Origin of the sequence: Micromonospora sp. WMMD967 (assembly GCF_029626165.1) — a bacterium.
GTDB lineage: Bacteria > Actinomycetota > Actinomycetes > Mycobacteriales > Micromonosporaceae > Micromonospora > Micromonospora taraxaci.
The window spans coordinates 5,626,471-5,857,156 of the sequence record NZ_JARUBK010000001.1 but is presented as its reverse complement, the minus strand read 5'-3'; the positions used below and the strand labels follow the sequence as shown (position 1 = coordinate 5,857,156).

General features: G+C 71.0%; 202 protein-coding genes, 2 pseudogenes and 1 riboswitch (2 of these 205 running past the window's edge). Of the genes and pseudogenes, 118 read left to right on the top strand and 86 right to left on the bottom strand.

Features of this window, described 5'->3' with window-relative positions; all coding sequences use genetic code 11:
* Together O7631_RS26370 and O7631_RS26365 are read right to left on the bottom strand one after the other, a co-directional pair.
* Positions 1–792: the 5' portion of a ricin-type beta-trefoil lectin domain protein gene (locus O7631_RS26370; RefSeq protein ID WP_278146744.1), read on the bottom strand. The gene continues 2,076 nt to the left of window position 1, outside the view; only the first 792 of its 2,868 coding nucleotides appear in the window; its start codon is at positions 790–792; the stop codon falls past the left edge of the window.
* 487 nt (positions 793–1,279) lie between these two features.
* On the bottom strand, positions 1,280–1,633 hold the full coding sequence (locus O7631_RS26365; protein ID WP_278146743.1) for a VOC family protein: 354 nt from the start codon (positions 1,631–1,633) through the stop codon (positions 1,280–1,282).
* 362 nt (positions 1,634–1,995) lie between these two features.
* Between O7631_RS26365 and O7631_RS26360 the strand changes: the two genes are divergently transcribed.
* The 8 genes from O7631_RS26360 (at position 1,996) to O7631_RS26325 (ending at position 10,684) form a co-directional block, all read left to right on the top strand.
* Positions 1,996–2,637 (top strand): GNAT family N-acetyltransferase, encoded by a 642-nt coding sequence (locus tag O7631_RS26360; protein ID WP_278146742.1) that lies wholly within the window; start codon positions 1,996–1,998, stop codon positions 2,635–2,637.
* Positions 2,638–2,768: 131 nt separating this feature from the next.
* Positions 2,769–2,915 (top strand): hypothetical protein, encoded by a 147-nt coding sequence (locus O7631_RS26355; protein ID WP_278146741.1) that lies wholly within the window; start codon positions 2,769–2,771, stop codon positions 2,913–2,915.
* Between the two features lie 130 nt (positions 2,916–3,045).
* Positions 3,046–5,079, top strand: coding sequence for a hypothetical protein (locus O7631_RS26350; protein WP_278146740.1), 2,034 nt, complete (start codon positions 3,046–3,048; stop codon positions 5,077–5,079).
* Positions 5,080–5,245: 166 nt separating this feature from the next.
* The gene (locus O7631_RS26345) at positions 5,246–6,295 is read left to right on the top strand and encodes an NBR1-Ig-like domain-containing protein (protein WP_278146739.1); all 1,050 of its coding nucleotides are present in this window, start codon (positions 5,246–5,248) and stop codon (positions 6,293–6,295) included.
* 198 nt (positions 6,296–6,493) lie between these two features.
* Positions 6,494–7,357 carry a peptidoglycan-binding protein gene (locus O7631_RS26340; protein WP_278146738.1) on the top strand — a complete coding sequence of 288 codons (864 nt, stop codon included), beginning with the start codon at positions 6,494–6,496 and terminating at the stop codon, positions 7,355–7,357.
* A 34-nt stretch (positions 7,358–7,391) separates the two neighbouring features.
* Positions 7,392–8,276, top strand: coding sequence for a peptidase inhibitor family I36 protein (locus O7631_RS26335; protein ID WP_278146737.1), 885 nt, complete (start codon positions 7,392–7,394; stop codon positions 8,274–8,276).
* 6 nt (positions 8,277–8,282) lie between these two features.
* Positions 8,283–9,206 carry a SpoIID/LytB domain-containing protein gene (locus O7631_RS26330; RefSeq protein ID WP_278146736.1) on the top strand — a complete coding sequence of 308 codons (924 nt, stop codon included), beginning with the start codon at positions 8,283–8,285 and terminating at the stop codon, positions 9,204–9,206.
* Between the two features lie 182 nt (positions 9,207–9,388).
* A complete protein-coding gene (locus tag O7631_RS26325; protein WP_278146735.1) occupies positions 9,389–10,684 on the top strand; it encodes a GAF domain-containing protein in 1,296 nt (431 codons plus the stop codon).
* An 11-nt stretch (positions 10,685–10,695) separates the two neighbouring features.
* Here O7631_RS26325 and O7631_RS26320 read toward each other — a convergent pair whose 3' ends face one another.
* Together O7631_RS26320 and O7631_RS26315 are read right to left on the bottom strand one after the other, a co-directional pair.
* Entirely contained in the window at positions 10,696–12,351 is a 1,656-nt protein-coding gene (locus O7631_RS26320) for an RICIN domain-containing protein (protein ID WP_278146734.1), read from the bottom strand.
* A gap of 29 nt (positions 12,352–12,380) precedes the next feature.
* Entirely contained in the window at positions 12,381–13,799 is a 1,419-nt protein-coding gene (locus O7631_RS26315; protein ID WP_278146733.1) for a family 43 glycosylhydrolase, read from the bottom strand.
* A gap of 435 nt (positions 13,800–14,234) precedes the next feature.
* Here O7631_RS26315 and O7631_RS26310 point away from each other — a divergent pair, with 435 nt between their 5' ends.
* Positions 14,235–14,636: a nuclear transport factor 2 family protein gene (locus O7631_RS26310; RefSeq protein ID WP_278146732.1), complete on the top strand. Its 402-nt coding sequence runs from the start codon at positions 14,235–14,237 to the stop codon at positions 14,634–14,636.
* 74 nt (positions 14,637–14,710) lie between these two features.
* Positions 14,711–17,569 carry a DNRLRE domain-containing protein gene (locus O7631_RS26305; RefSeq protein ID WP_278146731.1) on the top strand — a complete coding sequence of 953 codons (2,859 nt, stop codon included), beginning with the start codon at positions 14,711–14,713 and terminating at the stop codon, positions 17,567–17,569.
* 22 nt (positions 17,570–17,591) lie between these two features.
* Here the strand turns inward: O7631_RS26305 and O7631_RS26300 are convergent, their stop codons facing one another.
* The 9 genes from O7631_RS26300 to O7631_RS26260 all read right to left on the bottom strand — a co-directional run bounded on the left by O7631_RS26300 (position 17,592) and on the right by O7631_RS26260 (position 25,349).
* On the bottom strand, positions 17,592–18,098 hold the full coding sequence (locus O7631_RS26300; protein ID WP_278146730.1) for an SRPBCC family protein: 507 nt from the start codon (positions 18,096–18,098) through the stop codon (positions 17,592–17,594).
* Entirely contained in the window at positions 18,095–19,354 is a 1,260-nt protein-coding gene (locus tag O7631_RS26295) for a sigma-70 family RNA polymerase sigma factor (RefSeq protein WP_278146729.1), read from the bottom strand. The genes O7631_RS26300 and O7631_RS26295 overlap by 4 nt, the downstream gene beginning before the upstream one ends.
* Positions 19,351–19,707 (bottom strand): YciI family protein, encoded by a 357-nt coding sequence (locus tag O7631_RS26290; protein ID WP_278146728.1) that lies wholly within the window; start codon positions 19,705–19,707, stop codon positions 19,351–19,353. Before O7631_RS26290 ends, O7631_RS26295 begins: the two co-directional genes overlap by 4 nt.
* A 151-nt stretch (positions 19,708–19,858) precedes the next feature.
* Positions 19,859–21,097, bottom strand: a complete 1,239-nt coding sequence (locus O7631_RS26285) for an MFS transporter (RefSeq protein ID WP_278146727.1) — start codon at positions 21,095–21,097, stop codon at positions 19,859–19,861.
* Positions 21,098–21,205: 108 nt separating this feature from the next.
* The gene (locus O7631_RS26280; protein ID WP_278146726.1) at positions 21,206–21,952 is read right to left on the bottom strand and encodes an aminoglycoside phosphotransferase family protein; all 747 of its coding nucleotides are present in this window, start codon (positions 21,950–21,952) and stop codon (positions 21,206–21,208) included.
* 126 nt (positions 21,953–22,078) lie between these two features.
* On the bottom strand, positions 22,079–22,363 hold the full coding sequence (locus O7631_RS26275) for a hypothetical protein (protein ID WP_278146725.1): 285 nt from the start codon (positions 22,361–22,363) through the stop codon (positions 22,079–22,081).
* A gap of 12 nt (positions 22,364–22,375) precedes the next feature.
* Complete coding sequence (locus tag O7631_RS26270) at positions 22,376–23,218, bottom strand: hypothetical protein (protein WP_278146724.1); 843 nt, start codon at positions 23,216–23,218, stop codon at positions 22,376–22,378.
* A gap of 223 nt (positions 23,219–23,441) precedes the next feature.
* A complete protein-coding gene (locus tag O7631_RS26265) occupies positions 23,442–24,455 on the bottom strand; it encodes a hypothetical protein (RefSeq protein WP_278146723.1) in 1,014 nt (337 codons plus the stop codon).
* Positions 24,456–24,539: 84 nt separating this feature from the next.
* On the bottom strand, positions 24,540–25,349 hold the full coding sequence (locus O7631_RS26260; protein ID WP_278146722.1) for an IclR family transcriptional regulator: 810 nt from the start codon (positions 25,347–25,349) through the stop codon (positions 24,540–24,542).
* A gap of 218 nt (positions 25,350–25,567) precedes the next feature.
* Between O7631_RS26260 and O7631_RS26255 the strand changes: the two genes are divergently transcribed.
* The 6 genes from O7631_RS26255 (at position 25,568) to O7631_RS26230 (ending at position 32,527) form a co-directional block, all read left to right on the top strand.
* Positions 25,568–26,761, top strand: coding sequence for a sugar ABC transporter substrate-binding protein (locus O7631_RS26255; protein WP_278146721.1), 1,194 nt, complete (start codon positions 25,568–25,570; stop codon positions 26,759–26,761).
* 76 nt (positions 26,762–26,837) lie between these two features.
* Entirely contained in the window at positions 26,838–27,791 is a 954-nt protein-coding gene (locus tag O7631_RS26250) for a sugar ABC transporter permease (RefSeq protein WP_278146720.1), read from the top strand.
* Positions 27,788–28,618: a carbohydrate ABC transporter permease gene (locus tag O7631_RS26245; RefSeq protein WP_269679596.1), complete on the top strand. Its 831-nt coding sequence runs from the start codon at positions 27,788–27,790 to the stop codon at positions 28,616–28,618. Before O7631_RS26250 ends, O7631_RS26245 begins: the two co-directional genes overlap by 4 nt.
* Positions 28,619–28,626: 8 nt before the next feature.
* Positions 28,627–29,808, top strand: coding sequence for a mandelate racemase/muconate lactonizing enzyme family protein (locus O7631_RS26240; RefSeq protein ID WP_278146719.1), 1,182 nt, complete (start codon positions 28,627–28,629; stop codon positions 29,806–29,808).
* Positions 29,805–31,016 (top strand): fumarylacetoacetate hydrolase family protein, encoded by a 1,212-nt coding sequence (locus O7631_RS26235; RefSeq protein WP_278146718.1) that lies wholly within the window; start codon positions 29,805–29,807, stop codon positions 31,014–31,016. Before O7631_RS26240 ends, O7631_RS26235 begins: the two co-directional genes overlap by 4 nt.
* On the top strand, positions 31,013–32,527 hold the full coding sequence (locus tag O7631_RS26230; protein ID WP_278146717.1) for an aldehyde dehydrogenase (NADP(+)): 1,515 nt from the start codon (positions 31,013–31,015) through the stop codon (positions 32,525–32,527). The genes O7631_RS26235 and O7631_RS26230 overlap by 4 nt, the downstream gene beginning before the upstream one ends.
* A gap of 353 nt (positions 32,528–32,880) precedes the next feature.
* Here the strand turns inward: O7631_RS26230 and O7631_RS26225 are convergent, their stop codons facing one another.
* Complete coding sequence (locus O7631_RS26225) at positions 32,881–34,356, bottom strand: alpha-N-arabinofuranosidase (protein WP_278146716.1); 1,476 nt, start codon at positions 34,354–34,356, stop codon at positions 32,881–32,883.
* Between the two features lie 654 nt (positions 34,357–35,010).
* Here O7631_RS26225 and O7631_RS26220 point away from each other — a divergent pair.
* The 6 genes from O7631_RS26220 (at position 35,011) to O7631_RS26195 (ending at position 43,467) form a co-directional block, all read left to right on the top strand.
* On the top strand, positions 35,011–36,030 hold the full coding sequence (locus tag O7631_RS26220) for a LacI family DNA-binding transcriptional regulator (RefSeq protein WP_278146715.1): 1,020 nt from the start codon (positions 35,011–35,013) through the stop codon (positions 36,028–36,030).
* Between the two features lie 100 nt (positions 36,031–36,130).
* A complete protein-coding gene (locus O7631_RS26215) occupies positions 36,131–38,308 on the top strand; it encodes an alpha/beta hydrolase-fold protein (protein WP_278146714.1) in 2,178 nt (725 codons plus the stop codon).
* A 101-nt stretch (positions 38,309–38,409) separates the two neighbouring features.
* Positions 38,410–39,750 (top strand): extracellular solute-binding protein, encoded by a 1,341-nt coding sequence (locus O7631_RS26210; protein ID WP_278146713.1) that lies wholly within the window; start codon positions 38,410–38,412, stop codon positions 39,748–39,750.
* A gap of 76 nt (positions 39,751–39,826) precedes the next feature.
* The gene (locus O7631_RS26205; protein ID WP_269679587.1) at positions 39,827–40,765 is read left to right on the top strand and encodes a sugar ABC transporter permease; all 939 of its coding nucleotides are present in this window, start codon (positions 39,827–39,829) and stop codon (positions 40,763–40,765) included.
* Positions 40,766–41,650 carry a carbohydrate ABC transporter permease gene (locus O7631_RS26200; RefSeq protein ID WP_269679586.1) on the top strand — a complete coding sequence of 295 codons (885 nt, stop codon included), beginning with the start codon at positions 40,766–40,768 and terminating at the stop codon, positions 41,648–41,650. It begins immediately after the preceding gene.
* An 89-nt stretch (positions 41,651–41,739) separates the two neighbouring features.
* Positions 41,740–43,467: an IlvD/Edd family dehydratase gene (locus tag O7631_RS26195; protein WP_278146712.1), complete on the top strand. Its 1,728-nt coding sequence runs from the start codon at positions 41,740–41,742 to the stop codon at positions 43,465–43,467.
* Between the two features lie 84 nt (positions 43,468–43,551).
* On the opposite strand, the gene O7631_RS26190 is transcribed toward O7631_RS26195, so the two are convergent.
* Positions 43,552–44,331, bottom strand: a complete 780-nt coding sequence (locus O7631_RS26190; protein WP_278146711.1) for an ABC transporter permease — start codon at positions 44,329–44,331, stop codon at positions 43,552–43,554.
* Entirely contained in the window at positions 44,328–45,344 is a 1,017-nt protein-coding gene (locus tag O7631_RS26185) for an ABC transporter substrate-binding protein (RefSeq protein ID WP_278146710.1), read from the bottom strand. Before O7631_RS26185 ends, O7631_RS26190 begins: the two co-directional genes overlap by 4 nt.
* 309 nt (positions 45,345–45,653) lie before the next feature.
* Between O7631_RS26185 and O7631_RS26180 the strand changes: the two genes are divergently transcribed.
* The 3 genes from O7631_RS26180 to O7631_RS26170 are packed head-to-tail and all read left to right on the top strand — an operon-like array spanning position 45,654 to position 47,958.
* On the top strand, positions 45,654–46,589 hold the full coding sequence (locus tag O7631_RS26180; RefSeq protein ID WP_278146709.1) for a DUF6282 family protein: 936 nt from the start codon (positions 45,654–45,656) through the stop codon (positions 46,587–46,589).
* A complete protein-coding gene (locus O7631_RS26175) occupies positions 46,586–47,302 on the top strand; it encodes a PIG-L deacetylase family protein (RefSeq protein ID WP_278146708.1) in 717 nt (238 codons plus the stop codon). The genes O7631_RS26180 and O7631_RS26175 overlap by 4 nt, the downstream gene beginning before the upstream one ends.
* Positions 47,299–47,958, top strand: coding sequence for a 4-carboxy-4-hydroxy-2-oxoadipate aldolase/oxaloacetate decarboxylase (locus O7631_RS26170; RefSeq protein ID WP_278146707.1), 660 nt, complete (start codon positions 47,299–47,301; stop codon positions 47,956–47,958). The genes O7631_RS26175 and O7631_RS26170 overlap by 4 nt, the downstream gene beginning before the upstream one ends.
* 37 nt (positions 47,959–47,995) lie before the next feature.
* On the opposite strand, the gene O7631_RS26165 is transcribed toward O7631_RS26170, so the two are convergent.
* Positions 47,996–49,450, bottom strand: a complete 1,455-nt coding sequence (locus O7631_RS26165; RefSeq protein ID WP_278146706.1) for an alkaline phosphatase PhoX — start codon at positions 49,448–49,450, stop codon at positions 47,996–47,998.
* A 209-nt stretch (positions 49,451–49,659) separates the two neighbouring features.
* Between O7631_RS26165 and O7631_RS26160 the strand changes: the two genes are divergently transcribed.
* From O7631_RS26160 to O7631_RS26150, 3 genes are all read left to right on the top strand, one after another.
* The gene (locus tag O7631_RS26160; protein ID WP_278146705.1) at positions 49,660–50,388 is read left to right on the top strand and encodes an alpha/beta hydrolase; all 729 of its coding nucleotides are present in this window, start codon (positions 49,660–49,662) and stop codon (positions 50,386–50,388) included.
* 181 nt (positions 50,389–50,569) lie between these two features.
* Entirely contained in the window at positions 50,570–51,085 is a 516-nt protein-coding gene (locus O7631_RS26155) for a SigE family RNA polymerase sigma factor (RefSeq protein WP_278146704.1), read from the top strand.
* Positions 51,082–52,248 carry a hypothetical protein gene (locus tag O7631_RS26150; RefSeq protein ID WP_278146703.1) on the top strand — a complete coding sequence of 389 codons (1,167 nt, stop codon included), beginning with the start codon at positions 51,082–51,084 and terminating at the stop codon, positions 52,246–52,248. Before O7631_RS26155 ends, O7631_RS26150 begins: the two co-directional genes overlap by 4 nt.
* Positions 52,249–52,294: 46 nt before the next feature.
* On the opposite strand, the gene O7631_RS26145 is transcribed toward O7631_RS26150, so the two are convergent.
* The 3 genes and pseudogenes from O7631_RS26145 to O7631_RS26135 all read right to left on the bottom strand — a co-directional run bounded on the left by O7631_RS26145 (position 52,295) and on the right by O7631_RS26135 (position 55,585).
* Positions 52,295–53,998 carry a cellulose binding domain-containing protein gene (locus tag O7631_RS26145; protein ID WP_278146702.1) on the bottom strand — a complete coding sequence of 568 codons (1,704 nt, stop codon included), beginning with the start codon at positions 53,996–53,998 and terminating at the stop codon, positions 52,295–52,297.
* A 498-nt stretch (positions 53,999–54,496) separates the two neighbouring features.
* Positions 54,497–54,676 (bottom strand): annotated as a pseudogene (locus tag O7631_RS26140) (cell division protein DivIVA); the annotation flags it as partial.
* 381 nt (positions 54,677–55,057) lie between these two features.
* Complete coding sequence (locus tag O7631_RS26135; RefSeq protein WP_278146701.1) at positions 55,058–55,585, bottom strand: MarR family winged helix-turn-helix transcriptional regulator; 528 nt, start codon at positions 55,583–55,585, stop codon at positions 55,058–55,060.
* A gap of 138 nt (positions 55,586–55,723) precedes the next feature.
* On the opposite strand from O7631_RS26135, the gene O7631_RS26130 reads away from it, so the two are divergent.
* Positions 55,724–57,994, top strand: coding sequence for an LLM class flavin-dependent oxidoreductase (locus tag O7631_RS26130; protein WP_278146700.1), 2,271 nt, complete (start codon positions 55,724–55,726; stop codon positions 57,992–57,994).
* Here the strand turns inward: O7631_RS26130 and O7631_RS26125 are convergent.
* Positions 57,991–58,701, bottom strand: a complete 711-nt coding sequence (locus O7631_RS26125) for a DNA alkylation repair protein (RefSeq protein ID WP_278146699.1) — start codon at positions 58,699–58,701, stop codon at positions 57,991–57,993. The genes O7631_RS26130 and O7631_RS26125 overlap by 4 nt on opposite strands.
* Before the next feature lie 122 nt (positions 58,702–58,823).
* Here O7631_RS26125 and O7631_RS26120 point away from each other — a divergent pair, with 122 nt between their 5' ends.
* On the top strand, positions 58,824–59,378 hold the full coding sequence (locus O7631_RS26120) for a hypothetical protein (RefSeq protein WP_278146698.1): 555 nt from the start codon (positions 58,824–58,826) through the stop codon (positions 59,376–59,378).
* 66 nt (positions 59,379–59,444) lie between these two features.
* Here O7631_RS26120 and O7631_RS26115 read toward each other — a convergent pair whose 3' ends face one another.
* A complete protein-coding gene (locus O7631_RS26115) occupies positions 59,445–60,290 on the bottom strand; it encodes an NAD(P)H-binding protein (RefSeq protein WP_278146697.1) in 846 nt (281 codons plus the stop codon).
* Positions 60,291–60,379: 89 nt separating this feature from the next.
* Between O7631_RS26115 and O7631_RS26110 the strand changes: the two genes are divergently transcribed.
* The 3 genes from O7631_RS26110 to O7631_RS26100 all read left to right on the top strand — a co-directional run bounded on the left by O7631_RS26110 (position 60,380) and on the right by O7631_RS26100 (position 62,805).
* The gene (locus tag O7631_RS26110) at positions 60,380–60,859 is read left to right on the top strand and encodes a MarR family transcriptional regulator (protein WP_278146696.1); all 480 of its coding nucleotides are present in this window, start codon (positions 60,380–60,382) and stop codon (positions 60,857–60,859) included.
* A 114-nt stretch (positions 60,860–60,973) separates the two neighbouring features.
* Positions 60,974–62,191 carry an MFS transporter gene (locus O7631_RS26105; RefSeq protein WP_278146695.1) on the top strand — a complete coding sequence of 406 codons (1,218 nt, stop codon included), beginning with the start codon at positions 60,974–60,976 and terminating at the stop codon, positions 62,189–62,191.
* On the top strand, positions 62,188–62,805 hold the full coding sequence (locus O7631_RS26100) for a VOC family protein (RefSeq protein WP_269679566.1): 618 nt from the start codon (positions 62,188–62,190) through the stop codon (positions 62,803–62,805). The genes O7631_RS26105 and O7631_RS26100 overlap by 4 nt, the downstream gene beginning before the upstream one ends.
* A 23-nt stretch (positions 62,806–62,828) precedes the next feature.
* On the opposite strand, the gene O7631_RS26095 is transcribed toward O7631_RS26100, so the two are convergent.
* The gene (locus tag O7631_RS26095; protein ID WP_278146694.1) at positions 62,829–63,437 is read right to left on the bottom strand and encodes a TetR/AcrR family transcriptional regulator; all 609 of its coding nucleotides are present in this window, start codon (positions 63,435–63,437) and stop codon (positions 62,829–62,831) included.
* 92 nt (positions 63,438–63,529) lie between these two features.
* On the opposite strand from O7631_RS26095, the gene O7631_RS26090 reads away from it, so the two are divergent.
* Positions 63,530–64,540, top strand: a complete 1,011-nt coding sequence (locus tag O7631_RS26090) for an aldo/keto reductase (protein ID WP_278146693.1) — start codon at positions 63,530–63,532, stop codon at positions 64,538–64,540.
* A 59-nt stretch (positions 64,541–64,599) separates the two neighbouring features.
* Here the strand turns inward: O7631_RS26090 and O7631_RS26085 are convergent, their stop codons facing one another.
* Positions 64,600–66,177: a helix-turn-helix transcriptional regulator gene (locus O7631_RS26085; protein WP_278146692.1), complete on the bottom strand. Its 1,578-nt coding sequence runs from the start codon at positions 66,175–66,177 to the stop codon at positions 64,600–64,602.
* 199 nt (positions 66,178–66,376) lie between these two features.
* Between O7631_RS26085 and O7631_RS26080 the strand changes: the two genes are divergently transcribed.
* Complete coding sequence (locus tag O7631_RS26080) at positions 66,377–66,637, top strand: hypothetical protein (protein ID WP_278146691.1); 261 nt, start codon at positions 66,377–66,379, stop codon at positions 66,635–66,637.
* 13 nt (positions 66,638–66,650) lie between these two features.
* A complete protein-coding gene (locus O7631_RS26075; RefSeq protein WP_278146690.1) occupies positions 66,651–67,784 on the top strand; it encodes an oxalate decarboxylase family bicupin in 1,134 nt (377 codons plus the stop codon).
* Positions 67,785–67,898: 114 nt separating this feature from the next.
* On the opposite strand, the gene O7631_RS26070 is transcribed toward O7631_RS26075, so the two are convergent.
* The 5 genes from O7631_RS26070 to O7631_RS26050 all read right to left on the bottom strand — a co-directional run bounded on the left by O7631_RS26070 (position 67,899) and on the right by O7631_RS26050 (position 74,142).
* Positions 67,899–69,371, bottom strand: a complete 1,473-nt coding sequence (locus tag O7631_RS26070; protein WP_278146689.1) for a PepSY domain-containing protein — start codon at positions 69,369–69,371, stop codon at positions 67,899–67,901.
* A gap of 157 nt (positions 69,372–69,528) precedes the next feature.
* Entirely contained in the window at positions 69,529–70,095 is a 567-nt protein-coding gene (locus O7631_RS26065) for a copper resistance CopC family protein (protein ID WP_278148025.1), read from the bottom strand.
* A gap of 14 nt (positions 70,096–70,109) precedes the next feature.
* Complete coding sequence (locus tag O7631_RS26060) at positions 70,110–71,318, bottom strand: Dyp-type peroxidase (protein WP_278148024.1); 1,209 nt, start codon at positions 71,316–71,318, stop codon at positions 70,110–70,112.
* A 23-nt stretch (positions 71,319–71,341) separates the two neighbouring features.
* Positions 71,342–71,944: a copper chaperone PCu(A)C gene (locus O7631_RS26055; protein ID WP_278146688.1), complete on the bottom strand. Its 603-nt coding sequence runs from the start codon at positions 71,942–71,944 to the stop codon at positions 71,342–71,344.
* 65 nt (positions 71,945–72,009) lie between these two features.
* Entirely contained in the window at positions 72,010–74,142 is a 2,133-nt protein-coding gene (locus O7631_RS26050) for a copper resistance protein CopC (protein WP_278146687.1), read from the bottom strand.
* Positions 74,143–74,271: 129 nt separating this feature from the next.
* Positions 74,272–74,486, top strand: a riboswitch (cobalamin riboswitch).
* Between the two features lie 118 nt (positions 74,487–74,604).
* Between O7631_RS26050 and O7631_RS26045 the strand changes: the two genes are divergently transcribed.
* Together O7631_RS26045 and O7631_RS26040 are read left to right on the top strand one after the other, a co-directional pair.
* A complete protein-coding gene (locus O7631_RS26045; protein WP_278146686.1) occupies positions 74,605–75,117 on the top strand; it encodes an acyl-CoA thioesterase in 513 nt (170 codons plus the stop codon).
* Positions 75,118–75,257: 140 nt separating this feature from the next.
* Positions 75,258–76,244, top strand: a complete 987-nt coding sequence (locus tag O7631_RS26040) for a zinc-dependent alcohol dehydrogenase family protein (protein WP_278146685.1) — start codon at positions 75,258–75,260, stop codon at positions 76,242–76,244.
* A 23-nt stretch (positions 76,245–76,267) separates the two neighbouring features.
* Here the strand turns inward: O7631_RS26040 and O7631_RS26035 are convergent, their stop codons facing one another.
* The 6 genes from O7631_RS26035 to O7631_RS26010 form a co-directional block, all read right to left on the bottom strand.
* Positions 76,268–76,468, bottom strand: a complete 201-nt coding sequence (locus O7631_RS26035; RefSeq protein ID WP_278146684.1) for a hypothetical protein — start codon at positions 76,466–76,468, stop codon at positions 76,268–76,270.
* Between the two features lie 626 nt (positions 76,469–77,094).
* Positions 77,095–77,775 (bottom strand): ATP-binding cassette domain-containing protein, encoded by a 681-nt coding sequence (locus O7631_RS26030; protein ID WP_278146683.1) that lies wholly within the window; start codon positions 77,773–77,775, stop codon positions 77,095–77,097.
* Positions 77,772–78,776: an ABC transporter ATP-binding protein gene (locus tag O7631_RS26025; RefSeq protein WP_278146682.1), complete on the bottom strand. Its 1,005-nt coding sequence runs from the start codon at positions 78,774–78,776 to the stop codon at positions 77,772–77,774. The genes O7631_RS26030 and O7631_RS26025 overlap by 4 nt, the downstream gene beginning before the upstream one ends.
* Positions 78,773–79,657 (bottom strand): ABC transporter permease, encoded by an 885-nt coding sequence (locus O7631_RS26020; protein WP_278146681.1) that lies wholly within the window; start codon positions 79,655–79,657, stop codon positions 78,773–78,775. The genes O7631_RS26025 and O7631_RS26020 overlap by 4 nt, the downstream gene beginning before the upstream one ends.
* Positions 79,650–80,669 (bottom strand): ABC transporter permease, encoded by a 1,020-nt coding sequence (locus O7631_RS26015; RefSeq protein ID WP_278146680.1) that lies wholly within the window; start codon positions 80,667–80,669, stop codon positions 79,650–79,652. The genes O7631_RS26020 and O7631_RS26015 overlap by 8 nt, the downstream gene beginning before the upstream one ends.
* The gene (locus O7631_RS26010) at positions 80,639–82,237 is read right to left on the bottom strand and encodes an ABC transporter substrate-binding protein (protein ID WP_278146679.1); all 1,599 of its coding nucleotides are present in this window, start codon (positions 82,235–82,237) and stop codon (positions 80,639–80,641) included. The genes O7631_RS26015 and O7631_RS26010 overlap by 31 nt, the downstream gene beginning before the upstream one ends.
* Before the next feature lie 305 nt (positions 82,238–82,542).
* On the opposite strand from O7631_RS26010, the gene O7631_RS26005 reads away from it, so the two are divergent.
* From O7631_RS26005 to lspA, 3 genes are all read left to right on the top strand, one after another.
* Entirely contained in the window at positions 82,543–83,229 is a 687-nt protein-coding gene (locus O7631_RS26005; RefSeq protein ID WP_278146678.1) for a hypothetical protein, read from the top strand.
* Positions 83,226–84,029 (top strand): cobalt transporter, encoded by an 804-nt coding sequence (locus tag O7631_RS26000; protein ID WP_278146677.1) that lies wholly within the window; start codon positions 83,226–83,228, stop codon positions 84,027–84,029. The genes O7631_RS26005 and O7631_RS26000 overlap by 4 nt, the downstream gene beginning before the upstream one ends.
* A 61-nt stretch (positions 84,030–84,090) precedes the next feature.
* Positions 84,091–84,600, top strand: a complete 510-nt coding sequence (gene lspA, locus O7631_RS25995) for a signal peptidase II (protein ID WP_278146676.1) — start codon at positions 84,091–84,093, stop codon at positions 84,598–84,600.
* 13 nt (positions 84,601–84,613) lie between these two features.
* Here lspA and O7631_RS25990 read toward each other — a convergent pair whose 3' ends face one another.
* From O7631_RS25990 to O7631_RS25975, 4 genes are read right to left on the bottom strand one after another with little or no spacing between them, the layout of a single operon-like run.
* Positions 84,614–85,204 (bottom strand): LUD domain-containing protein, encoded by a 591-nt coding sequence (locus tag O7631_RS25990; protein ID WP_278146675.1) that lies wholly within the window; start codon positions 85,202–85,204, stop codon positions 84,614–84,616.
* Positions 85,201–86,646, bottom strand: a complete 1,446-nt coding sequence (locus tag O7631_RS25985; RefSeq protein WP_278146674.1) for a LutB/LldF family L-lactate oxidation iron-sulfur protein — start codon at positions 86,644–86,646, stop codon at positions 85,201–85,203. The genes O7631_RS25990 and O7631_RS25985 overlap by 4 nt, the downstream gene beginning before the upstream one ends.
* Positions 86,643–87,353 (bottom strand): (Fe-S)-binding protein, encoded by a 711-nt coding sequence (locus tag O7631_RS25980; RefSeq protein WP_278146673.1) that lies wholly within the window; start codon positions 87,351–87,353, stop codon positions 86,643–86,645. The genes O7631_RS25985 and O7631_RS25980 overlap by 4 nt, the downstream gene beginning before the upstream one ends.
* Before the next feature lie 29 nt (positions 87,354–87,382).
* A complete protein-coding gene (locus O7631_RS25975; RefSeq protein WP_278146672.1) occupies positions 87,383–88,102 on the bottom strand; it encodes a GntR family transcriptional regulator in 720 nt (239 codons plus the stop codon).
* Between the two features lie 101 nt (positions 88,103–88,203).
* On the opposite strand from O7631_RS25975, the gene O7631_RS25970 reads away from it, so the two are divergent.
* From O7631_RS25970 to O7631_RS25960, 3 genes are read left to right on the top strand one after another with little or no spacing between them, the layout of a single operon-like run.
* Complete coding sequence (locus O7631_RS25970) at positions 88,204–89,043, top strand: fumarylacetoacetate hydrolase family protein (protein WP_278146671.1); 840 nt, start codon at positions 88,204–88,206, stop codon at positions 89,041–89,043.
* A 17-nt stretch (positions 89,044–89,060) separates the two neighbouring features.
* Positions 89,061–89,834 (top strand): SDR family oxidoreductase, encoded by a 774-nt coding sequence (locus O7631_RS25965; RefSeq protein WP_278146670.1) that lies wholly within the window; start codon positions 89,061–89,063, stop codon positions 89,832–89,834.
* 12 nt (positions 89,835–89,846) lie between these two features.
* Positions 89,847–90,674 (top strand): hypothetical protein, encoded by an 828-nt coding sequence (locus O7631_RS25960; protein ID WP_278146669.1) that lies wholly within the window; start codon positions 89,847–89,849, stop codon positions 90,672–90,674.
* 274 nt (positions 90,675–90,948) lie between these two features.
* Here O7631_RS25960 and O7631_RS25955 read toward each other — a convergent pair whose 3' ends face one another.
* Positions 90,949–91,716 (bottom strand): FCD domain-containing protein, encoded by a 768-nt coding sequence (locus O7631_RS25955; protein WP_278146668.1) that lies wholly within the window; start codon positions 91,714–91,716, stop codon positions 90,949–90,951.
* A gap of 184 nt (positions 91,717–91,900) precedes the next feature.
* On the opposite strand from O7631_RS25955, the gene O7631_RS25950 reads away from it, so the two are divergent.
* The 9 genes from O7631_RS25950 (at position 91,901) to O7631_RS25910 (ending at position 102,246) form a co-directional block, all read left to right on the top strand.
* Positions 91,901–93,139 (top strand): sugar ABC transporter substrate-binding protein, encoded by a 1,239-nt coding sequence (locus O7631_RS25950; protein ID WP_244311658.1) that lies wholly within the window; start codon positions 91,901–91,903, stop codon positions 93,137–93,139.
* Between the two features lie 75 nt (positions 93,140–93,214).
* A complete protein-coding gene (locus O7631_RS25945) occupies positions 93,215–94,165 on the top strand; it encodes a sugar ABC transporter permease (protein ID WP_269679537.1) in 951 nt (316 codons plus the stop codon).
* On the top strand, positions 94,162–94,977 hold the full coding sequence (locus tag O7631_RS25940) for a carbohydrate ABC transporter permease (protein WP_269679536.1): 816 nt from the start codon (positions 94,162–94,164) through the stop codon (positions 94,975–94,977). The genes O7631_RS25945 and O7631_RS25940 overlap by 4 nt, the downstream gene beginning before the upstream one ends.
* A 7-nt stretch (positions 94,978–94,984) precedes the next feature.
* A complete protein-coding gene (gene dgoD, locus O7631_RS25935; protein ID WP_278146667.1) occupies positions 94,985–96,133 on the top strand; it encodes a galactonate dehydratase in 1,149 nt (382 codons plus the stop codon).
* A gap of 39 nt (positions 96,134–96,172) precedes the next feature.
* On the top strand, positions 96,173–97,402 hold the full coding sequence (manD, locus tag O7631_RS25930; protein ID WP_278146666.1) for a D-mannonate dehydratase ManD: 1,230 nt from the start codon (positions 96,173–96,175) through the stop codon (positions 97,400–97,402).
* Positions 97,392–97,952 carry a gluconokinase gene (locus O7631_RS25925; RefSeq protein WP_278146664.1) on the top strand — a complete coding sequence of 187 codons (561 nt, stop codon included), beginning with the start codon at positions 97,392–97,394 and terminating at the stop codon, positions 97,950–97,952. Before manD ends, O7631_RS25925 begins: the two co-directional genes overlap by 11 nt.
* A 49-nt stretch (positions 97,953–98,001) precedes the next feature.
* Positions 98,002–99,708 (top strand): ABC transporter ATP-binding protein, encoded by a 1,707-nt coding sequence (locus tag O7631_RS25920; RefSeq protein ID WP_278146663.1) that lies wholly within the window; start codon positions 98,002–98,004, stop codon positions 99,706–99,708.
* Entirely contained in the window at positions 99,705–101,600 is a 1,896-nt protein-coding gene (locus O7631_RS25915) for an ABC transporter ATP-binding protein (RefSeq protein WP_278146662.1), read from the top strand. The genes O7631_RS25920 and O7631_RS25915 overlap by 4 nt, the downstream gene beginning before the upstream one ends.
* A gap of 67 nt (positions 101,601–101,667) precedes the next feature.
* Positions 101,668–102,246 (top strand): sigma-70 family RNA polymerase sigma factor, encoded by a 579-nt coding sequence (locus O7631_RS25910; protein WP_278146661.1) that lies wholly within the window; start codon positions 101,668–101,670, stop codon positions 102,244–102,246.
* A gap of 91 nt (positions 102,247–102,337) precedes the next feature.
* On the opposite strand, the gene O7631_RS25905 is transcribed toward O7631_RS25910, so the two are convergent.
* Positions 102,338–107,875: a carboxyl transferase domain-containing protein gene (locus O7631_RS25905; protein ID WP_278146660.1), complete on the bottom strand. Its 5,538-nt coding sequence runs from the start codon at positions 107,873–107,875 to the stop codon at positions 102,338–102,340.
* Positions 107,876–108,176: 301 nt separating this feature from the next.
* Here O7631_RS25905 and O7631_RS25900 point away from each other — a divergent pair, with 301 nt between their 5' ends.
* Positions 108,177–109,433: a phosphodiester glycosidase family protein gene (locus O7631_RS25900; protein ID WP_278146659.1), complete on the top strand. Its 1,257-nt coding sequence runs from the start codon at positions 108,177–108,179 to the stop codon at positions 109,431–109,433.
* Between the two features lie 140 nt (positions 109,434–109,573).
* Positions 109,574–110,671: a winged helix DNA-binding domain-containing protein gene (locus tag O7631_RS25895; RefSeq protein ID WP_278146658.1), complete on the top strand. Its 1,098-nt coding sequence runs from the start codon at positions 109,574–109,576 to the stop codon at positions 110,669–110,671.
* Positions 110,672–110,708: 37 nt separating this feature from the next.
* Here the strand turns inward: O7631_RS25895 and O7631_RS25890 are convergent, their stop codons facing one another.
* Entirely contained in the window at positions 110,709–111,782 is a 1,074-nt protein-coding gene (locus tag O7631_RS25890) for a hypothetical protein (protein WP_278146657.1), read from the bottom strand.
* Between the two features lie 342 nt (positions 111,783–112,124).
* On the opposite strand from O7631_RS25890, the gene O7631_RS25885 reads away from it, so the two are divergent.
* Entirely contained in the window at positions 112,125–112,871 is a 747-nt protein-coding gene (locus tag O7631_RS25885; protein ID WP_278146656.1) for a cellulose binding domain-containing protein, read from the top strand.
* A gap of 54 nt (positions 112,872–112,925) precedes the next feature.
* Here O7631_RS25885 and O7631_RS25880 read toward each other — a convergent pair whose 3' ends face one another.
* From O7631_RS25880 to O7631_RS25840, 9 genes are all read right to left on the bottom strand, one after another.
* Entirely contained in the window at positions 112,926–113,723 is a 798-nt protein-coding gene (locus O7631_RS25880; RefSeq protein WP_278146655.1) for an SAM-dependent methyltransferase, read from the bottom strand.
* A 93-nt stretch (positions 113,724–113,816) separates the two neighbouring features.
* The gene (locus tag O7631_RS25875) at positions 113,817–114,461 is read right to left on the bottom strand and encodes a response regulator transcription factor (protein ID WP_278146654.1); all 645 of its coding nucleotides are present in this window, start codon (positions 114,459–114,461) and stop codon (positions 113,817–113,819) included.
* Between the two features lie 8 nt (positions 114,462–114,469).
* Entirely contained in the window at positions 114,470–115,765 is a 1,296-nt protein-coding gene (locus O7631_RS25870) for a histidine kinase (RefSeq protein WP_278146653.1), read from the bottom strand.
* Between the two features lie 41 nt (positions 115,766–115,806).
* Positions 115,807–117,774: a serine hydrolase domain-containing protein gene (locus tag O7631_RS25865; RefSeq protein WP_278146652.1), complete on the bottom strand. Its 1,968-nt coding sequence runs from the start codon at positions 117,772–117,774 to the stop codon at positions 115,807–115,809.
* A gap of 448 nt (positions 117,775–118,222) precedes the next feature.
* Positions 118,223–120,358, bottom strand: coding sequence for an RNA polymerase recycling motor ATPase HelR (helR, locus tag O7631_RS25860; protein WP_278146651.1), 2,136 nt, complete (start codon positions 120,356–120,358; stop codon positions 118,223–118,225).
* Between the two features lie 69 nt (positions 120,359–120,427).
* Positions 120,428–120,964, bottom strand: coding sequence for a barstar family protein (locus O7631_RS25855; protein ID WP_278146650.1), 537 nt, complete (start codon positions 120,962–120,964; stop codon positions 120,428–120,430).
* A 114-nt stretch (positions 120,965–121,078) separates the two neighbouring features.
* The gene (locus tag O7631_RS25850) at positions 121,079–121,459 is read right to left on the bottom strand and encodes a YccF domain-containing protein (RefSeq protein ID WP_278146649.1); all 381 of its coding nucleotides are present in this window, start codon (positions 121,457–121,459) and stop codon (positions 121,079–121,081) included.
* A 55-nt stretch (positions 121,460–121,514) separates the two neighbouring features.
* Positions 121,515–122,105 carry an STAS domain-containing protein gene (locus O7631_RS25845; RefSeq protein ID WP_278146648.1) on the bottom strand — a complete coding sequence of 197 codons (591 nt, stop codon included), beginning with the start codon at positions 122,103–122,105 and terminating at the stop codon, positions 121,515–121,517.
* Positions 122,106–122,118: 13 nt separating this feature from the next.
* Positions 122,119–122,475: an STAS domain-containing protein gene (locus tag O7631_RS25840; RefSeq protein WP_278146647.1), complete on the bottom strand. Its 357-nt coding sequence runs from the start codon at positions 122,473–122,475 to the stop codon at positions 122,119–122,121.
* A 150-nt stretch (positions 122,476–122,625) separates the two neighbouring features.
* Between O7631_RS25840 and O7631_RS25835 the strand changes: the two genes are divergently transcribed.
* The 8 genes from O7631_RS25835 to O7631_RS25800 all read left to right on the top strand — a co-directional run bounded on the left by O7631_RS25835 (position 122,626) and on the right by O7631_RS25800 (position 128,453).
* A complete protein-coding gene (locus O7631_RS25835; RefSeq protein WP_278146646.1) occupies positions 122,626–123,315 on the top strand; it encodes a response regulator transcription factor in 690 nt (229 codons plus the stop codon).
* Positions 123,312–124,667, top strand: coding sequence for a HAMP domain-containing sensor histidine kinase (locus tag O7631_RS25830; protein WP_278146644.1), 1,356 nt, complete (start codon positions 123,312–123,314; stop codon positions 124,665–124,667). The genes O7631_RS25835 and O7631_RS25830 overlap by 4 nt, the downstream gene beginning before the upstream one ends.
* Positions 124,664–125,227, top strand: coding sequence for a GerMN domain-containing protein (locus O7631_RS25825; RefSeq protein ID WP_278146643.1), 564 nt, complete (start codon positions 124,664–124,666; stop codon positions 125,225–125,227). The genes O7631_RS25830 and O7631_RS25825 overlap by 4 nt, the downstream gene beginning before the upstream one ends.
* Positions 125,228–125,345: 118 nt before the next feature.
* Complete coding sequence (locus O7631_RS25820; RefSeq protein WP_278146642.1) at positions 125,346–125,666, top strand: type VII secretion target; 321 nt, start codon at positions 125,346–125,348, stop codon at positions 125,664–125,666.
* Positions 125,667–125,676: 10 nt separating this feature from the next.
* Positions 125,677–126,378, top strand: a complete 702-nt coding sequence (locus O7631_RS25815; RefSeq protein WP_278146641.1) for a hypothetical protein — start codon at positions 125,677–125,679, stop codon at positions 126,376–126,378.
* A 7-nt stretch (positions 126,379–126,385) separates the two neighbouring features.
* Positions 126,386–127,147, top strand: a complete 762-nt coding sequence (locus O7631_RS25810) for an EndoU domain-containing protein (RefSeq protein ID WP_278146640.1) — start codon at positions 126,386–126,388, stop codon at positions 127,145–127,147.
* A complete protein-coding gene (locus O7631_RS25805; RefSeq protein ID WP_278146639.1) occupies positions 127,144–127,746 on the top strand; it encodes a hypothetical protein in 603 nt (200 codons plus the stop codon). The genes O7631_RS25810 and O7631_RS25805 overlap by 4 nt, the downstream gene beginning before the upstream one ends.
* Positions 127,747–127,856: 110 nt before the next feature.
* Positions 127,857–128,453, top strand: a complete 597-nt coding sequence (locus tag O7631_RS25800; protein WP_278146638.1) for a hypothetical protein — start codon at positions 127,857–127,859, stop codon at positions 128,451–128,453.
* 51 nt (positions 128,454–128,504) lie between these two features.
* On the opposite strand, the gene O7631_RS25795 is transcribed toward O7631_RS25800, so the two are convergent.
* From O7631_RS25795 to O7631_RS25765, 7 genes are all read right to left on the bottom strand, one after another.
* Positions 128,505–130,421 (bottom strand): glycerophosphodiester phosphodiesterase family protein, encoded by a 1,917-nt coding sequence (locus O7631_RS25795; RefSeq protein WP_278146636.1) that lies wholly within the window; start codon positions 130,419–130,421, stop codon positions 128,505–128,507.
* Positions 130,422–130,524: 103 nt separating this feature from the next.
* Positions 130,525–131,265 carry a cellulose binding domain-containing protein gene (locus O7631_RS25790; protein WP_278146635.1) on the bottom strand — a complete coding sequence of 247 codons (741 nt, stop codon included), beginning with the start codon at positions 131,263–131,265 and terminating at the stop codon, positions 130,525–130,527.
* Between the two features lie 72 nt (positions 131,266–131,337).
* On the bottom strand, positions 131,338–131,718 hold the full coding sequence (locus O7631_RS25785) for a DUF742 domain-containing protein (RefSeq protein WP_278146634.1): 381 nt from the start codon (positions 131,716–131,718) through the stop codon (positions 131,338–131,340).
* Positions 131,696–132,145 (bottom strand): roadblock/LC7 domain-containing protein, encoded by a 450-nt coding sequence (locus O7631_RS25780; protein ID WP_088989030.1) that lies wholly within the window; start codon positions 132,143–132,145, stop codon positions 131,696–131,698. Before O7631_RS25780 ends, O7631_RS25785 begins: the two co-directional genes overlap by 23 nt.
* Positions 132,142–134,073, bottom strand: coding sequence for a nitrate- and nitrite sensing domain-containing protein (locus O7631_RS25775; RefSeq protein ID WP_278146633.1), 1,932 nt, complete (start codon positions 134,071–134,073; stop codon positions 132,142–132,144). Before O7631_RS25775 ends, O7631_RS25780 begins: the two co-directional genes overlap by 4 nt.
* A 12-nt stretch (positions 134,074–134,085) precedes the next feature.
* A complete protein-coding gene (locus O7631_RS25770) occupies positions 134,086–136,641 on the bottom strand; it encodes a LuxR C-terminal-related transcriptional regulator (RefSeq protein WP_278146632.1) in 2,556 nt (851 codons plus the stop codon).
* A gap of 5 nt (positions 136,642–136,646) precedes the next feature.
* Complete coding sequence (locus tag O7631_RS25765; RefSeq protein ID WP_278146631.1) at positions 136,647–137,912, bottom strand: Hsp70 family protein; 1,266 nt, start codon at positions 137,910–137,912, stop codon at positions 136,647–136,649.
* A gap of 295 nt (positions 137,913–138,207) precedes the next feature.
* Between O7631_RS25765 and O7631_RS25760 the strand changes: the two genes are divergently transcribed.
* The 3 genes from O7631_RS25760 to O7631_RS25750 all read left to right on the top strand — a co-directional run bounded on the left by O7631_RS25760 (position 138,208) and on the right by O7631_RS25750 (position 142,524).
* Positions 138,208–139,095 (top strand): IniB N-terminal domain-containing protein, encoded by an 888-nt coding sequence (locus O7631_RS25760; protein WP_278146630.1) that lies wholly within the window; start codon positions 138,208–138,210, stop codon positions 139,093–139,095.
* Positions 139,096–139,210: 115 nt separating this feature from the next.
* Positions 139,211–141,067, top strand: coding sequence for a dynamin family protein (locus tag O7631_RS25755; RefSeq protein WP_278146629.1), 1,857 nt, complete (start codon positions 139,211–139,213; stop codon positions 141,065–141,067).
* Positions 141,064–142,524 carry a GTPase gene (locus O7631_RS25750; protein WP_278146628.1) on the top strand — a complete coding sequence of 487 codons (1,461 nt, stop codon included), beginning with the start codon at positions 141,064–141,066 and terminating at the stop codon, positions 142,522–142,524. Before O7631_RS25755 ends, O7631_RS25750 begins: the two co-directional genes overlap by 4 nt.
* A gap of 46 nt (positions 142,525–142,570) precedes the next feature.
* Here O7631_RS25750 and O7631_RS25745 read toward each other — a convergent pair whose 3' ends face one another.
* Positions 142,571–142,861 carry a DUF1540 domain-containing protein gene (locus O7631_RS25745; RefSeq protein ID WP_088991595.1) on the bottom strand — a complete coding sequence of 97 codons (291 nt, stop codon included), beginning with the start codon at positions 142,859–142,861 and terminating at the stop codon, positions 142,571–142,573.
* 365 nt (positions 142,862–143,226) lie between these two features.
* Here O7631_RS25745 and O7631_RS25740 point away from each other — a divergent pair, with 365 nt between their 5' ends.
* On the top strand, positions 143,227–147,159 hold the full coding sequence (locus tag O7631_RS25740) for a ThuA domain-containing protein (RefSeq protein WP_278146627.1): 3,933 nt from the start codon (positions 143,227–143,229) through the stop codon (positions 147,157–147,159).
* A gap of 54 nt (positions 147,160–147,213) precedes the next feature.
* On the opposite strand, the gene O7631_RS25735 is transcribed toward O7631_RS25740, so the two are convergent.
* Both O7631_RS25735 and O7631_RS25730 read right to left on the bottom strand, forming a co-directional pair.
* Complete coding sequence (locus O7631_RS25735; protein WP_278146626.1) at positions 147,214–147,633, bottom strand: hypothetical protein; 420 nt, start codon at positions 147,631–147,633, stop codon at positions 147,214–147,216.
* 52 nt (positions 147,634–147,685) lie between these two features.
* Complete coding sequence (locus tag O7631_RS25730) at positions 147,686–148,168, bottom strand: septum formation initiator (protein ID WP_278146625.1); 483 nt, start codon at positions 148,166–148,168, stop codon at positions 147,686–147,688.
* A gap of 102 nt (positions 148,169–148,270) precedes the next feature.
* On the opposite strand from O7631_RS25730, the gene O7631_RS25725 reads away from it, so the two are divergent.
* Genes O7631_RS25725 through O7631_RS25715 form a run of 3 tightly spaced genes read left to right on the top strand, consistent with a single transcriptional unit; the run spans position 148,271 to position 150,835 of the window.
* Positions 148,271–148,966 carry a response regulator transcription factor gene (locus O7631_RS25725; RefSeq protein WP_088989039.1) on the top strand — a complete coding sequence of 232 codons (696 nt, stop codon included), beginning with the start codon at positions 148,271–148,273 and terminating at the stop codon, positions 148,964–148,966.
* Positions 148,963–150,252, top strand: coding sequence for a HAMP domain-containing sensor histidine kinase (locus O7631_RS25720; protein ID WP_278146624.1), 1,290 nt, complete (start codon positions 148,963–148,965; stop codon positions 150,250–150,252). The genes O7631_RS25725 and O7631_RS25720 overlap by 4 nt, the downstream gene beginning before the upstream one ends.
* Before the next feature lie 28 nt (positions 150,253–150,280).
* Entirely contained in the window at positions 150,281–150,835 is a 555-nt protein-coding gene (locus O7631_RS25715; RefSeq protein ID WP_278146623.1) for a DUF5872 domain-containing protein, read from the top strand.
* Between the two features lie 99 nt (positions 150,836–150,934).
* Here the strand turns inward: O7631_RS25715 and O7631_RS25710 are convergent, their stop codons facing one another.
* Positions 150,935–151,816 carry a LysR substrate-binding domain-containing protein gene (locus O7631_RS25710; protein ID WP_278146622.1) on the bottom strand — a complete coding sequence of 294 codons (882 nt, stop codon included), beginning with the start codon at positions 151,814–151,816 and terminating at the stop codon, positions 150,935–150,937.
* 70 nt (positions 151,817–151,886) lie between these two features.
* Here O7631_RS25710 and O7631_RS25705 point away from each other — a divergent pair, with 70 nt between their 5' ends.
* Both O7631_RS25705 and O7631_RS25700 read left to right on the top strand, forming a co-directional pair.
* Positions 151,887–152,369 (top strand): GNAT family N-acetyltransferase, encoded by a 483-nt coding sequence (locus tag O7631_RS25705; protein WP_278146621.1) that lies wholly within the window; start codon positions 151,887–151,889, stop codon positions 152,367–152,369.
* A 166-nt stretch (positions 152,370–152,535) separates the two neighbouring features.
* Positions 152,536–153,027, top strand: a complete 492-nt coding sequence (locus O7631_RS25700) for a PepSY domain-containing protein (protein WP_278146620.1) — start codon at positions 152,536–152,538, stop codon at positions 153,025–153,027.
* Between the two features lie 132 nt (positions 153,028–153,159).
* On the opposite strand, the gene O7631_RS25695 is transcribed toward O7631_RS25700, so the two are convergent.
* Positions 153,160–155,010: an ABC transporter ATP-binding protein gene (locus O7631_RS25695; protein ID WP_278148023.1), complete on the bottom strand. Its 1,851-nt coding sequence runs from the start codon at positions 155,008–155,010 to the stop codon at positions 153,160–153,162.
* Between the two features lie 183 nt (positions 155,011–155,193).
* On the opposite strand from O7631_RS25695, the gene O7631_RS25690 reads away from it, so the two are divergent.
* Positions 155,194–156,027: an alpha/beta hydrolase gene (locus tag O7631_RS25690; RefSeq protein WP_278146618.1), complete on the top strand. Its 834-nt coding sequence runs from the start codon at positions 155,194–155,196 to the stop codon at positions 156,025–156,027.
* A 102-nt stretch (positions 156,028–156,129) separates the two neighbouring features.
* Here O7631_RS25690 and O7631_RS25685 read toward each other — a convergent pair whose 3' ends face one another.
* From O7631_RS25685 to O7631_RS25670, 4 genes are all read right to left on the bottom strand, one after another.
* A complete protein-coding gene (locus tag O7631_RS25685) occupies positions 156,130–157,380 on the bottom strand; it encodes an HNH endonuclease signature motif containing protein (protein WP_278146617.1) in 1,251 nt (416 codons plus the stop codon).
* A gap of 181 nt (positions 157,381–157,561) precedes the next feature.
* A complete protein-coding gene (gene trxA, locus O7631_RS25680) occupies positions 157,562–157,909 on the bottom strand; it encodes a thioredoxin (RefSeq protein WP_145780461.1) in 348 nt (115 codons plus the stop codon).
* Positions 157,879–158,271, bottom strand: a complete 393-nt coding sequence (locus O7631_RS25675; RefSeq protein WP_278146615.1) for a MerR family transcriptional regulator — start codon at positions 158,269–158,271, stop codon at positions 157,879–157,881. The genes trxA and O7631_RS25675 overlap by 31 nt, the downstream gene beginning before the upstream one ends.
* Before the next feature lie 301 nt (positions 158,272–158,572).
* Positions 158,573–159,775, bottom strand: coding sequence for a chitosanase (locus tag O7631_RS25670; protein ID WP_278146614.1), 1,203 nt, complete (start codon positions 159,773–159,775; stop codon positions 158,573–158,575).
* A 283-nt stretch (positions 159,776–160,058) separates the two neighbouring features.
* Here O7631_RS25670 and O7631_RS25665 point away from each other — a divergent pair, with 283 nt between their 5' ends.
* Positions 160,059–160,682: a hypothetical protein gene (locus O7631_RS25665; RefSeq protein ID WP_278146613.1), complete on the top strand. Its 624-nt coding sequence runs from the start codon at positions 160,059–160,061 to the stop codon at positions 160,680–160,682.
* Positions 160,683–160,727: 45 nt separating this feature from the next.
* Here O7631_RS25665 and O7631_RS25660 read toward each other — a convergent pair whose 3' ends face one another.
* Entirely contained in the window at positions 160,728–162,353 is a 1,626-nt protein-coding gene (locus O7631_RS25660) for a glycoside hydrolase family 43 protein (protein ID WP_278146612.1), read from the bottom strand.
* Positions 162,354–162,609: 256 nt separating this feature from the next.
* On the opposite strand from O7631_RS25660, the gene O7631_RS25655 reads away from it, so the two are divergent.
* The 4 genes from O7631_RS25655 (at position 162,610) to O7631_RS25640 (ending at position 166,857) form a co-directional block, all read left to right on the top strand.
* Entirely contained in the window at positions 162,610–163,905 is a 1,296-nt protein-coding gene (locus tag O7631_RS25655; RefSeq protein WP_278146611.1) for an extracellular solute-binding protein, read from the top strand.
* 51 nt (positions 163,906–163,956) lie between these two features.
* A complete protein-coding gene (locus tag O7631_RS25650; protein ID WP_088989051.1) occupies positions 163,957–164,955 on the top strand; it encodes a sugar ABC transporter permease in 999 nt (332 codons plus the stop codon).
* Entirely contained in the window at positions 164,952–165,788 is an 837-nt protein-coding gene (locus tag O7631_RS25645) for a carbohydrate ABC transporter permease (protein WP_269679482.1), read from the top strand. Before O7631_RS25650 ends, O7631_RS25645 begins: the two co-directional genes overlap by 4 nt.
* Positions 165,789–165,876: 88 nt before the next feature.
* A complete protein-coding gene (locus O7631_RS25640) occupies positions 165,877–166,857 on the top strand; it encodes a LacI family DNA-binding transcriptional regulator (protein WP_278146609.1) in 981 nt (326 codons plus the stop codon).
* Positions 166,858–166,920: 63 nt separating this feature from the next.
* On the opposite strand, the gene O7631_RS25635 is transcribed toward O7631_RS25640, so the two are convergent.
* The gene (locus tag O7631_RS25635; protein ID WP_278146608.1) at positions 166,921–167,625 is read right to left on the bottom strand and encodes an ElyC/SanA/YdcF family protein; all 705 of its coding nucleotides are present in this window, start codon (positions 167,623–167,625) and stop codon (positions 166,921–166,923) included.
* An 86-nt stretch (positions 167,626–167,711) separates the two neighbouring features.
* Here O7631_RS25635 and O7631_RS25630 point away from each other — a divergent pair, with 86 nt between their 5' ends.
* The 7 genes from O7631_RS25630 to O7631_RS25600 all read left to right on the top strand — a co-directional run bounded on the left by O7631_RS25630 (position 167,712) and on the right by O7631_RS25600 (position 173,505).
* Positions 167,712–168,530, top strand: a complete 819-nt coding sequence (locus tag O7631_RS25630) for a hypothetical protein (RefSeq protein ID WP_278146607.1) — start codon at positions 167,712–167,714, stop codon at positions 168,528–168,530.
* Between the two features lie 25 nt (positions 168,531–168,555).
* Positions 168,556–168,882: a hypothetical protein gene (locus O7631_RS25625; RefSeq protein ID WP_278146606.1), complete on the top strand. Its 327-nt coding sequence runs from the start codon at positions 168,556–168,558 to the stop codon at positions 168,880–168,882.
* A gap of 1 nt (position 168,883) precedes the next feature.
* Positions 168,884–169,378 carry a hypothetical protein gene (locus O7631_RS25620; RefSeq protein ID WP_269679478.1) on the top strand — a complete coding sequence of 165 codons (495 nt, stop codon included), beginning with the start codon at positions 168,884–168,886 and terminating at the stop codon, positions 169,376–169,378.
* A gap of 52 nt (positions 169,379–169,430) precedes the next feature.
* Complete coding sequence (locus O7631_RS25615) at positions 169,431–169,856, top strand: EndoU domain-containing protein (RefSeq protein ID WP_278146605.1); 426 nt, start codon at positions 169,431–169,433, stop codon at positions 169,854–169,856.
* A 2-nt stretch (positions 169,857–169,858) separates the two neighbouring features.
* On the top strand, positions 169,859–170,275 hold the full coding sequence (locus O7631_RS25610; protein WP_278146604.1) for a hypothetical protein: 417 nt from the start codon (positions 169,859–169,861) through the stop codon (positions 170,273–170,275).
* Between the two features lie 240 nt (positions 170,276–170,515).
* A complete protein-coding gene (locus O7631_RS25605) occupies positions 170,516–172,579 on the top strand; it encodes a cellulose binding domain-containing protein (RefSeq protein ID WP_278146603.1) in 2,064 nt (687 codons plus the stop codon).
* A 125-nt stretch (positions 172,580–172,704) separates the two neighbouring features.
* Entirely contained in the window at positions 172,705–173,505 is an 801-nt protein-coding gene (locus O7631_RS25600; protein WP_278146602.1) for an SAM-dependent methyltransferase, read from the top strand.
* A 232-nt stretch (positions 173,506–173,737) separates the two neighbouring features.
* On the opposite strand, the gene O7631_RS25595 is transcribed toward O7631_RS25600, so the two are convergent.
* On the bottom strand, positions 173,738–176,542 hold the full coding sequence (locus O7631_RS25595; RefSeq protein WP_278146601.1) for a M14 family zinc carboxypeptidase: 2,805 nt from the start codon (positions 176,540–176,542) through the stop codon (positions 173,738–173,740).
* A 128-nt stretch (positions 176,543–176,670) separates the two neighbouring features.
* Between O7631_RS25595 and O7631_RS25590 the strand changes: the two genes are divergently transcribed.
* Complete coding sequence (locus O7631_RS25590; protein ID WP_278146600.1) at positions 176,671–177,075, top strand: hypothetical protein; 405 nt, start codon at positions 176,671–176,673, stop codon at positions 177,073–177,075.
* Between the two features lie 68 nt (positions 177,076–177,143).
* Here the strand turns inward: O7631_RS25590 and O7631_RS25585 are convergent, their stop codons facing one another.
* Complete coding sequence (locus tag O7631_RS25585) at positions 177,144–178,469, bottom strand: glycoside hydrolase family 18 protein (protein ID WP_278146599.1); 1,326 nt, start codon at positions 178,467–178,469, stop codon at positions 177,144–177,146.
* A 145-nt stretch (positions 178,470–178,614) separates the two neighbouring features.
* Here O7631_RS25585 and O7631_RS25580 point away from each other — a divergent pair, with 145 nt between their 5' ends.
* Complete coding sequence (locus tag O7631_RS25580) at positions 178,615–179,499, top strand: bile acid:sodium symporter family protein (RefSeq protein WP_269679465.1); 885 nt, start codon at positions 178,615–178,617, stop codon at positions 179,497–179,499.
* A gap of 47 nt (positions 179,500–179,546) precedes the next feature.
* Here the strand turns inward: O7631_RS25580 and O7631_RS25575 are convergent, their stop codons facing one another.
* The gene (locus O7631_RS25575; RefSeq protein WP_269679464.1) at positions 179,547–179,966 is read right to left on the bottom strand and encodes a PPOX class F420-dependent oxidoreductase; all 420 of its coding nucleotides are present in this window, start codon (positions 179,964–179,966) and stop codon (positions 179,547–179,549) included.
* 88 nt (positions 179,967–180,054) lie between these two features.
* Positions 180,055–180,510 (bottom strand): pyridoxamine 5'-phosphate oxidase family protein, encoded by a 456-nt coding sequence (locus O7631_RS25570; RefSeq protein WP_278146598.1) that lies wholly within the window; start codon positions 180,508–180,510, stop codon positions 180,055–180,057.
* 153 nt (positions 180,511–180,663) lie between these two features.
* Between O7631_RS25570 and O7631_RS25565 the strand changes: the two genes are divergently transcribed.
* Positions 180,664–181,548 (top strand): NAD(P)-dependent oxidoreductase, encoded by an 885-nt coding sequence (locus O7631_RS25565; protein ID WP_278146597.1) that lies wholly within the window; start codon positions 180,664–180,666, stop codon positions 181,546–181,548.
* A gap of 7 nt (positions 181,549–181,555) precedes the next feature.
* On the opposite strand, the gene O7631_RS25560 is transcribed toward O7631_RS25565, so the two are convergent.
* Complete coding sequence (locus tag O7631_RS25560) at positions 181,556–182,659, bottom strand: glycoside hydrolase family protein (protein WP_278146596.1); 1,104 nt, start codon at positions 182,657–182,659, stop codon at positions 181,556–181,558.
* A gap of 327 nt (positions 182,660–182,986) precedes the next feature.
* Here O7631_RS25560 and O7631_RS25555 point away from each other — a divergent pair, with 327 nt between their 5' ends.
* The 3 genes from O7631_RS25555 (at position 182,987) to O7631_RS25545 (ending at position 186,278) form a co-directional block, all read left to right on the top strand.
* On the top strand, positions 182,987–184,183 hold the full coding sequence (locus tag O7631_RS25555; protein WP_278146595.1) for a low temperature requirement protein A: 1,197 nt from the start codon (positions 182,987–182,989) through the stop codon (positions 184,181–184,183).
* Positions 184,184–184,338: 155 nt separating this feature from the next.
* Positions 184,339–185,235 carry an acetyltransferase gene (locus O7631_RS25550; protein WP_278146594.1) on the top strand — a complete coding sequence of 299 codons (897 nt, stop codon included), beginning with the start codon at positions 184,339–184,341 and terminating at the stop codon, positions 185,233–185,235.
* A 77-nt stretch (positions 185,236–185,312) separates the two neighbouring features.
* Complete coding sequence (locus tag O7631_RS25545; protein ID WP_278146593.1) at positions 185,313–186,278, top strand: alpha/beta fold hydrolase; 966 nt, start codon at positions 185,313–185,315, stop codon at positions 186,276–186,278.
* Positions 186,279–186,427: 149 nt separating this feature from the next.
* Here the strand turns inward: O7631_RS25545 and O7631_RS25540 are convergent, their stop codons facing one another.
* Entirely contained in the window at positions 186,428–187,534 is a 1,107-nt protein-coding gene (locus tag O7631_RS25540; RefSeq protein ID WP_278146592.1) for an aldo/keto reductase, read from the bottom strand.
* A gap of 141 nt (positions 187,535–187,675) precedes the next feature.
* On the opposite strand from O7631_RS25540, the gene O7631_RS25535 reads away from it, so the two are divergent.
* The 13 genes from O7631_RS25535 (at position 187,676) to O7631_RS25475 (ending at position 202,718) form a co-directional block, all read left to right on the top strand.
* On the top strand, positions 187,676–188,305 hold the full coding sequence (locus O7631_RS25535) for a TetR/AcrR family transcriptional regulator (protein ID WP_278146591.1): 630 nt from the start codon (positions 187,676–187,678) through the stop codon (positions 188,303–188,305).
* Positions 188,302–189,039, top strand: coding sequence for an alpha/beta fold hydrolase (locus tag O7631_RS25530; protein WP_278146590.1), 738 nt, complete (start codon positions 188,302–188,304; stop codon positions 189,037–189,039). The genes O7631_RS25535 and O7631_RS25530 overlap by 4 nt, the downstream gene beginning before the upstream one ends.
* Positions 189,040–189,250: 211 nt before the next feature.
* Complete coding sequence (locus O7631_RS25525; RefSeq protein WP_278146589.1) at positions 189,251–190,939, top strand: ABC-F family ATP-binding cassette domain-containing protein; 1,689 nt, start codon at positions 189,251–189,253, stop codon at positions 190,937–190,939.
* Between the two features lie 170 nt (positions 190,940–191,109).
* Positions 191,110–192,210 carry a LacI family DNA-binding transcriptional regulator gene (locus O7631_RS25520; RefSeq protein ID WP_278146588.1) on the top strand — a complete coding sequence of 367 codons (1,101 nt, stop codon included), beginning with the start codon at positions 191,110–191,112 and terminating at the stop codon, positions 192,208–192,210.
* Entirely contained in the window at positions 192,207–193,142 is a 936-nt protein-coding gene (locus O7631_RS25515; RefSeq protein ID WP_278146587.1) for a sugar ABC transporter permease, read from the top strand. Before O7631_RS25520 ends, O7631_RS25515 begins: the two co-directional genes overlap by 4 nt.
* 1 nt (position 193,143) lies before the next feature.
* Positions 193,144–193,983, top strand: coding sequence for a carbohydrate ABC transporter permease (locus O7631_RS25510; protein ID WP_088989072.1), 840 nt, complete (start codon positions 193,144–193,146; stop codon positions 193,981–193,983).
* A gap of 36 nt (positions 193,984–194,019) precedes the next feature.
* Complete coding sequence (locus O7631_RS25505; RefSeq protein WP_278146586.1) at positions 194,020–195,309, top strand: sugar ABC transporter substrate-binding protein; 1,290 nt, start codon at positions 194,020–194,022, stop codon at positions 195,307–195,309.
* A gap of 4 nt (positions 195,310–195,313) precedes the next feature.
* Positions 195,314–196,462 (top strand): ADP-ribosylglycohydrolase family protein, encoded by a 1,149-nt coding sequence (locus O7631_RS25500; protein ID WP_278146585.1) that lies wholly within the window; start codon positions 195,314–195,316, stop codon positions 196,460–196,462.
* Positions 196,459–197,823: an ADP-ribosylglycohydrolase family protein gene (locus O7631_RS25495; RefSeq protein WP_278146584.1), complete on the top strand. Its 1,365-nt coding sequence runs from the start codon at positions 196,459–196,461 to the stop codon at positions 197,821–197,823. Before O7631_RS25500 ends, O7631_RS25495 begins: the two co-directional genes overlap by 4 nt.
* Positions 197,820–198,758, top strand: a complete 939-nt coding sequence (locus O7631_RS25490; protein ID WP_278146583.1) for a ribokinase — start codon at positions 197,820–197,822, stop codon at positions 198,756–198,758. The genes O7631_RS25495 and O7631_RS25490 overlap by 4 nt, the downstream gene beginning before the upstream one ends.
* Positions 198,755–200,713 (top strand): SUMF1/EgtB/PvdO family nonheme iron enzyme, encoded by a 1,959-nt coding sequence (locus O7631_RS25485; RefSeq protein WP_278146582.1) that lies wholly within the window; start codon positions 198,755–198,757, stop codon positions 200,711–200,713. Before O7631_RS25490 ends, O7631_RS25485 begins: the two co-directional genes overlap by 4 nt.
* Positions 200,710–201,897, top strand: coding sequence for a CoA transferase (locus O7631_RS25480; protein ID WP_278146581.1), 1,188 nt, complete (start codon positions 200,710–200,712; stop codon positions 201,895–201,897). The genes O7631_RS25485 and O7631_RS25480 overlap by 4 nt, the downstream gene beginning before the upstream one ends.
* Positions 201,897–202,718 (top strand): CoA ester lyase, encoded by an 822-nt coding sequence (locus O7631_RS25475; protein WP_278146580.1) that lies wholly within the window; start codon positions 201,897–201,899, stop codon positions 202,716–202,718. Before O7631_RS25480 ends, O7631_RS25475 begins: the two co-directional genes overlap by 1 nt.
* A gap of 103 nt (positions 202,719–202,821) precedes the next feature.
* On the opposite strand, the gene O7631_RS25470 is transcribed toward O7631_RS25475, so the two are convergent.
* From O7631_RS25470 to O7631_RS25450, 5 genes are all read right to left on the bottom strand, one after another.
* The gene (locus O7631_RS25470) at positions 202,822–203,511 is read right to left on the bottom strand and encodes a DUF305 domain-containing protein (protein WP_278146579.1); all 690 of its coding nucleotides are present in this window, start codon (positions 203,509–203,511) and stop codon (positions 202,822–202,824) included.
* A gap of 69 nt (positions 203,512–203,580) precedes the next feature.
* Positions 203,581–204,585: a DUF1996 domain-containing protein gene (locus O7631_RS25465; protein WP_278146578.1), complete on the bottom strand. Its 1,005-nt coding sequence runs from the start codon at positions 204,583–204,585 to the stop codon at positions 203,581–203,583.
* Between the two features lie 247 nt (positions 204,586–204,832).
* On the bottom strand, positions 204,833–205,495 hold the full coding sequence (locus O7631_RS25460) for a C39 family peptidase (RefSeq protein WP_278146577.1): 663 nt from the start codon (positions 205,493–205,495) through the stop codon (positions 204,833–204,835).
* A gap of 1,313 nt (positions 205,496–206,808) precedes the next feature.
* A complete protein-coding gene (locus O7631_RS25455) occupies positions 206,809–208,692 on the bottom strand; it encodes a Xaa-Pro dipeptidyl-peptidase (protein ID WP_278146576.1) in 1,884 nt (627 codons plus the stop codon).
* A gap of 125 nt (positions 208,693–208,817) precedes the next feature.
* Positions 208,818–209,354: a helix-turn-helix domain-containing protein gene (locus O7631_RS25450; RefSeq protein WP_278146575.1), complete on the bottom strand. Its 537-nt coding sequence runs from the start codon at positions 209,352–209,354 to the stop codon at positions 208,818–208,820.
* Positions 209,355–209,638: 284 nt separating this feature from the next.
* Here O7631_RS25450 and O7631_RS25445 point away from each other — a divergent pair, with 284 nt between their 5' ends.
* From O7631_RS25445 to O7631_RS25395, 11 genes are all read left to right on the top strand, one after another.
* Positions 209,639–211,243, top strand: a complete 1,605-nt coding sequence (locus O7631_RS25445; RefSeq protein ID WP_145780545.1) for an ABC transporter substrate-binding protein — start codon at positions 209,639–209,641, stop codon at positions 211,241–211,243.
* An 11-nt stretch (positions 211,244–211,254) separates the two neighbouring features.
* A complete protein-coding gene (locus O7631_RS25440; protein ID WP_278146574.1) occupies positions 211,255–212,340 on the top strand; it encodes an ABC transporter permease in 1,086 nt (361 codons plus the stop codon).
* Complete coding sequence (locus tag O7631_RS25435; RefSeq protein ID WP_278146573.1) at positions 212,337–213,236, top strand: ABC transporter permease; 900 nt, start codon at positions 212,337–212,339, stop codon at positions 213,234–213,236. The genes O7631_RS25440 and O7631_RS25435 overlap by 4 nt, the downstream gene beginning before the upstream one ends.
* A 1-nt stretch (position 213,237) precedes the next feature.
* A complete protein-coding gene (locus O7631_RS25430) occupies positions 213,238–214,215 on the top strand; it encodes an ABC transporter ATP-binding protein (RefSeq protein WP_278146572.1) in 978 nt (325 codons plus the stop codon).
* Positions 214,212–215,189 carry an ABC transporter ATP-binding protein gene (locus O7631_RS25425; RefSeq protein ID WP_278146571.1) on the top strand — a complete coding sequence of 326 codons (978 nt, stop codon included), beginning with the start codon at positions 214,212–214,214 and terminating at the stop codon, positions 215,187–215,189. The genes O7631_RS25430 and O7631_RS25425 overlap by 4 nt, the downstream gene beginning before the upstream one ends.
* Before the next feature lie 10 nt (positions 215,190–215,199).
* Entirely contained in the window at positions 215,200–216,459 is a 1,260-nt protein-coding gene (locus O7631_RS25420) for an amidohydrolase family protein (protein WP_278146570.1), read from the top strand.
* Complete coding sequence (locus tag O7631_RS25415) at positions 216,456–218,099, top strand: DUF885 domain-containing protein (protein WP_278146569.1); 1,644 nt, start codon at positions 216,456–216,458, stop codon at positions 218,097–218,099. Before O7631_RS25420 ends, O7631_RS25415 begins: the two co-directional genes overlap by 4 nt.
* Before the next feature lie 34 nt (positions 218,100–218,133).
* Positions 218,134–218,508: a nuclear transport factor 2 family protein gene (locus tag O7631_RS25410; RefSeq protein WP_278146568.1), complete on the top strand. Its 375-nt coding sequence runs from the start codon at positions 218,134–218,136 to the stop codon at positions 218,506–218,508.
* Complete coding sequence (locus O7631_RS25405) at positions 218,505–218,831, top strand: TIGR04076 family protein (protein WP_278146567.1); 327 nt, start codon at positions 218,505–218,507, stop codon at positions 218,829–218,831. Before O7631_RS25410 ends, O7631_RS25405 begins: the two co-directional genes overlap by 4 nt.
* Entirely contained in the window at positions 218,828–219,820 is a 993-nt protein-coding gene (locus O7631_RS25400; RefSeq protein WP_278146566.1) for an LLM class flavin-dependent oxidoreductase, read from the top strand. The genes O7631_RS25405 and O7631_RS25400 overlap by 4 nt, the downstream gene beginning before the upstream one ends.
* Positions 219,821–219,922: 102 nt before the next feature.
* Positions 219,923–223,258 (top strand): S8 family serine peptidase, encoded by a 3,336-nt coding sequence (locus O7631_RS25395; RefSeq protein WP_278146565.1) that lies wholly within the window; start codon positions 219,923–219,925, stop codon positions 223,256–223,258.
* A gap of 49 nt (positions 223,259–223,307) precedes the next feature.
* Here the strand turns inward: O7631_RS25395 and O7631_RS25390 are convergent, their stop codons facing one another.
* The 5 genes and pseudogenes from O7631_RS25390 to O7631_RS25370 form a co-directional block, all read right to left on the bottom strand.
* The gene (locus tag O7631_RS25390; RefSeq protein WP_278146564.1) at positions 223,308–223,802 is read right to left on the bottom strand and encodes a DUF2231 domain-containing protein; all 495 of its coding nucleotides are present in this window, start codon (positions 223,800–223,802) and stop codon (positions 223,308–223,310) included.
* 146 nt (positions 223,803–223,948) lie between these two features.
* Positions 223,949–224,278 (bottom strand): annotated as a pseudogene (locus O7631_RS25385) (LysE family transporter); the annotation flags it as partial.
* Between the two features lie 69 nt (positions 224,279–224,347).
* Positions 224,348–225,094 carry a metallophosphoesterase gene (locus O7631_RS25380; protein WP_278146563.1) on the bottom strand — a complete coding sequence of 249 codons (747 nt, stop codon included), beginning with the start codon at positions 225,092–225,094 and terminating at the stop codon, positions 224,348–224,350.
* A gap of 88 nt (positions 225,095–225,182) precedes the next feature.
* Positions 225,183–226,223, bottom strand: coding sequence for an SEC-C metal-binding domain-containing protein (locus O7631_RS25375; protein ID WP_278146562.1), 1,041 nt, complete (start codon positions 226,221–226,223; stop codon positions 225,183–225,185).
* A gap of 98 nt (positions 226,224–226,321) precedes the next feature.
* Complete coding sequence (locus O7631_RS25370; RefSeq protein ID WP_278146561.1) at positions 226,322–227,152, bottom strand: NAD(P)H-binding protein; 831 nt, start codon at positions 227,150–227,152, stop codon at positions 226,322–226,324.
* A 103-nt stretch (positions 227,153–227,255) separates the two neighbouring features.
* On the opposite strand from O7631_RS25370, the gene O7631_RS25365 reads away from it, so the two are divergent.
* Together O7631_RS25365 and O7631_RS25360 are read left to right on the top strand one after the other, a co-directional pair.
* Positions 227,256–228,182 carry an AraC family transcriptional regulator gene (locus tag O7631_RS25365; protein ID WP_278146560.1) on the top strand — a complete coding sequence of 309 codons (927 nt, stop codon included), beginning with the start codon at positions 227,256–227,258 and terminating at the stop codon, positions 228,180–228,182.
* Between the two features lie 143 nt (positions 228,183–228,325).
* A complete protein-coding gene (locus O7631_RS25360) occupies positions 228,326–230,395 on the top strand; it encodes a phospholipase C, phosphocholine-specific (RefSeq protein ID WP_278146559.1) in 2,070 nt (689 codons plus the stop codon).
* Between the two features lie 243 nt (positions 230,396–230,638).
* On the opposite strand, the gene O7631_RS25355 is transcribed toward O7631_RS25360, so the two are convergent.
* A protein-coding gene (locus O7631_RS25355; protein WP_278146558.1) for a hypothetical protein crosses the window boundary here: on the bottom strand, positions 230,639–230,686 show its end. 1,188 nt of this gene lie beyond the right edge of the window; the window shows 48 of its 1,236 coding nt (coding positions 1,189–1,236); its start codon lies off the right edge, out of view — the gene reads right to left on this strand; the stop codon is at positions 230,639–230,641.

The following is a 230,686-nucleotide window of genomic DNA, read 5'->3' as shown; positions in this document are numbered from 1 at the left end:
CCCCATCACGTAGATCTCCGGACGGGTTCCGCTGGTGCCGGCGGGGAAGAGGTTTCCGGTCGGGACGGTGTACGTGCCGTTGTCCTCCGGGTGGATCCGGTTGATCTTCCCGCGCAGGTCGTTCGTGTTGCCGGAGGTCCGCTGCGCGTCGTACTGGGCGTCGCGGCTCGTCCGCTCGTCGATCGGCGCCATCCCCGCCGAGTCCCCGCCGGAGTTGGTGTTGTCGCCGACGGCGAAGTAGAGGTTCTCGTTGCTGTCCCAGGTCATCGACCCGGCCGAGTGGCAGCAGAGCCGGCGTTCGGTCGGCCACTCGATGAGCCGGGTCTCGCTGGCCGGGTCGAGCACCGACGTGCTCGGGTTGAAGGTGAACCGTGCGATGCGGTTGACCAGTGGTGTCCCGGCCGGCGAGTAGAACAGGTACACCCAGCGGTTGGTGGCGAACCTCGGGTGGGCGGTGATGCCGATCAGACCGTCCTCGAAGCGGGCGTCCAGTTGCAGTGTCAGCGCGACGGTGGTGGCGCGGGTGGTGGGGTTGTAGAGGCGGACCTGTCCGCCGCCGGAACTGGTGCCCCGGTTGATGTAGAGCACCTTGCCGTCGGGGAGGACTGCCAACTCGATCGGTTCTCCCATGGAGAGGCCGCCGTCGAGCTTGACCTTCTCGAACTGGGTGGTGGCGGGTGGTGCCGCCGCCGCGGGTGGTGCCGCGACGGTGACCCCGACGATGATCGGCAGGAGACTGGCGAGGACGGCCAGGACGACGGCCGCGGTGAGGCGCGGACGTGGTGTGCGCATGGCGGACTCCCGGGTTGGGGGCGGGCGGGACGGTCGGGTGTACGCGCAGCGGTGGATGCGCGTACACCAGGGGGATGGACGGAGCCGGCCGCCGACGCCGGGCTCGACGAGACGTTGCCGACGTGTTCAGTGGGTGATCAGGCCGCGTTTCCCCCGGGACCCGTCGCGTCTCGGTTCGCGGTCAGTGCCGCGCGGCCGGCGTCCGTGGGTGTCCCGATGGGTGGTCCGGCGGCGGGTGCGATTCGTAGCTGCGGCGTCATCTTCATCGACACGATCTCCTCGGGATCGTCGTGCGGATGGAGCTCTCGCACCCCGGGAGACGCCCCGGTCTGCCCACGTCCGCCGAAACGAGGGCGATGTCGAGACGACGCGGAACGCTGCCACCGTGCCGTTCACGGCATCCGGATGAACATCGATCTACATCGTTGATGTGCAGTTAACAGTGGACGTCGGCGAGAATCAATCCCTCCGGATCGCCGGGGTCACCTCAGGAGCGGTGCGCCGCCACGTTGATGACGTTGCCGTCCGGCGCGCGGACGAAGAACCTGCGCACGCCCCACGGCTCGGTGGTCAGCGGGTGCACGATTTCGTATCCGAGCCGCTGTGCTTCCGCATACGCGTCGTCCACGTCGTCCACCTGCACGCTGATGACCGAGTCCTCGGGTGCGGACGCGTCACCGGAGACGAGCTGCACGGCCGCGTCGGAGTCGGGCGAGGAGTAGCGGGCCACCCAGCCCAGGCTGAACGCCTCGGTGCTCAAGCCGAGGAAGTCGGTGTAGAAGCCCTTCGCGGCGCTGACGTCCGACACCGGAAGGTTGGGCAGAATGCGGACGACTCGCATGCGGACCTCCAGCTCAGGCGATAGGGACCTGTTGATTATCGCCGCCCTGCGGGACCTCGTCGGCCCCGGCCACCCGCCGGACCTCGATCTTTAGCCGCGGACCGTCGGCGTTCACCACCCGCACCCGCCTGCACGCCGTCGAGACGCTTGGTGCTTCTGTGCGACGGCCGGGTGGTCGCGGCGGGCACGCCCGTCGAGGTTCTCACCCCAAGCCGGATCGAGCAGGTCTATCGGGTACGCACGGACGTCGTCGTCGCCCCTGACGGTCGGCCCCGAATCTGGTGCCGCCGGCCCTCACCGTAGCGGCGGAGCCCGCCCACCCCTCGGCAGCGGCGCGGAGGGGGACGGGGGAGGATACGACGATGGAGCGCACGTTGGCCGACATCCTGGAGGCGGCGACGCACGGGGACTTCCCGCCGCCGGACGGCGGGACCACAGTGGTCGCGCAGCCGAGCCGCCGCGACGCCGGGGTCATCGCCTTCACCGGCCACTCGGTGGTGTTCACCGACGAGGACCCCCAATGGGTACGCCGTACGTTGGCCGCTGTCGGGTGCGACCCCTTGGCGGCCACGATGAATCCGCGCTTCCTGGGTGCTCTGCTCGACCGCACTCGGCGGTCCATGGACACCATCGACCTGCTGACCGTGGCGAGCTGCCTCGCCGGGGCCCCGCCACTGGAGCTGACCGAGCTGACCGAGGCTGATCATCCGCGCGAGGTCAGGGCCCGTCGGCGTCGCGACGACGTGCGTGTCTGGGCCGCCGAGGGTGGCGTGATCGTTCTCGGTCGAGGGGTCGCCGGCCGCTGGGAGGTGGCGATCGAGGTCGACGACGAGCACCGCCACCGGGGCCTGGGGAGAGCGCTGGCGACAGCCGCTCGGCATCTGGTGCCGGACGGTCGACCCGTCTGGTCCCAGCAGGCCGTCGGCAACGCGCGCAGCGTACGCGCCTTCCAGGCGGCCGGGTTCCGGCCGGTGGGTTCCGAAGCGCTGCTCCTCGCGGCGTAGGCAGAGGTCGAGCGCCGCGGACCACACTGTGGACGTACTCGTGATCGGGCGGGACGTTTCCGCGATCACGCCCGGGGGCATCTCGGCGGGAGATTCAAAACGCCAGTCACCCCTTGAACGAGGAGACCCATATGTCCGCCCAGGCATTTCTCTACATCGTCGCCGTCATCCTGATCGTGCTCGCGGCCCTGCCGCTGCCCACCCGGGGCTTTTCGCTCGCGCTCCTCGGTGCAGCCTGCGCCCTGCTCGCGTACGCCTGGCCGGTGATCACCGCCTGACCGGAGGCTGTCGTACTCCTTCGACGTGGGGCCGACGGATCGACGCTTGCTGAGCTTTCTTCACAAGCGTAGGAAGAACACCACCGTCGGCCCTTCATCGATCCGCCGCCCTGCGTCGAAGGAGATGCGTGTGACCACTTCCCGAGGGCTCCGTCTCGCCGTGTCCGTGCTGGTGACCGCAGGCGCCGTCCTGCTCGGCACGGCTGCCCCCGCGGCACCGCCAACGACTCCCGGAGCGGCCGGACGTCCGTCCTGCGACCCGATCGACCCGACGGCGTGCCTGCTGCCGTTCCCGAACGACTACTTCACGGTGTCCGACCGGACCAGCCCCACGGGCAAGCGGGTCCGGCTGGCGGCCTCCGCCATGCCGGCCAACGTGCAGGGGACCCCGATCGACCCGACCGAGTGGAACCGGCAGGACGGGTTCAGCCCCGGCTCACCCATCCTGGTTCGGGTTCCCGGCCTCGACGCGGCGGCGACCGGGATCGCACCGGTCACCGACATCGGCCGCTCGCTGGCACCGGACGCGCCGATCGTCCTGCTCGACGCGCGCACCGGGAAGCGCACGCCGTACTGGGCCGAGTTGGACGCGCACGCGGTCGGCCAGCCCGACCGGCAGGTGCTGATCATCCGGCCGGCGGTGGTGCTGACCGAGGGCACCCGCTACGTCGTCGGCCTGCGTGGCATGCGCGACGGCACGGGGGCGACGATCCCCGCGCCGACGGCGTTCACGTCGTACGTGACAGGTGCCGGCCTCGGCCGTCGGGACAGTCGCGTCCCGCAGATGAAGCGGATCGTCGCCGACCTGACCAGGGCCGGCGTCAAGCGGCACAGCCTCTACCTGGCCTGGGACTTCACCGTCGCCAGTCGGCAGGGCCTGACCGGGCGGATTCTGGCGATGCGGGACAGCGCGTTCGCCGCCCTCCGTCGGGCCGCGCCGTCGTTCACCGTCAACCAGGTGACCGACTACGCCCCGGAGCAGGACCCGCTGATCGCCCGTCAGGTGACCGGCACCATCGGCGTTCCGTCATATCTGACCGGCGACGGCGGGCCCGGCTCCCGGCTGCACTACGGACCAGCCGGCGGGCCCGGGACGCCGCGGACGCCGGACGCCCTGCCCACTCCATCCGGCACGACACTGGCCGCGGACTTCGTCTGCACCATCCCGCGCAGCGCCACCGCCGCCAAGCCGGCTCATCTCTCGCTCTACGGCCACGGCCTGCTCGGCAGGCCGACCGAGGTCAACGCCGGCAACGTCAGGACGATGTCGAACACCCACAACTTCACCTTCTGCGCGACCAGCTGGATCGGCATGGCAGCGGCCGATGTTCCCTACGTGGCCGGCACCTTCACCGACCTCAGCGCCTTCCCGGCGGTGGCGGACCGCTTGCAGCAGAGCTTCCTGAACTTCCTCTTCCTGGGCCGCACGATGATCCACCCGGGCGGGTTCGCCGCCCACCCGGCGTTCCGCGACGCCACCGCACGGCCGCTGGTCAATGTGGAGGGCGGGCTGCACTACGACGGCAACAGCCAGGGCGGCATCAACGGCGGGGCACTCACCGCCATCGCGCAGGACTGGACCCGTTCCGTGCTCGGCGTACCGGCGATGAACTACTCCACGCTCCTGCAACGCAGCGTGGACTTCGCCCCGTTCCAGACGGTGATGGACGGCTACTACCCGGACAAGGCCGACCAACAGCTGATCCTCGCGCTGCTGCAGATGGTGTGGGACCGATCCGAGGCCAACGGGTACGCGCAACACATGACCGACCGGCCGCTGCCGCGTACCCCGGCACACCAGGTGCTGATGCACGTGGCCTTCGGCGACCAGCAGGTGTCGCCCGCCGCGGCCGAGGTCCAGGCACGCACCATCGGTGCCCGCCTGCACACCCCGGCCCTCGCCGACGGCTGGTCCTCGGACGTGCGCCCGTACTGGGGGATCGCGCCGATCCGCAGGTACCCGTACACCGGTTCGGCGATGGTGGTCTGGAACAGCGGCGCGGCTCAGGCGCCACCGCCGACCAACCTCGCACCGGCCGGGCCGGAGTACGGCGACGACTCGCACGAGTTTCCGCGCGCCCAGGCCGGCGCCCAGAAGCAGAAGGCGATGTTCCTGCTCACCGGCAAGGTGGTGGACGTCTGCGCCGGTGGGCCCTGCCCGTGAGGCGGTGACCGAACGCGGCCCGGCGGGGGGACCGCCGGACCGCGTTCGGTGGTCCCTCAACCCGCGGTGTCGTCGATGCACCACATTGATCGCCGCCAACACCGGTTCGATAGCCTCTGACACGCTCTGACAACGCCTGACGGCGCCGTCTGACATGGGGGAGTGGATGAAGGACCAGCGTGCCGCAACGGATGGAGTTCAGGACCGATCGGCCGCCGGTAGGTTCGCCGAACAGTTGCGGGCACTGCGAACCGCGGCCGGGGACCCGTCCTTCCGCAAGATGGCCGGGCGATCGGGCCGAATCTCGCACACGACGTTGCACGAAGCCGCTGCCGGCACCAGGTTTCCCTCCTGGGAGACCACCCGGGAGTTCGTCCGAGCCTGTGAGGCGGACGAGGCCCAGTGGCGACGACGGTGGGAGGAGGCGCAGCGACCGGCCTCGGCCCACGGCATCGCGGACGCCAGCGCCGCGTCGGACGTCGCCGAGCCCGGGTCCGACGGCGCCGACTCGGCGGACGTCGGGGCCGAGCCCACCGCGATCGGCGCCGAGGCGGCCGGCAACCCGGAGCCGTCGACGACCCACGGGCGAACGGTGACGGGTGACGCGCTGTCCTCGGCGGAGCATCGGAGCGACCTGCGGGTCGCCGGGTACCCACCGGTCGAAGAGGATGCCGGAGCGCGCAGGAGCCGCTCGCCGTGGCTGGCCGCCGCAGCGGTGGTGATGGTGGTGGCGGTGATCGCCGTCCTGGGCGTGACCCTGCGGGACTGGTCGTCGCCGGACCGCTCCGGCACCCCTGTCGCATCGGCGTCCTCGGCCGCATCGCCGTCACCGTCGTCGTCGGCCTTCTCGGACTCGTTGATCGCCGGCGACTCGAGCAAGTTCGTCGCGGACGTCACCATCCCCGACGGCACGCGAGTAAAGGTGAACAGCCAGTTCGTGAAGGTGTGGGCCCTCGCGAACGTGGGGAAGGTCGTCTGGCACAACCGTTATCTGGCACGGACGAACCCGACCGCCGACGCGGACGGTTGCCAGGTGCCGGATCGGGTGGCGATCGGTGACACGCCACCCGGCGAGCAGGTGATGATCAGCGTTCCGGTCACCGCGCCGAGCCGTCCCGGGAAGTGCTGGGTCAGCTGGAAGATGGTCGACGAGAACGGGCAGGAGTTCTTCCCCACCCGTCGACCGGTCTACTTCATGGTCACCGTCACCGCCTGAGCGCGCCCGCGAGCGGCGTCGCTGTGCGACCGCCGCACTGTCAGTCCCGGGCGCCCCCAAGCTGACAACACCGCATCCACCCAGGTCGGAGACGGCCTGACAAATCTGACAGCCCGACGGGGTACCGAACAGCAAGCGCCTCCTCGCACTGTGATGTCCGTTCCCAACGCGACTCACGACCTACGAGGAGGATCGACAGTGCGCCGTCCCTGGTTGAGCGTCGGGCTCGCCGCGCTCTGTGTGGCAGCGAGCGTCCCGGCCCACGCGTCGGCCGCGACACCCGACACCACCGCCCGGCGGGCCGTCACCACAGCGGCGCTGCCGGTGGTGGACATGGAGGCCACAGTTCTGGCCGCCCAGATCGACCCGCGTCGCGCCGACAACACGCTGACCCCGGGCGCGAAGAGTTCCGTGCTCGCCGTGGAGCAGGCGCTCCAGGCCCGGAACCTGCTCGACGCGCAGTGGGTCGACGGCTACTTCGGCACCGTCACCATCTCGGCGTACGCGGCGTACCAGCGCTCGCTCGGCTACACCGGCCTCGCCGCGAACGGGCTGCCCGGCACGACGTCGCTGACCACGCTCGGGCAGAACCGGTACACCGTCCGCAACCCGATCGGGCCGGGCGCCAAGGTGCCGCGCGACGGGCAGGTCGTCAACGCCCGTACGCAGGCCATGCTCACCGAGGCCCAACGTCTGCTCGGGTACGCCCTGGTGCTCGAACAGGGCTCGTACAACCCGGGGGGTGACCCGACCTCGGCCGGCACCCATGACGGCGGTGGCGTGGTGGACATCGCGGTCACCGGCATGACCGCCGCCAAGCGCACCGCCGTGGCCCGAGCCCTCCGCCGGGTCGGCTTCGCCGCCTGGGTGCGTAACCCGAGCCAGGGTGACTGGCCGTGGCACATCCACGCCACGGCGATCAACGACACGGACCTGTCCAGCCAGGCGCAGCACCAGGTCGGGGACTACTACCTCGGCCTGAACGGCCTGGCCAACCAGGGCCCCGACGACGGCCCCCGGATCCCGATCAGGACCTGGGAGCAGTACCAGCGCGGGCAGTGACCCGCACCCCCTCACCGTTTCCGGAAAGGACACCATGAACATCCGTAGGAGCCTCGCCGCCGCCGGTGTCGCGCTGGCCGCGACCACCTCGATCCTCAGCGTCGCGTCGCCCGCGTCGGCGGCTGCCCGAGACGGGGTCTGCGACAGCGGCGAGTTCTGCTATTACTACAACAGCGACAACGCCGGATCGGTCTCGGACTTCACCGGTTCGCTCGACGACTACGGCACCGAGCAGCCCTCGTGCTACGACTTCAAGGGCGCCGGCGCCGGCAAGGGCCTGTGCATCAAGAACGAGGCCGCCTCGGTCTGGAACCGGAGCACCAAGACCGTACGCGTCTACTACAACAGCGGATACGCCGGTTCCTACCAGGACTTCGCGGCCGGCGCGAAGGGAAACCTCAACGCCACGCTGAAGAACAACAACGCCTCACACCAGTTCTCGCCGTCGACGCGTACGAACCTGTCGTACGCCCTGTACCAGGCCAGCGGTGGCGCGGTCACGTGCGGCTTCGACGGGTACACGACCACGCCCGGCCGGCACGAGGGCATCGACATCGCCCGCAGCGTCGGGTCGGACGTACGCGCTCTGGTCTCCGGAACGGTCACTTACGTCGCGCGGGGCAACACCGGCAGCGGCGGCCTGTCCACGATCTCCGTCTACAACTCCTCGCTCAACAAGACGGTGATCTACCTGCACACCGCACCGAGGTCCGGGGTGAGCGTGGGCGACGCCATCAGCAAGGGCGAGATCATCGCCGACGAGTCGTGGCACGGGGTGTCCTCCAGTTCGGGCGCGCACACCCACGTCGAGGTCCGGGCCGGCCGGCAGACCCACGCGGCCGTCAGCGTCGGCGATCCCACCCTGGACAACGCCGACCCGACCGCGTTCTGGAACGCCCAGGGCTACAACGAGAGGTAGGACGCCGTGAACATTCGTAAGGGCCTCGCCGTCGTCGGCGTTGTCCTCGCCATGTCCACCTCGATCCTGAGTGTCGCCTCGCCGGCAGCGGCGGCCGTACGCGACGGAACCTGCGACAGCGGCGAGTTCTGCTACTACTACAACAGCAACCAGGCCGGCTCGGTCTCCGACTTCACCGACTCGCTGGACGACTACGGCACGACCCAACCGACCTGTTACGACTTCAAGGGCACGGGCAACGGCAAGGGCCTGTGCGTCAAGAACAACGCCGCGTCGGTGTGGAACCGGACCGGCAAGACCGTGCGGGTCTACTTCAACAGCAACTTCGCCGGTACGAGCCAGGACTTCGCGTCCGGCGCAATGGCGAACCTCAACGCCACGCTGAAGAACAACAACGCGTCACACGAACTGCTGAGCGGACCGACGGGGTGCAGCACCGACGGCACGAACAGCAAGCTGCCGAGCACCATCCTGGTCTACCGGGTCGGGCTCGGACGCGTCGACCGGGTCGACTTCAAGACGTACGTCAAGAACGTCCTCCCGAACGAGTGGATCACGAGCTGGCCGAACGCCTCGCTGGACGCCGGTGCCGTGGCCGTCAAGAGCTACGCCTGGTACTGGGCGTTGCACTCGACCCGCAAGACCCCCGGCGGACAGTGCTACGACGTCCGTGACGACACCGGGGACCAGGTCTACCGGCCGTCGTCGGCGCAGGCCTCGACGTCCTCCGCGGTGGACCGCACCTGGTCGACCCGGCTGACCCGGAGTGGCAACATCCTGCGGGCGCACTACTGCGCGACGACCACCGCCTGCGGTGGCTGGGTGGACGGGGACTGGCTGTCCCAGTACGGCTCCCGTGACCTCGCCAACGAGGGTCGGACCTACCAGGCCATCCTGCGCTACTACTACCGCGACGTGGTCGTCTCCTGAGGCCTCCCGCCGACCGTGCCGCCCGCCGCAGATCCGCGGCGGGCGGCACGCCCATGTTCCTGGAAGCGCCGCAGCGGCGTCCCGTAGGTTGGTGACGGCGAGTACGCGATGGACAGGGACAGCCGGTCGCGGCCAGAGGGTCGTCGATCTGTCCTCGGAGCTGACGAGAGGCGGACCACGACATGACGGCGGTATCGAGTCATCGACCGCCGGCCGGGGATCCGGCGGTCGCCGGGCGGGGCGCTGCGGAGGAGGATCTCCGGGCGTTGTTCGGGCAGTCCATCGCCGTGTTCGCCCTGTTGGTCGGGCCGATGCACGTGGTGGAGTCGGCGAACCAGGCGTTCTTCGACACCATCGGTCAGGAACGGACCCACACCGGCGTGCCTCTGGTGGACCTGATGCCCGAGCTGGCCGATCAGGGCATCATCACGGCGCTCGATCGGGTGTACGCCACGGGTGAGCCGCACGTCGGGCGTGACGTCCGGGTCGTGGTGGGCACCGGTCCGCACGCGCGCGAGACGTTCTTCGACGTCTCCTACGAGCCGCGCCGCACCGCCGACGGCCAGGTGACCGGGGTCCGGGTGCTCGGTGTGGAGACCACCCAGGTCAAGCACGCCCAACGGTTGATGACCGAACACCGGGCCCTGCTGGAGCAGATCGCCCGTCAGGCGCCCCTGACCGAGGTGCTCGACGGGATGGCCCGCTGCATCGAGGACCTGGCACCGGAGGAGGTGCTCGTCTCCGTACTGCTCGCCGATCCCGACGGCCGGCACCTGCGCCACGGCGCCGCCCCCAGCCTGCCCGACTTCTACAACCGGGCCATCGACGGGATAGCCACCGGCGAGGGCGTCGGCTCGTGCGGCACCGCCGCCCACCGCCGGGAACCGGTCATCGTCACCGACATCACCACCGACCCGTTCTGGGCCGACTTCCGGCAGTTGGCCGACCAGGCCGGTCTGGCCGCCTGCTGGTCCACGCCGATCCTGGCCCGCGACGGCGGCCTGCTGGGCACCTTCGCCATGTACCACCGCACCCCGCGCGTGCCGCAGGACACCGACCTCGCTCTCATCCGGGTCTTCGCCGGCACTGCCGCGCTGGCCATCGAGCGTCACCACATCGAGGAGGCGAAGGCGACCGCCGAGGCACGGGCCAGGTCCGCACACGACGAACTGGCCGCTGTGGTACGCGTGGAGCGGGAGCTGCGCGCCGAGGCCGAGCGACGCGCGGCCGCCTCCGCCGACCTCGCGGCGCGGATGCGTGCCGCCGCGGCCGCGCAGGCCGCCCGGCCCCATCCCGAGCACTGCCAGCTCGGTGATGCCCCCGGATGCACGGCACCCGCCGAGATCAAGATCGCCGACTCGTGGGGTGACTCGGCGTGGGGCTGTGCCGCGCACGTCGAGGAGGCCATCCTCAACGTGCGCTCGGTGTTCATCGCCAACGAGGAACTCGGTGGCCTGGCCGCCTACCTCAACCGCTGACCCGACACCCGTCAACACCAGGTCAGCGTCGAGTTGACGCGCGTGACGTTGCTGATGGTGTTGTTGGCCCCACCGCACGGGCTCTGGGTGATGTTGGTGCCGCTGACGGTCAGGTTCTGGAACCGGATGCCGGAGGAGATCGGGAACTCCGTCCGCGCCGCGATCCTTATCTCGCCGCCGCCCGTCACCGTCCCGGACACCCCGGCAATGACGACGTTGTAGCAGTTCTCCACCAGGATCGAGTTGTTCCCCGTGTTCGAGATCGTCACCCGGTCGATGACCGCGCCACCGGACTCGGACACACAGAAGATCCCCCGGCCACCGCCGGACGCGATCACGGTCCCGACCCGGATGTTGGTCGGGTACGAGTTGCCCACCCGACCGTTGCGGTTGGCCATCCGGAACGCCGCGTAACCGGTGCCGGCCCCGGCGTTCTGCGCGTCGACGGTGCCCACCGTGGCGTTGATCGTGTCGTTGAGCAGCAGCCCGGAGTCCCTGGTGTTCCGTGCCGTGACCGTGCCGATCGTCAGGCCGTCCACGCCGTACGTCTCCACCCCGTGGGTACCGGTCCCCGACACGTACACGGTGTCGATGCGGACGTTGCGCACCTTGACCGCCCGATCCCCACCATGGTTGTCGATGCGGATGCCCAGGCCGGCGGAAAGTCGCATGTCGATCTGCCCGAGGGTCAGGTTGTTCACGTTGCGCATGAAGATCCCGTACAGCGGCGACCCGGTCAACGTGAGGTTCTGCACCTCGACGTCGGTGGTGCCGCGCGAGTACACCGGCGCCTGGTCGCCCGAACCGGACCCGGTCACGTTGATCGTGCCGCACACCGCCAGCGTCGTGTACGACGGCAGGGACAACCGCGAACCCGCGCTCATCGACCCGGAGCCGCGCACCACCACGCGCTGCTTGGACGTCCGACCCGCGGACAGTGAGTTGACCGCCGCCTGCATCGCCGACAACATGTCCCCGCCCGAGTAGACGGTCGAGGAGCCGTTGCGGGCCGTCCAGGTGCCTCCGTTCAGGACGGCCTCGGCGTTGGTCGACCCGCTGCCGCAGCCGGTGGTGGGTGGCGTGCTGCCGCCGCCCACCGCGACCAGCTGCCACTGCTGGTTCGGGCCGTTGAGGTCGGCGTACTGACTGATCCGGCCGCCGTCGGCCGTGGACCGCTCCCAGACCTCAAGGGCCTTGGCGGAGTGGCGGTTGATGAGCCGGACGTAGCCGCTGTCCGAGTCGAGGACCTGGAACTGCTGGTTGGCGCCGTTGAGATCGGACCACTGGCGGTACTCGGCGCCGTCGGCCGTGTTCCACTCCCAGAGGTCGACGACCTTGCCGCTGTGCCGAGCCTTCAGGCGGTAGTAGCCACTCCCGGACGAGACGAACTGGAACTGTTGCCACGCGCCGTCGTTACGGGACCACTGCTGGATCACCGCGCCGTCGGCCGTCGAGGTGTCCCGGACGTCGAGGACCTTGCCGCTGTGCCGGTTGACCAGGACGTAGGAGGCGTTGGTGTCGATGCTCGCCGCGGCTGCCGGCGGCGCGCCGACCAGTACGGCACCGGCCGCGCCGATCAGCGTGGTGATCACGGCCAGCACCAGGCCGGTACGTCCCGCACGGCGGACCGGCCCGGCGCTGGACGGTGTTCTGGTGGTGCGGAGCATGGTTCCTCCTGTCTGGTGGTAGGCGGCGGCTATTCGCTGTGGAAGGTGGCGGAGCCGCGCTCGGCGGTCGAACTGACGGCCTCGATGTAGAGCAGCCCGTCGCGGTGACGCACGTACCGTCCGGGGAAGTTCTGCGATTCCAGGGAGAGCCCGGAGCTGTCGGCCAGGCCGGCCCGGCGTTGGAAGCTCGCGTCGTTGCCGAAGAGGGACGACCCGTCGTTCTTCTCGACGTACAGCGCATAGCCGCGGTGCCGCAGGTAGTAGCCGGGGAAGTTGGTCGACTCCAGCGACACCGATCCGCCGCCGGCGAGGCCGCCGACGATGCGGAACTGGGAGTCGGCCAGGTTGGTCACGTTCGGCTCGATCCGGGCCCGGTAGTCGTAGTGCCGTACGTAGCTGCCGCTCAGGTCATGTGCTCGCAGCCGGACCGGGGTGGCCCCGTCGGGCACCGGAATGCCGAAGTTCGGCGTGCCGTCGGCGTTCCAGTACAGCTTCTGGAGCCTGGTCCGCCGGTTCGGGTCGTTGAGCGGATCGCCGCTGATGTCGCGGTAGTTGCGGTCGTGGTAGACGAGGATGTCGCTCTGCCCGTCCTCCGAGACGGTGAAGGAGTTGTGGCCGGGGCCGTACTGGCCGGTGGCCGCGTTGCTGGCGAACACCGGGGTGGGGCTCTTGCTCCAGGAGGCGGCGTCGAGCAGGTTCGCGGTGGCGGAGGCGGTCAGCATTCCGAGGCAGTAGTTGGCGTCGGTGGCGCTGGCCGAGTAGGTCAGGAAGATGCGACCGTTGCGCTGGATGACCGCCGGGCCCTCGGCGACGCGGTAGCCGCGGGTCTCCCAGTCGTACGTCGGCACCACGAGGCGGGTCACCGTGCCCGTGATCTGCCAGGGGTTGGCGCCCATCCGGGCGAGGTAGACGTTGGAGTTGTTGGGCATGCCCGGTTCCTGCTGTGCCCAGGTCAGATACCGCACCCCGTTGGCGACGAAGGTCGAGGCGTCCAGGCTGAAGGTGTCCCAGGGTGTCGTGATCCGGCCGCGTTCGGTCCACGAACCGGTCAGCGGGTTCGCGTTGGCGTTCTCCAGCACGTACATCCGGATCCGCCACACGTCATCGGTCCGGCCGGCGGCGAAGTAGACGTACCACCGGTTGTTGATGAAGTGGATCTCCGGTGCCCAGATGTGGGCGCCCATCTCTCCGCTGGCGTGTCGGTTCCAGATCGTCTGCTCCGCCGCCGTCGCCAGCCCTTGCAGGGTCGTCGCGCGTCGTAGCACGATCCGGTCGTACTGCGGCACTGTCGCGGTCATGTAGTAGTAGCCGTCGGTGTGCCGGACGATGTGCGGATCGGCTCGCTGGTTCACCAGCGGGTTGGTGTAGTTCACGGCTGGTGCGGCCTGCGCCGGGCCGGCCACCGGCAGCCCGGCCGACACGGCGAGCACCACCAACGCGGCTGCCACTGCCGACCGTAGGCGTCCACGGCGGCCGGCTGGCGCGGAATGAACTGCTGGGCAGATGACCGGACCGGTGCGGGGGAGTGGCAGCGACATCTGTCCTCCGTGCGGTTGGTGAGCGTCCAGACGACGCCACCCGAGGGGACGGTCGACCTACGGCATCCCGCCAGGAGGAAGCGTGAGCGGGCAGGGGAAACATGACGATGGCGTTACGTCGAGGTGGCGAACCAATGTTCGCGTTAACATCGACGTGTGTCAAGGTCTGGCGGTCCTGGGGCACCCGAGCGCGTCACCGGGGGCCGGCGCCCAACTCCACCAGCCTGTCCTCCAGTCCGTACGCGATGCGCAGTTCGCGGCACTTTACGGCGGCGTCGGCCGTTGGTGACCTGCGGCTTGTCGGTTTCGGCTGCCCGCGGCCGGCCGAATGGCACAGTGAAGTCCATGGACAGGAAGCACGTCAACGACTGGCTCGCCGCCTACGAGCGGGTGTGGCGGACGCCGGGCACCAACGACCTGGTCACCCTCTTCACCGAGGACGCGAGCTACCAGCAGGGACCGTACTGGACGCCCGTCGTCGGCCTGCCGGCCATCGCCCGGATGTGGGAGAAGCAGCGCAAGGGTCCCGACGAGGTCTTCCAGATGACCAGCGAGATCGTCGCGGTCGAGGGCGACACGGCGGTGTCGCGTCAGGAGGTCCGCTACGGCGAGCCGGTCGAGCAGGAGTACCGCGATCTGTGGATCATGCGGTTCGCCGACGACGGGCGGTGCCGGTCGTTCGAGGAATGGCCGTTCTGGCCGGGTCAGCAGCCGGCCAACCCTGCGGATGGCTCGATCGAACAGTGAGCCGCTGAGGGGCAGCAAGAAGCAGCGATCATGGCTAGCATCCTCCGGCGATCACATGTCATCGGGGGAGAGTCATGCGCCGTCGTACGATCCTGCAATGGCCGCTGCTGGCCGGGGCCGCTGGTGCTTTGCCGATCTTGACGGCGAGTCCCGCCCTGGCCGCGGGAACCCGCCCGTGTTTGCTCGTCTCCGGCACTGACTTCGACAAGCTGCGTGGCCGAGCCGCGACTGAGCCCTGGAAGAGTTGGAAGAGCGCAGCGATCAGCCGGGCCGGCTGGGATATTGTGGCGGGCCCGGACGCCAGCGCCCGCTCCAAGCGCATTGCCGAGATCGCCAGCTACTCGTCCCTGGCGTACATCCTGGACGCGGCTGAGAACGCCCCGGTCCACGCCCAGAAAGTCCTCCAGATGGTGGGCCGCCTCCGCCAGGAGATCTCCACCCCCGGCGTGATCAACAAGACGCAGTGGGGCGGCACCGTCCCACCGGCCAACGCCCTGTTCCACCTGGTGCTCGGGTTGGATGTCGTCTACGCCGCGCTGACGTCGAGCGAGCGAGCTACCGCAGAGACCCAACTGGGAGAGATCGCCGCAATCTTCGCTGACTTTGCCTCCTTCCCGAGTTGGACGGCAGCGCCGATCGGCGCGTACGGCACCTGGCTCGCCTATCGGGTGACGGGCGGCGGGGACACCGCGGACCTGGCGGCGCTCGGCAGGACCATCGGCGAGCTCGAAAAGCACCTCCAGTCCGTCATGGGCAAGAGCGGCGCGTACCTGGCCGCACCCACGTACGTCGGCCATCGCCTGGGTTCGCCGGGCGACCGGGACCCGAAGTCCTACTTCGTCGATGTCCTGAGCAGGGAGCCAACGCTCTACTCCGGCGTGCCCGGATACCGCAACTACTACCAGGACCCGCACTACCAGGAGGCGATCGAGTTCTACGCCGGCTACCTCACCACGCCGGTGACCCGTCGGCTGCCTCGCCGGAGACTGACCGCCGAAGCCAACGTCACGGTGCGCGGTGGGAAATACGCCGCAGATCCAGGCGAGTCTGGTGGGCTGCTGCACGCGAAGGTGGACGAGCCCGACTTCACCCGAGAGTGCTACCTGCGCTTCGATCTCGGTGACCTGACCGCTGACCAGGTCGTCACAGTGCGGCTCCGGCTCTACGTAAAAGAGGTTGGCGCCGACGGTTGCCGGTTGGAGGTCTCGCAGGTGGGCGACGTGTGGCCGGAGAATGTGAGCTGGAGCGGTCGGCCGGCCGCCAAGGCGTTGCTGGGCACATGGATTCCCCGCACCAGGTTCGTGGCGGAGTTGGACGTGACGACGGCTGTCCGGGACGCGCTGACGACCGGCTCCCGGAAGTTCTCCGTCGGCATCCGATCCACAGTCGCTGGTGCCGAGCGGTTCGCCCAGCTCTTCTCGCGGCAGCCGAACACCCCCGACGAAGCCAATTCGGTACCCAGACTTCTGGTCAACACCACCACCGATGTCGTCGCCCGCGACGAGTACACCTTCGGTGACAGCGCGACGATCGGCGGCGCGGTGTCGCGCTCCGCCCGTACCTACAGCGCGTACAGGTTCAGCACGGCGGCGGGGTCAAACGCGGCCTGGAGCCTGAACCGGGTCACCATCGCGCCGCTTCCGATGATGACGACGTATGCCCTGACGGCTCAAACACCATCGCCCACCGTCGCCGTGCCGAGCCGGGTCTTTCCCGACGCGGGTGCGTGGTTCTTGCAGAACAGCCACGACCAGCGGGCGCTCGCCGGTGCGCTGTGGAACGCCGTCAAGGACGGCGGCCACCAGCATCGGGACACGAACTCGCTGCACCTGGCCGCCTACGGCGAGCATGTGTTGCGCAACTCTGGTTACAACGGCTACCCCTATCCGGCTGTCGGCTTCACCTACGCCCAGATCACGGACCTGGCCGTGCTCAGCAACACCGGGCTCATCGGTTATGAGCCGTCGTTCGCCGATTTCGCCCCACCGAGTCTCAACAATCACGTGAGGACGTACGGCGCTGGCATCGTCGAGGACCTCATGTGGGGTGGCGTCGACTACGCCACCGGCGACTCCGGCGGCGCGCTGCCCAACGGCCGGCACCGGCGCAGCCTGGTGTTCGTTCATCCGAACACCGGCACGCAGGGCTACTGGACGGTCTTCGACGAGTTCACGGAGGTGAGTGGCGCGGGTCCGGTGGGGCTGGCCTGGCATCCCAACTCGGCCAGCGACCCGGCCGCGGACCCAGCGATGGCGGACTACACCTTCCCTGTCGATGTGGACCCGTGCACCGACACCGGGGTGAAGCTCACCGCGTTCCTCGCCACACCCCCATCCCAGGTCCACGTCAAGAGTGGGCCACTGGCCGACTGGACCGACGGGCACCTCGGGAGGTACCTCTACGTCACCTACCCACTGGACGCCGCCGCCCGCAAGAACGCCGTTACCGTGCTCTTTCCCTCTGACGACGTACACCCGAAGGCTGCGATGGGCCGGGTTGGCGGAACCGGCTACTCGGGTGCGTCCATCACGCACACCAGTGGCCACACCGACTACGCGATCGAGTCGAATGGCTCTCCCGAGATAACCATCGGCAACGTGACGTGGCAGGGGTGGGCTGCCTGGTATCGCACCACGGGCGGGGCCGCCGCCGACACGGTTGACGTGACCAATTACCTCGTCCGCAAGGGGCGCACGCTGCGGTGGCGCGAGTACGGCTTCGAGACCGATTCGTACGTCAGCATCCTGGCAAAGGGCCGTGGTGGTCAGCTGCTGAACACGACGGGTCGCGACATCACTGTCACCTTCCACCATCCAGGGCTGAGCCTCGTACGCTTCGGTGGCAAGCCCGCCGCCTCGCCGGCTTCGGGATCCGGCTGGCGCTCGGTCATCGTCCCCACCGGGAGGGTGGTCTTCGAACTCGTGACAACCTAGGGCACCCGCGGCAACCGCCACCTCAGTGGCGCACGGTGAGGCAGGAGGCCTCCAGTCGTTCCAGCGTCGCGGTCATGCTCGTGATCCAACTGCGGCCGTCGTCCATCGCCGCTCGCTCGTCGGCAGGCAGTGGGGAGCAGTCGTAGGTTTCGGTCACGATGGTCGCGGCCGGGCCGTCGGGGGTCAGCTCGAAGGCCCACCGGTGTCCCCACCGCCGCAGCGGGGTGGCACCGGGTGCGGTGTCCGGGTGACCTCGGCCCGGTTCCGGCGTCCAGCCGATGCGCCGGTTCACCTCGTACTCGACGACGTGGTTGTTCATCTCGTAGTCGCCGTAGGGCGAGTAGTACATCCGCATCACGAAGACGTCGCCGACCGCGCCGATCGGCCGGTCCGACACGGCACCGCGCAGCATCCCGGAACCGTCGAGTTCGGTGTGTCGGCGCGGGTCCGCGAGGATCCGGAAGATGTCGGCCGCCGGTGCGGCGATCCGCCGCGACACCGCGACGGGTTCGATCTGACCACTCGTCATCGGTACGTCTCCTCCAGATCGGTCGACGCATGTCGGTGGATGTCGTCGAGCCGGTCGGTCAGGAAGGCCCGCTCGACCGTGTTGTGGGATTGAGCCAGCGCCTCCCGGTAGGCGTCCGCCGCCGCTGCCCATCTGTCGAGTCGGCGCAGGAAGTCACCACGGGCGGCGCTCAGGTAGCCGTAGGTGGCCAGGGCTGGTTCGGCGAGCAGTGGTGTCAGCGCGTCGAGACCGGCCTGCGGACCGTCGCGCAGACCGACGGCCACGGCCCGGTTGAGCTCTACCACCGGAGAGGGCCAGAGCTGGAGCAGGACGTCGTACAACCCGACGATCTCCGCCCAGTCGGTGTCCTGCCAGGTCGGTGCCTCGGCGTGCACGGCGGCGATGGCGGCCTCCACGGCGTACCGGGTCGGCGGCCTGCGGCTCAGCGCGTCGGTCACCAGGGCGACGCCTTCGCCGATGAGCCGCCTGTCCCAACGTCCGCGGTCCTGTTCGGAGAGCAGTTGCAGCCGCCCGCTGGGAGACAGCCGGCTGTCGTCACGCGCGTGGATGAGCAGCAGCAGCGCGAGCAGGCCGCTGATCTCGGTGTCGGTCGGCATGAGCAGGTGCAGCATGCGGGCGAGGTTGAGGGCGCTGTCGACCAGGTCACGGCGGACGAGGTGCGCGCCGCTCGGCGCCGTGTGGCCGGTGGTGAAGATCAGATAGAGGACGTCGAGGACGGCGCTGACGCGTTCGGCCAGGTGGTCGGGCGACGGCACCCGGTACGGAATGCGGGCGGCGCTGATCTTCTTCTTGGCCCGGGTGATCCGGGCGGCCATCGTGGGTTCCGGCACCAGGAACGCGCGGGCCACCTCCGCCGTGGACAGACCGCACACCAGCCGCAGCGTCAGCGCGACCTGAGCGTCGCGGGACAGGGCCGGATGACAGCAGGTGAAGACCAGCCGGAGCCGGTCGTCGTCGAGGCCGTCCTCCGGGCCGGGCACCGACTGGTCGGTCACCAACAGCGGTAGGGCCCGACGCAACACCGACTCGCGGCGCAGCACATCCAACGCGCGGTTGCGGGCGGTGGTCGTCAGCCATGCGCCGGGGCGATCCGGGATGCCGATCTGCGGCCAGACCCGCAGCGCCTGCGCGTAGGCGTCCTGGGTGCACTCCTCGGCGAGATCGAGGTCCCGGGTCAGCCGCGCCGTCGCGGCCAGCAACTGGGCCCAGTCGCGGAGGTGCGCCTGCGCGACCGCCGCGACGACCTCGGCACTCATCCGTGATCGACCACCGGACGGATCTCCACTCCGCTGTGCCCGGCGGAGACCTCGTACAGCCGCGAGGCGAGACTTATCACCTCGTCGAGGTCGGAGGTTTCGACCAGGTAGTAACCGCCCACCGCCTCCTTGGTCTCCAGGAACGGCCCGTCGGTGATGGCCAGCCGACCGTGTGCGTCGCTGCGTAGGCTGGTCGCGACGGCTGCCGGCTCCAACTGCTGGCCGTCGAGGACGGCCGAACCGGCTGCTGCGCAGAAGGCGCCGTGGGCCTCGTCGCGCTCCTGCATCTCCTGCGGCGACATCGCGGCCCACTGCCGCTCGTCGCCGTGGATGAGGATCAGGTACTTCGCCATGTCGCGCATCCCATCGTGTGGGGCCCGGTCGGCCCGCCTACCTCACCGACGAGTCAACCCGATCCCGGATCGACAGACGAGGGGACCGATGTGTGTCGCGGGCACAGTCGGTCGGCGGACCAGACACCGCTGCGCGGCGTCCGCGCGCCGTTCACACCCGGGCGTCGACGGGCTTCGGCACCGTGTCGAGCGGCAGGTCGCGCATCCGACGGATCGGGGTCGACAGATAGATGATCGGGGACAGCACGGTGAGCGCCCCGAAGAGCAGCAGGGTGGTACGCGCGCCGAGCTGCCCGGCCAGGACGCCGGCCAGCAGACCGCCGAGCGGGATGGCGCCCCAGGAGACGAACTTGACCGTGGCGATCACGCGGGACAGGAGCTCCGGCGGGCTGGCGAGCATCCGGTAGGTGCGGGTGGTCACGCTGAGCACCACGGTGGAGCCGGCGAAGACGAGGTTTCCGGCGGCGAAGGCGACGTAGGCGGCGGTGCCGGTGCCCAGCGGGATGACGAGAGCGCCGGCCACGCCGACGAAGGCCGCGATGATCAGGCCGCGTGCGGTGCCGACGCGGTCGGTGAACCGGGTCGTCAACGCGGCGCCGATGAGCGTGCCGAGGCCGTCGGCGGCAAGGAGCAGCCCGACCAGGAACGGCGATGCGTGCAGCTCCCGCACCAGGTAGAACGGGAAGAGCGCGAGCATCGCGCCGTTGACGAAGTTCGTCGCGGTGGCGTCCCACATGGCCGGCCCGATGATCGGGTGGCGGAGCACGAAGTGCCAGCCTTCCCGGATCATCAAGACCATCGGCGGCCGCTCGGTCGGCCGCTGCACCGTGCGGGCCGGGAGGGTACGCAGCAGCACTGCGGAGACCAGATAGCTGACGGTGTCCACGAACAGCGTCGGAACGGCGCCGAGCACCTGCACCGCGAGGCCGCCCAGAGAGGGCCCACCCAACTGGGTGACGGCGTGGGTGCCGGAGTTGAGGCTGTTGCGTGCCTGCAACTGCGCGGCGGGCACGATCTCCGGCAGGAAGGTCTGGTTGGCCACGTCGAACAGCACGTTGGCGAAGCTCACGACCAGTGCGACCCCGACCAGTTGGGCCACCGTCAGGGCGTCGAACCACCAGGCCAGGGGGACGGACGCGATGGCCAGGGCCCGGATCAGGTCCAGGGTCACCTGCATGCCGCGCAGCGGCACCCGCTGCACGACCACCCCGGCCGGCAGGCTGATCAGGAGGTACGCGAGATAGCCGGCTGCCGTGATCAGACCCATGTCGAAGGCTGACGCGTCGAGGACGGTCAGTGCGGTCAGTGGCAGGGCCACCCCGCCGACCGCCGAGCCGAGGTGACTGGTCGTGCTGGCACCCCACCAACGCCAGAAAGCAGTGAGTCTCATAATGGAACTCACCATAGTGGTTGGCGCGGATCCAGGTGACCCCGCCAACGGAGCTGTGGGCGCGCGAGGTGACGGCCCTCGATGAAAACGGAGCGAATCGCCAGGTGCCTACGGTTCCCGCATCCGGGATCTGAGCACGTCCAACTCGCACCCCGGCGCGTCCGGATCGAAGCCGTGCTCGATCAGCCAGTGCGACGCCACCAGGCTGCGCAGTGACCACCAGGCGCGGATCACGTCCCGGTCCACGTCGGTGCCGTAGCCGGCAAGCAGGTCGTCCAGGCGTTCCTCGTGCCCCAGCGTCAGAATGGCGAGGTCGAACATGGCGTCGCCGGGCGCGGCCTCGGACCAGTCGATGACGCCGGTGACCTCGTCGCCGTCGACGAACACGTGGGTGATCTGCAGGTCGCCGTGGATGAACACCGGTCTCCACGGCCGGAGCGCGGCCTCGGCGATCTCGCGATTGCGGCGGATCACCTCGGCTGGCAGAACGCCGTTGGCGAGCAGCCACGCGCACTCGTCGTCGAGCTCCGCCGCCACGTCGTCGAGCCCGCGACCCGGCCACGGCGGCAACGGCGCGTCGTGCAGCCTGCGGATGGCCGCGCCTGCCGCGGCCCATGCCTCCGCTGACGCGGCAGACGGTTCGCCGAGGAGGCCGAGAGCCCTGCCGGGCACGGCGGCGATCGCGAGCACCGGCGGCTCGTGCCACAGGATCGCCGGGGTCGGTACCGGTGCCAGGGCCATGGCCCGTACCTCGATGTCGGCGTGCGCCGGATCTCCGTCGACCTTGAGGAACACGTCACCCACGCGCAGCGTCGCGCGCTGCCGGTGGGCGACGACGACTTCGACCGCTTCCATACCGGCCATCCTGGCGCGGATGGTCGCGGATGTCGCCGGACTTTGCGGGTGGTGGGATACCGCCGGTCTCCGTCGGCTGCGTCGCACGAAGCGCCCCGTCCGCGGTGGACGGGGCGCTTCGTCGTGTCAGTCGGACTGCGTGTCGGAGACCGATCCGTCCTCGCCGCTAGTCGACGCCGGAGCGCGTGCTACCTCGATCCGGGGCGACCGGTCCGGCGGAAGGTGGGCGAGGTCGGCGATCACGACCACGTCCACTTCACCATCGATCATTCTCTGCTCGACGGTCTCCCAGGGTGCCCGGACGATTCCCTTCAACCGGTAGTCGTGGTGCCGAAGGTGCGACAGGCACACTGCGACGGCAGGCTCCGACGGTTCGATGTCGGCGGGGATCCAGATGACAGCTATCTCCATGATCTCTCCTGATCAACGTCGTGGACGCGGCTGGGTGATCAGGAGTTGCTGTGGCGGTGGAGGGCCCCGCTCCACGGGCCTGCTGGTGGCGCGCATGTCGACGGCAGCCACGGTGAGCCCTCGGGACAGCGGTGAGATCGGTGGCGGACGTTCGGCAGCCGAGGTCGGCGCGTCCACGCCGCTGGCGCCGAACCCGCTGGGTGCGGTGGCCAGCGCCAGCGCGAATGCCGGCGGGCCGGAGTCGGGGCGGACGGGCGGGCCCGGAATCGGCGCTGCTGCTGCGGCCACCGCCGTCGGTGGCTGGGACGCCGACCGGGTCCGGCTGCCGCCGACGCCGTTGAGGTCGCCACGGGACACCGTCACCGTCGTGGCCGGCGATGGCGCGGACGACGGCGGCGGCGAGGCAGGGCGCGCAGCGGGGGAGGCGGCGCGGGCGGTGGGTGACGGTGACGGGCGAGGCGTACGAGGCAGGTCGGGGACGGCGGTGGGAGGTGTCACCGACGTCGTGGGCAGGGGGAGTGCCGGCAGCGGAATGGACGACGGCAGCGGCAGGGGAACGGCGGAGGGCAGCGGCAGGGGGATGTCGGACGTCAGTGGCAGAGGAACAGCCGATGGCAGCGGTAGGGCGATGGCCAGGGGCGACTCGACCACGCGGGACAACAGCGCCTCGACGATGGCCGGCGAGGCTGGGTTCGGCGGGGCTGGAGTCGGCGAAGCAGGGACGTGCGCCGGGATGAGGCCGGTCGGCGACGGCAGTGGTGTCGGCTCGTGCGCGTGGGCGGGGTCGGCGCCCAGGGCCGCGCCGAGTGCCGCCGCGCCCAGGGCCACCGCGGGCAGACTGTGCGTCAGACGCATCGGGCGAGGGCTGCGGGACGTCGTGTCGCCAACTCCGCTCGGCCCGGTCCTGCAGGCCGGTGTCGCTGACCGAGCAGTCGCCCGTCGCCTCCCGCCGTTCGTTCCATGCGCGGGTTCTTGCCCCCGCCAGACGCGGGCTACACCTTCCGTCGATGAGTAACCCGCGGGCGATCGGGGAGAGAGTCCTCTGTGGGCCGATGGCCACCCACCAGGCAGGTCCCGATCACCAGGGCTCGGCGTCTGCTGGCGTCGGGGGCGGCTGCCGGAGGGCGTCGTCGATGATCTCCGGCATCCGGCGGGCCACCCCGGCGACGAGGTCCGCGACCTGGACGCGCGGGTCGTCGCGGGAGTCGACCATCACCAGCCCGGCGAGCGGTGACACACCCACCGGCAAGGCCTCCGCCGGTCCGGTGCCCGCCGCCCACCTGCCTCCGTCGGCCAACACCCGCTGGAGGCGGGTCAACCGATCGGCCGTCAGGGCGCTCTGCTCGTCGTGGGTGACCAGCACCTGCCGCCGCCCGCCGCTCCAGGACAGGACCGTCTCGGCCAGCGCCGGCAGCAGCGGTTCCAGCGGTGGTGGAACCGACCGGTCGTCGTTGTCCAGCCTGCTCAGGACGGCCCGCACGTGGTCCGGGTCGAGCCCGTCGAGGATCTCGTCGGCCTCCGGGCCGAGGCGGTGTCGGAGCAGCGCGTCCCGGGCCTCGAAGAACCGCTGCACCGTCTGGTGGACCGGCAGCCGCCGCTTCATCCGGACACAGTCGACGAACGCCGACAGGAAGGCGTCCCAGTCGCTTCCGATCGAGTGTCCGGCGGCGTGTAGGGCGAGGGCGGCCGGAAGGTGCTCCCTTGCCAGGCGGGTGCCGGCCGCGTACGACGGCTCGACCAGGAGGAGGTCGACGATCCGGGTGACGAGGAAGAACTCCTTGTCGATCACGTGGACGTGCGTACGCCCGGTCAGCTCCGTCCGGAGCCACCCCAGGGCCTCGTCCGCACCCGAGCCGCGCAGGAACCGCCCCGACTTGAGTTCGTGTGGGGAGAACCGGAAGCCCGACCGCAGCGCGGTGATGAGCGCGACGGCCTCGTCGACGGTCAGGTCGACACTCGCGTGCGTGATCACCGGGGCGGTGGATCGCAGCAGGTTGGTGCCGGAGAATCCGGACTCGTCGCAGGCGATCTCCACGACGGCGCCGACCACCGCGTCCCTGAGCGGCATCCCGCCCTGAAGTGGTGACCTCACACCCGGGTTCCCGCCATACCGACCATGGTCACCCGTGCACCCACTCGGAACAACCCGATTGCGGGGCGGGACGTGGACAGCGGGTCAGCGGGGTGAGCTGAGCAGCCGGTCGCCGTCCTCCGAGTCGTCCGCGCCGGCGGACGGCGTCGGGGTGTACCCCCACTCGGACGAGATCTGGTTCGCGGCCTCCAGTAGGAGCGGCAGTGCCTGCTTCAACGTGTCGAGGCTGGCGATGACCTCGATGGCGGTCATCGAGGCGGCGGCGATGACCTGCCCGCGTGAGTCCCTGACGGGTGCGGCGATACACCTGACGTAGGCGTCGTGTTCGCCGTTGTCGGTGGCCCAGCCCTGCTCGCGGATGCGGGCGAGTTCGGCTTCGAGGGATTCCTGGTCGGCGAAGGTGGTGTCGGTGAACCTCTCGAACACGACGTGGGAGAGGAGTCGGTCGCGCTCTGCCGAGGGCAGGTAGGCCAGGATCGTCTTACCGACGGCGCTCGCGTAGATCGACACCGCGCGTCCGACCCGCGACGGCAGCTTGACGGCGTCGAACGCCGGGCTGTCCACCTTGTCGATATAGATGATCTCGTCGCCGGTCAGTTGCGCCAGGTGGACGGTGTGGCTGGTCTCCCGTTGCAGCGACCGCAGGTGTGCTGCGGCGAACTGACGCAGGTCCATCGAGCCGAGCGCGAGTTCGGACAGTTCGATGACCCCGCTACCGAGCACATAGGTGCCCGCGCCGGTGCGGCGCACGAAGCGGGCGGACTCCAGTGTCTGCAGAATGCGCAGGGCCGTGGACTTGTGGACGCCGAGCACGTCCGCCGCCTCGGTGAGCGACAGCGGGTGCTCCGCCGATCGACGGATGAGGTCGATCGCACGGCGAATCGATTGCGCCAAGGCCCTGTCTCCCCTCGCTGCGCCGGTCTGGTGCCGCCGCTGCCATTGCGTATTACGCAATATAGTTCACGCGATGCGCAATCGCTACTTGACACCGTTGCACATGACGCTACGATCGTTGCAATTTAATCGGTACGACGCTGACTCGTAACAGTGGAGTAACTATGGGTAATCGACGCGCTCGTTTCGGCATTGCCGGTGCGACATGTGCCCTCGGAATGGTTGCCGCCCTCCTGACCGGCTGCGGCTCCGACGGTGGCTCAAGTGACGGCGTCACCAAACTGACCTTCGCCGCCTCGACCTTCGGCGACCCCGGCCGTGGGCCCCAGCTGACGAAGTGGCTCGACGAGTTCAACGCCAGCCAGGACAAGGTCCAGGTCTCCGCCGCCGCGGTGCCGTACCCGACCTTCGGCCAGACGGTGCTCACCCAGATGGGCAGCGGCAAGGGCCCCGACCTGGTCCGCTTCGACATGCCCGAGTTCGAGGCCGCCTCGGACGCCGGCCTCGTCGCACCGCTCGACAAGATGATCGACGCCGGCAAGTACGACCTGCTCAAGCAGCCGGACCAGTTCATGGTCCACGACGGTGTCCGGCACGGCGTCATCTTCGAGGCGTCGAACTACGCGATGTTCTACAACGCGGATCTGATCCCGACGCCGCCGACCACCTACGAGCAGTTCGCCTCCACCGCCAAGTCGCTGACCAAGGGTGACGTCTTCGGCCTCGCGTTCCGGCAGACGGAGGCCGAGGAGGCCGGCGTCTGGCAGGACATCTTCAACTACGTCTACGGTTTCGGCGGCGCGTGGTCCGACGGCAAGAACCTGACGATCAACTCGCCGGAGAACCTCAAGGGCCTGCAGGCGTTCAAGGACCTGTACGACGCCAACGTCATCCCGCGTGGCGCCGACGCCGCGACCTTCCGGCGGATGTTCGCCGAGGGCAAGGTCGGGATGGAACTCAACAACGGTGGATACGTCACCGCGACGCGCGGTCAGAACGCGAAGTTGAACTTCACCGTCGCGCCGATCCCGTTCCCGGTGCGCAAGCAGGGCGCGATCCTGGCACCGATCGTGATCAACGAGGCGAGCGAGGGCAAGGACGAGGCGGCCACCTTCATCAAGTGGGCGTTGGAGCCGCAGAACCAGGTGAAGCTGCAGGAGATCCTCGGCGCGAGCAGCGTCGCCACCAACACGCAGCGCAGCGCCGAATCGCTCAAGGCGACCCCGTTCCTCCCCGTCTTCGACGGTCTCACCGACACCAGCCTGCCGCAGATCGTCCTCGGCTTCGAGGCCAAGACGCCGGACATCCGCAAGGTGGTCGTGCAGAACGTGGTCGCGGCACTGCAGGGCAAGGCCGACCTCAAGTCGGCGCTGGACCGCGCCCAGCAGCAGGCGACCGACCTGGTCCGCTGACCGCTCGACACGGCGACGCCGCCGACGCGACGATCCGCGCGTCGGCGGCGTCCTTCCCCCCAGAAGGACCGATCCGATGACTGTGGTCGAGCAGACCGGAGTACCGAAGACAACACCCTCAGGCCGGCCCCGGCGTCGGCCCAGCCCGCTGGGTAGCAAGTGGACGCCGTACCTGTTCCTGGCACCCGCCGCACTGTTCATCCTCGTCTTCCAGGCGGTACCCCTCGTCCAGGAGGTGTACCTCAGCTTCACGAGGACGAGACTGCTCAACCCCACCCGCAGTGAGTGGGTCGGGCTCGAGAACTTCAACCGGATCTTCGGCGACCCCGAGTTCCACCGCACCCTGCTGATCACGGTCGTCTACGTGATCACCTGCGTGGTCGTCGCGATCGGCGCCGGACTCGGCGTCGCGCTCCTGCTCAACAGGAAGTTCCGTGGCCGTGGCGTGGCGCGGGCGCTGGTCACCGTCCCCTGGGCCGCGCCGGGCATCGCGGTCGCGCTCATCGCCACCTGGATGCTCAACGCGCAGTACGGCATCGTGAACCGATTCCTCGACGCGATCGGGCTCGGCGTCCCGGGCGGCGCCATCCTCGACAGCCCGCGCTACGCGCTCCCGGCGGTGCTCGCCACGACCATCTGGCAGCTGTTCCCGTTCACCTCCGTGGTGCTGCTCTCCGCGCTGCAGTCCGTGCCGCAGGACCTCAACGAGGCCGCGACGGTGGACGGCGCGGGCCGGTGGGCCACCTTCCGCGCCGTCACCTGGCAGGTCATCAAGCCGACCGTCGGCCTGCTCGCCCTACTGATGACGATCTGGTCGCTGCGCCGGTTCGAACTCATCTGGCTGATGACCAAGGGTGGGCCGGTCGGCGCCACCGAGACGCTCGTGATCGACCTCTACTCGCAGGCCTTCGACTCGAAGGAACTCGGTTCGGCGGCGGCCATCGGCATGGTCGGCGTCGTCATCTCGCTCATCGTCGTCATCGGCAGCCGCCTGGTCGCCCGTGCCGTGGAGAAGGGGGACGTCCGATGAGGCGCTTCCGTTTCGGTATCACCGCACGGATCGTCGCCGTGCTCGTCGTCCTGGGTGTCGCGGTGTTCCCGCTGTACTGGATGTTCGTCACCGCGCTGTCGAGCAACAGCGACCTCTTCGCCGATCAGCCCCGGCTCACGCCGGACCTCGGCCAGTTCGGGGTCTTCGTCGACGCGTTGGCCGAGGGCAAGGCCGCCGGTTGGCTGCTCAACAGCCTGATCATCGCCGTCGGCACGATGGTGCTCTCCGTCGGCCTGGGCATCCCGCTGGGCTACGCGTTGTCCCGGTTCTCGTTCTGGGGCAAGGCCGTGCTGACCGTCGTACTGCTGTTCACGCAGATGCTTCCCGAAGCGCTCATGGTCGTCCCGCTGTTCGCGCTGTTCCGCCGCTTCGAACTGCTCGACTCACTGACCGGCCTCGTCCTGGTGAACTCCGCCTTCGTCCTGCCGATCGTCGCGTTGATCCTCAAGGGCGCCATCGACGGCATCCCGAAGGAGCTGGAGGAGGCCGCGCGTGCCGACGGGGCCCGGCCCTTCACCACCCTGACCCGCATCAACGTGCCGTTGATCGCGCCGTCGATCGCGGCGACGGCGGTCATCGCCTTCTTCCACGCCTGGAACGAGTACGTGTTCGCGGTGACGTTCATCTTCAACCCGGACCTGCAACCGGCGTCCGTCGGCATCGCGAACTTCATCGGCGAACTGGGTACACCGATCCAGACGGTGATGGCCGTCGCCTTCCTGTTCACGCTGCCGGCCGTCGCCTTCTACCTCCTGGTCCAGAAGTACGTGGTGTCCGGCATGACCGCCGGCGCGGTGAAGGGTTGAGCCGAAACATGAAGATCGTCTCCGTCGACACGGTGGTCGTCGACTTCTACCGCACGAATCTCGTCATCGTGCGCGTGCACACCGACGAGGGGATCGTCGGGCTCGGTGAGGCCACCCTGGAGGGCAAGGAACGGGCCGTCCAGGGCGCCGTCGCCGAGCTCGCCGAAGCGGTGGTGGGCCTGGACCCCACCAGCATCTCGAAGACCCTCTACGAGCTTGCCCGCAACTGGTACTGGCGCGGCGGACCGGTCGTCATGACCGCGCTGAGTTCGTTCGAGATGGCCCTGTGGGACATCTCGGCGCGGGACCTCGGCGTGCCGGTCTCCCGACTGCTCGGCGGCGCGACGAGGGACCGGGTGCGGGCGTACGCGAACGGGTGGTTCTCCGGTGCCGTCACGCCGGAGGACTACGCGGCGGCGGCGCGCAGGACCGTGGAGTCCGGTTTCCGCGGCCTCAAGTGGGACCCGTTCGAGAACTACGACCTCACCATCACCACCCAGCAACTGGACCGGGTGCTCGCCCAGATCGACGCGGTGCGTGGCGCGGTGGGCCGTGACGTCGAACTGTTCGTCGAGGGGCACGGACGCTTCGACGTCCGGCACGCCGTCAAGGTGGCGAAGGAGATCGCCCAGTTCGACCCGGTGTGGTTCGAGGAGCCCTGCCCACCGGACAACCTCGACGCGCTCGTCGACATCCGCCGCGCGTCGCCCGTGCCGATCGCGGCGGGGGAGCGGTGGTACGGCCGGCAGGGCTTCGCGCCGGCGCTGGCCCGTCAGGCTGTCGACTTCGTCCAACCCGATGTGACGCACGCGGGTGGGATCGCCGAGCTGGCCTTCATCTCGACGCTCGCCGCGACCAGCTACGTCGGGTTCGCCCCGCACAACCCCAGCGGCCCGCTCAGCACGGCCGCGACGTTGCAACTCGGGGCGACACTGCCGAACTTCAGGTATCTGGAGATCATGGCGACGGACGTCCCCTGGCGTCCCGACATCACCAACGAGCGGCTGGTGCTGACCGCCGATGGAGACGTGTTGATCCCGACCGGGGTCGGGCTGGGCATCGAGCTGGACCTCGCGGCGATCGAGCAGCATCCGTTCACACCGCATCCGTTGCGGATGTTCGAGGACGCCGTCTACGACATCCGCCCTCGCGACGAGCGGTCCTTCTTCAACCTGGAGAGCGGCTCATGACGGTGCCACGACCCCGGGGGGCGGCCCTGGACGCGGGGTGGTCCGGCACCGCCGCCGAGGCGCTGCCGGACGATGCCGACGCCAGTGTCCTCGTCGGCCGCATCTGGGATCCGTCGGTCGAGGGGCCGACTCCGGTGACCGTCCGCGACGGCCTGGTCATCGACGTCAGTCGTCATTTCCCGACCGTCCGGGACATCTGCGAACTGCCCGATCCCGCCGCGGTCGTCGCCGGGCTCGACGGGCCGACGGTCGGGGACTTCGGGGAGATCCTGGCCAACACGGAGGCCGCGACCCGGGACCGTACGCGGCCCTGGTTGCTGGCCCCGGTCGACCTCCAGGTGCTCAAGGCCGCCGGGGTGACCTTCCCCATCTCGATGATCGAACGCGTCATCGAGGAACGGGCGCGCGGAGATCTGGCCCTCGCCGCGGACATCCGTCACCGGATGCTCGCCGACGTCGGCGTCGACCTGCACAGCCTCGCTCCGGGCTCGGTGGAGGCGGACCGCCTCAAGAGCCTGCTGGTCGCTGAGGGCATGTGGAGTCAGTACCTGGAGGTGGGGATCGGCCCGGACGCCGAGATCTTCACCAAGGGGCAGGTCCTCTCCGCCGTCGGCACCGCCGTCCCGGTCGGAGTGCTCGCCGCGTCGACCTGGAACAACCCGGAACCCGAGGTCACCCTCATCGTCGCGTCCACCGGGCGGATCGTCGGCGCAACCCTCGGCAACGACGTGAACCTGCGGGACGTGGAGGGTCGCTCGGCGCTGCTGCTTCCGCTGGCGAAGGACAACAACGCCTCCTGCGCCCTGGGCCCTCTGATCCGACTCTTCGACGAGCGGTTCGGGATGGCCCAGGTGCGCGACCTCGAGGTCAGCCTGGAGGTCAGCGGTGTGGACGGCTTCCTGCTGGAGGCGGTCTCGGAGATGACGCGGATGTCGCGTAACCCGGAGGAGTTGGTGCGGCAGTTGATCGGCCCGCACCACCACTATCCGGACGGAGCCGCCCTGATGCTCGGCACCATGTTCGCGCCGATCCAGGACCGGGACCGCCCCGGTGAGGGCTTCACCCACAAGGTCGACGACGTGGTGCGGATCAGCTGCCCGGCGCTCGGCACCCTGGTCAACCGGGTGTGGCACGCGGAGGAGTGCGAGCCCTGGCACTTCGGCGTCCGCGATCTGATGGGCAATCTGGTGAGGAGAGGACTGCTGTGAACGTGGTCATCACTGTCGACCCACGCGACGGCCGGCGGCGCTCGACGGATCTCAGCGAGACGGACGAGTCTCGGCTGGAGGCCGTCGCCGACCAGGCGGCCCGAGCCGCCCGGTGGCTGTCCGGGCTGGGCAGACTCGGCAGGGCGGACATGCTCGACCGCATTGCCGCGTCCCTGGAGTCCCGGCGCGCCGACCTGGTCGCGGCCGCCGAGGCCGAGACCGGCCTCAGCACGGCGCGGCTCAACCAGGAACTCACGCGGTCGGCACTCCAGTTCCGGATGTTCGGTGACGTGGTGCGCGACGGGGCGTACGTCGAGGCCGCCATCGACCACGCCGCCGACACCCCCATCGGGCCCGGTCCGGACCTGCGGCGGATGCTCGTACCTCTCGGACCGGTGGCCGTGTTCGGGGCCAGCAACTTCCCGTTCGCCTTCTCGGTCGCCGGGGGCGACACCGCCGCCGCGCTCGCCGCGGGGTGTCCCACCGTCCTGAAGGCCCACCCGTCGCACCCGCTGACGTCGCACGCCTCCGCCGACGCGATCGAGTCGGCCATCCGCGACCTGGGTGGCCCCGAGGGCGTGATCGGCATCGTGTACGGGGAGCAGGCGGGCCGGTCGCTGGTGCGTCACCCGGCGATCCGGGCGGCCGCCCTGACGGGGTCCGTCGGTGCCGCCCGTGCCATTCAGGCAGCCATCGACGAACGGCCCGATCCGATTCCCCTCTACGCCGAGCTGAGCAGCGTGAACCCGATCGTCGTCCTGCCCGGGGCGGTCGAGGACCGGAGCGACCGGATCGCCGAGGGCCTGTTCACCTCCTTCACGGCGTCGGGCGGTCAGCTGTGCACCAAGCCCGGCCTCGCGTTCGTGCCGTCCGACCCGGCCGGTGACCAGTTGGTCGACGCGCTGCGGGAGCGGGTCGCCTCGGCGGGGGGTGCGGTTCTGTTGAACGAGCGCATCCGGGACGCCTACGAGAAGCAGGCGGCGGCGTTCGAACGCGCCGGCGCTCGGGTCGCGGCGCGACCTCAGGTCGAGCCCGGCGAGGGCTTCACCGTCGCGCCGACACTGCTGGAGGTCGGTCTGCCGGACCTGACGACCGAGATCGCCGACGAGTGCTTCGGCCCGCTGCTGATCGTGGTCCGGTATCACGACGTCACCGACCTCGACGCCGCCCTGGCGACCGTCCCACCGTCGCTGACCGGGGCCATCCACAGTGGGCCAGCCGACCAGGCCGCAGTGGTGCGCCGGCTGGTCGACGTGTTCGCCGCCCGCGCCGGCCGCATCGTCTTCGACGGGTACCCCACCGGTGTCCGGGTTTCCTGGGCCCAGCACCACGGCGGACCCTGGCCGTCGACCAACGCCGTGCACACCTCGGTGGGTGCCACGGCGATCCGGCGGTTCCTGCGTCCGCTGGCGTGGCAGGACGCCCCGGAGTGGGTCCTCCCCGAGGAGCTTCGAGACGAGTACGCCGCCATTCCACGGCGAGTGGACGGGAGGCTGGAATCGAAGGGGTAATAGTCGCGACGTAGGTCGTTGCCGCACCTTTATCGGTGGTGCCAGGTCGGCCGGCGAGCAGTTCCGCGAATTGATTCTGAATGGATTCGCACCGGTCGCCCTGGTGTCGCTGTTCGGTGCCCGCAATTGCCTGCGTGTTGCCCGGCAGAATGCGCCATTGACCGTCCACGGCGAACCCGATGCCCCGGTGGTATCCCGCTACCACGGCGACAAGCTGTTCGACGGTTCCCACAGCTCCCCGGTCGAGGCCCGGTAACCCCGGCTCGACGGCGAACTCCCTGTGGTGGGGAAGCCCCGGCCGCGTACCCCTGGTGAACCCAGGGTGTACGCGGCCGGGGTGGTTCGTCAGCCGATCACGTGGTCACGTCGGTGGCCCGAAGCCGCAGCATGGTCCAGGACGCGGGCGGGAGGGTCAGCTGGACGCCCGTGTCGGCGCTGCGGGCCGTGCCGTTGGGACGCGGCTCGGCGTGGTCCGGGCCGTCGGCCGTGTTCTTGGCGTGCAGGTCGGTCCCGCCGACGGTGACGCACTCGATGATGCCGGCCAGCCGGGCGCCGGTGACATCCACTGTCACCTCGGCCGGGGTGGTGACGACGCGGTTGACGAGGAACACCGTCATCTCACCGGTGTCGTCGTCCCAGGTGGAGACCGCGTCGACAGCGTCGATCTCGCCGAAGCGGTCGGTGGACGTCGTGCTGCCGTCGCGGAGCACGTCGAGCACGGCTCCCCGGGCGTGCCGGGCGGTCCGGGCGAAGGGGTGGAAGATGGTCTGTCGCCAGGCCGCGCCCCCCGGTTCGGTCATGATCGGTGCGATCACGTTGACCAGTTGGGCCTGGCAGGCGGCGGTCACCCGGTCGCTGTGCCGGAGCAGGCTGATCAGCAGACCGCCGACGACCACCGCGTCGGCCACGCTGTAGTGGTCCTCCAGCAGGGGTGGGGCGACCGGCCAGTCCTCGCCGCTCGGCGGGTTGGAGGGGGCGGCGGACTGGTACCAGACGTTCCACTCGTCGAAGGCGATCATGATCTTCTTGGTGGACCTGCGGATCGCCCCGACGGAGTCGGCGATGGCGGTGACCGCGTCGATGTACCGGTCCATGTCCTCGGCGGACGCGAGGAAGCTGGCCAGGTCGTCGTCGACCGGCTGGTAGTAGGCGTGCAACGAGATCAGGTCGACGTCCTCGTACGCCTCGGTGAGCACGTCACGTTCCCAGGCGCCGAACGTCGGCATGCCGAGGTGTGACGAGCCGCAGGCGACGAGTTCGAGGTCGGGATCGAAGCGGCGCATGGCCTTCGCGGTCTGCGACGCGAGCCGCCCGTACTCGGTGGCGCTTCGCTGACCCACCTGCCACGGGCCGTCCATCTCGTTGCCCAGGCACCACAGCGTGATCCCGTACGGATCGGCGGCGCCGTTGTCGCGCCGTTGGTCGGCCAGGTGACTGCCGCCGCGGTGGTTGGCGTACTCCAGCAGGTCGACGGCCTCGGCGGTGCCGCGGGTGCCGAGGTTGACCGCCATGATCGGGTCGACGTCCGCCTTGCCGACCCAGCGCATGAACTCGTCCAGCCCGAACTCGTTGGTTTCCAGGCTGTGCCAGGCGAGATCCAGCCGGGCGGGCCGTTGGTCGACCGGGCCGACGCCGTCCTCCCATCGGTAGGAGGAGACGAAGTTGCCGCCCGGGTAGCGGACCGTGGTGACGCCCAGTTCCCGAACGAGGGCGAGGACGTCGCGCCGGAAGCCGTCCGCGTCGGCCGTCGGATGTCCCGGCTCGTAGAGGCCGGTGTAGACGCAGCGTCCGAGGTGCTCCACGAACGAGCCGAAGAGCCGCCGTGGCACCGGCGCGACGCGTCGGCGCGGGTCGAGGCTCAGACGGTAGGGGAGTGGACGGTCCGTGCCGGACGGTGGTTGCGGCGCTGCGTCGAGGTGGGTGTTCAGGGCTGGCTCCCTTCGTGCGGGGTCCCGCCGTGACGTGGACGTCGCGTACGCGGACCCGGGGGTGGTGGGTCAGTGCGAGCTCTGGACAACATGATGATCGCCGATTACGTTCTTGATCTATGTAAACGTTACCGATCACGTTTACGGTAGGGAATCCGATGTCCATGATCGATGTCGGTGCCGGCGGCCGGGGTGCGCCGCCCCGGCCCGGGTCGGGCGTCTGGTGTCCGTGCGCGCGCGTCGATCGTCGATGCCGCGATCTCGTCGCGTCCGCCTCGCCGTCGTGGCGGAATGGTCCCGACGGGAAGGTGGCGCCGGATGTCGACGGTGCCGAACCACGGTGAGCGACGACGCCGTCGCCGGTCGCCGGTCGCCGGTCGCAATGGTTGTTAACGTGCCCACGGCCTTGGTGAACGCGTGTTCATGACCGCGTAGTCGTCCTGGTAGGACGGTCGGCGAGGGAGTGAAGAGGTCTTGTGTTCGTAATACTTGTCCGTTACGTTGGCAACACCCTGGAAACGTAACCGATAACGATTGCAGTCCAGAGGGAGCGGCATGACCGAGGTCAATGCGCCCGTGACAATGAGTGATGTCGCCCGGGTGGCCGGCGTTTCCACAGCGACTGTTTCGCGCGTGGTCAACGGCCATTACGGCGTCAGCGCCAACACGGTGGCCCACGTCCGCTCGACCATCGAGCAACTCGGTTACGAGTCGAGCCTGGTCGCCACGAGCCTCCGGCGCAGCCGCACGAACGTCCTCGGCCTCGTGACGCACAGCTTCCAGTCGTACACGGCCGAGGTGCTCAAGGGCGCGATGAAGGCGCTGAGCCGCTCGGGCTTCGACCTGATCGTCTACGCCAACAGCGACCTCTACGGGTCGTACTCCGAGGGCTGGGAGCGGCGGCACCTGACCCGCCTGTCGGGCACCCTTACCGACGGGTGCATCGTGGTCACGCCCTGGGGCGAGGTGCAGAGCCGCACGCCGGTGGTGGCCATCGACCCGGCGAGGGGCACGACGAGCCCTTCGGTGATGGCCGACAATCTCGCGGGCGCCACCACCGCCGTCGAGCACCTGCTCGCTCTGGGCCACCGACGCATCGGCTTCATCGCCGGTCGGTCCAGCCTGGAGGCGGCCTGGTCCCGTGAGGAGGGCTACCGGGCCGCGTTGACCGCCGCCGGTGTCCCGGTCGACCCGACGTTGATCGGCCGAGGCGACTTCAACCCCGAGTCTGCGGTTCCGCTGGCGCGGGCCCTCCTGCAACAGGCGGAGCCGCCAACGGCGATCTTCGCGGCGAGCGACGGGATGGCCCTCAAGGCCCTGGAGGTCGCCAGGGAGTTGGGGATCTCCGTCCCTGGGGACCTGTCCGTCGTCGGGTTCGACAACATCCCCGAGTCGGCGTCGACGGCACCAGGCCTGACCACTGTGGACCAGTCGATGTACCAGCTGGGATACGAAGCCGCGCGCATGCTGAAGTCACTGGTGACCGGCGATTGGGAGGGGCCGCACCGGATAGTGCTTCCGACCAGCCTCGTGGTCCGCAGCTCGACCGCGCCACCGAAGAGCACCTTGGCCTGACGGTGAAGGAGGTGTCAACGCAGAACCACGGCCAGATCCACCTGTGAATCGAGCCGGTCAGTCGGGTCGCATCCGCTGCCGGCGCAGAGAGGAGTGGAGCGTGACAACCGAACCGTACCATGGGCGCTTACGCCGGCTGGATGGGCGTCGGCTCTCGGCGGCCTTCACCGCCGGAGTCATCGCCGTCGCAGCGGTAGTGCTCGCACCGCAACCGGCGGCGGCGGCCGACACCCCGTGGCTGACCGTCTCCCCGGAGCGCTACGCGTCGTTCACCGTCCCGGCCGCCTACGTTCAGGAGCAGCTGGGCACTGTGTCGCAGGTCGTGGTGGAGGGCAACTTCGGTCCGTCCTCGGCCACGGCGGAGTTCGGCTTGACCCGCCGTGGCGACGTGTGGTCCGGGGTCCTCGGCGCACTCGAGCCGGGGCTCTACCACTACCAGTTCACCGCCGACGACACCAAGAGCATCAAGGACCCGACGAACGACACGAGTGTGGCGTCCAACCCGCTGCTGAGCACCTTCCTCGTCGCGGGTGACTCGGCACGGTGGTTGGTCGACGCGCCACCCGGCGCCGGCGGCACGGTCGCGACGCTGACCTACCGGACCAAGGCCGGGCAGCGGTCCGCGGTGGTCTGGACACCACCGGGGTACGCGGCCAAGGGCCCGAGGGCCTATCCGGCGCTCTACCTGCAGTCGGGTGACGGCGTGGCCGCCACCGACTGGCTCGATCTCGGGCGGACCAGGCAGATCCTCGACAACCTCTCCGCCGCGGGCACCATGCGGCCGATGGTGGTCGTGATCGCCGACGGCTCGGGCGACAGGGAGCTGAAGGACCTCCGCAAGGCGGTCGCCGACAACTACCTGGTCCTCCGCGATCCGGCACACCAGGCGATCGCCGGAGTGTCCGACGGCGCGACGGCGGCGGTGAAGGCGGCGCTGACCAAACCGGCTCAGTTCGGCTACGTCGGCTGGTTCTCGGGTCGGTCGGTCCCGGACGTCGACCGCAAGGACGCCAAGACGGTCAACCGCACCGTGAAGCTGCTGCGTCTCTACACCGGCAACGTGACCGATCCGGCGCACAACGCCACCTACCGGCTGGCGAAGGAGTTGGGTCGGGCCGGTGTCAGGTTCGAGTCGGACGGGGTCAACCCGGACGGTGGCGCGAACTGGGACACCTGGCAGGAGAATCTGGTCGACTTCGTGCCGAGGCTGTTCCGGCACGTGTCGGACCACGGCCCGAGCCCCGGTCACGGGCAGCTGGAGGGGGAGTTCAACCCGCCGCCGGCGGGCACCACCCCGACGCCCTTCGTCAGCGAGGACGGCTTCGTCACCTTCGAGACCACCACCGACTTCGCCGACGCCCAGCACGTCACGGTCTGGGCGAACGTCGCTCCGGGCGGCAGTTGGCTGCGTGTGCCACTGGCCCGTGACGGTGACCGGTGGCGGGCGACGGTAGGCCCGCTCGAGCCCTGGTTCTACTACTACCGGCTGATCGTGGACCGGGTTCCGTTCAAGGACAACTCGAACCCGACGAAGGTGACCACCGAACCGATGTGGAGCACCTTCTTCATCCCGGGGCCGGAGGCCCGTCTGCTGTCGGACGTCCCCGCCGGCCAGGGCGGGAAGGTCGAGAGCATGACCTACGCCAGCACCGTGGCCGGCCAGGACCGCACGGCGCTGGTGTGGACCCCGCCCGGGTACGACCCGGCTCGTGCCGAACCGTACCCGGTCCTCTACCTCCAGCACGGCGGTGGGCAGAACTACACGGACTGGATCGAGATGGGACGCGCCAAGCAGATCCTCGACCACCAGTTCCTCGACGGTGACCTGGTGCCCATGGTGGTCGTGATGGGCAACGGCAACTCGTCGAACTTCAACCGGGAGCTGTTGGAGAACATCGTTCCCACGGCCCGTGCCCGCTACCACGTCTCCAGCGACTCGTCCCAGCAGGCGCTCGCCGGTCTGTCGATGGGCGGCGGGCAGGCGTTCGGCGTGCTGCGGGCGTACCCGGGGCAGTTCGCGTACGTCGCTGCCTTCTCGGCCGGGTTCGGCAGCGGCACCGGCGTCGACGTGGAGGCGATCAACGACGGCACCAGGATGCTGCGCCTGTACGTGGGTGACCAGACCGACTTCGTGTACCCGAGTTTCATGGCGTCGCTGGCCACGTTGGACGACCTCGGTATCCGCTACGAGTTCGACGGGGTGACCCCCGGGCCGCACGGTTGGGACGTGTGGCAGAAGAACCTCATCGACCTGGCGCCGCGTCTGTTCAAGCGCTAGGAGCCGTTCCAGGCGACGCCACCGGAGCGGGCTTCCTGCCCCGGTGGCGCCCGCCAGCGCCGGATGCCTCCGCACCGCCACCTTGGAAGGGAACCACCTCAATGAAGAGAAGACGGATACTCGCCACGGTTGCCATGCTCGCGGTCGGGACCGGCCTCGTCGCCTGCTCCTCCGACGAGGGCGGGAATGACGCGAGCAACTGCACGAACACCATCACGAAGAAGGACCTGCCGGTCGTGACGATGTGGGGCTGGTACCCCAACACCCAGCTCGTCGTCGACAACTTCAACAAGCAGAACAACGAGGTGCAGGTCTGCTGGACCAACGTCGGGCAGGGCGGCGACGAGTACGACAAGTTCCAGACGGCCATCTCGGCGGGCACCGGAGCGCCCGACGTGATCATGGTCGAGGCGGACCGGATCCCGACCTTCCAGATCCAGGGCGCGCTCATCGACATCAAGAAGTACGGCTACGACGCGGTGAAGGCCAACTACAGCGAGGGCGCCTGGAAGGACGTGTCGGTGGGTGACGCGGTCTACGGCGTCCCTGTCGACGGCGGCCCGATGGGCATGATCTACCGCAAGGACATCTTCGACAAGTACAAGATCACCCCACCGAAGACCTGGGCCGAGTACGAGCAGACCGCGCAGAAGGTCAAGGATGCCGGTGGCCCGCTGTTCGGCGACCTCGGCGCGAACGTCCCGGCGGTCCTGATGGCCCTCCAGATCCAGAAGGGCGCCTCACCCTTCACCTTCGATCCGGCGCAGCCGAAGTCGATCGGTGTGAAGCTCAACGACCAGGCGTCCAAGGACGTGCTGGACTACTGGGGTGGCCTCGCCAAGAAGGGCCTGGTCGGGACGCAGGACCAGTTCACCCCGGAGTACATCTCCGGCGTGATCAACGGTAACTACGCGACGTACATCTCGGCGGCGTGGGCGCCGGGTTACCTGACCGGCGCGGGCGTCGGCAAGGGCCAGGACACCGGCAAGTTCGCGGTGGCGCCGCTGCCGCAGTGGGACGAGGCCAACCCGGTGCAGGTGAACTGGGGCGGGTCGGCGTTCTCGGTGACCAAGCAGTCCAAGAAGCCGGAGTTGGCGGCGAAGGCCGCCTACGGGCTCTACGCCGACAAGGAGTCGCTGACCGACGGCTGGACCAACCAGATCATCTTCCCGCTCAACCTCACGGCCCTCAAGGACCCCGCGTTCATCGACCTGAAGGTGCCGTTCTTCGACGGCCAGCAGGCGAACAAGGAGGTCTACGTCCCCGCCGCGGACGCCTACAAGGGCGTCGCGTACGCCCCCTTCGGCCAGTACTACCTCGACGCCATGACCAAGCAGGTCAGCGAGGTCATCAAGGGGTCCATCACCGGCTCGCAGGCGGCCGACCGGATCCAGGAGGACGTGGCGAAGTACGCCAAGGAGCAAGGCTTCACAGTTCAGTGACCTGACGGGTGGGCCGCGCCGTCAGCGGGCGGGCGGCCCACCCTCCACCCTCGGCGTCCACGTCCCGGAGACCACAATGACACTCACCGAGAAGAGCGCATCGCGTGCTCGTAACGAGACGCGCACGATCCGTGGCAAGGTACACCTTCGCGAACACCTGATGGGGTGGCTCTTCGTCGGGCCGTTCGGGATCGTCTTCCTGGCGTTCCTCATCGCGCCGCTGGCGTACGCGCTGTATCTCAGCCTCTTTCAGAAGAAGCTGATCGGCGGCACCAGCTTCGTCCTCTTCGACAACTACGTGAAAGCGTTCACCGACCCGAGCTTCCTGTCCGGGGCGTGGTTCGTCATCCGCTTCTCGCTCGTGTCCATCCCGATCCAGATCGTCCTCGCGCTCGCGATGGCGCTGATCCTGGACGCGGTGACCACGCTGTTCGCGCGCTTCTCCCGCCTGATGATCTTCCTGCCGTACGCGATTCCGACGGTCATCGGCGCCGTGATGTGGGGGTTCCTCTACAGCAAGGGCTTCGGCCCGCTCACCGACATCTTCGGCTTGTTCGGTGCCACCGCACCGGACTTCCTGAGCAGCGATCTGATCTTCTACGGCCTGCTCAACGTCGTCACCTGGCAGTGGGCCGGCTATTACATGATCATTCTGTACGCGGCGTTGCAGGGCGTCGATCCCACGCTCTACGAGGCCGCCCGGATGGACGGCGCCGGGCGGTGGCAGATCGCTACGCGGATCAAGATCCCGCTGATCGCGCCGGCGCTGATCCTGATCCTGGTGTTCTCGCTCATCGGCACCCTGCAGTTCTTCAACGAACCGCAGATCCTGCGATACCTCGCCGCGGGCACGATCGGGACGGACTTCACCCCCAACATGTACGCGTACCAGCAGGCGTTCTCGCTGGCCAACTTCAACTACGGGTCGGCGATCTCGTTCGCCCTCGGCGGCATCGTGTTCATCTGCGTGTACGCCTTCCTGTTCTTCACCCGCAAGCGGAGGAGCTTCCTCTAGATGACCGCCCCCACGAGCGCCCGCGCCGGCTCCCGTCGGCCGCAGCGCTACCTCCCCCTGCAGATCCTCCTCGGCTTCCTGGTGATCTATTTCCTCGTGCCGTTCTGGTGGGTGATCGTCAACAGCTCCAAGGACGCGCCGGGCCTGTTCGGCGGCGACAACACGCTGTGGTTCACCGACCAGGTCGACTACCTCGGCAACCTCCGGCAGCTCTTCACCTACGACGGGGGCATCTACCTGCGGTGGATCCTCAACTCCACGCTGTACGCCGTCGCGGGTGGCGTGGGCGCCACGGTCCTGGCGGTGATGGCGGGCTACGGGTTCGCCAAGTACCGTTTCGCCGCCCGGCGGTTCAGCTTCGCCGTCGTGCTCGGCGCGTTGATGGTCCCCGCCACCGCCCTGGTCATCCCGACCTTCATCATGTTCTCCCGGCTCGGCCTGACGAACACGGTCTGGGCGGTGATCCTCCCGTCGCTGCTCAACCCGTTCGGCGTCTACCTGATGCACGTGTACGCGCGCGACGCGGTGCCCGACGAACTCCTGGACGCCGCGCGCGTCGACGGCGCGGGCGAGGTGCGCACGTTCCTGCAGATCGCCCTTCCGATGATGCGTCCCGCCGTGGTCACCGTGTTGCTGCTGTCCGCTGTGGCGTCCTGGAACAACTACTTCCTGCCGCTGGCGATGCTCTCCGACAACCGGCTCTTCCCCGTCACCGTCGGTCTCGGCCTCTGGCAGGGGATCGCGTCGGCGAACAACGCGGGAGGCACCTCGCTGTGGAGCCTCATCATCCTGGGCTCGCTCGTGTCGGTGATCCCGCTGATCATCGCGTTCTTCAGCCTGCAACGACACTGGCGCGGCGGGCTGTCCGTCGGAGGCCTCCGGTAGGCCGCGCCCGTCTCACCAGCCAGTGCACCACCAGCTCACGAATCGCCGCGAACCCCCGCGGTGCGGACGGATGACAGAGGAGTCTGCTGATGTCGACGACCAATCGACAGCTGCGCAGCGCGCAGTGGTTCGGTGCGGAGGGCCGCAACGGCTTCATCCACCGGTCCTGGATGCGCAACCAGGGGTTCGCGGACGACGTCTTCGACGGCCGCCCGGTGATCGGCATCGCCACCACCTGGTCGGAGCTGACCCCCTGCAACGCCCACCTGCGGGACCTGGCCGAGTCGGTGAAGCGGGGGGTGTGGGAGAGCGGCGGGTTGCCGCTGGAATTCCCGGCGATGAGCCTGGGTGAACCCCTCATGCGACCCACGACAATGCTCTACCGCAACCTGCTGGCGATGGAGCTGGAGGAGTCCGTCCGAGCCAACCCGCTCGACGCGGTGGTCCTGCTCTCCGGCTGCGACAAGACCACCCCCGGCCTGCTGATGGGGGCGGCGAGCGTCGACCTGCCGACCCTGATGCTGACCGGTGGTCCGATGCTCAACGGCAAGTTCCGCGGCCAGGACATCGGCTCGGGCACCGTCGTCTGGCGCTTCACCGAGGAGATGCGGGCGGGACGGATGAGCGCGGCCGACTGCGCGGAGGCGGAGGTCGGCATGTCCCGCAGTCGGGGGCACTGCATGACCATGGGGACCGCCTCCACGATGGCCTGCGTGACCGAGGCGCTCGGCGTGCAGCTTCCGGGGGCCGCCGCCGTGCCGGCTGTCGACTCCCGACGGTACGCGCTCGCCCACGCCGCCGGACGCCGGATCGTCGCCATGGTCGAGCAGGACCAACGGCTGTCCACGGTGCTCACCAGGGAGGCGTTCGAGAACGCGGTCCGGGTCAACGCCGCGATCGGCGGCTCGACGAACGCCGTCGTACACCTGCTCGCGGTTGCCGGACGCCTCGGTGTCCCGCTGTCGTTGGAGGACTTCGACGCCCTCACCGCCGACGTGCCGATGCTGGTCAACCTCATGCCGTCCGGGGCGTACCTGATGGAGGACTTCGCCTACGCGGGCGGTGTCCCGGCCGTGATGGCGGAGATCGCCCCGCTGCTGCACATGGACCACGTCACCGTCAGCGGAAAGAGCGTGGCCGACAACATCGACGGCGTGAAGTGCTGGAACCGGGACGTCATCGCCACCATGGCCGAGCCGTTCCAACCCGCCGGCTCCGGCACCGTGGTGCTCCGCGGGTCGCTCGCGCCGTCCGGGGCCGTGCTGAAGGTCTCCGCGGCCTCCGCCCACCTCCTCACCCACACCGGGCCGGCGCTCGTCTTCGACCGGATCGAGGAGTACGTCGTCGCGGCCGACGACCTGGACCTCGACGTCACCCCCGACACGGTGATCGTGGTCCGCAACGCCGGGCCACGCGGCTACCCCGGGTTCCCGGAGGTGGGCAACGTGCCCATGCCACGACGGCTGCTCGCCGAGGGGATCACGGACATGGTGCGGATCTCCGACGCCCGGATGAGCGGCACCGGGTACGGCACCTGCGTCCTGCACGTGGCCCCGGAGGCGTCGGTGGGCGGCCCGCTCGCGTTGGTGCGCACCGGCGATCTGGTCCGCGTCGACGTGGCGACGCGGTCCCTGGACCTGCTCGTCGACGACGCGGAACTCGTCCAGCGCCGCGCCGCCTGGCAGCCGCCACCGCCGGTCGCCGACCGGGGATGGGTACGGCTGTACAGCGAGCACGTCCTCCAGGCCGACCAGGGCGCCGACCTGGACTTCCTCGTGGGCGGCAGCGGCAGCGACGTGCCCCGGCACTCGCACTGACCACACCGTGACGCACGAAGCCATGAGGAACCGGTAGTAGGTGAGGTGGGACGGCCCGCGGGGTGGACTCCGCGGTTGCTCGCTTCAGGAGGAGATCGCGCGCGCCCACGGCACGAGGAGGCGTTCGAGGCCGGCCATCAGGTAGAAGAGCAGTGCCCCCATGAGCGCGAGCAGGATCAACGCCGCGAACGCGAGTGGCGTGTCCGCGGACTGGCCGGAACTCGCGATCACCGCGCCGAGCCCGGCCTGGGGGTTGATCACCTCGCCGATGATCGCGCCGATGATGGCGAGTGAGGTCGCCACCTTCAGCCCGACGAAGATCTGCGGCAGGGCCCACGGAAGTCGGACCTTCAGGAAGGTCTGCCACCACGAGGCGGAGAGGGACCGCGCCAGCTCACCGAGGTCGTTCGGTGTCGAGGTCAGGCCCGCCATGGTCGAGATCAGGATCGGGAAGAAGCAGAGCAGCACGACCATCACGATCTTGGCCTCGTAACCGAAGCCGATCCAGACCAGGAGCAGTGGCGCGAGCGCCACCTTCGGCACCGCGTTGATGCCGGCGATCATCGGTAGGACCATCCGCTCGACGGTCCGCGACGCGGCGAGCAGGACGGCGAGCAGCAGCCCGCCCACCGCCGCGATCCCGAAACCGATGATCGTCTCCAGGAAAGTGATCCAGGTCTGCTCGGCCAGGTGACCGGGGAGCCGCAGGAACGCGTCCACCACGTCCGGGGGCGCCGGCAGGAAGAACGGCTCGATGTGGAAGGCCCAGGTGGACAACCACCAGAGCCCGGTCGCGACCACCGCGCCCAGGGCCGGCAGCCCGAGGGTGTGCCAGCGTCGTAGTGCCCGTGAGTCGCCGGTCACGACTTCTTGACGAAGGTCGGGTCCACGACGGCCGCTGGGGTCAGGCCCGACGGGATCAGGTTGGCGCGTTCGAGGACGGCGATGGTCTGGGCCACCCGCGACTCGTCCAGGAACCCGATCGGGGCACCGTCGGCGGGACGGACGTGCGGGGCCATCGCCTCGATCTCGCCCTTGCCCGCGGCCACCGTGTAGGTGGGCTTCGCCTTGTTGAGGATCGTCGCCGCCTCGTCCGGGTGCTCGATGCTGTACGCCAGGCCCTTGAGCGCGGCCTTGGTGAACCGCTGCACGAGGTCGGGGTCCTTGCCGATGAGCGACGGGGTGGTGATGATCGCGTTGCCGAACAGGTCCGGTAGGTAGTCGCTGTACGGCAGGACCACGACGTCCTTGCGGGCGGCGGTCTGCAGGGCACCGCGGCTGAGCAGGAACGTGCCCAGCGCGTCGACCCGCCGGCTCGCCATGAGGCCGTTGAGGGCGGTGGGTTGCACGCCCTCGATCTTCACCGTCGCCGGGTCGAGCCCGGCCAGCCGCGCGTACGCCGGGAAGAGCAACTCGGTCACGGAGCCGCTGCCGGTGGCGATCGTCCTGCCCTGGAGGTCCTTCGGGGTGGTGATGTTGGTGTCCTTGGTGGTCATCACCGAGATCAGCGTCTGCTGGTGCACGGCGGCGATCGCCCGCCAGTCGGTGAACTCGCCCTTGCCCGCCTGGATGACGGCACCGGTGAGGTCGAGAGCGCCGAACTGCACCTGCCCCGACTTGAGCGCCGTCAGGTTCTGCTGGTTGCCGGCCCCCTCCTTGATGTCGACCTCGATGCCGACCTCGGCGAAGAAGCCCTTCTCCTTGGCCACCCACGCGAAGGCGTCCCGGCCCACCGCGCCGAACGCGGTGATGTAGGCGACCTTGTCAATCTCACCGCCGGGCGGGTCGCCGCCGCTGTCACCGGTGTCGCCGCAGCCACCGGCGGCGAGAGCCACGGCCAGCCAGGTCGCCACGAGCGTGGAGAAGCGCTTACCCATGCGGTGCCTCCAGCCTCCGGGCTCGCGACGCCCGGCCCAACCCTGTCGAGGGGGATGGGCGGCACGACGCGAGGCCGGCATCGATAGACGATTTTAGATCAGGCCTGTGGTGCCCGTCAGTCCCGAGCGGGCAACGGGTTTGCCGAAACCGCTTCCCGCGAATCCACAGTGGATGGTGAATGTGACAGCACCTTGAAATGGGCATGATCACCGATATGCTTGCGCTCGGCGGCTTCCGGCTCGTGACCGCCGCGCGCTCGACCGAGCGCACCCGTACGACCCCGCTCTCGGGGCTCACCGAGGAGCGCGATGACTGACCCTCTGGTCCCCTCCGCCCGTGCCCGCGCCGTGGTCCGCGGCGCCTACGACACGCACGTGCACGTGGCCCCCGACGTGATGGCCCGACGCATCGACGACGTCGATCTGGCGCACCGCTGCGCCGAGGTCGGGCTGGCCGGTTTCGTCCTCAAGTCCCACTACGTGGCGACTGCCGAGCGGGCAGCGGTGGTCCGCAAGGTGGTGCCCGGCGTCGACGTCCTCGGTGCCGTCACCCTCAACGGCGCGATGGGCGGCATCAACCCGGTCGCGGTCGAGGTCGCCGCGCGCCAGGGTGCCCGGATCGTCTGGATGCCGACAGTGGACTCCGGAAACCAGCGGCGCAGCACCGCCACCGATCTGCCAGGCGCCACACCGGCGATGTGGGGCGCCTTCCAATCCGACCTGCACAGCCAGGGCATCGTGCCGGATCCGGTCGAGGTCGTCGACGACGAGGGGCGGGTCCTCGACCGCGTACGCCAGGTGCTGCGGGTGATCGCCCGGCACGACATCACGCTCGCCACCGGCCACCTGAGCGGCGCAGAGATCGCCGCCGTGGTCCGGGCCGCGACGCAGGAGGGGGTACGCCGGATCGTGGTCACCCATCCCGAGTTCACCTCGCAGCGACTGACGCTCGCGCGGCAGCGCGAGCTGGCCGAGGAGGGTGCCCTGTTGGAGCGCTGCTTCACGACCCCGCACTCGGGCAAGGTCGACTGGTCGGACCTCTTCGCCACCATCCGGTCGGTAGGTGTGGCGCACTCCGTCCTCTCCAGCGACCTGGGACAACCGTTCAACCCGCCGGTGGAGGACGGTCTGGCGCTCTTCGCCGACCGCCTGTTCGACGCCGGCTTCACCGAAGACGAGGTCCACGTCATGGCGGTGGTCAACCCGCGCCGTCTGGTGACGCCGGCCGGATCGACGCCGGCATGAGCGGGCGACGGATGCTGGTGGTGGGAGCCCACTCGGCCGACTTCGTCTGGCGGGCCGCCGGAGCCATCGCCACGCACACGCGGGCCGGCGGCGAGGCCGTCGTGTTGGCGCTCTCCTACGGCGAGCGGGGCGAGTCCGGCGAGCTGTGGAAGGACCCGCAGCAGACGGTGGAGAACGTCAAACGACTGCGGCACGCCGAGGCGGAACGGTCCGCCGCCGCGGTCGGTGCCCGGTTCGAGGCGTTCGACCTGGGCGACTACCCGCTGCGGATCCGGGACGAGGACATCGACCGGCTGGCGACGCTGATGCGCGAGTACGCACCACACGTGGTGCTCACCCACCCCGAGCGCGACCCGTTCAACCCGGACCACCCGACGGCACATGCCGCGGTGGCGACCGCCCGGCAGCTCACCGCGGGCGCCGGAGTGTCCAGCGGCTTCCGAACCGCCCCGCCCTCGGAGTTCCTGGCCTTCGAACCCCACCAACCTGAACTCTGCGGTTTCGTTCCCACCGTGTTCGTCGACATCACCGAGGCGATGCCGGCCAAGCGGGAGGCGATGGCGGCGATGACCGCTCAGGGCTACCTGCGGGAGTATTACACCCAGCGCGCCGACCATCGTGGCAACCACGCCCGCCGGGTGACCGGCGACGCGGCCATCCGGCAGGCGGAGGCGTTCCAACGGTTGATCCCGAACGTCGTGGTGACACTGTGAACTCCGCCTACGACGCGGCGGACGTCGACCCCACGGTGATCGGGACACTGGCCGCCGCCGGGGTGGCAACCGTCTACGAGGCCGCCGGTCGGCGGGGCCTGATCGACGTGGACCTCGTGCAGGTGGTGCCGGGGTCCCGGGTCGCCGGCGCCGCCCGGACCGTCGTCTGCGGCCAGGGTGACAACCGGGCGGTGCACGAGGCCATGACGCTCGTCCGCCCCGGGGAGGTGCTCGTGCTCACCATGCCCGAGCCGGCCCCCGTCGCGCTGATCGGCGAGCTGCTGGCCACGCAGGCCAAGGTCGCCGGGGCGGCCGGTGTGCTGGTCGACGCCGCGGTACGGGACGTGGACGAGCTCCGGACGCTCGGCCTGCCGGTCTGGGCCCGCTGGCGTCGGGTTCGCGGAGCCACCAAACGCGACAGGGGTTCGCTCGACGTCCCGGTGCCGCTCGGCGGCGCGACTGTCGAGCCGGGGGACATCATGGTGCTCGACGCCGACGGGGCAGTGGTGGTGCAGCGGACGAGCGCCGACGCCGTGGCCGCCGCGACGAGGAGCCGGACGGCCCGGGAGACGGGACTACGGGCCCGGCTGGAAGCCGGCGAGTTCAGTTACGACCTGCACGGAATGCGGACGGAGGACGAGCCCCGCGGGCGGTAGGACCGGGCGGACCGCCCGACCCCACCGCCCGACCTGGTCAGCCCAGGTACTTCTCCCACGGGCCGGTGATGGCCAGGGTGAGACCCGGGTCCTGCATGTTGACGAAGAGTACCTGACCGTCGGCGCTGAAGGTCGGCCCGCAGAACTCCGAGTCGTTGAGCATGTTGCGGGCGATCGCGTACGTCGGGCCGCCCGGGATCGTGCTGAGCACGTGCGAGGCGCCCTTGCCGTCCTCGGCGAGGACCAGGCTTCCCCACGGGGTGACTGTCACGTTGTCCGGGCCGTCGAAGGTGATGTCGGTGTACTTCACCGGCGTCCCCTCCTCGGAGGAGGTCTGGTGCGGGAAGTACGTCACCAGCTGGATGGTCTCGTCCTTGAAGTTGTAGAACCAGACCATGCCGTCGTGCGGCGCGGCGTCGGAGGGCAGGTCACCCTCGTCCCAGGCGTAGGAGTTGACGACGTACACACCCTCGTCGGTGCTCCACACGCCCTCGAACTTGCGGCCACGGGTGACCTGACCGTCGGCGAACTGCTCGCGCACCGACGTGTGCCGCGCGTCGCGGTCCGGCACCTCGATCCACCGGACCGGGAAGGGGCGGCCCAACTGGGCGGAGGTCAGGTAGGCGACGTCCGGCAGCACCGAACCGTCGTCCATGATGATCTGCATGGCGGCGAGGACGCCCGCGTTCGGTGCGAGGCGGGTCAGCACGCCGGGGCCGACCTTGACGCCACGCGGCGCCGACCAGCGGTAGAAGAGGCCGTTGGGCTCGTCGGCGTCCTCGGACAGGTAGATGTGGGTGCGGTCCTTGTCGATCGCCAGGGCCTCGTGGGAGTAGCGGCCCAGGCACTTGATCGGCCGCGGGTCCGCGCTGCCGTCGGCCCAGACCTCGAAGACGTAGCCGTGGTCCTTCTGGTAGGTGCCGGTCCGGCCGCCCTCTTCCCACTGGTCACCGGCGCGGTCCTCGGTCTCCTCGCAGGTCAGCCAGGTCCCCCAGGGGGTGGGGCCGCCGGCGCAGTTGGAGATGGTGCCGGAGAGGGCGACGAACTCACCCAGGTTGCGGCCCGCACGGTCCGTCTTGATCACGGTGCAACCGCCGGCGTCGACGGCGCCCGGGTCGTACACCGTGCCCTTGACGTGCGGTACGCCGAACTCGGCGCCCGGGTCGATCTCGTGGTTCTGGATCAGGGTGTAACGGCCGTGGCCGGCGTCGTAGACGGCCATGCCGTCGTGGTCGGCCGGGGTCATGCCCTGGCCGCGGTCCAGCCGGGTGACGCCGGTCCGGGTGACCACCGTGTAGCTGAAGCCCTTCGGCAGGGCGAGGACGCCCTTCGGGTCGTCCACGAGCGGCGGGAACGGCACGTGGCCGGGCTTGACCGGCGGGTGCGGGCGGCCCGGGCTGGCCTGCGCCAGCGACGGCAGACCGCCGGCGACGGCGAGGCCCACGCCGGCGGCGGCACCGCTGGCGAGGAAGGTACGACGAGAGGAAGGCACGTGATCAGCTCCTGGTCAGGACAAGTGCGACGAGTCGGAGCCAACCCGTGCGGACGAACAGCAACACGTCGTCGACGGGATCGGTCGGTGACATCGGGGTGAAGAAACAGGGCCGCCCGCGCCCCGACGTTTCCCGTGCGCACGGTGGGTAATCAGCCGCGCTCACCCAGTCCGTACGGGGGTGCACACCCCCTCACGCGAAGGAGCCGATGGCCGTGTCAGATCAGAACATCACCGTTGTCCTCGTTCACGGCGCGTTCGCCGAATCGGCGAGTTGGAACGGTGTGATCGAGCGGCTGGGCTACGGCTACTCCGTGGTGGCCGCCGCCAACCCGCTCCGCAGCCTCGCCGGAGACGCCGCCTACGTGCGGGACGTGGTGCGGGGGGTCGGCGGACCGGTAGTGCTCGCCGGCCACTCGTACGGCGGCATGGTCATCACCGAGGCCGCAGCGGGCGAGCCGATGGTGCGCGGCCTGGTCTACGTCAACGCGCTCGCCCCCGACACGGGTGAGTCGGCGTTGTCGCTCTCCGGGAAGTTCCCCGGCAGCACGCTCGCCGACACCCTGGTCTCCCAACCGGTGGCGACCGGTGGGAACGAGGTGGCCATCGCGCAGGATGCCTTCCACCAGCAGTTCGTCGCGGACGTCTCCGAGGACACCGCGGCGTTGATGGCGCGGACCCAGCGGCCGATCACCGAGCAGGCGCTCGGCGACGGGCTCTCGACGTCCGAGCCGCCGTGGAAGTCGTTGCCCAGTTGGTTCGTCTTCGGCGACGCGGACCGCAACATCCCGGTCGCCGCGCACCGCTTCATGGCCGAACGCGCCGGCGCCCGGGGCACCCGCGAGGTCGCCGGCGCCTCCCACGCGATGACGATGTCCCAGCCCGGCGAGGTCGCCGAGTCCATCATCGAGGCGGTCCGGGGTGTCGGGGGCGGCTAGCACGGGCGTGACCGGTTCGCGCCCCGGGCAGATCGGCGCGTGAAACGACAGGCGACCAACGACGTACGGCCCCGGCCGCGATCCCGCAGCGGCCGGGGCCGTACGTCGTTGAATCCTTTTCCGGCGCGACGCAACCTGGTGGTCGTCGCGACCCGTCGAGGGTGCGGAGGAGGGAGCCTCGATGGCGGATGCCGAGGGTGAGTTCGTGGAGTACGTCTCCGCGCGACTGCCGAGTCTGCACCGGACCGCGTTCCTGATGTGCGGAGACGCCCATCTGGCCGACGACGTGGTGCAGCAGACGATAACGGCGTTGTACGTGAACTGGCATCGGGTCAGCCGGGTGGACAACGTCGACGCGTACGTGCACCGGATGCTGGTCCACAAGCTCGTCGACGAGAAGCGGTTGAGCTGGGCGAAGGTCCGGCTGTTCGGTGCGGTGCCGGAGCCACCGCGTACGCCGGTCACACCGCACGACGAGGTGGTCGAGCGGGACAGCGTGGTCGGCGCGCTGGCCCGTCTGTCCCGCGGCCAGCGCACCGTGCTGGTCCTGCGGTTCCTGTGCGACCTGTCGTTGGCCGAGACGGCGGCGGCCATGGGTTGTTCCGAAGGCAACGTGAAGGCACAGACGGCCCGGGCGCTGGCGGCGGTCCGCCAGGTGCTCGACGTTACCGAGATGTCCGGGAGGAGTACGAGATGACGGTGGACGAGCAGCGGATCGCCGCGCTGCTGCAATCGGCGCCGGTGCCCGAGCCACGGGTCGACGTCGCACGGGCGATCAGCGACGGCCGGCGTCGCCGTCGACGCCGTCGCACCGGCGGGGTCGCCGCCGTGACGGTGCTGGCCGGGCTCGTCGTCGTGGGTGCCGTCGGGTTCGGTGGTGCCGGCCGGCCGCAGACCCCGGACACGCCATCCGTGGTGGCGGCGCCGACCGCCGTGGCGTCCACCGCGGGGGCCCCGCCGGTCACCTGCGAGGCGTCGTGGTTGCCGCAGCCGATCGGGGGGTCGGTCGCGGTGGCCGGTGGCGTGGACCCCACCGGACGCTACATCGTCGGCGACATCGGCACCGGGAACGAGGACGGGAGGATCGTGCTCTGGATCGACGGCAAGGCGACGCTCCTTCCCGCCGGTGCACGCCACGCGGCGGCGGTCAACGCCCGGGGCGACGTTGTCGGCACCGGCGGCAACGGCGTCGGCTGGGTCTACCGGGCCGGAAAGCTGCGCTCCCTGGTGACCCCGCCCGGTTACCAGGCGGTTCTCGTGCACGCGGTCAACGGCCGGGGTGACATCGTCGGCACCGCCCGCGGGGCCCGCGACTCGCACCAGGCGGTCGTGTGGTCGGTGGACCGGCCGCAGGAGTACCGGCTGGTCGGGCCGCCCGGGTCCGCCGCGACAGCGATCACCGAGGACGGTTCCGTCGTCGGCGCGATGGGTGACCTGCCCTACCGGTGGACACCGGAGGGCACCGGGATCGCGCTGGCGGTGCCCGACGGTCTTCCGTACGCCTCGGTGCAGGCGGCACGCGGCGAGTGGGCGGTCGGGATGGCTCCCGGCGAGCGGCAGGGCTCCGCCACACGGATGCTCCCGGTGCGGTGGAACCTCACCACGGGTGCGGTGAGCCTGATGCCGTTCCCGAGTATCAGCGCGATCGCCGGCAACGGTGAGGCGCTGGTCGACGACGGCGCCCCGCTGCTCGTCGCCCCGGACGGCACGTCCCGCCGGTTGCCGGGTAGGCCCGAGGTCCGGGCGACCGAGGCGGGCACCTACTCGGCCAGCGGGATCAGCGACGACGCCATGACGGTGGTGGGTTCCGTTCACGAGAACGAGGCGTACCGGCCCTTGGTGTGGCGCTGCCGCCGCTAGGGCTTGGGACGGTGCCCGCCGACCATCGGTCGGCGGGCACCTCGGCTCAGAGGGTGAACACGAGCGTGGAGATGCTGCGCGCGCCCACGTTGATGGTGGCTTGTCCTCCGTTGACGCTTGTCGGTTGGCTGGCCGCGTTGGCGTTCTGCGAGGTGAGGTAGTGCTCGGCCCGGGTGACGTTCTGCGGGGCCTGGATGACGGCGTTGTTGACCGCGCTGTTCGAGCGGTTGAGGATGACCAGGGTGATCTTCCCGTCGCCCTGGTAGGCGGTGACCTCCAGCGGGGAGGCCTTGGAACTCTTCGTCAGGGCGATCCGCTGGTAGCCGGGGCGGACGTACTTGGCGTACTGGGAGAAGGCGTACCCGCGCTTGAGCGGGGCACCCGCGACGGTGCCGTACGCGGACTCGCCGTCGCCGATGAAGGAGTAGTAGCGCTTGCCGTACCACCAGATGTAGGCGCTCCAGTTGGCCTCCATCGACTTGTGCACGGTGCGCATGATGTCGTCGAGGGTTTCGTTCCAGACCGCCGTGTTGGCGGGGTTGCCCCAGATGTTGGAGCCTCCGCCGTCGGCGGCGTGCAGGTTCCACTCGGTCATCCACACCGGTTTGTTGTGCTGCTCGGCCAGGTTGTAGGGCCGCAGCCGGCCGGACTCCTCGGTGCCGTAGAGGTGCCCGCCGATGTAACCGATGTTGTTGCGGGCGGTCGAGTCGTTCAGGGTCGGGTCGGTGAAGTTGTAGTTCAGGTTCACCGCCTCGGCGACCATCAGCTTGGTGTTCTGTACCTTGGTGCCCTGGTCACGGACGAAGGTGCGCAGCTCGGTGCCGCTCCAGTCCATCGAGTCGTAGTCCGGGTGCCAGTCCGGCTCGTTCTGCACCGAGGTCACGTCGATGGTCACGCCCTGGCCGCGCATGTACTGCACGTAGCTGTTCAGGTGGTTGGCGTAGTCGTCGTAGTAGTCGGTCCGAAGCTTCCCGCCGTTGACCCGGCTGTTGTTGGTCTTCCACGCCGCCGGCGCGGTCCACGGCGACGCGAGGATCTTCACGTTCGAACCAGAGGACTTCGCCGTCTTCAACGAGTTCACGTGCGTCGCCCACTCGCTCGACACCGGCGACAGACCGGTCCGCACGATGGAGAGACCCAACTGGTTGGCGCCCATCCCGACCAGGGTCTGCGTCTCGGCGGTCGACCACGCGCTGCCCCAGATGGACTGCGCGGCCCCGAACCCGTCGACGGTCTGGTACCTGGTCGCGCTGTTCACCGTGATGTCCGCCGGCCCGTTCGGCGGCGGTGTCGTCGGCGGGGGAGTGGTCGGCGGGGGTGTGGTCGGGGTCGTGTCGCCGGTGCAGGCCACCCCGTTCAACGCGAAGCTCGTCGGGGCTGGGTTGCTGCCGCTCCACGAACCGTTGAAGCCGAACGAGACCGTCCCGTTGGTCGCGATGCCCCCGTTGTAGCTGACGTTCTTCGCCGTGACCGCCGCGCCGCTCTGGGTCACCGTCGCGTTCCACGCCTGGGTCACCGTCTGACCCGCACCGTAGGACCAGGTCAACGTCCAACTCGACACCGCGTCACCGAGGTTGGTGATGGCCACGTTGGCCCCGAAGCCGTCCTGCCACTGCGACGACACACCGTAGTTCACCGAACAACCGGCGGCCGCCGCCCCGGCCGGCGGCGCCAGGGCGACCGCCGTCGACGCCAGCAGGACGGCGCCGGCCGACACCAGGACGGCGTTGGTCCTTCTTGGTCTTCTCATGAAGCTCCTCCTGAACGGTGGTGGTGGTGTCCACGCCTTCGGAGGGCTCGCCGTCCCGGCAAGATTCCGTCACTCATCGGGCATATTGGGAGCGCTCCCAGCTCGGCGATTGCCAGGAAGGTAATTCATCCAATGATTGCTGTCAATGCCTCAACCCTCTGAGCAGGGCGGGGTGGCTCGGCGGCGCTGTCACGCACAACGCCGCCGACCGTCAGCCGGTTAGGTCGAGCACGCCTGAGTCGACCTGCCCGAACTCCGGCGCATGACCGACGGTCCACGTGAGACGCACACCCCCGTATGCCACGGCCCAGCCGAGCACTGTGTACGTCAGACCGTGGCCCGCCCGGCCGACGATCGGCGTCGCTGTCGCGATGCCTCTGATCGTCGCGGGACGGGGGCGCGGCCGGCTCACGCGGGCAGGGGAGGGTGCTCCCTCGCGGGAGGGAGCGTCGGTTCTCCGGCGAGTGGCTCCTAATCCCGGCTCCGGTCGGTGCCGGTGATACCGGCGGCCTGGTCCCGGGCTCGACTCAGGATCGTCTCCGCCTCCTCGCGGGCGGCGGCCACGAGCTCCTCGCTTTCGCGCCGCGCTTCGGTGCGGTGGTCGTTGGCCTGTTCCTCGGCGAGCTTGAGGATCCGTTCGACCTGATTACCCAGGCCGCTGAGAGTGGGGCGTTCGTGCCGCTGTCTCCACTCCTCGTATGAGGTGTCCGCGCTCGCGCCGCCCCCGTCGCGGACCACCGTGCCGTCGGCGGCGAGGGCGGCCTCGCTCTCGCCGAGCATGGCGAGGCCGACTCCGAGCGCGGCCACCGCGACCCCGGACCACAGGGCTGCCGTCCCGAGAGACGGTCCGACGGCCGCACCGACGCCCAGTCCGAAGAGGAGGGCCGCGGTCTTGGCTGGCTTTCGCATGGCTCGTCCTCAGGGCTGCGGGAGAAGGGGCTGCTGGTTCCAGCATGCGAAGCCGGGTCAACCCACTGCCGCACGACGCCTGTCGGCATCGACGCCTCCGGCGGGGTGGGTCGCAGGCGCAAGGAGGCCGTGGTCGTGCGGTGGTCCGAGTTACCCGGCTGGCTGCTCGGCCGGTGGCAGGACGCTGCGTACCGCGACGCAGGGGTCCGTCGCCGGCGCGGCGGCGTGGATCGCCTCGGCGGCGCGGGCCGCGAAGTCGCGGAAGGTGTCGCGCTGATCCTCGGGCAGCCCACCCAGCACGTGGTCCTCGGCGTGGGTGACCCGCCGCTCGGCCTCGGTGAGCGCCGCACGTCCGCGGTCGGTGGCGACGATCCGGCGGGCCCGCCGATCCTGGGGGTCGAGCTTCCGCTCGATGAGACCGGCGTTCTCCAGGTCGTCGATGACGTACGTCAGGACGCTGCGGTCGATGCCCAGGCGGGTCGCCAGGGCGCCCTGCGTGGGCACGTCCTCGTGGACGACGACAGACAGGATGTGGTAGCCCCGGCTGCCGTGCGGCAGGTCGTTGAGCATCTCCTCGACGTACTCGTGCCAGCGGCGCAGCACCACACCCAGGGACCAGCCGAAGGTCGAGCCGCGCCTGCGGTCGGCCGGCAGTTCGCACGGGTCGGTGGCGGCCATGCACCGGACGCTAACAGGCGAGGTCTCGACCGAACTGACGTTCCCTCTGGAATGCGTGGGCGGACAACTACGTTGTGGGACATACGATCTGCCGGACAGAACATAGTCCGACAATATGACCACGGAGATGCCGAAGCGATGCCTGATTACGGTCACGAAATCCTGTTCGGGACGTTCCTGACACCCGGTGCTCAGGACCCGGACCACGTGGTGGCGCTCGCCGAGCTGACCGAGGCGGTCGGCCTGGACCTCACCACCTTCCAGGACCACCCGTACAACCCCGACTACCTCGACACCTGGACCCTGCTGAGCTGGGTCGCCGCCCGCACGCAACGGTTGCGGATCTCGGGAAACGTCCTCAGCCTTCCGCTGCGCCCGCCGGCCGTCCTGGCCAGGGCCGCGGCGAGCCTGGACCGGTTGTCCCACGGCCGGTTCGAGCTGGGCCTCGGCGCGGGCGCGTTCTGGGACGGCGTCGAGGGCATGGGCGCTCGCCGGCTGACGGCCGGGCAGGGCGTCGAGGCGCTGCGCGAAGCGATCGACGTCCTGCGCGGCGTCTGGGACGACGCCGCACCCGGGCCGCTGCGCCACGAGGGGACGTACTACCCGATCCCCGGCATGCGGCGCGGCCCCGCGCCGGCGCACGACATCGACATCTGGCTCGGCGCGTACCAGCCGAAGATGCTGGCGTTGACCGGGCAGAAGGCGAACGGCTGGCTGCCGACGCTGGAGTACCTGCGGTCCCCGGACCGGGTGACGGCCAACCGACTCATCGACGAGGCCGCGGTCGCGGCGGGACGCGACCCGCGGCAGATTCGGCGGCTGCTCAACCTCTTCACTGTCGACGTCTCGTCGCGCAGCCGCGGCTTCCTCCAGGGGCCACCGGAGCAGTGGGTCGAGCAACTCCTCCCGCTGGTCGTCGAGGAGGGATTCAGTACCTTCCTGGTCGGCCGCGACGACCCGCGACTGATCCAGGCCTTCGGGCAGGAGATCGCTCCGGCGCTACGCGAGGCGGTCGCCAGGGAACGTGCGGCGACCGCGCCGGACGCCAGTCGGCCCGGCGCGATAGCCGTCCGGTCCGAGCGCCGTCCGGGACTGGACCGTGAGGCGCTGCCGGCGTCGCTGGCCGCCCGGACCGTCGCGCCCGGCGACCGGGAGTACGAGGGTGTCCGCCACACCTACAGCTGGAAGGGGGCGCCCGCCCTGGTGATCCGTCCGGAGAGCGCCGCCGAGGTCGCCGAAGCCGTGTCGTACGCGCGGACGCAGGACGTCCCGTTGTCGGTGCGCAGTGGCGGGCACGGCATCAGCGGCAGGTCGACGAACGACGGCGGAATCGTGATCGACATGTCGAGGATGAACAGTGTCGAGGTGCTCGACCGGGCGAGTCGTCGGATCCGGCTGGAGCCGGGTGCCCGGTGGGGGCAGGTGGCGCAGGCGCTCGCCCCGTACGGCCTGGCGATGAGTTCGGGTGACTACGGCGACGTGGGGGTCGGCGGTCTCGCCACCACCGGGGGCGTCGGATATCTGGCGCGCAAGCACGGTCTGACCATCGACCACGTCGTCGCCGCCGAGATCGTCACCGCGGACGGTCGCCTGCTCCGCGTGGACGACGAGCATCACCCCGACCTGTTCTGGGCAATCCGTGGCGCCGGCGGCAACTTCGGCGTCGTCACCGCCCTGGAACTGGAGGCGTACGAGGTCGACACTGTGGTCTTCGCTCAACTCGTCGCCGACGCGACCGACGCCGCGCAGGTGCTCCGCCGCTGGGGTCAACTCGTCGAGGACGCGCCCCGGGAGCTGACCAGTTTCCTGTCTCTCTTCCCCGGGCGTCGGGGCGATCCGCCGATGGCCCAGGTCACGCTGGTCTACGGCGGTGACGACGTCGAGGCCGCCCAGTCCGCCCTGAGCCCGTTCCTGGAGATCGGGCCGATCCTCGATCAACAGGCGCAGCTCGTGCCCTACCCGGCGATCGTCGCCCCACCCGGCAACCAGCATCGAGGTCAGGGGCTGCGCGACACCCGCAGCGGTCTGTCGCACCACATCACCCCGGAGGTGGCCGACCTGATGGCAAACATGATCAATTCCGGCGACGTGATGATCATGCAGGTCCGGTCCGTCGGCGCGGCGGTCAACGACGTGGCACGCGACGCGACCGCGTACCCGCACCGGGACCAGAACTTCTCGGTGCTCGCCGCCACGGTCGAGGACCGGAGGCCACAGCTCGACAAACTGTGGGCCGAGCTGTACCCGCACCTCGACGGCATGTATCTCAGCTTCGAGTCCGACACCGACCCGGCGCGACTGCTGGACGCCTGGCCCGAGCCCACGCTGAGCCGACTGCGCGCCGTGAAGGCCACCTACGACCCGGACAACGTCTTCAACCGGAACTTCCCGATCCCCCCGGCCGGCTAGAGCGCGCCGGAAAGGTAGTCCCGACGTCGCTGCGGTTCGAACTTCTCGATCGCGTACCGCAGCATGACCCGGGGCATGGCGCGGTAGCGGCGGAGCAGGAACTCCTCCTCCGCCGCTCGGTCACGGTTGCCCACCTCGCGCAGCATCCAGCCCACCGCCTTGCGGACGAGGTCGTGCGGGTCGCGCAGGAGGCGGTCGCTGAGTCGGAAGGTCCAGTGGAAGTCGTTGGCCCTGATGAAGGCGAAGGTCGCCATGATGGCGATGCGTCGGTCCCACACCAGGTTCGACCCGGCCAACCCATCCAGTACGCCGCGCTCCCTGTCGACGAGCCAGGGGCCGACGATGTACGGCGCGGACGAGTCCACCAGGTCCCAGTTGTTGAGCCGGTCGGTGTTGGCCAGGACGATGCGGAAGATCTCGCCCTGTTCCTGCTCGTCGCCCTTGGCGAACTTGCGCACCAGGATGAGCAACGACGTCAGCCGCTCCTCGTGCACCTCACCGTGCAACAGGTCCGTCGTCTCCACCAGCGAGAGGTCGCGCCAGTACCGGGCGGCAACCCGACGCTGGTCCGGCACGGTGACGCCGATGGCCCGGTCGCCCTCGCCGTAGCCGCCGGGGACCATCTGCAGGAATCGGCTCGACGCCTCGGCGCGACGTGGGTCGGCGAGGCTGGCGAGATCTCGACGGACGTCGACGCTCGTGGCCATGACGTGCAAGCTACTGCGGCCAGCAGCAGTCGAGCCGTCCTACCCGCCGCGGACTGCCGCAAACCAGGTCGTCGGGTGACGGGCCCGGGAATGGGTGCCGGCCCGAGGGGTACGGCCCCACCATGCTGAAACGAGCGGTGTGGCAGGGGTTGACGGCGGGGCTGGTCGGGGCGGCGGTGATGACGGCCGCGGAGAAGGTGGAGCAACGGGTGACCCGCCGGCCCGACTCGTACGTGCCGGCCCAGGTGCTGGCACGGCTGGCCGGCCTGCCGGAGTCCTCCGGGCAGCAGCCCCGCTGGCAGAACCTGGCGATGCACTACGGTCAGGGCGCGGTGGTCGGCGTGCTGCGCAGCGTCATGGCCCAGGCCGGGCTGCGGGGTGTCTGGGCCTCCAGCGTGTTCACGGCGCTGCGACTGGCCAACGACCAGATCCTGGAGAACGCCACGGGGGTGGGGGCGCCCCCTCTGACCTGGCCCCGCTCGGAACTCGCCATCGACGTGCTGCACAAGTCCGTCTACGCGTTCGCCACCGGAGCGGTGGCCGACGCGCTCGCCGCCCGCGACGGCGCCGGGCCCGGGCAGCGGCACGCGGCGATGCGCCCCGGTCGCCAGTCGGACGTCGGGCCCCTCCCGTACGAGGGTCGGCGGAACGGCCGGGTCCCGGCCAGGCCGAGATGAGGTCGGCGCGGCGGTAGCCGGTGCGGGGAAGGGCCCTGACGGTGGCCCTTCCCCGAACGCCACCCGTCAGAGGTTGCCGAAGTGCTCGCGGTGGTCGTTCGCGAACTCGGCGAAGCTCCGCGGCGCCCGGCCGACGACCTGCTCGACGTGGTCGTTGGTGAAGTCGCCCCAGCCGGAGCCGTAGGCCGCCCGGTATTCGGCGAGGACCTCCGCCGACCACTCGTCGAGCCCCGCCTGGAGCAGGCTGTCGCGCACCTCGTCCGGGCTCTGCGGCGCGTACCGCACCGGCTTGCGGGTCGCGCGGGCGATGTCCTCGGCGGCCTGGTGCAGGGTGATGCTCTCCGGGCCGGTCGGTGTGTAGATCCTGCCCTCGTGCCGCTCGGGCGCGGCGAGGATCGCCGCCCCGGCCGCGGCGATGTCCCGGGCGTCGATCAGACCGACCTTGGCCTCGCCGAAGAGCCCGTAGAGGTGTTCACCCGCCTTGGCGGCGAGCAGGTTCTGCATGAAGTGACTCGGGCGCAGGATCGTCCAGGGGATGCCGGACTCCTGCACCTCGGCGTCGGAGAGCCCGTGCAGGCGGCCGTTGCGGGTGGGCGCGTCGTGTGCGGCGCCGATCGCGGAGAGCCGGACGATGTGCCGCACCCCGGCCTGCCGGGCGGCCCACACCGCGTTCATGCTCTGGCTCGGCGCCGTCGGGCCCATCGGGGTCAGCAGCCAAAGCGTCGTCACGCCCTCGAACGCCGGGGCGAGGGTGCGGGGGCGGTCGAGGTCGCCGACGACGACGTCGACGCCGTCGAGTTGAGGAGCGCGTGCGGCGTCCCGCACGAGGGCGCGCACCGACTGCTGCCCGGCGAGTTCCCGCAGCACCTCCCTCGACACGGTGCCGTTGGCTCCGGTGATCAGAATGGTCATGGTTGTCCTCCGGTCGGGTGGACAGCGGTCGTGGTGGCCGCTGGTCGACGCCCGTCACGTTATAGTCCAAAACTTGTACCGTCCAATGATTGGACTACTTTATGAACCGCAGCACACTGAAGGAGCAGGCCCCGGACCTCGGCATCCTGGCCGTGCAGCTCTCCGCACGCGTCCAGCGGGAGATCTTCCGACGGTCGGCGGAGCACGGATTCGGCGACGTCCGGCCCCGGCACGGAGCGGTCCTCGCCTACCTGGACGTCGAGGGCACCCGCCCCGGCGAACTGGCCAGGCTGGCCGGACGCAACAAACAGACGATGGGAGCGATCCTCGACGAGCTGGAACGGCTGGGCTACGTCCGGCGTACGCCCGACCCGGCCGACCGTCGGGCGAAGCTGATCGTGCCGACGGACCGGGGTCGCGAATTCATGGAACTCACCGACGGCATCGTCGACCAGATCGAGCAGAGACTGTCCGACACGCTCGGTGCCGAGCAGTACCAGACCTTCCGGAGCGCACTGGGCCGTGGCGTGGCGGCCCTCCCGGCAACCGGTCACGACACCGAGGGCTGAGGCGGGGTGGCCCGCCTCGCCCGCATGTGACGGCGCAGAGCGGGTACCCGGCCGTCGCTCACCAGCGGGACCTCCGGGTTCCACCGCCGTCAGCGCAGCCCGAGGAGCACCGACATGCCGATCGCCGGGAGGGCCCGACTCTCGCCGAGGGTCTCCCTGCTGCTTCTGGCGTCGATCCTCGTGTCGTTCCTGGCCGCGTCGGCCGCCCCGACCCCGCTCTACGGCACCTACCAGGAGCGTTGGCACTTCTCGCCGGTCACGACCACGGTGGTGTTCGCCGTCTACGCGCTCGCGGTGCTGGTGTCGCTGCTCACGTTCGGCAAGTTGTCGGACCACGTGGGCCGCCGCCCGGTCCTGGCCGTGGCGATCGTGGTGCAGATGCTCTCGCTCGTCGTCTTCGTCTTCGCCAACGGCGTACCCACACTGGTGGTCGCGCGACTGCTCCAGGGGCTTGCCGCCGGCGCCGCCACCGGCGCCGTCGGGGCCGGGATGCTCGACATCGACCGCGCCCGGGGAACGCTCGCGAACTCCATCGCCCCCGGCATCGGCACCGGGAGTGGCGCCCTGCTCTCGGCGCTGCTCATCGACTTCCTGCCCGCGCCGACGCGGCTGGTGTACGTCGTCCTCTTCGTGGTCCTCCTGATCCAACTCGTCGGTATCGCGCTGATGCCGGAGACGGTCACGCCGATGGCGGGAGCGCGACGCAGCCTGCGCCCCGAGATCAAACTGCCACGCACCGTACGCGATCCGCTGCTGGTCGTCGTCCCGGTGCTGTTCGCGGTCTGGGCGCTGGCCGGCTTCTTCGGGGCGCTCGGCCCGGCGCTGGTACGCAGCCTCATGAACACGTCGATCGTGGTCGGCGGTCTGGTCCTCTTCGTCTTCGCGGTCTTCGGGTCGATCGCCGTCCTGCTGCTGCGCAACACCGCCGCCCGGACCGTGATCCTGATCGGGATCGTCGCCCTCGTCCTGGGCATGGTCGTCACGTTGGTGTCGGTCATGGCGGAGTCCGTCCCGGGATTCTTCGTCGGCCTCGCGCTCGGCGGCGTCGGCTTCGGCGGGGGATTCCAGGGCAGCCTCAAGACGATCACACCACTTGTCGAGGCACACGAGCGCGCCAGCGTGCTGTCGCTGCTCTACATCGTCTGCTACGTCGGGTTCGGCCTCCCGACGGTGATCGCCGGCTTCCTCGTCGTGTACGCGGGCGGCCTGCCGCAGACCGCCGACGAGTACTCCGTCGCCGTCATCCTGCTCGCCCTGGTCGCCCTGTTCGGGGTGCGCAGGGCCACCAGGACCACTCAGCCAGCAGCAGCGACCGGGAGGGGAACGCGATGAGCCCGAAGAGCGCCCAGGGGGACGCCGGCATCGAGAACGTCGACGTCAAAGTCGAGGTGATCGTCATTCCGGTGTCGGATGTCGACAGGGCGAAGGAGTTCTACCTGCGCCTCGGGTGGCGGCTCGACCAGACGCCGCCCGGCATCGTCCAGCTGACGCCGCACGGCTCCGGATGCTCTGTCCAGTTCGGCCCGGGGCTCACCCCGGCGGCACCCGGTTCGGCCATGGCGTACCTGGTCGTGTCCGACGTCGAAGCGGCCCGCAACGCCCTGGTCGCCGCCGGGGTCGAGGTGGGCGGGCTCTTCCACGTCAGCCCGGACGGCCCGGTCGACGGGCTGGACCCGGAGCGGCGCAGCTACGTCTCGCGCGCCACGTTCCGTGACCCGGACGGCAACACCTGGCTCATGCAGGAGATCACGACCAGGCTGCCCGGGCGCATCGAGGGTGGACTGACGTCGTTCGGCTCGGCGAGCGACCTGGCGAGCGCCCTGCGGCGCGCGGCCGCCGCGCACGGCGAGCACGAGGAGCGCACCGGCCAACGGGACGAGAACTGGCCCGACTGGTACGCGACGTACATGGTCAGCGAACAGTCGGGGGCCAAGCTGCCCGAGTGAGGATGGCCGGACCGTGGGCTGCGTCAGCGCAGCCCACGGACGAGGTTGTCGACCAGGGTGCGCGCGAAGTCCTCGGTGAGCGGGAGGTCGGCGATGAGCAGCCGGTGGTAGCAGGCGCCCCACAGCTGGTCCACAACGGATTCCGGGTCGATGTCGGCCCGTAGCTGCCCCCGGCTCATGGCCCGGCTGAGGGTTTCGACGGCCAGGGCCCGACGGGGGGCGGAGTAACGCTCCCGGTAGGCGGCGGCCAGCTCCGGGTCGGTCTGCGCCTGCCCGATGAGTTGACTGATGACCCGCCCGGCGGTGGTGTCCCGGACGAGGTGGACGAAGGCGACGAGCTGGTCGGTCAGGTCGGTGACGATGTCGCCGGTGTCCGGGAACGCCAACGTGGGTGCGACGACGGTGAAGTAGCCGTCCAGGGCGAGCGCGCCCTTGGAGGGCCACCACTTGTAGATCGTCATCCGGCTGGCCCCGGCGAGCGCCGCGACCTTCTCGATGGTGAAGCCGGCCATGCCCTCGTCCAGCAGGAGGCCGCCCGCGGCCGTGAGGATCTCGGCCCGCACCTGGTCGGCGGGCCGACGGCCGCGACCCCGCCGGGGCGACGCGGGGGGTTCCGGGGTGAGCTGGGCCACTGGTCCTCCGATTATATGGACAGCGTGTCTTCATGCTGGTTATATGGACACAGCGTACACAACGTGGCGACAACCGAAAGGAGACGAGCGACATGGCGGGTCTACGACGGCGACAGTTGGGTGCCTCCGGTCCGGAGGTGTCGATCATCGGGCTCGGCGCGATGGGCATGTCGGACCTGTACGGTCCGGCCGACGAGGCGGAGAGCGTCGCGACACTGCACGCGGCCATCGACGCCGGTGTGAACCTCGTCGACACCGCGGACTTCTACGGTTCGGGTCACAACGAGATGCTGATCGGCCGGGTGCTGCGGGAACGCCGCCGCGACGAGGTGGTGCTCAGCGTGAAGTTCGGCGCCCGCCGGACACCGGACGGCGGTTTCCAGGCGGCACCGTACGACGTGTCGGCGGCGGCGGTGAAGGACCGCCTGGCGTACTCGCTGCGCCGGTTGGGCACCGACTACATCGACATCTACCGGCCGTCCCGGCTCAACCCCCAGGTGCCGATCGAGGAAACCGTGGGTGCGCTGCTCGAGATGCGGGAGGCCGGCTACATCCGGCACATCGGGCTCTCCGAGATGGGCGCGGACACCATCCGCCGAGCGGCGGCGGTGGCACCGATCAGCGACCTCCAGATCGAGTACTCGCTGCTGTCCCGTGGCCCCGAGGCCACGATCCTGCCGACCCTGCGCGAACTGGGCATCGGGCTGACCGCCTACGGGGTGCTGTCCCGAGGCCTGCTCAGCGGGCACTGGTCGGCCGAGCGTGAGCTGACCGGCGCGGACTTCCGGGCGAACAGCCCCCGCTTCCAGGGCGAGCATCTGGCCGCGAACCTGCGCCTCGTGGACGCTCTGGGCCGGGTCGCGCAGCGACTGGGGGCCACCACCAGTCAGGTCGCGATCGCCTGGGTGGCGGCGCAGGGCGAGCAGATCGTGCCACTGGTCGGGGCGCGGCGGCGGGACCGGCTCACCGAGTCGCTGGGCGCTGTCGACGTGGTGCTGGACCGGGACGCGTTGGACGAGATCGAACGTGCCGTACCGGCCGGCGCGGCCTCCGGCCAGCGCTACGCGAGCCCGATGATGTCCCTCCTCGACAGCGAGAAGTGACAACGACCGGCCGGCGGACCCCACTGCGGTCACGCCGGCCGGTCATCGTCCGGCGCCGGTCATCGTCGGGCGCTGTCCCAGGCTCGCACCAGCTGCATCCGGTTGTGGATCCCCAGTTTGTGGTAGATCGACCGGAGCTGGGTGTCGACAGTGTGGAAGGAGACGAAGAGGCTCCTGGCCGCCTCCTTCTTCGTGGCACCCGAGGCGAGCATCTCGGCCACCCGCTCCTCGGCCGGGGTGAGCGCCTCGATGCCCGTACGCGCCGGCCCGTCGCTCGCCGGCCGATGCCGCGGTGCGGTGGCGAGCTCGGCGCACCGGCGGTCCGCAGTCGCCTGGTCGCCCGGTGCCCCGATCCGGGCGTAGAGGGCAGCGGCCTCGTGTGCGGCGTCGCGTGCCTGCACGGGCCGCAGTGCCGGGCTGTTCGCCAGGTCGAGCAACGCGTCGGCGAGCGCCGGCCACGCGTCGGTGGTGCGTAGACCGTCGACCGCCGACCGGAGCGCGTCCGGGTCGCGATCGCGCAGCCCTCTGGTCTGGTCGGCCAGCGCGCGCCACAGCGGAACCGGGGTGCGCGTGGCCACCGACTCGACCAGTTCGGTGACCCGGCGGGCGGCCGGGGTGTCACCGGCGGCCATCGCGGCGCGTACCAGCCGGGGGCCGAACTGCGGCACGGGCAGCAGCGGTCGCACCGACCGGTGCAGGTCGGCGACGACCCGGGTGAGCAGGTTCGCGGGCACGCTGAGGGCATTGTCGCGAACGGCGACGCAGAAGGCGGGCGTCCACAGCGTGCTGTCGGGCCAGCGAACCTCCGCGAGGCACGGACGGAGCACCGCCCGCGCGTCGTTGTGGTCGCCACGGCGGTAGCGAACCTCGCCGATCACCGCGACGAGCAGGGCGCGCACCTCTGGGCTGAGGTCCACCGGGCCGGCGGTGAGCGTCGTGACCGCGAGTGCGGCCGCCTCGGGCAGTTCGCCAACGGCGACCATCCGCAGGCAGTCCAGCGCGGTGAGCGCGCTGCTGAACAGGGGACCGGCTTCGTTCGAGGTCGGGCGGGTAGCGGCCCGTGCGTCCTGGTGCCGGCCCAGGCCGAGCTGCACGAGGATGCGTTCGGCCCGGATGGACGAAGCGTCGCCTCGTGTCGCCGGGGACCCCGGGTCCAGCGCCGCCAGCACGGCGTGAGCCCCCGGCAGATCGCCGTACGACAGCGAGCGGGCGGCCCGGCCGAGGGCGAGGTGACGGGCCGACGAATGGTCCCCCGACGCGGCGTGCGCGACACCCGCGTCGCGGAGCAGGGCGTCGGTGTCCGGATGACCCACGCGGGCGGCGGTCGCGGCGACCAGCGCGAGCAGAGTGCTGCGGCTGCGGGCGTCCAGCCGCTGGTCGAGCGCCGTGCGCAGACCGGCGAGGGCGATAGTGGGCTGTTCCAGTGCCGCGATCCGCGTGAGGTGACCCAGCAGGTGCGTACGGTGGCGCTCGCCGTGCCGGTCCGCGGCGATCTCCGCCGCCAGGACGGTGAGCGCCGCCGTCCCGCGTCCGCCACGTCGTAGCTGGTCCGCCGTGGCGTACACCCGCTGGCGGCGTCGCTCGGCGTCGTCGTGGTCGGCCGGGAAGGTGCCGGCGTCGAAGGATGATCCGGACAATGGCGTTCTCCACGGTTGTTACCCGGCGCGTCGAATTGCCGTCCTGCGACCGAGCCTAGCCACGATGGCAGGGGCGGGCACCCAGATCGACGAAGCGGCGGGAGTGCGCCCGTTCGCCCACGGCGTCCGGGATTTGCCGTGCCGCTATGGCGCGATCACGTGATGCGACGACGACGTCCGGCCGCCGATCATCGAAGGCATGGCCCACTCGACCCGACTTCCCGGTCTGCACCGGCTCCGCGTCGTACTCCTGATGTTCGTTCTTCTCGCCAGTACCGGGGCGGGTGGTCACGCCCCGCTGTGGACCCGCCTGGTGCTGGTGGCGACCGCAGCGGCGATTCCGGTCGCGGTCGCGGTCCAGTACGGCTGGGCCGGGGTGCGCGCCCTGCTGGGGCTGTCGTCCCGGCTACGGCTGCCGGATGGATCCGTTCGCGCACCCCGTCCGATCCAACCCGAGTGAGGAGTCAGCGATCATGGTGAACAGCGATCCCCAGCCGCGGCGCGGCGACCAGGGCGCGCCTCCCTTCGCAGGCCGCAACGTGGAACTCGAACGGCAGAATCCCGACCTGTTGGTGCCGCCGACCACCGACAGCCGGCTGGTGCCCAATCTGAAGTTCTCGTTCTCCCAGGCGCACACCCGGGTGGAGAAGGGCGGCTGGACCCGGGAGGTCACCAGCCGCGACCTGCCGATCGCCACCCAACTCGCCGGTGTCCAGTTCGGTCTCGAACCGGGCGCGTACCGGGAGATCCACTGGCATCAGCAGTCGGAGTGGGCGTACGTGCTCAGCGGCAGTTGCCGGATCAGCGCCGTTGACCAGGAGGGACGCAACTTCATCGAGGACGTCAAGGAGGGTGACCTGTGGTTCTTTCCGCAGGGCATCCCGCACAACATCCAGGCACTCGAGGACGGCTGTCAGTTCCTGCTGGTCTTCGACGACGGCGCGTTCTCGGAGAACAACACGTTCCTGCTCAGTGACTTCTTCGCCCACACTCCTCGGCACGTCCTGGCCAAGAACTTCGGCTGGACGACGGAACAGATGCAGAACCTGCCCGAGCGGGAGAAGTACATCTTCCAGGGTGACGTTCCACCGCCGCTGCACCAGGACCGGGTGGTCAGCCCCACCGGCGACATCCCGCGAAGCTTCAAGCACCGGATGCTCGCGCAGACACCGCAACGCTTCCGGGGTGGGACGGTCCGGGTCACCGACTCGACCAACTTCGCCGCGTCGGTGACCACCGCCGCCGCCCTGGTGGAGGTCGAGCCGGGTGGAATGCGCGAGTTGCACTGGCATCCCACCACCGACGAGTGGCAGTACTTCATCTCCGGCACCGGACGGATGGGTGTCTTCGCGTCGCAGGCCGCCGCCCGGACGTTCGACTTCCAGGCCGGCGACGTGGGCTACGTGCCCTTCGCGTACGGCCACTACATCGAGAACACCGGCGACGAGCCGCTGGTGTACCTGGAGATGTTCCGGCACCCGCGCTTCGAGGACATCTCGGTGATGCAGTGGATGGCCAACACACCCCACGAGATCATCGCGGACACGATCAACGTGTCGAAGTCCATGGTCGACGCGCTGCCGACCACCAAACAAACGGTGATCTGACCACGGTGACCGCCTCTCGCGTGGCCGCCACCGCGAGCGCCCGTCCGGCCCCGACGGCCCGCTCGGGTACGGCGTCCGGCCGCCCGTCGTCGGTCGGGCGGCCGGACCGGTGGATCAGGAACCGGCGGGCGCCGGAGATGTGGGCGCCTCGGCAGGTCGTCGGCGTCGGGACACCGCGCCGACGACGACGTCGATGACGAGGAAGGCCAGCAGGGTGAGCCCGAACAGCGGCAGTGCCCAGCCGATCGCCGCCACCACCGGTACGCCGATGAGCAGTGCCCAGAGCGGCAGACCACGGACGCCACCACGGGCCGGTGGGGTGCCGGCGAGGGCGCGTCGGTCGGTGCGGGTGGGGCGGCGTTGCCACCACATGCGGTAGCCCCAGACGATGACGCAGAGCAGCCCGAGGGCGATCGCGGCGAGCAGGATCTGGTTGATCGGTCCGAAGAGGATCCCCATGTGTGCCTGGATGCCGAGGCCGCTGAGTTTGGCCAGCAGGGGCCAGTCGGCGAAGTCACTGCGGGCGGTGACCGCACCGCCGGACGGGTCGACGGCGACCCGGTCCTTGGCGACCGGCCAGGTGTTGTCGACCTGCGTCACGGTCCACGCCGAGCCCGGCTCGGCGGCCGGGGCGATCTCGACCGGGCCGGACAGACCGGCCCCACGGGCGGCCGTCGCCACCCGGTCGAAGGCTGCCGACTCGACCACCCCGCCCGCCCCGGGAGCGCCGTGGTGGCCGCCGCCGGTCGCGTCGGGGGCGACGGGATCGGCGAGGAGGCTGGTGGAGATGACCGGGGTGCGGGCGTTGAGCGCGTCGAGGCCGGCGCTGAAGTTCGCCCCGGCGTAGCGGGACCAGGTCAGCCCGGTCGCGGAGAGGAAGAGCAGGCCGACGGTGAGCCAGATGCCGGTGGTGGCGTGCCATCCCCGGGTGCGGCGGACACCTTTGCCGGCGGACAGGTCCGGTACGAGCAGGTGGCGGGCGGTGGCGCGGGCGGCGCTGCGGCGACGCCACCAGAGGACGACCCCGCCGAGTGCGAGCACCCAGAGCCAGCTCGCTGCCAGTTCGGAGTAGTGCTCGCCGACCGCGCCGAGGTGCAGGTGGCGGTGCAGGTCGTCGAGCCAGGTGGTGGCGGGGGTGGAGCCGAACCAGGTGGTGAGCTGTCCCTGCGACTCGGCCGTGTACGGGTTGATGTAGACGGTGTGCTGGTTCTCGCCGAGTTCCGGCATGGAGAACGTCACCCGGGTGGTCTGGTCGCCCTCGCCGGGCTGCACGGCGGTGATGCTGCCCTCGGGGTGCGCGTTGCGGGCGGCTCCGACCTGCTCGGCCAGGGACACGGGACGGTCACCCACCTGCGCGACTGTCAACTTGTCGCCGTAGAGGACCTGGTCGAGCTGCGGGGTGATGGTGAACGCCAGCCCGGTCAGCGCGGCGGTCACCAGGAACGGCGCGACGAGGATGCCGGCGTAGAAGTGCAGCCGCAGCAGCAGCGCGCCGAACGGCGACGCGCGCCGGACCGGTCGGCCCCGGGGTTCGGCGCTGGTGGCGGGTTCCGGCGTCGCCGCGCCGGACAACTCGGTGAGAGACATGCTGATCCGATCGGGATAGTCGGGATACCCCCGAGGGTGTCTCCCGTACTGACGTGGTCGCCCGGTGGTGGTGTGGCGTCGGTTCCGGCCCTGACGTGGTAGTCGGACAGCCGGACCGATTGGTTCCCACTGATGCTCGGCCGGCGAGCGGTTCGGCTCAGCGGCGGGCAGCCCGTCGCCACAGCAGCACGGCCGCCACCGCGACGAGAATCACGAGCGCCGCACCCGCCACGAGGACGCCGGCATTCGCGCCGCCGCCGTCGGGTTGCACCGCCGCCGCGCCGGACGGCGTGCTGGACGTGGCGGCCTCGACGACCGGCGCGGCGCTGGACGTGGGGTCGGCCACGGTGAACGGGTACGACCCCTGCACCGGGTGCCCGTCGGCGGAGACGACCCGGTAGGCGACCGTGTACGTGCCGTTCGGGAGGGTGTCGGTCACCTGGACGGTGCCCTTCGCCCCGGCGACCACCGGCTCGCCCGTGCCGACCTTCCGCTTGGCGGCGTCGGTGAGAACGATGGTGGTGAACGTGGGATCGAGCCGAGACATGAACTCGAGCACGATCTCCGTCGGTGCGCTGGTCAGCGTCGACTGCTGCACCGGGGTGGCCGCCCGCAGCGAGTTGTGGGCCCAGGCCGGGCCGGCCGCGACGAGCAGTGCGACGAGGACGGCGAGCGCCGCCGCGCCGAGTCGGACGGCGGTGCGGCCCAGCGGCGGTACGGGCATGTGGAGGCTCCGGTTCATCCGAGCACCTGCTCGCCGATCCACCCGCCCGCTTGGCAGCCGGGTGGGATGGCGAAGACGGCGGAGCCGATCGGGGTGGTCCACTCGTTGAGCAGGTCCCGCTCGGCCAGCCGGCGTTGAATCGGCAGGAACTGTCGGGCGACGTCCGCCTGGTAGGAAGTGAAGACCAACCCGCTGTCGGCGTGGCCCTCGGCGGTCGGCACCCCGTCGTAGTTGTAGGGCCGGCGCAGGATCTTCAACCGGTCGTCGGTGACGTGCGCGCGGGTCAGGTGGGAGAAGTCCGGGATGACAGTGAGCCCGTGCTCGTCGGTCGCGGCGAAGTCGGGCTCGTCGTGCTCGGCGGCGCCGGTCAACGGTGCTCCCGTGTCGAGCCGCCGGCCGACGGCGAGTTCCCGGTCGGTGCGGCCGAGCAGGTCCCAGGTCTCCATGTTCATGCTGATCCGGCGTACGACCAGAGTGGTGCTGTCGCGCAGCCACGCGGGCCCGTCCGGCACCCAGACGGCGGAGTCCATCGGCACCCCGGGTCGGGGGTTGGCGGTGCCGTCGAGCTGACCGAACAGGTTGCGTTGGGTGTGGCCGCCCGGTTCGACGCCGGGGCTGCGCCGGAAACCCTGCTGCACCCACCGGACGGTGGCGAACGGCCGGCTGTCCTTGATCAGCACCCGTTGGGCGTGAGCGACGCTGATCGGGTCGTCCGCGCAGATCTGGAGCAGCAGGTCTCCGCCGGTCCAGGCCGGCTGGAGCCGGTCGACGCGGAACGGCGGCAGGTCGGCGACCGAGGCCGGCCGCCGGTCGTCGACGCCTGCCGCCCGGTACAGGGCGGGCCCGAAGCCGAAGGTCACTGTCAGCCGGGCGGGCAGGAGTCCCAGTTCGGCCTCGGTGTCGGCCAGCGCCGGCTTGCCCTGGGTGAGGCGGGCGGCGTCGTCGGTGAGCAGCCGCAGCATCCGGCCCAGCGCGGCCCGGTCGGTGCCGGCCCGCAGCGTGAACGCCACGAATGCCGCGTGCGCCTGCGGTTCGGTGGTCACACCGGCTTGCCGCACGCCGTGGAACGGCTCGACCAGAGCGCCGACGCTCGCCACCGGCGTGGTGTCGGCGGCGGCCGGTGACTGCCCGCTGTCGGTGCGGGTCGCGGCGATGGCCGCCCCGCCGGCGAGGGCTCCGCCGGCGGCCAGTGCCCCGCCGGTGAGCAGGCCGCGCCTGCTCACCGGCCGGACGGGTGGCGTGTCGGTCACGATGCCGGGCTCATGCTCATCTCCGGCGTGGCACTCGTGCCGGGCATCGGCTGGCCGTGCCCGGGCGCGTAGCTCTCCTGCGCGCCGGTGAACGGCTTGGCCACGGCCGTGAACTGCTGGGTCCTGCCGTCGGCGAACGTCAGGGTGAACGTTAACTCGTCGCCGGCCTGCACCGGCTTGGCGAGGTTCATCAGCATCAGGTGGTCGCCGCCGGGCTCCAGCGCGTGCGTGCTCTTCGCCTTGATCACGACGCCGCCCTGCTTGGCCTGCATGACCATCTTGCCGTCCTTCATGGTCATCTCGTGCAGCTCCATCGGCGACACCGAGGTCGTGGCTCCGGTCACCGTGACATCGCTGTCGCCGTCGTTGACCAGGGTCCCGAAGGCCGCCGTCATCCCCTTGTCGGCGGCCTTCACCCACGGGTCACGAATGCCGAGCACCCCGGCGTCCGGGTTGGCCGAGGACGACGCGGACGGACTCGCCTGCCCGGTCGACGGAGAGTCGGACGATCCGCATCCGGCGGCGCCCACCGCCAGGATCGCGGCGGCGATGACGGCGGCCGAGCGGCGGCGCGGACCGAGCGGGCTGGTGCTGAGCATGTGTTCTTCCTCCGATGGTTGCTGCTGGCTGGATGGTCGGCCGCAGCGGGGAGAAAGTTCCAGGCTCAGGGCACGTTGATCGTGTACTCGGCGGTCTGCACCTTCCCTTCCACCTGGAAGTCGAAGAAGGCCCGGTACCGGCCCGAGCTGGGCGCGGTCAGCCAGAACTGGACAGTGCCGTCGACCAGCTCCTGCTCCGGGTGGACGTGCACGTAGCCGAGATCGCCCTCGCGGACGACCACCAGGTGCCCGTACGCGCCCAGGTAACGCTCCAACTGCGCGGGCCCGGCCGCGTCGGTGCGCTGGACCTGGAACTGCATCGGCGCGGTCACCCCCACCGTCGGGGTGCCGCTCATCGACACCGCGTACGGCCCGGCCGTCGCCTGTGCCTGCGCCGGCGGCAGCGCGGCCGGGGTGTGCGCCCCCGGCACCGTGTGGTCGACGCCCAGCACGAGAGGCACCTGCGCGCCGTTGGCCGCCGTCACGGAGAAGTCGGCGTAGACGCGGTAACCACCGGGTCGGGCCAGCGTCAGGGGGACGCTCCAGGTGCCGTCGGGGGCCATCGTCGGGTGTACGTGCTGGTAGCCGGTCAGGTCGCGGCCCACCACGATCATGTGCAGCGGCTTGTCGTGGACGACCGCGAAGCGGGTCGCCGGCTGCCGGTCGGTCCCGACGATCCGGAAGCGGTAGTCGGCGCGTACCCCGGCGGGTTGGGACCGCTCCACCGGTTGCAGGGTGTACCCACCGGCGCTGACCGTCGTCCCGGTCGCCAGCGTCTCGCCCGCCGCGCCGTCACCTCGGTGCGTGTGCGGACCGGTGCCCGCCGGGTGTTGGTGCCCGTCGGTCGCGGATCCCGCCGGCCCCGAAGCCGGCGGACCGCCGGCCGGCTGCCGGGCGGTGTTCGACGGGCTCTGGTCGCCGGTGCCGATGCGGGCCAGCCCGAACCCGGCCAGCAGGGCGACCACCAGCCCGCCGACGAGCAGCGCCAGGTGGCCGTTGCTGAGCCGGGACCCGGGTGCCACCCCGGCGAGGTCCGTGTCCGGCCGGTGGCCGGCCTCGACTGTCGACTCTTGGTCGGTGGTGGAAGGGGCCTGCGCCTCCTGATCGGTGCTGGCGACGGCCTTCGCCTTCTGCTCAATGGGCGTCGGATCGACCGCGTCGGTGGGCGTCGGGTCGACGGCGACGCCCGTGCGGGCCGTGACGACCGCGTCGCCCGTCCGCGCCGCCGGCACGGTGGCCGGTCGCCGCTTACCACCCGTGGGCTTCGTGCCGACACCGCTCACCGCGGCGGCCGTCCTGCCGGCGGAGGACTTGGCGGCGGCCGTCTTTGCGGCGGCGGCCCTGGCTGGGCTGGTCTTGCCGGCGGAGGGCCGGTTCGTGGTGCGTGCGCCGCCGCCGCGTCGACCGGAGGCCGCCGGCGAGGTACGGCCCCGTCCGGTGGGTTTGCCGGTGGACGCCGTCCGGCGACGCCAGACGACGAATCCGGCCGCCGCCACGAGTGCCGCGATCGCCGCCGCCCAGCCGGCCCAGGCCAGTCCTCCGGAGCCGCTCTCCTCGCCCGGCCCGGTCGGCGGGGCCGCCGCAGCTCCGGTCGGCGGGGTCACCGGCTGGGCCGAGGTGGTCGGCACCGCCGACGCCTGCCCGGACGACCCGTGCTGCTCGGTGGCGGCCACCAGCGCCGGGTCCGGCTGCGTCGTCGGCGGGCTCCACCCCTTGGGTGCCGCCGTCACCGGCCCGTTGTAGCGGAACGTCAGCGTGCCCCGCACGGTGTCGCCGTCCGAGGCGACCGACAGGTAGCTCACCGAATACTGGCCCTTGGCTGGCAGGTGGGTGACCGCCACCGTCGCGGGAAACCCGGTCGTGTACTCCCGTGGCTCGAACTGCCCGTTGACCAGGAAGTACTCCCGTACCGGCTTGTCCAGCGGCTTCGGCTCCCCGTACGACCAGCTGTTGTCGACCCGGATGCCGCCCGGGGCGGTGACAGTGAAGAACGCGTTCGGCGCGGCCTTTTCGGTGAAGAAGAGCTGCACCGCCGTCAACGGCTCGCTCACGGTGGCCCCACCCGCCGGCGTGGACATGGCGAGAGTGCCGTGAGCCGAGGCGGGTTGGGCGGACGCGAGGAGTGCGACCGCCGAGGCGAGGAGGAGCGCGAGGACACCCGAGAGCACCCGCCCCGGAGTCTGAGGGAGACGACGCATCTGAATATCCTGACCGGAGTGAGGCTTTTTTCAAGAGCTGGCGATCTTTTTCCTCACATGGCAAAAGCTGACGACGCTCCGGCGCCGCCTCCGCGCTGTGCCCCCGGTACCGGGACTTCCCTGGCCAGCTATGCTGCGGGCGGCGCTGGTTCGCCCCGTCGTGACCGTCGGGGCGTCGTAAGAGGGAACCCGGTGGAAGTCCGGGACTGCCCCGCAGCGGTGAGTGGGAACGAACGCCGTCATCAGCACTGGGCCGTCGGCCTGGGAAGCGACGGCCGGTAGGAGACCGGCGTGACCGGTCAGGCCCGCGAGTCCGAAGACCTGCCCGCGCTGCGCACACGACCGTGTGCGCCGCCGTCGGCCTCGCGGGTGGGCTGAGCGGGTGACGTGCCGTCCGTCGGCGCGTGCTCGTCGGGTGTCCGCGTACCGGTGGTGTGGTTTCCCGAGAGACGGACTACCGCTGTGCACGACACCGCCACGATCGCCGGCCGAGCGCCGTCGGCGTCGCACCTGACCCTGTCGCAGATCATGGACCAGCACCACACCAACCTGATGGGTACGGTGCACGGCGGCCGGATCCTCAACCTCATCGACTCGGTGGCCGGAGTCGTCGCCGCCCGGCACTCCGACGGGCCGGCGGTCACCGCCGCCATCGACGAGACCGCGTTCCTGCGCGCGGTGCGGGTCGGCGACGTCGTGCACGTCGACGCTCGGATCACCTGGGCCGGACGCAGCTCGATGGAGGTCGCGGTCAAGGTCACCGCCGACCGGTGGGACCGGGCCGTTCCGCCCACCGACGTGGCCACCGCCCACCTGGTCATGGTCGCCATCGACGACGACGGCCAGCCGAGGACGGTGCCGCCGCTGCTACCCGAGACCGACGGGGACCGGAGGCGCTACCGCGAGGCGGAGATCCGTCGGGAGCACCGGTTGGCGTTGCGGAGGGCGCTGCTCGACGGCGTCGACGAGGGCTGAGGGGCGGCTCGGGCTCTCGCCCCGTTCAGCGGATCTCGCCCGAATCGTCGTCCTGGCCGTCACCCCGGATGTCACCCGGGCGGCACCCCCAGTTGGATAGCGTCCACGTGATGTCTGGATCACGGAGGGTGTGAATCGTCATGCGCGCTGCGGTGCTGCGGGAGTTCGACAGGCCGCTGACGGTCGAGGAGATCGATCAGCCCTCTCCCCAGGCGGGGCAGGTGCTGGTGCGGATCGTCGCCAGCGGGGTCAATCCACTCGACACGAAGATCCAGGCCGGACAGGCCGCGCACGCGCGCGTACGACCGCCCGCGGTGCTCGGGTTGGACCTTGCCGGGGTCGTCGCCGCTGTCGGCGCGGAGGTGGCCGGCTTCGCGCCGGGAGACGAGGTGTACGGGCTGTGCGGGGGAGTGGGTGGGCTACCGGGTTCGCTGGCCGAGTACGCCGCCGTGGACGCCCGGTTGCTGGCCCGCAAGCCTGGCGGCCTCTCGATGCGCGAGGCCGCCGCATTGCCACTGGCGGCGATCACCTCCTGGGAGGGGCTTGTCGACCGCGCCGGGGTCCGCGCCGGGCAGAAGGTGCTGGTGCACGGCGGTGCCGGCGGTGTCGGTCACGTGGGCCTGCAACTCGCCCAGGCAAAGGGTGCCGAGGTGTACGCCACCGGCGGGCCGGCGAGCGTACGGGTGATCGAGAGCCTGGGTGCCGTGCCCATCGACTACACCTCGACCAGCGTGGAGGAGTACGTCGAGAGGCACACCGCTGGTGAGGGGTTCGACATCGTCGTCGACAACGTCGGTGGCGCGACGCTCGACGCGTCGTTCGCGGCGGTACGCACCTATCACGGGCACGTCGTCAGCGCGCTCGGTTGGGGCACCCACTCGCTCGCCCCGCTGTCGTTTCGTGGCGCGACCTACTCCGGCGTGTTCACCCTGCTACCGATGCTCACCGGCCGGGGCCGCGAACATCACGGCGACATCCTGCGGGAGATCGCGACGCTGGCCGACGCCGGCGCGCTGCGCCCGCGACTGGACCGGCGTCGGTTCACGCTCGACACCATCATGGACGCTCACCGTGTGGTCGCCGACGGCATCGCCGAGGGCAAGGTCGTGGTGGACATCGCCGACTGACCGGCCGGGACGTCAGGTAGGGCTTACGCGTTGCCGTGACCTGCCGCGTCGATGAGGCCTCCGAGACGGTAGCGCAGGACGCGGGCCTGGCTGATCGACATCGCTACCCGGTCGGACGCCAGGCCCCCGGTCGCGCTCAACACCACAGTGGTTTCAGCCGCCGCATGGGCAGTTTGGACCAACGCCACCGTGATGATCGACGCTTCCGGTCGGTTGGTGTCCACGTCCGAGACATGCGACCGGTGTTCCCCGCGCCGGTCGCACCCGTCGCGACCGCACCACCGGGGATGCTGGTCGTCCGCCGCCAACGCCCCGGTGGCGAAGATGTGCACGAACCCGCATCGCCGCTCCACGTCCCGCGTCATCGGGGCCGTGGCGGTGGTGAACCCCGCTGCCGTGATGGCGTCACCCGCCGTGTTCGGGTGTGCGGCGGCTCGAAGCGCGTGCGCCACTGGCGTGCGATGCCCCACCGAGGAACCAGATCCGCTCCGGTCTGCGCTTAATCCGCTGATCCGAAGCGGTCGAAGACGGCCCGTGCGCCAAGCGATCGACCACCGAAGAGATGCCTGCCGTTCCACTCGATCGTCCGCTCGAATGAATCCCCTACGCAGAAGTGCAGGCGACCGCCTATGCGCCCGTTGCCGGGAGTCCACAGCCGAAGTGGAAGGTGGTCGACGAGCCAGGCGAGCACGGCGAGACCATAGCTGACGCCGGGTCGAGCGGTTGTCGCCACGATCCGCGCAACATCAGGGTTGTTGCTGCTTCCCGCACGTCGGAGGCAGCAGTATCCGGGTAGTTGCGCGGATCATGACTGTCGCACGGTCCGCCCGGGGTGGGACCCGGCGGTCCGTCAGGTCCGGGTCGGGGTCGTGCTGTTCAGGTCGACGATCCGGTCGGCCCAGCGGTCCATCAGGGTCTGGTCGTGGCTGATGACGAGGACACCGGCCCGCTGGGTTCGCTGGTAGTCGCGGATGATGGCGGCGACGTGCGCCTGGGTCGAGGCGTCCAGCATCGCCGTGGCCTCGTCGCAGAGCAGGTAGTCCGGCCGGTGTACGAGGGCGCGGGCGAGGCAGGCGCGTTGTAGCTGCCCGTCGGACACCGCGTGTGGCCGTCGGCCCCGCAGGTCGGCGGTGAGGCCGACGAGGTCGGCGAGTTCGGCCACGCGCTCCCGGACCGTCGCATCGGGCGTTCGGACGGCACGGAGCGGTTCGGCGATGAGGTCGTCCAGGCTCAGCCGGGGATCGGCGGCGGCGCGCGGGCTCTGGAACAGCACGGCGACGCGGGTCCGCAGGGCGACCGGTACGGCGTACCGCACTCCGTGCACCGGCGTCCCGTCGATGCTGACCCGGCCGTGGTCCGGGCGGTGCAGGAGGGCCAGGACCCGGACCAGTGTCGACTTGCCGCAGCCGGACGGGCCGCGCAGCCCGACCGTCTCGTCTCGACCGACCCGCACCGTGACGCCGTCGAGCACGACCTGACGGCCGTACCTGACGGTGACCTGGTCGGCGAGCAGGTGCTGTTCGCTGGTCACGTGACGGCTCCGGTGCGGATCGGGTGGTGGCAGGCGACAGTGCCGTCGCCGGCGATCGGCGTCGGCGACGGCTGGCTCGCGCAGGTGTCGGTGCGGTGCGGGCAGCGGGGCGCGAACGCGCAGCCCGGAGGCAGCGCGGTGAGCATCGGCGGGTCGCCCGGCACCGGCCGGAAGGCGCGGTCCGGCAGGGCGTCGAGGAGCGCGGCGGCGTACGGGTGGGTGGGCGCGGCGAAAAGATGACCGGCATCGGTGTGTTCCACGATGCGGCTGGCGTACATGACCGCGACGGTGTCGGCGACCCGTTGCGCGGCGGCCAGGTCGTGCGTGATGAGGACGACGGCCGAGCCGTTGTCGCAGCGGCGGCGCAGCAGGTCGAGGGTGTGGTCCACCAGCGGCCGGTCGAGGCCGGTGGTGGGCTCGTCGGCGATGAGCAGCGACGGGTCCGGTGCCAGTGCGAGCGCGGTGACCAGCCGCTGGGCCATGCCGCCGGAGAGTTCGTGCGGGTAGCGGTCCAGGTCGGCCGGGTCGAGCCCGACGTCGAGGGCGAGCCGCTCGGCGTCCGACCGGTCCCGATCGTGTGCCCGGAGTGTCTCGGCGAGCAGTCGCCGCCCGGTGCGGACCGGGTTCAGCGCGGTGGCCGGGCTCTGCGGGACCAGCCCGACCCGACGGCCGCGTACCCGGCGGGCCAGCTGACGCTGACCGCAGGTGACCAGGTCGACCGGGTCGCTGTCCGGGTCGTGCAGGACGGCGCGGCCGGTGATCGTGGCGTTGCCCGGCAACAGGCCCAGCAGAGCGTGGGCCAGGACGGACTTGCCGCAGCCGGACTCGCCGACGACGGCGAGCAGTTCCCCGGCCCGTACGGTCAGGTTGAGGTCACTGACGGCGCGCACTGTCGTGTCGCGCAGCCGGAACTCGACGCCGAGGCCGTCCACGGCGAGCAGCGGGCGATCCACGGCGGCGCGGCGGGGTGCCTCAGCGGCGGCGTGTTCGGTGGTGGTCACAGGTGCAGCTCCGCTCGGACCCGGGGATCGAGGCGGTCCCGCCAGCGGGCGGCGATGACCGCGATGGCGAGGGTGACGACGACGATGACCGCACCCGGTGCCAGGCTGGCCCACCAGGCGCCGGTCAGCAGCGACCCCTGACCATCGTTGATCATGTTGCCGAGTGAGGCGAGGTGCGGCGGCAGGCCGAGGCCGAGGAAGGACAGCGCCGTCTCGTGCCACACTGCGTGCGGGATCATCAGGGTGGTAGCCAGCGCCAGCCGGGGTAGCACGTGGGGCAGCAGGTGTCGGGTCAGGACCCGACCCCGGCCGGCCCCTCCGCTGATGGCGGCGTCGACGAACGGCCGGGTACGCAGGCTGAGCAACTCGGACCGGACGATGCGCGCCGTGGAGAGCCAGTGGGTGAGCCCGACGGAGGCGATCACCGCGCCGAGGCTGGGACGCAGCATGGCGACGATGAAGATGCCCAGCAGCAGGTGTGGCATGGCGGCGATCGTGTCCACCATCCGCATCAGGATCCGGTCCACACGGCCGCCGAGGGTGCCGGCGATACCGCCGATGACGCCACCGAGGACGGTGGCGACCAGCGCGGCGACAGCGCCGACGAGCAGCGACACCCGCAGCCCGTAGACGGCGCGGTGCGCCACGTCCCGGCCGAGGTCGTCGGTGCCGGCGAGATGGGTCCAGGACGGCGCCAACCGGGTCTGGTCCAGGGCCACCGCGCTCTGGTCGAGCGGCCAGACGAGCGGGGCCAGGAGCGAACCGGCGACAGCGACGGCGAGGACCAGGCCGGCGACGACGGCACCGGTCTGGCCGGGTCGCCACCGCAGTCGGGACCGGGCCACGCGGAGCAGCGGCGGCCGGGTAGCAAGGTCAGCCATCGAGTCGCACCCTCGGGTCGGCGGCGGCGTACGCGAGGTCGGTCGTGAGGTTCGCGGCCAGCACCACAGCCGTGGTGACCAGCGTGATCGCCGCCAGCAGCGGGAAGTCGCTGCCCAGCGCGGCAGCCACCGTGACAGCGCCGAGACCCGGCAGCGAGAAGACCGTCTCGACCAGCACCGCACCGCCGACCAACTCCGGCAGGTGGGTGCCGACCAACGTGAGGAACGGCAGCAGCGCGGTCCGCAGCGCGTGCCCAAACAGCACCGTCCGCCCCGGCAACCCACGGGCCCGCGCCGCGAGCACGTGGTCGTCGCGCATGCTCTCCGCGACCGCGTCCCGGACGAACAGCACGAACCACGGCGCCTGCGACACGGCCAGCACTCCCACCGGCAGGATCAGGTGGTGCGCCACGTCGACCCAGGACGTGCTGGTCGCGGTGACGTCGGTGAGCCCGCCGGCCGGCAACCACCCCAGCGCCAGCGCGAACACGGCGATCGCGGCCAGACCCAGCCAGAAGACGGGCATCGACTCGACCGCGTAGGCCGCCGCCCGTAAACCCCTGTCGAACAACCCACCCCTGCGGTACGCGGCCAGCGCACCCAGCAGCAGACTGCCGACCAGGACCAGGGCGAGGGTCACGCCGATCAGCAGCAGCGTCCAGCCGGCCCGGGCGGAGAGCACCGAGGCGACCGGCTCGTGTCGACTCGTCGACCAGCCCAGGTCGCCCTGGACCAGGTTGCCGATCCAGCGCAGGTACTGCACCGGCAGCGGGTCGTCGACACCCCAGTTGGCGCGGATCTGCGCCAGGTTCTCCTCGCTGGCGGTGAAGGCCGCCGCGCCCGCGTACTGCTTGGCCGGGTCCACCGGCGAGGCGGCGCCGAGGGCGAACATTCCGATGCTGGTCGCCGCGAGCACCGGAACGGCGACCAGGAGCCGGCGTCGGACCACCGCCCCCGCCCCGGCCAGTCGACCCGAGCGGGTCACGACCGCTTCCAGGTGTCGATGTTCCACCAGATGCTGTTCGCCACCCCGTGCTCGTGTGCCTCGACCCGGGGGGTCACGCCCTGCACGGAGGACTTCACCACGTAGGTGTGCCGTAGGTAGGTGAGGAACAGCCACGGCACGTCGGCGGAGAGCTGCTTCTGGAACTGCGCGTACGCGGCCTTGCGGCGGGCCGGGTCGATCTGGTCGCGGCCCTCCTGCAGGGCCCGGTCCACAGTCTCCGAGCGGTACGAACCGGGGTTGAAGTAGCCCTGCCCCGCGAACTGGGAGCCGAACAGCTTGTACGAGACGAAGTCCGGGTCGTACGGCGTGCCGTAGCCCATCAGCAGGGCGTCGGACTTCATCCGCGGGTCGATGGCGTCCCAGGTGAGCCCGGCCGGGGTGACCTCGATGCCGATCTTCTTCGCGTCGGCGGTGACGGCCAGGGCCAGGTCCTTGCGCAGGGTGTCGGTCGCCGGGTACATCAGCGTGAACCGGGCGGGGCGGCCGTCCTTGGCCCGTACCCCACCCGCGCCGGGCTTCCAGCCGGCCGCGTCGAGCAGCGAGCCCGCCGCCGTCGGGTCGGCGGTGGCCGCGCCGAAGGTCGAGGGCTCGGCGAACTCGGAGGTCGGCGGGACCGGTCCGAACGCCGGCTCGCCCGCGCCGCCGAGGATGCCGGACACCATCGCGGCACGGTCGACGGCGACGGTGAGCGCCCGGCGGACCGCCGGGTCGGCGAGGACCGGGTTGCCCATCGGTAGCATCACGCCGCGGTAGTCGGCGGTCGGCACCCGCTGCACCCGGTACGCGGTGTCGGAGTCGAACCCGGTGGCGAGCTTCGGCGGCAACTCGGCGGCGTCGAACTCACCGGCCCGCATCCGCTGGGCGCGGACGTTGTCGTCGGCGACGAACGCCACCACGACCCGGTCGTTCGCCGGACGGCCACCGAAGTAGCCCTCGTTGGCGGTGAGCACCAGCCGGTCGCCCGGCGTCCAGGACTCGACCTTGTACGGCCCGGTCCCGATCGGCTTCCGGTTGAACCCGGTGGTGTTGATGTCCTGCCCGCTGAGCAGCTTCGACGGCACGATGCCGAGGGTGAGCCGTTGCAGGAACGGCGCGTACGGGTAGCGCAGCGTGAACACGACTGTGGACGCGTCGGGCGCGGTCACCGACTCCACCATGTCGAGATCGGAGCGCAGCGTGGAGTCCACAGTCGGGTCCAGCACCGCCTGGTAGGTGAAGACGACGTCCGGTGCGCTCAGTGTGGTGCCGTCGTGGAACCGCACGCCGTCGCGCAGTGTGGCGGTCACGGTGCGCCCGTCGGGCGACACGGTCGGCAGGGCTGCGGCAAGACCGGGGACGAGGCGGTTGTCAGCGTCGCGGGAGACGAGCCCGTCGAAGATCAGCGCGGCGCCGTCGACGCCGAAGTTGAGCACCGGGTTCAGTGCGTCGGGCTCGTCGGAGGTGGCCACGACAAATGTGGCGCCGCCGGCTGCACCGTCCGGGGTGGTCGGGGCCGAGCAGCCGGCGAGGACGAGCATCCCGGCCGCTGCGGTCGACGCCACGAGGCGCCGGAAGGTCGGACGGATCCGGGTCACAGAACGCTCCTGTGGTCTGGGGAACAGGTCGTGGGCGTGCTGGTGCAGCAGCCACAGTTGATGATCACGGTGGCACAGTTGCAACTTATTGGCAATTGCGAGTTGTCTGCATCATGAACACGAGGGCGTGGGTGTCCATGCCGGCCGACGCGTTGATCAACTAACTGTTCACGTCGTCGTTTCGTCTCACACACCAGCCCGGACCTGCGCGTTTCCCGGCGGTCAGCATGGTGGTCGCGAATCGTGCAGCCGCAATCCTGGAGCTCTCCTTGTCCCAGCACCGACGTCGGCGACGACGAAGCCCGGTGACGGTGATCCCGCTGGCGGCCCTTGCCGTCGCCGCGGCCGTCCTGGCCCTGCCGTCCCCGGCGGCGGCGCACCCGTTCGGTGACCCGCAGACCGTGTCCATCACGCCCGACGAGCAGCGGCCCGACGTCGTGCGGGTGCGGTGGCGCGTCGGAGGCCCCGACGACCTGACACTGCTCGGAGTCTCGCTCGGCCTGCTGCCGGCCGACCGCGTGCTGCTCGACGGTGCTGTCGACTACCGTGCGACCGATCCCGCCGTGCTCGCGTCGTCCGAGCAGTTCCCCGCGTACCTGCTCAAGCAGATCACCGTGGCCGACGGGCCGCGGCAGTGCGTCGGCGTTGTCGCGCCGCTGAAAGCCCTCGCACGGGCGGGCGCGACAGTCGACTACACCTGCCCAGGGCCGGTCGGCACGGTCACTGTCGCGGTGCGGATGCTCACCGACCTCAACCCCGCCTACCGGGCGATGGCGACCGGCCCCGGCGGGCAACGCGCGGTGTACGGCTCCGGCGAGGACTCCCACGACTGGACCCTCGCCGGCGGCGCGCCCACCGTCGGCAGCACCAGCCCCAGCACCGGCCGGAGTGCCGCCATCCAGCTCGCCGCCGTCGTCGGTGCTGCGCTGCTGGTCGCGGTCGGGGCGCTGCTCGTGTCCCGGCGGGTGCGGCGACGGCGGGCCGTGGCATGACCGCTACCGCAGTCCTCTCCGCGTCCCTGTCGGACCGGTTGCAGGACATCGTCAACTCCCCGGGCGTACCCCCACTCGCGTTCGTGCTGGCCTTCGCCGCCGGAGCGGGGCACGCGGTGGCCCCCGGCCACGGCAAGAGCCTGGCCGCCGCCTACCTCGCCGGCTCGCGTGGCCGGATCCGGGACGCCGCGTGGCTGGGCGGTTCGGTGGCGGTCATGCACACGCTGTCGGTCCTGGTGATCGGCGTGGCATGGACGTTCCTGTCCCTGTCCGAGGTGATCCGGATGCAGGAACTCACGAGCTGGCTGCAACTCGGTGCGGGTCTGATCGTCCTGGCCACCGGCCTGTGGATGGTACGCCGGCACCTGCACGCCGCCGGCCACAGCCATGGTCACGGTCACAGCCACGATCACGCCCACGGCCACAGCCATGACCACAGCCACGGCCACACCCACAGTCACGAGCACGGCAAGCGCCCCGGCCTGCTCCTGCTGGGCATCTCCGGCGGGCTGACCCCGTCCCCGGCCGCGTTCCTCGTGCTGGCGACCGGATTGTTCATCGGTCGGGCCGGCTTCGCCCTGCTGCTGGTCCTGACGTTCGGGCTCGGCATGGCCGTGGTGCTCTTCGGCGTCGGGGTCCTCGCGGTCGCCGGTAGCTCGCTGGTCACCCGGGGAGCACAGTCCCACGCGATTCTCGGCCTGGCCACCCGGGTGGCGCCCGTCCTCGCGGCCAGCGGCATCACGCTGTTCGGCGCGGGCCTCGTCACCGTCGCCGCGATCCACCTCGTCGCCGTCGGCTGAGCGGCGGCGGACGAACCATCGTCGGTGGTGACGGTCCCGGTCGACCGGCTAGGGTTCCGCTGTGTTTCGCGCCGTCGTGTTGATCGCTGCTGTCGTGCTCGCCTCGGACCAGGCCACGAAGTACTGGGCCGAGTCCGCGTTGTCGGACGGGCAGACCATCTCCATCGTGGGTGACCTGCTGTCCCTGCGGCTCGTCTACAACCCGGGCGCCGCCTTCTCCATCGGGTCTTCGTACACCTGGATCTTCGCGGTCTTCGCGGCGGCGGCCGTGGTCGCGGTGACGGTCGTGGCGCGGCGGGTCACGTCGCGTCCTTGGGCCGTGGCGTTGGGGTTGGTGCTCGGCGGCGCGACGACGCACCTGCTGGACCGCCTCTTCCGCGAGCCGGGCTTCGCTCGCGGGCACGTGGTGGACTTCATCGACTACGCCGGGTTCTTCGTCGGCAACGTCGCCGACATCGCGCTGGTGGTCGGTGTGGCCATCGTGATGCTGCTCAACCTGCGGGGCGTCCCGCTGCGGGAGACGGCCCCGTCGGGCGAGGCGCACAGCGACGAGCAGGTGTCGTCCGCCTGAGCCAGGCGTCAGCTCAGGCCAGGACGACCTCCAGTCGGCGCGGGCCGTGCACGCCCTCGACCCGGTCGAGTTCGATGTCGCTGGTCGCGGACGGGCCGGAGATCCAGGTCAGCGGCGAACGCGCGTCCAGCCGGGTCAACGCCTCCGGCAGTAACCCGACGACCTGGTCGGCGCGGACGACGCAGATGTGCCGGTCGGGCACCAGGGTGAGCGCCCGCCGACCCTGCGTCGGACCGGCGTCGAGGACGATGGTGCCGGTGTCGGCGATCGCCACGGCGCAGCCGGTCAGGACCGCGTCCGTCGCGTCCAGCTCCGCGGGTGACAGAGGTGGCGCGTCCCGGCAGACCTGCCCGGCGTAGCCGGCCAGCCAGTCCGGAGGGACGTCGGTGGGGACGGCGAGTCGGTCGACCGTTGCCAGCAGCCCGGGCAGGGCCCCGATGCCGTGGTGGACGGCCGCCCGGTAGTCCTCCAACCGGTCCACGAGGACGGCGACCAGGTCGGAGCGGTCGTCGACGCGCCGATAGCCGCGGGGCACCGGCACCGCCGGCGGGTCGTCGGCCAGGGCCGTGCGCAGTCGCGCCAGGATGTCGTCGCGTGCGGTCACTGCGTGTTCCACCATTCACGGAAGGTCTGCGGCGCGGGCAGCGGCACGTCCCGTGACCGGGTCCAGGCCGAGGCAGGCCAGGGCAGTTTACGCAGCGTACGGGCACCGGCGCGACGCTCGCGGTACGCGCCGAGTGGTCCCGCGCCGATGCGGGCCAGACGCAGGGCGGCGGCCCAGCGGCGAGGGCTGCGCATCACCCAGGACAGGACGCGCATCGCGGCCCGTTCCGCGGGTGGGTGCGGTGCCTCCTGCCGGAGGTGGACCAGGATCTCCGGAATGTTGATCTTCACCGGGCACACGTCGTAGCAGGCGCCGCAGAGCGTCGACGCGTACGGCAGGGAGGCGTTGTCGGCCACGCCGGTCAGCTGCGGCGACAGGATCGCGCCGATCGGCCCCGGGTACACCGAGCCGTACGCGTGCCCGCCGGCCCGCTCGTACACGGGGCACACGTTGAGGCAGGCGGAGCAGCGGATGCAGGACAGCGCCGGCCGCCCGACCGGGTCGGCCAGCACCGCGGACCGGCCGTTGTCGACCAGCACGACGTGCACGTCCTGCGGACCGTCGCCGGGGGTGACGCCGGTCCACATCGAGGTGTACGGGTTCATCCGCTCGCCGGTCGAGGATCGCGGCAGCAGTTGCAGGAAGACCTCCAGGTCAGCGAAGGTCGGCAGCAGCTTCTCGACGCCGACGACGCTGATCAGCGTCTCCGGGAGGGTGAGGCACATCCGCCCGTTGCCCTCGGACTCCACCACGACGAGCGTGCCGGTGTCGGCGACGGCGAAGTTGGCGCCGGACACGGCGACCCGGGCCGAGAGGAAACGTCGCCGCAGGTGGACGCGGGCTGCCTCGGCCAGCGCGGACGGCTCGTCGGTCAGGTCGGCCGGGACGTCCGGCATCCGACGCTGGAAGATCTCCCGGATCTGCGTCCGGTTGTAGTGGATCGCCGGCACCAGGATGTGCGAGGGGGTGTCGTCGCCGAGCTGCACGATCAGCTCCGCCAGGTCCGTCTCGTACGCGACGATCCCGGCCGCCTCCAGAGCCTCGTTCAGCTCGATCTCCTGGGTCGCCATCGACTTGACCTTCACGACCTCGTCGGCCCCGGCGGCCCGGGTCAGCTCGACCACGATCCGGCAGGCCTCGGCCGCGTCCCGCGCCCAGTGCACCGTGGCGCCGGCGGCGGTGGCGGCCGCCTCGAACTGCTCCAGCAGCTCCGGTAACCGGCGCTGGACGTCCGCCTTGATCGCGGAGCCGGCGTCGCGCAGGGCCGCCCAGTCGGGCACCTCGTCCACCACGCGGGCGCGCTTGGCGCGGATGGTGCGGGTGGCCCGGTGCAGGTTGGCGCGCAGTTGGGTGTCGGCGACGGCCGGTCTGGCCGCGGTGGGGAAGGGCAGTGGCGTGCGGATGCGTCCGCTGCCGGTGGTCGGTGCGATCGAGGGGTTCACGAGGTCGCACCCGTCGAGGCGAGGATCTCCGCGTAGTGCATGGCCCGTACGCCGGACCGGTGGCGGTCCAGGCCGCCTCCGATGTGGGCCAGGCAGGAGTTGTCGGCGGCGGCGAGCACCCGCGCCCCGGTCTCCCCGACCCGGGTGCACTTGTCGGTGAGCATCGCGGTGGAGACGTCCGGGTTCTTGACCGCGAACGTGCCGCCGAAACCGCAGCACTCCTCGGCGTCGCCCAGCTCCACGAGGTCGATCCCGCGCACCTGGCGCAGCAGTTTCAGCGGTCGGTCGCCCAACCGCAGCAGGCGCAGGCCGTGGCAGGTGGGGTGGTAGGTGACAGTCTCCGGGAACTCCGCTCCGACGTCGGTGACGCCGAGGACGTTGACGAGCAGTTCGGACAGCTCGTAGGTGCGGGCGGCCACCGACGCGGCGGGCGGGTGCAGGCGCGGGTACTGGTCACGGATCATCGCGGTGCACGACCCGGACGGCGCGACGATGGCGTCGTAGCCGTCGAACACGTCGACGTAGTTGCGCACCATCGGCATCGCCTCGGCCCGGTAACCGGTGTTGGCGTGCATCTGCCCGCAACAGGTCTGCCGGTCGGGGAACTCGACGGTGTGGCCGAGCCTCCGCAGGATGCGGGTGACCGCGATGCCGGTGGCCGGGTACGCGAGGTCGTTGACGCAGGTGATGAAGAGGGCTATGCGCACGGCGGCTCCTCGGAGGGGTCGGGGGTGGTTCAGGCCGGGTCGCGCGGTGCTCCGGGTGCCGGAAGCTGGTCGAACGCGGGCAGGTGGCGCTCCCGGGCCGCGATCAGGTGGGCCCGCATCGCCTCGGTGGCGGCGTCGGAGTCACCGGCGGCGACGGCGGCGGCGATGCGCTGGTGCTCGGTGTTGGTGTCCGGTGCACCGGTGACCGGGAAGTACAGCCGGTGCAGGTGCAGGTGAGAGTGCAGCCGCGTGATGCTGTCGCGCAGCAGCGGGCTGCCGGCGACCTCGGCGATCAGGTCGTGGAACGTGGCGTCCAGCGCGGTGAACGCGGCGTGCCGACGGTAGCCGTCGCCGGCCTCCACGTCGATCGTCGCCGCCGCCTCGGTGCTGATCCGCTGCCGCTCCTCGGTGGAGGCGTGGGCGGCGGCCCGGCCGGCGGTGGCCCCTTCCAGCAGCAGTCGGACCTCGAACAGGTCGTCGAACTCGGCGCGGGTCAGCAGCGGCGTGGTGGAGTAGCCGGACAGCGGGCGTTTGCGGACCAGACCGTCGGCTTCCAACCGGGCGAGCGCCTCGCGCACCGGAGTGGGGGAGACGTCCAGCTCTCGGGCGAGAGCGTCGATGTTGACCCGCTCACCCGGCGGCAGGATGTGGTCCATGACCAGGGTCTTTATCGACTCGTAGACGTCGTCGGCGAGGGTGAGCCGGCGGGCGGGGCGGAGTCGGCCCTCGCGAGTCTCCTGCTGGGCCATCTCGTCTCCCAACAACCCCTTGACTGCGCTCGTGTGAGCCGGTACACCAGCACAGGCAGCATCCTATAGGAAATAGGCTTACCTGCTCTGGAGGTTGGTTCGTGAAGTTCATGCGCGTCGGGCCCGTCGGGCAGGAGCGTCCCGTGCTGTACGTCGACGGCCGGCACTTCGACCTCTCGTCGGTCACCGACGACATCGACGGGGAGTTCCTCGCCGGTGACGGCGCCCAACGGGTCCGTGCCGCCACCGACCTACCGGAGATCGACGTGACCGGCCAGCGGGTCGGCGCGCCGCTAGCCCGGCCCGGGGTGGTGCTCTGCGTCGGGCAGAACTACGCCGCGCACGCCGCCGAGTCGGGCGCCGAGCCACCGACCGCGCCGATCATCTTCTACAAGGCACCCAACACTGTGGTCGGGCCGTACGACGAGGTCCTGATCCCGCGCGGTTCCACGAAGACCGACTGGGAGGTGGAGTTGGCGGTGGTGATCGGGCGACGGGCCCGCTACCTCGCCTCACCGGCGGACGCCCTCGACCACATCGCCGGGTACGCGCTCTCCAACGACGTGTCCGAGCGCGACTTCCAACTTGCCGTCTCCGGCGGCCAGTGGTCCAAGGGCAAGTCCTGCGAGACGTTCCAACCGCTCGGGCCCTGGCTGGTGACCGCCGACGAGATCGACGACCCGCAGGCGCTGCGGCTGCGCTCCTGGGTCAACGGCGAGCCCCGGCAGGATTCCAGCACCAAAGACATGATCTTCGACGTGGCTCACCTGGTCTGGCACCTGTCCCAGTACACAGTGCTGGACCCGGGTGACGTCATCAACACCGGCACCCCGGAGGGGGTGGCGCTCTCCGGCCGGTTTCCGTACCTGACCGCCGGCGACGTGATGGAGGTCGAGATCGAGGGCCTCGGCCGGCAGCGCAGCCCGCTCACGAACGCCTGATGGCAGGGGAGAGAAGCATGCGGTGTGACGGCCTCGTGGCGGTGGTGACCGGCGGTGGCTCGGGAATTGGAGACGCCTGCGTGCGGGCGTTCCTGGCCGCCGGCGCCCGGGTCGGTGTCCTCGACCTGGACGTGTCGGGGCTGCCCGAGGACCCTCGCGTCCACGCGGTCGCGGCCGACGTGGCCGACCGGTCCTCGGTCAGCGCGGCCGTCGCCTCGGTCGCCGAGGCGTTCGGGGGCGTCGACATCCTGGTGAACAACGCCGGCATCTCGGCGGTGGGCACCGTGGAGGAGGACGACGACGAGCAGTGGAGCAGGGTGCTCGACGTCAACGTCTCCGGCGTGGCCCGCACGAGCGCCGTCGTCCTGCCGTACCTGCGCCGGTCGTCGTCCGCCGCGATCGTCAACATCTCCTCGATCGCGGCGACCGTCGGCCTGCCCCGACGAGCGTTGTACTCGGCGTCGAAGGGCGCCGTGCACGCCCTCACCCTCGCCATGGCTGCCGACCTGGTCACCGAGGGGGTCCGGGTCAACTGTGTCGCCCCGGGCACGGTCGACACCCCGTGGGTGGCCCGACTGCTCGCCGGGGCGGCCGATCCGACGGCGGAGAAGCGGCACCTCGCCGCCCGCCAGCCGACCGGCCGTCTGGTGACCGCCGACGAGGTCGCCGCCGCCGTCCTCTACCTCGCGTCGCCCGCCACCGGCTCGGTGACGGGCACGTCGCTGGCGGTGGACGGCGGCATGTCCGGCCTGCGGCTACCCGCGCCCGCCGGAGGCGGAGCGGGTGCGTGACATGATTGCGCGATGGACGCTCGGCTCGCCCTCGCGCAGGACCCCACCACACCACAGATGACCCTTATCGACCTGGCGTCCGACCCGTCGGCGGTGGTCCGCAAGACGGTCGCCGCTCGGCCCGACGCCCCCGCGCAGGCCCTGCGACCGCTGACCCGGGACCACGATCGTCAGGTCCGCGAGGCGGTGGCGAGGAACCCGTCCTCCTCGATCGGCAACCTCATGCGCCTCGTCAAGGACGACGACCGGTGGGTGCGCTGGGCGGTCGCCAGCAACCCGGCCTGTGACGAGTCGATCCGGCGGGTGATGTCGGAGGCCTCGGACAAGGAGCTACGCGGACTCCTCGCCGAGAGCCGTGAGCTGGAGCCCGAGTTGGCCGCCCGGCTGGTCGACGACGCCTCACCCGAGGTGCGCGAACGGCTCGCCACCCACACCCACGACCCCGACGTGATCACCGCGCTGCTGGCCGATCGCACCGCCCGCGTACGCAAGGGGCTCGCCCGCAACCCGCGGACCACCGCCGACCAGCGCAGCGCGCTCGCCGCGGACCCGGTGGTCGACGTCCGGGCCGCGCTGGTCCGCGCCCTCGAGTTGAACGAGGCGGACCTGGAACGCCTGGTCGACGACCGCTCGGTGCAGGTGCGAGTGGCGATGGCGACCTCCGAGGTCGTCCCGCCGCACGTCCGGGAGGCACTCACCCGCGACCCCGACGAGACTGTGGCCGCTGCCGCACGGGACTTCCGGCCCGGCGCCGGCACCTCGTCGGTGCTGCGGGCCCCCCGCATCGGCCACCGCCCCTCCGCCGCGGGCCCGGGGCGCCGGCGCGACTCCCGCCGCTAGCGCGCGGGGACCTGACGTCCCATGATCAGGTGATGAGAAATAGCTTTCAGGGCGCTCCCGGAGCTACTTTTCATCACCTGATCATCGTGCGTCATCGACGACCGGTATCAACGCCATCGTCACGGCGCAGAACATCGAGGTCACCGAGAACACCACCCGCAGTGGGGGCGCCTCTTTCCGGGTGACAGCCCTCGTCGGGGTGATCCACTCGGGTTCACGGAAGTTGGGGTGTCGGAGACGGTCCGATAGCGCGCTTTCACTGGAACCGAGTCGATCAAGGCGCGTGGTCGCGGCGGCGGTCGGTGTCGCCGGTCTGCTCCCACAGTGACCTCATCTCGTCGAACGCCTGCTCCATCAACCGCACCATCGCCTGGCGCGCCCGCTCGCCGTCGCGCCGCTGGATCGCCTGGGCGACGTCCGCGTGCATCTGGAGGGCTTGTTGGTGGGGGTGGTGCGGCATGAGGTGGTGCTTGTGTCGGCCGGTCAGCACCTCCGCGACCAGATCCTGGAGCCGGACGAACATCTCGTTGCCGGAGGCGAGCAGCACCCGCCGGTGGAACTCGATGTCGAGGTGCAGGAAGCGCTCTTCGTCGCCGCCCTCGCCGGCAGCCCACATCTTGGCGGCCAGCCCGACCAGATCGCTCGCCTCGTCGTGGCCGATCCGTGTCGCGGCCAGGAAGGCGGCGTGCGGCTCGACGGCGGTGCGTAGCTCGGTGATCGACCGGAGCTGAGCCATCCGGCCGGCGGACGCGAGACGCCACCGGATCACCTGCGGGTCGAAGACGTTCCACGCGCTCGCCGGCAGGATCATCACGCCGACGCGGCGGCGGGCCTCGATGAAGCCGATGGAGGCCAGGACCCGCAGCACCTCGCGGACGACGGAGCGGGAGACGGCGTACCTGTCGACCAGCTCGTCGATGTTGAGGACCGCCCCGGGTGCCAGCTCGCCGCCGCAGATCGCGGTGCCGAGGTGGTCGAGGACGCGGGCGTGCAGCCCTGACTCGGCAGGGACGACGGCAACCTCTAGTGAGGACGGTTCCACGCAAAGATCGTATCAGTTAGATGTACCTCTTGAAATAGTCTGCTTTTTGCGCCTAGCATCCCGATGTTAAGCGGATGTAACACCGAGGTAGCGGCCTCCCCCGGGGCCGGTGACCACGACAGAAGGCGAGACAAGCGTGCGACGTCGATCGATAATCGGCACTTCTCTGGCCGTGGTCGCAGCCATGGGCCTGACCGCCTGTGGCGGCGACGACGGCGGCGAGGGCTCGAAGACCGTTCGCGTGACACTGGTCAACCACGTCTGGACCGAGAACATCAAGAAGGCCCTGCCGGAGTTCGAGAAGCAGACCGGGCTCACTGTCGAGGTCACCCAGCTCGGCGAGGACCAGCTCTCCGACCAGTACAACGTCAAGCTCAACGCCGGCTCCACCGACCTCGACGTGATGATGTACCGACCGTTGCAGGAGGGGAAGCTGTTCGGCAAGAACAAGTACCTCGCCGACCTGGGCAAGAACGCCAAGTCGGACAGCGCCTTCGAGCTCGGTGACTTCCAGGCCGGGCCGATGCAGGCGACGACCTATGAGGACAAGGTGGTCGGGGTGCCGATCATCACCGAGCAGGAGGTCCTCTACTACCGCAAGGACCTGCTGACGAAGTCCGGCTTCACCGCGCCGCCGAAGACCCTCGACGAGCTCAAGGCGCAGGCGGCGAAGGTCGAGGCCGACAACCCCGGCGTCGCCGGCTTCGTCGCCCGGACCGGTAAGGCCGCCGCCGTCACGCAGTTCTCCAGCTTCCTCTTCAGCTTCGGCGGCGACTTCGTCGACGGCAGCGGCAAGGCCACCGTCAACACCGAGCAGGCCAAGCAGGCGTACGCCTACTACGGCGGGCTGCTGCGCGACCACGGCCCGGAGAACATCAGCACCGACATGAGCTGGTCCGAGGCCATGGCGATCTTCACCCAGGGCAAGGCGGCCTTCTACACCGAGGCCAACTCGCTCTACAAGAACGCCACCGACCCGACCAAGTCCAAGGTCGTCGACACCGTCGGCTTCGCGGCGTTCCCGGCAGGTCCGGCCGGATCGAAGCCGTACAACATCCCCTCCTGGGCGCTCGGCGTGAACGACAGCTCGGAGAACAAGGACAACGCCTGGAAGTTCATCCAGTGGGCGGCCGGCAAGGAGCAGGCGCTGGCGCAGCAGACCGCCGGCGTCCCCGGTGCCCGTACCTCGGTCTGGGCGAATCCGGCGAGCACCGCGAGCCTGCCGAAGGACCTCGCCGAGGCCAACACGGCCAGCACCGCCAACGGCGTCGGCCACGACCGCCCACTGGTGGTCAAGGTCGCGCAGGCGCGGGAGATCGTCGGTCAGCCGATCGTCGACGCGATCACCGGCAAGGACGCCGCCGCCTCCGCGGACACGGCCAACGCGGCGTTCCAGAAGTTCCTCGACGACGAGGCGAAGTAGCCCGACCGCCGGGCGGCGGAGCCGACGGGCTCCGCCGCCCCGCCGGGACCTGACCCCCGAACCCGGAGACCCCTCATGTCAGCCGTCATCACCCCCCGCACCGACACGCCCGAGGCCGCTGCGGCGCCCCCGGAAGACTCCGCCTGGTCACGGTGGGCCAACGAACACCGCAAGTGGCTCTTCGCGGCGCCCGCCATGGCGTTCGTCGCCCTGCTGATCATCTTTCCGGTGGCGTGGACCGGTTACCTGAGCCTGACCGACGCCGAGGGTTCGGTACGCGCCGACTTCGAGTTCATCGGCGTCCAGAACTACGTCGACGTGCTCACCGACACCGAACGGTTCTGGCCGGCGGTCTGGCGGACGGTCCTGTTCACCGGCGTCGTGCTGTTCTTCGAGGTCGTCCTCGGCATGGCGATAGCCCTGCTGCTGTGGCGACCCTTCCGCGGCGAGAAGTGGGTCCGGGTCGCGATCCTCCTGCCGCTGGTGGCCACTCCGGTGGCGGTCGGCATGATGTGGCGCCTGATCTTCGACCCCAACATCGGCATGGCGAACCAACTGCTCGGCTGGGTCGGCATCGGCCCGCAACCCTGGCTGGCCGGCCAGCACTCGGCGCTGCCGACGACGATGTTCATCGACATCTGGCAGTGGACCCCGATGGTCGTGCTGATCCTGCTCGCCGGGCTCACCTCGCTGTCCGACGAACCCCAGGAGGCGGCCCGGATCGACGGCGCCAGCAGTTGGCAGCGGTTCCGGCACGTCACCCTGCCGCTGCTGATGCCCACGGTGATCGTGGCCATCCTGCTGCGTGGCATCGACGCACTCAAGACGTTCGACATCCTCTACGCGACGAAGGGTCGCGGTGGCGGGTCCTTCCACGAGGTCGAGACCCTCAACGTGTACGCCTACGGCCTGAGCTTCGACTACAACGACTACGGCGTCTCGTCGACGGTCCTCATCATCTTCTTCCTGATCATCATCGGAGTGATGTGGGCCCTCACCTATCGCAAGAAAGGGCTGGGCCGATGAAGCCGAGCAAGCCGTACCAGGTGTTCCGAACGTCGGCTCTCGTCGTCGTGGTGTTCGCGCTGATGGCGCCCCTGCTCTGGATGATCGCCGCGTCGTTCAAGACCAACGTGGACATCTACGACACCGCCAAGGCTTTCGTCTTCTCGCCCAGTCTGAAGAACTACGAGACGGTGCTCCAGCAGGCGAACTACCTCCAGTTCATCGGCAACAGCCTGTGGGTGGCGTTCGCGGCGACGACGCTCTCGCTCCTGCTCGGGGTGCCGGCCGCGTACTCGATGAGCCGTTTCGCCATGAAGAAGTCCGCGCTGGTCGTGCTCATGGCCCGGGTGATCCCCGGCGTCTCGCTCCTGGTGCCGTGGTACTACGTCTTCTCGAACCTCAAGATGGTCGGCGGCTTCACCGTGCTGGTCCTGAGCCACATGTTCGTGTCGCTGCCGCTGATCGTCTACATCATGATGGGCTACTTCGACGGCCTGCCGACCGAGTTGGAGGAGGCCGCGCTCGTCGACGGGCTGACCCACATCGGCGCGTTCCGGCGGATCACCCTCCCGCTGTCGGTGCCCGGCGTCGCGACCGCCGGCATCCTGTCGTTCATCTTCTCCTGGAACAACTTCATGTTCGCCCTGGTGCTCTCCGGCGCCGACACGAAGACGCTGCCGGTCGCGATCTTCGACTTCGTCGGCTACGCCAGCATCGACTGGGGCGGCCTGATGGCCGCGGCGACGGTGGTCACCCTGCCGATCATGCTGATCGCCCTGTTCGTGCAGAAGTACGTCGTCTCCGGCCTCACCGCCGGTGCCACGAAGGGCTGACCGCTCCATGACGAAGATCGCACGGGTGGAGACCTTCCTCGTCGCGCCGCGCTGGCTGTTCGTCCGGATCGAGACGGAGTCCGGCATCGTCGGCTGGGGCGAGGCGACCTGCGAGGGCCGGTCCGAGACCGTCCGCACGGCCGTCGAGCAGCTCGCCGAGCTGCTGACGGGTCAGGACGCCCTGCGCATCGAGGACCACTGGCAGGTGTTGACCAAGGGCTCCTTCTACCGGGGCGGGCCGATCCTGGCCAGCGCGGTGTCCGGTCTGGACCAGGCGCTCTGGGACATCGCGGGCAAGCACTACGGCGCCCCCGTACACCAGCTGCTCGGCGGGCCGGTCCGCGACCGGATCCGGGTCTACGGATGGGTCGGCGGCGACGAGCCCGCCGAGATCCGCGACCAGATCAGCGCCCGCATCGAGGCCGGCCTGACCGCCGTGAAGATGAACGCCTCCGGACGGATGGGCCCGCTGGCCTCGGTCGCCGAACTCGACGCCGTGGTGCAGCGGGTGGCCGTCGCCCGCGAGGTCCTCGGCGACCAGCGGGACGTGGCCGTCGACTTCCACGGGCGGTTCACGCTCGCCAACGCCCGGCGGGTCGCACCGCTGCTGGAGCCGTACCGGCCGTTCTTCCTCGAAGAGCCGGTGGTGCCGGAGAACTCACACCTCATCGGTGAGGTCGTCCGGTGCACCACGACCCCGGTCTCGACCGGGGAGCGGCTCTACAGCCGGCAGGAGTTCCTACCCGTCCTGCAGGCCGGCATCGCGGTGGCCCAACCGGACCTCGCGCACGCCGGCGGCATCACCGAGGTACGCAAGATCGCCACGTTGGCCGAGGTGTACGACGTGCAGCTCGCCCCGCACTGCCCGCTCGGGCCGATCGCACTCGCCGCCTGCCTCCAGGTCGGCTTCGCCACCCCCAACTTCCTGATCCAGGAACAGAGCATCGGCATCCACTACAACCTGGGCGCCGAGGTGCTCGACTACTGCCTCGACAAAACCCCGCTGACCTTCGTCGACGGGTACGTGTCCCGGCTGACCGCACCCGGTCTCGGCATCGAGGTCGACGAACACGCGGTACGGACAGCCGACAAACGCGGTCACGCCTGGCGCAGCCCGACCTGGCGGCACGCCGACGGCTCCTTCGCGGAGTGGTGAGACCACCCCCCAGACCGGCACCAACGGAAAGGCACCCCCGTGAAGATCGTCGCCGCGGACATCATCGTGTCCAGCCCCGACCGGAACTTCGTCACGCTGAAGATCACCACCGATGACGGCATCACCGGCCTGGGCGACGCCACGCTCAACGGCCGTGAGCTGTCCGTCGCCTCGTACCTGCGCGACCACGTCGCCCCGCTGCTGATGGGGCGCGACGCGCACCGGATCGAGGACACCTGGCAGTTCCTCTACCGCTCGGCGTACTGGCGGCGGGGGCCGGTCACCATGGCCGCCATCGCCGCCGTCGACGTCGCGCTCTGGGACATCAAGGCCAAGGCCGCCGGCATGCCGCTGTACCAGCTGCTGGGCGGCGCGTCCCGCACCGGCATCATGGCGTACGGGCACGCGTCGGGGCGGGACATCCCCGAGCTGTTCGACTCGATCCGCCGCCACCTCGACGAGGGCTTCCGGTCGATCCGGGTGCAGACGTCGGTGCCGGGGATCAACGCCGTCTACGGCGTGGCCGCGCAACCCAGCGCCACCGGTCAGCGCTACGACTACGAACCCGCGCAGCGCACCCCGCTGCCGGCCGAGGAGGACTGGGACACCCGCGCGTACCTGCGGCACCTGCCCACCGTGTTCGAGGCGGTGCGCGCCGAGTTCGGCCCGGAGCTGCCGCTGCTGCACGACGGTCACCACCGGATGACCCCGATCCAGGCCGCGAAGCTCGGCAAGTCCCTCGAACCGTACGACCTGTTCTGGTTGGAGGACTGCACCCCGGCCGAGAACCAGGAGGCGCTGCGGCTGGTCCGCCAGCACACCACCACCCCGCTGGCCATCGGCGAGGTCTTCAACACCGTCTGGGACTACCAGACCCTGATCCGCGAGCAGCTCATCGACTACGTCCGGTCCGCGGTCACCCACACCGGCGGCATCACCGCCATGCGCAAGCTGCTCGACTTCGCCGCCCAGTACCAGATCAAGTCCGGCATCCACGGCCCCACCGACATCTCCCCGGTGGGCATGGCCGCGGCGCTGCACCTGGACCTGGCCATCCACAACTTCGGGATCCAGGAGTACATGAAGCACACCCCGCTGGCCAACGAGGTGTTCCGGCAGTCGTTCACGTTCACCGACGGCTACCTGCACCCGGGCGACCAGCCGGGGCTCGGGGTGGAGCTGGACGAGGAGGCGGCGGCCCGGTTCCCGTACGAGCCGGCCTACCTGCCCTTCAACCGGCTCAAGGACGGCACGGTCCATGACTGGTGAGCCGCGTAGCCGGCACATCGTGGTGATGGGCGTCTCCGGGTGCGGTAAGACCACGGTGGCGCGGGGGATCAGCGCGGTGACCGGGCTGACGTTCGTCGAGGCGGACGAGTTCCACTCCCCGGAGAACGTGGCACTGATGCGCTCCGGCGTACCCCTGGACGACGGCAACCGGAGGCCCTGGCTGGTCGACATCGCCCTGTGGATCGCCGCTCGCGCGGCGGAGGGCCGGTCGACGGTGCTGGCCTGCTCGGCACTGCGGCGGTCGTACCGGGACGTGCTCCGCCAGGGCGCGCCGCAGGTGGACTTCGTGCACCTGCACGGGCCGGCGGAGGTCATCCGGGAGCGGATGGCGCGACGCGAGGGGCACTACATGCCGGCGAGTCTGCTCGACTCCCAGCTCGCCACGCTGGAACCGGCCGAGCCGGACGAGTCGGTGCTCGTGCTCGACGTCTCGCTCCCGCCGCGAGCCCTGGTCGCGATAGCTGTCAGGAGGCTCGGCCTGCCCGTCTGGACGCCGATGGGGGAGGCCTCCGGTGGCATGTTAGGTTAGCCTGCCCTCACCCACCGGAGTTCGCCGCCATGCCCCCATCGATCCGAGCATGACAGTCGCCGAGATCAGCGGGGGCGTGGTGCTGCGCCGTGCCCTGCGCCGCCAGCGCCGCCGGGTGGTGCTCGGCATCGTGCTGCTCTGCGCCCACCAGGCCACCGAGGCCCTCGTACCGGTCGCCATCGGCGTGATCATCGACCGGGCGGTGGCCACCGGGGACGTCGCCGCGTTGCTGCTCTCCCTCGCCGGCCTCGCCGCGCTGTTCACCGCCCTCGCCTTCGCCTACCGCACCGGCGCCCGGCTGGCCTACGCCGCCGTCGAACACGAGGCGCACACGACCCGCGTCGAGATAGTCCGAAGCGCCCTCGACCCGCGTGGACACCGCTCGGGTCTGCGCGACGGGGAGCTGCTGTCCGTCACGGCCTCCGACGCCGAGTTGTCCGCGCTGGTCGTACGCGTCGCCGGGCTCACCGCCGCGGCGCTCACCGCGATCGTGGTAGCGGCTGTCGCGCTCCTCGTCGTCGACGTCCCCCTCGGGCTCGGGGTGCTCATCGGCGTACCGCTGCTGGTCGTCGCCCTTCAGCGGATGGCGCCGCTGCTCACCCGGCGCAGCACGTCGCAGCAGGAGGCGCTCGCGGCCACCACCGCGCTCGCCGTCGACCTCGTCACCGGGCTGCGCGTGCTGCGCGGCATCGGCGCGCAGGACCACGCCGCCCGACGGTACGCGGGCGCCAGCCGGCACGCCCTCGACGTGACCCTTCGCGCCGCCACCACCAAGGGCCTGCACCTCGGCCTCACCACCATGGTCAACGGCCTCTTCCTCGCGACGGTCGCCGGCGTCGCGGGCTGGCTCGCGCTTGAGGGTCGGCTCACCATCGGCGAACTCGTCGCCGTCGTCGGGCTGGCCCAGTTCATCGCCGAGCCGGTGCAGACGCTCGGGTACTGCGTACAACTGTTCGCCATGGCCCGGGCCTCGGCGGCGCGGGTCGCGCGGGTCCTCGGCGCGGCGCCGGTCCTCGCGCCGGGTGACGCCGGGCCGCCCGCCCCGAGCCCGTCCCGGCTCGCCCTCGACGCGGTCTCGCACGCGGGCCTCGACGCCGTCGACCTGCGCGTCCGCGCCGGTGAGATCCTGGGCGTGCTCGCCTACGACCCGAGCGAGGCCGAAGCGCTCGTCGCGCTGCTGGCCGGCCGGGTGCACCACGCGGACTACCGGGGGACGCTGTACGTCGACGGCGTACCCGTGGAGGACCTGCACATCGACGCCGCGCGCACCGTGGTCCTGGTGGAGCCACACGACGTGGCGCTGTTCGAGGGCACCCTGCGCGCCAACCTCAGCGCCGATGCCCACGTCGACGACACGGTCCTGCGGGCCGCCGTGCGGGCTGCCGCCGCCGAGGACGTCCTCACCGCACACCCGGACGGCCTCGACCGCCGGCTCACCGAGCGGGGAGCGAACCTGTCCGGCGGTCAGCGGCAGCGGATCGGGCTCGCCCGCGCGCTCGTCGCCGACCCACCGGTGCTGGTGCTGCACAACCCCACCACGGCTGTCGACGCGGTGACCGAGGCACTGCTCGCCGAAGGGTTGGCCTCGGTCCGCGCGGCGGACGCCCGCGCCACGGTGCTGATCACCACCAGCCCGGCCCTGCTGCACGTCACGCACCGGGTCGCCGTGATCGACAAGGGTCGGGTGGTCGCCGAGGGTCCGCACGAGCGGTTGCTCGCCAGCGACACCCGCTACCGGGAGGAGGTCCTGCGATGACCGACCCGTCGACCGCGAGCCGCGTCGAGGCGCGGCACCTGCTGCCGACGGCCACCGGCCGGCAGACCTGGGCCGCCCTCCGTACCGAACTGGCCCGCCTGCCACTGCTCAGCGTCGTCGCCGGCACGCTGCTGGTCGCCGCCTCCGCGACCGGGCTCGTCGCGCCGTGGGTGCTCGGGCGCCTCGTCGACGACGTCATCGCCGGAACCGACACACAGCAGGTCGTGGCCTGGGCGGGCGTGATCGCGGGCGCGGCGGTGCTCGCCGGGCTCCTCACCGCGGCCGGAGCCGCGGTCGCCGCACGCCTCGGCGAGACAGTGCTGGCCCGGCTGCGGGAGCGGGTCCTCGACCGTGCCCTGCACCTGCCGTCGGCCACCCTGGAGCGGGCCGGGACCGGCGACCTGGTGGCCCGGGCCGGCGACGACGTGGCGGTGGTGACGAACGTGATCGCCACCAGCGGCCCCGCCTTCCTCGGCGCGACGCTGTCGGTCGTGTTGACGGCGCTGGGGCTCTTCGCCCTCGACTGGCGGCTCGGCATCGCCGGGCTGGCCGCCGCACCGGCCTACGCGGTGGCGCTGCGCTGGTACCTCCGGCGGTCGGTGCCGTACTACGCCCGCGAGCGGGTGGCGACGGGCGAGCGTACGCAGGCGACGGCCGAGGCGCTGCGCGGCGCGGCGACGGTACGCGCCTACCGGATGGAGGACGCGCACGTCGCGCGGATCGCCGACCGCTCCGGCGTCGCCCGCGACCTGGCGCTGGAGATCTTCGGCCTGTTCACCAGGTTCGGGCTGCGCATCAACAGGTCCGAGTTCGTCGGGCTGGCCGCCGTGCTGCTCGCCGGCTTCCTGCTGGTCCGCGAGGGCCTGTCCACCGTCGGTGCGGCGACCACCGCGGCCCTCTACTTCCACCGCCTCTTCAACCCCATCGGCCTGCTGCTGTTCGAGTCGGACTCGGTGCTCCAGGCCGGGGCGAGCCTCGCCCGGCTCGTCGGCGTGACCACACTGCCGGACACCGCATCGCCCGACAGCCGCCGGCCCGCCCGGCCGGAGCGGCCCGAGCCGGCGGCGCTGGAGGTGACCGTCGCGCAGCACCGCTACGACGACGGACCTGTCGTGCTGCGGGACATCACCCTCCGTCTCGCACCCGGTGAGCGCGTGGCGCTGGTGGGCGCGAGCGGTGCGGGCAAGAGCACGCTCGCCGGCATCATCGCCGGCATCATCGAGCCCAGCCAGGGTTCGGTGCGCCTGCGCGGCGTGCCGCTGGCCCACCTCGGCGAACACCAGCTCCGACGCGAGATCGCCCTGGTCAGCCAGGAGGTGCACGTGTTCGCCGGGCCGCTCGCCGAGGACCTACGCCTGGCCGACCCGGACGCCACCGACGCCGAGCTGACCCGCGCCCTCGACCTCGTCGGCGCCACCGGGTGGCTGCGTACCCTGCCGGACGGGCTGGCGACCGCCGTGGGGGAGGGCGGACGGCAGCTCACCGCGGCGCAGGCCCAGCACCTCGCGCTGGCCCGCCTCGTTCTCGCCGACCCCGCCGTCGCGGTCCTCGACGAGGCCACCGCGGAGGCGGGCAGCGCGGGCGCGCGCGACCTCGACCGGGCCGCCGTGGCGGCCACCGAGGGCCGTACCACGTTGGTCGTCGCCCACCGGCTCAGCCAGGCGGCCACCGCGGACCGCATCGTCGTCCTCGACCAGGGTCGCGTCGCCGAGCACGGTACGCACGCCGAGCTGCTCGCGGCCGGTGGCGGCTACAGCAACCTGTGGCGTTCCTGGCGTACGCCCGACCCGGTGCCGCCCGCACGGGAGAGCACCGAGGGGAACCGTCACCCGGATGTGGGAGCCCCGGGAACTTTTCCGGACCGGCCGACGACAACCAGAGTGCGCGGCTGACCGGCGGCGTCCCGACGACGGCCTCCCGGCCGAGAAGGAGCGCCCGTGGCACACAGGACGGTGGTCAGTGCGGACCGGCGGCGTTGACGACGCCCAGGTCACCCGGTGGGCGCAGGACGCGGGCCAGGGCGACCGGCAGGCCGCCACGGCGTTCGTCCGGGCCCTCCAGGACCAGGTCTGGCGGTTCCTGTCGCATCTCGCCGGGCCGGGTGAGGCCGACGACCTGACCCAGGAGACGTTCCTGCGGGCATTCCGCAACCTGCCCGGCTTCGCCGGACGCTCGTCGGCCCGCACCTGGGTGTTCACGATCGCCCGGCGGGTCGCCGTCGACCACGTACGAACGGCGGTGGTCCGGCCCAGGCTGGCGTCCGTGCCGGACTGGCAGGCGGCGGCCGAGGCCGCCGGGGCGATCACCGCCGGGGCCGACGAGAGCGTGACACTGCACCAGCTGATCGCCGGTCTGGCCCCGGAGCGCCGTGAGGCGTTCGTCGCCACCCAGGTGCTCGGCCTGTCGTACGCCGAGGCGGCGGAGATCTGCCAGTGCCCGGTCGGCACGATCCGGTCCAGGGTGGCCCGGGCACGCGAGGATCTCGCCACGGCCTGGCAGCTCGACAGCGCCCCGGGCCGGGAGCGGCAGACGAGCTGAGCGCGAGCACCGGACCGGCGACCCCGCACGTCACCCTCGTACGTCAGCGCCACCGGTCGACGACCGGTGGCGCTGACGTTCCGCGCGGGTGTCACCCCAGGCGGGCCTCGATGGCCTCGATGATGCGCGGACGCAGTTCGGCGGCGCGGACGACAGCGTCCACCGAGCCGACCTCGACCGCGCGGTGGATGTTGTGCACCCGGTCGAACTCCGCGGCGACCTCGCCGAGCTTCTCCGCCCGCACCGACGAGCGCAACTCGTCGAGTTCCGCGGTCAGCGCGGCGCGTTCGGTGCCGCTGGCGGCCGCGACGCCGGCCTCCAGGGCCCGCACGCGCGGGTCGGCCGCGGTGCGGGCGTTGACGTCTGCGGAGAACACCACGGCGGCGGCGGGTGCGCCACCGAGCACCGAGGCGAACGAGCCCTCCAACGCGAGCACCGTCATGTTCGGGTTCAGCGCCTTCGAGAACACCACGAACGCACCGCCGTGGTAGCGCGAGATCACGCAGAAGACGATCGGTCCGTCGAAGTTCACGATCGCCCGACCGATCTCGGCGCCGTACTCCAGTTGCAGCTTGCGCATCGACTCCGGTGAGCCGTCGAAGCCGGACAGGTTCGCCAGGACGACGAGCGGTCGGTTGCCGCTGGCCGCGTTGATCGCCCGCGCCGCCTTCTTCGACGAGCGGGGGAACAGCGTGCCCGCCGTGTAGGTGTCCGGGCCGTCGGTGGGCGGGAAGCCGTGCCGGGGCACCGACCGGGACTCGATGCCGAGCAGACAGACCGGGATGCCACCGAGGTGGACGTCCTGTACGACGGCGGTGTCCGCGTCCGCCATGCCCGCCCACCGCTCCAGGACCGGGTGGTCCTGGTCGGAGAGGGCCCGCATCACCGTACGGATGTCGAACGGCTTCTTGCGGTCCGGGTTCGCCTCGACGGAGAAGATCTCCCCGACGGTGCGGAAGGCGCTGCCCGCCACGTCGTGCGGGAAGTCGGAGATGTCGCGCCCGGTGGGGTCGGAGGTGACCGCCCGTCGGGGAGCGTCCTCGCCGGGGGCGACGTACGCGTGGTCGTAGTGCGCCATCACCACGTCCCGGGCGGCCGTGAGGTTCGGCGCCCAGTACTGCGCCTGCCCGTTCGGGCCCATCACCCGGTCGTAGCCACCGATGCCGAAGTTGTCCTCGGCGGACACACCACCGGAGAAGTCGAGCGACTGCTTGCCGGTGAGCACCATCGCGGAGTCCGGGGTCATGACCAGGATGCCCTTGGTGTGCATGAGCATCGTCGCCTCGGCGTTCCAGTACGGCTGCGCGCCCACGTTGATGCCGGCCACCACGATGTTGATCTCACCGCCGGCCTGTGTGAACTCGACGATGCGCTTGAGCGCGGCGGCCACCCAGTCCATGTTCTCGGTGCCCGAGGTCATCGAGATCCGCGCGCCGGCGGACAGCGCCCACCACTCCAACGGCACCCGCATCCGCTCGGCCAGGTCCAGGGCGGCGATCACCCGCCGGCATTCCGGCTCCGACAGCGCGCCCAGCGACTTCGTCGGGTCACCGAGCAGCACCACCCGGGTGACACCCTGTGGGTGCCGCTCGGTCGGCGTGGTGACCACCCCGGCGACGATGGCGGCGCTGTTGCGCCCCCGCGGCCGGTCCACCGGTACTAGCGACGGAGCGCAGACGGAGCCGGTTTTGGGCGGAGACGAGCACCGTCCATCCTGCACTGTGTGGTCGTCGTCGAGGTCGTGCTCGACGAAGTCACCGAGTCGGCCGGTCAGCTCGTACGGGTACACGGTGTTGCGGCTGCTCGCGCGCAGCACCTTGAGTCGGTACTCGTCGAGCGGCTCGATCGGCTCGACCGGCGGTTCGCCGACGGCCAGCTCCGCGCCGCCCGCGGCGTCGAACGAGATCCGTACGGCGATCTTGGTCAGTTCGCCGGTCCGGCGGTCGCGCTGCCGCGCGATGAACAGGATCTCCTCCAGCCCGGCGCCGGCTGTCGTCGGGCGCACGCGCCCGGCGATCATCTCCATCTCCTCGCGGGTCAGCTCGCTCGGCGGCCACACGTAGACCACGATGCGGTTGGTGTTGAAGCGCGTCTTCGACGGCCGCAACGACTGGGCGCGGCGGATCGAGTCGAGGCAGGCGGCGATCGCGTCCTCGGTGGTCGGAAGCGCGACCAGGCGGCCGTCCTGCTCGCGAAGCTCGGTCAGGTCCCGCACCTGCGCGAACGCGACGAGACGTTCGTCGGCCCGGTTCTCCCGTGCCACGCACTGGAAGAGGTAGACCTCCTCGTCCGACGACGGCAGGCGGGTCAGGTCGAACTTGTGCAGCCGCTCCAACTGCATCCGCTGCGCGATGTACGGGTGCAGGCCACGGATCAGCCGGTCCTCGGTCAGCCCGGTGTCGGAGGGGCGGAAGGTGAAGTGGTGGTGCATGACCGCCCCGCCGCGACCCGCGACGGTGGTGGTCACCCGGCGGACCTGAGGCGGCAGCGGATGCGCGGCGATCACCTCGGCCAGCGCCGCCGCCATCGCGTCGAAGTCCTCCGGCTGGTTCTCCCAACCGAGGTAGATGTCGGCGTCGACGGACTCCCCGTCGCCGGCCAGCTCGGCGAGCCCGCGCAACGCGCTGCCCAGCGCGTCGAAGCGCACCGCGGCGGAGACCACGCTCGAATCGGCCCGCTCGGCGACCACGAACGTGCAGCCCGCGACGGCCTGGCTACGCACGCCGGTGAGCGCCCTGTTGCCGTAGTACCGCCGGGTCAGCACCTCCAGCATCACCGCGTTGTCGAGGTGGTCGCGCACCAACCGCTGCCCGAGCAGCCGGACCAGAGGCTCGGTGCTGCGGACCATCTCGGCGATGCGCTCGGCGCGGTCCGCCGCGTCCGGCTGCGCATCCAGGTGCCGCAGGTGCCCACGGACCTCGGCGTACACCCGGGCCCGGTTGCGTCGCAGCAGCGGCTGGGCGAACCAGGCGAACACCACGCCACGGGCGAGGTCGGCGACCACGGGGAAACGCACCTGCGTCGCGGCGATCAGCCGCTCCAACGCGAGACCGGCGGGCTCGCGCAACGACTCGTCTGGCGGGGTCTCCCGCAGCCAGGCGCGCAGCAGGGTCGCGACGACAGCGGCCTCGGCGGACGCCCGCTGCTGGGCCAGGAAGATCCGGAACACGGCCGCTTCGAGCGCGGGGGAGCGTTCCAGATCGGTGACGCCGTACCGGCCGAGCGCCTTGGCGAGCCTGGTCTGGAAGGCGTCCGGCAGCCCGGCCCGCTCGACGTCGAGACTCTGCAGATACGTGTGGAAGTACTCCCGGGCGCTGTGCACGTGGGCGCCGCCGCCGTCCTCACCGGTCGGCCGGTTACGGCTCAACTCGGCGAGGTCGGCGAACACCTCGATGAGGTCGAGTTCGGCGGCGAGCGGCCGCTGACCGGCCCCGGGCCGCTGGCTCGCGTCGGTGGCCTGTCGCCGCGCGGTGAGGTAACCGTCGAGCACCCGACGGTCGTCGTGCGGGTCGACGTCGAAGCCGAGCAGCAGCCCTCGCAGGTCCTCCTGACCGCGCCGGACGCGCTCGTCGGTCGGGACGTCCTCGGTGGCGCTCGGCAGGTCCAGTTCGACGGTCTCGCCGGTCGGGCCGTCAGTGGCCTCCTCGGCGTCGTCCGCCAGCGGCTCCAGGCGCAGCAGCGGCGCACCCGCCTCCACCTGGCTGCCCACCGAGACGGCGCACTCCTTGAGGCGGGCCTTGAACGGCGCCCGCAGCACCGTCTCCATCTTCATCGCTTCCAGCACCAGCACCGGGGCGCCCGCCTCGACCTCGGCGCCGATCTCCAGTGGCGTGGCGACGACCAGCGCCGGCATCGGGGAGCGCAGGACGCCACCCTCGTCGCGGCTGACCCGGTGGGTCACACCGTCCACCTCGACCAGGTGGGTCGGCCCGTACGTGCCGGTGAGCAGGCGGTAGCGGATGCCGTTGACGACGATCTGGCCGGTGTGCCGGTCGAACCGGTCCAGCTCGACGTCGGCGGTGCGGACGACGCTGCCCGCCTCGATGCCGACACGGAACCGGTGTGGGCCGACCCGGGCCACCCGGGTGCGGTAGCCGACGCCGCGCAGCTTGAGGTCGAGCGGTCGGCCGCTGGCGTGCTGTACCTGGGGGCGTCCGCCGGCTGCCGTCGACAGCAGCCGCTGCCGCTCGACGCGCTCCTCCTCCTCGTACGCCTCGATGGCGGCGGCGGCCAGGGCGACCGCGCTGTGGCGGTGGGTGACGAGTCGGCCCTCGCCACGGACGCGGTCGATCCAGCCGGTGTCCGCGCTGGCGTCGATCACCTCGGGCTGGTCGAGCAGGTCGAGCACGAAGCTCTTGTTCGTCGCGCCACCCTCGATGATCACCGTGGTGTTCGCCATGGCCCGACGCAGCCTGCCGAGCGCCTCGTCGCGGTCGCGGCCGTACGCGATGATCTTCGCGATCATGGAGTCGAAGTCGGCGGGGATGGTGTCGCCCTCGCTGACGCCGGTGTCCACCCGGATGCCGGGGCCGCTGGGCAGGTCGAGCCGCGCGATCCGCCCCGGGGACGGCGCGAAGTCACGGTCGGGATCCTCGGCGTTGAGCCGGGCTTCGATGGCGTGGCCGCGCTCCACCGGCGGCGTGCCTTCGAGCCGGCCGCCGGAGGCGACGTGCAGTTGTGCCTTGACCAGGTCGAACCCGGTGGTCAGCTCGGTGATCGGGTGCTCGACCTGGAGGCGGGTGTTGACCTCCAGGAACGCGAACAGCCGGTCCCCGGGGTGGTACAGGAACTCCACGGTCGCCGCCCCGCGGTAGCCGACCGCCACGGCCAGCCGCTCGGCCGACGCCTTGAGTTCGGCGGCCTGCGCCGGGTCGAGCACCGGTGACGCCGACTCCTCGATGACCTTCTGGTTGCGCCGCTGCACCGAACAGTCGCGGACGCCGAGCGCCCAGGCGGTGCCCTGTCCGTCGGCGATCACCTGGACCTCGACGTGCCGGGCCCCGGTGACCAGGCGTTCCAGGAACACGATGCCGCTGCCGAAGGCCCGCGCCGCCTCCTGGCTGGTCCGCTCGTACGCGTCGTCGAGCTCGGCCTCGTTCCGGATCACCCGGATGCCGCGCCCGCCGCCGCCCGCTGTCGCCTTGAGCATCAGCGGGTAGCCGATCTCGGCCGCCGCCGTCCGGGCCGCGACCAGGGTCTCGACAGCGCCGCGGCTCCACGGGGCTACCGGAACGCCCACCTCCTCGGCGATCAGCTTGGAGCCGATCTTGTCACCGAGTTGGCGCATGGCGTCCGGGCTCGGCCCGACGAACGTGACGCCGATCTTCTCGCACAGTTCCGCGAACGCCGGATCCTCGGCGACGAAGCCCCAGCCGACCCAGGCGGCGTCGGCTCCGGTCTCGGTCAGGGCGCGTTCCAGCACCTGGAGATTGAGGTACGGGCGGGCGGATGCCGGACCGAGATCGTAGGCGATGTCCGCTTCGCGGACGAAGGTGGCGGTGCGGTCGACGTCGGTGTAGAGCGCGACGGTTTCGAGCTGGATGCCGGTCTCCGCGGCCAACTCGCGGACCGCGTGGATGAGCCGCATGGCGGCTTCACCACGGTTGACGATGGCGACACGGTTGAACACCCGACTGACCCCTTAGCTAGACCTTGAACTGCAGTGATCACCTTTCCGGCTGGCGGCGGCCAGCGCTATGGCGCAACCACTGAACCAACAGTCGCTCAGTTGTAGGAAGTGCACAAAACTTTTTGGCACCCAGGCGTCGGCTCCGGCAGTTGATCAAGTCGGCCCGGGCGGTTCACGTCGACCGTGTCCCGTGTTCACCCCGGCCTGGTCGGCTGGTCAGGAAGATCATCGCCGGGCCGGGTCACCAGCCGGTTCGATCCTCCCGGCGCAGGCCAGGAATCGCATCACGAAAGGAGCGGCAATGAGGTCATCCAACCTCGTACGCCCGAGTCTGGCGCTGCTGCTCGCCGCGGGGCTGAGCACGCTCGTGGCCCCGGTCGGCGCAGCCCACGCCACGACCGCCACGGTAACCGAGGCGGGCACCCCGGTCTCCGTCACCTCCACCGAGCAGCTCGCGCCGGGGGTCACGTACAGCTCATTCCAGGTGAGCACGCCTCGCGGCGTCACCGTCGGCTACCTGCTCACGGCCGACCTGAAGAAGAACGCCGTCTCCCTGGACCTGCTGCACCCCGACGCGGTCGCGCAGCGCACTGTCGTCTCGGCCATGACGAACGACCAGGGGGCCGTCGCCGGTGTGAACGGCGACTTCTTCAACAACGCCGAGACCCACGCCGGCGTCACCCCGACCTACTCCTCGTCGGGCCCGGAGATCGCCGACGGCGAGGAGTTGAAGTTCGCGGTGCCCACCGCGCAGCGCTTCGGCCCCGGCCTCGCCCCGGGCACCTCGACCCGGGACGTGTTCGGGGTGGGCGTCAACGGCAAGGCGCGCGTCGACACCCTGAGCCTGGACGGCGAGGTCCGCAGCGCCAAGGGCACGATCGCCCTCAGCGGCCTCAACCAGTACGCGCTCCCGGTCGGCGGCGTCGGCCTGTTCACCTCCGACTGGGGCGCCGCCTCCCGGATCCGCTCGACCTGCGGCTCCGACACCAGCCGCAGCGACCCGTGCAGCACCCACACCTACGAGGTGACAGTGCGCGATGGTGTGGTGACCACAGTCGGTCAGGTGCCCGGCGCGGGCGCGATCCCCGCCGACACCCAGGTGCTCGTCGGCCGTGAGGGCGGCGCGGACGCGCTCGACGACCTCGCCGTCGGCGACCGGGTCCAGGTGCGCGAGAAGCTCGACTCCGTCGGCAAGCCGAAGCTGACCTTCGCGGTCGGCGGAGCGCCGATCCTGCGCGACGGCGCGCCGCTGGTCGGCCTCGACACCAAGACCGCCGCGGTACGCAGCTCCGCCGGGGTCAGCCCGGACGGCCGGACCGTCTACCTGGTCGCCCTCGCCGGCCGTGCCCCGGCCAGCGCCGGCTTCACGATCGCGGAGCTGGCCGACCTGATGCGCTCGCTCGGCGCGTACGACGCCGTGAACCTGGACGGCGGCGGATCGAGCACGGTCGCCGTCCGCGAGCCGGGCCAGGCCGCGGCAACCGCCCGCAACAACCCGTCCGACGGTACGGAGCGCGCTGTCGCCAACGGCATCGGGATCTTCGTGGGCCGCCACTGACCTGTCGGACCCGTACGGATTCGCCCCGCCCGGTGCCCGCCGGTCGGGGCGAATCCGCATCCGGCACCTGTCGTCCCGGACCCTGTCGTCCCGGACCCTGTCGTCCCGGAAACTGTCGCCCCGCGACGGAGAATGAGGACGTGACCGTTCTCGATTCGCGGGCGCTCAACCGCGCGACGCTCGCCCGGCAGTTGCTCCTCGATCGCGCCGAGATGCCGGTTCCCGACGCCGTCGCGCACCTCGGCGGTCTGCAGGCGCAGGAGCCGCAGGAGCCGTTCGTCGGGCTCTGGTCGCGGCTGCGTGCCTTCGACCCGGCGGTGCTCTCGCACCTGCTGACCGAGCGACACGTGGTGCGCACCCACCTGATGCGCCGCACCGTCCACCTGGTCGTCGCCGACGACGCCGTGGCCTGGCGGTCCCGTCATGACGCCATGCTGCGCCAACGGGTGCTCGGCGTCTACCGCGGCGAGTTGACCGGCGTCGACCTCGACGAGCTGGCCGTGGCGGCCCGGAAGGTGCTGGCCGACGGTGAGCCGCGCTCGATGCCGGAGATCGGGCGGGCGCTCGCCGAGCGCTGGCCGTCCGCGGGTCCACGGGCGCTGGGCGAGATGGCCGTCGCGCTCCTCCCGTTGATCCAGCTGCCACCGCGCGGCCTGTGGCGTACGAAGGGGGGCGTGCGGCACGTCCTGCTCTCCGCGTGGCTGGGCCGGGACGTCGACCCGTCGACCCCGGAGGGCTCCGATCCCGTCGGCACGGTGCTCGTCCGCCGCTATCTGACCGCGTTCGGGCCTGCTGCCACCGCCGACCTGCGCGCCTGGTGCGGCCTCGCCGGTCTGCCGGCGGCCGTTGCCGAGATGCGCGACGAGCTGGTGACCTTCCGCGACGAGCGCGGTCGGAAACTGATCGACCTGCCCGACGCGCCGCGCCCCGACCCGGAGACACCCGCCCCGGTGCGGTTCCTGCCGGCGTTCGACAACGCGATCCTCGGCTACGACGACCGCAGCAGGATCATCGACGACGCGCACCGTCTCCTCTCGGTGGCCGGCGAGCGCGTGGTGCTGGTCGACGGTCGGGTCGCCGCCACCTGGGCCGTCGAGGCGGGCACGGTGACCGTCAACCCACTCACCAACCTCGGCCGCGCCGACCGCGCCGCAGTGGAGGAGCAGGGGCACGCCCTGGCGTTGTTCCTCTCCGACGAGGAGAGCGACCGGGTGCGGGTGGCCCCGTCCCCCCGGTGACGGGTGCGGAACAGCCGTCACCGGGGAAGGCGGAGCGTCAGTCGATGGTCGGCGGTGCCGTCCTCGCCGCCTCGGCGAGCGCCGTCGCCGCCGTGGCGTACGGGTTGTAGCTGTAGGTGCGCACCAGGCCCGCCGGCACCGTGAAGTACTCGGCGGACAGTTTCGCCGGGTCGCTGGCGATCTCCCCGCGCGCGGGGACGTCGTTGCCGTCGTCCCAGCCCCACGGCGCGTTCGCCGAGTTGGTCGAACAACTCCAGGTGCCGACGCCGCAGTCGCCGGAGTTGTCACCGGCGAACGTGCCGAGGCTGGCGAACAGGCTCGGGTTGGACCGCTGCGCCCACAGCCCACCGTCGGCGAAGATGTCGATCAGTTGGTACCGGACGTCGCGGTCGTTGCCGCTGCTCGGCGTCTCGGCCACCGTCGACGGGTAGTAGATCAGCCCGTCGCCGTTGATGGCGTACTGCGGGTAGGCCTTCAGGCCATGGCCCTGAGCCTCCTGTGCCGTCACCGGGTGCTGGAACGCGTCGTGCGGTGACGCCTGGAACTGCAGTGTGCCGTCGATGCTCTCCCGGCCACCGGTCCAGGTGCTGCCGGCCGGCGTGTACGAGTAGAAGTCGCTGTGCGCCACGGTGACGGCCGAGCGGAGGACGCCGTACGGGGAGCCGTCGCGCTCGATGGCGAACAGGGCGCCCTCGCCGTCGTTCTCGTGCTCGGTCTCGAAGAACGGGTGGTCGGTCCAGTCGCGGGGGTGGAAGAAGAAGTACGTGATGTACCAGTGGGTGCTCGTCTCGACGACCGAGTAGTAGGCGTGGGCGGCGAGTGAGGTGCCTGCCTGTCCGGCCCGGTCCCAGTTGTTGCGGCCGTTGAGGTCACCGTCGAAGTCGACTCTGGTGATGTAGTCCGACTGACCACTCAGCGCGTGGCTGCCGGTGGCGTCGACGTCCTGGTAGTGGATGGGTGCCCAGCGGAGGGCGAGTTCGGCGCGGCTGACGGCGGCTGCGGCCGGCGTCGGCGCGGCGAGGAGAGAGCCGGTCAGCAGCGCGGTGGCGGCCGCCGCGATCAGCGTCCTCATCGTCCGGGGTCGCCGGGTCCTGGTGCTTCTGTCGAGCATGGTGTGCTCCCACGTCCGAGGTGATAGACAAAGATGAATCATTGTCGGTGTGGGAGCCCGGCGCGTGTCCGTTCGGCGAAGAGGAGACGGACGATTCCCGACGGACTGCGGACGGCCCCTTTTCCCAGGGCCGGGCACGCGCTTGCATCGATGTTTGTCGACTGCCATGCTGTGGTTCGGTCGTGCTCGGGAGCCAGCGCGCACCACACCCTCTCCGGTCCACAGGACGCACGCGGTGGTCAGGCCACCCGTGCCGGGCAGTCCTCGTCGGCGACCGGTAACCCGAGCGCGGCACCGGCTACCACCTCGGTCATCGGTGCCCGGTAACCACCGGAGGTTCCGATGCTTCGCATGTTCCTCGCCGCCACGACCGCGGCGCTCGCCGTCCTGGGTGGAGCGACCGCCACGGGCGCCGCAGGGGCCACCGGGCCCACACCCTTGACCACGCAGTCACCGGGGCCCACGCCGACGGTCGCGTGCCCGCCCGCGTTGCCGATCACGGCCCGGGTCGCCGGGGTCACCACCACGAGCGTGACCATCTCCTACTCGATCTTCTTCCGCCCGCCGTGCGGCTACGACCCGCCGATGACCGTCAGCCTCTTTGCCAACCGTGAGGACGCCGAGATGTGGCGGGAGCCGGTCGCCTCGGCGGTTTCCGGGACGGCGGAGCAGAACAGCACTGTCACCGTCGACCGGCTGACACCCGACACGGAGTACTGGTACCGGTTCACCGACGCCGAGGGCCGGCGGGACCCGTACATGATCGGGTCGGCGCGGACCGCGCCGGTGGCCTCCTGCCGTGCGACGGCCATGTTCGACGCGCGCTGGGGCAGCGGCTTCGTCGCCACGGTCACGGTTCGCAACACCGGGAGTGAGCGACTGGACGGGTGGCGGGTGTCCTGGCGGTGGTCCGGTGACGAGCGCGTGCAGTCGGTCTGGGGCGGTGTGGCCGAGACCGTCGGCGTCGACGTCACGGTCCGCAACGCCGCCTACAACGGAACGCTGGCGGTGGACGGTGTGGCGACGTTCGGTCTGGTCGCGACGACCAGTTCGGTGCCCGACGGGTTGACGCTGAGCTGCGCCGGCTGAACGAGGCCGCCCCGCTCCCGCCGTCACGGCGGAGGCGGGGCGGCGTCGCGTCGGTCAGGGCTTGCGAGCCACGGCGCCGTACGCGTCGATGCCGACGGCGTCAGGCTCCTCCGCCCGCCACAGCGGGATGGGCACCAGGCCCGGCTCGACCTTGGTCAGCCCGGTGAAGCAGGTGTCGAGGTCCTCCGGGCTGCGCAGGATGTACGGGACTCCGCCGCTCTGCGCCAGCCGTTCGGCTCCGGAGACCACCTCGGGGCTGGTGTCGGTGCCGTCCCAGAGCACGAGGTAGCTGCCGGAGGGCATCGCGGCCATGGTCCGCTCGACGATCGAGCGCACCACCTCGAGGTTGGGCTCGTAGCCCAGCACGCCCATGAACATCACGGCGATGGGCTGGTCGAAGTCGAGCGTCTGCGCCGCCTCGGCGAGGATCTTCTCCGGCTCGTGGTAGTCGGCGGGCACGTAGGTGGTGACACCCTCGGTGGTCGTGTTGGCCAGCAGTGCCCGCGCGTGCACCAGCACCATCGGGTCGTTGTCGACGTAGACGATCCGGGAGTCCGGTGCGATGGACTGGGCCACGGCATGGGTGTTCTGCATGGTGGGCAGGCCGGTGCCGATGTCCAGGAACTGCCGGATGCCCGCCTCGGCGGCGAGGTAGCGGACGGCCCGTACCAGGAACACGCGGGACTGCTGCGCCATGACGACGATCTCCGGGTAGACCTCGGCCACGGCGTCGCCGGCCGCCCGGTCGGACTGGAAGTTGTCCTTCCCGCCCATCCAGTAGTTCCAGATACGCGCCGCGTGCGGCACGTCGGGCTGAAGCTTCGCGGCGAGTTCGGGGTCCGGACCGGCCATGCCAGGCTCCTATCGAGGGGTCGAGAGCTGGAGGTCACCACTGAGGTGTGAGCGGGATCGTACTCCGGCGGTGTCCATTGTCGACGGCGGCCGTCACCGTCGGACCACCCCGTTCTGGTACGCCCACACCACCGTCTGCAACCGGTCTCGTACGCCGATCTTCGCCATGGCCCGTCCGAGGTGTGACTTGACGGTGCTCGTCTCGATGAAGAGCCGGTCGGCGATCTCGACGTTGGACAGGCCCTGCGCGAGCAGCTCCACGATCTCGGTCTCCCGCGCGGTGAGCTGGTGCGCCGCCGCGGCGTCCGAGGGGGGAGCGGGGGTGCGTTTCGCGAACTCCGAGATGACCCGGTGGGTGACGGCCTGGTCGACCAGCCCGTACCCGTTGGCGAGGCGGCGGACCGCCTCGACGAGGTCCTCCGGTTCGCTGTCCTTGAGGATGAACCCGCTGGCACCGGACTCCAACGCGCCGAAGACGTACTCGTCGAGGTCGAACGTCGTGACCACCAGCACCGCCGGCGGTGTGCCCGACGCGTCGGCGAGGATCTGCCGGGTCGCGCTGAGCCCGTCGCCGTGGGGCATCCGGACGTCCATGCAGATGACGTCGGGTTGCAGCCGGCGGGCCAGCTCGATGGCGGCGGACCCGCTCGACGCCTCCGCGACGACCTCGATGTCTCCCGCGTCCTCCAGGATCACCCGGAAGCCGGCGCGGACGATCGCCTGGTCGTCGACGAGCATCACCCTGATCAATTGGTTGCCTCTTCCCTCGGGTGGGACGCGACGGGACCGTTCGTCGGCAGCGTCGTGGTGACCGACCATCCGCCGGCCGGGGTCGGGCCGGCCGCGAACGACGCCCCGATCAGTTGCGCGCGTTCGCGCATCCCCACCAGGCCGACGCCGCCGGTCCGGGTGGTCGGTCCGGATCGTGGGGTGGCCGGTGCGTTCACCACCTCCAGCGTCACCGAGCGGGGCAGGAAGCGGAGTGCCACCCGTACCGGTGCCTCGGGCGCGTGCTGGCGGGCGTTGCTGAGCGACTCCTGCGCGATGCGGTAGAGCGCCACGTCGGCGATCGGCGACACCGCACGTGGCTGCCCCTCCCGGACGAGCTCGACGGGCCCGGAGAGGTTGCCCACCGTGTCGACCAGTTCGTCGAGCGCGTCCAGCCCGGGCACCGGGGCGGCGCCGTCGCCGTCCTCGTGCCCCGGGCGCCCCCGCAGCACACCGACGACGAGCCGCAGGTTGTCCAGGGTCTCCTTGCCCTGACTGCGGATCCAGGCCACCCCCGCCTTTGCGGCTGCCGGGTCGCGGTCGATCAACCGCTCCACCGCCGCCGCCTGCACGACCACGCCGGACAGGTGGTGGGCCGCCACGTCGTGCAGTTCCCGGGCCATCCGGGAGCGCTCCGCGCCGATGGCCGCCTGGACCTTCGCCTGCTGCTCCCGGATCGCCTCGTCGGCCCGCAGCCGGACCAGCTCGACGTAGCGCCGGTAGGTGGCCACGTAACCGCCGACGAACGTCGCGCCGGCGTAGGTCAGGGCGCTCGCCGAGACGTACGCGACGCCGGTCAGCAGGTCGGGGGTCACCACGACGGCGGCCCCGACCGACTCCGCCAGCACGGCCACGCCGGCGGCCAGCAACGCGCGCCGCACCGGCAACAAGGAACCGACGGTGTACGCCACGACGAACGGCGCGACGCCCCGGATGGTCACCTCGGGCAGGGAGAGGCCGTTGACGGGCAGTTGAAGGCCGACGACGAGCGCGAGGCAGAGCAGTGGCCGGACCCGACGCAGGCACAGCAGCATCGCCTGCGCGGAGCAGAGGGCGATGATCAGCCAGGCCCGCGTCGGGTCGAACGACACCCCGTCCTCCGGTGCCGCGAACCAGAACAGCGTCGCCAGCAGCACGAAGGTCAGGACGGTCAGGACCGCCGCCAGGAGGCTGTCCCGGGCGAACACGCCGGTCACTCCGAGCCGGGTCAGCCGTGCGTCGAGCCACCTCGTCAGTCGTGGTGTGCCGGGCTCGGTGCCGGTGTGGTCCCTCATGCGGTTCGCGTCCTTGCTCCGGATCGTTCCGGGTCGGGCGTTCAGTAGGAGATGCTAGGCGCGAGCAGCCGGAACTCCACGGCGAACCAGCCCGCTCCGGCGAGGGCGACCAGGATCAGTGCGCTGCCGACGATCCGTCGCCAACCGACGTGACGTCGGACGTCGTCGGCCAGCCGGACCCCGGCGGGCAGCACGCCGAGCAGACCCACGAGTTGCAGCCCTTGGATGCCGCGCAGGGCGGGCCCGGGTACGTCCTGCAGGCTCATGATGGTGCCGATGCTCAGCACCCAACCGGCGAAGGCGAGCAGCGTACCGGCGACGGCGACGCGGCTCAGGATCCGCGCGGGCCGTCCGGCCCGCTCGCGGGGTGCGCCGCCGAGCCGACGGCGGACGATCGCGCCGACCGGCCAGGCCAGGACGGTGAGGAGCAGCACGACAGTCGACAGGGCCAGCACGGGAAAGGCGAGCGCCGAGGCGCGGGCGGGCTCGACGGGCAGCAACGTGAACGCGGAGTCGAAACTGATCGCCTCGACCCGGTCGTCGGTGGCCCGCATTGCGATGGTGCGCTGCCCGCCGACCTCCCGCCAGACCCACGGTGCGACCTCCTCGTAGAGGGCGGGGGAGTCCGACAGTGGACCCGGCTCGAACCGCAGCCGGTCGCCGTCGGCGACGCTGACCGTCGTCCGGCCGACCAGGCCGATCGCCGTCAGGAAGTTGCTCCGCATCGCCCGCGAGGACTCGTACGTGCCGGCGGCCAGCTGGGCGTGCGTGGCGGTGGTCGCCGCGTCGACGCCCGTGCTCGGCTGCCCGGCGCGGGCGGGGAAGTAGCGGTCGGCGAAGCCGTGCACGACCGCCTCGCGAAGCTCGTGGCTGTCGAGGCCACCGGATCCGTTGCTGTTGAGGGCGAGGAAGATGCCGGCCCGGTCGTCGGGGTAGATCTGCAGGTGCGAGTGGAAGTACTTGGTGTCGCCGCCGTGGCCGAGGATCCGGTGGCCGTTACGGTCCTCCTCGAAGAAGCCGAGGGTCATCCGCGGTCCGTCGGCCAGGGTGCCCAGCGACGTCGCGTCGAGTGCCGGACGCTGCATCAGCTCCCGGGTCGGCTGGTCCAGCAGGGGCGCGAAGCCCACCGGCTCGCCGAGCTGGGCGAGCATGAACCGCGCCATGTCCGTCGCGGGGGCGCTCAACGCGCCGGGCGGGGGCGTGCCGACGATCTCGAAGGGCGCGGCGGGTGCGGAGGACGTGTCGTACCCCTTGGACATCCGGTCGCGCAACGCCGCCGGTAGGGGCTGCTCGAAGGTCGACGACGGCATGCCCGCGCGCTCCAGCACGTTGCGCTGGACGTACTCCTCGAAGCGTGTTCCGCTGACACGTTCGACGATGTAGCCAGCGAGCGCGTTGCTGTAGTTGGAGTAGGCCGGAACGGTGCCCGGCTCGTAGATCTGCTCCGGCGGGTCGGTCACCAGGGCCTTGCGCAGGTCGGTCCTGCTGCCCTCGGTGCCGATGAGGCCGGCGATCCGCTCCTCGAAGCCGGCGGTGTGGGTCAGCAGGTGCCGCAGGGTCACCGCCCGCTCGTAGCCGCGCGGAAGATCGAAGTCGAGGTACGTCTCGACGTCGGCGTCGAGGTCGAGCTTCCCGTCCTGCACGAGTTGCAGGACGGCGGTGGCGGTGACGAGCTTCGACACCGATCCCATCCGGAAGAGGTGCCGGTCCGGGTCGACAGGAACAGCCCCCTCGCCACCGTCGCCGGTGTCGGCGTACCCGTACCCCCGGGTTGTGACGATCTTGCCGTCGTTCACGACGGCGACAGTGGCCCCCGCGATGCCGGTACGGTCGAGCGCGGCCGGCAGCAGGCCGTCCAGCCAGGCGTTGACGTCGGTGCCGGTCAGGGCGGGATCCGTCCCGCCCGTGCCGGCGGGAGCTGCCGGGATGCCGGCGGCCGGGGCCGGGTCGCCCGGCGACGCGCCGCAGCCCGCTGTGGTCACGGCGACGACCACCATGGCCGTCAGCACCGCCCCGAGTCGGGCGACCAGTCGTGCGGGTCGGTGTGAGCGGGATCGAGGAACAGTGCGAGAGCGCATGGTCTGCCAGTGCCTTCCCAGGCGGAACGGGTGTCCGGATCAGGTCCGTGCGGTGTCACCCGGTGCCTGGTTCCAGCCTGTTCGAGCGATCGGCCCGAACCATCTGGCGCAGGACGGCAATGCGTTTACGACCTGAGGAGGAGGGCTGGGTGGCCATTCGCGTGAACCACTGCCCGTGCCGGTGCATCCAACCCTGTGACGAGCCCGCAGGAGTCGTTGCAGGGCGGTTGAGAAACTCCCGGGCCAGGGCGGCGTCGAGTCGACGCCGGGCCGGCGTGGGTTGCGTCATGGGTGGGCCTTCGAGGACTCCGGCCGTGTTCGGCGGCCGAAGAGCACGACGATACAGGCGGGCTGACCGGGGGGCACCCGCGATCAAGCGTCAGGCACTGGTCAGGATCACGAGTTGCTGGGTGGCCCGGGTCATCGCCACATAGCGGTCGACAGCTCCTTGGATGCCGGTGCCGAACGTGTCCGGGTCGACGAGGACGACCAGGTCGAACTCCAGCCCTTTGGCCTGTTCCGGGCTCAACGATCGGACGCGGGACGTCGGCGGGAACGTCGGGTCACCGATCACGCAGGCGATCCCGTCGGCGTGCGTGTCGAGCCAGGTGTCGAGCGTCGACCTCAGCTCGGACACCGGTCCCCGGACGACGGGCAGCCCGTTGCCACGGATCGACGTCGGCACGTTGGCGTCGGGCAGCGCGGTCCGGATCACCGGCTCGGCCACCGCCATGACCTCCGTCGGCGTCCGGTAGTTGACGGTCAGCGAGGCCAGGTTGATCCGGTCCAGCCCGACCCGGTGCAGGCGCTCCTGCCACGACTCGGTGAACCCGTGCCGGGCCTGGGCGCGGTCGCCCACGATGGTGAAGCTGCGCGACGGGCATCGTGCCAGCAGCATCTGCCACTGGGCGTCGGTCAGTTCCTGAGCCTCGTCCACGACGATGTGTGCGAACGGGCCGGCGAGCAGGTCCGGATCGGTGTCCGACAGTGCCGAGTTGTCGACCAGGACCTCGTGCAGGTCCGGTTGGCGCAGCATCGCCAGCAGACCCTCACCGTCGTCGTAGGCGTCGGCGGCGAGCAGCTCGTCGACGACCCGGGCCATGTGGTCCCGTTCCACGGCGGCGGCCGGGTCGCGCCGACTCTTGCGGCCCGCACCGTCCGGGTCGCCGAGCCGGTGCCGTGCCGCGTCCAGGAACGGCAGGTCGGACACGGTCCAGGCCGGGGCGTCGGGGCGTTGCAGCGCGCGTACCTCCTCCGGGGTGAGCCACGGCGCGCACCTGCGCAGGTACGCGGGCACCGACCACAGGTCGCCGACGACGTCGGCCGCGTCGAGCACCGGCCAGGCCCTGTTGAAGGCCGCCCGCAGCGCCTGGTTGCGCAGCAGCGAAGCCCGCAGCGCGTCGTCCGGTACGTCACCGTCGTACCTGTCGACGAGGATCGTGAGCAACTCCTCCCAGATCTCGTCGCGTGCCTCGTTGTGCGGGGTGCCCGGCCCGGGCGCCTGGAACGCGTCGGCCCAGTCGTCAGCGCTCAACCGGATGTCGGCGTCCTCGGTCGTGATCGTCATCGGTGTGCCAGGCGGGTCCTCGTAGAACCTGACCGCCGCGTCGATCACCTCGACCAGGCGGGCGGAGGCCTTCAGCCGGGCCACCTCCGGGTCGGTGTCGACGGTCGCCGTGGCGCCCTCGGGAACGAGGTCGCTCAGGGTGCAGGTCTGCACGTCCTCCTCGCCGAGGCTGGGTAGGACGTCGGCCACGTACGCGAGGTAGGGCTGGTGCGGCCCGACGAAGAGCACCCCACCCCGACGCTGACCGAGACGCGGGTCGGAGTACAGCAGATAGGCGGTCCGGTGCAGGGCGACGACGGTCTTCCCGGTGCCCGGACCGCCGTCCACGACGAGCGCGCCGGCCGACCCGGCCCGGATGATGGCGTCCTGGTCGGCCTGGATGGTGCTGAGCACGTCGCGCATCCGGCTCGACCGGGCGCTGCCCAGGCTGGCGATGAACGCGGACTGGTCGTCGAGCGCGGCGGCGTGCCCCACGAACCCGTCAGTGGTGAAGACCTCGTCCCAGTAGTCGCTGATCCGGCCGCGCGTCCACCGGTACCGGCGGCGGCTCGTCAGGCCCATCGGGTTGGCGTGGGTGGCGCCGAAGAACGGTTCGGCCGCGGGGGACCGCCAGTCGAGCAGCAACCGCCGTCCCTCGCTGTCGGTGAGACCGCGACGCCCGACGTACACCGGATCGGGGTTGCCCGCCTCGACCACGTGGCCGAGGCACAGGTCCAGTCCGTAGCGGCTGAGCGCCCGCAGTCGGGCACTCAGCCGGCGGACCTCGTCGTCCCGGTCCACCGCCTGCCGACCCTTGCCGCCGGGGGCCCGGCGTGCGGTGTCGAGGCGTTCGGTCAGGTCGGCGGTCACCTGCGCGAGGCTCTCCGCCATGGCCGCGAAGTGCCGTTCGTCGCGGGCGATCAGCGCCGGGGCGGCCTTGGGGGAGAGGCGATCGGGAAGGTCGAACACGGAGGTAGGCAAAGAATGCAATTCACGACTTCCATTCGGCCGAATCTGGCTTCGGCCGACGATTTTGCGTCATATATGGGGTCTTGCCGCAAGCCCCCCAGTGCGATATACGTTAGTAGTGGCGGGGGGCGGTGGTCCCCCTTCCCCCGGTCGGCCGGACGTGTCCGCGACCTCCCGCCGCAACGCCGAGGCCTCCTCGTCGCTGTCGCACAGCAGCAAGACCGTGAAGGGGACGACCCCGCCGAGCGGGCTCGCCCAGGTGGCGACTGCCCGCCGCAGGATCTCGACCAGAATGAGTCGATCCTCGGGGTTGCTCGACAACAACCACCGCATGTTCTCGATGACGACCAAGTACCCGTCTGCGGGCAACCAGTGCAGATCACGGAGACAGTCGGACAACGCGTTCCAGTTCCATCCGAAGTAGCCGGGAAAGAGCAACGCGTCGGAGAACTCATAGAAGACGTGGTCCGCGTCCGCCATCCTCTTGCCATCGAGCCGGGCGACAACGAACCTGCCCGTCGCCGGTAGCAGCGTCGTCAACTCCACCCGATCGGTACGCGAGCAGACCGCGAACCGGTCGGGCGATCCGTACCACCAGTTGTCCATGACCTCACTCCACCGCCGCCCTTGATCAGGTGACGAAAAGTAGCTCCCTCGCCCGTTCCCGACCTACTTTTCATCACTTGATCGAGGTGCCGGTGTGGACTGGCCCGCAGCGGCTCAGGGAGCGTCGACGACCTCACGGCCGAGCGGCCAGAACGCCGCCGGCACGAGCTTGAAGTTGGCGACGCCGAACGGGATCCCGATGATCGTCACGCAGAGGGCGATGCCGGCGAGGATGTGGGACAGCGCGAGCCACCAGCCCGCCAGCACCACCCAGAGGATGTTCGCCAACCCCGAGGCGACGCCCGCGCCGGGCTTGGGCACCACCGTGCGGCCGAAGGGCCACAGTGAGTAGACCGCGAGGCGTAGCGACGCGACGCCGAACGGGATGGTGACGACCAGGACGAAGCAGATGAGGGCGGCGAAGCCGTAACCGACCGCGAGCACGATGCCGCCGCCGAAGACGAGCCACAAGACGTTCAGTACGAAGCGAATCACCACTCCAGCATGAGCGATGCTCACCACCCGGTCGTTCGGCCCTCGGTCGTCCTGCTCAGCGGGCTGCCGCCGCGCTGGTCTTGCGCGACAACTGGACGAGGGCGTCGTCGAGGCTCTCGAAGATCGGGAACGCTCCGTCCAGGCGCATGGTGTGCAGCACGGTGCGGATGAACCGCGACGGGGCCGCCAGGCAGAGCGTGACGCCGCGTTCCCGGGCGTCGCGGTGGGCGCGGACGAGGAGACCGAGCCCGGTCGAGTCGATGAGGTGCACCCGGGTCAGGTCGACGACGACGTTCCCGCCCACCTCGGCCCCGTGCCGCAGCGCGGTGCGCAGCGTGTCGCCGCTGTCGAGGTCGATGTCGCCGGTGGCGGCGATCACCGTCACGTCGTCCAGGTGGTCGATGCCGAGGATGCCGCCGGGACCGTGGTCGTCGCACGACCCGTTGCCGCCCCGCGGAGGTGGCAGGAAGCTGCACGGCGGGCAGCGGTGCGGACCGGTGGCGAACGGGGAACCGCTCCAGCCGTGCTCGGCCACCAGGGTCCAGACGACCTCGGCGTCCGGGAGCACGCACGCGGTACCGCGAATGGTCTCGCCGCAGGTGTCGCAGATCAGGGTCATCAGGTACTCGTCCGGGACGACGGTCATGCTGGGGTCCTTCCTACGTCCGGGTCCGGCCTGGTGCGGTCCGCGCCGCCACGCCCGGATCGGTGACGATCGACAGCACCTGGTCGAGGCGGGCGATGTGCAGGATGCGCCCGACCCGAGGGTTCGGGTTGCGGACGGTGAGCACCGCGTCGGCCCGGGACAACCGCCGGTGCACATCGAGGAGCAGCCCGATGGCGGCGGCGTCGAGATGCCGGCATTCGGACAGGTCGACAACGACCTGCGCGGGGCGCAGGGCCAGCACCCGGTCGAACATCGCACCGACCTCCGGCATGCAGGCCAGGTCGAATTCGGCGACGCGTACCTCGACCAGAGGCAGCGTGTACCGCGTGGGCAGCACGGGCGTTGTCATGGCCGTACCCCTCTCCTCACCGCTCGGTCGACTACCACCGTGCGGGGCGGGGTTGGCGATCTCCGCAAGGGTCTATGACAGTTGTGTGACAAAACGGCTCGTCGCCCGACACGGTTGGCCACCCGGCGAGCCGCCGAGGATGATTCCGACATGACGGCCGTACTGGTGATCGAGGACGACGACCGCATCCGGCTCGCGCTGCTGCTCGCGCTGGAGGACGAGGGCTACGACGCCCTCGGCGCGGCCACGGCCGAGGAGGGCCTGCGCGCCCAGCGCCACCACCCGGCCGACTACGTCCTCGTCGACCTGATGCTGCCCGGGCTCGACGGCTTCGAGTGCATCCGGCAGCTGCGCCGGGACGACGACGTGCCGATCGTCGTGGTCAGCGCCCGGGACGAGACCGACGACATCGTGGCCGCCCTCGAAGCCGGCGCCGACGACTACGTGGTCAAACCCGTGGCGATCCGGGAGCTGACCGCCAGACTGCGGGCCCTGCGTCGTCGCGCCCGACCGCCGGCGGCGGTGTCGACGCCGGACCCGGTGCCGGCGGTGGCCTTCGGCGAGTTGGAGATCAGCCCGGAAGCGGGGGAGGTACGCCGCGCCGGTCGGCAGGTGACCGTCACCCGCACCGAGTTCCGGCTCCTCTGTGAGCTGGCCGAACACGCCGGCCGGGTGCTGTCCCGGCAGCAGTTGCTGCAACGCGTCTGGGGGTACGACAGCGGCGACGAACGGCTGGTGGACGTGCACGTCGGGCGACTGCGGCAGAAGATCGAGCCGGACCCGGCCAACCCCCGGCACCTGGTGACCCTGCGGGGTCTGGGCTACAAGCTCCAGCGATGAGACGGGTCGGCCTGCGGACCAGGGTCGCCGGGGCGTTCACGGTGGGCGCGCTGCTGCTCTCGGCGTCGATGGCGTTGGTCTCCTACGAGTTGACCCGTCGGTCCCTGCTCGACGACCGGGAACGCATCGCCGTGCGCGCCGCGTACTTCGACGCGGCGGTGGTGCAGGCGGGGATCGACACCGACACTCCGGACGTGGTGGAGGTGCTCCGGTCGCTGGACACCGGCGGGAGCCGGCGGCCGGTGCTGCACCTCAACGGCGAGTGGTACGCGCGCGCCGCCGACCCGGGCACCACCGCCGCCATCCCCACCGACATGCGCCAGGTCGTCGCGGCCGGGGAACCGGCGGTGCAGCGGGTACGCGTCGCCGGGCAACCCGCCCTGGTGGTCGGGGTGCCGCTGTCCTCCACGGCGGCCTACTTCGAGGTCAACTCGCTGCGCGAGCTGGAGCAGACGCTGCAGGTCCTCGCGCTGGCGTTGACGACCGTCGCGGTGCTGGTCGCCGGGTCCGGTGCGGCCCTCGGCTGGTACGCGACCCGGCACGGGCTACGACCGCTGACGGCGGTCGCCGACGCGGCCGAGAAGATCGCCGCCGGTGACGTCACGGCCCGGCTCGACCCGGCCACCGATCCCGACCTGACCCGTCTCTCCTCGTCGTTCAACCAGATGGTCGACCAACTCGCCCGCCGCATCGAACGGGACCGACGGTTCGCCGCCGACGTGAGCCACGAGCTGCGGTCACCGTTGCAGACCCTCGCCGCGGCGGCCAGCGTCCTGGCCCGTCGGCGGGAACACCAGGACGAGCGGACGGCGACCGCCGCCGGCCTCGTCGCCGACGAGATCGACAGGTTCCAGCGACTGGTCAACGACCTGATCGACCTGTCTCGCAGCGACCAGCCCGCCCACCGTGCCCCGGTGGACGTGGTCACGTTGGCCGGGGAGGCCTGCCAGGCGTACGACCTGCCGGTCGGCCTCGTCCACCTGGCGCCGGACGTACCCCGGATCTGGCAGGTGGAGCGGCGGCGGATCGCCCAGGTCCTGGCGAACCTGCTCGACAACGCGGTGACCTACGGCGCCGGCCCGGCGGCGGTGCGACTGTGCCGCGACGGTGCCGCCGGGGTCATCGAGGTCGACGACGACGGCCCGGGCGTGCCGGTGGAGGATCGTGAGGCGATCTTCGACCGTTTCGTCCGGGGCAGAGTCGCCCACACGCGCGGTGCTGGCGACGGCACCGGTCTCGGGCTCGCGCTGGTGGCCCAGCACGCCGCCGCGCACGAGGGGCACGTCACCGTCGTCGACCGCCCCGGAGGCGGCGCGCGTTTCCGGGTCACGCTGCCGGGCAGTCTGCCGTGAACCGACGTCGTCTCGCCCCGTTGGCGCTCACCGTGTTGCTGGCCGGCTGCGGTATCCCCACCGACGACAGCCCTCGGCCGGTGCAGCCCCCTCGCGGGCCGATGCGGAGCGCTGCTCCCGCCGACGCCACCGCGCCGGCCGGCCGCGCCGTCGAGACGCTCTGCCTGGTCCGCGACAACTGGATCATCCCGGTGGTCCGGCGTGCCGACAACCCACCCAGCGTCGCCGAACACCTGCGGCATCTGCTCGCCGGGCCCACCGGCGCCGAACGCGACAGCAGCCTGACCACCGCGTTGCCCGGTGCGGTCAACGCGGCCGCTGTGACAGTGACCGGCATGCAGGCCCTGGTGACGGTGGACCCGCCCGCCGACGATGCGGGCCGTAGCGACGAGGTCCTCGCCTTCGGGCAGATCGTCTGCACCCTGACCAGCCGAGGGGACGTGACGACTGTGGCCTTCCTGCGCGATGGCAGAGCCCTCGGTGTGCCCCGGGCCGACGGCTCCCTGTCCGTCGCCCCGCTCACCCGCGCCGACTACGCCCCGCTCATCGTCGACAGGTGAGCCCGGTCGGCGCGGGCCGGCGTGGGGTCACCTCAATGGACGGTGCTTGTTAGACTCCTGCCTCGATGATCATGGTGCGGGGGCGCGGCGACGACCACCGAAGCTGGCGGTGATATCGATGGAGGACGGCTTCGCTGTCGACGCGGAGGAGATCCGTGCCCACGCGCGCAACATCGACGCGCTGGCCGCGCGCTTCGCGGCGGTGAAGGCGGCGAGCGCGCACATCGCGCAGAACGACTCGGCGTACGGGTTGCTGTGCGGGTGGATCGCCGGGGTCCTGGAGAGCAAACACGTTCGGCAGGACGAGCTGTTCGCGGGCGTCGAGGAGAACCTGACGCTGGCCGCCACCGGGCTGCGCCGCACCGCCGACGACTACGACGCGGTCGACGGCGACAACGCCAGCCTGATCACCAACGTCGGAAACCAGTTGGCCCGATGAGGGCCGCGCGATGACCGACAACTCGCTGGTCGCCGACGTCACGTCCACCCGCGAGGTCTGGACGGGCGCCTCCCTGGCCGACAGTGTCGAAGGGCTGGTCGACGCGATCAGGAGTGAGGGCTGGGTCGACGACCTGCTCGCGGGCGCCGCGTTCGGGCTGGACGTGGCGGTGACCGTGCTGGACCCGTTCAGCGCGTTGCTGGCCAACGGTCTGGGCTGGGCGATGGAATACTTCGAGCCGCTACGGGACATGCTCGACAAGCTCACCGGCATGCCCGACGTGGTGGCCTCGCACGCCGCCACCTGGAACAACATGGCCGCCGAGCTGCACAGCATGGCCAACGACCTGCGGTCGCACCTGGATGGTGACCTGCCCGAGTGGTATGGCCAGGCCGCTGTGGCGTACCACAATCTGATGGACCACAACGTCGAGGCTCTTGGCGGGCTCGGCGCGGTCTCCGCAGCGCTGGCGGCGGCCACCGAGGGCGCTGGCAACCTGGTGGCCTTCACCCGCGACATCGTGCGCGACCTCATCGCCGACCTCGTGGCGCGCGTGGTCGTCTGGGCCGTCGAGGCCATCTTCGTCGTCACGATCCCGGTCATCGCCGCGCAGATCACGGCCGCCGTCGTCAAGTGGGCCGGGCGCATCCTGATGTACGTGGGCGCGCTGATCACCAGCCTGACCAACCTCACCCGCCTCGTGAACGGATAAGGCGCCCATGGCGAGTGCCGGAAGACCCGGTGGCGGCAGCGGTGGCGGCACGGGCGGCGGTGGCGCGGGTCGACCCCCGAGGAGCTACGGCGGCATCAACGCCGCGAACGGTATCTCCAGCGCCCAGCAGGCCACCGGCCAGGCGCGGCAGCAGGGCCACCCGCCGGGTGTCGGCCAGGGGTCCACCACCACACCGCCGAGACCGGCCCGGCCTCCCGCGCCGACCACTCCGCCGACCGCCGGCGACGTCCACCACAGCGACGCGTCGAGGAAACACATCCTCGAGGGCGACGGTGGCAGGCAGGGCGGCCACCTCGCGGGCACCGGCTTCTCCAACAAGACGGAGTTCCCGAAGAGCTGGGACGAGGCGAAGATCCTCGACGCCGCGCACCGGGTGACGCAGCAGGGGCCACCGAACAAGGGGCCGTACCCGACCAAGGACGCGGACGGCAACCCGGTGTGGGCCTACGACTACGTCGGCGTCGTGGACGGTGTGCAGGTCAAGACGACGGTGCTCGCCGACGGCGAGATCCGCACCGCCTACCCGCCGGACAAGACCAACCCGGGTGTGATCAGCAACCCGCCGGCGCCGAACCCCGCGCCGCAGGGAATCCCGATGGGTAACCCGCCCCGATACAGTAATCCCGACGTCGGCGGCGACGGCAGTTGGACCTGGGAGGGCCCGAAGGGCAACAAGATCATCAGGGTGGTCCAGGACGACCAGGGCAACGTCACACGCACCGAACTCGGCGACTACAAGAAGAAATGAACACCATGGATACGAAGACGTACGCGGCGGTCGCCGAGGTGTCCCGACGGCTCGCGGGCCGGCTCTCCGACGACGTCCTGGGCACCGTCCGGGAGCAGTACGCCGCAGGTGAGCTGGATCTGGCCGACGCCACCCTCCTGCTCAGCCTGGCGTACCAGGGCGTCGGCGTCACCACCGAGGAACGCGACCTGATGCGCACGTTCGTCGGCGACCCCGACGGTCCCGACCTGGCCGAGGTGCCCGTCGTGGCGCAGGTGCCGCCACTGTCGTACCGGTTCGTGCCCGACGGCCCGGCGGACGCCCCGGATCCGGCGCCGGCCGACGCGTTGCTCTCCGCCGACGCCCCGCGCCGGCACGGCCTCGGCCTGCACCGCGCCTGGCGCGTCCCGCTCGACGGCGCGCCCGACGGGGCGACGTGGGCGTACGTGTTGCAGGTGGCGGAGGGCACGGACGAGCTGTCGACGTACTCGGGCGTGATGTCGAGGCTGTGGGTCGGACTGCAGCAGAAGTGGCCGGTGGAGGTCATCGCCGGAGGTTCGCCGCGCACGCCCTACCAGGAGGCGGCGTTGGCCGGTTCCCGGGCCGTCTGGCGCGCCTGACGGAGCCCGCACCGGGGTCTGCTCGGTGGAAGACCTGAGACGGAATCCGGGGCCGGGCAGGGGACGTTCCCGGAGTCCGAGCGGGTGCTCGCGGTCAGATGATGGCGGGCATGAAACGCGCTGCGCTCTTCCTGATCGCCGGACCGCTCGGTATCACCGCCTACGGCCTGGTCCGGCTCTGGGGTAGGTCGGACGGGGTCTACGGCCCGGGGTTCGACTGGCAGGCCGCGCACCTGGTCGCCCTCGCGGGCATGGTGTGCTTCGTTCCGGCTGTGCTCGCGCTGTCCGGTCTTCTGCCGCGCAGCCGGTGGCGCGACGGGGTGGTGGTCCTGACGTTCGTCGGGCTCGCCGCGACAATGGTGCAGTTCGGCGCCGACATCGTCGAAGGGCTCCTGGCCGCCGACCGGGCGGAGATGTCGGCGCTCGCCGCGGACTTCAAGGACATCCCCGGTGTCGAGGTGGCCGTCTACGACGTCGTACCCCAGTTGTTCTTCCTCGGCCTGGTCGTCCTGGCCGGCATGCTGGCGGCCCGGCGGCGGCTGCCGTGGTGGAGCGCGCCCCTGTTGCTCGTCGGCATCGTCCTGCCGGTGGTCACGCTCGACCTGCTCCCCATCGCCGGTCTGTGCATGCTGGCGGCGTTGGCGCCGGCCTTGCCCGCGCTGCGACAGCCCGGCGAACGGGCCGGGTCGCCGATGCCGGTCGGCTGAACCACGCTGGTCCCCGCCGTCCGGGCCGACGGCGGGGACCACCTCGCTGGACTACTTCAGGGCGAGGGTGCGGGCGTCGGCGGCGATGACGCTGGCGATTTCGGCCGGCACCAGCTTGCCGGCCTGCCGGTCGGCGTAGGTGGCCAGCTCGGCGTACTGGGCGTGGACCAGTTTGGTGGTCATCGCCGTGACGGCGCTCGGATCGGCCCCGGAGGTGAGGACCAGGTAGCCGAGGCCGGCCTGGCTCACCGTCACGGTGAAGGTGCTCGTCGCGGTGGCGGCACCCTCGGGCCCGCTCACCTGGACGGAGATGGTGTGCCGCCCGGCGGTCAGCTTGGCCAGGTCGAGCTTGCGCCCGGCCGCAGACTTCTTGCCGTCGAGAGTGACGGTGACGGTGTCCGCGTTGGTGGCGGCGATGGCGATCACCGGCGACTGCGCCCGGTCCAGTCGCGCGCCGTCGGCCGGCGAGGTGATCTCCACGGTCGGGTCGGCCGACGCCCGCTGGAGGAACGCCGAGTTCCAGCCGACCAGTTCGGCGGCGCGGTTGGTGATGATCGCGTCGGTGCCGATGCGCTCCAACTGCTGCCACAGGCCGGCGGAGTCCATCGTCCAGGCCATCACGGCGACGCCGGCCGCGTGCAGCGGGGCGACGACCTCCGGCTTGGCCAGCAACGCGGTGCCGTTCGGGTTGTACGCGGTCAGGTGCAGCTCCCGGGCGATGGCCACCGGATCGGCGTCGAGGGTGCTGCGCAGCAGGCCCAGCGGCAGTTCGGGGGCGAGTTCGTAGGTGTACCGCAGCGCGTCGACCTCGAAGCTCTGGACGAAGACCCGGCCCGTCATCTGCTCGTCCCGGATCACCTTGACGATGGTGGCGACCTCGTCGCGGGTGTGCTTGCCCTTGATCTCCACGAGCAGGTTGCCGCCGCGGGTCCGCAGGTCCGCCAACTGCTCGGCGAGGGTGGGCACCCGCTCACCGACGTACTGCGGGCCGAACCAGGAGCCGGCGTCGAGCGCCTTGATCTGCGCGGCGGTCAGGTCCCGGATGGCGCCGGTGCCGTCGGTGGTCCGGTCGACCGTGGTGTCGTGCAGGATGAACGGGACGCCGTCCTTGCTCGGCTGGACGTCGTTCTCGATCCAGTCCGCACCGCCGCGACGCGCGATCTCCTGCGCGACGAGGGTGTTCTCCGGTGCGGCGGCGGACGCGCCCCGGTGGGCGATCACCGTGAACGGGCTGCCCTCGGGTCGCAGGTAGCCGTTCGCCGCCAGCTCGGTGACGGTGACGTCGTCGTACGAGACCGTCGCGCCGTTGACGAAGAGCCCCTGCACGCCGTCGGCGGAGCGCTGGAGACTGTTCGTCCGCATCGCCTCCCGCCCGTCGAAGATCCAGCGGGCCTGGTTGCCGTGCACCTCGACGGCCACCCGGACGTCCCGGCCGGTGCCGGCGGCGTACGGGGCGGAGGCGGTGTTCGTCACGACCCAGGCGTTGCCCGTGGTGCGCTGGGCGAACTCGAGACCGTTGGCGGCGGTGGTGCCGCTGCGCATGGTGGCGATCCACCACGGGGTCGCCCCGTCGGCGGGGACGTCGATGCCGAGCGATGCCCAGCGGGTCGCGGCGGCGACCGTCTCGAAGCGCATCGTCGCCTCGAGCCGGAAGTCGTTCAGGTGCCGACCGAAGGTGATTTTGTCGTTGTCGCTGGAACTCGCTGAGGTTCCGTACAGCCGGCCGTTCTCGACCTTCCAGGTGCCGTCGACCGCGTTCCAACCGGCGGGCAGCGACCCGGACGAGAAGTTCTCCGAGACGACGACGCTGCCCGGCCCGGCGGTGGCCGGCGACGAGGTCGCGACGGCGACCGCGCCGGCAGCGCCGGTGACGGCGAGCGCGGCGACGGTGGCGGCGACCCGGGTACGCAGGCCGCCGAACCTCGAACCGGTGCGATCGAGCGACGATGGTGCGGATAGGACAGTCATGGCCGGAACGGTACGAAGCGTCCCCGAACTGATGATCAATCAGGCGTTGCCGCCGACGGAACGCTCGGTGTACCGCTACCGACCCGCGCCGGTCAGCCCGAGATCAAGGCGTCAGGCCGGTGCAGGCGGTCCCGTCGATGGTGCACGCCTCGGGGGTCGCGCCCGCCGGTGAGCCGTTGACCCGGAACGTCACCCGGACCGACGCGCTGCCCGGCACCTGGCCGGCGCTTCCGTCCGGCACGAACGTCCACACCGCACCGTCACGGCTGGCCCGCGCGCCCTCGACGCCGCTGACCCGCAGCGACTCCCGGGGCAGGGTGACGGTCAGCGTCCACTGCGGCACCGACACCGACCCGGGGTTGGTGATCGTCACGGCCGCGCCGTAACTGAGCAACGCGTTGTCCGCGACGGTGAAGTCGGCGGTCAGGGCGGCCGGAGTGGGCGAGGCGGTGGCACCGCTGGGGGTGGGCCGGGTCGACGCCCCGACCGTCGGCGCTGAAGCGGTGGCCGACGCGGCCGGTGGGGGAGCGGACGCCGTCGGACTGCTCGCCGCCGGTCGCGCCTGCGCCCGTGGGGTGTCCGGCGCGGGCGTGCCCACCTGGTCGGCGGACGGCGGCGCGTCGAGGGTCATCGGCGTCAGCTTCTCCGGAGTACGCAGCAGTCCGACGACGGCGACGGCCGTCACGACCAGCACCCCGAGCGCCGCGATCGCGGCCACCCAGGTGGCCCGCGAGACGTCGTCCCGACCGGTGAGCACCCGCCGTGTGGCCGTGGCGAGAGCCACGATCCGGTCCAGCAGGATGATCGCCACGGTACGGCGTGGTTGGGGTGGTGTTGCCGGCACTGCCTGTCTCCCCTTCGGTTCGTCGCCGGATGCGCCGGCGATCCGTGCGGATCGCGGCTGTCATCGGCCGTGTCACAGACCGCGAAGCCCGACGAGGATCGCCTCGAGCAGATCCTCGGTCGGCAGCTCCGACAGCATCGGCGGGTCGTGCGTCTCGATCAGCCCGGCCGTGAGCAGGTCGCCGAGCAGCACCCGAACGGTCCCCAACGGAAGGTCCAGCTCGGCGCCGACCTCAGCCACCGACACTGGATGGTGGCACAGCTCGACGAGCCGCGCCTGTTCAGGGAAGAGCGGCGTGGGCGGCGTGACCCCTCGACGGGCGACGACCAGCGCGATCAGGTCGAACTGGCTGCCCGTGGGCGCGGTACGCCCGCCGGTCATCGTGTAGGGCCGGGCTACCGGTCCCGCGTCGTCGTCGTACCACGCCTCGTCAGCGGTGCCGGTGCTGCGCACCTGTGTCCCCGATCGTCGCCGAGGAGGCCGGGCCCAGACGGATGGGCAGGTGCCGCTCGGCCTGCCCCACGAACATCGCCACCTCGTAGGCCATGTCACCGACTTCGACGTCGTCGCCGGCGATCCGCACGGTGAGGATGGTCCCGTTCGGGATGGTGGCGATGAAGAGGAACGCTCGCGACATCTGGACCACCACCTGACGAAGCGCACCCCCCTCGCAGACGCGGGTGGCGGCCAGCCCCAGACCGATCAGACCGGCGACCACACCGGAGATCTGCTCGACCAGTTCCGCCCCCACCTGCCGCGAACCGCCGAGGGGCAGCCCGTCGGGGGAGAGCACCACGGCGAACTCCGCGCCGTGCACTCGGTCGACCAGGCGGTCCAGGGCACCGGTCAGGCCGTCGTTGGTGACCACTGCGGACGTCATGGATGTCTCCTTGCTGTTCTGGCGATCGGGATCTCGACCGTGTCGAGGCTGGTCCTGTCGTTTCCGAAGCCGGACGGCCCGGCGTGGCGAACCCGTGTCGGCAGCGCGCCGTCGCCGTTCGGGGCGGGCGGGTCGCCGGCGTCACGGGCGGGCGGATAGGTGGTGCCGGTATTCGCGCCGGGGCCGTCGCCGCGTGGCGTGACCAGCGCGGCCGGGAGGAGCACGATCGCCGCCGTCCCACCTCGCTGGCTGGGACGCAGGGAGATGCGGGCACCGCACCTGTCGGCCAGTACGGCGGCGGCGTACAGACCTGCGAAACCCGGGGGAGGGCCGTCCGGTGGCGGACTGTCGAACAGGTGGTTCGCCGCCGCCAGCGTGGACGCGTCCAGGCCGGGCCCGTCGTCCACGACCAGGACCGCGCAGCCCTGCGGGCGGTGCTCGCCGGAGACGCGGACCGTGGTGTCCGACGCCGAGTGGTCGAGGGCATTCTCGATCAGCTCCGACAGCAGGTGGACGACGTCCGTGACGGCAGGGCCCGCCAGCGACCACGGCCAGTGCGGAGCGATCAGGACCCGGTGGTAGTCCGGCACCTCGGCGACCGCGCCGCGCGCCACGTCGAGCAGTGGCACCGGCCGCCGCCAGCGGCGGGCGGGCGAAGCGCCGGCGAGAGCGATCAGCTTCTCCACGTTTCGTCGGACCCGGGTGGTGAGGTGGTCGAGCTGGAACAGCTCGCTGGTCTCCTCCGCCGACCGTTCCCGGCGTTGCATCCCGTCCAGCAGGTTGAGTTGGTCGCGCAGCAGTGCCTGGTTGCGTCGGGTCAGTCGCAGGAACAGGTCGTGGTTACCGCCGCCCGGTGTCGTGCCGTCGGCACCGGAGGGTGCGGGGACCGGGGCCGGGGTGTCGTCGCCCGTCCTGGTCGCCGCGGCGGTCAGGCGGCGGACGGTGTTCGCCCAGCTCAGCAGGAGTACGACCACGACGATGAGGCCGAGCCCCACCACTGCGCCGGTACGCGCGATCACCACCGCCGCGCCCGGCGCCGCCCGATCGGCACTGCTGCGGGCGGTGGTCGTCACCAGTGTCTGCAATGCGCCGAGTGAGGCATCCACGGCGGCCCGCCAAGCCTGGACGGTGACCCCGGTTGGGGTGGCACCGGCGTCGTCGGAGAGCAGCAGATCCTCCAGGGCGAGCAGGTTCGCGAAGTCGGGCCCGCCCACCAGGCGCTCGTACTCGCCCTGGGCGTCGGCGGGCAACCCGGCCGCCGCCTCGCCGCGCGCGTACCGCTGGCTGCTGACCAGCTCGGTCAGCCGGCGCCGCTCGTCGGCACCGAGCCGACCGGTGGTCAGGGCCGTGCTGACCACTGTGTCCTCCCGGGCGAGCAGCTCCCGGGCGCGGGCCAGCGCGATCACCGCGCGGGTGTCGGCGGCCAGCGCGCTCTCGTACGCGCCCCACTCCGGGCCGTACACCCGGAAGGCGACGTCGATGACCTGGTCGTACCCGTCGACCGCCTTGGCCACGTCGAGACGCCCGGCGTCCACCCGGGAGCGGATCGTGCTCAGGCCGTCGAGTCGTCGGACCAGCTCGCCGGCCCGGTCCCGGACGTCACCGGCGCTGAGCAGTCGAAGGTCGCGGCCGTCGGCGAACTCGCGGATCTCGGCGGTGGCCCGGTCGGTCCCCCGGCGCGCCTCGACGAGCGGTGCCGCCGCCGGCGCGGCTCTCGTGACCGTCTCGGCGGTCAGTCGACGTTCGGTCTGCAGGCCCAGGATCAGTCGGTCGACGGGTTGGCCCAGGGTGTCCGCCAGCGCGCGCACCCGCAGCAGATCCATCGCGTCCTGGCTGGCCACGTAGGCCGCGTACGACCAGAGGGAGACCAGCACGGCGGCCAGCACGACCAGCCTGAGCCGGATCAGCCGCACCTCGTTACGCGTCACGTTGCGCCCCACTCACCGGACGGTTCGCTGGGGCCACGGCTGGCCGGCCGTGTCGGTGGCCCGGTCGGCGACGAGGGTGCGCAGCAGGGCCAGCAACTCGGTGCGGTTGGCACAGTTCAGCCGGTTGCGCATCCGCGCCACGTGGTGTTCGACGGTCTTCGCCGAGATGAAGAGCCGGTCGCCGATCTCCCGGTAGGTCAGTCCGGCCAGCACGAGTTCGGCGACCTCGTACTCGCGGTCGCTGAGCCCCTGCTGGGTGGGGCCGGCGACCCGTGTCGGGCTGGCGCCGTTCGCCGGTGCCGGGCCGCCGGACGGCCGTCCCTGAAGTGCGCGGGCACATTCGAGCAGGGTGGTCATCGCCCGCCGGTCCGCGGTGCGGATGGCGGCCTGACCGGCGAGGCGTGCGCCGTCCCAGCACAGCCCGGTGTCGTGCAGCCCTCGGGCGGCGGCCTCCACCCGGATCGGGTCGACGTCGCCGCGCAGCACCTCCACCCAGCTCTGTGCGGCGGCGGCGACCACGGCGGCGTACCGGCTGTGGTCGGCGGCGGCGAGCAGCCCGGCGACGTGTTCGTCGGCGGTCGCCGGTTCGGCGGTCAGGATCGCGGCGTGCAGGCCACTCCAGCGCAGTGGGACACTCCACAGTGGTGGGTCACCGAGCCGGCTCAGCAACGCGCGTCCCTGGATCAGGTACGGCTCCAGCCGGGCCAGGTCGCCGAGCCGCGCGCCGGCGATGGCCAGCTCACCGAGCGGCAGCAGGGTGAACAGGTCGACGGGGTGCCGGACCACCGCCTCCAGCGCCTGCCCCCAGCCCTGCTTGAGCGCACCGAGGTCGCTGTTGCGTCGGCTGACGCCCATCCGGATCGCGGCGGCGAAGAGCAGGTCGCGGGACTCCAGTTGACGCCCGTCGAGCGTGACGGTGGCGAGGCGTTCGGTAGCGGCGTGCGTGTCGCCCCGGACCATCAGGATCCAGGCCTGCAACAGCCGGTGGCGGCGTGCCATCAGCGCGCCACCGACACCGGCGGCCAGGGCCCGGTGCAACACCCGCTCGGCGATCTCCAGCTCACCGCAGTGCACGGCGGTCAACGCGGCGAGCGCGGCCGGGCTGTCCGGCAGGAGCGCCGCGCGCCCGTCCGGTTCCAGCAACGCGGCGGCCTGGACGAGGGCGGAGAGCGCGGCGGTCGGCGGGCCGGACACGCTGTCGCGGACGCCGGTGGCCATCAGTCGGGCGGCGCTGGCGTGCATCGTCGGGGGCTCGCCGGTGGGGTCACCCGGCGGTGGCTCGGCCGTGACGCCCAGGTCGCCGGTGGCGATCCCGCCGACGGTGGCGAAGGCCGTCGCCGATGCGGTGCCCGCCCACCGGTACAGCTCCACGCTGCGCCCGACGTGACCACGGTGCGCCAGCGCGGTTGCGGCCACCACCGCCGCCTCGCGGCGGTCGGGTGGGGCGGCAGTGGCCAGCAGCCGGTCGGCCAGGCGGAGGGCGTCGTCGAGGTTGCCGGCGAGCGCGGCGGCGAGCGCCTGCTCGGCGCCGGCTGGCCGGCCAGCCGCCGTGGCGGCCGCGAACAGGTCGGCGGCGAAGGCCGGCTCGTCGGCCAGCGCCTCGTTGGCCGCGGCGGTCAGGGTGGTGACCGGACAGTCGCCGAGCGCGCCCACCGCGAGCAGGGACCGGACCAGCGGCAGCACCGCACCACCCCGGGCGAGTTGCAGCTCGGTGAGCCGCCGCCAGACCGCGGTTCGCTCGGTGGTAGGGCTGAGCGTCGTGACGGCCCGCCGCACGATCGGCGTCAGCCGGCCGTCGGCGCCGAGCAGCCCGGCCGCCCTGGTGGTGGCGACCAGGTCGTCCACCGCCGCCGGTTCCCGGTCGACAAGCGCGCCGAGCATGCTCACCGGTAGTGTCCCGCCCGCCGCGACGGCGAGCAGCAGGTGTCGTACGGCCGTGGGCTGGACGTCCAGGTCCGGTCCGAACTCCGCGACCACGGACCGGGGTGGGTTGACCACCGCACCGGTCCGGGTTTCCGCGCCCGCCAGGCCACGGGCCAGCCGTTCGACGTCCCGGGGTACGCCGCCGGTCTGGGTGTGGACGAAGTCGACGAGGTCGTCACGGCTGCCCAGCTCCGGTGTGCCGGCGAGGTAGGCGGCGGTCTGCTCTCGGGTGAACGGAGTGAGGAGCATGGCCTGCCCGTCGCGGCGCAACGCGTCGACCAGTTCGCTGAGCGCCGCGGACCGAGGCCACGGGCGGTGGGCGACCACCAGTCGGTGTCGGCGGGTGGCGAGCAGGCGCAGCAGCACCTCGACGCGTGCGTCGTCGAGCAGGTGCGCGTCGTCGACAAGCACCACCGTGTCGGGGTCGACCGCCTCGCCCGGCTGGGGGGCGATGGTGCGGACGGCGGTCCCGGACCGTTGGTGGACTCGTGCCAGTTCCGTCAGCAGCGCGGTCTTTCCGTGACCGCCCGGGCCGGCGATGCCGACACTGAGCGGCCCGGCCGGCTCCCGCCCGACAGTGTCCAGCAGGGCCTGCGGCCCTCGATCCAGGGTCAACCCGGATGCGGCGATGTCGTTCATGATCATTGGGGTCATCCTTCGCGTCCCCGGCTGCGGGCCAAGGCCAGGCGGGACGGTTTCGGCAGGTCCAGTGGGAGGACCCGGACCGGGGGCCGCGGTGGCGGATCGCCCGGAACGGTGGTGTCGTGGTGAGGGCGGCGGGGCGCCGGGAGGGTGGCCCGACCGTTGCCGCTGACCGGGGCTGTGTCGCGGACCGGTGGGTTTCGGCGGGCGCGCGGCGACACCACCTGGCAGGCGGCCATCGCCGCTCCGGTGGCGGCGGTCAACTGGGAGTCCGGCTCGACCTCGACGGGGACCGGGAGGGCCGCGCTGATCAGCTCGGTGACGAGCGGGACGCGGGTCGAACCGCCCGCCAGCAGGACACCGTCGAGGTGCTCCGGCGTCAGGTCGGCGCTGCGCACAGCCCGCAGGAGAAGGTCGACGGTGACCTGCACCGTCGGGCGGATCATCTGCTCGAACTGGGCTCGGGTCACCGGTATCCGGGCCGGGCCGTTCGGTAGGGCCAGCACCACGTCGGCCGTCAGGTCGACGGTCAGCACCCGCTTGACCCGGTCGCACTCCGCGCGCAGCCCGCGCAACGCCGCCTGGGTGCCGCGGCGTGCGCTGGCGGCCAACTCCCGGGCCAGCGCGGTACGGGTGTGCTCGGCCAACGCCTCGTCGAAGTCGGCCCCGCCCAGCGAGTCGAGCCCTTGCGGGGTGCCGAACGTCTCGTAGGTGCCGCGCGGGGTGCGCCGCACCAACGCCGCCTCGAAGCTGTTGCCGCCCAACGCGTAGACGACGGCCGTGCTGCCGGCGAACCCCCGTGCCGCGTGGCTCTCGGCCACCGTGACCGTGCGGGGCAGCAAGGTCACGTTGCGCAGGCCGAAGCCGGACAGGGCCCGGTGCAGCACCTCCCGCCGGTACGGTCGCCACCCCGCCGGGTGGCTGAGGACGATCGCCTCGGCCGGGCCGCCCTCGACGGCGTGGACGCGCTCCACCACCCAGGCCGCCAGCTCCGCGGTGAGGGTCTGCGGCGCGCAGGCCTCGCCGCCGAGCAGCAGGGGAACGTCGTCGCCGATGCGGTGGACGAAGTCGCGCGTGGTGCGGCTGCCGTCGTCGGTGGCGGGCTCGCCGACGTGCAGCGAGCCGTCCTCCGACAGGGACAGCACCGACGGTACGACTGTGGAGTCGGCGTGCAGCGGGACGGCCTCGGGACGGGTCCAGGTGGTGCCGTGCAGCCGTGCGACGGCGGCGGCGGTGTTGGTGCTTCCGATGTCTATCCCCAGGACGTACGGCATCGCTTTTCTCCCCCCGTGAGGTGGCCGCCGGTGGCGATGGCGTCGGTCCTGCCGACGACCCACCCCCGGCGAAACCCGCGGGCTCCTACGTTCGTACCAGAGATCAGACCCTGGTCGGGACCCTAATCTCGCCGGGACGGTTTCCCCCTGTCCCCCTAACGTACGAGGTGGCGGAGTCCCTAGTTCAACCGGCCCGGATGCGGGCTCAGCCCCGATGCCCGGGGGCGGGCCCGGCAATAACGTCACTGTCGACGTACGACACGTCGCCGACGCCAGATCCGAGGAGAACCAGCACATGGACTCGCACCAGACCCTCCACGACTTCGTGCTCGACCTGCTGACGAACCCCGACGCGCGGTCGGCGTTCGACCTCGACCCCGAGGGTGCGCTGCGCGGAGCGGGGCTCACCGACATCACCGCGGCGGACGTGCAGGACGTGGTGCCGCTGGTGGTCGACTACGCGCCGGGTCAGGGGCTCGGGCCGATCGCCCCGGCCGTCGGGCAGCTCGGGCTGGACCCGCTGGTCACCGACACCACCGACGTGGTGGGCCAGTTGCAGAGCGTGGCGCAGCAGATCAGCGTCACCAGTTCGCCCACCGGCGTGGACGTCAAGGCCGGCGTGCTCGGCGCCATCGCTGTCGACCCGTCGACCGCCGCCGCCGGGATCACCGTCCTGCCGGGAGTCGGCCTGGGCCTCGGGCCGAACGGGCTCGACACCGACCTCGCCGGTGTCGGCGACGTGGCGTACACCCTCGACGCCGACGTCGTGCAGCCGGTGGACGCGATCGCGGACCCGGTCCTCGGCGACGTCACCGGCACCGTCGGCGACCCGAGCGGTCTGCTCGGTGTCACCGACTCGAACCTGATCGGCGGCGACCTGACCGGTGGTGTCCTGCCCGGCACCCACGGTCAGCTCGGCGGGGTCGTGAACTCCCTCGGTGTCAACGACACCCTGAGTGGGCTCGGCCTCGGGCACGGCGACGGTGTCGTCGGCGGTGTGGTCCCACCGCTCGACGTGCCGTCGGCGGTGGGCGGCGTGACGCACCAGGTGGACAGCCTCCTCCCCGGTGTCACCGGCACTGTCGGTGACGTGACGGGTGGGGTCACCGACGGTGTGCTCGGCGGCGACTCGCACGCCTCGTCCGATCACGGGCTGCTGGGTATCACCGGCGGTCTGCTCTGACCCGGATCTCCGGTCGGAGCGGGGGACCGGATCGCCTCGGGCGGTCCGGTCCTTCCCGGTTCCCCACCCGGCCCCTCTTGATAATTGAGCCGAAATCCGCACACTTGGTGCGGTGATGGCCGGGATCTGGTTGGACGTACTGGACGAGATCGCCCGCACGTGCAGTGCACACGGTCGTGCTGACCTGCTCCAGACGGTGCGGCAGAAGCGTGCCCAACTGCTGGATCCGACGCTGCGCGTCCTCGTCATCGGCGAACCGAACCAGGGCAAGAGTCAGCTGATCAACGCGATCATCAACGCCCCGGCCTGCCCGGTCGGCGACGGTCGCACGACACTGCTGCCCACCGTCGTGCGGCACGCGGAGGCCCCGTCCGCGGTGGTGGCGCAGGCTCCGCCGCCGGCCTCGGGCCGTCCCGCCGGCACTGCCGAGGCGGTGACCATCGAGCGAACGCCGGTCGCGCTCGATCAGGTCGCCGCGGGCGTGGCCGGAATGGTCGGCCGGCGTCCGGGCGGCGGCCCGGCGTACGTCGAGATCGGGGTGCCACGCGCCCTGCTCGGCGCCGGGATGGTGCTGGTGGACACTCCCGGCACCGACGAGGTCACCGGTGTCGGCGGCGCCGTCCCGGTCGCTGCTCCGGCCCGCGCGGACGTCGTGCTGCTGGTCTCCGACTCCACCCGGGAGCTGTCGGTCGCCGAACTGAACATGGTGCTGCACGTCATGCGGTCACACCCGAACGTGGTCGTCGTGCAGAGCAAGACCGATCTGGTGGCCGACTGGCGTACGGTCGCCGAACGCAACCGGCAACACCTGGTGGAGGCCGGCGTCCCGGCGACGCTGATCCCGGTCTCGGCGACCCTGCGACTGCGCGCCGCCGCGGCCGACGACCGTGGCCTCAACGCCGAGTCGGGTTTTCCCGAGCTGATCGCCCGACTGCAACGCGACCTGGCCGGCAAGGCCAACCACCTGGCCCGCGCATCGGTGCAGACGGTTGCCCGGGCGGTCGTGGAGCAGTTGGCAGCTCCGCTGCGCGCCGAACTGGAGACCCAGGAGACCGAGGAGCAGTCCGGGCCGATCTCCCGGTTGCACGCGGCGCAACGCGAGGTCGACGAGCTGCGGCGGTGTTCCACCCGCTGGCAGAACACACTCAACGACGAGATCGGCGACCTGCTCTCCGACATCGAGTACGACCTTCGTGACCGGACGCGGGAGATCCTGCGTACTGTCGACGAGGCGTTCGACACCGCCGACCCTCTGGTGGCCTGGGAGACCTTCCAGGACTGGCTGGAGAGGAGCCTGGTCGACGCGGCCGAGGCGAACCGTGAGTGGCTGATCCAGCGTTGCGACTGGATCGCCCGCCGGGTGGCCGCCAACTTCAACAGGTACGGCTACGACGTGCTGCCGGCCTGGTCGATGTCCATGCCGGACGACATCGGTGAGCGGATGCCGGAGTTGCAACGTCCGACGATCGACAGGTTCACCACCGGCCAGAAGTTGTTCACCGGCATGAAGGGCTCGTACGGCGGCATGCTGATGTTCGGTCTGGCGACCACTCTGGCCGGCATGCCGATGATCAACCCGGTCTCGGTCGGCATCGGTGCGCTCTTCGGTGGCAAGAGCATCCGCGACGAGAGCAAGCAGTTGCTCCGCCGCCGGCAGGCGACCGTCAAGACCACCATCCAGCGCCACGTCGACGACGTCTTCGTCCGGATCAGCCGGGACTGCCGGGACGCTGTCCGCCAGGTGCAGCGGATGCTGCGCGACCACTTCACGGCGCTGACCGAGGAGTTGCAGGAGGCGATCGTCCAGTCGTTCCGCAGCGCGAAGCAGGAGGCCGACACCGACGCTTCCCTTCGTGAGCAGCGACAACGCGAGATCCGGCTGAAGATGACCCGACTGGCCGCGCTCTACGAGCAGGCGCAGCAGTTGACCGGCGTGCGGTCCGCCCCGCTGCTGCTGGAACCGCAGACATGACGGTGGGGCTGCGCCTGGACGAGGCGGCGTGGGGCCTGCTGCACCAGGCCATCGAGCTCTACCAGGACAACCCACGGGTCGTGGCGCAGTTGCGCAACCAGGTGGCCCGGTTGGAGCAACCTCTGCGGATCGCGGTCGTGGGCCCGTGGCGATCCGGCAAGTCGACAGTGGTCAACGCGTTGATGGGTGAGGAGGTCGCGCCTGTCGAGCGGGCCGACGGCGTCTTCACCTGGTACGAGGACGGCCCCGTGCCGCGTGCCACCGCGTACCCGTCGGGTCAGCCTCCGCAGGAGTTGGTGGTGGTGAAGTCGGCGACCGGCCTGCGGGTGGATCTCGGCTGGGACACCGGTGACCTCCGCGACATCGTCGTGCAGTGGCCGACGCGGGCGCTGCGGCAGATCACGCTCATCGACACCCCGGCGGTCAACGGTGACGTCGAGCAGGGCCTGACGTCCCTGTTGGAGCGGGTGTTGCGGGACTCGGACGCGGTGTTGTACCTGACCCGCGACGGGCGTGACAGTGATCTGCGGGTGCTGGAGGCGGCCCGGGACGGCGCCGTCGGGCAGGCCGCCCCGGTTAACGTGATCATGGTGTTGTCCAGGGCGGACGAGACCGGGGGAGGTCGGATCGACGGCCTGCTCACCGCCCGCCAACTCGCCCGGCGGCACTACCGTGATCCACGGGTGGCCGCGCTCAGTGTGAACGTGGTGGCGTGCAGTGGGATGCTCGGCCTGGCGGGCAGGATGCTCGGCGAGTCGGACTTCGCGGCGCTCGCGGCCCTCGCCCGCGTGCCCCGGGCGGAGCTGGATGCCCACCTGATCTCGGCCGATCGCTTTCTCCGGGGCGAGTTGCCGGTTCGGCTGGACACCGAGGTGCGCGCCGCACTGCTCGACCGGTTCGGGATCTTCGGTGTCCGGCTGGCGGCCACCCTGGTCCGAAGCGGCTTCGACAGTCGGGTGAAGCTCTCCGCCGAGTTGATCCGGCGCAGCGGTCTGACCGAGCTGCGTGAGTCGGTGACCCGCTGCTTCATCGACCGCCGGGACGCGTTGAAGGCCCGGTCCGCGTTGGCCGCGGTGGAGGCGGTGCTGCGGGCCGAACCCACGCGGGGTTCGGACGAGGTGGTCGGCGCGGTCGAGCAGATCCTCGCGGGTGCGCACGAGTTCCGGGAGTTGCGCCTGCTGGTGGCGTTGCGCAACACCCGGCTCGGGTTCGACGCGGAGTTGGCCGACGAGGCGCAGCGGCTGGTCGGGGGCAACGGGGTGGGCCTCGCCGCCCGACTCGGTGTCGAGCACGAGGCGACCGCGCAGCGGCTCTGGGAGGTCGCCGCCGAGGCGCAGTGGCGGTGGCGGGACCGGGCCGAGGACCCGCTGCTTCCGCTGGCGCAGCGGCGCGGTGCGCAGGTCGTCGTCCGCAGCTGCGAGGGAATGATCGCCGAGCTGGTCGCGGGCGGTCGCTGAGCGGGGACGGGGTTCGGGGGCGGCCGTCACGGCCGCCCCCGTCTGCTCAGCGCGGTTGGTACGTCTGGCAGTCGGCGATGTCCTGGCCCGGGCCGACCCGGATGGACGGCGCGTGGCACTCCAACTCGGCGTTGTGCTGGCAGTCGCTGCGCTTGCAGGCCCCGACCTGGGCGATGACGCGGTCCAGTCCGCCCTTCGCCGAGGTGTCGATGAACGTGGCGCAGTTGGCGTTCTGCTGCCCGATGGTGATGGCGAAGGCGTGGCAGCCATCGTGGTTGTAGCCGCAGTCGGTGACTGTGCACTCGTGTACCCGCGGCATCTCCAGCATGTCGGTCATCGGCGTTCTCGCTTCCGTCGGTGGTGCGGGTCATCGCAGTACCCGGCCCCGACGGGACAATTCGCGCTTTCTCGGGATATTTTGGATAGGGCAGCCTTGCCTAACCCCTGAGCGTGCGCGAGCGACAGCAGGGCCGGGACCCGATCGTCCCGGTGCCCTCCACGCGCGGATCCCGGCCCGAAAACCGTTATTCGATCTTGTGTTGCACAGTCGCGCCTGACCTGCGGAGATAACGCTCTCACGGATGGTGGGAGAGTGCTTGACGCGCCCGTCATCGGGACGCAACGATGCATTCACATGTCTCGTCCCACCACCGCCTGGCGTGATCGGCGCACGCCGTCCCCGCACCGCGAAAGGACCCCACTGTGCGCAGATCCCTGAGATCGTGGCTCGGCCTCGCGCTGAGCACGATCCTCGTGGCGGGCGGAATCGTCGCCGCGCCACCCACGGCCAGCGCCGCACCGTTCACCGTCCTGGTCTTCAGCAAGACCGCCGGATTCCGGCACGGATCCATCACCCCCGGCATCGCCGCCATCCAGCAACTCGGCGCGGCCAACGGGTTCACCGTCGAGGCCACCGAGGACGCCACCCAGTTCACCGACGCCAACCTGGACCGGTTCGCCGCGGTGATCTGGCTGTCCACCACCGGCGACGTGCTCAACGCCGCCCAGCAGGCCGCGTTCGAGCGCTACATCACCGGCGGCGGCGGGTACGTCGGCGTGCACTCCGCCTCCGACACCGAGTACGACTGGCCGTGGTACGGCGGGCTGGTCGGGGCGTACTTCGCCTCGCACCCGGCCGAGCAGACCGTCACCGTCAAGGTCGCCGACCAGGTGCACCCGTCCACCGCGGGGCTGCCGCAGCGCTGGAGCCGGTTCGACGAGCTGTACAACTACCGGACCAACCCCCGGGGCAACGTGCACGTGCTGGCCACGCTGGACGAGACCACATACACCGGCGGCAGCATGGGGGCGGACCACCCGATCTCCTGGTGCCAGAACTACTCCGGCGGCCGAGCCTGGTACACCGGCCTGGGCCACACCGACGCGTCGTACAGCGAGGCGAGCTTCCGCCAGCATCTGCTCGGCGGCATCAGGACCGCGGCGGGGGAGGTCGACGCCGACTGCGGTGGCACCGTCGACAGCAGCTTCCAACAGGTGGAGCTGGCCAAGGGCGCGGCCGAGACCGGTGAGCCGATGAGCCTCACCGTCCTGCCCGACCGGGGCGTGCTGCACACCTCCCGCAACGGCGTGATCCGGCACACCGACGCCAACGGCAACACCAAGATCGCCGCCACCCTGCCGGTCTACACCGGCGACGAGGAGGGCCTGCAGGGCATCAAGGCCGACCCCAACTTCGCCACCAACCGCTGGGTGTACGCCTACTTCGCCCCACCACTCAGCACCCCCGGCGGTGGGGCGCCCGCCGAGGGCACCCCGGCCCAGTTCGCCGTCTGGGACGGCGTCAATCGGCTGGCCCGGTTCACCGTCAACGCGGACAACACCATCAACCTGGCCAGCGAGACACTGATCCTCAACGTGCCGACCAGCCGGGGCATGTGCTGCCACGTCGGCGGTGACATGGACTTCGACGCCGCCGGCAACCTCTACCTGTCCACCGGCGACGACACCAACCCGTTCGACTCGGCCGGCTTCACCCCGATCGACGAGCGCGCCGGACGCAACCCGGCGTTCGACGCGCAGCGCACCTCGGCGAACAGCAACGACCTGCGCGGCAAGGTGCTCCGGATCAAGCCGAGCGCGGCCGGCGGGTACACCATCCCGACCGGCAACATGTTCGCCCCGGGCACCGCGCGGACCCGTCCGGAGATCTACGCGATGGGCTTCCGCAACCCGTTCCGGATGAGCGTGGACAAGGCCACCGGCATCGTCTACCTCGGCGACTACGGTCCGGACGCGGGCACCGCCGACCCGAACCGGGGCCCGGCGGGCAACGTCGAGTTCGCCCGCATCGACCGTCCCGGCTTCTACGGCTGGCCCTACTGCACCGCCCGCAACGACGCGTACAACGACTACACCTTCCCGTCCGGACCGTCCGGGGCGAAGTTCAACTGCGCCGGTGGGCCGGTGAACAACTCGCCCAACAACACCGGCATCACCCAGCTCCCGCCGGCCATTCCGGCCTGGTTGCCGTACGGCGGCTCCGGTTCGCCGCCGGAGTTCACCGGCGGCGGCCTGTCGCCGATGGGTGGCCCGGTCTACCGGTACGACCGCACCAGCACCTCGCCCGTGGCGTTCCCCGAGTACTACGACGGGACCTACTTCGCCGGGGAGTTCGGCCGCCGCTGGATCAAGAACATCAAGCTCGACTCGACCGGCCAACCACTGAAGATCAACCCGTTCCCGTGGACCGGCACCCAGGTGATGGACATGGAGTTCGGGCCGGACGGTGCGCTCTACGTCCTCGACTACGGCACCGGCTGGTTCAACGGCGACGCGAACTCGGCGCTCTACCGCATCGAGTACGCCCGCGAGGGCCGGGCGCCCATCGCGAAGGTGTCCGCCACCCCGACCAGCGGCACCGCGCCACTGACCGTGGCCTTCTCCTCGGCCGGCACCCTCGACCCGGACGGGGACCCGTTCACCTACGCCTGGGACTTCGACAACAACGGCACCACCGACTCGACGGCGGCGAACCCCAGCTTCACGTACACCACCAACGGGACCCGCAGCCCGACGTTGACGGTCCGGGACACCACCGGAAAGACGGCGACCGCGAGCGTGGTGGTCACGGTCGGCAACAGCGCCCCGGTGGTCACCGTGAATACCCCGTTGAACGGGCAGACCTTCGCCTTCGGGGACGCCGTGCCGTTCTCCGTGACGGTCACGGACGCCCAGGACGGCGCGATCAACTGCGCCCGGGTGAAGGTGAACTACGTCCTCGGCCACGACTCGCACGGCCACCAGCTCGGCAGCGTGCAGGGCTGCACCGGGGTCATCCAGACCTCGAAGGACGGCGAGCACGACGCGGCGGCGAACATCTTCGGCATCATCGACGCCGAGTACACCGACCTGGGCGGCGGTGGCCAGCCGGCGCTGACCACGCACACCCAGGCTGTCCTGCAACCTCGGGTACGCCAGGCCGAGCACTTCGGTGACTCGTCCGGTGTGCAGATCGTGGCGGGTGCGGCCGGGAACGGTGGCGCGGCGGTCGGCTACATCGACAACAACGACTGGATCTCGTTCCGCCCGTACAACCTGACCGGCGTCCAGTCGTTCAGCGCCCGGGTCGGCGCGCCGGCCGGCGGCGGTGGCACGTTGGAGCTGCGGGTGGACTCGCCCACCGGCCCGCTGGTCGGCTCGGCCACCGTCACACCCACCGGCGGGTACGCCACCTTCGCCACCGTCACCGGAGGGATCACCGCCGTCACCGGCACCCGGACCCTGTTCCTGGTCTTCAAGGGCACCGGCCCGTACTTCGACATCGACGAGTTCACCCTCTCCACCAGCCCCGGTGGACCGGGGCCGGACCCGGACCCGGATCCCGAGCCGGGCGCGAACCTGGCCCGGGGCAAGCCGGCGCGAGCCTCCAGCGTCGAGGGCGCGTACGGCGCGGCCAACGCGTTCGACGGCGTCACCGGCACCCGGTGGAGCAGCGCGTTCAGTGATCCGCAGTGGATCGACGTGGACCTCGGTGCCACCTACGCGATCAACCGGGTCAAGCTGACCTGGGAGGCGGCGTACGGCAGCGGCTACCAGATCCAGACCTCAGCGGACGGCGTCACCTTCACCACGATCCGCACGGTGACCGGCGGCGACGGCGGAGTGGACGACCTGACCGGGCTCACCGGCTCCGGCCGGTACGTCCGACTCCTCGGCACCACCCGGGGCACCGCCTGGGGCTACTCGCTGTTCGAGTTCGAGGTGTACGGCGGCACCGGCGGCCCGACCGGCAACCTGCTCCTGAACAAACCGACGACGACGTCCAGCAACGAGGGAGCCGACGTGACCGGCGCCCAGGCGGTCGACGGCAGCCTCACCACCCGCTGGTCGAGCACCTTCTCCGACCCGCAGTGGATCCGCGTCGACCTCGGCAGCCCGACCGCGATCGGTCGGGTCAAGCTGAGCTGGGAGGCGGCGTACAGCAGCGCGTACCAGATCCAGACCTCGAACGACGGCACCACCTGGACCACAGTGAAGTCGGTGACCGGCGGCGACGGCGGGGTGGACGAACACACGGCGCTCAACGCCAACGGTCGCTACCTGCGGATCAACGGCACCGCCCGGGGCACCGGCTACGGCCACTCGCTCTGGGAGGTGGAGGCCTACACCAGCTGAACCACCACCGGTGACGTGGCCGGCACGGGTTTTCGTGCCGGCCACGTCCGTCCCTCACCTGCTGGGCGGTGGCGCGGGTTCCGGGTGGCCGTGCTGTTCGATGTGGCGCGCCCACTGCCGGGTCAGCGCCGCTCCGGCGGCGCGGCCCGTCACCTGCCGCCGATACGGCCGGTCGCCGCGCTGGTCATCCATCGCGACCGGAGACGAACCGAGCGGGTAGGCGACGACCGGCCAACGCCCGGAGACCGCTCGATACGGCCAGACGACCACGGTGGCCAGCAGCGCGGCGAGCCAGGTGACCAGGTAGCCGAGGCTGATCAGGAGGAGAACGGGGAGAACGAGCAGCTCGAAGGGCCCGCCGTCCCCGCCGGCGAGCCATGCGCCTTGAGGAAAGCGGGGGCGCCAGGCGAGACGGCGTCGACCGACCCGCCAGGCGCGGAAGTTGCCAGACCCGTCCCGCCACACCGCCACCATGACGACATGGTGGCCCACTGCGACAACACCAGCAGTACGGGCTGTGGCGACGCTAGTCGTCGGCGACGGACACCGGCTCCGAGCCGATGCAGCGCACCTTCAACTCGTACTCCCGGGTCGGCCCCTGGAACGTGACCTCGACGTCGTCGTCCGGGCCCCGGTCGACGTCGCGGACCCGGTAGCCCTGCGCGGGCGCCCAGGACACGAGGCGTACGCCGCTGGCGCCGCACTCGGCCACGGCCGTGCCACCGTCGGTGGCGAACCCCCGGCGGACCCCGGAGCTGGCGCTCGGCGCGGCGCTCGTGCCGCCCGGTGCTGCGCTCGTGCCAGGCGCGGTAGGAGCAGCGTCCGTCGTGCCGTTGGGCGTCGGCTCCGGTGCGGCGAGCGCCCGCTCGATCTCGGCCTCGCTGCGCACCCCGCCCGGGGTGCCGGTGATGCTCTCGCCCACCAACCGGATCGCGCCCACCCCGATCAGGGTTGCCGCGGCGGCGGTGGCCACCCAACCGGTGGCGACGAGGATCGAACGACGGCCCATGCTCCGACTATCCCCGATCAATCGTTGTCGTCGGCACATGCGGAGGCTAAGGCACGGTTAACGTGCGTTTCGCCGGCAGCGGGAGCGGTTAGCCTGCCACCTGTGGCCCGCCTGCTGCTCATCGAGGACGACCTGACCATCCGTACCCCGCTGATCCGTGCCCTCCGGGAACGCGGTCACGCGGTGGCCGCGGCCTCGACCGCGATGGCCGGGCTCCGCGACGCGCTGGAGGACCGGCCCGACCTCGTCGTGCTCGACCTGGGCCTACCCGACCTGGACGGGCGTGAACTGCTGCGGATGCTGCGCGCGGTCAGCTCGGTACCGGTGATCGTGGCCACCGCGCGCGACGACGAAACCGAGATCGTGCGGGTGCTCGACGCCGGCGCCGACGACTACGTGGTCAAGCCGTTCACCGCGGCGCAGCTCGATGCCCGCGCTCGTGCGGTGCTGCGCCGGGGCCCCTCCGGCGCCGACGCGCAGGAAGCGGCGCTCGTCGTCGGTGGGCTTCGCGTCGACCCCCGGGCCCGGCAGGTCACCCTGGACGGGGTGACCGTCGAGCTGACCCCCCGCGAGTTCGACCTGCTGCACCACCTGGCCGGCCGACCCGGCCAGGTGGTCACCAAACGTGAACTGCTCACCGAGGTCTGGCAGATCCCGTACGGCGGCGCGGACAAGACCGTCGACGTGCACCTGTCCTGGTTGCGTCGCAAGTTGGGGGAGAACGCGCAGCAGCCTCGCTATCTGCACACGGTGCGCGGAGTCGGGGTCCGTCTCGAAGCGCCGGCGGCGCAGCCGTGAGGGCACGTCTCGCGCTGCTGGTCGCCGCGGTCAGCGTGCTCACCCTCGTCGCGTTCCTGGTGCCGCTGGCGTTGCTGGTCCGTACCGTCGCGGAGGACCGGGCCACCGTCCGGGCCACCGCCGACGCGCAGAGCCTGGTGCCGGTCGTCGGCACCGCCGACGCGACGACCATCCGGCTCACAGTGGAGCAGCTCGCGGCGGAGTCCGGACGGCCGGTGAGCGTCTTCCTGCCGGACGGGACGGTACTCGGCGCGCAGACCCCCCGTACCCCGGCGGTGGCGCTGGCCGCGCGCGGGCAGAGCCTCACCGGGGAGTCGGCGGACGGCCGTGAGGTGGTGATCGCCGTGCAGGGTCGGACGGACGGCACCGGCGTGATCCGGATCGCGGTGCCACGGCACGAGCTGACCGCCGGGGTCACCAGGGCGTGGCTGGTACTGGCGCTGCTCGGCGTCATCCTCGTGCTGATCGGGTTGCTGGTCGCCGACCGGTTGGCGCGCACCCTGGTCCGCCCGATCAGCGACCTCTCCGCCGTCTCCCACCGGCTGGCCAACGCCGAGTTGGACGCCCGGGTCACCCCCGCCGGCCCGCCCGAGCTGCGCGAGGTGGCTGGCGCGCTCAACCATCTCGCCACCCGCATCCAGGTGCTGCTGGTCCAGGAACGCGAACAGGTCGCCGACCTGTCACACCAGTTGCGTACGCCGCTGACGGCGTTGCGGCTGGAGGCGGAGTCGTTGCGCGATCCGGACGACGCAGCCCGGATAACGGCGGCGGCCGACGGTCTCGAACGCGCGGTGACCGGGCTGATCCGACAGGCCCGGTGGCGGCACTCACCGGCGGCCCAGCCGGCCGTGGCGGACGCGGCGGCGATCGTCGCCGACCGGGTCGCGTTCTGGTCGGTGCTGGCCGAGGACACCGGTCGGGCCGTCACCCTCGACCTGGCGTCCGGCCCGCTCCCGGTCGGTGTGGCCGCCGACCATCTGACGGCGGCAGTGGACGCGCTGCTCGGCAACGTCTTCGCGCACACTCCCGACGGCACGCCGTTCGCCGTCCGGCTCGCCGGCGACGCCGGGGAGGTGGTCCTCACCGTCGCCGACGAGGGCCCGGGCATGCCGGCGGGCGCGGTCCGGCGGGGCGCGAGCGCGGCCGGTTCGACGGGCCTCGGCCTGGACATCGCCCGCCGCGCCGCGCAGGCCGCCGGCGGTCGCCTGGACCTGCGTGCCGGTCCGGCCGGCGGGGCTCAGGTGCTGCTGCGGCTCGGGCCTCCGGCGTCGTTGCCGGAGGCATAGCCGCTGCGTTGCCGGGTAGCTGCCAGTCATGGCGCGGTATACGAAACCCGAGCTCAGAGAGCAGATCAAGGAAGAAGTCAAGGCTTCCGACAAGGGCGGCAGGCCGGGGCAGTGGTCGGCCCGCAAGTCGCAACTGGTCACGCAGGAGTACAAGAGACGCGGCGGGGGGTTCCTGGGCCCAAAGGACGACCGGCAGAAGGCTCTGCAGCGCTGGGGCAACGAGAAGTGGCAGACGAAGGAGGGCGACACCCGAGCCCGCCAGGGCGGCACGACGAGCCGTTATCTGCCCAAGAAGGCCTGGGACGAGATGTCGGAGAGCCAGAAGCGCGCTACCGACACCAAGAAGCGCGAAGCGTCCCGGACCGGTAAGCAGTACGTGGCCAACACCGGGCCGGCCAAACGGGCGCGGCGAGACGCCACCACTGCCGGCCGGATGACGGAGATGTCGGTCACCGAGGCGGTCAAGCTGGTCCGCGGCCTGGACACACGCCAGCTCAAGACCGCCCTGCGTAACGAACGGGCCAGCAAGGACCGCAAGACGCTCGTCCAGCGGCTCGAAGCGGAACTCAACCGGCGCGGCTAGCCGGGTTACCTGTGGACCGGCCACTCCCGTGCCGCAGATGCTGCTTCCGTGCCGCAAAGGCTGCGCCGTGTGGTCGAGGCCGGTCGCGCGCCGTCGAGGTCAGGGCGCCTGCCCCGCGGCTCCGAAGCCCGTCGAGGTGATCCGGTCGTCATCCCGGCGGCGCAGGATCCGCATCTCCGTGGTGGCCCCGGTGCCGGTCAACGGCACTACCGCCACCGGCGGGGGCACCACGGCGGAGATGCTCGCCGGCGCGATCGTGACCCCGAGGCCGGCCGCGACCAGGTGCGCCAGAGTGTTCCAACTGCTGGCGAGCTGGACGACGCGAGGTGTGTAGCCGGCGTCCAGGCACGGTCGGAGGTTGCGCTGGTAGGCCCGTTCGCCGGCCACCCGGGGGAAGAAGACGAACAGGTCGTCCCGCAGCAGCGCGGCGTCGATGGTGGGGTCTCCCGCGCGCGGGTGGTCGGCCGGCAGGACGGCCACGAAGGTCTCGGTGGCAAACGTGGTGCCGACCAGTTCGTCGTGGTCGTCCGGATCCCGGACCACGCCGACATCGATCTCGCCGGTCAACAGCCGGTCGATGATCTGCGCCGTGAACGCCTCGTGCAGACGTAGGTGGACGGCCGGATGACGCTCCCGGAACCGACGGATCGGCCCGGCCAGCCCGAGCTGAATCGCCGAGCTGACGAAGCCGATGTCGAAGCGTCCCTGCTCCCCGCGCCCGATGCGGCCCGCCTCGTGCACGTCGTCGGCGACGGCGGCCAGCACCCGCCGACATCGGACCAGGTACGCCTCACCCGCCGGCGTCAGCGCCACCGACCGGGAGGTACGGGCGAACAGCGGCGTACCGATCATCGCCTCGAGCTGGCGGATCTGCTGCGACAGCGGCGGCTGGGCCATCCGCAGCCGCGCCGCGGCCCGACCGAAGTGCAGCTCCTCGGCGACGGCGACGAAGTACCGCAGATGGCGCAGCTCAGGATCCATACGCCAAGGATACGAATCGCTCGAAACAAGATATTGGACGTTCGGTTGGTGGGGGCCAGAGAATCGAACCATGAATCCGAGCACGCTGACCGTGACGTCCATGACGACCGCCGAGGAGGCCACGGCCTTCCGGACGCTGAACGAAGAATGGATCTCCCATTTCTTCGCCGCCCTTGAGGAGTCCGACCACAAGACGCTCGACGACCCGTTCACGTCCATCGTCGACACGGGTGGCGACGTGCTGATCGTGCGCGACGGCCGGGAGATCGTCGGCTGTGCTGCGGTAGTCCGCAGCTCGGCGGCGGTCTTCGAGTTGTCGAAGATGGCGGTCACCCCTGCGGCCCGCGGCCGCGGCATCGGCCGCCAGCTCATCCAGGCGGCGATCGCGCGCGCCCGCCAGCTCGGCGCGACCACCCTGTTCCTGGGCAGCAACACCAAGCTTGCGAACGCCGTGCACCTCTACGAAAATGTCGGTTTCCAGCACGTCAGCCCGGAACAGATCCCCCTGCCGCCGTACGAGCGCGCCGACGTTTTCATGCGGATGACGCTCTGACTCGTCGCTGCCGCGCGAAGCTCTGCGAGTTCAGCTCGGGCGGACGTCCTCGGTTGCCCGGCTCGGCACCACCCGGCTTAACCCGGCCTTAGCGTTCGGACAGCGCGGTGCTATCCCGATCCGACCGATCCTCGGAGTCGACAACCGAGGAAAGGTGGACACCACGATGAAGCGCACCAATCTGCTGCTGGCATCGGTCGGCGGGTCGGCGGTGCTGGCGGTGGCCGGGGTCGCGCTCGGCGTCAACGCCGCGAACGACTCGCGCACCGGCGGCACCGCGCTCGCCGCGGCGACCGTCGGGCCGCCGACCGTCACAGTCGCGCCGGAGACCACCGGTTCGCCGTCGGCCGGCACGCCGTCCGGTACGCCGTCGACCGGCAGCGCGCCGGCGGGCAGCGCGGTCGACGAGAAGCGCGCCGGTGAGATCGCGCTCGCCAAGGCAGGCGGCGGTCAGATCGTCGAGGTCGAGGCCGAACAGGAGAACGGCCGACCGGTGTGGAGCGTCGAGATCGTCGCAGGCGACACCGAGCACGAGGTGGACGTCGACCGGGACAACGGTTCGGTGGTCAAGGCCGAGCAGGAGCCGGTCGACGACGATGACGACGACGCCGACGACGACAAGGACGACGACGCCGACGACAAGGACGACGACGACTGACCTGGTCATCATCGATCCCCGACCTGAGCAGGGGCCGCTCCTGGTACGGATCCCCGCCTGTCGTCTGAAGCCGTCGCCCGCCCTGGGGCTCACCCAGGGCGGGCGACTGGTCTGTGTGCCGCCCGCCCTGGCTCAGACGGCGACGCGTTGCTCCTGGACGGCCGGTTGGTCCTGGGCGAACTGGGTGCGGTACAGCTCCTGGTAACGGCCACCGGCGGCGAGCAGGTCGCTGTGCCGCCCTCGTTCGACGATCTGCCCGTCCTCGACGACGAGGATCTGATCTGCCGCCCGGATGGTGGAGAGCCGGTGCGCGATGACCACGCTCGTCCGGCCGGTCAGGGCTTCGGCGAGAGCGTCCTGGACCGCCGCCTCCGAGGTGGAGTCGAGATGCGCGGTCGCCTCGTCGAGGATGACCACGCGCGGGCGGGCCAGCAGCAGCCGCGCGATGGTGAGCCGCTGCCGCTCACCGCCCGACAATCGGTAACCGCGTTCGCCGACGACGGTGTCGAGCCCGTCCGGGAGCGAGCGGATCAGTTCGTCGAGCCGGGCCCGCCGCAGCACGTCCCACATGTCGTCCTCGGTCGCGTCCGGGCGAGCGAACACCAGGTTGGCGCGGATGCTCTCGTGGAAGAGGTGCCCGTCCTGGGTCACCACACCCAACGCCGAACGGATCGACTCGGCCGACAGGTCGCGCACGTCGACGTCGGCGAGCTTCACCGCACCGTCCTCGACGTCGTACAGGCGTGGCACGAGCTGCGCGATGGTCGACTTGCCCGCCCCGGAGGAACCGACGAGCGCGACCATCTGCCCCGCCTCGGCGCGGAACGACACACCGTGCAGCACTTCCTCGCCGCCGCGCGTGTCGAGCTTCGCCACGTCCTCCAGGGACGCCAGCGACACCTTGTCGGCCGACGGGTAGCCGAACCGTACGCCCTCGAACTCCACAGCGACCGGTCCCTCGGGGATGGGCCGGGCGTCGGCCTTGTCGAGGATCAGCGGCTTGAGGTCCAGGACCTCGAACACCCGCTCGAAGCTCACCAGAGCGCTCATCACCTCGACGCGGGCGCTGGCCAGCGACGTCAACGGCGCGTACAGGCGCGACAGGAGCAGTGCGAGAGCGACCACGGTCCCGGCATCGAGGCTGCCCCGTAGGGCGTAGATGCCGCCCAACCCGTACACCAGGGCCAGCGCCAGCGAGCCGACAACGGTGAGCGCGGTGATGAAGACCCACTGGAGCATCGCGGTACGCACGCCGATGTCGCGCACCCGTCGGGCCCGTGCCGCGAACTCGGCGGACTCCTCGGTCGGCCGCCCGTACAGCTTGACCAGCGTGGCGCCGGGCGCGGAGAAGCGTTCCGTCATGCGGGTGCTCATGGCCGCGTTGTGCTCCGCGGCCTCCCGCTGCAACCGGGCGAGCTTCGACCCCATGCGTCGGGCGGGAAGCACGAAGATGGGCAGCAGCACGAGCGCCAGCACCGTGATCTGCCACGAGAAGGTGAGCATCACGGCCAACGTGAGGACCAGCGTGACGGTGTTGCCGACCACGCTCGACAACGTGTCGCTGAAGGCCCGCTGCGCACCGATCACGTCGTTGTTCAACCGACTGACCAGCGCACCCGTGCGGGTCCGGGTGAAGAACGCGACGGGCATGCGTTGGACGTGGTCGAAGACCGCCGTCCGGAGCTGCACGATCAGCCCCTCACCGATGCTCGCGGACAGGAACCGCGTCACCAGACCCAGGCCGGCCTCGGCGAGCGCGATCAGGGCGATCAGCACCGCCAGCCGGATCACGAGGCTGCTGTCGGCGCCGTCCACGATCGCGTCGACCACCCGGCCGGCGAGAATCGGCGCCGCAACAGTGAGGACAGCCGTCACCACGCTCAACAGCAGGAACCTGACGATCAGCGGACGGTGTGGCCGCGCGAACTGCGCGATGCGCTTCAATGTGGCACGGGACAGTGGACGCTCATCCTGTGCGTTCATCGCGTGGTGCAGGGACGTCCACGCGGCAAATTCCATGCTCATGCATTACCTCCGATATTGGAGGCTAGGACCTCACCCGAGCTTGAGGTCAAGTCATTTCGACGGGCGGGGATGCGCTCCGACCTCCGACCCGACCGATGCGCGCAGGCAAACGGCCTCACCCGAGCCGCCATACTGTCGGTCGTGGACGTGCGCGGCGACGACGGATGCCGCCTGTGGGTCGAACAGGCCGGCGCAGGGTCGCCGCTGGTGTTCTGTCACGGCGGCCCAGGCCTGTGGGACTACCTCGGCCCGGTCGCCCGGCTGCTCGACGAGAACGCTCGTATCATCCGCTGGGACCAGCGCGGCTGCGGACGCTCGCAGCGGCGCGGACCGTACCGTCTCGACCGCTTCGTCGCCGACCTCGACGCGGTACGAGACCAGGTGGCCGGACCGCGAACGGCTCTCCTGGGTCAATCCTGGGGTGCACACCTCGCGTTGCGGTACGCCATCGAACATCCCGAGCGAGTCAGCCATCTGATCTACGTCTCCGGGACCGGCATCGGCCCCGATAACGGCTGGCACCCGCACTACAAGCGGAACCTGAGGCTGCGGCTCGGGCCTCAGCTGGACCGGTGGAAGGCCCTCAGCGCCCACGCCCGTACGCCTGCGGAGGAACGTGAGCAGGCGGTCCTCCAGTGGTCGGCCGACTTCGCCGAGCAGCGCACGGCACTCGACCACGCGGAGAGGATGGCCACGCCATGGATGGGCACCAACCGCGAGTGCAACCAGGCCCTCAACAGGGAAGTCAAGCAGGAGCTCCGCAATTCCGACATGGTCCGGCAGTGTCGGGCGCTGGAACTGCCCGTGCTGATCATCTGCGGCACCGAGGACATTCGCCCCCGCTGGGCCGTCGACTCGTTGCACCACGCGTTGGTGAACAGCCGACGAGTGAGCCTCGCCGGAGCGGGCCACCACCCGTGGGTCGAGAAACCGGACGACTTCCGTCGAGCGGTGACTGACTTCCTGAAGCAATAGGCCTGTTCATGAGGGCGGCCGACCAAGTCTTAAATCCGCGACAGCGCTGGTCCGGACGGACGGTCTGTCGACCCGGGAGGCTGCCAGTCGTCGTGCGCCCTCCTACGTTCGTCGGTGGTAGTGGTTGCGGCGGGGGAGCTGGTCGGGGTCGAGCCAGGCCGGTGGCACGAACTCCGGTTTGCCGTCGTCGCCGAGGCGGATTGTCCACTTGCTGTGGTGGATGTGTCGGTGGTGGTGGCCGCAGAGCAGGACGGAGTTGGTGAGGTTGGTGGGGCCGCCGTCGGCCCAGTGGTGGATGTGGTGGGCGGCGCACCAGCGGGGTGGGCGGTCGCAGCCGGGGAACGCGCATCCGCCGTCGCGCAGCACGAGGGCTCGTCGCATTGGGCCGGTGAGGAGTCGGCGTTGTCGACCGACGTCGAGGACCTGGCCGGCGCCGCCGAGGACGGCGGGCAGGATGGCAGCGTCGCAGGCGAGCCGGCGCACCGTGTCAGGGGTGAGGTGGAGGCCGATGTCGAGGGCACCGGAGCCCAGTTGCTGGGTCAGGGCGTCGTAGCTGGTGGTGACGACGATCTGGGCGGGGTCGCCGCCGTTGTCGGGAAGGTCTCCGGTGCGCAGCGCGAGTCGGCAGATGTCGGTGAGGGCGTCGTGGCGGCGTTGCCCGGACGATCGTGTGTCGTCTGGGCCGGTGGGTGCGGTGAGTGGGTCGATGGCGGCGCGCAGCAGGCCGGCGGTCTCGGCGTCGAGGATGCCGGTGAGTCGCAGGCGACCGTCGGTTTGCGTGGAGAGGGTGAGGTGTCGGTCGCGGGTGGCGCGGGCGTCGTCGGCGGCGAGGGCGGCTGCTGCGGCGGCGTCGGCGAGGTCGGGGGCGACGTGGTCGAGGATGCGGGTGCCCATGCGACGCAGCATGGTGGGGTCGAACTGCCCCGCCCACCCGACGAGGACGCCGACCGCCTTGTCGGCCACCTCGATGCCCGCCGAGGCCGTCACCATGGCGGCCGTGTCGGCGATGACCCGCGCCTGCTCCAAAGTGACGGCGCCGTCGGCCAGCGCGTGCCGGATGGCGGGGTTGCCGGTGTCCAGGGTGGTGGCGAGGTCGACCAGGCGGCGGGCGGCGGGAACGGTCATGCGCAGGCGTTCGCGTAGCCACACGGCGGTGGTGGAGGCGCCGTGGGCGCGGGCGGTGCCGCGGCCGTCGATCTCGCGGACCAGGGTCAGGGTGACGGCGGCGAGGCGTTGCTGAAGGCGGTGCGCGGCGTCGAGCGCGGCGATCAGGTCGTGCTCCGGCAGGGACCAGGCGGCGGCGTCGACGCAGGCAGCGACCGCGTCGTCTGCCTGCGCCAACTCCTCGACCATGACCAGAGACTAGAACACATGTACGACAAACTTCAGTCATCAAGATCGATCGCCGCCAGGCGGGGGAGCAGAGTTCCCTGGGGTGTTGTTCAGGCGATGACGTGGTCGACGGAATCGCGGGTGCGGTGATCGACAGAGTGGGGTGGGTGCGCCGTCATTGCCACTCGGCCGGGGGTGACGGTCACAGGCCAGCGTGCATGGTCAGGCTCTGCCGCAGGTGGAGTTTCGGCCGGGACCCGACGACCGAGCCGACCACCTCGCCCCCACGGAACACCAGCAGCGTCGGCAGGGACATGACCGCGTAGCGACGCGTGGCCTGCGGGTTGTCGTCGGAGTTGAGCTTGGCGATGACCATCCGGTCGCCGAACTCCTGTGCCAGCTCGACGAGACTCTTCTCGATCATCTTGCAGGGCGGGCACCACTCCGCCCAGAAGTCGACCACGACGGGCCGGTCGCTGGTCAGCACCAGCTCGGCGAACGTGTCGTCGGTGACGGTGATCAGGGAGCTGACGCTCGTTTCCTGGGGCATGTTTCCTCCCGGTGCGCGATGGCGTGGGTGAGCTGGGTGTGCAACTGCTGACGGACCGCTCCGAGCCGTTCGAGGTAGTCGTCGACCTCGGCGAGCTTGCGTCGCAGCACCAGCACGGAATCGGGACAGACGTCGCCGGACGCGTTGCCCGCCCGCAGGCAGGCGACGAACGGACGGACGTCGTCGAGGCCGAAGCCGACGTCGAGCAGCGCCCGGATCTCTTGGACGACCCGTAGCTCCGCCTCGTCGTAGACGCGGTACCCGTTCGCCGAACGCTGCGGGTGTACCAAGCCGTGGGCTTCGTAGTAACGCAGCGTCCGGGTGCTCGTGCCGGCCCGTTCCGCCAGCTCGCCGATCAGCATCAGACCTCCTCGACCAGCCTGCCGCGACCAGGCTAAACCTTGTCGTCAGCGTCAAGGCAAGGCTGCGCCCCCGCTCGGCCCGCCCGGCCAGCCCGGCCCCCAAACCAGCCCGGCCCCCAAGCCAGCCCGGCCGCCCCAAGCCAGCCCGGCCGCCCCAGCCCGGCCCGCCCCAAGCCAGCCCGGCCGCCCCAAGCCAGCCCGGCCGTTCCGGCCCGCCCAGCCCACGGACCGACCCCGGGCACGGACCGACCCCGGGCACGGCTCAGGGCGCCGGCTTGCCGGCGCCCTGAGCGTGTGAGTTCTAGCCGATGCGGAACTGGTCGCCGTAGACGGCGAAAGTCAACGGCGTGTTCAGGTTGAAGTTGCCGTTGTTGAGGAACACCCGCTGCGCCGTGTCGACCCGGGACGTGTCGGAGTGGGCCGCCTCCTTCTTCATCTCGATGACCCGCTCGTCGAGGAACGCGTTGAGCCAGGTCCGCTCGTCACCGCCCTGCGCCGGGGGCTTCGCCCGGGCGAGGGCGCGGTTGCGGATCTGACGCATGCCCTCGTACCCGTGCATGACTGCCGCGTCGTAGTAGGCGAACTGGCCGAGTGCCCGGACCTGGTCGTTCTTGCCGTCGCGTACCGACGGGTTGAAGTAGACGCGGTCCCGCTCGGCCTCCTGGGCGGCCCGGAAGACCGAGTCGTTGGCCGCCGTGCGCCAGTCGCGGGGGAAGTTCGGGTCGAGGCCCGAGTGCGAGGGGGTGCCGTTGACGGCGCGCAGCGCCGGCAGGTAGCCGGCCAGCACGTTGCCGGGCTTGCTGTTGGTGTACGCCTGCACCAGTTCGAGCATGTCGCCGGTGCCGGAGCAGAAGCCGATGATGCCGGCGGTGTAGCCGCGTCCGTCGCCGATGTCCTCGATGTAGGAGAACTGGGCACGCCAGTCGAGGGAGGAGTTTTCCGCCGCCGAGACGAGCTGCATGGCGACGTCCTTCTTCGTCGGGTCGTCGAGGTTGGTCCCGGCCGGGGTGGTGGGCGGAGGGGTGCTGCCGCCGCCGGGCAGGGTCCACTGCTGGTTGGAGGTGCCGCCGCAGGTCCAGATCTGCAACCGGGCACCGTTGGCGGTGCTCCGGTCGGTGACGTCGAGGCACTTGCCGGAGGCGGAGTTGACGAGCGCGCCGTTGCTGGCGGTCCACTTCTGCGCGCCGGTGCCGTTGCAGTCGTACAGCTGGATCTTGGCACCGTTGGCGGTCGACGCGGCGGTGACGTCGAGGCACTTGCCGAGTGCCCGGATCGAGGTGTCGGTGTTGCCCACGGTCCACGTCTGGGCCGCGCTGCCGTTGCAGTCGTAGAGCTGGACGGCCGTGCCGTTGGCCGGGTTCGCGCCGGCCACGTCGACGCACTTGCCGGCGAGGCCGGTGATCGGGCCGGCGGTGGCGGCGCTCGCCGACGGTATGCCGTAGCCGACGGCGGCGACGCCGATCAGCAGGGTGCCCGCGAGGTAGACGGCTGTTCTTCTGTGCACCATGGGGGTCCTTGGGGGAGGGGCGGCGCGCCGCCGGCCGGTCGATGGCCCGGCGCGGCGCATCGGCCCCCGGCGGACACCGCGAGCATCAGGAAACTTCATTAACAGATATCAGTACGTCGGTGTGCCGTCAATCGACGTCAGCCGTCCGTGACGAGGCATGTTCACCTCGTCGACGGCTACCCGAGAGCTCGATGCCCGGACCGCACAGTTAGATGTCGTCAGCAGTGCCGCGTCCCGAGCGAGCAGACCTGGGACGGCACCGAGACGCAAGGAGTGCTCCATGGCAGTCGACCCCCGCCGTACCCGGCCTCTCCGGGCCACGGCCGCCGCCGTGCTCGCCATGGCGGCGCTGTCGGCCTGCGGCGGCACCGACGGTGCCGACCCGGTCGGCGCGCCCGCCACGAGCAGCACCGCCGCGCCGACCGCTGTCGCGCCGACCGACGCGCCGCCGCCGCCGGCGCAGGGCAAGCTGCGCGGGTACGGCACGGTGCGGCAGCTCAGCGAGACCGCGGACCTGGTGGTACGCGGTGAGGTCGAGCCGGCCGGCTTCCGGGTCGACGAGGTGCTGCGCGCGGCGAACGGGGCGTCCGTGAACGCCGGGGCGCGCATCACGCTCGCCAGCCTGCCGGCAGGCGTGCCGGACCTGGCCCACATGTCCACGCTCGAAGCGGGCCAGGTCGCGGTGCTTTACCTCGCCAAGGACCCGGCCGCCCCGACGTTCCGCACGCTCAGCGGAGACTTCGGCGTGTTCGACGTGACCGGGGACGGCGACGACGCGGTCGCGGCGTCCCGCTCGCAGGCCATGGCCGTCAGCGGCCTGGTCACCGAGGACCCGGCCGCGTCGGGCCACGGTTTCCGCACCACCCTCGGCCAGCTGCGCGCCGTCGCCGCCCAGGTCAAGTAGCGACGATGGAACGCGGACGGCACCCGCCGGGTGCCGTCCGCGTGCTCACTGCTCCCGGTAGGTGGCCAGGTCGAAGTCGGCGTACGCGCCGTCGCCACCGAGATCCTGCACCCACAGGCCGAGGAACGACCCGGTGAAGCCCCACGCCGCCGGCTCACCGTCGATGATCAGCGCGGCGTGCTCGTCGGACAGGATGGTCGCGTCCAGGTCGACGCCGGCCGGCTGCCAACCGTCGCCGAGGTCGTAGTCGAAACGCACCACGGGCCCGTCGAACACGGCCCGCAGACCGACCCGGGTGACGCCGCTGACGTCGACGGTCAGATCCGGGTACGGGGTGCGCCTCCCGTTGTCGGAGCTGAGCAACTCCAACACCGTCCGCCCGTCGTCGTCGCGGGTCACGTAGAGGTGGTGCCAGTTCAGCGTGTTGTAGTACGCGGTGATCCCGGCGAGCTGCCGGTGGTCGGTGGGGTCGAACTCCACAACGGTCTCCAGCGAGCAGTGCATCGCCCCGACACGTCGCGCGACCAGGCTCGGAGCCTGCCGCCCGACCGGAGACTGCCCGCCGTGGATCCGCAGGTACGACGGGCGGGCGCGCAGGTCGACCCAGTCGGTGCTGGCCGGTCGGCGCAGCGTCGACCAGCACAGGCCCAGCTCGGGGGCGTCGAAGTGGTCGGTCTCGGGCTCCGCCGGCCACGGGTGCGCGGGCAGGTCGGGTGCGACGACCTCGTCCGCCGGAACCCCTCCGGCGATCTTCGGCCACTCACCCGACGGCCATTCGACCCGTTGGATCGCGGTCTCCCGACCGAGCACACAACTGCCCAGCGGGGAGTAGGGGCGCCCCACCAGGTGGGCCAGGTACCACTCGTCGGTCTGGGTACGAACCAGGCTGCCGTGACCCGCCTTCTGCAACCGCAGGTCGGGGCGACCCACGGACGTGAGCAGCGGCCCGTCCGGATCGACCTCGTACGGCCCGAACAACTCCCGGGACCGCGCCACGGTGACCTGGTGCTCCCAACTGGTGCCGCCCTCTGCGGTGATCAGCCAGTACCACCCGTCGTGGCGGTAGATGTGCGGGCCCTCGGTGACGCCGACCGAGGTGCCGGTGAACAGCATGCGCGGGCTGCCGACCAGCCGACGCTCGGCCCGGTCGTACTGCTGGATCTCGATGCCGCCGAAGCGGTCCCGGCCGGGTCGCCAGTCCGCGCTCATGCTCAGCAGCCAACTGGTGCCGTCCTCGTCGTGGAACAGCGCCGCGTCGAAGCCGCGCCCGTGCAGCTTCACCGGGTCCGACCAGGGGCCGGCGATGTCCTCGGCGGTGACCAGGAAGTTCTGTGGATCCCAGTAGCCGCTGGCGAAGCTGGCCACGTCGCTGTAGACCAGGTAGAACAGACCGTCGTGGTACGTCAGGTCGGGTGCCCACACGCCGTTGGAGTCACCGCAGCCACGCAGGTCGAGCAGGCGGCGGTCGGTGATGACCCCGCTCAGGGTGCGCCAGTTCACGAGATCACGCGAATGGTGCACACGCACGCCCGGATACCACTCGAAGGTCGAGGTAGCCAGGTAGTAGTCGTCGTCGACCCGCAGGATCGACGGATCCGGGTGGAATCCGGCGAGGACGGGGTTGCGGATCGACCGGGTAGCGGTCGCCACGTTAGCGATGTCGGTCGACACGTAGGGGCTCCTCTGGACGGGCTGTCTGGAACTTCCGGAAACTTGCGGTCCCGGATCGCTGGAAGTCCTGCCTACGCTAGCCGGTCTTTTCGCAATAGGACAGAGGGCTTGACCGTTGCGGAAACAGCTCGTAGCGTGCCCGCCATCGACCGGTAATACCGGCGAAGCTTTTTGAAAGTTCCGGAGATCCATAGGTTCCCACCACGCTGGCCCGGCCGGCAACCGAGCACCCCGTGAGTTCCCGAAGGGATGGATCATGACCCCGCACCTTTCTCGCCGAACGCTGCTCGGCCTCGCCGGTGCCGGCGCAGGCGCGTACCTGCTGAGCGCCTGTAGCGGTGACGACAAGTCCGGCGACCCGAACGCCCCGCAGACCATCAACTGGTGGCACATCCAGAACACCGAGCCGATGCTCCCGGTCTGGCAGGCGATGGCCAACGAGTACAAGGCCGCGCACAGCAACGTCACGTTCACCATCCAGCCCTTGGAGAACGAGGCGTTCAAGGCCAAGCTCACCACCGCCACCCAGGCGGGCGACCCGCCGGACCTGTTCCAGTCGTGGGGTGGCGGCGTGCTGAAGCAGCAGGTGGACGCGGGCCTGGTCAAGGACCTCACCGACGACGTGAAGGACCTGGTCGCCGGCATCCTGCCCGCCGCCATGCAGCCGTACACGATCGACGGGAAGATCTACGGCATTCCGTTCGACATCGGCATGGTCGGGTTCTGGTACAACAAGGAGCTCTTCACCCGCGCCGGCATCACCGAGACCCCCACCACCTGGAACGGCGTGCTCGACGCGGTCCGCAAGCTCAAGGCCGCCGGCATCACCCCGGTCGCCCTGGCCGGCAAGGACAAGTGGCCGGCCCACTTCTACTGGTCCTACCTCGCGATGCGCATCGGTGGTGTCGACGCGCTGCAGAAGGCCGTCGACAGCAAGAACTTCGACACCCCCGAGCTCGTCGCCGCCGGTGAGCGGCTCAAGGAGCTCGTCGACCTGCAGCCGTTCCAGAAGGGCTTCCTCGGCGCGGAGTTCGGCTCGCCCGACGGTCAGGCCGCGACCATGGGCAACGGCAACGCCGGCATGGAGCTGATGGGGCAGTGGGCACCGGCGGTGCAGGCGTCCAGCTCCACCAGCAAGAAGGGCCTCGGCGACAAGCTCGGCTTCTTCCCGTTCCCCTCCGTGGACGGCGGCAAGGGCGCGGCGACCGAGGTCTTCGGCGGTGGCAACGGCTTCGCCGTCGGCAAGGACGCGCCGGCCGCCACCATCGACTTCCTGAAGTTCCTGCTCAGTGTCGAGAACCAGAAGCGCTCCGCGCAGACCGGCGCGGTGCTGCCCACGGTGAAGGACGCCACCTCCGCCATCAGCGACCCCAACAACAAGGCCGTCGCGGAGGCCCTGTCCAAGAACACCGGCTTCCAGCTCTACCTCGACCAGGCGTACGCGCCCGCGCTCGGGCAGCAGATCAACGACAGCGTCGCGGAGATCATCGCCGGCAAGAAGTCGCCGGCGGCGATCGTCAAGGACATCACGCAGGTGGCAAAGACCGCCTGACGTGACCCGTCATCCGTCCGTAGCCGGCCGTAGAACCCGAGTGGAGCAGGAATGACCAGGCCATCGACCGTGTCCGACCTGAGGCGCGGCGACACGGCGACCGATCCGCCGGCACCGGGGCCGGGCACCGCGCGTAAGCGTGGCCGCCAGCCCCGGCCGGGCCGGGGTGGCGTCCTCGCCGTGTTCCTGGCGCCTGCCCTGGCGCTGTTCGTATTGCTGGTCCTCGCCCCCATCGTGGTGGCCGCCTACGCCAGCTTCTTCAAGTGGAACGGCTTCGGCCTGCCGGAGAACTTCATCGGGCTGGACAACTACACCCGTGCCTTCGGTGACCCGACGTTCCGCGGCGACCTGTGGCGTGGCCTGATCCTGGTGGTGCTGTCCCTGGTCGTGCAGCTGCCTGTTGCGCTGGCCCTGGCCATGCTCCTCAATCAGCCACTTCGCGGGCGGGCCGTCTATCGGCTGATCTTCTTCGCCCCGTACGTGCTCTCCGAGGTCACCACGGCCGTCCTGTTCACCCTGGTGTTCTCACCGAACCGAGGGCTGGGCGAGGGGGTCGCCCGGTGGCTGGGCGCCGACGCGGGCACCGTCTTCGCCGACCCGGACACCGTGCTGTACGCCGTCTTCCTGGTGGTGTCCTGGAAGTACTTCGGCCTCTACATGATGCTCTTCCTGGCAGCCCGGCAGGGCATCCCGAAGGAACTGCACGAGGCGGCGGTCACCGACGGCGCCACCGGCTGGCAGGCGTTCCGGCACGTCACCCTGCCCCTGCTCGGCCCGACGATCCGCATCAGCATCTTCCTGTCGGTCATCGGCACCATCCAGCTGTTCGACATGGTGTGGGTGCTCACCGGCGGTGGGCCGATCCACTCCTCGGAGACCCTCGCGGTCACGATGTACCAGTTCGGCTTCCGTCGCTTCGAGGTCGGCTACGCGAGCGCCATCAGCATCGTGATGTTCCTGCTGAGCCTCGTCTTCGCCCTGTTCTACCAACGCATCGTCCTGCGTCGTGACACGGCGGGCGCGATCACCACCCAGGGAGGCCAGCGATGACCGCCACGGCGAGTCGCGCCCAGCGGACCCGCAGCGTCGTGCTGCACCTCGTCTGCATCGCCGTCGGCGTTCTCATCGTCGTGCCGGTGTACTTCGGCGTGCTCGGCGGTTTCAAGGACAACGGCCAGTTGTCCACCAACCCACTGGGCTGGCCCGACCCGTGGGTGCCGAACTACTTCGAGATCCTCGGCAACGGGGTGTTCTGGCGGCAGCTCGGCAACAGCCTCCTCATCGCCGTGAGCAGCACCTTCATCGTCGTCGGCGCGGCGGCGATGGCCGCGTTCGTCTTCGCTCGCTACGCCTTCCGGGGGCGAGAGTTCCTGGTGACGTTGTTCGCGATCGGCCTGATGTTCCCGTTCGCGGTGGCCATCCTGCCGCTGTTCGTGCTGTTGCGCAGCGTCGGCCTGCTGGACAACCCGCTCGGCGTCATCCTGCCCCAGGCCGCCTTCGGGCTGCCGATCACCATCATCATCCTGCGCCAGTTCTTCCGGACCATCCCGGCCGAGGTCGAGGAGGCCGCGGTCCTCGACGGCTGCAGCGCCTTCGGGTTCTTCTGGAAGGTCCTGCTGCCGATGGCGCGCCCCGCCCTGGCCACCGTCTCGGTGCTGGCGATCGTCACCAGCTGGAACAACTTCATGCTCCCGCTGGTCGTCTTCAGCGACCAGAGCTGGTGGACCTTGCCGGTCGGGGTCCAGGCGTTCCAGGGCCAGTACGCCGACGACACCGCACGGGTGCTCGCCTACGTCGTGCTGTCCATGCTGCCGGCCCTGGGCTTCTACGCGGTGGCCGAGCGTCAACTCATCGGCGGCCTGACCGGCAGCGTCAAGGGATGACATCGCAGCACCGCGAGCAGACCTGAAGCTTCCGGTACGACGAGGGGGGACCGTGGGCGCGGAGAACGGCCGAAACGTCACCATCGCCATGATCGCGCGATTGGCGGGTGTCTCCGTACCCACGGTCTCCCGAGTCATCAACGGTCGCTCCGACGTCGCTCCCGACACCCGGGAGCGTGTCGAGGCGCTGCTCAACCGGCACGGGTACCGCCGCCGGTCACCGGCCCGGCGGACCGACGCGGCCCTCATCGACCTGGTCTTCAACGACCTGGACAGTCCGTGGGCCGTGGAGATCATCCGCGGGGTGGAGGACGTAGGCCAGACCAGCGGCGTCGGCACCGTCGTCTCGGCCATCCACTGGCGCATCTCCTCTGCCAAGCAATGGCTCGACAACATGCGGACGCGCTCCACCGAGGGCGTCATCTTCGTGACGTCGATGGTGAACCCGCCGTTGCAGGCCGAGCTGCGGCGGCTCCACCTGCCGGTCGTCATCATCGACCCCGCCGGGGTGGACCCGCAGGAATCACCCACCATCGGCGCCACCAACTGGGCGGGCAGCCTGAGCGCCAACCAGTACCTGATCAGCCTGGGGCACCGGCGGATCGGCTTCATCGCCGGCCCGCCGCACCTGATGTGCAGCCGGGCCCGGATGGACGGCTACCGGGCCGCGCTCGGCGCCGCCGACATCCCCATCGACGACGCCCTCATCCGACCGGGCAACTTCTACCACGAGTCCGGCTTCAGCGCGGGTACGCAGTTGCTGGCCCTGCCCGACCCACCCACCGCCATCTTCGCCTCCAGCGACCAGATGGCACTGGGCGTCTACGAGGCGGTCCGCAAACGCGGCCTCCGGGTGCCCGACGACGTCAGCGTGGTCGGCTTCGACGACCTGCCGGAGGTCCGGTGGTGCTCCCCGCCGCTGACCACCGTCCGCCAACCCCTCGCCGAGATGGGCATGCTGGCCGCCCGGACGGTCCTGCGCCTCGCCGGCGGCGAGAAGACCGAGAGCCCAAGGGTCGAACTCGCCACCGAGTTGATCGTCCGCGACAGCGCCGCGCCACCCCGCTGACCGCGCCACGCCGCGCCGCGCGGCACGTCGCGTTCGTGCGGCGTCGCGGGTCAGGCCTCGCGGTCAGGCGTCGCGGAGGGCGTCCTCGACGCCACTCTCGCGGCGACCGAGGTGCGCGGGCTCCCGACCGGACAACACGTCCAGCACGGCCTTCAGGCAGGCGCCGTTCTCACGCAAGGACCCGAACCGCCAGGTCAGGGAGTACTGCTTCGCGCTGTCGTCGCCCACCCCCTGGGCGTCGATGCCGAGCCGTCGACACAGTGCCACGGCCCGGGGCAGGTGAAACGACTGGGTGACGACCGTCGCGCGTCGCACCCCGAAGATCTGCCGGGCCCGGGCGCAGGAGTCGTACGTGTCGAAACCGGCGTAGTCGAGCACCACCTTCCGCGCCGGCACGCCCCGGTCGACCAACCAGCCCCGCATCGCCTCGGGCTCGTTGTAGTCCGCGTTCATGTTGTCACCGGACACCAGGATCGCGCCCACCCGCCCGGCGTCGAACAGCCGCCGCGCGATCTCCAACCGGGCGGCGAGGACCTCCGACGGCGTACCGTCGGCGTCCACCTTCGTGCCCAGGACCAGGGCGACGGGCGCAGCGGGCACGTCTGCCTCGCTGAAGAGATGGCCGTCAGCGGTGTCGCGGACCCACCGCACGCTGGCGACCGTACCGCCGGCCACCAGCACCGCCCCCACCACCAACGCAAGGAGAGTACGACGGACGAAGCGCCGGTGCTCCCCGTACCATCGCGCCACACCGAACCGTCCCCGCATCCCGAAAGCCTATTCGGACCTTGCGGGACGGCGACGGCCTGCCTCTCGTTGCTAGGGTTCCGTGGGTCGTCACGGGGAGGCTACGAATGCCGGATGATGCCGGAGACGTCTACGCGACGCGGATCAACGCCTACCGTCGCGAGTTGTCGGAGCTTCGGACGAGTCCACCAAGGACCGACGCCATCGCCGAGTGCCGTGTCGATACCGCGCACGGGCCGGTCATCGTCACCGCGGCTGGAGGCCGCCTGCGTTCAGTCAAGGTGGCTGCGTCGATGATGCGCTTATCCGGTGCCGACCTGAGCCCACCTGTGATGGACGCTGCGAACAGCGCCCTCGCCGATACCCGTGTCGAGTTGTCCGACGGTGGGCTCGCACCGGACCTGTCCGTGTTGGGCGGCAGTCTGGCGGAGGTCCTCGCGGAGAGCGAGCTGGCGATGCATCGGCTTCAAGGAGCACTGGCCGAGGCTGTTGCCAAGGTCGGAGCGACGACCGGGCTCGGCGGTGATCCCTCGGCGACCGGTACGGCGGACCTTCTGCACGGTGTCCTGGACTTGTTGGGGCCGATGCCTGGGCCTGATCAGATGGAGGATGGCGAGCATCAGCGGATCGGGACTGACGACGCGGGGCGGGCCTTGGCCGAGGTGGATGGCATTGGCCAGATAGTGCGCCTGGAACTGACGCCCGAGGCCGGCAGGTCTACATCTGCGGAGCTGGGTGAGTCGATCGTCGAGGCGGTCAACCGGGCGGTGGACGACTACGCAGCGGCGGCGGACGCGGCGTCGCACGGGCTGATCCCGGAGGATCTCGGTGTTCGAGCGGCCGAGTTGCAGGAGGCCAGTCTTCGGCAGATGGCCGCACTGACCGGAGCGTTGACGGGGATGATGGCTCGCATCCGAGAGCCGTGACAACGATCGATGGAGGTGAGGCGTGATGGCCAACGAGATCGAGATCAACCCCGAGGCGATCATTGACGCGGGCGACAACCTGGTCGCCTCGGCCCAGCGCATCCGCGCCGCGATAACCTCCTTCGACGCCGAGCTGGCCGCGTTCGGCGCACCCTGGGGCAGCGACGATCTCGGCTCGCTCATCGGGATGGTGTACGAGACGATTCGCGACCTGGCACTGGAAAGCTATGACGCCAACCTGGTCGAGATCGAGGACATCGGCAAGCTGAGCCGGGTGATGGGCCTGAACTACCAGCAGACCGAGCGTGCCATCGTGGAGCACCTCGGCCGATTCGGGGAGATGTTCAGCTGACATGGGACTGACGCTGCCGACCGAGCTGGTCTCCCTGCTGGGCATTCTCGGCTACACCTGGCCGGAGGCCGACGAGACCACGTTGCTGGAGATGGGCCAAGCATGGCTGGCCTTTCCGGAGCGCTTGGCCGAGCCCGTGTCCGACGCCGATCGCTGGGCGCAGCAGGTGTGGACCGACAACCGGGACGACGCCATCGAGCGTTTCCGGGCCACCTGGCAGGCGGCCGACTCGGCGAAGACGAACCTCGACGACGGGGCTTCCGCCGCCGCGTTGATCGGCGCGGGACTGATGGTGTGCGCAGGTATCGTGCTCGCCCTTAAGATCAACGTCATCGTGCAGCTCACGTTGCTGGCGATCCAGATCGCGCAGGCTGTTGCGACGGCGGCGGTGACCTTCGGTGCCTCACTGCTGGAGATCCCGATCTTCAAGCTCATCACCGGTGCTCTCATCGACCAGTTGCTGAACATGGCTACAGAAGCGGTCCTCGGTGGGTAGCCGAGGCAAGGCGGGCCTCTTCCGGCCGGTAGAGAAGTGGCTCAGAGCGCGCATGCGTCACCGTCGCTACGAGCACATCTTCCGCGGCCACGTCAACGCGAACGCCACCCCACCGCGCGGCACCGGCTTCCACCATCGCTTCATGGGGGAGAACCCGCCCGGCGCCCGGGTCCGGGTCGGCCCGGACGGCCGGGAGATGATCCTGGAACGGCATGTCGACGGCACGTACCGTGCCCGGGTCGATGTGCTTGACACTGGTGGTGTCTGGCGTCAGAAGCGGGGCTCGAGCACCTTCTTCCCCGACAACTGGACGCCCCAGCGGGTCGACGAGACGATCGAAGGTGCTTTCCGATCGGGGGGTCCGCATCCGGTGGATCCGAACAAATGGCAGGGTAGGGCCAACGGTGTGCTGGTGGAAGGCTTCTACAATCCCGGCGGCACGACGTGGTATTCGGCCTGGCCGGTGGGGGGAAGCTGACGATGGCGGACATCGAGTTCGGTCGCAACCAGTTCGGTGCGCCGACGATGACGCGCGGTGATCGGCGCTTCCGTGACTTCGCGTCCCAGCTCACCAGCGATATTCAGAACTATGCGCCGGATTGCCTCGAACTGCTCCAGTGCATCGACGACGTGGTGTCGGGGCGTTCCGCGTACGAGGAGTTCGAGGGCAACTCGTCCGTCGTGCGCTGCACCTCCGCCGGTGTCACGGTGGAAAGCCTTGGGCCGGTCCCGTCGGGAACGACGTACGGGGTGGACGAGGCCCGTTCGGTCATTCTGACGTATTTCGACTTCCTGGCACCGTCGGTCGAGGATCGCAAGCGGCACCTGAGGACGTGGGAGCAGGAGCACGGGGGCCCGTTCCCAGGTCGTCACCTCCTGCGCCTCGACGAGGGTTAGCGGCCGCGGGCGTGCGCCGAGCGCGTCGCAGCGGCCGCGGCGAGGACAAGGAGCGGTGACGCGCTTGAGGTCCGCGATCAGCTCATGACATTCTTGTGCGTCGATGACAAGCTGTACGCGCGGGGCTGATGTCCGTCCAGTGGGCAACCGGGATCCGGTACGGATCCGGGGGGACGGGTGACACGAGCGACGGACCACCGAGGTCCGTCGTCCACCCCTTCCCGTGAAGGAACCCAGCCCATGCGCATCCAGCACAAGAGGCGCGCGTCCCTCCTGGCGAGCCTGCTGCTCGCCGCGACCGCGCTGTCCGGCATCGACGCCCCGACCGCCAGCGCGGCGGCCGACCCGGTCGCCGTCACCGTCGACGCCCGCGCGGGCATGGCCACCGTGCCCGCCACCGCGCTGGGCGTCAACCACGCCATCTGGGACCAGAACCTCGGCACCGCCGAGACGTCGGACCTGCTCCGCGACGCCGGTGTGCAGATGATGCGCTACCCCGGTGGCTCGTACGCCGACATCTACCACTGGAAGGACCACACCGCGCCCGGCGGTTACGTCGCACCGGGGACCGACTTCGACACCTTCATGGCGGCGGTCCGGCGGGCCGGCGCGCAACCGATGATCATCGCGAACTACGGCACCGGCACGCCCGCCGAGGCCGCCGACTGGGTGCGGTACGCGAACGTCACCAAGCGCTACGGCGCGCGGTACTGGACGATCGGCAACGAGAACTACGGCAACGGCCACTACGGGTCCGGCTGGGAGGCCGACGACCACCCGGACAAGAGCGCGACACAGTACGCGAGGCTCGTCGTCGAGTACGCCGACGCGATGAAGGCGGTCGACCCCAGCATCAAGGTCGGCGCGGTGCTGACCATGCCGGGCAACTGGCCGGACGGCATCACCGCCGGCAGTGACCCGGGCCCGTGGAACCAGACGGTGCTCTCCATCGCCGGTCCGAAGATCGATTTCGTGGACGTGCACTGGTACCCGGGTGGTTCCGCCGCCGAGTCGCTGGCCCGCACCAACCACCTGCCCGACGCCACCTACCTGCTGCGACAGCACCTCACCCGGTACGCGGGCCCGAACGCCGACCGCATCGGCATCAGCTTCACCGAGCTGAACGTGGACGCCGGACGGACCACCCAGCCGGCCGCGCTCTTCCTGGCCGACGCGTACAGCGCGCTCCTGGCGAACGGCGTGTTCACCGCCCACTGGTGGAACGTGCACAACGGCATCGGCACGGTGTCGCAGGTGGCCGGGCAGACCGACTACAACGACTTCGGCATGCTCTCCAGCGGCACCTGCACCGAGGACGGCTCGGTCTGCGAACCTCCACTGAACACACCGTTCGCTCCGTACCACGGGCTGACCATGATGAAGCTCTTCGCGAAGACCGGTGACCAGTTCGTTCGCGCCGGCTCCGACGAGCCGCTGGTGACCGCCCACGCCGTCCGTCGGGGCAACGGTGACCTCGCGCTGCTGTTGCTCAACAAGGACCCGGACAACGCCCACCCGGTCACCATCGACTACGCCGGGTTCACCCCGTCCGCCGCCGCCCCGACGGTGTCCACCCTCACCAACGGTGCGACCGGCATCGTCACCAGCCAGAACGGCTCCGCCACCAGCCGGACGCTGCCGGCGTACTCGTTGACGACGCTCGTGCTGCGACCTGCCGGCGCGACCGCCGGACGGCCCTCGGCGCCGGGCCAGCCGACCGCCAGCGGTGTCACCGACCGTGCCGCGACGATCTCCTGGCCGGCGGCCACCCCGGGCCGCAGTCCGATCGCCAAGTACGAGGTGTACCGGCAGAACGGCGGAGTCAGCGAGCAGCTCGGCGAGACGCAGGCCACCTCGTTCACGGTCGGCAACCTGGTGCCGGGCAGCAGGTACACGGTCAACGTGCTGGCCCGGGACACCGCCGGCCGGGTGTCCTGGGCCTCGCCGCCGTTGACCTTCGCCACCGGTAGTCCGACCACCAGCGCGTGCACCGTCCGCTTCACCGCCGCCAACGACTGGGGCAACGGCTACATCGGCGGCGTCGAGATCGTCAACAACGGCACCAGCCCGATCGACGGGTGGACGCTCACCTGGACCTGGCCCACCGACTGGCAGCAGGTGAACAGCGGGTGGAGCGCCACCTGGGAACAGGTCGGCACCGCCGTGCGGGTCACTCCCACCGACGACAACCGGCAGATCGCACCCGGTGGCAGCGTGAGTGCCGGCTTCGTCGGCGCGTACGGCGGGCCGAACGTGCTGCCCACCGTGTTCACTCTCAACGGCACGGTGTGCGCCACCGGCTGACGCGACCGTCGGGCGCACCGGCCGACGCGTTGACCGCGCCAGCCGGTGCACCCGACCCGCGGGGCCCGTGATCGATCATGGTAGACGTTATGCTGCGGGACCGGACGGGGGAGAGGTGGTCGATCATGACGCAGTCACAACCCGAGACCGGCCTGCAAACGGACAGGCCGAACGCGGCGAGGATGTTCGACTACTACCTCGGCGGCAAGGACAACTTCGCCGCCGACCGGGCGGCAGCCGAAATGGTGTTGCAGGTGGCGCCGTGGATGCCCGAGGCTGCCCGGCAGGGCCGCGAGCTGATCTCCCGGACGGTCCGACACCTCGTCGAGGAGAAGGGCATCCGGCAGATCCTGGACCTCGGGTCCGGGCTGCCGACCCAGGACAACGTCCACGAGATCGCACACCGCATCGATCCCGACGTGCGGGTCGTCTACGTCGACAACGACCCGGTGGTCTGCACACACGGTCGCGCGCTGCTCGCCGACTCGAAGACGGTGTCGGTGGTCCAGGCCGACCTGACCGATCCGCGGCAGGTCCTCGGCAACCCGGCGATCGGTGACGCGATCGACCTCGACAGCCCGGTCGCGGTGTTGATGATGTTCGTGCTGCACCTGGTGCCCGACGAGCAGGATCCACAGCGGATCATGGCCACCTACCGCGACGCGCTCGCCCCCGGCAGCTACCTCGCACTGTCGCACGCCGGCACCGACGTGCACCCCGACCTGATGGCCCGCATCTCGGCGATCTACGCGCGCGCGAACAGCCCGTTCGTGCCACGGAGCCACGCGGACATCTCCCGCTTCTTCGGTGATTTCGTCCTCGAACCGCCGGGACTGGTCAACATGTGGCCGCACGCCGAGCCGCCGGCCGACGCGGACCCGCAGGTCGCCCGCACCGGCTACAGCGGCGTCGCCCGCAAACCCTGACGCTCTTCGAAGGCGGAACGGCCGACGGCCGACGAGCGCGGTACAGCTTTCGGGCGGCGCCCGGGCGGCCGCATCGGGCTCCGCGCGCGGTGTGTCGGCTCCGCGCGCTGGTTTCGCATTGGGCTCCGGGTGCGGTTTTCGCGAGATCTTGGACAGTTTCCGTTCTCGCGTAACGGAAACTGTCCAAGATCTCTGCGGATCTGCGTTGGGGTGCTGCGATCAGCCGACTCGGTCAGCCCACCACCGACCGCAGCGGCACTCGCGCGTCGCGCAGCGCGCGTACCAGATCCTTCGCGAAGGGATGTTCGTCGGCCTGGAGTCCCTGCGGGTTCGGGATCACGACGTACGCCGAACCGTCCTTCGCGGACGCCATCGCGTCGGTGGTGAAGCGTTCGACGATCGCCTGTGCGCGCGGCAGGTCCGCCGCCGCCACCTCGACGGTGATCGGTCGCCAGCCACCGCCCAGGTCCGGCGTCACCGGCGCGGCGGCGGCGCTGGCGCGCGCCGCGTCGACGCCGGCCGTGCGCCGGGCGTCCGGCGTCGCGCCCGCCGGGTAGAGCAGCGCGTTGGCCACCAGGTGCAGACCATTCTCGTTGTACGCCCGGAAGAGCGGGTTGAACGCGAACAGCACCGCCCGACCAGCCCCGGTCGGCTCGTCCACCACCGCTGCCGTGCCCTTGAGGGTGTCCGCGCCGACGGTGTAGCCGTTGGCCCAGAACGTGTCACCCGTCGGGTAGGTGAGCACGTTCGTCCCGGTGGTGCTCGGCGTGAGGATCGGGTCGCTGTTGTTGAACTCGAAGTCCTCAACCGGGCGACCCGACGCCACCGGGCTTGAGGTGTCCACATCGACCCGCAGGTGCGAGCCGATCACCAGGTAGTCGGCGGGCTTGGTCTTCTCGGTGGTCGAGGTGAGGCCGGCCGCGCGGGCCAACCGGGTGCCCTCGTTGCGCAGCCCGACGTAGGTGTGGCCCTGGGCGATCCACTCGCGCAGGTTGGCCTGGCCGGTGGCGGTCAGACCGCCGGTCGGGTTGCTGCCGTCCGGCACCACCAGCACGGTACGCCCGGTGAACGCGGCGGTGTTGTCGTTGATGTCGGCGGTGGTGACCGGCTTCAGGTCCAGCCCCCAGCGCTTGCCGAGCACGTAGCGTGCCTCGCCGTGGGAGCCCGACGTGGTGGAGATGCCGGTGCCCTGGAAGAGCCCGACGTCGGGCAGGTCGAGGCGGGTGCCGGTCGGTCGGCCGGCCGGCGTGAGCGTCACCCCGAGCGACCTGGCCAACTCGTCGACGGTACGGCTCACGGTGGTCGCCGGGATGGCGACCCGGCTGCTCGCGAGGTCACGGACCAGCGGGACACCGCGGCCGAGCAGGGTGAAGGTGAACTCGGCGGCGGCAGCCGAGTCCATCGGGTACGTGTACGAGCCCCACGGCCACGCCGCGCCGGTGCGACCACCGGTGATCTTCCGGACCAGCTCCGCGTTCGGCTTGACGGTGTCGCCCGTGTAGAGGGCCGAGACGCCCATCAGCAGGGGGTTGCTCCAGGACGACACGTCGTAGAAGTACGGGAACGGCACGTACGGGTCCTCGCCCATGACGGCCTGGATCCAGTGCTTCTGCGGCTGGTCCATCGGGATCCAGTACGCCCCCTTGGGCACCGTCACGTTCGTGGCGCTGCGCCCACCGAAGACCCGCGCCGTGGGCACGCGGGTAGGTTTGCGCACCTCGTACACGTCGACGTCCATCCGGCGAAGTCGCTCGACCAGTTGGCGGACGTCGGCGAGCTGCCGGTCGGGCAGCAGGAAGTACGAGCGGATCGTGATGTCCGGCACCGGGAACTGGACCTCGTTGGTGGGTTGCACCACCTCGTTCGGCTCCAGGGTGCCCGCCCGGCCCTGGGCGAGCGCATCGGTCCAGATGTCGTAGTACCCGTCCAACACCTCGCGCTTGTTGGCGGCGGCCCAACCGAGCGTCGACCACTGGGTGTGGAACTGCTGCTGCACACGGTCGGCCACCGCCGAGGCGCTGCCCTTCTCGTACGTCATGCCGGCCGCCCCGAAGCCGGTGGTCGGCACGGTGTCGCCGTACCCCATGAAGAACATGTCGTACGTGTCGTAGTTGAAGTAGCACTCGGTGGTGACGGTGTCGTCGCAGGCGCCGTTGAAGCCGAAGCCGGCCTTGTTGGCCTCGCCGATCCGGTTGATCCAGTCCACCGCCTCGCCGGCGATCTCGTGGTGGATCGGGTCGGCGTTGGGTGGGAAGAAGTACTGCCGGCCGCCCATCTCGTGCGCGTCCACGAACACCTGCGGCGGGTAGCGGCGCAGCAGTTCGAGCTTGCCGTCGGTCTCCTGCTGGGTGCGGGCGAACCAGTCCCGGTTCATGTCGAAGCCGAACTCGTTCTGCCGCCGCGTCGCATCGCGGCCGTCCGGGTTCTGGGTGGGGACGATGATGGTGACCAGGTTGTCGTTGCGCCGTGCGACATCGCAGGACAGACCCGCCGCCAACTCGTACAGCGTCTTGAGCGCCGCGTCGGTGCCGCTCTTCTCACCACCGTGCACGTTGGCGGTGACCCAGACGATGGCCGGGCTGTCCTTCGCCGTCCGGGCGGCCGTCCGCGCGTCGGTCCGGCGCGGGTCTCGCAGGTCCCGTACGTCGTCGGCAATCTTCCGCAGCGCGGCGGGCCGTACGTTGCGCTCGTTGGACACCACCGCGTACGGCAGCGGCTGGCCGAGGACGCTGGTGGCCATCACCCCGGTGACGACCCGGTTGGAGGCGCTGTCGACGGCCCCGAGGTAGGTGCGGACCTCGTCGTTGGTGACGACCCGCTCCTGCCCCGCGCCGAGGGGGAAGCCGAACACCGCCTCCGGGCTCGGCACGGTGCCCAGCCGTGCGGTCGGGTCACTGCTGCACCGTGAAGGCGGTGCGGCGCTCGCCGCGGACGTGCCGCTGACCAGGGGAGTCATGCCGAGCAGAAGCGCGACGGTGGCCGCACCCGCCAGCCGTTTCGCAGGGGCCGTGCAGAACGGACGCGACGATGAGGGCATGTCTCGGGTTCCCTTCTGGGGAAGAGCCTCGCAGTGGCCGGAGCCTATGAACAGTGGATACGACGGTCAAGGCCTGATCGACTCCGCCGACTGTCCGGGATGCCGTAGCGACGACGGGCTGGCAGGATGTGAGTGTTGTCGATGCCTGGAAGGTGGAGACGTTGACGGAGATGATCACACTCTCGGTTCGTCCAGATTCCTCCTCCGCCGACGCTCGGCGATCCCTGGCGTCCTGGCTACGCGCCGATGCCCGGCTCCGCGACGCGGTCACCACCACGGCCGTGGACGGGACGTCGACCGACGGCGCCGACGTGCTGCGGCTGGCGGTCGGCGGCGCGGGCGCCGCCATGGTGCTGGTGCAGGCGATCGCCGACTGGCTGAGTAACCGTCGTGAGGACGTGACGGTCCAGCTCAGCCGTCCCGGCTGGTCGGCCGAGCTGGACGTGCACCAGGCTCGGGACATGGGCCAGGTGACCGCCCTCGTCGAGACGACGGTGCAGGCGGTCACCCCCGAAGAGGGAAGGCTCCCTTGATCACGTGATGAGGGGGTCCGGAGACCTGGTCCGCGTCACCTGATCAAGGGAGCCCGGGAGGAGTACGGCTACCAGGTGGTCAGGCCGAGGTCGATCGTCCTGGTCAGCGTGGCGTTGTCGTCGTCGCCGTCGAGCGACCAGACCATCGCGCCACCCAGGCCGGCCCGCCGGATGTAGAGCGTCTTCTGCAACACGACAGCCGGGTCGTCGTACGTCCACACTGTCGTACCGTCGAACAACCAGGCGTGCCCGGCGCGGAGGTCGCGGTGCACGGTGAACCCGTTGCCGGCCAAGGTCTTGAGCTTCTTGTAGTCCTCGTTGCCGGCCTCGAAGGTGGCCGGCGCGGGCCCGGTGGCCGGCTGGAAGAGACCGTTGCCGCCGCCGGTGATGCCGGTCCAGCCGCGACCGTAGTACGGGATGCCGAGCACCAGCTTGTCGCGGGGCGCGCCACGGGCGATCCACCCGTCGACGGCGACCTCGACGGAGAAGTCCGGGTTGTCCGGCGCGCCGGTCGGCACGCGCAGCGCGGACTGCTGGTTGGCCTTCGCGTCCCAGCCGCCGTGGAAGTCGTACCCCTGCACGGTGGCGAAGTCCAGGTACTTGAAGATCTTGCGGCCCTCGTAGCCGGCGTCCATGGTCGCCGGGTTGGCCGGCAGGAAGGCGGTCAGCGGGTGGTGGGTGCGGCTCTTGCGCCCGTGGGCGTCGAGTTGCCGGCGGAACTCCGCGAGCAGCTTGGTGAAGTTCTCCCGGTCCTCCGGGCGGATCACGTTGCCCGGCTCACCGTCCCAGTTGGGCCACTCCCAGTCGAGGTCGATGCCGTCGAAGACACCGGCCCCGGCGCCCGGGCTGCCGGGAAGGTTGCCCTTGAGGTAGAGGTCGATGCAGGACGCGACGAACGCCTTGCGGGAGGCGTCGGTGCGGGCGGCGTTCGAGAAGTACGTCGACCAGCTCCAGCCGCCCAGCGAGATCAGCACCTGGAGCTTCGGGTGCTTGGCCTTGAGCTTGGCGAGCTGGTTGAAGTTGCCGTTGAGGGCCTGGCCCGGTGCGTCGGCGACGCCGTCCACGCTCTCCTCGGCGGGAACCGGTCGTTGGTAGTCGGCCCAGGCGTCGCCCTCGCCCGGCCCGCCGTCGATGTAGCAGCGACCGTCCTCGCTGACGTTGCCGAACGCGTAGTTGATGTGGGTGAGACGGCTCGCCGCTCCGGACGTGTCGAGCTTCTTTACGGGGAACGCCCGGCCGTAGATGCCCCACTGGGTGAAGTAGCCGACCCGGTGGTAGCCGGTGCGGTGCCGGTTGGCGTCACCCGCGGTCGCGGCGGCGGGCGGGGCGGCGGTGATCAGCAGGGTCGCCAGTGTGACGACGGCGGTGAGACGGCGGTGGCGGAATGGTCGCATCGGCACACTCCCACGAGGCGTCAAGCAGAATAGTAAAGAGACTTATCTGATTGATGAAGTTAAGCCGGTGACCGTCCACGGTCAAGAGCCGTCCAGCCACATGGGGGATTGTGACGTCGTTACCGGGTGGTAACGATGTTGTGCCATGGACTCCGCCCTGACTCTGATCGGACTGCCCATCGCCCTCGGCGTCATCATGCTCGGTCTGGGTCTCGGACTGACCATCGCCGACTTCCGCCGGGTGGCCCAGCACCCGCGAGCCGCCGTCATCGCCCTGGTGTGTCAGGTGCTGGTGCTGCCGGCGCTCTGCTTCTGCCTCGTCCTCGCGTTCGACCTGGCACCTGAACTGGCCGTCGGCATGATGCTGCTGGCCGCCTCGCCGGGCGGCACGACGGCCAACCTCTACAGTCACCTGTTCGGTGGGCACGTGGCCCTGAACATCACCCTGACCGCCATCAACTCGGTGCTCGCCGTGTTCACACTGCCGGTCCTGGTCAACCTGTCGGCGGCCTACTTCCTGCCCGACGGGCGAAGCCTCGGACTCCAGTTCGACAAGGTGGTGCAGGTCTTCGCCATCGTGCTCGTCCCGGTCGCGATCGGCATGCTGATCCGCGCCCGGCTGCCACACGTCGCCGAGCGCCTGAACCGTCCGGTCCGGATCCTCTCCGTCGTGGTGCTCGTCGCCGTCATCGCCGGCGCGGTGCTCGGCGAACGGGAGAACATCGCCGACTACTTCGTCGCGGTGGGCCTGGCGGTGCTCGCGTTCAACCTGCTGAGCCTCGCCATCGGGTACGGGGTGCCGCGACTCGCCGGAGTCGACCGGAGCGCCGCGACGGCCGCCGGATTCGAGATCGGCATCCACAACAGCACGCTGGCCATCACCATCGCGCTCAGCCCGGCGCTGCTCGACAGCACCCAGATGGCGATCCCCGGAGCCGTCTACGGCATCGTCATGTTCTTCACCGCCGCGGCCTTCGGTTACCTGGTGACCCGCGTCCGCACCCGGTCCGCCGCGACGTCGACACCCTGACGGGCGTGGTGCCGGCCCGTTCGCCGTACGGCGACCGGGCCGGCCGCTCAGCCGATCTGGCTGTTGTCCTTGAGCGAGCCCCAGCCGTGCCAACGGTCGATCTCGATCAGGGCGCTGACCCGGCCACGATCACGCCGGGGGTACGCGTTGCCGGTGTAGTGCTTGGCCAACCGGTCGATGTCCGTGAAGTCCTCGTCGGCGCGCAGTTCGGCGACGTGCCCGATGATGCTGACATGGGTGTACCAGCCGGCCTCGTCCAGGACGGTGAGCGACACCCGCGGGTCGTTGCGGACGTGCTCCAACCGACGACGGCTCTCGTCCATGTTCACCAGGATCCGACCGTCTTCCCACAGGTACCAGGTGGCGGCGGACACCGGCTGACCACCGTTGCGAAGCGTGGTCATGACGGCCGGGTTCGGCTTGCGCAGCATCTCGACCGCGGCCTCGGGAAGCGGTGGCTTGGACATGAGGTCTCCTCGTGGCGACAACGTTTACCCCTGCACGTTACGCATCCGCAGGCACCAGCACGGTGGTACGCGCGGAAACCTCGCGCGGTCAGCCGAGCCAGCGGCCGTCCCGCATGAGGACGCGTCCCTTCAGCTCGTTCGCCTCGCGCCAGGCCTGGATGCGCTGCGGTCGGATCAGAAAATACTGGTAGGGCTCGTCGAGAACGCTCGGGTCGAAGCCGGTCTTGGTCGCGAACGCGTCACCCGTCTGAGGGCCGAGGTCGGCGATGTCCACCGGCTCAGCGATGCCGTCGACGATGACGACGTCGCGCGTCGGCCCGAGGCTGAGTCGTACCCGGCCATCCGCCACCAGGTTGCGGCCGGTGACCGAGGCGCGCGGCGTCGAGACGAGGAAGGCGGTCCCGTCCCAGAGGAACGACAGTGGAATGAGGTGTACGCCCCCGGGGGAACCCGCCGTCGCGACCCAGAGGTCGACGTCGCTCTCCAGTCTGGCGCGAGTGTCCCGAAGTCTCTGCTCAAGCCCGCGCGGCGGAACGTCCGTCATGCTTCCTCCGGTCACTTCGCGGGTGGCGGATGGCGATGGATGTCATGGTGATCACGCTAGGTGCGGCCCGGCGACCGGCGCTTCTCGATTTCTGACGATCTTGCCAGGGGTACCGCGTGTGCGTCCGCGTTCGCCCCCGACGAAGATGTGGTCATGAGCAAACCCGCACTGCCCAGGCGTGTCGTCGTCACCGGTGCCGCCGGAAAGCTCGGCCGCGCCGTCGTCACCCACCTACGCGCGGTCGGCGTCGACGTGCTGGCCGTGGACCGCGCCGGCGGCCGCGACCCCCGCGACGTGGACGGCGAGTTCCTGCTGGTCGACCTGACCGACTACGGGCAGGTGGTGGAGGCGTTCACCGGGGGCGCCGACGAACACGCGGGTGGCGTCGACGCGGTCGTGCACCTGGCGGCGGTCCCGGCCCCCGGGCTGATGTCGAACGCGACCACGTTCGCCAACAACTCGGCCGCCACGTACAACGTGTTCGCCGCCGCCCGGGCGGCCGGGATCAAGCGGGTCGTCTGGGCGTCCAGCGAGACGGTGCTCGGGCTGCCGTTCGACACCCCACCGCCGTACGCGCCGCTCGACGAGGAGTACGCGCCGCGCCCCGAGTCGACATACTCCCTGAACAAGGCACTCGAGGAGGAGATGGCCCGGCACTTCTGCCGCTGGGACCCGGAGCTGGTCATGGTGGGCCTGCGCTTCTCCAACGTGATGGACGTCGAGGACTACGCCCCGTTCCCCTCGTTCGACGCCGACCCTCAGCTGCGCCGGTGGAACCTGTGGGGCTACATCGACGCCCGCGACGGCGCGCAGGCGGTCGAGCGGGCACTCGCCCACGACCAGCCCGGCGCCGACGTGTTCGTCATCGCCAACGCCGACACCGTGATGAGCAGGTCCAGCGCCAGCCTGATGGCCGAGGTCTACCCGGGTGTCGAGATCCGCAAGGACCTCGGCGAGCACGAGACCCTGCTCAGCATCGACAAGGCGCGACGGGTGCTCGGTTACGAGCCGCGGCACTCATGGCGAGACCACGTGTAGGCCGGAGTCAGCGCGCCGCCTGGTACGCGCGGCCGACGGCGGTCGCCTCGCTGCCGGTGCGGAACAGCCCGGTCTGGTCCTTGTCCGTGGCGGGCAGGCCGAACCACGCGTACCGCTGTAGCCAGGACAGGCCACCGAGCATCTTCGTCGCCGCGGTGAGGAACGCGGCCTGCTGTGCCTGGGTCGGGAAGCGGACGCCGTTGGAGAAGTCGATCAGGGCGAACTCGGTGAGCCAGATCGGCAGCCCGTAACGGTCGTGCACGCCCTGGAGGTACGACTTGAGCTGGTTGACCGCGTTGGCGGTGGTGAAGTCGCCGCCGTACCAGTGCAGGGCGATGAAGTCGACGCGGTAGCCGCGCTGCTTCGCGCCGGCCATGAAGCGGTCGAGCCACTCGCCGGGCCGGTCACCGCCCCAGGCCACCGCCGGGCTGCCCAGCGGAAGGCCGGTGGCCTGCAACTGCGGCCACAGGTCCAGCGCCTGCTCCACGGTCATCTCGGCCTGGCCCTTCAGGTCCGGCTCGTTGAACCCGAGCAGGTACCTGCCGTTCTGCTTGGCCTGCTGGAGGTTGGCGGCGGTGACGCTTTTCGCGCCCCAGATCATCGGGACGAACTCGGTGCCCTGCGGGCTGGTGACGCCCTGGTGCTTCACGTCCCAGGTGTAGTACCAACTCGCGCCGGAGTTCGCCAGCGCCTGGTTGACCCCGTCGAAGGTCCACACCCCGACGCCCTTGCGCTTCGAGGTCACCGTCGGTGCCGCCGGGGCGACCGGGCGTCCGGTCGTCGGCTTCGCCGACGGCGTCGCCGAGGGGGTCACCGCCGTCGGGCTCGTCGTGGCGGCGGGCGTGGTCGCGGTGGGAGTGCCGGGCTCCGGGTCGGTGGAAGGCGGGGCGTCGACCGCCTGCGTCGCGGCCGGGGCGGGCGTCGGCCCGGTCGGTTGCAACACGACGATCACACCACTGACCAGTACGGCGACCGCGGCGGCCACGACGAGCGGCCACAGCAGACGCCGCGCACCTGTCGGGAGGCGGCCGAGCAACCCGCGTCGGGGGTCCGCGTGGACACCTCGACCGCCCCTCGCGGCGTCCGCTTCTCCCGGGCCGGTTGCGCGCATCGTCTCGACTCCTTCGTGTGCTCGCATCGCTACTCGATGCCGCGTCGGTGGGGGAATCCCGCCAACGCCCCACATCAGGAGACTCGCCAGCCGTACCCGGATAACAGTTTCGCCGAAACCGCGGCGGCGCCGTGCAGGCGTGCCCACTGGAGATCAGTAATAAGCCCCGAAAATGGTCCGAAAATGGATAATATCCTCATGGTGAACAGGCGGGACCGGTCGGCGAGGAGGCCCGGAGCTATGGCAGCGGGGCAGGTCGCCGAGCACCGTCAGCACGTCGGCGTGCCCGTGTCGGCGGCTCTGGCCGGCTGAGCGGCCCCGCCGTCCGTGTCGACGCGTGCCGTGTTCCGGGGGCTCGGGGACAGCAAGAGCCCGAACTCGGCGACCGTCCTGGAACTGCTGTTCGACATCGTCTACGTCTTCGCGCTCGCCCGCCTCGCCGGGCGGGTCGCGGACGACCTCACCATCGTCCGGCACACGCTGCTGTCCGAGGCGGGCCAGACGGTCCTCTTCTTCACGGCGATGTGGATGATCTGGTCGCTCAACGCGCTGCTGTCCAGCACCTACGACCCTCGCCGTCCCGAACTCCAGGCCTTCCTGCTGGCGACGATGTTCGGCACGCTGGTGCTGGCGGTCTCCCTGCCGCAGGCATTCGGGCAGCGCGGCGTCGTCTTCGCCTGCACCTACGTGATCATCCAGGTCGGTCGACCGCTCTTCCTCACGTTCGCCCTGCGGGGTCACCCGGCGCAGGGGTTCTCGATCCGGATCCTGACCTGGCACCTGGCCTCGGGTGTGCTCTGGATCAGCGGTGGCATCAGCGGCGGTCTCGGTCGGGGCGTCTTCTGGACTCTCGCGCTCGCCATCGAGCTGATCGGCGCCGCCATCACCTACCCTGTGCCCCGCGTGGGCGGGCGGCAGCTCAACTCGCTGGGCGTCAGGGTCTCGCAGACGCATCTCGCCGAGCGCTACAACCAGTTCTTCATGATCGCGCTCGCCGAGGTGGTGCTCGAAGCCGGTGCCGCGGTCAGCTTCCCGGGCTTCTCCCGAGACGGGACCATCACCCTCGTCGCCTCGTTCGTCACGGTCGTCGCGTTCTGGCGGATCTACTTCTACCACGTCAGTTCCGGTCCCGCCTCGACCTCCAGCGGGGAGGGGATCAACCTGTCCCGGTGGGCGAGCTACAGCCTGCTGCTCATCGTCGGCGGGATCATCTGCACCGCCGTCGGCTTCGGGCAGATCATCGAGGACCCCCACCCGCCGATCGACTGGGCCCTGGTGACCATCGTCTTCGGTGGCCCGGTGCTGTTCCTGATCGGCCGCAGCTTCCTGGAGAAGGAGAGCCGGCTCGCGCCGCGGTGCCGGGCGCTCTATCTCGGCGTGGTGGCACTGGTTGTGGGTGCGCTGCCCATGGTATTGCTTCCGCCGGTCGCCGTGGCGGCCACCGTGTCGGTGATCCTGGCCGGCATCACCGTGTTGGACCAGCGAGCCCACAAGCGTCGGTCGGAGACCAACCCGACGTTGTGACGGTCGCTTGCGGACCGCCGACCCCCCACGTAGGGTCGTCGGCACGCCGTCGAGCCGGGAGGAGGTCAGAACAATGTCCGATGTTCTGCGCCCCCTCCGCGCTCCGGCGTCCGCGCGGATCTGACCGGGGCGTTCGCTTCCCGAAGGACCACGCCATGACAGATCTGGTCATCCGTCCGCTCGTCGCGGGCGAGGAACACGTGTTCGATTCCATGCCCGACCCGCTGCCACAGCTCCGCCAGGTCACCTACGCCGACGGGGTCGCCGGCGGCGGCTACCGGCCCGAGACCACCTGGGTCGCACTGCGCGCCGACCGGGTGGTCGGCCGGGCCGCCTGGCTCCTCCCACCGGGCGCCATCGGCGCACCCTGGCTGGACCGGTTCGATCTGGACGCCGAGCCGGAGGTGGGCGCCGCGCTGCTGCGCGCCGCCCACGAGGCACTCGGCGGTCCCGGTCTGTACTACGCCGCCCTGCCGGCGCACTGGCGGCGTCGACCCGAGGTGCTGGCCGTGGTGCGGGCACCGATGGCCGCCGCCCAGCTCGCCGGGCTGGTCGAGCGGGAGGAACGGATCCGGTGCTCCTGGACCGGCACACCGCTGCCGGCGTCCTCCGGGCGCTACGACTTCCGTACCCCCGCCGACACGGCGGAGATCAACGCCCTGGTCGCCCGGATCGCCGAGCCGGACGTGGTGACCGGCGTCGAGACCGCACGGGTGGTCAGCGGCATCGACCTGGCCACCGACCCCCTCGGTTGGTTGGGGGACGCGGTGCGGGGATGGCGGGTCGCGTCGGAGGCTGGCCGACCTGTGGGCCTGGTCGGCACCGCCGGGGACGCCTGCTACCCGCTGCTCGCCTATCTCGGCCTGCTCGACGAGGCGGCCCGGCCCGAACTGCTGGCCGAGGCGGTCCGGGTGCTCGTCGCCGGAGGTGCACGGGAGGTCATCGCCGACGTCGATGCGCACCGGGTGGCGGTGCTGGCGGAGCTGGAACGGACCGGGTTCCGGCAGTTGCGCACCCGGGTGACCTTCGCGCCGCCCACCTCCTCCGAATAGCCGGGCGGGGGTGCGCCCTGTCACCGGGGGCGTACCCCTCAGCCGGCGACGACCGCCGCCAGTGCCACCATCTGCCCATGCCGGAAATCCTCGCGCTCGTCGTCGGAGGACTGGCGCTGGTCGTGGTGGCCGTCGCCGGCCTCTGGCTCTGGCCGGTACGTCGCCCTGGCCGTCGCCTCGCGCCCGCGCAGCCACTCGACTTCGACACCGCCGTCCGTGCCGCCGAGGCCCACGTCGCGGACGAGACCACGGACCCGCAGATCCGTCCAGAGTCGCGAAGCCGTCTGCTCAGCCACGGCTCCCGTACCGACCGGGCCGTCCTGCTCCTGCACGGATACACCCTCGCGCCGGAGCAGTACGACGACCTGGCCCGGGAGTTCTTCGACAGGGGCTACAACGTCTGGGTGCCGCGGGCCCCGCAGCACGGAACCGTCGACCGGCAGGCCCACCACCGGGTCGAGGCCGAGGAGCTGACGGCGTACGCCGCGCAGGCATGGGCGATCGCGGCGGCCCTGGGCGACGAAGTCGGCGTCGTGGGGATCTCCGGCGGTGCCGTGCTCGCCACCTGGTTGGCCCAGGTGCCCGGCGCGGCCGTACGCCGCCTGCTGGTGCTGTCGCCGTTCTTCGGTCCCAGTCCGCGACAGGCGCCGGCCTACGCGGTCAGACCCCTCATCCTGCTGTACGGGCGTCGCGTCCTTCGGGACCGGGTCACGTCGCGCGGGTACTCCCTCGCCGCCGTCACCCAGTACCTGTCGATCGCCCGAATGCTGCCGCGCCCGCCTCGACGCACCGGCCTGCGAAGCGTGGCGGTGGTGATCAGCCCGCTCGACGGCGTGGTGGATCTCGAAGCGGCAGTCGACGTGCCACGCCGCATCGCCGACGCGAACGCGGTACCGCTGCGGGTCTGCGCTCTGCCCGAGGCGCTGGGCGTCGCACACAACACCCTCAACCTCGGTGCCGACGGGGACGGGTGGCGGCGGCGGTACGTCGCGCTCTACGAAGGTGCGACGGCTCCGGCGACGGACGTGCCGCTCAGTCGGTGACGCCGTCGCCGGAGCGGTCGCAGTGATCGGGGTGAGTGAGCTCTGGTTCCGGCTCTGGCGCGGCCCGGTGGCCCGGGGGCGGATGCGCCAACGAGCGGTATACCTCAGAGTCATAAATATGACTCTGAGGTATACCGCTCAACGGCACGTCACTCGGCGGACTGGGCAGCGGCGGCGTTGAGCACCGGCGGGGCGTAGCCGGCCGGCTTGTCGCCGATGGACAGGCCGGGACTGACCACCCAGGACTGGTACTGCGGGGTGAACATCATGTAGGGCAGGTCGAGCTGCGGTGCGCTGGCCTCGTCGAGCCGGCGACGGGCGTCGGCCGGGATCTCGAAGTCGAGCGCCTCGAAGTTGCTGCTGACCTGTTCGGCGCTGCTCGCCCCGATGATCACCGAGGCGACGGAGGGCTGGGTGGCGACCCAGTTGATCGCGACCTGGGCCATGCTGCGGCCCAGCTCGGCGGACACGCTCTCCAGGGCGTCGATGACCTGCCAGTCGCGGGGGCTGATCTCCCGTCCCCCGGCGTTGGGGGTGGTCAACCGGCCGGTCCCGCTCAGGCCGTCGCCACTGCGCCGGTACTTGCCGGTGAGCAGGCCGCCAGCGATCGGGCTCCACGCGGTGAGCCCCATGCCCACGTTCTGCGCCATCGACACGAACTCCGCCTCGACGCCCCGGTTGACCAGGGAGTACGGCAGCTGCAGGTTGATCAGTGGGGCGAGTCCGTGCGCCTCGGCGTAGCTCTGCGCGCGGGCCGCGTACCAGGCCGGTACGTCGGAGAGGCCGGCGTAGCGGATCTTGCCGGCGCGCACCAGGTCGTCGAGCGTGTGCACGACCTCCTCGATCGGGGTGATCCGGTCCCAGGTGTGCAGCAGGTACAGATCGATGTAGTCGGTACCGAGCCGGCTCAGCGACGCCTCCACTGCCCGCATGATGTGCTTACGGCCGTTGCCGCTCGCATTCGGGTCGCTCGGGTCGACGGTGTTGGTGAACTTGCTGGTCAGCACGAGTCGTTCACGGACACCGGCCCGGTCGATCAGCCGGCCCAGGATCTTTTCGCTCTCCCCGGCGGTGTAGAAGTCCGCCGTGTCGATGAAGTTCCCGCCCGACTCCAGGTACCGGCGGAAGATCGGCTCCGACTCCTCCTCGGTCTTGCCGTACGCGGCGTGGAACCCGTCGACGCCGAAGTTCATGGTGCCCAGCGCCAGCCGGCTGACCCGCAGACCCGACCGACCGAGCAGGTAGTAGTGGTTCATCGTTGCGTCCTTCCGATCATGTGTCGGCCCCCGATCGGACCGCTTGCCAGACCTTGGCTCGCCAAAAATGGACCTGCAAGTCCAAACCTTGGTTAGGGTGGGGCCCGGCAAGTCGGGGCGGATGCTGGTGACGGAGGTCTCATGACACGCGCGTTGACCCGCAAGGGCGAGGCGACCCGGGCGCGGATCGTCGCCGGCGCGGCCGCGGAGATCCGCGAGCGCGGTGTCGACGAGGTACGCCTCGAGGACGTGATGGCGCACACCGGCACCAGCAAGGGTCAACTCTTCCACTACTTCCCGGACGGGAAGGAGGAATTGCTGCTCGCGGTGGCGCAGCACGAAGCCGACCAGGTGCTCACCGACCAGGAGCCGATGCTCAGCAACCTGACGTCCTGGCCGAACTGGATGGCGTGGCGCGACCGGCTCATCGAGCGCTACCTCGCCCAGGGCGTCAAGTGCCCCCTCAACGGACTGCTCGGTCAGACCGGCCGGCGCGCGCCGGGAGCACAGGCGATCGTCACCGGGCTCATGTGGCGTTGGCAGGACAAGATCGCCGAAGGCGTGCGGCACATGCAGTCGACCGGGGACGTCGCCCCCGGGGTGGACGCCGACCGCACGGCGGCGGCGCTCCTGGCCGGCATCCAGGGCGGCGTACTGCTGCTGCTCTCCACCGGAAAGATCGACCACCTCGAGGCAGCCCTCGACCTCACCATCGACTCGCTGCGGGCAGGCCGCCGCGAGGACCGGAACCCCGAGGAGGCGCGGCCGTGAACGACGACGACGGCCCACCGTTGGTCCTGCTGCACGGCCTCACGTACGACAGGCGACAGTGGGGTCCGGTCCAGCGTGAGCTGGCGACGATCGACCCTGACCGGAAGGTCCTCACCCTCGACCTGCCCGGCCACGGCGGCTCTCCCCGACGGGCGTCCTACCGGATGGCCGAGGTCGCCGAGGTCGTGCACGCCCAGGTGACCGAGGCGGGTGTCGCCACGCCGATCGTGGTCGGGCATTCCGTCGGCGCGGTGGTTGCCACCACCTACGCGGCGCGCTATCCCGTACGTGGCGTGGTGAACCTGGACCAGATCCTGCTGCCCGGCCCGTTCGGTGTCGCCGTACGCCAGGCCGAGCCGACACTGCGCGGCCCGGAGTGGCGGCGGGTGTGGGACGCCCAGTTGGCCCGGATGGGCATCGAGTCGTTGCCGGCCGAGGCGCGCGAGATCGTCGCCACCGCGACCGACCCCCGACCGGATCTGCTGCTGGGCTACTGGGGTGAGATTCTGCACGGGTCCGACGAGGGTATCGCCGCCGAGCGGTCCCGCGATCTGGTGTCGATCGGCGAGCGGAACATCCCGTACCGCTGGGTGACCTCGTCCGAGCCGCCGGCCCGCTACCTGGCCTGGCTGACCGAAGCCCTGCCGGAGGTCGACGTCACGGTGCTGCCCGGCAGCCACTTCCCGCACCTGGCGGAACCGGCGACGATCGCCCGGCTCCTGACCACCGGCTGAGGGCGGCGTCGGGCGTGGCCGGTTATCCTTGCGGCCGAATTGCCGGAGATCGGAGCAGGCGTGGCAGGTGACGACGACATCTCCGGGTGAGCACCCGGACCGGCCGCCGACGGGCGCGTGATCGCGCCGCAGTCGCCGCGGCCTCCGTCGTCATGCCCTGCTCCCGCCGGGCCACCCGTGTGTGCCCGGATCTCCCATTCTCGAGGTCCCCATGTCTGTTCGACCAGCCCTCGTCGCCCATGACCTGATGTGCGTCCGCGGCACCCGTCGAGTGCTCGACGGTGTCTCCCTGACCGCCGCGCCCGGTCACCGGATCGGCCTGATCGGTGAGAACGGCACCGGCAAGACGACTCTGCTGCGGGTCCTCGCCGGCGTCGACGAGCCCGACGCCGGCACCGTCACCCGCCCGCCGGACGTCGGTTTCCTGCACCAGGAGATGCCCTTCACCCCGTCCGCGACGATCGCCACGGTCCTCGACGACGCACTGCGCGAAGCCCGGGCAGACCTCGCCGAGCTGGACCGGATCGGCACCGACCTCGCCACCGTCGCGGAGGGCGCCGAGGACCACGACCGGCTGCTGGCCGCGTACGGCGAGGTTCTGGAGAGGGCGCAGGACCGCGACGCCTGGGATGCCGACCGGCGTGCCCGGACCGTGCTCGACGGCCTCGGCCTCGGCGCGATACCCCACGACCGCGCGCTCGCCGCGCTTTCCGGTGGGCAACGTGGTCGCCTCGCCCTCGCGGCGATGCTGATCCGCCGACCGGGCGCACTGCTGCTCGACGAGCCCACCAACCACCTCGACGACGCGGCGGCCGCGTTCTGCGAGGACCAGCTCCGGGCGATGTCCGGGGTGGTCGTCCTGGCCAGTCACGACCGCGCGTTCCTGGACGCGGTCTGCACCGACGTCGTCGACCTGGACCCGGCGGTCGACGGGCCGGTCCGGCACGGCGGCGGCTACACCGCCTACCTGACCGCCAAGCGGGCCGAGGCGCAACGCTGGCGTCGACGCTACGACGAGGAGCAGGCGCAGCTCGCCGAACTGCGCGAGGCCGCCGCCGTGACCGGGCAGCACGTCGCCCACGGGCGGGCTCCCCGCGACAGCGAGAAGATGGGGTACGGGCACACCGCCGGACGGGTGCAGAACCAGATCTCGCGACGGGTCCGGGACGCCACTCGTCGCCTGGAGGTGTTGGAACGGCAGCAGGTCGCCGCGCCACCGGAGCCGTTGCGCTTCCACAGGCCGGCGTCTGCGTCCGTGCCCGGCGCTGCGTCTGCCCCTGCCGCTGGTGTCGGCGACGAACCGGTCGTCACGGTTCGGATGGTGGAGGTCCCCGGCCGGCTGCGGCTGGACCGCCTCGTCGTGACGGCCGACGACCGACTTTTGGTCAGCGGTCCGAACGGTGCGGGAAAGTCGACTCTGCTCGCCGTCCTCGCCGGCCGGCTGCACGGCAGCGGAACGGTTCACCGACGGCCGGGCCTGCGCGTCGGGCTGCTCACCCAGGACACCGTCTTCGACCAGCCACAACGGACGGCCCGGAGCGTCTACGCCGCCGTCGTCGGAGCGGAACGGGCCGAGGTGGTGCCGCTGTCGTCACTCGGGCTGCTCGCGTCGGCGGATCTCGATCGGCCCGTCGCCGACCTGTCGGTGGGACAGCGTCGCCGGCTCGCCCTCGCCGTGCTCGTGGCCGACCCGCCGGATCTGCTTCTGCTGGACGAGCCCACCAACCACCTCTCGCCGGCGCTCTGTGACGAGTTGGAGGAGGCCCTGCACACCGGCCCGGGCGCGGTCGTCGTGGCGAGCCACGACCGACGACTCCGCGCCCGCTGGCCCGGCCGAGAACTGCCCCTGACCCCAACCCCGCCCTCCCTCCCGCCCTCCACCTCCCTCCCGCCACGGTGATCAAGAGCTTTGCGTCATCCCGCCCGGCGTGTCGTGACGCAAACCTCTTGATCACCGAGGGCGGGGGTGGGGAGGTTGGAAACGTTTTCGTAACGGGGGGTTGACCTCTCCGCCATTCGCGGAGCAGACTCCCCGGAAACGTTTACAGCTATCGGGTGGAGGTGCCGAACGTGGGTCGTAAACGTTTACAGGAACCGGCTGACGGCCGGCCCACGGTGCACACCGTTGCCGCCCGCGCCGGCGTGTCCATCGCGTCCGCCTCGCGGGTGCTCAACGGCGTCGGCGGCAGCCCCGAGACGATCCGCAAGGTTCGCGAGGCGGCGGCGGAGGTGGGCTACGTGCCCAACGCGATCGCCCGTTCGTTGCAGTCCCAGCGCACCGGCCTGGTCGCGCTCGCGGTCGAGGACATCGGCAACCCGGTGTACGTGGAGATGATGCGCGCCATCGAGGCGGTGGTCGCGTCCTCCGGTCGTCAGCTGCTGGTGCACGCCACCGGCGGGCGGATCGACAACGAGACCGCACTGCTGCGGCGGCTGGCCAACCGCTACGTGGACGGGATGATCGTCTCGCCGATCCGGGTCACCGACGACCACCTGACCGCGCTGGTGGACAGCCCGGTGCCGGTGGTGGTGGTCGGACAGCTCGGCGCGGACGCCCCCGTGGACAACGTGCGTACCGACTCGCGGCAGGGTGTGGCCCTGGCCGTGGACCATCTCGTCGCCACCGGCCGGCGTCGGATCGGCTTCGTCAACGGTCCGCTCGACACCGTCCCGGGCGCCGCCCGCGACGCCGGGTTCCGGGCCGCGGTGGCCCGCCACGGCATCGCGCTCGACGAGGAACTGGTCGAGGTCGGCGACTTCCAGTACGTCGCCGGCCGGTCCGCCACCGAACGGCTTCTCGCCCGCACCGACCCGGACGCGCTGGTGTGTGCCAACGACCTGATCGCGGTCGGTGCGCTGCACGCCCTGCTGGCCGCCGGTCGTCGGGTGCCGCAGGACGTCGCAGTGGTCGGCATGGACGACACCGAACTGGCCCGGATGATGTTCCCCCAGCTTTCCAGCGTCTCGCTCGGCTCGGCCGAACGAGGTCGCCGTGCCGCCGAACTCCTCCTGCACCGCATGGCCGCCGCGACCCTGCCGCCGCGCCGTGAGCAGGTGCCGCCGAGCCTCACCGTCCGCGCGTCCAGCGCGGCGACCCTGCCGGCACCCCGGTCCGCCGCAGCGGGCTCCCCACCGACCACCCACCCGTCCAGCGAAGGGGTGACCGCATGACCACCCTGACCGAACGGCCGGACGTCGAGCGGACCGGACCGGCCCGCCGGCCGAACCGGTTCCGGTCCGACCGCACCACCATCTACCTGCTTCTCCTACCGTCGCTGCTGCCGATCCTGGTGCTCTCGGTGTTTCCGCTGCTGCGAGGCATCTACCTCGGCTTCACCGACGCCCGGGCCGGGCGCAACGTCGAGGTCAGCTTCACCGGCCTCGCCAACTACCGCGAACTACTGGGCGACGAACTGTTCTGGAACTCGTTCAAGATCGGCCTGCTCTGGGCCGTCGGCGTGACGGTCCTGCAGTTCCTGCTCGCCCTCGGGCTGGCCCTGCTGCTCAACCAGCAGTTGCGGTTCCGGGGCGTGGCCCGGGTGCTGGCCGTGGTGCCGTGGGCGATGCCTCCGGTCGTGGTCGGCATCCTCTGGAAGCTCGTCTACCACCCCGACGCCGGGCTGATCAACGAGTTCTTCCACCGCGTCGGCGCGGACGGGCTGCGTACCAACTGGCTCGGCGACTTCAGCACCGCCCTCCCTGCGGTGATCATCGTCGGGGTCTGGGCGGGCATGCCGCAGACCACTGTCGTCCTGCTCGCCGGCCTGCAGGGCGTGGGTCGTGAGCTGCACGAGGCGGCGGCGGTGGACGGAGCCAGCACCTGGCATCGGTTCCGGCACGTCACGCTGCCCGCCCTGGCGCCGGTGATCGTGGCCATCACCTCGCTGGACTTCATCTGGAACTTCAACTCGTTCGGTCTGGTCTACGTCCTGACCGCCGGCGGGCCGGGCGGCAAGACGATGCTGCCGATGCTCTTCGCCTACGAGGAGGCGTTCCGCTACGGCAACTACGGCTACGCCGCCGCGCTCGGCAACGTGATGGTCGTGCTCATCATCGCGCTGCTCGCCGTCTATCTCCGTCGTCGGCTCAGGGAGGCGAACTGACATGTTCGGAAAACCGAGCCGCACCAGCCGGACGTTGCAGTACCTGGCCCTCGCCGGTTACCTGATCTTCCTCGGGTTCCCGCTGGTCTGGTTGCTCTCCACGGCGTTCAAGCCGCCACGTGAGCTGGTCCGGCTGCACCCGACGTTGATCCCGGACAACCCGACACTGCAGAACTTCGTCCAGGCCTTCACCGAGCAGGAGCTGGGACGGGCGGCGCTCAACAGTCTCCAGGTCTCGCTCGCCTCGGCGGTGCTGACCGTGCTGGTCGCCATGCCGGCGTCGTACGCGCTGGCCCGGTTCCGCTCCAAGCTCGGCACCGCCGCGCTGGGCTGGGTGCTGCTGTCCCAGCTCTTCCCGTTCGTGCTGCTGATCATCCCGATCTTCCTGGTGCTGCGGCAGGTCGGCCTGGCCAACACGCACGCCGGCCTGGTGCTGATCTACGTGGTCTGGGCGCTGCCGTTCGCGCTGTGGATGTTGCAGGGCTTCGTCCGCAACATTCCGCGCGAGCTGGAGGAAGCCGCCTCGGTCGACGGGGCGAGTCGGGTGCAGGTCCTGCGGCGGGTGGTCTTCCCGCTGCTCGCCCCGGGCCTGGTCGCGACCGCGCTGTTCTCCTTCATCTCGGCCTGGAACGAGTTCTTCTTCGCACTGGTGCTGATCAAGACCCCGGAGTTGGCCACCCTGCCGGTGGCGTTGGCCCGGTTCGTCGGCATCGAGGGCACCGCCCGACTGGGGCCACTGGCCGCCGGTTCACTGCTCGCCACACTGCCCAGCCTCATCTTCTTCGCGTTCATGCAGCGCCGGCTCTCGTCCGGGTCGCTCGCGGGCGCGGTCAAGGGCTGAGACGTCCCCCCAACCACCACCAAGGAGGTAACCCCCATGCTCCGTACCCGATTCCGTCGGCTCGCCGCGGCCGCCGCGGTCGCGGTCGTCGGCCTCGGCGCGCTCACCGCGTGCGGTGACGGCGGCGACGAGGCCGCGTCCGGCCCGGTCAAGCTGCGCTTCCTCAGCCTCGCCTGGCAGAAGGAGTCGCTCCAGGTCAACAAGGACCTCGTCGCGAAGTGGAACGCCGAACACCCGGACATCCAGGTCGAGTACGTCCAGGGTGACTGGAACTCCGTGCACGACCAGCTCCTCACGTCGTTCGAGGGGGGCGACGCGCCGGACATCGTGCACTACGAGGCGTCCTCGATCGGTGAGTTCAGCAAGCAGGGCTACCTGGCCGACCTGTCCGACCTGGTGTCCGACGACCTGAAGGGCCAGATCGACAAGGGCATCTGGGACACCGCCACCGTCGACGGCAAGGTCACCGGCGTGCCGTTCCTGCTGGAGTCGCAGGTCGTCATCGCCAACAAGAAGCTGCTCGACGCCGCCGGCATCGCGGTGCCGCCGGCCGACAGCGGATGGACCTGGGACGAGTTCCAGACCAACGCGCAGAAGCTCACCAAGCCCGGCCAGTACGGCGCGGCCTGGGCGCTGAAGTCGCCGACCAACCGGGTGCTCAACCTGGCGCTCAACTACGACGGCACGTTCTTCTACGGCGACGGCCGGCGTGCCGAGGTGAAGGTCGGTGACGGCGAGAAGGAGATTCCGAAGCGGATCCACGACATGCTCTACACCGCCAAGTCGGCCTCCCCGGAGGCGCTCGGCATGAGCGGCGCGGACACCCTGCCCGGTTTCTTCGGCGGCAAGTACGCGATGCTGCCCGGCTCGGTGTCGCTGCGTCAGCAGATGGTCGAGCAGGCGCCGGCCGGCTTCGAGTGGGTCACGCTGCCGCCGCTCAAGGGGCTCTCCGCCAAGCAGGCCGCCAACCCGCAGACGCTGTCGGTCTCGGCGGACAGCAAGCACAAGAAGCAGGCCGCGCAGTTCCTCGAGTACTTCCTGAACCCGACCAACATGGCCGCGCTGGCCAAGGGTGACTGGCTGGTGCCGACCGGCAAGCAGGCCAACGAGGAACTGGTCAAGCTGACCGCCGGCAAGCAGGGCTGGGACGTCGCGGCGGCCAGCGCCAAGGACCTGACCGTCGCCCCGTTCCAGCAGGCCGACGGCTACCCGGAGTGGAAGACCAAGTACGCCACCCCGGCTCTCCAGCAGTACTTCGCCAACAAGATCACCATCGATCAGCTCGGTACGCAGTTGGTCGACGGTGGCAAGCAGGTTTCGAGGTAACGACATGTCACTCTTGCTCGACACATCGGTCGGTTGCCTGGTCGGCGCCGCGGTCGGAGACGCCCTGGGTGGGGCCACCGAGACGGCGCTGCCGGAGCAGATCCGTGCGCGCTTCGGCGGCTGGGTCGAGGGCATCGTGCCCCCGTACCACGCCGACTGGGCCACCGCGCGACCGCTCGCGCCGTACCACAAGGGCGACGGGCACCTCACCGACGACACGTTGATGACCCACGCACTGGTCCGCGCGTACGCGGCCAAACGGGACCACCTCGACGCGTACGACGTGGTGGAGCTGCTGGTTCCCGACCTGATCGAGCGGGTGGTGTACATCCCCGACCTGGAGCGCGAGGGGGTGACCTTCCACCGGCTCGCAGCTGCCGAGCGGTGGCTGGTCACCCGTCTGCACCACGCCCACGCCGATCCGCGTGAGGCCGGGGTCGGCAACATCGTGAACTGCGGCGCGGCCATGTACATGGCGCCGGTCGGCATCGTCAACGCGGGCGACCCCGCCGGGGCGTACGCCGAGGCGGTGGAGATCGCCGGTGCGCACCAGCACAGCTACGGGCGGGAGGCCGCCGCCGTCTTCGCGGCTTCGGTCGCGGCGGCGGCGACCCCCGGCGCGGGCGTCGAGGACGTCGTCGCCGCAGCCCTGGACCTGGCCCGCGACGGCACCCGCGCGGCCATCGACGCGGTGGTCAAGGAGGCCCGCGGCCACAGCGACTGGAAGCAGGCCATTCCGGCGCTGCGCGCGGCGGTCGCCCCCTACGACACGGTGGGGGAGGAGTACCGCAGTCCCGGGTTGGGCGCGCGGCGGCCCAGCCGTCTGCACGCCATCGAGGAGCTGCCGGTGGCCCTCGGCATGCTCGTGGTGGCCGGCGGTGACTTCCGGGCGGCGGTGCTCGGGTCGGTCAACTACGGCCGGGACGCCGACTCGACAGCCACCATGGCCGCCGCCATCGCCGGGGCGCTGGGCGGCGCGGACGCGGTGCCGGCGGAGTGGTCCGAGGTGGTCGCCACCGCCTCGAAGACCGACCTGGTGGAGCCCGCCCGGGTCCTCGCGGCGGTGGCCGGCGAGGTCTTCGAGCGCGACCAGGCCCGGTTCGCCCGGCGGGCCGACCGCTTCGCCGCGCTGGCGCGGGAGTCGTCCCGGTGAGGATCACCTGGGTGCAGCCGGAGGACCTGCTGCCGCACGAACTGGCGGCCAGCCGGGACGAGGGACGCGACGTCGCCGCGCTCGCCGCGCGCTGGACGGCGGCCGGCGGGGACCTCACCCCGCCGGTCAGCGGGGCGTCGCCGACCCCGGCGGCACCGGACCTGCGGGCGCTCGCGGTGGAGCTGCTGGACGCCGCCGACGCGCTGCCCACCGTCGACGCCGCCGACGAGCCGGACGACCTGGCCACGCTGCGAGCCGGCTGGCCGGCCGGCTGGTCGCTGCCGACCGAGGTGGCCTACGACCGGTTGCACGGCGCGTGGCTGGGCCGCGCGGCCGGCTGCCTGCTCGGCAAGCCGGTGGAGAAGATCCCGCGCCACGGGATCCGGGAGATCCTGGTCGCGACCGACAGGTGGCCGCTGCGGGACTGGTTCACCGCGAAGGGCCTCCCGGCCGACGTCGCCGCCCGCTGGCCGTGGAACCGGCGCAGCGCGCCGACCAGCCTCGCCGAGAACATCGACGGGATGCCCGAGGACGACGACCTGAACTACCCGCTGCTGGCCCTGCGGGTGCTGGAGACGCGGGGACGGGGTTTCACCAGCGACGACGTGGCGCAGGCGTGGTTGGACTGGCTCCCCGGCGGACGGGTCTTCACCGCCGAGCGGGTCGCGTACCGCAACCTGCTCCTCGGGTACGCGCCGCCGCGCAGCGCCCGCCGGCACAACCCGTTCCGGGAGTGGATCGGCGCGCAGATCCGCACCGACGTGTACGGCTGGGTCAACCCCGGCCGGCCGGACCGCGCCGCCGAGCTGGCGTTGCGCGACGCTGCCGTCAGTCACGTCCGGGGCGGGGTGCACGGTGCGATCTGGGCCGCCGCCCTGGCCGCGGCAGCCCCGGTCGCCAACACCGTGGACGAGGTGCTGGACGCCGCGGAGGCGATCCTGCCGCCGCGCAGCCGATTCGCGGCCACGGTCCGCGAGGCCCGCGCCCTCGGCGCGGGGACGGACGACTGGGAGGCCGTTGTCGACGAGCTGTACGCCCGGCACGGCCACCTGCACTGGGTGCACGTGCGCAACAACGCCGCACTGGTGGCCGCCGCCCTGGCGTACGGCCGGGGGGATCTAGAGCGGTCCATCACCGCAGTGGTCAGCGGCGGCTGGGACACCGACTCGACCGGCGCGACAGTCGGTGCGGTGACCGGTGCCCTCACCGGCGCGTCCGCACTGCCGGCCCGCTGGGTGGCGCCGCTGCGCAACCGGCTGGCCAGCAGCATCGGCGGCTTCGACGGGGTCGGCTTCGACGAGCTGGCCCGGCGGACCCTCGCCCTGGCGGAACAGGGCGGAACGGAAGGGAGCGCGGCATGAGCGCACGCGTGGCGGTGGTGGGCAGCAGCAACCTGGACCTGGTGGTCACGACGACGCGGCTGCCCCGCCCCGGCGAGACGGTGCTCGGCGAGAACTTCCGGACCGTGCCCGGCGGCAAGGGCGCCAACCAGGCGGTCGCCGCCGCACGGGCCGGCGCGGCCTGCGACTTCGTGGGCGCGGTCGGCGACGACGAGTTCGGTACGCAGCTGCGGACGAGCCTCGTCGGGGCGGGCGTGGACGTGCGGGGTCTGCGGACCGTCGCCGGCCCCTCCGGCGTGGCGTTGATCGGCGTCGACCGGGAGGCGGAGAACTTCATAGTGGTCGCGCCCGGGGCCAACGGCACGTTGACCGAGCTGGACGCCGACGACCGGGCCACGATCGCGGCGGCGGACGTGCTGCTGCTCCAACTGGAGGTGCCGCTGACCGCGGTGACCCAGGCGGCCGACTGGGCCCGGGCCGACGACACCACTGTGGTGCTGAACGCCGCCCCCGCCGCGACGCTGCCCACCGAACTGCTCGACCTGGTCGACGTGCTGGTGGTCAACGAACACGAGGCCGCCGTCGTGGCCGGGATCTCCTCCGACGACCCGGCGGTGCTGCTCGACGCGCTGCTGAAGCTGGTGCCTCGGGTGGTGCTCACCCTCGGTGCGCGCGGCGCCGCGTACGCCGACCGGCGCGGCCTGCGGATCGCGGTCCCGGCGCCGCAGATCGACGCTGTCGACACCACCGCCTCGGGGGACGCGTTCACCGGCGCGCTCGCCGTGGGCTGGGCCGAGCGCGGCGGCGCCGTCAGCGAGGACACCGTCACGGCGAGCCTGCGCTGGGCCTGTGCCGCCGGTGCGGCCTGCGCCCAGCGGCCCGGTGCGTCCACCGCCCTGCCCGACCGGCCGGCCATCGACGCCCTCTACGACGCGACCTACCGAGGTGCCCAGTGAGCTTCAACCCGTACGTCCCGCGCCCGATCGACTTGCCCGCCGACGTGCCGCTGGGTGGGCACGCCGACCTGAGCACCCTGGACGAGGCGAAGATCTTCGCCGCGCCGGGTGACCCGGCGGACTGGCCGGCCTGGCGGGAGCAGATCACCCGGTGGCGGGCCGACGCCCGGGAGCGGACCGGCTACGTCGGCGAGCACTACGACGAGATCACCGGCGACTGCTTCAGCGTCTGCCTGGCCTGGCTCTGGGACGAGGCGCTCTACGACCACGAGCGCGGTGTCTTCACCGTCGACGGGTTCCTCGACGCGGCCGGCCGGGACTTCGGTGGCTTCGACGGGGTGGTGCTGTGGCACGCGTACCCGGTGATCGGCCTGGACGACCGCAACCAGTTCGACTGGTACCGGGACGTGCCGGAGCTGGTCGACGTGGTGCGCGCGTTCCAGGAACGCGGGGTGCGGGTCTTCGTCGACTACAACCCGTGGGACACCGGCACCCGGCGCGCGGCGGGCACCGACGCCGAGGAGGTCGCCGCGCTGGCCGGCAAGCTCGGCGTCGACGGGGTCTTCCTCGACACCCTCAAGGAGGGCGCCGGCGAGTTGCGCGCCGCGCTGGACGCGGTCCGACCCGGCATGGTCCTGGAGGGGGAGAGCCGGGTGCCGTTGGCCCGCATCGCCGACCACGCGATGTCCTGGGCGCAGTGGTTCGCCGACTCCGAGGTGCCCGGTGTGCTGCGGGCCAAGTGGTTCGAGCGGCGGCACGTGCTGCACCACACCCGGCGCTGGCACCGCGACCACCTGGACGAGCTGCACTCCGCCTGGCTCAACGGCGTCGGCGTCCTGGTCTGGGAGAGCGTCTTCGGCGTCTGGGTCGGCTGGAACGAGCGCGACCGGGCGGTGCTGCGGGCGATGCGCCGGGTGCAGAGCAGCCACGCCGCGTGGTTGCGCGCCGAGGACTGGGTGCCGCTCGCCGACCACCCCGGCCACTGCCAGGTGTACGCGTCCCGCTGGACGCACGACGACCAACCCCTGTGGACGGTGGTGAACCGGGGCGCGGACCACGACGGCCCGTGGCTGGTCGTCGACCCGAGTGCCGGGCGACACTTCGTCGACCTGGTCACCGGTGCCGAGCTGACCGTCACCGAGACCTCCGACGGTCGGCTCGCGGTGAGCGGTCCACTCCCGGCCGGCGCGATCGCCGCCGTCGCGCCCGGTGTCGCCGCCGCGCACCAGCACGAGCCGCCGACCGGCGACCCGGCCTTCCCGGCCCGCGAGGCGGTACGCGTCCGCACCCCGTGGGCGCCCCGGCTGGAGGTGCCGTCGGGCATGGTCGCCGTCGAAGGCGGCCGGCGGGACCTCGTCGTCCGACACCGGGTGCGGGAGACCGGGCTGTACGGCGAGGCGCCCTACGTCGACGAGTGGAAGCCGTTGCCGCCCCGACTGCACCACCCCGGCACGATGCGGCGCAGCGTCCGACTCGGCCGGTTCGCCATCGCCGTACGCGAGGTCACCCACTCCGAGTACGCCGAGTTCCTGCGCGCCAGCGGCTACCGCCCGGTGCGCCCCGAACGGTTCACGGCGGGCAGCGGACCGGCCGACGAGCCGGTGACCGGTGTGGAGTTGTCCGACGCGCGCGCGTACGCGGAGTGGGCCGGGCTACGACTGCCCACCGAGGACGAGTGGCAGGTCGCCGCCGAGGCGGGGCTGCTCGTACGGCGCGAGCCGCTGGTGTGGAACCTGACCGACAGCGAGCACTCCGACGGCCGTACCCGGTTCGCCATCCTCAAGGGTGGTGCCGCGTACAGGGCGGAGGGCTCCGACTGGTACCTCGACGGCGGCCCGCAACCGGCGGACGTCTCGGTGAAGTTGCTGCTCACCGGCGCCGGTCTCACCCGCTCCGACCAGGTCGGTTTCCGCTGCGCGGCCGACCTTCCCGAGACGACGGAGGTGACCCGGTGACCGCACCGCTGGACGGCGTCAAGGTCGTCGACCTGGCCACCCTGTTCGCCGGCCCACTCGCGGCGGCGTTCCTCGGTGACTTCGGCGCCGACGTGATCAAGGTGGAGCATCCGGTCAAGCCGGACCCGTCGCGGGGACACGGCCCGGCCCGCGACGGCGTGGGGCTCTGGTGGAAGGTCCTCGGCCGCAACAAGCGCACCGTGACCCTGAACCTTTCCGACCCGGAGGGCGCGGAGTTGCTGCTCCGGCTGCTCGCCGACGCCGACGTGCTGGTGGAGAACTTCCGCCCCGGCACCCTGGAGCGGTGGGGGCTCGGCCCGGCCGAGCTGCACGCCGTCAACCCCCGGTTGGTGATCACTCGGATCAGCGGCTTCGGGCAGGTCGGCCCGTACGCCCGCCGGCCCGGGTTCGGCACGCTCGCCGAGGCGATGAGCGGCTTCGCGGCGGCCACCGGGGAACCGGACGGCCCACCCACCCTGCCGCCGTTCGGGCTGGCCGACTCGGTCACCGCGCTCGCCGCCGCGTACGCGGTGATGCTGGCCCTGCGGGCCCGGGACGTCACCGGCACCGGGCAGGTCGTGGACCTCGCCATCATCGAGCCGATCATGGCGATGCTCGGGCCGCAGATCACCTGGTACGACCAGATCGGCTACGTCCAGCCCCGGCTGGGCAACCGGTCCAACAACAACGCCCCACGCAACACCTACCGGTGCGCGGACGGGCGCTGGGTGGCGGTCTCCACCAGCGCGCAGAGCATCGCCGAACGGGTGCTGCGGCTGGTGGGCCGACCCGAGCTGGTCGACGAGCCGTGGTTCGCCACCGGCAGCGGCCGGGCCGCGCACGCCGACGAGTTGGACGCCGCGGTGGGCGCCTGGGTCGCCCAACGGGACCGCGACGAGGTGGTGGCCGCGTTCGAGGAGGCGCAGGCGGCGGTCGCGCCCGTCTACGACGTACGGGACATCCTCGCCGACCCGCAGTACGCGGCACTCGGCACCGTCCGCACCGTGCCGGACGAGGAGTTGGGCGAGGTGCGGATGCAGAACGTGCCGTTCCGGCTCACCGAGACACCGGGCGAGATCCGGCACGCCGGACGGCGGCACGGCCAGGACACCGACACGGTGTTCAGGGCGCTCGGCCTGACCGACGAGGAGTTGGCGGCGCTACGCGAACGGGGCGTGCTCTGATGCTGCTGAGCTGGCTCTACGTCCCCGGTGACCGCCCGGACCGGTTCGCCAAGGCGGTCGCCTCGGGCGCCGACGCGGTCATCCTCGACCTGGAGGACGCCGTGGTCGCCGGGCGTAAGGCGTACGCCCGGGACGCCGTCGCCGAGTTCCTCGCCGACAGGCACCCCGTGCCGGTGCAGGTCCGGGTCAACGAGCTGACCGGCCCGGACGTCGACGCCGACCTGACGGCGGTCACCGGCCGGCCCGGGTTGAACGGGCTGCGGCTGCCGAAGGTCGAGTCGGCAGCGACGGTGACGGCCCTCGGGGAGCGCGTCGACGTACCCCTGCACCTGCTGATCGAGTCGGCAGTCGGGCTGGAGTCCGCGTACCCCATCGCCGTAGCCCACCCCGCGGTGGCCTCGATCGGCCTCGGTGAGGCCGACCTGCGCTCCGACCTCGGGGTGAGTGACGACGACGGCCTGCTCTGGGCGCGCGGCCGGGTGGTGGTCGCGGCCCGCGCGGCCGGCCTGACCCCACCGGCGATGGCGGTGTACGCCGACGTGGTGGACCTCGACGGTCTGGCCGCCTCGTGCGCGGTCGGCCGGCAGCTCGGGTTCCTCGGCCGCACGGCGATCCACCCGCGCCAGCTTCCGGTGATCGTCGAGGCGTTCCGCCCTGCCGAGCAGGAGGTGGCCCGCGCCACCGAACTGCTGGCCGCCGTGGCCGACGCGGAACTGCGGGACTCGGGGACCGTGGTCCTGCCCGACGGCCGGTTCGCGGACCGGGCGATGGTGGCCGCCGCCCAGCGTGTCGTCGACCTGGCCGCGCGCTACAGCACCTGAGGGTCAGCAGGCGCGCTGGCCGGTGGTGCGGTCCGCGTCGGCCGGAGGTCACCGAGCGGGCGCTGTCGCGCCGGCCGGTGGTGCTGACAGCATCGGCCGGAGGTCACCGAGCGGGCGTGTTGGCCGGTGGTGCGGCCGACGGCGGCTGGTCGAGCCGGTCGAGCCGCGCGAGGTGGGCGTTGCCGTCCCGGACCACCGCCCCGGCCATCGCCGTCGTCGTCGGGTTGGCTCCGGCGTGCTGTTCCGCGCCGGCGATCCGGGCCGCCTGCGCCAGGTGCGCGCGTAGGTGCCCGGCGAGCAGCCGGTGGAACGGCGACCCGGTCGCTGCCCGCAGCGCGGTCACCTGCTCGGCGGTGACCATGCCCGGCATGTCGTGACCCTCGTGCGGGTTCGTGGCCGGCGCACCGGCATCTGCCAACAACCGGCGGGCCCGGTCCAGGTCGGCGCGCTCGGTGGCCTCGACCTGGGCGACCAGACGCCGCCAGGCCGGGTCCGTGGTCCGCGCCGGAACGAGTTCGAGTACGGGCAGCAGGCGTTCGGCCATCGCCACCGTCAACTGGAGCCAGGCGATGTCGGTGGGGCTGAACGACCCCGGCGTACCCGTCGGCGCCAGCGCGACCGTCGGCGGCCGGGTCGGTGCCAGGTCGACCGCCGGTGGCTCGGTCGATGTCGGCGTCACCGCCGGTGGCTCGGTCGCAGCGGTGGTGCTGGTCGGGTTGCGTGGCTGCCCGGCACCGCAGCCGGCGACGAGCAGGACGGCGACGAGCACCGTGGATGCCGCTGATCGGCGCATCCGGCCTCCTTCCCGCCAGGGCGGCAGGCCCGTGTGACCGGGCCCGCCGCCGTGGTGTGCAGCTGTCGTTCAGATCGGTCGGCCGTCGTGACCGCACTTGATGACGGGGCGGATGCAGTCCTGGACCCGGCGGGCCATCTCCGCGACCGGCCAGGCGTTGAAGAAGTCGCCGTGCATCGTGTAGCCGGGCCCGGACGCCAGCCGGAACCGCGACGGGTCACCGGTGACCGGGTATCGCAGGACCTGCCGCAACTTCGGCACGTGCACCGGGTGGGTGCTCGGGCAGGCCTGGTTCACCGGGTACGCGAGGTGGCTCTTGTGGTCCGGCGAGTCCAGGTCCCGGCCGTTCCAACACTGCGGGAAGTCCAGGTACGACTCCAGCATCGTGCCGGACGGGCAGTTCACGAAGTCCTTCGACGGCGGCACGTGCCCGGCGTGCAGGCACGACCAACGGGCGATGCTGTCGTTCGGCCCGGTGGCCTTCGCGTTGCCGGCGACCAGCCGCAGGCCGAGAGGGAACGGCTGGGTGTTCGCGACGACGTCGGAGCGTACGCCCTCGCCCAGGTAGTAGAACGTGGCGATCGCCGGCTCCACCGGCACGTTGTCCCGGTACAGCGTCGGCACCCAGTACGACGAGACGTCCACCCGCGGGTTGCAGGTGGTGGAGGAGTTGACCAGGTCGGGGAGCGTGGTGCCGGCGTTCGTCACCGTGCTGCCGAAGAAGCTGTGCATGTGCGAGGCTCCGGGCAGCCCGGGGAAAATGATCGGGTCGTCCGGCAGCCGGTGGCTGTAGGTGCAGTCGGCGGGGAACTCGGCGACCCGGATGACGTTGGTGCCGAAGTCGCCGTCGGCCTGCCCGGCTGCGGCGTCGGCGCGGTCGGCTTTGGCCGGCGCGGCGTCGGCGCGGTCGGCTCTGGCCGGCGCGGCGTCGGCCCGGTCGGCTTTGCTCGGCGCGGCGTCGGCGCGGTCGGTGGCGGACACCAGGTACGTGCCGAGTAGCACCAGCAGGGCGCCGATAGCCGTGACGATACGCAGGCGGCGGTGGGTGCCGGATAGGGGTGCGGCCCTGTCCATCTCGTGACTCCTGTCGGGGGACGGGTCAGGATCGGCTCCGACGCCGCCGCCGAAGACGTCGGGGATGGCCCTGGCCAGTTGTGGTGGCGGCCGGTTACGGCCGATGCGAGAGAGCGCTCTCAGCACCCACAAGCCTCACCGCAATGTCGAAACTTGTCAATACATTGCGCAGTTGGTGGAAAACGACGACGAAGGGCCGGGCCCCGTGGTGGGGTCCGGCCCTTCGGTGTTGGTGTGCTGTGGTGGTTTAGCTGGTGGCGTAGCCGCGGGTGGCGATCCAGTCGGCGAGGTGCTCGACGGTGACCTCGTAGGAGGCGGTGTTCGGGTCGGCGGAGTCGGCGATGGTGACGGTGGTGCCGTTGTCGCGGTAGCCGACGACGCTGATGTAGTGCCCACCCTCGAAGGAGTGGATACCACCGTCGGTGTCGGTGGTGGTGCCGGCGATGTTGGCGACCACGGCCCGGCCGTCGTCGACAGTCTTGACGATGTCGGCGCGCAGCTGGTCGGTCTGCTTGTCGTCGGCCTTGGGGGTGCTGATCTCGACGGAGTGGTAGGCGTTGTTCTTGCCGGTCTCCTTGTTCAGCACGGGGGTGATGTCGTTGATGGAGTTGGTGCCGGCCTCGGTGGTGCCCATCTCCTTGGCCATGGCGTCCACGCTGATGTCCTTGCCCTGTACGGACAGGGCGTTGCGGGCGGCGGCGGGGCCGCAGTAGTAGAAGTTCGGCTGGGCTTCGTAGCGCACGCCCAGCTGACGCTCACCGTGGCCGTTGCGGTCGGTCTGCGCCTGCGACGCGGGCTTGCTGGTGTTCGGGGCGGCGAAGGCGGTGGTGACGGGTCCGGCGATGGCGCCGCCGGTGAACGCGAGACCAGCGGCGGTCAGGGCGGTCTTACGAATCAGATCGGTACGCATGATGGCGTGCTCCTCTGCTTCATCGGGGGATGCCGCACGACTCACGGGGGACGGCCGTGCGGGGAAAGCTCACGTGCCCGGCGACCCTGTAGGGCCGGCATCGGGAGATGGGTAACCAGGTGGGGCGGCAGATCATTCCGCCGAACTCCCAGCCCGAGTTGTTCGGGGATGTAACCGGCCGGGGCGGCGGATGCATTGCGCCGGGCTTCCCGTCCGGGGTGTTCCGGGGGTATAACCGGCTGGGTCGGCGGATCATTCCGCCGGGCTTCCGGCTTCCGGTCCCGGGGGGTGCTGCGGGTGTGTAACCCAGGTGGCCTGGCCGGTGTTCCCGGCGGCTGCCCCGCACCGACGACCGACAGTCGCGGTGGCGTGCAAGGTATAACGACCCCGCCCGGCCCCCGATTCCACCACCCGGGTGACCCCCACCACCTGGACAAACCCCACACACCACGCAAAGTTTGCCTCCGGGCCCACCCGCCCCGGCCAGCAACCGCGCCGCCACGCACCCGCCCCGCCGACAAGCCCCAGCCACCGACCCGCACCGCCTCGATCCACACGGGGTCGCCGATATCGCGGTATCCGGGTGCCGGGGATACCCCGACTTCGGCGAAACGGAGTGGATCAACCCGTACGCGCGGCAGGGTGCGTTTCGCGCGCCTCAGGGCGTCCCCGGGCGTGTGTCACGGCATTGCCTTGATCCACACGGGGTCGCCGATATCGCGGTATCCGGGCGCCGGGGATACCCCGACTTCGGCGAAACGGAGTGGATCAACCCGTACGCGCGGCAGGGTGCGTTTCGCGCGCCTCGGGGCGTCCCTGGGGCGTGTGCGAACCCCACCGCCTCGATCCACACGGGGTCGCCGATATCGCGGTATCCGGGTGCCGGGGATGCCCCGACATCGGCGAAACGGAGTGGATCAAGGGCGGCAGACGTCGTATCGCACCATTAGCGCCGACGATCACGCGGACTCGCCGCCGTCGGCACCTGCGACGGGACGCGGAGGCGGCCGGCGGGAGACGGGAGGCGGGCGGATCCGACCGCGTGCTCGGCGATCTCGCACTATCCCCGAAACTGCTGCCTCGTGGCGCCCTGAGGCAGCACCTTCCCGGAAGTTGTGCGAATCTTCGCCGCGCCGCGCCGCGCCGCGCCGCGCCGCGCCGCGCCGCGCAGGGCAGGGCAGGACCGGGCCGGGCCGGGCCGGGCCGGGCCGGGCAGGGCAGGGCTGGGCCGGGCTGGGCTGGGCGGGGGTGACGTGCTGGTGGGGCAGTCCGCAGTATGCGGACTGCCCCACCAGGGTACGAAAGTGACGGGGTCAGAAGCCGAGGACGTTCCGCCCACCGACGACCGGAAGACGCAGTTCGCTGTCGTTCGGTGCGACCCGCAGTTCGGTGCCGCCCAACGGCAGCAGCGTGTACTCCTGGTCGCTGGAGAAGACGACCACGCCGATCCGGTGCCCGGCCGGGAAGACGTAGTCCTTGGGTTCCATGGTCCACCGGTAGTCGTACAGCTTGCCCTGCTTGACCGGCTCGGTGCGCGCGGCGCTCTTGCGGTTCTGCGGGTCCATCCAGCCCCGGGTCACCACTGTCGGCGCGGCGGTCGAACCGGCCGGGCCGTAGTCGACCAGGTACGCGGTGAGGTTCGCGTCCGGCTTGTTGTCGATCGCCATCCGCAGTCGCATCTCCGGACGTCCGGAGATGCGGACGCTCTGCGTCAGCTCGGGGGAGCGGTACGCGAGCCGGTTGGCGCTCGCGGTGTCCGGGTTGGACACCAGGGTGTCCGGGTGGATGGTCCGTCCCTCGTCGACGAAGCGCTGCTCGACACGCGCCTTCGGGGGCTTGCCGGTGGTGAGGGCGCCCGGGGCGGTGGCATCCGTGGCGGCGAACCGCAGCCCGACCTCGCGGGCGGCGGGGTCGGGCCAGTTGGCGTACGTGGTGTAGGCCCGGTCCTCGCGCTGGAGCACGGCGGTCGGCTCGTCCATGATGCCGTTGCGCACGTTCCACAGCCAGTAGTCGAACCAGCGGTTCTCGGTCTGCTTGTACGTCCAGGTCTGCCCGCTGGGCAGGGTCACCGAGGCGCTGCTGCCCGGGCCGCCGTGGCCGCCCTGGTGCAGCCAGATCTTGCGGGGTACGTCGCGCTTGGCGAGCTGGTCCCACCAGCCGGCGAAGTGTTCGGTCTTGACATTCCAGTCGTTGAGGCCGTGCACGACGAAGACGCTGGCCTTGACGTTGCGGGCGTCGAGGTAGTCGCGGTCCTGCCAGAATTTCGAGTAGTCGCCGGTGATCCGGTCCTGCTCCTCGGTGATCGCCGCGAGTTCGTCGGCGCACTGCCCTTCGGCGCGTGCCTGCCCGGCGGTGTACTGGGCCAGGATGTCGAGGTCCTCGCCCTGGTACGTGCCGGGTGCGACCACCAGCCCGTTGGCCCGGTAGTAGTCGTACCAGCTGCTGATCGCCGAGACGGGGACGATGGTCTTGAGTCCCTTGACGCCGGTGGTGGCCACCTGGTTGGGCAGGGTGCCGTTGTAGGAGACGCCGGTCATGCCGACGGCGCCGGTGGTCCAGCCAGCGGTGACCGGGGCTCCGTTGGCGTCGTACCCCTTGGCCCGGCCGTTGAGCCAGTCGATGACGGCCTTGGTGCCCAGCGTCTCGGCCTGGTCACCGCTGGTCGGGCAGCCGTCCGAGTCGCCGGTGCCGACGCTCTGGCCGAGCACCACCGCGTACCCGCGGGGTACGTAGTAGTCGTCCAGCGAGCCGGGCAGGTTGGCCTTGGCCTGGGCCCGCTGTGTGCCGGCGTCGAGCGCGCGGCGGCCGGAGCGGTCGGTCAGACCGTTCTGCGGCAGCTCGTCGACGAGCACGCTCGGGTAGGGCACGTCGCCCCAGGTGCCCTTGCGGTACGGGCTGTGTTCGAAGATGACCGGCACCTTGAAGCCGGTGGTGGCGGTCTCGCGGGGCCGGGAGATGTCGATGGCGACCCGGTCGAGCCGGCCGTCGTGGTCGGTGTCCACAGGGGTCTGGACGAACACCCGCTCCTCGATCGCGTCGGCGAGCGAGAACACCGGTTGGGTCATGCCGTCGCTGACCACGATGCCGGTTGGCGTGGTGGCGGCGGGCGGTGCAGCCGTGGCGGTGGGGGCTGCGCTGAGCACCAGGGCGCCGGACACACCGACGCTCAGGAGCGCTAGATGACGGGGTCGACGCACGCGCGTCTCCCTTCGGTTGGGCTGGTTGCCGGGGTCGGCACTGACCAAGCTCGAAGATCCATTCGTCGACATGCTAGGTCGGCGGCGGCGTCGCGTCGATCCCGTGAGGAGTCCACTCTGGCCGGTCAGGGGGTCGGCGGCGTCACCGCGATGATCAGGTGGGCGCGTTCTCTGCTGGCGTTGCGGTAGAGGTGTGCCAGGCGCGAGTCGAAGGTGACCGACTCGCCGGCGGTGAGGGTGTACGACTCGCCGCCGATCTGCGCGACGACCTCGCCGGTGACGACGATCGCGCACTCGGTGGACGGGTGTGCCCAGGGTTCCGCCGAGCTGGCGTCGCCGGGTGCGAGGTGGGCCTGGAGGACCTCCAGGTCGCCCCGGCCGGGGGTGAGTCGTTCGTAGGTGATCTGGCCGGGCGGTGCGGCCAGCCGGGTCCGGGCGCCGACGCGGCTGATGTGCACCGGTGGCGCCTCGGGCTCGGAGAACAGCTCCGCGATCGAGGTGTCGAAGACCTGGGCGAGCTTTCGCAGGGTGGACAGGCTGGGGTCGGTCGCGCCGTTCTCGATCTGGCTGAGCAGGGCGGGGGACACGTCGGCGGCTGTGGCGAGCTGGCGCAGCGTGAGGGAGTGCTGCTGACGCAGGTCGCGGAGTCGGTCACCGAGCATGTGTCCTCGTTCCAAAAACAGTGTGGCTGAATCTTGATTGACCCGACTATACGGCTCTGTTTAGTATCGCTGAACAACAGGCGGCGACGTTCGACACCACTAGACAAGGCCGCGTCGAGACGAACCGGACGACGTCCCCGTCCGGCCTACATCCAACCCGAGACGATGCCTCCCGAGAACCCCGCGACGATCTCCCGCCGCTTCCGCCGGTGGTCGGGTCGCCCGAGGCGTCGACGCCCCGCGGTTCCCGCACGGCGGGCCGCGCGATAGAAGGTAGGAACAGCATGTCGGTGTCCCCCCGCCGGCTCCTCGCCGGAGCGTCCGCTCTGGCGACGCTGGCCGTCCTGTCCGTCAGCGCCTGCAGCGCCGGCGGCAGCGGTGGAAACGCGAACGGTGCGGCCAAGACGCTCACCGTGAACACCTCGTTCGTGCTCAAGACCCTCGACCCCGGCCGGGTCTACGAGGCGACCGGCCTGACCGCCGTGCACGCCCTCTACGACACCCTGCTCACCTTCAAGGGCTCGGACGTGAGCAAGCCCGTCCCGGCGCTGGCCGAGTCGTACCAGGCGTCACCGGACGCGAAGACGTTCACCTTCAAGCTGCGGCAGGGGGTGACGTTCGCCGACGGCAGCCCGCTCACCGCCGACGACGTCGTCTTCTCGCTCAACCGCCTGAAGAACATCAAGGCCAGCCCGGCGGTCACCGTGAGCGGCCTGACCGTGACCAAGACCGACGACAGCACCGTGGTGGTCGCCTCGGCGACGCCGGACCCGAACATCCCGGTCGTGCTGTCGATGCCGTCGACGGCTGTGCTCAACTCCAAGGCCGCCAAGGAGCACGGTGCCCGCGACGGCGCCGACGCCGCGCAGGGCGACACCGCGCAGCAGTACCTGGACACCAACTCCCTCGGCAGCGGCCCGTACGTGCTGAAGTCGTACGACCCGTCGGCGCAGGTGGTGCTGGAGGCCAACCCGAAGTACTGGGGCACCAAGCCGCAGTTCTCCCGGGTGGTGCTGCGCAACATGGACGTGCAGACCCAGAAGCTGACCATGCAGCGCGCCGAGGCTGCCGAGATCTCCCTCGACATCTCCGGCAAGCTCCTCGACGGCCTGCCGGGCAGCCTGCAGACGTCCGGCGTGCAGGACACCGTCTACTTCCTCTTCCTCAACGCCGATCCGGGCGTCTCGGCGGTCACCTCGAACCCGAAGTTCAACCAGGCCCTGCGCGCCGCCATCGACTACCAGGGCATCGCAGCCCTGTACGGCAAGGGCGCGGCACCCGGCGCCGGGCTGGTCGCGCCGGCCTTCCCGGGCGCGCTGCCGGCCGGCGAGGAGTCCAAGCGGGACGTCGCGAAGGCCAAGGCGCTGCTGGCCGAGGGCGGCCTGACCAACCCCACCGTGAAGTTCACCTACCCGGCCATCACCTACAAGGGTGTGGACCTCGGCACGGTCGCCACCAAGGTGCAGGGCGACGCCGCCGAGGCGGGCATCAAGCTGGAGTTGAACCCGCAGCCGCTGACCACGTTCCTCGACGAGATGCGCGGCGGAAAGTCGCCCCTCGGGTTCACCCCGCAGAGCCTGAACTACCCGGTCGCCGACTCGCTCATCAACAACATGGCACCGGGGCAGGCGACCGCGCTGCGCTCCGGCTGGACTGTGGAGCGGGCCGACCCGGCCGTGGTGGCCGCCGGCAAGAAGGTCACCGAGACCCTCGACCTGGCCGGCCGGGCCGCCGCCATGCAGGAGTGGCAGCGGCTGATGAACGCCTCCTCGCCGTACCTGGTGCTGGCCAGCAACTCCTCCATCGTCGTGGCGACCACCGACCTGACCGGCGCGGACTACACCGCCGCCGGTTGGCAGGTGGACGTCGCCGCGGTCGGCCGCAAGTAGTCGGCGACGACATGACGACAGTCCACGACGGTGAGCCGGGCGCGGTCGCCACGACCGCGTCCCGGCCCCGGGGTGCCCACCCGCTGCTGACGTTCCTGGCCAAGCGGATGGCGATCACCGCCGGCCTGCTGCTGGGCGTCACGGTGGTGACGTTCGGCCTGGTCAACGTGGTCCCCGGCGACCCGGTGACCGCCAACCTCTCCGACCAGGCTCTCAACGACCCGGCCGCGGTGGCCGCCTTCCGCGAGAAGTGGGGCCTGGACCAGCCGCTGTGGGCACAGTACGTGCACTACCTGGGCAACCTGCTGCACGGCGACCTGGGCCTGTCCCAGCAGACCGGGCGGGCCGTCCTGGACGACCTGCTGCGCTACGTGCCGGCGACCCTGGAACTGGCCATCCCGAGCATGGTGCTGGCGCTGCTCATCGGCACCGGGATCGGCATGCTCGCGGCGGTCCGCAACGGTCGGCTCACCGACCAGGTCGTGCGGATCGGCGCCCTGCTCGGGCTGTCCACCCCGCCGTTCTGGCTGTCCCTCGTCGTGCTCTACGTGTTCTTCTACCAGCTCGGCCTGGCGCCCAGCGGCGGACGACTCTCCACCGACTTCAGCCCACCGCCCACCGTCACCGGCATGTACACCGTCGACGCGGCGGTCGCCGGGCAGTGGGACGTCGCGTGGGACGCCGCCCAGCACCTGTCCCTGCCGGTGCTCGTGCTGACGTCGCTGACCGTGGCGATGCTGGTCCGGTTCGTCCGCTCGGCGATGCTGGAGGTGCTCCAGCAGGACTACATCCGCGCCGCGTACGCCAAGGGTCTGCCGACCCGGGTGGTGCTGCGTCGGCACCTGCTGCGTGCCGGTCTCGTCCCGGTGGTCACCGTCTCCGGGCTGGCCTTCGCCTCGCTGCTGTCCGGGACGGTGCTGGTGGAGAGCATCTTCGGCTGGCCCGGCGTCGGCCAGTACGCGTACCGCAGCGCCACGGCACTGGACCTGCCCTCGATCCTCGGCGTCAGCCTGTTCGTGGCGCTCGTCTACACGGTGGTCAACCTGACCGTCGACCTGCTCTACGGTCTCATCGACCCGAGGATCCGGCTTTCATGACGACACTCGCTGATCCGAAGGCGGAGCGGGCCCTGGGCCGGCGTCGTTGGCTCGGCCGACTCCGCGGCGGCGCGACCAGTCGGCCGGTCTGGCGTCAGCCGATCACGATGGTGGCAGTGACCATCCTCGGTGGGTGGTTGCTGCTGGCGCTGTTCGCCGACGTGCTCGCCCCGTACGGCCCACTGGCGCAGAGCCCCGACGCGTACGCGCCGCCGTCGGGAGCGCACTGGTTCGGCACCGACTCGCTCGGCCGGGACATCCTCAGCCGGGTCATCCACGGCGCCCGCCTGTCCATCCCACTGGCCCTGGCCATCGTCTCGTTGGCCCTGCTGGTCGGCGGGCTGCTCGGGTTGGTCGCCGGGTACGTCGGTCGGTTCGTCGACGAGGCGCTGATGCGCCTGACCGACCTGGTGTTCGCGTTCCCACAGATCATCCTGGCCATGGCGGTGACCGCGGCGTTCGGCCCGAACACCCGTAACGCCGTGCTGGCGTTGGTCATCGTCTCCTGGCCGGTCTACGCCCGGGTCATCCGCAGCGCCGTGTTGGGCATGCGGGGCGACGACTACCTGAACGCCGCCCGGCTGCTCGGCGTCGGGCCGATCCGCGCGCTGCGTCGCGACGTGCTGCCCAACAGTGTCGGCCCGGCGATCGTGCTGGCCACGCTGGAACTGGGCAACGCGGTGCTGCTGCTCGCCGCGTTGTCGTTCCTCGGCCTGGGCCCCCGCCCGCCGGCGGCCGAGTGGGGCTCGATGGTGGCCCTCGGCGCGCAGGACCTGTCGATGTGGTGGGTCAGCGTGTTTCCCGGCCTCGCCATCCTGACCGTCGTGATGGCGTTCAACGTGCTCGGCGACGCGCTGCGCGACCGGCTCGACCCCCGCTACACGAAGGGACGCTGAGGTGGCACCGCTGCTCGACGTCGACTCCCTGGCCGTCACCCTGCCCTCGCCGCGCGGCCCGCTGCCGATCCTGCACGACGTGTCGTTGACAGTCGACGAGGGCGAGCTGGTCGGCATCGCGGGGGAGAGCGGCTGCGGCAAGAGCCTCACCGCGCAGACCCTGCTCGGGTTGCTGCCCCCGGGGGCGGCGGTCAGCGGCTCGGCCCGGTACGCCGGCACCGAACTGCTGGGCCTGGACAGCAAAGGCTGGCAGCGGGTGCGCGGGGCCGGTATCGCCATGGTCTTCCAGGACCCGAGCGCGGCCCTGCACCCGATGCTCACCGTCGGCCGGCAGCTCACCGAACACATGCGGGTGCACCTGCGGATGGACCGGCGGGCCGCCGCCCGCCGTGCCGTGGAGCTGCTCGACCAGGTCCGCATCCCGGACCCGGAACGAGCGCTGCGTGCCTACCCGCACCAGTTCTCCGGCGGGATGCGGCAACGGGTCGCCATCGCCATCGCCCTGGCCGCCCGCCCTCGACTGCTGATCGCCGACGAACCGACGACGGCCCTCGACGTCACGGTGCAGGCCGGCATCCTGGCCCTGCTGGACCGGCTTCGCGCCGAGACCGGGCTGGCCGTCGCGTTCATCACCCACGACCTCGGGGTGCTCAGCGCCCTCACCACCCGCGGCTACATCTTCTACGCCGGGCGGGTGGTCGAGACCGGCCCGACCGGCGCCCTGCTCACCGCGCCCACGCACCCGTACACGGCCGCGCTGCTCGGCGCCCGCCCGCACGGCACGCAGACCGGCGGGACGCTACGACCCATTCCGGGCGCGCCGCCGGCACCCGGTCAGGCGCCTGCGGGATGCCCGTTCCAACCCCGTTGCGGGTACGCCGAACCGTCCTGCGGCACGGCACCGCCCCCGCTCGCCCCGGTCGGCGCGGACCGGTCGGTGGCCTGCGTGGTCCGCCCGAACCTGGAGGTGGCCGCATGACGACCCCCGCGCCCGCGCGACTGTCCTTCACCGACGTCGAGGTCGAGTACCGATCCCGAGGTCGGGGGCGGGTACGGGCCGTCGCCGGGGTCGACCTGGAGGTGTTGCCCGGCCAGATCGTCGGCCTGGTCGGCGAGTCCGGCTGCGGCAAGTCCTCGCTGGCCCGCGTGGCGGTCGGGTTGAGCGCGCCGAGCGCCGGCACCGTCCGGTACGCCGACCGACCGGTCACCCCGCTGGGCTGGCGACCCCGGTCGGACGCCGAGGTCGGCCTCCAGATGGTCTTCCAGAACCCGTACGCCTCACTGAACCCCCGGCGCACCATCGGCTCCCAACTGCTCGACGGCGTGCCCGCGACGGTCACCGGGGCGGCCCGCCGGGCCCGGGTGCACGAACTGCTCGACCGGGTGGCCATGCCGGCCAGCGCCGCCGACCGCTACCCGCACCAGTTCTCCGGCGGTCAACGGCAGCGCCTGGCGATCGCCCGCGCGCTCGCACCGGAACCCCGGATGATCATCGCCGACGAACCGGTGACGGCTCTGGACGCCTCGTCCCAGGCACAGGTGGTCAACCTGCTCGTCGGGCTGGTCCGCGACCTCGACATGGGCATGCTGTTCATCTCCCACGACCTGTCGCTGGTGCACGAGATCGCCGACGTGACGGCCGTGATGTACCTGGGCCGCATCGTCGAGACCGCCCCCACCCGCGAGCTGTGGCGCGCGCCGCGACACCCGTACACCCGGGCGTTGATCGACGCGGTGCCGCAGATCGGGCCCACCCCGCGCCTCCCCGCCATCCTCGCCGGGGAGGTGCCCGACCCGGCCAACGCCCCCACCGGGTGCCGGTTCCGGCCGCGGTGCCCGCACGCGTTCGACAGGTGCGTCGAGCAACCACCCACCGTCGACCTGGGCGACCGCAGCGTCGCCTGTTGGCTCACCGACTCCGCGGCGGCACCGACCGTCGCGCGCCCACTCTGAGGACGTCCCCATGCGCATGCCCACCGAACAGGTCCTGGTCAACCTTGCCCTCTACGACGGTGTCGAGGACACCCTGCAGCCGGACCGAGGCATCTGGATCGGCGCCGACGGGATGATCCGCGCCGTCGGCCCGGTCGACGACGTCCTCAGCGAGGCCGGTGACGCCCGGGTGGTCGACCTCGGCGGCGACCACGTCATGCCCGGTCTGACCAACATGCACGTACACCTCTCGCTGGGGCTGCCCGGCCACCTCGCCGACACGGTCCACAACTCCAACCTGGCCGAGCTGGTGCTGCTGATGGCCGACTCGGCCCGGCGCACCCTGCACTCCGGTGTCACCACCGCCCGCCTCGTCGGCGAGAGCCGGTACGCGGACTTCGCCCTGCGCCGGGGCATCGAGGCCGGCGCCGTCGACGGACCGCGCATATTCACCGCCGGCCACGCGCTCTGCTGCACCGGCGGCCACGGCTGGGACGCCGACGCCCTCGAAGCCGACGGCGCGGACGGGTTCCGCCGGGCCACCCGCGAGCAGCTCCGCGCCGGCGCCGACCTGATCAAGGTGTGCATCTCCGGCGGCATCGCCGGGCAGCACGAGGCCATCGACACCCCGCAGCTGCTCGACGACGAGATGGCCGCCGTCATCCGTGTCGCCCACGACTGGGGGCGCAAGGTCACCGCGCACGCCGGCCCGGCCGACTCGGTCCGCAGCGCCGTGGAACTGGGCCTCGACTGCGTGGAGCACGGGTACGAGCTGACCGACGACGTCACGCGGCTGATGGCCGAGCGGGGCGTCTGGTACGTGCCGACGATCGTGGTGAGTCGCTGCGAGCAGTTCTTCCGCGACTCCGGGGTGCCCGGCTGGCTGATGGACCGGGCCCTCGCGGCCGGCCCCCGACACTGGGAGAGCCTCCAGCACGCCATCCGCAACGGCGTACCGATCGCGCTGGGCAGCGACATGCCGCCGCACGCCGGCTACGACGAGACCACCGCGACGGTGCGCGAACTGGAGTTCATGGTGGACGCGGGTATGTCGGTCGCGGACGCGCTCAAGGCCGCCACCGCTCGCCCCGCCGAGTGGCTGGGTCGCGCCGACACCCTGGGCAGCGTCGAGGTCGGCCGGCACGCCGATCTGCTGGTGCTGCGCGACGACCCGACCCGCTCGGTGTCGGCGCTGCGCACCCTGCACGCCGTAGTGAAGGGCGGCGTCGCGTACCGCGATGACAACTGCCGGTTCGGCGTCGCGAACGGCCGGCTCGGCGTACCGCGATGAGCAGCATCACCGACGTCGCCGACGGGTACCTCGACGCGCTCGCCGAGCTGGACCCGCAGGCGGCCGAGGCGACGGGGCGTACACCGGTGTCGCAGGTCCCGGACCTGTCGCCGGACGGCTTCGACGCCCGCGCGGAGCTGGCCCGACGCACCGCGACGGCCGCCGCCTCGGCGAGCGCGCACGACCCCGGCGAGCCGGCCCTGGCCGACGCCCTGCGCGACCGTCTGGCCAGCGAGGTCGACCTGTACGACGCGGGTTTCACCACCCGGCTGCTCGCCCCGCTGGCCACCCCGGTGCACCTGCTCCGGCAGATCTTCGACAACCTGCCCCGGGACACCGCTGACGACTGGGCGGTGGTGGCCGCGCACCTGCGTCAGGTGCCCGAAGCCCTCGCCCGGTACGCCACCACGCTGCGCCGGTCGGCGCAGCAGGGACACCTGGTCGCCCGCCGGCAGGTCCTCGTGGTCGCCAACCAGTGCACGGCGTGGACCCGCGCAGACTTCTACGGCCGGCTGGTGGAGGGCTACCCCGGTGGCCCGCTCGCCGGGCAGCTGCACCTGGGCGCACGGCTGGCCACCGCCGCCACCTCGGGTTTCGCCGCGTTCCTGCGGGCCGACCTGGCACCCGTCGCGTCCGAGGTGGACGGTGTCGGGGGAGACCTCTACCGGGTCACCGCGCGCAGTTTCCTCGGCGCGACGATCGACCTCGACGAGGTGTACGCGTACGGCTGGGCGGAGTTGACCCGCACCGCCGCCGAGCTGCGCACCGTGGCGCGCGAGCTGGGCCACCGGGGGGTCGCCGCCGCGCGGGCGGCGTTGGACGCCGACGCGGCCCGCCGGGTGCCGGCCGGCCCCGCCCTGGAGGAGTGGCTGCGGCAGCGCACCGAGCAGCTGACCGACGCGCTCGACGGCACCCACTTCGACATCCCGGCCGCCACCCGGCCTGTGGTGTGCCGGATCAGCCCCGCCACGACCGGGGTCATGTACTACACGCCGCCCGACCCGTCGTTGACCCGGCCCGGCGGGATCTGGTGGTCGGTGCCCTCCGGCGAGTCGACGGTGCCGGTGTGGCGGCACGTCGGGACGCTCTGCCACGAGGGTCTGCCCGGCCACCACCTCCAGCACGCGCTCACCCTCACCACCGCAGACCTGCACCCCTGGCAGCGCCACCTCTGCCAGGTACACGGGTACGCCGAAGGTTGGGCGCACTACGCCGAGCGTCTGGCCGACGAGATCGGCCTGTACGCGGACCCGGCCGAGCGGCTCGGCATGCTCGACGGTCAGATGTGGCGGGCCGCCCGCGTGGTCATCGACCTGGGCCTGCACCTCGGACTGCCGATCCCGGCCGGCAACGGGTTCACCGACGAGCGGCGGTGGACGCCGGCGCTCGCTGTCGACGTCCTGACCCGCGTCGCCGGACTGGACGCCGAAACGGCCCGCTTCGAGGTGGACCGGTACCTCGGCTGGCCGGCGCAGGCCCTCGCCTTCAAGGTCGGCGCGCGGTTGTGGCAGCAGGCCCGCCGGGAGGCCGAACAGCGCGAGGGGGCCGCGTTCGACCGGAAACGCTTCCACCACACCGCCCTGGCGCTCGGACCCATGGGACTGGACCCGTTGCGCGCCCGTCTGGCCCACCTGCAGTGACCTGCCGTACCTCTGCGATCGGAAGTGACAGCCGATGAGCGCTGATCAGCTCACCACCACCATCACCGACCTGTACCGGTCGCTCGGAGACCGGCAGGCGTTCGACGCGCACCTGCACCCCGACCTGACGTTCTGGGAGTCCGACGCCGACGGCCTGCTGTCCGGGCTGGGCGCGCTGGACGACCTGCGGGACCGACGGGCCACCGGGGCCGCCGGTTCGCCGCCGCTCGCGGTCGCGCCGGAACACCTGCACGCCGACGCCTGGGGCGACACCGGCCTGGTGCGCTACGTGCTGCGGGCCCGCTTCGCCGACGCCCGGCCGGACGAGTGTTTCCGGGTGACCGACGTCCTGCGCCGCGAGGCCGGCACCTGGCGGATCGTGCACCACCACGCGGAGGCCGTGCGATGAGCGCCGAGGAACCCACGACCGACCTGTACGACCTGCGCGTCGTGGTGGAGCGGATCGAGGGCCGCTCGGTGTGCGGCCTGAAGCCGGGCGACCACTTCGACGTGACCGAGTCCAACCGGCTCACCATCCCCGCCGGCGGGCACTTCTGCCTGTACGCGTTGGCCGCGTGCCTGCCCCTGATCCCCGCCAAGCAGCGGGCGTTGGCCGAGGGCGACTGGATGGCCCAGGACAGCCATGTCGCCTGCCCGGACCCGGAGGAGCGGCTGATCATGCGCATCGAGCGGACCGGCCGCCGGCAGATCCCCACCGGGGAGCTGACGTGAGCGAAGGGCTGGTCGGGATCGGCCTACAGTCCGACAAGTCCGCCGACGAGTACGCCGCGTTGGCCGAGCTGGCCGAGCGGCACGGTTTCGACGTGCTGTCGGTCTTCGGCGACCTGATGTACCAACCGCCGATCTTCCCGCTGCTGGTGGCGGCCCGGCACACCAGCCGGATCCGCCTGGGCGTGGCGTGCCTCAACCCGTTCACCATGCACCCGGTGGAGGTCGCCGGCCAGGTGGCCGCACTGGATCTCGCCTCGCACGGCCGGGCCTACCTCGGGCTGGCCCGGGGCACCTGGCTCGACGAGATCGGCGTGCCGCAGGTCCGGCCCATCCGGCGCATCGTCGAGACGGTCGCTGTCGTCCGGCTGCTGCTCGCCGGTGACGACAGCGGTTTCCAGGGCAGCGAGTTCACAGTGGCGCCCGGCACGTCGTTGCGGTACACACCGGCCCGTGCCGACGTACCGGTCCTGGTCGGCACCTGGGGGCGGCAGACCGCACGGGCGGCGGCCGGCTTCGCCGGCGAGGTCAAGGTCGGCGGGTCGGCGAACCCGGCGATGGCCCGGCTGATGCGCGGCTGGTTGGACGACGCGACCACGCCGGACCGCGACCGCACGGGTGTGGTGCTCGGGGCGGTGACAGTGGTGGACGAGGACGGTGTGGTGGCCCGGCGGGTCGCCCGCCGGGAGGTGGCCATGTACCTGGCGGTGGTCGCGGCCCACGACCCGACGATCGAGGTGGACCCGGAGCTGCTGGCCCGGATCCAGCAGCATGTCGGCCGTCGGGAGGACGACCTCGCCGGGGCGCTGATCGGCGACGACCTGCTCGACCTGTTCGCCTTCTCCGGCACACCCGAGCACGTGGCCGCGCAGGCCGCGGCGGTGTTCGACGCCGGGGCGAGCCGGGTGGAGTTCGGCACCCCGCACGGGTTGACGCCGCACGGCGGGATCGACCTGCTCGGCCGGCGGGTGCTCCCTTTGTTACGGCGGTGAAAACCCCTCGTCACGGGCCTTAAAAGATCGCGAACCGGTGCTTATGATCTTGCGGGAAGTCGCCCGATGAGGCACTTTCGTCCACATTAGACGAGGAGCACCATGCTCAGGAGAACGCGGTGGCTGATGGCGGTTGCCGTCACGGCCACGACGCTGACCGCCCTACCGGGCGGCTCGGCCACAGCCGGCGGCATCGACCGACCCGGCGTACCCGCCGCCTCGACCGACGGCAGGACGCACACCGTCACCCTGCTGACCGGCGACGTGGTGACCGTCCGCAGCAACGGCTCGGGCTGCCCGCAGGCCACGATCCGGCCGATCGACGAGAACGCGGTGATCAGCCAGAGCTGCGGCCCCGACGGTCACCTGCACGTCGTCCCCGCCCGCGTCGCGTCCCAGGTCGGCTCGGTCCTCGACCCCGACCTGTTCGACGTCACCACGCTGATCGCCGACGGGTACGACGACGACAACTCCGCCGAGCTGCCGCTCATCGTGCAGCCCGCCACCGCGTCCGCCCGCGTCGCCGCCCTCGGCGACGTGCTGCCGTTACCCAGCATCGGCGCGGTCGCCGGCCGCGTACCCAAGAAGAGCCCGGCCACCGCGAAGCTGGCGACCACCTCGCTGCTCGCCGGCGCGAAGAAGGTCTGGCTCGACCGTAAGGTCCGCGCCACCGCCCTGACCGCCGGCGCGAAGCCCGCCGACCTGGACCGCAATCTGGGCCAGATCGCCGCACCGGACGCCTGGAAGGCCGGCTACACCGGCAAGGGGACCACCGTCGCGGTGCTCGACACCGGTGCCGACTTCACCCACCCGGACCTGGTCGGGCGGGTCGCCGACCGGGCCGACTTCACCGCCGAGGGCGGCGACGCCGTCGACCACAACGGCCACGGTACGCACGTCGCCTCGACCATCGCCGGCACCGGCGCCGCCGCACACGGCCAGCGTCGCGGTGTCGCGCCCGACGCCAAGCTGCTGATCGGCAAGGTCCTCGACGACCACGGCTACGGCGACGACTCCGGCATCATCGCGGCCATGGAGTGGGCCGCCCCCCGCGCCGACGTCATCAACATGAGCCTCGGCGGCAGCGACGCCGACGACGGCAACGACCCGCTCTCGCTCGCCGTCGACGGCCTGAGCAAGTCCACCGGCACGCTGTTCGTCATCGCCGCCGGCAACAACGGCGCGCAGATCTCCTCGCCCGGATCGGCCGCCAGCGCGCTGACCGTCGGCGCCGTCGACCGTGACGACAAGCTCGCCGACTTCTCCAGCCGCGGACCGCTGGTGAACAGCCACGCGGCCAAGCCGGAGCTGGTCGCGCCCGGCGTCGACATCGTCGCCGCACGGGCCGCCGGCACCAACCTGCAGGACCCGATCGACGAGCACTACGAGGCGATCAGCGGCACCTCGATGGCCAGCCCGCACGCGGCCGGCGCCGCCGCCCTGCTCGCCCAGCGCCACCCGAACTGGACCGGCCAGCAGCTCAAGGCCGCACTCGTCGGCGCGGCCGACCCGCTGACCGGCGTCGACGCGTACGCCGTCGGAGCCGGCCGGCTCAACGCGGCCCGGGCCCTCGGCGGCCCGACCAGCGACCAGCCGGTGGTCAACCTCGGCACGTTCGCGTACCCGCAGTCCGGGACCGGCGAGGCGAAGCTCAGCTGGACCGGTGAGTCTGCGGCCGTCCTCGACCTCGACGTGGCACTGGTGAACCACGACGGCCAGCCGGTGCCCCGCGGCGCGGCGTCGCTGTCGTCGAGCCGGGTCACCCTCAAGCGCGGCGCGACCGCCGGTGCGACGGTGCGGATCAACCGCGCGGCGCTGGCCGCCCGGCCCGGGTTCTACCTGGCCACCGTCACCGCCCGCACCGGCCGCAAACTGGTCGCCACCACGCCGGTGAGCTTCTACGTCGAGCCGCCCAGCTACGACCTGACGATCCACACCAAGCCGATGCCCGGCCTGCGCGACGGCGCGGACGCCTGGATCAACGTCATGGTCGCCAACCTCACCGATCCCCTGCTGTTCTACGGCGGGGGCGGCGGCACGCCCGGGGAGACCTTCACCCTGCGGGTGCCGGCCGGCCGGTACTCGGTGCTCGGCGCGTCGATCGCCTACTACGTCGACAGCGACGTGCAGGAGAGCACCCTCACCGCGGCGGGTGACCTGGACGTACACGCCGCCCGGAGCGTGACCCTCGACCCGGCGCAGGCCCGGCCGGTCACGGCGACCGTCGACGGCGCGGCCACCACGACCACCCGGACCGACGTCACCACCTTCCAGACCGCGGTGAACGGCCTGCCGTGGTGGCACCAGATCAGCGGATTCGGGACGGCCACGGCGGTCCGTAGCGTGGCGGTCCCGAAGCCCACCATCGGATCGCGGCGTACCTGGGCGGCCGTCAACATGGACTCGCCGGCCGGCACCGCGAAGCCGTACCGCTACAACATCGTGCACGAGTACACCCACGGTGTGCCGGCCGACCCGTCGTTCCGGGTGACCAGGGCGGAGCAGGCCCGACTGGCCCGCATCGACGAGACGTTCCACCAGACCGACTCGCCGGAGATGTACACCACCTTCGTCCGCCTCGGCGAGACCCCCGACGGGGTGCCGGTGACCCAGACCTTCGAGGGCGTCATGCCCCCGAGCCGGACGTCGTACCTCTCACCGGAGATCGTCTGGGCCGACCAGGGTGTCTACGGCGGACTGGGGGCCATGGAGGCGCCGCGCCAGTACCGGCCGGGCAGCCGGCAGTCCAAGGTCTGGGCACGGCAGCCGCTGCACTCCGACTGGTACGACGACCCGGCCGGCGCCGACTGGAGTTGCGCCACCCCGCCGTCGCGGACCCGGGGCAACCTGCACCTCGACATGGTGACGCTGACCGACCAGCACCAGCGGGCCGACTGCCTCCAGGGCGAGGCGACCGGCGTCAAGCGCACGCTGTCGCTGTATCGCAACGGCAAGCTGGTCGAGCAGAGCGGCCGGCCGGTCGCCGACTTCACGGTGCCACAGGCGATGGCCGACTACCGGGTGACCTTCGACGTCGACACCAGCCTCATCCTGCCGATCTCGACCAAGGTCAACACCTCGTGGACGTTCCGGTCCGCCGGCCCCGACGGGACCGGGAGCGTGCCGCTGCCGCTGCTCGCTGTCGACTACGCCCTGCCGATGGGCCACGACAACCACCCGGTCGACGGAACGGCCGAGATGGCCGTCCGGCAGGCGCACGGTGTGAAGACGCAGAAGGTGACCTCGTTCCAGGTCTGGACCTCGACCGACGACGGCGCCACCTGGAAGACCGCCCGGGTCACCGGGAGCGGCGACACCTACCGGGTCGCGCTGCCGAAGGCCACCACCGGTCAAGCAGTGTCGTTGCGGGTGAAGGCCACCGCCAACGGCGGTAGCGGGATCGACCAGACCATCATCCGGGCGTACCGCGCCGGCTGACGGTCGACAGGGTGTCGGCCCGGCTCCGGCCGGGCCGACACCACAGTCGTCACTGACCTTCCCAGACCGCCTTCGCGCCGGAGTCGCCGGTGCGGATCACGTAGTACACGGCGATGCCGGCGGCGATCACCGACAGCACCTGCAACGCGAGGGTCAGCGGTCGCGAGGGCCGCCGGTCGGCGCCCGCCTCGGCGGCCCTCGGCGCGACGAACCAGACCAGTGCCAGCGCCACGACCCCCAACAGGAGAGTGGCCCAGAACGTGATGTCGCCGAACTCCTGGTGCGTCTCCAACGTCGGCAGGAACTCGGGGGTCACCCGGTTGGCGGCACGCATACGTTCGAAGAAGGCGTCGCCGGTGAGCTTCGCCAGCAGGGCCGCGATCGGCGCACCCACAGCGAGCAGCCCCAACACCCAACGGGTGTGCGGCCGGATCAGCGGGACGAGCGCGTAGCCGATCGTCAGGAGCGCCAGCAGCGGCACGAACACGACAGCGGCGTGCAGCACCAGCGGATGGGCGGGGATGCCCATGAACTCCTCGAACATCGGCGTCTCCTCACATCGGTCGGACGTCGATCGTCCGGGAATGGACGCTATCGGTACCAGCCGGGCGTGTCACTCCCCAAGATTGCCACCAGCGCCCGTCCCGGCCGGCCCGGCTGCTGGGCCGGGCCGCGCCGGTCACAGCAGACTCAGGCCGTCGCCGCACGAACACCGAGGCCGAGCAGGATCACACCGGTCAGTCGATCGAGCGTTCGTCGCACCGACGCGGTGCGGAGCAGCCGGGCCGCGGCACCGGAGACGACGGTCCAGCCGGCGAGCCAGCAGGTGTTCAGCGCGGCGTGCGCCGTGGCGAGAAGCATTATCGGCACCAGCACCGGCCGGCCCGGTTCGAGGAACTGCGGTGCCAGGGTGAGGTAGACGGCGGCGGCCTTCGGGTTCAACACGTTGCCGAGCAACCCCTGCAGGTAAGGGTGGTTCACGCTCCAGGGCAGCCTCCGGGCACGAACCGTCGGGGGCGCTTTCGCCCGGCGTGGCGGTGATCGGCGCGACGGCGACCAGGAAGCCGAGGACGGCCACCCCGTGCCCGCTCACACCACCACCCGGTAGTGGGTGGTGAACAGCCCGTTGTCGTCGTACACGTGGAACGCGACGCCGGGCGGCTGGGTCTGCGTGGTCAGCGGCCCTTCGCCCTCCCAGGGCATCCGCAGGGTGTTGACCACACCCGGCGCGATCCGCAGTGGACGGTCCGCGAAGGTGCTCGCCGCGGCGGTGTGGAAGTGCCCGGTCAGCACGGCGACGACCTGCGGGTGGGCGGTGACCAACTCGGCTAAGGGCTCGGCCGGCAGAAGCCGCATCGGGTCGATGACCGGGTGGTGCAGCACCACGGGCGGGTGGTGCAGGGCGATGAACGTCGGCGTGCCGGCCGGCACCGAGCCCAGTTCGTCGGCGAGCCAGGCCATCGTCTCCTCGTCCAGGTGGCCGTCGTCCGCGCCGGGCACGGAGGAGTCGGCGAGGAGGAAGACCGCGCCGCCCACGTCGTGGCGGGCGTTGATCGGGCCGGTGCCGCCGCGGTCGTCACCGAGCAGACCCTTGCGGTACGCGTCGCGCACGTCGTGGTTGCCAGGACAGACCATGACCGGGAGCGGGGAGTCGAAGAGCTTCGCGGCCATCTCGTACTCGGTCACCTCGCCGTTGTCGGCGATGTCCCCGGTGATCAGGATCGCGTCGACCTGTCGTGGCAGGCCGTGTAGGTAGTCCATGACCCGAGCGGTCCGCTCGGCCGATCGGGGATGGCTGTCGAGGTGGGTGTCACTGAGATGCGCGATGATCAGCACGAATGCTCTCCTAACGGCTACCGAGGTCTAGCCGTCAGGGACGCTACTCTCCGCCAGTTCGGTCGCCGCAGGGCGATCGCTGTGCTGGTCAGCTCCGGGAGCGCGGCAGGCAGTCTTTCTTGTACTTCAGGCCGGAGCCGCACCAGCAGGCGTCGTTGCGCTCCGGTGGCCACGGGATGCGCGCGCTGGGCCGCGCCGACACCTCGGCCGCGTACCCCGCCCGGACGCCCGCGTCGGTCGGGTCGCCGTCCCGTCGACCGGCGAACGCGTTCAGGCCGGCCACCGTCGCGCCGAACACGCCCAGCCCGGCCTGACCGGCGCTCTGGAGCCGAACCAGCTCCTTCTCCAACCGGCCCCGGTGCGCGTCCCAGTCCGGGCCGTACACCTCGGCGAGGGCGGGATGCTCGGAGATCAACGTGTCGAACTCGGCCCGGGGCCAGAAGAGCAGGTCGGACTCGGCGTCCCTGCGCTCGCCGGCCCGGCGTACGAGCTGCGTCTCCAGCCGGTCCGCCAGGTCGTCCTGCCGGTCGTGCGGCAGGTTGAGGTTCCGGCGTACCCGATGCCGTTGTTGCAGCAGGAAGAAGGTCACACCGGGCGCGTCCGGCGGACCGAGGTCGACCACCGGTTCGGTCGCGGTGATCGCCGAAGCTCCGCCGGTCGCACGATCACCGAGCGCGGAGTCGACAGCCTCACTCAACCACGTCTCGGCGATCGCCGAACGACCACCGGCGTCCAGTGCCGCGCTGACGTAGGCGGGGGCGTCGGGCTGCGTGAGCAGCAGCGGGCGCAGGGCGGTCAACTCCGCCATCGCCTCGTCGTCCTGACCGCCGGCCCGGAACAGGGCGCGGGCCCGCAACGCCCGGGCGAACCCGGCCCGCGGGTCGTCGCCGGAGGGGTACGCCGCCACGGCCTGCTCCGCGTAGCGCAGGGCCGCCTCGGGCCGCGCCCGGATCTCGGCGATCTCGGCGGCCAGCGTCAGGGCGTCCCCGGCGTCGTCAGGATCCTCCAGCCGGCCCTGCTCGGCCGCCTCCGCGAGGTCGGCGGCGACACCGAGCGGGTTGGCCGTCCCGAGCGCCGAGCGGCGGAGTTCAGCGAGGTCAGCCTTGGTGAGTACGTCTCTCGTCGGCACGATCTCACGGTACGTCGGGGTGCGCGCGGTATGCGGGCAGATCACCTGTTACGCCGCTCTCACACCGCCGGAGCCGGCGGCCAGGCGTGCCGGGCGCACTACGACCAGGCGCCGGCCGCCGCCGCCCGGACGACGTAGCTGTCGAAGTCGAGCGCGTCCCGACCCAGCACCCGACGGACACCGTCGGCGGGTTCGGCGAGATGGCCCGCGCGCATCCCGGCGAACAGGAGGTTGAGCGCCGAGGCCGTCTCCTCCGGATAGCCCTCGGCGATCAGTTCGGCGTGGTACTCCTGCGGGGTCACCTCCACGTAGCTGATCGAACGACCGGTCACCCGGGCGATCGTCGCCACCGCCGTGGCGAAGGTGAGCGCCCGGGGACCCGACACGTCGTACACCTGTTCGTGGTGGTCGGGGGCGGTCAGGAGCGTCGCGGCCACCTCGGCGATGTCCTGGGCGTCGACGAAGGGCTCCGGGGTGACGCCGATCGGCAGGGCCAGTCGACCGTCGAGCAGCGGTTGGCGCCACAGGTCCTCGCTGAAGTTCTGACTGAAGTTGTTCGCCCGGATGATCGACCACTCGACGCCCGACGTCCGCACAGCCGTCTCCGCCGCGACCATGCCGGGGGAGAAGTCACCGACCTGGTCGATCCCGCGTCCGGACAGCGCCACGATCCGGCGCACACCCGAGTCGACCGCCTGCGTCACGAAGTCGGCGGCCAGCGTCGGATCCTCCGGGGCCAGCAGGTACACCGCAGTGGCGCCGGCCAGGGCCGGCTCCCAGGTGTCACGCCGCGTCCAGTCGAAGCGCACCTCGCCCGAGCGGGAGGCCGGCCGGGCGAGCCGGCCCGCCGCCCGCAGCGTCGTCACCAACCGGCGGCCCGTCTTACCGGTGCCGGCCATCACGAGTATCGACTGCGCGTCCGTCGTCATGACCACGAGTCAACGCGACCGGTCACGGTCGGCCCATATGCTGTCGTACGCCGGGCATGTGTGATCGTCCGAGCGCCGTCATCCGGGATCTATCGTCGGTGTCATGGACCCGTTCGACAGTCTGCTGCGGAGCGTGCACGCGGACGGCGCGGCCTTCGGCCGTTCCGTCCTGACACCGCCCTCGGCGCTGCGGTTCACCGACGGCGCCCCGCTGACGCTCTGTGTCCCGTTGCGCGGCGAGGGTTGGCTCTCCCACCCGGAGAGCGACAAGCCCCATCTGGTACGGGTCGGGGAGGTCGCCGCCGCGCGCGGTCCGGCACCGTTCACGTTCTCCGCCGAGCCGCGGTCGAGCTTCGAGCCGGGGCAACTCCGGGACGTCCGGCGCGGCCAGACCGGGGCGATCGACTCGACGGGCGCGGACGAGACCGAGCGCCTCGTGTTGCTCGTCGGGGTTTACCACGTTCGAGGTCGGGTGCCCCAACGGCTGCTGGGTGCGCTGCCACCGGTGCTGGTCGTGCCGGACGAGCACGACTGCGCCCCGCTCCGCGACTACCTGGACGCACAGCTCGACGCCGGCCGGCCCGGCCGCCAGATCGTGCTCGACCGCCTGCTGGACTGGTTGCTGGTGTGCACGGTGCGGGACTGGTTCGACCAACCCGACGCCGAGCCCCCCGGCTGGTACCGCGCGCTGAGCGACGACACCGTCGGCCCGGTGCTGCGCGCCATGCACGACGCCCCGGGCCGGCCATGGACCCTCGCCAGCCTGGCCGCGCAAGCTGGAGTCTCCCGGTCCACACTGGCGAAGCGGTTCACCGACCTGGTCGGCGAGCCGCCGCTGACCTACCTCACCGACTGGCGGATGACACTGGCCGCCGACGTGCTGACCGAATCGACGGCGACGGTCGCCGCTGTCGCACACCAACTGGGGTACGCGGACGCCTTCGGCTTCAGCGCGGCCTTCAAACGGGTCCACGGGCTGAGCCCGACCGGGCACCGCCGGCTCACCCGGAGCAGCGACCGGGCGGCGTGACCGGCCGGCGGCCCGCATCGCGAGGGCCCGAAGCCGGTTGTCGAGTGGTCGCAAAACCAACCAACTACGGTCATCTGCCGTCAACCCGTCGTCGGTAGCGTCCGGTCGCCAGTTTCTCGACCAGATCGCACAAAGGCGGAGCTATGGGCACTGTGGACCGGCGTACGTTCCTCAAGGCGATGGGGGTCCCCGCGATCGGCGCGGCGCTCCCGTTGGATCTCAGCAAGGCGCTCGCCATCCCGGCGAACAACCGGACCGGCACGATCACTGACGTCGAGCACGTCATCATCCTGATGCAGGAGAACCGCTCGTTCGACCACTACTTCGGCACCATGCGCGGCGTACGCGGCTTCGGCGACCCCCATCCGGCGACACTGCCATCCGGGAAGGACGTGTGGCGCCAGCCCAACGGGGCCGACGAGCTGCTGCCCTTCCGCCCCGAGGTGAAGGACCTCGGCCAGACCTTCCTGCCGGACCCGCCGCACGGCTGGAACGACGGGCACGCCGCCTGGAACGACGGCCGGTTCGACAAGTGGGTGCCGAACAAGGGTGTCACGGCGATGACCTACCACACCCGCCAGGACCTGCCCTACCACTACGCGCTCGCCGACGCCTTCACCGTCTGCGACAGCTACCACTGCTCGCTGATGGGGCCGACCGACCCGAACCGCTACCACATGTGGAGCGGCTGGGTCGGCAACGACGGCAAGGGCGGCGGCCCGGTCATCACCAACGCCGAGGCCGGCTACGACTGGTCGACCTACCCGGAGCGCCTGGAGCGCAACGGCATCTCCTGGAAGATCTACCAGGACGTCGGCACCGGCCTCACCGCCGCCGGCTCCTGGGGTTGGACGAACGACCCGTACATCGGCAACTACGGCGACAACTCGCTGCTCTACTTCCACCAGTATCAGAACGCGCAGCCCGGAACCTCTCTCGCCGACCGGGCCAAGACCGGCACCGAGATCCGCACCCAGGGCCGCGACCCGGAGGCGCTGCTGGCCGACTTCCGCGCCGACGTCGAGGCGGGACGCCTTCCGCAGGTCTCCTGGATCACCGCTCCCGAGGCGTACACCGAGCACCCGAACTGGGAGCCGGCCTACGGCTCCTGGTACATCTCGCAGGTCATCGACATCCTCGCGTCGAACCCCGAGGTGTGGAGCAAGATGGCGCTCTTCATCACGTACGACGAGGAGGGCGGCTTCTTCGACCACGTGGTGCCGCCGACGCCGCCGCAGAGCCGCGAGCACGGTCAGTCGACGGTGCCCACCACGAACGAGATCTTCCCCGGCGACGCCGACCACCCGGCCGGGCCGTACGGCCTCGGCATCCGCGTACCCATGGTCATCGTCTCGCCGTGGACGCGCGGCGGCTACGTGAACTCGCAGGTCTTCGACCACACGTCGCTGATCAAGTTCCTGGAGGCGCGGTTCGGGCACGGCCGCCCGGACCTGATCGAGAAGAACATCACGCCGTGGCGGCGCGCCGTCGTCGGCGACCTCACCAGCGCCTTCGACTTCCGGCACCCCAACCGCTCGCGCGACGTCCGGTTGCCCGACACCGACGACTTCAAGCCCGAGGACCTGGTCCGGCACCCGGACGAGGTGCCGGTGCCGCCGACCGACCAGCGGCTGCCGAAGCAGGAGCACGGGGTACGCCCGGCGCGCGCGATCCCGTACACCCTGCACGCCGACGGGCGGCGCGACGGCGACTCGCTGCGCATCGACTTCCGCAACACCGGCGGGGTCGCCGCGGTCTTCCAGGTCCGCCAGGCCGGCAGCGCGGACGCCCCACGCAGCTACACGGTCGAACCGGGCAAGCACCTGAGCGACACCTGGCCGATCGGATCCGGGTACGACCTGTCCGTGCACGGGCCGAACGGTTTCTACCGCCGGTTCACCGGCGGCCGGGCCCACCTCGACATCACCCCCGCCTACGAGGAGCGCAACGACAAGGTGGTCCTCACGCTGAAGAACCCCGGCTCGAAGCGGGTCGAGGTGACCATCACCGACCGGTACCACTCCCGCCCCGTCACGCTGTCGCTGCGGCCGGGCCACACCGAGCGGGCGCACTGGCAGCTCTCCCGCACCCACGGCTGGTACGACCTGACCGTCACCGTCGCGGGCGACGCCGACTTCGCCCAGCGGTACGCGGGCCACGTCGAGAACGGCAAGGACAGCATCAGCGACCCGTCGCTCGGCGGGCTCGTCTAGGACCGGCGTCGCGTCACCCGGGCCCACCGTCGGCCCGGGTGACGCCCGCTGTCGGATCGTCGTCTCGCCGCACAGCCCGGACGCCCGCCCCTCGGAGGCGGATGTCCGGTTGTGCGTTATGACTCTGAGTCATATTTATGCCTCAGAGTCATCACCCTCGTCGCGTCGCCGCTCGTCCGGGCATCGCGCTTCGTAGCGGCCGCGCCGCCGGTGCTGGACAACGGGTAACGCGAAACCGGCTGGCTACGGCACCTCTGCGAGGTACGCCCGCATCGCCTCGCGGCTCCTCGG

Excerpts from the sequence above, each read along its gene's own strand:
- O7631_RS25550 (WP_278146594.1), top strand. The coding sequence starts at position 184,339 with ATGACAGATCTGGTCATCCGTCCGCTCGTCGCGGGCGAGGAACACGTG.
- O7631_RS25360 (WP_278146559.1), top strand. The coding sequence starts at position 228,326 with ATGGGCACTGTGGACCGGCGTACGTTCCTCAAGGCGATGGGGGTCCCC.
- O7631_RS26255 (WP_278146721.1), top strand. The coding sequence starts at position 25,568 with ATGGTTGCCGCCCTCCTGACCGGCTGCGGCTCCGACGGTGGCTCAAGT.
- O7631_RS25490 (WP_278146583.1), top strand. The coding sequence starts at position 197,820 with ATGAGCGCACGCGTGGCGGTGGTGGGCAGCAGCAACCTGGACCTGGTG.
- O7631_RS25765 (WP_278146631.1), bottom strand. The coding sequence starts at position 137,912 with ATGCCGTACGTCCTGGGGATAGACATCGGAAGCACCAACACCGCCGCC.
- O7631_RS25760 (WP_278146630.1), top strand. The coding sequence starts at position 138,208 with ATGGACTCGCACCAGACCCTCCACGACTTCGTGCTCGACCTGCTGACG.
- O7631_RS25570 (WP_278146598.1), bottom strand. The coding sequence starts at position 180,510 with ATGACGGACGTTCCGCCGCGCGGGCTTGAGCAGAGACTTCGGGACACT.
- O7631_RS26075 (WP_278146690.1), top strand. The coding sequence starts at position 66,651 with ATGGTGAACAGCGATCCCCAGCCGCGGCGCGGCGACCAGGGCGCGCCT.
- O7631_RS26270 (WP_278146724.1), bottom strand. The coding sequence starts at position 23,218 with ATGCGTCTGACGCACAGTCTGCCCGCGGTGGCCCTGGGCGCGGCGGCA.
- O7631_RS26150 (WP_278146703.1), top strand. The coding sequence starts at position 51,082 with ATGACGGTGGACGAGCAGCGGATCGCCGCGCTGCTGCAATCGGCGCCG.
- O7631_RS25395 (WP_278146565.1), top strand. The coding sequence starts at position 219,923 with ATGCTCAGGAGAACGCGGTGGCTGATGGCGGTTGCCGTCACGGCCACG.
- O7631_RS25705 (WP_278146621.1), top strand. The coding sequence starts at position 151,887 with ATGAATCCGAGCACGCTGACCGTGACGTCCATGACGACCGCCGAGGAG.
- O7631_RS25505 (WP_278146586.1), top strand. The coding sequence starts at position 194,020 with ATGCTCCGTACCCGATTCCGTCGGCTCGCCGCGGCCGCCGCGGTCGCG.
- O7631_RS26080 (WP_278146691.1), top strand. The coding sequence starts at position 66,377 with ATGGCCCACTCGACCCGACTTCCCGGTCTGCACCGGCTCCGCGTCGTA.
- O7631_RS26360 (WP_278146742.1), top strand. The coding sequence starts at position 1,996 with ATGGAGCGCACGTTGGCCGACATCCTGGAGGCGGCGACGCACGGGGAC.
- O7631_RS25615 (WP_278146605.1), top strand. The coding sequence starts at position 169,431 with ATGCGTCACCGTCGCTACGAGCACATCTTCCGCGGCCACGTCAACGCG.
- O7631_RS25820 (WP_278146642.1), top strand. The coding sequence starts at position 125,346 with ATGGAGGACGGCTTCGCTGTCGACGCGGAGGAGATCCGTGCCCACGCG.
- O7631_RS25805 (WP_278146639.1), top strand. The coding sequence starts at position 127,144 with ATGAACACCATGGATACGAAGACGTACGCGGCGGTCGCCGAGGTGTCC.
- O7631_RS25880 (WP_278146655.1), bottom strand. The coding sequence starts at position 113,723 with ATGGCCGGTCCGGACCCCGAACTCGCCGCGAAGCTTCAGCCCGACGTG.
- O7631_RS25510 (WP_088989072.1), top strand. The coding sequence starts at position 193,144 with ATGTTCGGAAAACCGAGCCGCACCAGCCGGACGTTGCAGTACCTGGCC.
- O7631_RS26295 (WP_278146729.1), bottom strand. The coding sequence starts at position 19,354 with ATGAGTGCCGAGGTCGTCGCGGCGGTCGCGCAGGCGCACCTCCGCGAC.
- O7631_RS25500 (WP_278146585.1), top strand. The coding sequence starts at position 195,314 with ATGTCACTCTTGCTCGACACATCGGTCGGTTGCCTGGTCGGCGCCGCG.
- O7631_RS26135 (WP_278146701.1), bottom strand. The coding sequence starts at position 55,585 with ATGGCCGCCACCGACCCGTGCGAACTGCCGGCCGACCGCAGGCGCGGC.
- O7631_RS25525 (WP_278146589.1), top strand. The coding sequence starts at position 189,251 with ATGTCTGTTCGACCAGCCCTCGTCGCCCATGACCTGATGTGCGTCCGC.
- O7631_RS25365 (WP_278146560.1), top strand. The coding sequence starts at position 227,256 with ATGGACCCGTTCGACAGTCTGCTGCGGAGCGTGCACGCGGACGGCGCG.
- O7631_RS26070 (WP_278146689.1), bottom strand. The coding sequence starts at position 69,371 with ATGTCTCTCACCGAGTTGTCCGGCGCGGCGACGCCGGAACCCGCCACC.
- O7631_RS26195 (WP_278146712.1), top strand. The coding sequence starts at position 41,740 with ATGTCGACGACCAATCGACAGCTGCGCAGCGCGCAGTGGTTCGGTGCG.
- O7631_RS26125 (WP_278146699.1), bottom strand. The coding sequence starts at position 58,701 with ATGGCCACGAGCGTCGACGTCCGTCGAGATCTCGCCAGCCTCGCCGAC.
- O7631_RS25420 (WP_278146570.1), top strand. The coding sequence starts at position 215,200 with ATGCGCATGCCCACCGAACAGGTCCTGGTCAACCTTGCCCTCTACGAC.
- O7631_RS26335 (WP_278146737.1), top strand. The coding sequence starts at position 7,392 with ATGAACATCCGTAGGAGCCTCGCCGCCGCCGGTGTCGCGCTGGCCGCG.
- O7631_RS26090 (WP_278146693.1), top strand. The coding sequence starts at position 63,530 with ATGGCGGGTCTACGACGGCGACAGTTGGGTGCCTCCGGTCCGGAGGTG.
- O7631_RS25470 (WP_278146579.1), bottom strand. The coding sequence starts at position 203,511 with ATGCGCCGATCAGCGGCATCCACGGTGCTCGTCGCCGTCCTGCTCGTC.
- O7631_RS26200 (WP_269679586.1), top strand. The coding sequence starts at position 40,766 with ATGACCGCCCCCACGAGCGCCCGCGCCGGCTCCCGTCGGCCGCAGCGC.
- O7631_RS25625 (WP_278146606.1), top strand. The coding sequence starts at position 168,556 with ATGGCCAACGAGATCGAGATCAACCCCGAGGCGATCATTGACGCGGGC.
- O7631_RS25475 (WP_278146580.1), top strand. The coding sequence starts at position 201,897 with ATGCTGCTGAGCTGGCTCTACGTCCCCGGTGACCGCCCGGACCGGTTC.
- O7631_RS25900 (WP_278146659.1), top strand. The coding sequence starts at position 108,177 with ATGAGGTCATCCAACCTCGTACGCCCGAGTCTGGCGCTGCTGCTCGCC.
- O7631_RS25925 (WP_278146664.1), top strand. The coding sequence starts at position 97,392 with ATGACTGGTGAGCCGCGTAGCCGGCACATCGTGGTGATGGGCGTCTCC.
- O7631_RS26180 (WP_278146709.1), top strand. The coding sequence starts at position 45,654 with ATGACTGACCCTCTGGTCCCCTCCGCCCGTGCCCGCGCCGTGGTCCGC.
- O7631_RS26120 (WP_278146698.1), top strand. The coding sequence starts at position 58,824 with ATGCTGAAACGAGCGGTGTGGCAGGGGTTGACGGCGGGGCTGGTCGGG.
- O7631_RS26345 (WP_278146739.1), top strand. The coding sequence starts at position 5,246 with ATGAAGGACCAGCGTGCCGCAACGGATGGAGTTCAGGACCGATCGGCC.
- O7631_RS26280 (WP_278146726.1), bottom strand. The coding sequence starts at position 21,952 with ATGGAAGCGGTCGAAGTCGTCGTCGCCCACCGGCAGCGCGCGACGCTG.
- O7631_RS25450 (WP_278146575.1), bottom strand. The coding sequence starts at position 209,354 with ATGCTCGGTGACCGACTCCGCGACCTGCGTCAGCAGCACTCCCTCACG.
- O7631_RS26020 (WP_278146681.1), bottom strand. The coding sequence starts at position 79,657 with ATGGCTGACCTTGCTACCCGGCCGCCGCTGCTCCGCGTGGCCCGGTCC.
- O7631_RS26205 (WP_269679587.1), top strand. The coding sequence starts at position 39,827 with ATGACACTCACCGAGAAGAGCGCATCGCGTGCTCGTAACGAGACGCGC.
- O7631_RS25630 (WP_278146607.1), top strand. The coding sequence starts at position 167,712 with ATGCCGGATGATGCCGGAGACGTCTACGCGACGCGGATCAACGCCTAC.
- O7631_RS25735 (WP_278146626.1), bottom strand. The coding sequence starts at position 147,633 with ATGGTGGCGGTGTGGCGGGACGGGTCTGGCAACTTCCGCGCCTGGCGG.
- O7631_RS26210 (WP_278146713.1), top strand. The coding sequence starts at position 38,410 with ATGAAGAGAAGACGGATACTCGCCACGGTTGCCATGCTCGCGGTCGGG.
- O7631_RS25415 (WP_278146569.1), top strand. The coding sequence starts at position 216,456 with ATGAGCAGCATCACCGACGTCGCCGACGGGTACCTCGACGCGCTCGCC.
- O7631_RS25745 (WP_088991595.1), bottom strand. The coding sequence starts at position 142,861 with ATGACCGACATGCTGGAGATGCCGCGGGTACACGAGTGCACAGTCACC.
- O7631_RS26235 (WP_278146718.1), top strand. The coding sequence starts at position 29,805 with ATGACGGTGCCACGACCCCGGGGGGCGGCCCTGGACGCGGGGTGGTCC.
- O7631_RS26100 (WP_269679566.1), top strand. The coding sequence starts at position 62,188 with ATGAGCCCGAAGAGCGCCCAGGGGGACGCCGGCATCGAGAACGTCGAC.
- O7631_RS26175 (WP_278146708.1), top strand. The coding sequence starts at position 46,586 with ATGAGCGGGCGACGGATGCTGGTGGTGGGAGCCCACTCGGCCGACTTC.
- O7631_RS26325 (WP_278146735.1), top strand. The coding sequence starts at position 9,389 with ATGACGGCGGTATCGAGTCATCGACCGCCGGCCGGGGATCCGGCGGTC.
- O7631_RS25640 (WP_278146609.1), top strand. The coding sequence starts at position 165,877 with ATGATCGCGCGATTGGCGGGTGTCTCCGTACCCACGGTCTCCCGAGTC.
- O7631_RS25975 (WP_278146672.1), bottom strand. The coding sequence starts at position 88,102 with ATGGCCCAGCAGGAGACTCGCGAGGGCCGACTCCGCCCCGCCCGCCGG.
- O7631_RS25755 (WP_278146629.1), top strand. The coding sequence starts at position 139,211 with ATGGCCGGGATCTGGTTGGACGTACTGGACGAGATCGCCCGCACGTGC.
- O7631_RS26365 (WP_278146743.1), bottom strand. The coding sequence starts at position 1,633 with ATGCGAGTCGTCCGCATTCTGCCCAACCTTCCGGTGTCGGACGTCAGC.
- O7631_RS25940 (WP_269679536.1), top strand. The coding sequence starts at position 94,162 with ATGAAGCCGAGCAAGCCGTACCAGGTGTTCCGAACGTCGGCTCTCGTC.
- O7631_RS26245 (WP_269679596.1), top strand. The coding sequence starts at position 27,788 with ATGAGGCGCTTCCGTTTCGGTATCACCGCACGGATCGTCGCCGTGCTC.
- O7631_RS25405 (WP_278146567.1), top strand. The coding sequence starts at position 218,505 with ATGAGCGCCGAGGAACCCACGACCGACCTGTACGACCTGCGCGTCGTG.
- O7631_RS26310 (WP_278146732.1), top strand. The coding sequence starts at position 14,235 with ATGGACAGGAAGCACGTCAACGACTGGCTCGCCGCCTACGAGCGGGTG.
- O7631_RS25605 (WP_278146603.1), top strand. The coding sequence starts at position 170,516 with ATGCGCATCCAGCACAAGAGGCGCGCGTCCCTCCTGGCGAGCCTGCTG.
- O7631_RS25685 (WP_278146617.1), bottom strand. The coding sequence starts at position 157,380 with ATGGTCGAGGAGTTGGCGCAGGCAGACGACGCGGTCGCTGCCTGCGTC.
- O7631_RS25965 (WP_278146670.1), top strand. The coding sequence starts at position 89,061 with ATGCGGTGTGACGGCCTCGTGGCGGTGGTGACCGGCGGTGGCTCGGGA.
- O7631_RS26305 (WP_278146731.1), top strand. The coding sequence starts at position 14,711 with ATGCGCCGTCGTACGATCCTGCAATGGCCGCTGCTGGCCGGGGCCGCT.
- O7631_RS25835 (WP_278146646.1), top strand. The coding sequence starts at position 122,626 with ATGACGGCCGTACTGGTGATCGAGGACGACGACCGCATCCGGCTCGCG.
- O7631_RS26320 (WP_278146734.1), bottom strand. The coding sequence starts at position 12,351 with ATGCTCCGCACCACCAGAACACCGTCCAGCGCCGGGCCGGTCCGCCGT.
- O7631_RS25580 (WP_269679465.1), top strand. The coding sequence starts at position 178,615 with ATGGACTCCGCCCTGACTCTGATCGGACTGCCCATCGCCCTCGGCGTC.
- O7631_RS26355 (WP_278146741.1), top strand. The coding sequence starts at position 2,769 with ATGTCCGCCCAGGCATTTCTCTACATCGTCGCCGTCATCCTGATCGTG.
- O7631_RS25885 (WP_278146656.1), top strand. The coding sequence starts at position 112,125 with ATGCTTCGCATGTTCCTCGCCGCCACGACCGCGGCGCTCGCCGTCCTG.
- O7631_RS25665 (WP_278146613.1), top strand. The coding sequence starts at position 160,059 with ATGGCAGTCGACCCCCGCCGTACCCGGCCTCTCCGGGCCACGGCCGCC.
- O7631_RS26160 (WP_278146705.1), top strand. The coding sequence starts at position 49,660 with ATGGCCGTGTCAGATCAGAACATCACCGTTGTCCTCGTTCACGGCGCG.
- O7631_RS26220 (WP_278146715.1), top strand. The coding sequence starts at position 35,011 with ATGACCGAGGTCAATGCGCCCGTGACAATGAGTGATGTCGCCCGGGTG.
- O7631_RS25635 (WP_278146608.1), bottom strand. The coding sequence starts at position 167,625 with ATGCGGGGACGGTTCGGTGTGGCGCGATGGTACGGGGAGCACCGGCGC.
- O7631_RS25610 (WP_278146604.1), top strand. The coding sequence starts at position 169,859 with ATGGCGGACATCGAGTTCGGTCGCAACCAGTTCGGTGCGCCGACGATG.
- O7631_RS25435 (WP_278146573.1), top strand. The coding sequence starts at position 212,337 with ATGACGACACTCGCTGATCCGAAGGCGGAGCGGGCCCTGGGCCGGCGT.
- O7631_RS26250 (WP_278146720.1), top strand. The coding sequence starts at position 26,838 with ATGACTGTGGTCGAGCAGACCGGAGTACCGAAGACAACACCCTCAGGC.
- O7631_RS25545 (WP_278146593.1), top strand. The coding sequence starts at position 185,313 with ATGCCGGAAATCCTCGCGCTCGTCGTCGGAGGACTGGCGCTGGTCGTG.
- O7631_RS25595 (WP_278146601.1), bottom strand. The coding sequence starts at position 176,542 with ATGCCCTCATCGTCGCGTCCGTTCTGCACGGCCCCTGCGAAACGGCTG.
- dgoD (WP_278146667.1), top strand. The coding sequence starts at position 94,985 with ATGACGAAGATCGCACGGGTGGAGACCTTCCTCGTCGCGCCGCGCTGG.
- O7631_RS26040 (WP_278146685.1), top strand. The coding sequence starts at position 75,258 with ATGCGCGCTGCGGTGCTGCGGGAGTTCGACAGGCCGCTGACGGTCGAG.
- O7631_RS25920 (WP_278146663.1), top strand. The coding sequence starts at position 98,002 with ATGACAGTCGCCGAGATCAGCGGGGGCGTGGTGCTGCGCCGTGCCCTG.
- O7631_RS25945 (WP_269679537.1), top strand. The coding sequence starts at position 93,215 with ATGTCAGCCGTCATCACCCCCCGCACCGACACGCCCGAGGCCGCTGCG.
- O7631_RS26290 (WP_278146728.1), bottom strand. The coding sequence starts at position 19,707 with ATGGCGAAGTACCTGATCCTCATCCACGGCGACGAGCGGCAGTGGGCC.
- O7631_RS25715 (WP_278146623.1), top strand. The coding sequence starts at position 150,281 with ATGGCGCGGTATACGAAACCCGAGCTCAGAGAGCAGATCAAGGAAGAA.
- O7631_RS26115 (WP_278146697.1), bottom strand. The coding sequence starts at position 60,290 with ATGACCATTCTGATCACCGGAGCCAACGGCACCGTGTCGAGGGAGGTG.
- O7631_RS25855 (WP_278146650.1), bottom strand. The coding sequence starts at position 120,964 with ATGGACAACTGGTGGTACGGATCGCCCGACCGGTTCGCGGTCTGCTCG.
- O7631_RS25600 (WP_278146602.1), top strand. The coding sequence starts at position 172,705 with ATGACGCAGTCACAACCCGAGACCGGCCTGCAAACGGACAGGCCGAAC.
- O7631_RS25645 (WP_269679482.1), top strand. The coding sequence starts at position 164,952 with ATGACCGCCACGGCGAGTCGCGCCCAGCGGACCCGCAGCGTCGTGCTG.
- O7631_RS25830 (WP_278146644.1), top strand. The coding sequence starts at position 123,312 with ATGAGACGGGTCGGCCTGCGGACCAGGGTCGCCGGGGCGTTCACGGTG.
- O7631_RS25465 (WP_278146578.1), bottom strand. The coding sequence starts at position 204,585 with ATGGACAGGGCCGCACCCCTATCCGGCACCCACCGCCGCCTGCGTATC.
- O7631_RS25650 (WP_088989051.1), top strand. The coding sequence starts at position 163,957 with ATGACCAGGCCATCGACCGTGTCCGACCTGAGGCGCGGCGACACGGCG.
- O7631_RS25410 (WP_278146568.1), top strand. The coding sequence starts at position 218,134 with ATGAGCGCTGATCAGCTCACCACCACCATCACCGACCTGTACCGGTCG.
- O7631_RS25875 (WP_278146654.1), bottom strand. The coding sequence starts at position 114,461 with ATGCTCGTCGACGACCAGGCGATCGTCCGCGCCGGCTTCCGGGTGATC.
- O7631_RS25890 (WP_278146657.1), bottom strand. The coding sequence starts at position 111,782 with ATGCTCGACAGAAGCACCAGGACCCGGCGACCCCGGACGATGAGGACG.
- O7631_RS25710 (WP_278146622.1), bottom strand. The coding sequence starts at position 151,816 with ATGGATCCTGAGCTGCGCCATCTGCGGTACTTCGTCGCCGTCGCCGAG.
- O7631_RS26275 (WP_278146725.1), bottom strand. The coding sequence starts at position 22,363 with ATGGAGATAGCTGTCATCTGGATCCCCGCCGACATCGAACCGTCGGAG.
- O7631_RS26065 (WP_278148025.1), bottom strand. The coding sequence starts at position 70,095 with ATGCCCGTACCGCCGCTGGGCCGCACCGCCGTCCGACTCGGCGCGGCG.
- O7631_RS25700 (WP_278146620.1), top strand. The coding sequence starts at position 152,536 with ATGAAGCGCACCAATCTGCTGCTGGCATCGGTCGGCGGGTCGGCGGTG.
- O7631_RS25515 (WP_278146587.1), top strand. The coding sequence starts at position 192,207 with ATGACCACCCTGACCGAACGGCCGGACGTCGAGCGGACCGGACCGGCC.
- O7631_RS26130 (WP_278146700.1), top strand. The coding sequence starts at position 55,724 with ATGCCTGATTACGGTCACGAAATCCTGTTCGGGACGTTCCTGACACCC.
- O7631_RS25460 (WP_278146577.1), bottom strand. The coding sequence starts at position 205,495 with ATGCGTACCGATCTGATTCGTAAGACCGCCCTGACCGCCGCTGGTCTC.
- O7631_RS25780 (WP_088989030.1), bottom strand. The coding sequence starts at position 132,145 with ATGACGTCCGCAGTGGTCACCAACGACGGCCTGACCGGTGCCCTGGAC.
- O7631_RS25950 (WP_244311658.1), top strand. The coding sequence starts at position 91,901 with ATGGGCCTGACCGCCTGTGGCGGCGACGACGGCGGCGAGGGCTCGAAG.
- O7631_RS25585 (WP_278146599.1), bottom strand. The coding sequence starts at position 178,469 with ATGCGACCATTCCGCCACCGCCGTCTCACCGCCGTCGTCACACTGGCG.
- O7631_RS25750 (WP_278146628.1), top strand. The coding sequence starts at position 141,064 with ATGACGGTGGGGCTGCGCCTGGACGAGGCGGCGTGGGGCCTGCTGCAC.
- O7631_RS25540 (WP_278146592.1), bottom strand. The coding sequence starts at position 187,534 with ATGAACCACTACTACCTGCTCGGTCGGTCGGGTCTGCGGGTCAGCCGG.
- O7631_RS25620 (WP_269679478.1), top strand. The coding sequence starts at position 168,884 with ATGGGACTGACGCTGCCGACCGAGCTGGTCTCCCTGCTGGGCATTCTC.
- O7631_RS25770 (WP_278146632.1), bottom strand. The coding sequence starts at position 136,641 with ATGATCATGAACGACATCGCCGCATCCGGGTTGACCCTGGATCGAGGG.
- O7631_RS25575 (WP_269679464.1), bottom strand. The coding sequence starts at position 179,966 with ATGTCCAAGCCACCGCTTCCCGAGGCCGCGGTCGAGATGCTGCGCAAG.
- O7631_RS25815 (WP_278146641.1), top strand. The coding sequence starts at position 125,677 with ATGACCGACAACTCGCTGGTCGCCGACGTCACGTCCACCCGCGAGGTC.
- O7631_RS25560 (WP_278146596.1), bottom strand. The coding sequence starts at position 182,659 with ATGCGCGCAACCGGCCCGGGAGAAGCGGACGCCGCGAGGGGCGGTCGA.
- O7631_RS25915 (WP_278146662.1), top strand. The coding sequence starts at position 99,705 with ATGACCGACCCGTCGACCGCGAGCCGCGTCGAGGCGCGGCACCTGCTG.
- O7631_RS26055 (WP_278146688.1), bottom strand. The coding sequence starts at position 71,944 with ATGCTCAGCACCAGCCCGCTCGGTCCGCGCCGCCGCTCGGCCGCCGTC.
- O7631_RS25800 (WP_278146638.1), top strand. The coding sequence starts at position 127,857 with ATGAAACGCGCTGCGCTCTTCCTGATCGCCGGACCGCTCGGTATCACC.
- O7631_RS25840 (WP_278146647.1), bottom strand. The coding sequence starts at position 122,475 with ATGACAACGCCCGTGCTGCCCACGCGGTACACGCTGCCTCTGGTCGAG.
- trxA (WP_145780461.1), bottom strand. The coding sequence starts at position 157,909 with ATGCCCCAGGAAACGAGCGTCAGCTCCCTGATCACCGTCACCGACGAC.
- O7631_RS26155 (WP_278146704.1), top strand. The coding sequence starts at position 50,570 with ATGGCGGATGCCGAGGGTGAGTTCGTGGAGTACGTCTCCGCGCGACTG.
- O7631_RS26050 (WP_278146687.1), bottom strand. The coding sequence starts at position 74,142 with ATGCGTCGTCTCCCTCAGACTCCGGGGCGGGTGCTCTCGGGTGTCCTC.
- O7631_RS25695 (WP_278148023.1), bottom strand. The coding sequence starts at position 155,010 with ATGAACGCACAGGATGAGCGTCCACTGTCCCGTGCCACATTGAAGCGC.
- O7631_RS26285 (WP_278146727.1), bottom strand. The coding sequence starts at position 21,097 with ATGAGACTCACTGCTTTCTGGCGTTGGTGGGGTGCCAGCACGACCAGT.
- O7631_RS26105 (WP_278146695.1), top strand. The coding sequence starts at position 60,974 with ATGCCGATCGCCGGGAGGGCCCGACTCTCGCCGAGGGTCTCCCTGCTG.
- O7631_RS25960 (WP_278146669.1), top strand. The coding sequence starts at position 89,847 with ATGGACGCTCGGCTCGCCCTCGCGCAGGACCCCACCACACCACAGATG.
- O7631_RS25390 (WP_278146564.1), bottom strand. The coding sequence starts at position 223,802 with ATGTTCGAGGAGTTCATGGGCATCCCCGCCCATCCGCTGGTGCTGCAC.
- O7631_RS25845 (WP_278146648.1), bottom strand. The coding sequence starts at position 122,105 with ATGACCGTCGTCCCGGACGAGTACCTGATGACCCTGATCTGCGACACC.
- O7631_RS25440 (WP_278146574.1), top strand. The coding sequence starts at position 211,255 with ATGACGACAGTCCACGACGGTGAGCCGGGCGCGGTCGCCACGACCGCG.
- O7631_RS26145 (WP_278146702.1), bottom strand. The coding sequence starts at position 53,998 with ATGAGAAGACCAAGAAGGACCAACGCCGTCCTGGTGTCGGCCGGCGCC.
- O7631_RS26000 (WP_278146677.1), top strand. The coding sequence starts at position 83,226 with ATGACCGCTACCGCAGTCCTCTCCGCGTCCCTGTCGGACCGGTTGCAG.
- O7631_RS25655 (WP_278146611.1), top strand. The coding sequence starts at position 162,610 with ATGACCCCGCACCTTTCTCGCCGAACGCTGCTCGGCCTCGCCGGTGCC.
- O7631_RS25445 (WP_145780545.1), top strand. The coding sequence starts at position 209,639 with ATGTCGGTGTCCCCCCGCCGGCTCCTCGCCGGAGCGTCCGCTCTGGCG.
- O7631_RS26240 (WP_278146719.1), top strand. The coding sequence starts at position 28,627 with ATGAAGATCGTCTCCGTCGACACGGTGGTCGTCGACTTCTACCGCACG.
- O7631_RS26300 (WP_278146730.1), bottom strand. The coding sequence starts at position 18,098 with ATGACGAGTGGTCAGATCGAACCCGTCGCGGTGTCGCGGCGGATCGCC.
- O7631_RS25535 (WP_278146591.1), top strand. The coding sequence starts at position 187,676 with ATGACACGCGCGTTGACCCGCAAGGGCGAGGCGACCCGGGCGCGGATC.
- O7631_RS25870 (WP_278146653.1), bottom strand. The coding sequence starts at position 115,765 with ATGAGGGACCACACCGGCACCGAGCCCGGCACACCACGACTGACGAGG.
- O7631_RS25425 (WP_278146571.1), top strand. The coding sequence starts at position 214,212 with ATGACGACCCCCGCGCCCGCGCGACTGTCCTTCACCGACGTCGAGGTC.
- O7631_RS25565 (WP_278146597.1), top strand. The coding sequence starts at position 180,664 with ATGAGCAAACCCGCACTGCCCAGGCGTGTCGTCGTCACCGGTGCCGCC.
- O7631_RS25810 (WP_278146640.1), top strand. The coding sequence starts at position 126,386 with ATGGCGAGTGCCGGAAGACCCGGTGGCGGCAGCGGTGGCGGCACGGGC.
- O7631_RS25370 (WP_278146561.1), bottom strand. The coding sequence starts at position 227,152 with ATGACGACGGACGCGCAGTCGATACTCGTGATGGCCGGCACCGGTAAG.
- O7631_RS25795 (WP_278146636.1), bottom strand. The coding sequence starts at position 130,421 with ATGACTGTCCTATCCGCACCATCGTCGCTCGATCGCACCGGTTCGAGG.
- O7631_RS25675 (WP_278146615.1), bottom strand. The coding sequence starts at position 158,271 with ATGCTGATCGGCGAGCTGGCGGAACGGGCCGGCACGAGCACCCGGACG.
- O7631_RS26185 (WP_278146710.1), bottom strand. The coding sequence starts at position 45,344 with ATGGGTAAGCGCTTCTCCACGCTCGTGGCGACCTGGCTGGCCGTGGCT.
- O7631_RS25730 (WP_278146625.1), bottom strand. The coding sequence starts at position 148,168 with ATGGGCCGTCGTTCGATCCTCGTCGCCACCGGTTGGGTGGCCACCGCC.